The organism is Streptomyces clavifer (assembly GCF_036345975.1).
Lineage (GTDB): Bacteria > Actinomycetota > Actinomycetes > Streptomycetales > Streptomycetaceae > Streptomyces > Streptomyces clavifer.
Genome location: NZ_CP107793.1, coordinates 860,846 through 1,091,531 on the forward strand (window position 1 = coordinate 860,846; position 230,686 = coordinate 1,091,531).

The 230,686-nt window shown below is 71.8% G+C and carries 192 protein-coding genes, 4 pseudogenes and 2 riboswitches (2 of these 198 cut by a window edge); of the genes and pseudogenes, 104 read left to right on the forward strand and 92 right to left on the reverse strand.

Annotation, left to right across the window (positions count from 1 at the left end):
• Both OG927_RS03480 and OG927_RS03485 read right to left on the reverse strand, forming a co-directional pair.
• Positions 1 to 876, reverse strand: partial view of a KGGVGR-motif variant AAA ATPase gene (locus OG927_RS03480; protein WP_330319678.1) — the start only. It extends 1,857 nt beyond the left edge of the window; the window shows 876 of its 2,733 coding nt (coding positions 1-876); it begins with the start codon at positions 874 to 876; its stop codon lies off the left edge, out of view.
• Between the two features lie 852 nt (positions 877 to 1,728).
• Positions 1,729 to 2,151, reverse strand: a complete 423-nt coding sequence (locus tag OG927_RS03485) for a YjbQ family protein (RefSeq protein WP_330319679.1) — start codon at positions 2,149 to 2,151, stop codon at positions 1,729 to 1,731.
• An 88-nt stretch (positions 2,152 to 2,239) separates the two neighbouring features.
• Here OG927_RS03485 and OG927_RS03490 point away from each other — a divergent pair, with 88 nt between their 5' ends.
• Positions 2,240 to 3,358, forward strand: a complete 1,119-nt coding sequence (locus OG927_RS03490; protein WP_124283391.1) for an FAD-dependent oxidoreductase — start codon at positions 2,240 to 2,242, stop codon at positions 3,356 to 3,358.
• A gap of 214 nt (positions 3,359 to 3,572) precedes the next feature.
• Here OG927_RS03490 and OG927_RS03495 read toward each other — a convergent pair whose 3' ends face one another.
• Entirely contained in the window at positions 3,573 to 5,381 is a 1,809-nt protein-coding gene (locus OG927_RS03495) for an ABC transporter ATP-binding protein (RefSeq protein WP_330319680.1), read from the reverse strand.
• 132 nt (positions 5,382 to 5,513) lie between these two features.
• Here OG927_RS03495 and OG927_RS03500 point away from each other — a divergent pair, with 132 nt between their 5' ends.
• From OG927_RS03500 to OG927_RS03520, 5 genes are all read left to right on the forward strand, one after another.
• On the forward strand, positions 5,514 to 5,960 hold the full coding sequence (locus tag OG927_RS03500) for a MarR family winged helix-turn-helix transcriptional regulator (RefSeq protein ID WP_056795398.1): 447 nt from the start codon (positions 5,514 to 5,516) through the stop codon (positions 5,958 to 5,960).
• Between the two features lie 43 nt (positions 5,961 to 6,003).
• The gene (locus OG927_RS03505) at positions 6,004 to 8,949 is read left to right on the forward strand and encodes an FAD-binding and (Fe-S)-binding domain-containing protein (RefSeq protein WP_330319681.1); all 2,946 of its coding nucleotides are present in this window, start codon (positions 6,004 to 6,006) and stop codon (positions 8,947 to 8,949) included.
• 401 nt (positions 8,950 to 9,350) lie between these two features.
• A complete protein-coding gene (locus OG927_RS03510) occupies positions 9,351 to 11,279 on the forward strand; it encodes an ABC transporter ATP-binding protein (protein ID WP_330319682.1) in 1,929 nt (642 codons plus the stop codon).
• Positions 11,276 to 13,057, forward strand: a complete 1,782-nt coding sequence (locus tag OG927_RS03515) for an ABC transporter ATP-binding protein (RefSeq protein WP_209470986.1) — start codon at positions 11,276 to 11,278, stop codon at positions 13,055 to 13,057. Before OG927_RS03510 ends, OG927_RS03515 begins: the two co-directional genes overlap by 4 nt.
• A 275-nt stretch (positions 13,058 to 13,332) precedes the next feature.
• Entirely contained in the window at positions 13,333 to 14,694 is a 1,362-nt protein-coding gene (locus tag OG927_RS03520; protein ID WP_056796022.1) for an NAD(P)/FAD-dependent oxidoreductase, read from the forward strand.
• 64 nt (positions 14,695 to 14,758) lie between these two features.
• Here the strand turns inward: OG927_RS03520 and OG927_RS03525 are convergent, their stop codons facing one another.
• A complete protein-coding gene (locus OG927_RS03525; protein WP_330319683.1) occupies positions 14,759 to 16,294 on the reverse strand; it encodes an ATP-dependent DNA ligase in 1,536 nt (511 codons plus the stop codon).
• Between the two features lie 55 nt (positions 16,295 to 16,349).
• The gene (locus OG927_RS03530) at positions 16,350 to 17,141 is read right to left on the reverse strand and encodes a metal-dependent hydrolase (RefSeq protein ID WP_330319684.1); all 792 of its coding nucleotides are present in this window, start codon (positions 17,139 to 17,141) and stop codon (positions 16,350 to 16,352) included.
• A gap of 153 nt (positions 17,142 to 17,294) precedes the next feature.
• Between OG927_RS03530 and OG927_RS03535 the strand changes: the two genes are divergently transcribed.
• Both OG927_RS03535 and OG927_RS03540 read left to right on the forward strand, forming a co-directional pair.
• Positions 17,295 to 19,808 (forward strand): DEAD/DEAH box helicase, encoded by a 2,514-nt coding sequence (locus OG927_RS03535; RefSeq protein ID WP_124283065.1) that lies wholly within the window; start codon positions 17,295 to 17,297, stop codon positions 19,806 to 19,808.
• 34 nt (positions 19,809 to 19,842) lie between these two features.
• Positions 19,843 to 20,721, forward strand: coding sequence for an acyl-CoA thioesterase (locus OG927_RS03540; RefSeq protein WP_124283064.1), 879 nt, complete (start codon positions 19,843 to 19,845; stop codon positions 20,719 to 20,721).
• Positions 20,722 to 20,738: 17 nt separating this feature from the next.
• Here OG927_RS03540 and OG927_RS03545 read toward each other — a convergent pair whose 3' ends face one another.
• Positions 20,739 to 20,969 (reverse strand): DUF6011 domain-containing protein, encoded by a 231-nt coding sequence (locus OG927_RS03545; RefSeq protein WP_209470983.1) that lies wholly within the window; start codon positions 20,967 to 20,969, stop codon positions 20,739 to 20,741.
• 47 nt (positions 20,970 to 21,016) lie between these two features.
• Here OG927_RS03545 and OG927_RS03550 point away from each other — a divergent pair, with 47 nt between their 5' ends.
• The 4 genes from OG927_RS03550 (at position 21,017) to OG927_RS03565 (ending at position 25,936) form a co-directional block, all read left to right on the forward strand.
• Positions 21,017 to 21,709, forward strand: coding sequence for a hypothetical protein (locus OG927_RS03550; RefSeq protein WP_274922892.1), 693 nt, complete (start codon positions 21,017 to 21,019; stop codon positions 21,707 to 21,709).
• 188 nt (positions 21,710 to 21,897) lie between these two features.
• Complete coding sequence (locus OG927_RS03555; protein WP_330319685.1) at positions 21,898 to 22,866, forward strand: DUF389 domain-containing protein; 969 nt, start codon at positions 21,898 to 21,900, stop codon at positions 22,864 to 22,866.
• Between the two features lie 124 nt (positions 22,867 to 22,990).
• Entirely contained in the window at positions 22,991 to 24,421 is a 1,431-nt protein-coding gene (locus OG927_RS03560; RefSeq protein WP_056795446.1) for a DUF2252 domain-containing protein, read from the forward strand.
• Positions 24,422 to 24,601: 180 nt separating this feature from the next.
• Complete coding sequence (locus OG927_RS03565; protein ID WP_209470981.1) at positions 24,602 to 25,936, forward strand: chloride channel protein; 1,335 nt, start codon at positions 24,602 to 24,604, stop codon at positions 25,934 to 25,936.
• Here the strand turns inward: OG927_RS03565 and OG927_RS03570 are convergent.
• On the reverse strand, positions 25,890 to 26,321 hold the full coding sequence (locus OG927_RS03570; RefSeq protein WP_056795452.1) for a DUF7144 family membrane protein: 432 nt from the start codon (positions 26,319 to 26,321) through the stop codon (positions 25,890 to 25,892). The two genes, OG927_RS03565 and OG927_RS03570, sit on opposite strands and share 47 nt — an antisense overlap.
• Positions 26,322 to 26,473: 152 nt before the next feature.
• Here OG927_RS03570 and OG927_RS03575 point away from each other — a divergent pair, with 152 nt between their 5' ends.
• From OG927_RS03575 to OG927_RS03585, 3 genes are read left to right on the forward strand one after another with little or no spacing between them, the layout of a single operon-like run.
• Positions 26,474 to 27,049, forward strand: a complete 576-nt coding sequence (locus OG927_RS03575; RefSeq protein WP_319099206.1) for a helix-turn-helix domain-containing protein — start codon at positions 26,474 to 26,476, stop codon at positions 27,047 to 27,049.
• A 20-nt stretch (positions 27,050 to 27,069) separates the two neighbouring features.
• Positions 27,070 to 27,612 carry a GNAT family N-acetyltransferase gene (locus tag OG927_RS03580; RefSeq protein ID WP_056795461.1) on the forward strand — a complete coding sequence of 181 codons (543 nt, stop codon included), beginning with the start codon at positions 27,070 to 27,072 and terminating at the stop codon, positions 27,610 to 27,612.
• A gap of 32 nt (positions 27,613 to 27,644) precedes the next feature.
• Positions 27,645 to 28,133: a glutathione peroxidase gene (locus tag OG927_RS03585; RefSeq protein WP_056795465.1), complete on the forward strand. Its 489-nt coding sequence runs from the start codon at positions 27,645 to 27,647 to the stop codon at positions 28,131 to 28,133.
• A gap of 55 nt (positions 28,134 to 28,188) precedes the next feature.
• Here the strand turns inward: OG927_RS03585 and OG927_RS03590 are convergent, their stop codons facing one another.
• Entirely contained in the window at positions 28,189 to 29,415 is a 1,227-nt protein-coding gene (locus OG927_RS03590; protein WP_330319686.1) for an acyl-CoA dehydrogenase family protein, read from the reverse strand.
• A gap of 176 nt (positions 29,416 to 29,591) precedes the next feature.
• Here OG927_RS03590 and OG927_RS03595 point away from each other — a divergent pair, with 176 nt between their 5' ends.
• Positions 29,592 to 30,242, forward strand: coding sequence for a TetR family transcriptional regulator (locus OG927_RS03595; RefSeq protein ID WP_056795473.1), 651 nt, complete (start codon positions 29,592 to 29,594; stop codon positions 30,240 to 30,242).
• A gap of 26 nt (positions 30,243 to 30,268) precedes the next feature.
• Here OG927_RS03595 and def read toward each other — a convergent pair whose 3' ends face one another.
• Positions 30,269 to 30,814, reverse strand: coding sequence for a peptide deformylase (gene def, locus OG927_RS03600; RefSeq protein ID WP_319099207.1), 546 nt, complete (start codon positions 30,812 to 30,814; stop codon positions 30,269 to 30,271).
• A gap of 114 nt (positions 30,815 to 30,928) precedes the next feature.
• On the opposite strand from def, the gene OG927_RS03605 reads away from it, so the two are divergent.
• The 6 genes and pseudogenes from OG927_RS03605 to OG927_RS03630 all read left to right on the forward strand — a co-directional run bounded on the left by OG927_RS03605 (position 30,929) and on the right by OG927_RS03630 (position 36,132).
• On the forward strand, positions 30,929 to 32,167 hold the full coding sequence (locus OG927_RS03605; protein WP_056795484.1) for a Mur ligase family protein: 1,239 nt from the start codon (positions 30,929 to 30,931) through the stop codon (positions 32,165 to 32,167).
• Positions 32,168 to 32,201: 34 nt separating this feature from the next.
• Positions 32,202 to 32,930, forward strand: coding sequence for a type 1 glutamine amidotransferase (locus OG927_RS03610; RefSeq protein ID WP_056795487.1), 729 nt, complete (start codon positions 32,202 to 32,204; stop codon positions 32,928 to 32,930).
• A 204-nt stretch (positions 32,931 to 33,134) separates the two neighbouring features.
• Positions 33,135 to 34,160 (forward strand): 6-phosphofructokinase, encoded by a 1,026-nt coding sequence (locus OG927_RS03615; RefSeq protein ID WP_056795490.1) that lies wholly within the window; start codon positions 33,135 to 33,137, stop codon positions 34,158 to 34,160.
• A 111-nt stretch (positions 34,161 to 34,271) separates the two neighbouring features.
• Positions 34,272 to 35,222, forward strand: a complete 951-nt coding sequence (locus OG927_RS03620; protein WP_056795493.1) for a cytochrome c oxidase assembly protein — start codon at positions 34,272 to 34,274, stop codon at positions 35,220 to 35,222.
• A 66-nt stretch (positions 35,223 to 35,288) separates the two neighbouring features.
• A complete protein-coding gene (locus OG927_RS03625; RefSeq protein ID WP_107103313.1) occupies positions 35,289 to 35,447 on the forward strand; it encodes a hypothetical protein in 159 nt (52 codons plus the stop codon).
• 468 nt (positions 35,448 to 35,915) lie between these two features.
• A pseudogene (locus tag OG927_RS03630) lies at positions 35,916 to 36,132 on the forward strand (hypothetical protein).
• A gap of 634 nt (positions 36,133 to 36,766) precedes the next feature.
• Here OG927_RS03630 and OG927_RS03635 read toward each other — a convergent pair.
• The 5 genes from OG927_RS03635 to OG927_RS03655 are packed head-to-tail and all read right to left on the reverse strand — an operon-like array spanning position 36,767 to position 49,648.
• A complete protein-coding gene (locus tag OG927_RS03635; protein ID WP_330319687.1) occupies positions 36,767 to 38,596 on the reverse strand; it encodes a hypothetical protein in 1,830 nt (609 codons plus the stop codon).
• Entirely contained in the window at positions 38,593 to 42,387 is a 3,795-nt protein-coding gene (locus tag OG927_RS03640; protein WP_330319688.1) for a vWA domain-containing protein, read from the reverse strand. The genes OG927_RS03635 and OG927_RS03640 overlap by 4 nt, the downstream gene beginning before the upstream one ends.
• A gap of 3 nt (positions 42,388 to 42,390) precedes the next feature.
• Entirely contained in the window at positions 42,391 to 43,614 is a 1,224-nt protein-coding gene (locus tag OG927_RS03645; protein WP_056795504.1) for an ATP-binding protein, read from the reverse strand.
• Positions 43,611 to 48,791 (reverse strand): hypothetical protein, encoded by a 5,181-nt coding sequence (locus OG927_RS03650; protein WP_330319689.1) that lies wholly within the window; start codon positions 48,789 to 48,791, stop codon positions 43,611 to 43,613. Before OG927_RS03650 ends, OG927_RS03645 begins: the two co-directional genes overlap by 4 nt.
• Positions 48,788 to 49,648 (reverse strand): DUF4132 domain-containing protein, encoded by an 861-nt coding sequence (locus OG927_RS03655; RefSeq protein ID WP_056795510.1) that lies wholly within the window; start codon positions 49,646 to 49,648, stop codon positions 48,788 to 48,790. The genes OG927_RS03650 and OG927_RS03655 overlap by 4 nt, the downstream gene beginning before the upstream one ends.
• Positions 49,649 to 50,455: 807 nt before the next feature.
• Between OG927_RS03655 and OG927_RS03660 the strand changes: the two genes are divergently transcribed.
• Complete coding sequence (locus OG927_RS03660) at positions 50,456 to 51,166, forward strand: lysophospholipid acyltransferase family protein (RefSeq protein WP_056795513.1); 711 nt, start codon at positions 50,456 to 50,458, stop codon at positions 51,164 to 51,166.
• Positions 51,167 to 51,253: 87 nt separating this feature from the next.
• Positions 51,254 to 52,282, forward strand: a complete 1,029-nt coding sequence (locus OG927_RS03665) for an NAD-dependent epimerase/dehydratase family protein (RefSeq protein ID WP_330321292.1) — start codon at positions 51,254 to 51,256, stop codon at positions 52,280 to 52,282.
• A 155-nt stretch (positions 52,283 to 52,437) separates the two neighbouring features.
• Here the strand turns inward: OG927_RS03665 and OG927_RS03670 are convergent, their stop codons facing one another.
• The 13 genes from OG927_RS03670 to OG927_RS03730 form a co-directional block, all read right to left on the reverse strand.
• On the reverse strand, positions 52,438 to 53,547 hold the full coding sequence (locus tag OG927_RS03670) for a peptidase C39 family protein (RefSeq protein WP_330319690.1): 1,110 nt from the start codon (positions 53,545 to 53,547) through the stop codon (positions 52,438 to 52,440).
• Positions 53,548 to 53,717: 170 nt separating this feature from the next.
• On the reverse strand, positions 53,718 to 55,820 hold the full coding sequence (locus OG927_RS03675; protein WP_330319691.1) for an iron ABC transporter permease: 2,103 nt from the start codon (positions 55,818 to 55,820) through the stop codon (positions 53,718 to 53,720).
• Positions 55,817 to 56,881: an iron-siderophore ABC transporter substrate-binding protein gene (locus tag OG927_RS03680; RefSeq protein ID WP_319100070.1), complete on the reverse strand. Its 1,065-nt coding sequence runs from the start codon at positions 56,879 to 56,881 to the stop codon at positions 55,817 to 55,819. The genes OG927_RS03675 and OG927_RS03680 overlap by 4 nt, the downstream gene beginning before the upstream one ends.
• 164 nt (positions 56,882 to 57,045) lie before the next feature.
• The gene (locus OG927_RS03685; RefSeq protein WP_319100069.1) at positions 57,046 to 57,909 is read right to left on the reverse strand and encodes an ABC transporter ATP-binding protein; all 864 of its coding nucleotides are present in this window, start codon (positions 57,907 to 57,909) and stop codon (positions 57,046 to 57,048) included.
• 167 nt (positions 57,910 to 58,076) lie between these two features.
• Positions 58,077 to 58,916 carry a helix-turn-helix domain-containing protein gene (locus tag OG927_RS03690; protein WP_372450663.1) on the reverse strand — a complete coding sequence of 280 codons (840 nt, stop codon included), beginning with the start codon at positions 58,914 to 58,916 and terminating at the stop codon, positions 58,077 to 58,079.
• Between the two features lie 254 nt (positions 58,917 to 59,170).
• Positions 59,171 to 60,748: an alpha/beta hydrolase gene (locus OG927_RS03695; protein ID WP_330319692.1), complete on the reverse strand. Its 1,578-nt coding sequence runs from the start codon at positions 60,746 to 60,748 to the stop codon at positions 59,171 to 59,173.
• Positions 60,749 to 60,898: 150 nt separating this feature from the next.
• A complete protein-coding gene (locus OG927_RS03700; RefSeq protein ID WP_056795537.1) occupies positions 60,899 to 61,684 on the reverse strand; it encodes an urease accessory protein UreD in 786 nt (261 codons plus the stop codon).
• Positions 61,681 to 62,358: an urease accessory protein UreG gene (ureG, locus tag OG927_RS03705; protein WP_056795541.1), complete on the reverse strand. Its 678-nt coding sequence runs from the start codon at positions 62,356 to 62,358 to the stop codon at positions 61,681 to 61,683. The genes OG927_RS03700 and ureG overlap by 4 nt, the downstream gene beginning before the upstream one ends.
• A gap of 40 nt (positions 62,359 to 62,398) precedes the next feature.
• Positions 62,399 to 63,064: an urease accessory protein UreF gene (locus tag OG927_RS03710; protein ID WP_056795544.1), complete on the reverse strand. Its 666-nt coding sequence runs from the start codon at positions 63,062 to 63,064 to the stop codon at positions 62,399 to 62,401.
• 143 nt (positions 63,065 to 63,207) lie between these two features.
• Positions 63,208 to 64,929, reverse strand: coding sequence for an urease subunit alpha (locus OG927_RS03715; RefSeq protein WP_124283048.1), 1,722 nt, complete (start codon positions 64,927 to 64,929; stop codon positions 63,208 to 63,210).
• Positions 64,922 to 65,233 carry an urease subunit beta gene (locus OG927_RS03720; RefSeq protein WP_056796027.1) on the reverse strand — a complete coding sequence of 104 codons (312 nt, stop codon included), beginning with the start codon at positions 65,231 to 65,233 and terminating at the stop codon, positions 64,922 to 64,924. Before OG927_RS03720 ends, OG927_RS03715 begins: the two co-directional genes overlap by 8 nt.
• 14 nt (positions 65,234 to 65,247) lie before the next feature.
• Positions 65,248 to 65,550 carry an urease subunit gamma gene (locus OG927_RS03725; protein WP_124283047.1) on the reverse strand — a complete coding sequence of 101 codons (303 nt, stop codon included), beginning with the start codon at positions 65,548 to 65,550 and terminating at the stop codon, positions 65,248 to 65,250.
• 138 nt (positions 65,551 to 65,688) lie between these two features.
• Positions 65,689 to 66,309, reverse strand: a complete 621-nt coding sequence (locus OG927_RS03730; protein WP_330319693.1) for a TetR/AcrR family transcriptional regulator — start codon at positions 66,307 to 66,309, stop codon at positions 65,689 to 65,691.
• Between the two features lie 120 nt (positions 66,310 to 66,429).
• Between OG927_RS03730 and OG927_RS03735 the strand changes: the two genes are divergently transcribed.
• The 3 genes from OG927_RS03735 to OG927_RS03745 all read left to right on the forward strand — a co-directional run bounded on the left by OG927_RS03735 (position 66,430) and on the right by OG927_RS03745 (position 69,300).
• Complete coding sequence (locus OG927_RS03735; RefSeq protein WP_330319694.1) at positions 66,430 to 67,425, forward strand: ABC transporter permease; 996 nt, start codon at positions 66,430 to 66,432, stop codon at positions 67,423 to 67,425.
• 554 nt (positions 67,426 to 67,979) lie between these two features.
• Positions 67,980 to 68,288 carry a hypothetical protein gene (locus OG927_RS03740; protein ID WP_056795557.1) on the forward strand — a complete coding sequence of 103 codons (309 nt, stop codon included), beginning with the start codon at positions 67,980 to 67,982 and terminating at the stop codon, positions 68,286 to 68,288.
• A gap of 365 nt (positions 68,289 to 68,653) precedes the next feature.
• Positions 68,654 to 68,826: riboswitch (cyclic di-AMP (ydaO/yuaA leader) on the forward strand.
• Between the two features lie 3 nt (positions 68,827 to 68,829).
• On the forward strand, positions 68,830 to 69,300 hold the full coding sequence (locus tag OG927_RS03745) for a C40 family peptidase (RefSeq protein WP_056795559.1): 471 nt from the start codon (positions 68,830 to 68,832) through the stop codon (positions 69,298 to 69,300).
• An 18-nt stretch (positions 69,301 to 69,318) separates the two neighbouring features.
• On the opposite strand, the gene OG927_RS03750 is transcribed toward OG927_RS03745, so the two are convergent.
• Entirely contained in the window at positions 69,319 to 69,966 is a 648-nt protein-coding gene (locus tag OG927_RS03750; protein WP_056795562.1) for a LysE family translocator, read from the reverse strand.
• A gap of 72 nt (positions 69,967 to 70,038) precedes the next feature.
• Here OG927_RS03750 and OG927_RS03755 point away from each other — a divergent pair, with 72 nt between their 5' ends.
• Positions 70,039 to 70,959: a LysR family transcriptional regulator gene (locus OG927_RS03755; protein ID WP_056795565.1), complete on the forward strand. Its 921-nt coding sequence runs from the start codon at positions 70,039 to 70,041 to the stop codon at positions 70,957 to 70,959.
• Positions 70,960 to 71,220: 261 nt separating this feature from the next.
• On the opposite strand, the gene OG927_RS03760 is transcribed toward OG927_RS03755, so the two are convergent.
• Positions 71,221 to 71,652, reverse strand: coding sequence for an ATP-binding protein (locus tag OG927_RS03760; protein WP_124283044.1), 432 nt, complete (start codon positions 71,650 to 71,652; stop codon positions 71,221 to 71,223).
• A 229-nt stretch (positions 71,653 to 71,881) separates the two neighbouring features.
• On the opposite strand from OG927_RS03760, the gene OG927_RS03765 reads away from it, so the two are divergent.
• Both OG927_RS03765 and OG927_RS03770 read left to right on the forward strand, forming a co-directional pair.
• The gene (locus tag OG927_RS03765; protein ID WP_056795572.1) at positions 71,882 to 72,739 is read left to right on the forward strand and encodes a helix-turn-helix domain-containing protein; all 858 of its coding nucleotides are present in this window, start codon (positions 71,882 to 71,884) and stop codon (positions 72,737 to 72,739) included.
• 31 nt (positions 72,740 to 72,770) lie between these two features.
• Positions 72,771 to 72,977 (forward strand): DUF397 domain-containing protein, encoded by a 207-nt coding sequence (locus tag OG927_RS03770; protein ID WP_124283043.1) that lies wholly within the window; start codon positions 72,771 to 72,773, stop codon positions 72,975 to 72,977.
• 4 nt (positions 72,978 to 72,981) lie between these two features.
• Here OG927_RS03770 and OG927_RS03775 read toward each other — a convergent pair whose 3' ends face one another.
• Positions 72,982 to 74,124, reverse strand: a complete 1,143-nt coding sequence (locus OG927_RS03775; protein ID WP_124283042.1) for an 8-amino-7-oxononanoate synthase — start codon at positions 74,122 to 74,124, stop codon at positions 72,982 to 72,984.
• 144 nt (positions 74,125 to 74,268) lie between these two features.
• Here OG927_RS03775 and bioB point away from each other — a divergent pair, with 144 nt between their 5' ends.
• From bioB to OG927_RS03795, 4 genes are all read left to right on the forward strand, one after another.
• Complete coding sequence (gene bioB, locus OG927_RS03780) at positions 74,269 to 75,477, forward strand: biotin synthase BioB (RefSeq protein ID WP_330319695.1); 1,209 nt, start codon at positions 74,269 to 74,271, stop codon at positions 75,475 to 75,477.
• Positions 75,470 to 76,774: an adenosylmethionine--8-amino-7-oxononanoate transaminase gene (locus OG927_RS03785; RefSeq protein ID WP_330319696.1), complete on the forward strand. Its 1,305-nt coding sequence runs from the start codon at positions 75,470 to 75,472 to the stop codon at positions 76,772 to 76,774. The genes bioB and OG927_RS03785 overlap by 8 nt, the downstream gene beginning before the upstream one ends.
• A 1-nt stretch (position 76,775) precedes the next feature.
• Positions 76,776 to 77,465: a dethiobiotin synthase gene (gene bioD, locus OG927_RS03790; protein ID WP_330319697.1), complete on the forward strand. Its 690-nt coding sequence runs from the start codon at positions 76,776 to 76,778 to the stop codon at positions 77,463 to 77,465.
• 91 nt (positions 77,466 to 77,556) lie between these two features.
• A complete protein-coding gene (locus OG927_RS03795) occupies positions 77,557 to 78,234 on the forward strand; it encodes a class I SAM-dependent methyltransferase (RefSeq protein ID WP_330319698.1) in 678 nt (225 codons plus the stop codon).
• A gap of 131 nt (positions 78,235 to 78,365) precedes the next feature.
• On the opposite strand, the gene OG927_RS03800 is transcribed toward OG927_RS03795, so the two are convergent.
• Together OG927_RS03800 and OG927_RS03805 are read right to left on the reverse strand one after the other, a co-directional pair.
• Positions 78,366 to 78,737 carry a hypothetical protein gene (locus OG927_RS03800; RefSeq protein WP_056795592.1) on the reverse strand — a complete coding sequence of 124 codons (372 nt, stop codon included), beginning with the start codon at positions 78,735 to 78,737 and terminating at the stop codon, positions 78,366 to 78,368.
• Positions 78,734 to 78,961 (reverse strand): hypothetical protein, encoded by a 228-nt coding sequence (locus OG927_RS03805; protein WP_014157595.1) that lies wholly within the window; start codon positions 78,959 to 78,961, stop codon positions 78,734 to 78,736. The genes OG927_RS03800 and OG927_RS03805 overlap by 4 nt, the downstream gene beginning before the upstream one ends.
• 122 nt (positions 78,962 to 79,083) lie before the next feature.
• On the opposite strand from OG927_RS03805, the gene OG927_RS03810 reads away from it, so the two are divergent.
• From OG927_RS03810 to purB, 5 genes are all read left to right on the forward strand, one after another.
• Entirely contained in the window at positions 79,084 to 79,518 is a 435-nt protein-coding gene (locus OG927_RS03810) for a GNAT family N-acetyltransferase (protein WP_056795597.1), read from the forward strand.
• A gap of 246 nt (positions 79,519 to 79,764) precedes the next feature.
• On the forward strand, positions 79,765 to 81,102 hold the full coding sequence (locus OG927_RS03815; protein ID WP_056795600.1) for a hemolysin family protein: 1,338 nt from the start codon (positions 79,765 to 79,767) through the stop codon (positions 81,100 to 81,102).
• Entirely contained in the window at positions 81,099 to 82,118 is a 1,020-nt protein-coding gene (locus OG927_RS03820) for a hemolysin family protein (protein WP_056795604.1), read from the forward strand. The genes OG927_RS03815 and OG927_RS03820 overlap by 4 nt, the downstream gene beginning before the upstream one ends.
• A gap of 124 nt (positions 82,119 to 82,242) precedes the next feature.
• Positions 82,243 to 83,079, forward strand: coding sequence for an SGNH/GDSL hydrolase family protein (locus tag OG927_RS03825; RefSeq protein ID WP_330319699.1), 837 nt, complete (start codon positions 82,243 to 82,245; stop codon positions 83,077 to 83,079).
• Between the two features lie 184 nt (positions 83,080 to 83,263).
• Positions 83,264 to 84,706, forward strand: coding sequence for an adenylosuccinate lyase (purB, locus tag OG927_RS03830; protein WP_206431862.1), 1,443 nt, complete (start codon positions 83,264 to 83,266; stop codon positions 84,704 to 84,706).
• 548 nt (positions 84,707 to 85,254) lie between these two features.
• Here the strand turns inward: purB and OG927_RS03835 are convergent.
• The 3 genes from OG927_RS03835 to OG927_RS03845 form a co-directional block, all read right to left on the reverse strand.
• Positions 85,255 to 85,728: a hypothetical protein gene (locus tag OG927_RS03835; protein WP_056795613.1), complete on the reverse strand. Its 474-nt coding sequence runs from the start codon at positions 85,726 to 85,728 to the stop codon at positions 85,255 to 85,257.
• A gap of 129 nt (positions 85,729 to 85,857) precedes the next feature.
• Positions 85,858 to 86,601 (reverse strand): ABC transporter permease, encoded by a 744-nt coding sequence (locus tag OG927_RS03840; RefSeq protein WP_330319700.1) that lies wholly within the window; start codon positions 86,599 to 86,601, stop codon positions 85,858 to 85,860.
• A 5-nt stretch (positions 86,602 to 86,606) separates the two neighbouring features.
• On the reverse strand, positions 86,607 to 87,560 hold the full coding sequence (locus OG927_RS03845) for an ATP-binding cassette domain-containing protein (RefSeq protein ID WP_209470960.1): 954 nt from the start codon (positions 87,558 to 87,560) through the stop codon (positions 86,607 to 86,609).
• 108 nt (positions 87,561 to 87,668) lie between these two features.
• Between OG927_RS03845 and OG927_RS03850 the strand changes: the two genes are divergently transcribed.
• A complete protein-coding gene (locus tag OG927_RS03850; protein ID WP_209470959.1) occupies positions 87,669 to 88,841 on the forward strand; it encodes a sensor histidine kinase in 1,173 nt (390 codons plus the stop codon).
• Between the two features lie 53 nt (positions 88,842 to 88,894).
• Positions 88,895 to 89,401, forward strand: coding sequence for a hypothetical protein (locus tag OG927_RS03855; RefSeq protein ID WP_209470958.1), 507 nt, complete (start codon positions 88,895 to 88,897; stop codon positions 89,399 to 89,401).
• A gap of 8 nt (positions 89,402 to 89,409) precedes the next feature.
• On the opposite strand, the pseudogene OG927_RS03860 reads toward OG927_RS03855, so the two are convergent.
• From OG927_RS03860 to rpmB, 4 genes and pseudogenes are all read right to left on the reverse strand, one after another.
• Positions 89,410 to 89,885 (reverse strand): annotated as a pseudogene (locus tag OG927_RS03860) (transposase); the annotation flags it as partial.
• A gap of 369 nt (positions 89,886 to 90,254) precedes the next feature.
• Positions 90,255 to 90,578, reverse strand: a pseudogene (locus tag OG927_RS03865) (transcriptional repressor); the annotation flags it as partial.
• Positions 90,579 to 90,703: 125 nt separating this feature from the next.
• Positions 90,704 to 91,009, reverse strand: coding sequence for a 30S ribosomal protein S14 (gene rpsN / locus OG927_RS03870; RefSeq protein WP_056795618.1), 306 nt, complete (start codon positions 91,007 to 91,009; stop codon positions 90,704 to 90,706).
• On the reverse strand, positions 91,009 to 91,245 hold the full coding sequence (gene rpmB / locus OG927_RS03875) for a 50S ribosomal protein L28 (protein WP_330319701.1): 237 nt from the start codon (positions 91,243 to 91,245) through the stop codon (positions 91,009 to 91,011). The genes rpsN and rpmB overlap by 1 nt, the downstream gene beginning before the upstream one ends.
• Positions 91,246 to 91,314: 69 nt before the next feature.
• On the opposite strand from rpmB, the gene rpmG reads away from it, so the two are divergent.
• The 4 genes from rpmG to rpsR are packed head-to-tail and all read left to right on the forward strand — an operon-like array spanning position 91,315 to position 93,224.
• Positions 91,315 to 91,479 (forward strand): 50S ribosomal protein L33, encoded by a 165-nt coding sequence (rpmG, locus tag OG927_RS03880; protein WP_056795624.1) that lies wholly within the window; start codon positions 91,315 to 91,317, stop codon positions 91,477 to 91,479.
• Between the two features lie 43 nt (positions 91,480 to 91,522).
• The gene (locus OG927_RS03885; RefSeq protein WP_056795627.1) at positions 91,523 to 91,777 is read left to right on the forward strand and encodes a type B 50S ribosomal protein L31; all 255 of its coding nucleotides are present in this window, start codon (positions 91,523 to 91,525) and stop codon (positions 91,775 to 91,777) included.
• Positions 91,777 to 92,931, forward strand: a complete 1,155-nt coding sequence (locus OG927_RS03890; RefSeq protein ID WP_330319702.1) for a CobW family GTP-binding protein — start codon at positions 91,777 to 91,779, stop codon at positions 92,929 to 92,931. The genes OG927_RS03885 and OG927_RS03890 overlap by 1 nt, the downstream gene beginning before the upstream one ends.
• Positions 92,932 to 92,981: 50 nt before the next feature.
• A complete protein-coding gene (rpsR, locus tag OG927_RS03895) occupies positions 92,982 to 93,224 on the forward strand; it encodes a 30S ribosomal protein S18 (protein WP_056795632.1) in 243 nt (80 codons plus the stop codon).
• Positions 93,225 to 93,401: 177 nt separating this feature from the next.
• Here rpsR and OG927_RS03900 read toward each other — a convergent pair whose 3' ends face one another.
• Entirely contained in the window at positions 93,402 to 94,349 is a 948-nt protein-coding gene (locus tag OG927_RS03900; RefSeq protein WP_330319703.1) for a hypothetical protein, read from the reverse strand.
• A gap of 441 nt (positions 94,350 to 94,790) precedes the next feature.
• Between OG927_RS03900 and OG927_RS36180 the strand changes: the two genes are divergently transcribed.
• Together OG927_RS36180 and OG927_RS03905 are read left to right on the forward strand one after the other, a co-directional pair.
• Entirely contained in the window at positions 94,791 to 95,135 is a 345-nt protein-coding gene (locus OG927_RS36180; RefSeq protein WP_455712520.1) for a zinc finger domain-containing protein, read from the forward strand.
• A gap of 30 nt (positions 95,136 to 95,165) precedes the next feature.
• Positions 95,166 to 95,858 carry a hypothetical protein gene (locus OG927_RS03905; protein WP_124283032.1) on the forward strand — a complete coding sequence of 231 codons (693 nt, stop codon included), beginning with the start codon at positions 95,166 to 95,168 and terminating at the stop codon, positions 95,856 to 95,858.
• A gap of 766 nt (positions 95,859 to 96,624) precedes the next feature.
• Here OG927_RS03905 and OG927_RS03910 read toward each other — a convergent pair.
• The 3 genes from OG927_RS03910 to OG927_RS03920 are packed head-to-tail and all read right to left on the reverse strand — an operon-like array spanning position 96,625 to position 99,718.
• The gene (locus OG927_RS03910) at positions 96,625 to 97,452 is read right to left on the reverse strand and encodes a hypothetical protein (protein WP_330319704.1); all 828 of its coding nucleotides are present in this window, start codon (positions 97,450 to 97,452) and stop codon (positions 96,625 to 96,627) included.
• A complete protein-coding gene (locus OG927_RS03915; protein WP_330319705.1) occupies positions 97,449 to 99,338 on the reverse strand; it encodes a GMC family oxidoreductase in 1,890 nt (629 codons plus the stop codon). The genes OG927_RS03910 and OG927_RS03915 overlap by 4 nt, the downstream gene beginning before the upstream one ends.
• On the reverse strand, positions 99,335 to 99,718 hold the full coding sequence (locus tag OG927_RS03920; protein ID WP_330319706.1) for a hypothetical protein: 384 nt from the start codon (positions 99,716 to 99,718) through the stop codon (positions 99,335 to 99,337). Before OG927_RS03920 ends, OG927_RS03915 begins: the two co-directional genes overlap by 4 nt.
• A 414-nt stretch (positions 99,719 to 100,132) precedes the next feature.
• On the opposite strand from OG927_RS03920, the gene OG927_RS03925 reads away from it, so the two are divergent.
• Both OG927_RS03925 and OG927_RS03930 read left to right on the forward strand, forming a co-directional pair.
• Complete coding sequence (locus tag OG927_RS03925; RefSeq protein ID WP_330319707.1) at positions 100,133 to 100,309, forward strand: thioesterase domain-containing protein; 177 nt, start codon at positions 100,133 to 100,135, stop codon at positions 100,307 to 100,309.
• 169 nt (positions 100,310 to 100,478) lie between these two features.
• Positions 100,479 to 101,183, forward strand: coding sequence for a GPR1/FUN34/YaaH family transporter (locus tag OG927_RS03930; protein ID WP_330319708.1), 705 nt, complete (start codon positions 100,479 to 100,481; stop codon positions 101,181 to 101,183).
• Positions 101,184 to 101,882: 699 nt separating this feature from the next.
• Here OG927_RS03930 and OG927_RS03935 read toward each other — a convergent pair.
• Positions 101,883 to 102,029 carry a hypothetical protein gene (locus OG927_RS03935; protein ID WP_157862826.1) on the reverse strand — a complete coding sequence of 49 codons (147 nt, stop codon included), beginning with the start codon at positions 102,027 to 102,029 and terminating at the stop codon, positions 101,883 to 101,885.
• Between the two features lie 487 nt (positions 102,030 to 102,516).
• Here OG927_RS03935 and OG927_RS03940 point away from each other — a divergent pair, with 487 nt between their 5' ends.
• The 3 genes from OG927_RS03940 (at position 102,517) to OG927_RS03950 (ending at position 105,553) form a co-directional block, all read left to right on the forward strand.
• Complete coding sequence (locus OG927_RS03940; RefSeq protein WP_330319709.1) at positions 102,517 to 103,485, forward strand: glycoside hydrolase family 6 protein; 969 nt, start codon at positions 102,517 to 102,519, stop codon at positions 103,483 to 103,485.
• Positions 103,486 to 103,644: 159 nt separating this feature from the next.
• Positions 103,645 to 104,295, forward strand: coding sequence for a response regulator (locus OG927_RS03945; protein WP_056795662.1), 651 nt, complete (start codon positions 103,645 to 103,647; stop codon positions 104,293 to 104,295).
• 100 nt (positions 104,296 to 104,395) lie between these two features.
• The gene (locus tag OG927_RS03950) at positions 104,396 to 105,553 is read left to right on the forward strand and encodes an ROK family transcriptional regulator (protein WP_056795665.1); all 1,158 of its coding nucleotides are present in this window, start codon (positions 104,396 to 104,398) and stop codon (positions 105,551 to 105,553) included.
• A gap of 90 nt (positions 105,554 to 105,643) precedes the next feature.
• Here the strand turns inward: OG927_RS03950 and OG927_RS03955 are convergent, their stop codons facing one another.
• Positions 105,644 to 106,411 (reverse strand): GntR family transcriptional regulator, encoded by a 768-nt coding sequence (locus OG927_RS03955; protein WP_056795669.1) that lies wholly within the window; start codon positions 106,409 to 106,411, stop codon positions 105,644 to 105,646.
• Between the two features lie 285 nt (positions 106,412 to 106,696).
• Positions 106,697 to 107,596: an RNA polymerase sigma-70 factor gene (locus OG927_RS03960; protein ID WP_330319710.1), complete on the reverse strand. Its 900-nt coding sequence runs from the start codon at positions 107,594 to 107,596 to the stop codon at positions 106,697 to 106,699.
• A gap of 145 nt (positions 107,597 to 107,741) precedes the next feature.
• On the opposite strand from OG927_RS03960, the gene OG927_RS03965 reads away from it, so the two are divergent.
• From OG927_RS03965 to OG927_RS03985, 5 genes are all read left to right on the forward strand, one after another.
• Positions 107,742 to 108,575: an alpha/beta fold hydrolase gene (locus tag OG927_RS03965; RefSeq protein WP_124283026.1), complete on the forward strand. Its 834-nt coding sequence runs from the start codon at positions 107,742 to 107,744 to the stop codon at positions 108,573 to 108,575.
• Positions 108,576 to 109,047: 472 nt separating this feature from the next.
• Positions 109,048 to 110,655: an alkaline phosphatase D family protein gene (locus OG927_RS03970; protein ID WP_056795676.1), complete on the forward strand. Its 1,608-nt coding sequence runs from the start codon at positions 109,048 to 109,050 to the stop codon at positions 110,653 to 110,655.
• 73 nt (positions 110,656 to 110,728) lie between these two features.
• On the forward strand, positions 110,729 to 112,102 hold the full coding sequence (locus tag OG927_RS03975) for an SWIM zinc finger family protein (protein ID WP_124283025.1): 1,374 nt from the start codon (positions 110,729 to 110,731) through the stop codon (positions 112,100 to 112,102).
• On the forward strand, positions 112,099 to 114,885 hold the full coding sequence (locus OG927_RS03980) for a DUF6493 family protein (protein ID WP_330319711.1): 2,787 nt from the start codon (positions 112,099 to 112,101) through the stop codon (positions 114,883 to 114,885). Before OG927_RS03975 ends, OG927_RS03980 begins: the two co-directional genes overlap by 4 nt.
• A gap of 56 nt (positions 114,886 to 114,941) precedes the next feature.
• On the forward strand, positions 114,942 to 116,348 hold the full coding sequence (locus OG927_RS03985) for a GNAT family N-acetyltransferase (RefSeq protein WP_330319712.1): 1,407 nt from the start codon (positions 114,942 to 114,944) through the stop codon (positions 116,346 to 116,348).
• Here the strand turns inward: OG927_RS03985 and OG927_RS03990 are convergent.
• Positions 116,266 to 117,498: a trans-sulfuration enzyme family protein gene (locus OG927_RS03990; protein WP_330319713.1), complete on the reverse strand. Its 1,233-nt coding sequence runs from the start codon at positions 117,496 to 117,498 to the stop codon at positions 116,266 to 116,268. The genes OG927_RS03985 and OG927_RS03990 overlap by 83 nt on opposite strands.
• Before the next feature lie 59 nt (positions 117,499 to 117,557).
• Between OG927_RS03990 and OG927_RS03995 the strand changes: the two genes are divergently transcribed.
• The 3 genes from OG927_RS03995 to OG927_RS04005 all read left to right on the forward strand — a co-directional run bounded on the left by OG927_RS03995 (position 117,558) and on the right by OG927_RS04005 (position 120,924).
• The gene (locus OG927_RS03995; protein ID WP_056795692.1) at positions 117,558 to 118,070 is read left to right on the forward strand and encodes an Lrp/AsnC family transcriptional regulator; all 513 of its coding nucleotides are present in this window, start codon (positions 117,558 to 117,560) and stop codon (positions 118,068 to 118,070) included.
• Between the two features lie 192 nt (positions 118,071 to 118,262).
• Positions 118,263 to 119,948, forward strand: coding sequence for a DUF885 domain-containing protein (locus OG927_RS04000; RefSeq protein ID WP_124283022.1), 1,686 nt, complete (start codon positions 118,263 to 118,265; stop codon positions 119,946 to 119,948).
• Between the two features lie 106 nt (positions 119,949 to 120,054).
• On the forward strand, positions 120,055 to 120,924 hold the full coding sequence (locus OG927_RS04005) for an ATP-grasp domain-containing protein (protein ID WP_319106607.1): 870 nt from the start codon (positions 120,055 to 120,057) through the stop codon (positions 120,922 to 120,924).
• A 69-nt stretch (positions 120,925 to 120,993) separates the two neighbouring features.
• Here the strand turns inward: OG927_RS04005 and OG927_RS04010 are convergent, their stop codons facing one another.
• A complete protein-coding gene (locus OG927_RS04010) occupies positions 120,994 to 121,479 on the reverse strand; it encodes a rhodanese-like domain-containing protein (RefSeq protein ID WP_124283020.1) in 486 nt (161 codons plus the stop codon).
• A gap of 93 nt (positions 121,480 to 121,572) precedes the next feature.
• On the opposite strand from OG927_RS04010, the gene OG927_RS04015 reads away from it, so the two are divergent.
• A complete protein-coding gene (locus tag OG927_RS04015) occupies positions 121,573 to 122,019 on the forward strand; it encodes an Lrp/AsnC family transcriptional regulator (RefSeq protein WP_056795703.1) in 447 nt (148 codons plus the stop codon).
• Positions 122,020 to 122,098: 79 nt separating this feature from the next.
• On the opposite strand, the gene OG927_RS04020 is transcribed toward OG927_RS04015, so the two are convergent.
• From OG927_RS04020 to OG927_RS04030, 3 genes are all read right to left on the reverse strand, one after another.
• Complete coding sequence (locus OG927_RS04020; RefSeq protein ID WP_330319714.1) at positions 122,099 to 125,167, reverse strand: SMC family ATPase; 3,069 nt, start codon at positions 125,165 to 125,167, stop codon at positions 122,099 to 122,101.
• Entirely contained in the window at positions 125,164 to 126,330 is a 1,167-nt protein-coding gene (locus OG927_RS04025; protein ID WP_124283018.1) for an exonuclease SbcCD subunit D, read from the reverse strand. The genes OG927_RS04020 and OG927_RS04025 overlap by 4 nt, the downstream gene beginning before the upstream one ends.
• 142 nt (positions 126,331 to 126,472) lie before the next feature.
• Positions 126,473 to 127,108, reverse strand: coding sequence for a YigZ family protein (locus OG927_RS04030; RefSeq protein ID WP_124283017.1), 636 nt, complete (start codon positions 127,106 to 127,108; stop codon positions 126,473 to 126,475).
• Between the two features lie 82 nt (positions 127,109 to 127,190).
• Here OG927_RS04030 and OG927_RS04035 point away from each other — a divergent pair, with 82 nt between their 5' ends.
• Together OG927_RS04035 and OG927_RS04040 are read left to right on the forward strand one after the other, a co-directional pair.
• Positions 127,191 to 127,607 (forward strand): CoA-binding protein, encoded by a 417-nt coding sequence (locus OG927_RS04035; RefSeq protein ID WP_056795719.1) that lies wholly within the window; start codon positions 127,191 to 127,193, stop codon positions 127,605 to 127,607.
• 36 nt (positions 127,608 to 127,643) lie between these two features.
• The gene (locus OG927_RS04040; protein ID WP_056795724.1) at positions 127,644 to 128,456 is read left to right on the forward strand and encodes an aminoglycoside N(3)-acetyltransferase; all 813 of its coding nucleotides are present in this window, start codon (positions 127,644 to 127,646) and stop codon (positions 128,454 to 128,456) included.
• A 127-nt stretch (positions 128,457 to 128,583) separates the two neighbouring features.
• Here OG927_RS04040 and OG927_RS04045 read toward each other — a convergent pair whose 3' ends face one another.
• The 3 genes from OG927_RS04045 to OG927_RS04055 form a co-directional block, all read right to left on the reverse strand.
• The gene (locus tag OG927_RS04045; RefSeq protein WP_330319715.1) at positions 128,584 to 129,138 is read right to left on the reverse strand and encodes a YbaK/EbsC family protein; all 555 of its coding nucleotides are present in this window, start codon (positions 129,136 to 129,138) and stop codon (positions 128,584 to 128,586) included.
• A 31-nt stretch (positions 129,139 to 129,169) separates the two neighbouring features.
• Complete coding sequence (locus tag OG927_RS04050) at positions 129,170 to 129,754, reverse strand: helix-turn-helix domain-containing protein (RefSeq protein WP_056795730.1); 585 nt, start codon at positions 129,752 to 129,754, stop codon at positions 129,170 to 129,172.
• A gap of 424 nt (positions 129,755 to 130,178) precedes the next feature.
• Entirely contained in the window at positions 130,179 to 130,916 is a 738-nt protein-coding gene (locus OG927_RS04055; RefSeq protein ID WP_056796033.1) for a TetR/AcrR family transcriptional regulator, read from the reverse strand.
• Between the two features lie 249 nt (positions 130,917 to 131,165).
• Between OG927_RS04055 and OG927_RS04060 the strand changes: the two genes are divergently transcribed.
• The gene (locus OG927_RS04060) at positions 131,166 to 133,391 is read left to right on the forward strand and encodes an MMPL family transporter (RefSeq protein ID WP_330319716.1); all 2,226 of its coding nucleotides are present in this window, start codon (positions 131,166 to 131,168) and stop codon (positions 133,389 to 133,391) included.
• Between the two features lie 140 nt (positions 133,392 to 133,531).
• Here OG927_RS04060 and OG927_RS04065 read toward each other — a convergent pair whose 3' ends face one another.
• Together OG927_RS04065 and OG927_RS04070 are read right to left on the reverse strand one after the other, a co-directional pair.
• Positions 133,532 to 134,050: an RNA polymerase sigma factor gene (locus OG927_RS04065; RefSeq protein ID WP_056795737.1), complete on the reverse strand. Its 519-nt coding sequence runs from the start codon at positions 134,048 to 134,050 to the stop codon at positions 133,532 to 133,534.
• Between the two features lie 48 nt (positions 134,051 to 134,098).
• The gene (locus OG927_RS04070; RefSeq protein WP_330319717.1) at positions 134,099 to 135,448 is read right to left on the reverse strand and encodes a phthiocerol/phthiodiolone dimycocerosyl transferase family protein; all 1,350 of its coding nucleotides are present in this window, start codon (positions 135,446 to 135,448) and stop codon (positions 134,099 to 134,101) included.
• A gap of 469 nt (positions 135,449 to 135,917) precedes the next feature.
• Between OG927_RS04070 and OG927_RS04075 the strand changes: the two genes are divergently transcribed.
• The 3 genes from OG927_RS04075 to ccrA all read left to right on the forward strand — a co-directional run bounded on the left by OG927_RS04075 (position 135,918) and on the right by ccrA (position 149,779).
• Positions 135,918 to 144,662: an amino acid adenylation domain-containing protein gene (locus OG927_RS04075; RefSeq protein ID WP_330319718.1), complete on the forward strand. Its 8,745-nt coding sequence runs from the start codon at positions 135,918 to 135,920 to the stop codon at positions 144,660 to 144,662.
• The gene (locus OG927_RS04080) at positions 144,655 to 148,476 is read left to right on the forward strand and encodes a type I polyketide synthase (RefSeq protein WP_330319719.1); all 3,822 of its coding nucleotides are present in this window, start codon (positions 144,655 to 144,657) and stop codon (positions 148,474 to 148,476) included. Before OG927_RS04075 ends, OG927_RS04080 begins: the two co-directional genes overlap by 8 nt.
• A 73-nt stretch (positions 148,477 to 148,549) precedes the next feature.
• Positions 148,550 to 149,779 (forward strand): crotonyl-CoA carboxylase/reductase, encoded by a 1,230-nt coding sequence (ccrA, locus tag OG927_RS04085; RefSeq protein WP_056796036.1) that lies wholly within the window; start codon positions 148,550 to 148,552, stop codon positions 149,777 to 149,779.
• Positions 149,780 to 149,844: 65 nt separating this feature from the next.
• Here the strand turns inward: ccrA and OG927_RS04090 are convergent, their stop codons facing one another.
• Genes OG927_RS04090 through OG927_RS04100 form a run of 3 tightly spaced genes read right to left on the reverse strand, consistent with a single transcriptional unit; the run spans position 149,845 to position 152,321 of the window.
• Positions 149,845 to 150,546, reverse strand: a complete 702-nt coding sequence (locus OG927_RS04090) for a 4'-phosphopantetheinyl transferase superfamily protein (protein WP_241191979.1) — start codon at positions 150,544 to 150,546, stop codon at positions 149,845 to 149,847.
• A 51-nt stretch (positions 150,547 to 150,597) separates the two neighbouring features.
• Complete coding sequence (locus OG927_RS04095; protein WP_056795750.1) at positions 150,598 to 152,076, reverse strand: class I adenylate-forming enzyme family protein; 1,479 nt, start codon at positions 152,074 to 152,076, stop codon at positions 150,598 to 150,600.
• The gene (locus OG927_RS04100; RefSeq protein ID WP_056795752.1) at positions 152,076 to 152,321 is read right to left on the reverse strand and encodes an acyl carrier protein; all 246 of its coding nucleotides are present in this window, start codon (positions 152,319 to 152,321) and stop codon (positions 152,076 to 152,078) included. Before OG927_RS04100 ends, OG927_RS04095 begins: the two co-directional genes overlap by 1 nt.
• Positions 152,322 to 152,669: 348 nt before the next feature.
• Here OG927_RS04100 and paaA point away from each other — a divergent pair, with 348 nt between their 5' ends.
• The 9 genes from paaA to kynU all read left to right on the forward strand — a co-directional run bounded on the left by paaA (position 152,670) and on the right by kynU (position 160,523).
• Positions 152,670 to 153,770, forward strand: coding sequence for a 1,2-phenylacetyl-CoA epoxidase subunit PaaA (gene paaA / locus OG927_RS04105; RefSeq protein ID WP_330319720.1), 1,101 nt, complete (start codon positions 152,670 to 152,672; stop codon positions 153,768 to 153,770).
• Complete coding sequence (gene paaB / locus OG927_RS04110; RefSeq protein ID WP_056795754.1) at positions 153,767 to 154,078, forward strand: 1,2-phenylacetyl-CoA epoxidase subunit PaaB; 312 nt, start codon at positions 153,767 to 153,769, stop codon at positions 154,076 to 154,078. Before paaA ends, paaB begins: the two co-directional genes overlap by 4 nt.
• The gene (paaC, locus tag OG927_RS04115; protein ID WP_330319721.1) at positions 154,062 to 154,859 is read left to right on the forward strand and encodes a 1,2-phenylacetyl-CoA epoxidase subunit PaaC; all 798 of its coding nucleotides are present in this window, start codon (positions 154,062 to 154,064) and stop codon (positions 154,857 to 154,859) included. The genes paaB and paaC overlap by 17 nt, the downstream gene beginning before the upstream one ends.
• A gap of 68 nt (positions 154,860 to 154,927) precedes the next feature.
• Complete coding sequence (gene paaD / locus OG927_RS04120; protein WP_164494222.1) at positions 154,928 to 155,428, forward strand: 1,2-phenylacetyl-CoA epoxidase subunit PaaD; 501 nt, start codon at positions 154,928 to 154,930, stop codon at positions 155,426 to 155,428.
• Between the two features lie 8 nt (positions 155,429 to 155,436).
• The gene (locus tag OG927_RS04125) at positions 155,437 to 156,654 is read left to right on the forward strand and encodes a 2Fe-2S iron-sulfur cluster-binding protein (RefSeq protein WP_330319722.1); all 1,218 of its coding nucleotides are present in this window, start codon (positions 155,437 to 155,439) and stop codon (positions 156,652 to 156,654) included.
• A 55-nt stretch (positions 156,655 to 156,709) separates the two neighbouring features.
• A complete protein-coding gene (locus OG927_RS04130; RefSeq protein ID WP_056795760.1) occupies positions 156,710 to 157,486 on the forward strand; it encodes an SDR family oxidoreductase in 777 nt (258 codons plus the stop codon).
• Between the two features lie 100 nt (positions 157,487 to 157,586).
• Positions 157,587 to 158,438, forward strand: coding sequence for a tryptophan 2,3-dioxygenase (locus OG927_RS04135; RefSeq protein WP_056795766.1), 852 nt, complete (start codon positions 157,587 to 157,589; stop codon positions 158,436 to 158,438).
• Entirely contained in the window at positions 158,431 to 159,276 is an 846-nt protein-coding gene (locus tag OG927_RS04140) for an alpha/beta hydrolase (RefSeq protein ID WP_056795773.1), read from the forward strand. Before OG927_RS04135 ends, OG927_RS04140 begins: the two co-directional genes overlap by 8 nt.
• Entirely contained in the window at positions 159,273 to 160,523 is a 1,251-nt protein-coding gene (kynU, locus tag OG927_RS04145) for a kynureninase (protein WP_330319723.1), read from the forward strand. Before OG927_RS04140 ends, kynU begins: the two co-directional genes overlap by 4 nt.
• Positions 160,524 to 160,676: 153 nt before the next feature.
• Here the strand turns inward: kynU and OG927_RS04150 are convergent, their stop codons facing one another.
• Both OG927_RS04150 and OG927_RS35960 read right to left on the reverse strand, forming a co-directional pair.
• Positions 160,677 to 161,255, reverse strand: a complete 579-nt coding sequence (locus tag OG927_RS04150; RefSeq protein ID WP_330319724.1) for a helix-turn-helix transcriptional regulator — start codon at positions 161,253 to 161,255, stop codon at positions 160,677 to 160,679.
• Positions 161,256 to 162,446: 1,191 nt separating this feature from the next.
• Positions 162,447 to 162,746, reverse strand: coding sequence for a hypothetical protein (locus tag OG927_RS35960; protein ID WP_209470941.1), 300 nt, complete (start codon positions 162,744 to 162,746; stop codon positions 162,447 to 162,449).
• Between the two features lie 410 nt (positions 162,747 to 163,156).
• On the opposite strand from OG927_RS35960, the gene OG927_RS04160 reads away from it, so the two are divergent.
• Positions 163,157 to 164,587 carry a WGR domain-containing protein gene (locus OG927_RS04160; protein WP_124283006.1) on the forward strand — a complete coding sequence of 477 codons (1,431 nt, stop codon included), beginning with the start codon at positions 163,157 to 163,159 and terminating at the stop codon, positions 164,585 to 164,587.
• 248 nt (positions 164,588 to 164,835) lie between these two features.
• On the opposite strand, the gene OG927_RS04165 is transcribed toward OG927_RS04160, so the two are convergent.
• Both OG927_RS04165 and OG927_RS04170 read right to left on the reverse strand, forming a co-directional pair.
• Entirely contained in the window at positions 164,836 to 165,276 is a 441-nt protein-coding gene (locus tag OG927_RS04165) for a hypothetical protein (RefSeq protein WP_056795791.1), read from the reverse strand.
• Between the two features lie 154 nt (positions 165,277 to 165,430).
• Entirely contained in the window at positions 165,431 to 166,183 is a 753-nt protein-coding gene (locus OG927_RS04170) for an acyltransferase (RefSeq protein WP_056796045.1), read from the reverse strand.
• A 155-nt stretch (positions 166,184 to 166,338) separates the two neighbouring features.
• Between OG927_RS04170 and OG927_RS04175 the strand changes: the two genes are divergently transcribed.
• Positions 166,339 to 166,869 (forward strand): gamma carbonic anhydrase family protein, encoded by a 531-nt coding sequence (locus OG927_RS04175; protein WP_056795794.1) that lies wholly within the window; start codon positions 166,339 to 166,341, stop codon positions 166,867 to 166,869.
• Positions 166,870 to 167,007: 138 nt separating this feature from the next.
• Here the strand turns inward: OG927_RS04175 and OG927_RS04180 are convergent, their stop codons facing one another.
• Complete coding sequence (locus tag OG927_RS04180) at positions 167,008 to 167,682, reverse strand: DedA family protein (protein ID WP_124283005.1); 675 nt, start codon at positions 167,680 to 167,682, stop codon at positions 167,008 to 167,010.
• Positions 167,683 to 167,817: 135 nt separating this feature from the next.
• The gene (locus OG927_RS04185; RefSeq protein WP_056795800.1) at positions 167,818 to 168,255 is read right to left on the reverse strand and encodes a DUF4442 domain-containing protein; all 438 of its coding nucleotides are present in this window, start codon (positions 168,253 to 168,255) and stop codon (positions 167,818 to 167,820) included.
• Positions 168,256 to 168,364: 109 nt separating this feature from the next.
• Between OG927_RS04185 and OG927_RS04190 the strand changes: the two genes are divergently transcribed.
• Both OG927_RS04190 and OG927_RS04195 read left to right on the forward strand, forming a co-directional pair.
• Positions 168,365 to 169,420: a hypothetical protein gene (locus tag OG927_RS04190; protein ID WP_124283004.1), complete on the forward strand. Its 1,056-nt coding sequence runs from the start codon at positions 168,365 to 168,367 to the stop codon at positions 169,418 to 169,420.
• A gap of 66 nt (positions 169,421 to 169,486) precedes the next feature.
• Positions 169,487 to 170,806 (forward strand): MFS transporter, encoded by a 1,320-nt coding sequence (locus OG927_RS04195; protein WP_056795805.1) that lies wholly within the window; start codon positions 169,487 to 169,489, stop codon positions 170,804 to 170,806.
• Here the strand turns inward: OG927_RS04195 and OG927_RS04200 are convergent.
• The 5 genes and pseudogenes from OG927_RS04200 to OG927_RS35965 form a co-directional block, all read right to left on the reverse strand.
• A complete protein-coding gene (locus OG927_RS04200; protein ID WP_124283003.1) occupies positions 170,768 to 171,613 on the reverse strand; it encodes a spermidine synthase in 846 nt (281 codons plus the stop codon). The genes OG927_RS04195 and OG927_RS04200 overlap by 39 nt on opposite strands.
• 85 nt (positions 171,614 to 171,698) lie before the next feature.
• Positions 171,699 to 172,868: an elongation factor Tu gene (tuf, locus tag OG927_RS04205; RefSeq protein WP_056795811.1), complete on the reverse strand. Its 1,170-nt coding sequence runs from the start codon at positions 172,866 to 172,868 to the stop codon at positions 171,699 to 171,701.
• 364 nt (positions 172,869 to 173,232) lie between these two features.
• A complete protein-coding gene (locus OG927_RS04210) occupies positions 173,233 to 173,517 on the reverse strand; it encodes a hypothetical protein (RefSeq protein ID WP_330319725.1) in 285 nt (94 codons plus the stop codon).
• Between the two features lie 265 nt (positions 173,518 to 173,782).
• Positions 173,783 to 178,279, reverse strand: coding sequence for a caspase, EACC1-associated type (locus OG927_RS04215; RefSeq protein WP_330319726.1), 4,497 nt, complete (start codon positions 178,277 to 178,279; stop codon positions 173,783 to 173,785).
• A 203-nt stretch (positions 178,280 to 178,482) separates the two neighbouring features.
• Positions 178,483 to 178,791: pseudogene (locus tag OG927_RS35965) on the reverse strand (effector-associated constant component EACC1); the annotation flags it as partial.
• A gap of 655 nt (positions 178,792 to 179,446) precedes the next feature.
• Here OG927_RS35965 and OG927_RS04220 point away from each other — a divergent pair.
• The 7 genes from OG927_RS04220 to OG927_RS04250 all read left to right on the forward strand — a co-directional run bounded on the left by OG927_RS04220 (position 179,447) and on the right by OG927_RS04250 (position 185,434).
• A complete protein-coding gene (locus OG927_RS04220; protein WP_330319727.1) occupies positions 179,447 to 180,469 on the forward strand; it encodes a MarR family transcriptional regulator in 1,023 nt (340 codons plus the stop codon).
• A gap of 155 nt (positions 180,470 to 180,624) precedes the next feature.
• A complete protein-coding gene (locus OG927_RS04225) occupies positions 180,625 to 181,476 on the forward strand; it encodes a helix-turn-helix domain-containing protein (protein ID WP_330321293.1) in 852 nt (283 codons plus the stop codon).
• Positions 181,473 to 181,685 (forward strand): DUF397 domain-containing protein, encoded by a 213-nt coding sequence (locus tag OG927_RS04230; protein ID WP_330319728.1) that lies wholly within the window; start codon positions 181,473 to 181,475, stop codon positions 181,683 to 181,685. The genes OG927_RS04225 and OG927_RS04230 overlap by 4 nt, the downstream gene beginning before the upstream one ends.
• Positions 181,686 to 181,841: 156 nt before the next feature.
• Positions 181,842 to 182,213, forward strand: a complete 372-nt coding sequence (locus OG927_RS04235) for a hypothetical protein (RefSeq protein WP_330319729.1) — start codon at positions 181,842 to 181,844, stop codon at positions 182,211 to 182,213.
• A gap of 500 nt (positions 182,214 to 182,713) precedes the next feature.
• Positions 182,714 to 183,436 (forward strand): TVP38/TMEM64 family protein, encoded by a 723-nt coding sequence (locus tag OG927_RS04240; protein ID WP_330319730.1) that lies wholly within the window; start codon positions 182,714 to 182,716, stop codon positions 183,434 to 183,436.
• Positions 183,437 to 183,606: 170 nt separating this feature from the next.
• Positions 183,607 to 184,479 (forward strand): undecaprenyl-diphosphate phosphatase, encoded by an 873-nt coding sequence (locus OG927_RS04245; RefSeq protein ID WP_056795819.1) that lies wholly within the window; start codon positions 183,607 to 183,609, stop codon positions 184,477 to 184,479.
• A 166-nt stretch (positions 184,480 to 184,645) separates the two neighbouring features.
• Positions 184,646 to 185,434, forward strand: coding sequence for an SGNH/GDSL hydrolase family protein (locus OG927_RS04250; protein ID WP_330319731.1), 789 nt, complete (start codon positions 184,646 to 184,648; stop codon positions 185,432 to 185,434).
• 2 nt (positions 185,435 to 185,436) lie between these two features.
• On the opposite strand, the gene OG927_RS04255 is transcribed toward OG927_RS04250, so the two are convergent.
• On the reverse strand, positions 185,437 to 189,579 hold the full coding sequence (locus OG927_RS04255; protein WP_330319732.1) for a bifunctional nitrate reductase/sulfite reductase flavoprotein subunit alpha: 4,143 nt from the start codon (positions 189,577 to 189,579) through the stop codon (positions 185,437 to 185,439).
• A gap of 248 nt (positions 189,580 to 189,827) precedes the next feature.
• Here OG927_RS04255 and OG927_RS04260 point away from each other — a divergent pair, with 248 nt between their 5' ends.
• From OG927_RS04260 to lnt, 3 genes are all read left to right on the forward strand, one after another.
• Complete coding sequence (locus OG927_RS04260; RefSeq protein ID WP_330319733.1) at positions 189,828 to 190,691, forward strand: universal stress protein; 864 nt, start codon at positions 189,828 to 189,830, stop codon at positions 190,689 to 190,691.
• A 55-nt stretch (positions 190,692 to 190,746) separates the two neighbouring features.
• Positions 190,747 to 191,220, forward strand: coding sequence for a nuclear transport factor 2 family protein (locus OG927_RS04265; protein ID WP_330319734.1), 474 nt, complete (start codon positions 190,747 to 190,749; stop codon positions 191,218 to 191,220).
• 140 nt (positions 191,221 to 191,360) lie between these two features.
• Positions 191,361 to 193,046: an apolipoprotein N-acyltransferase gene (gene lnt, locus OG927_RS04270; RefSeq protein WP_330319735.1), complete on the forward strand. Its 1,686-nt coding sequence runs from the start codon at positions 191,361 to 191,363 to the stop codon at positions 193,044 to 193,046.
• Here lnt and OG927_RS04275 read toward each other — a convergent pair.
• Positions 193,018 to 193,923: a Gfo/Idh/MocA family protein gene (locus OG927_RS04275; protein WP_056795847.1), complete on the reverse strand. Its 906-nt coding sequence runs from the start codon at positions 193,921 to 193,923 to the stop codon at positions 193,018 to 193,020. The genes lnt and OG927_RS04275 overlap by 29 nt on opposite strands.
• A 271-nt stretch (positions 193,924 to 194,194) precedes the next feature.
• Positions 194,195 to 194,323: a hypothetical protein gene (locus OG927_RS04280; RefSeq protein WP_274922884.1), complete on the reverse strand. Its 129-nt coding sequence runs from the start codon at positions 194,321 to 194,323 to the stop codon at positions 194,195 to 194,197.
• A gap of 52 nt (positions 194,324 to 194,375) precedes the next feature.
• Between OG927_RS04280 and OG927_RS04285 the strand changes: the two genes are divergently transcribed.
• Positions 194,376 to 194,825: a hypothetical protein gene (locus OG927_RS04285; RefSeq protein ID WP_056795851.1), complete on the forward strand. Its 450-nt coding sequence runs from the start codon at positions 194,376 to 194,378 to the stop codon at positions 194,823 to 194,825.
• Between the two features lie 142 nt (positions 194,826 to 194,967).
• Here OG927_RS04285 and OG927_RS04290 read toward each other — a convergent pair whose 3' ends face one another.
• The 8 genes from OG927_RS04290 to OG927_RS04325 all read right to left on the reverse strand — a co-directional run bounded on the left by OG927_RS04290 (position 194,968) and on the right by OG927_RS04325 (position 202,593).
• On the reverse strand, positions 194,968 to 195,450 hold the full coding sequence (locus OG927_RS04290) for a hypothetical protein (protein WP_056795854.1): 483 nt from the start codon (positions 195,448 to 195,450) through the stop codon (positions 194,968 to 194,970).
• Between the two features lie 196 nt (positions 195,451 to 195,646).
• Positions 195,647 to 196,330, reverse strand: a complete 684-nt coding sequence (locus tag OG927_RS04295; protein ID WP_056796051.1) for a uracil-DNA glycosylase — start codon at positions 196,328 to 196,330, stop codon at positions 195,647 to 195,649.
• Between the two features lie 88 nt (positions 196,331 to 196,418).
• Positions 196,419 to 197,999: an ABC transporter substrate-binding protein gene (locus OG927_RS04300; protein ID WP_056795857.1), complete on the reverse strand. Its 1,581-nt coding sequence runs from the start codon at positions 197,997 to 197,999 to the stop codon at positions 196,419 to 196,421.
• A 107-nt stretch (positions 198,000 to 198,106) separates the two neighbouring features.
• Positions 198,107 to 198,862 (reverse strand): SDR family oxidoreductase, encoded by a 756-nt coding sequence (locus OG927_RS04305; RefSeq protein WP_056795860.1) that lies wholly within the window; start codon positions 198,860 to 198,862, stop codon positions 198,107 to 198,109.
• A gap of 22 nt (positions 198,863 to 198,884) precedes the next feature.
• On the reverse strand, positions 198,885 to 199,646 hold the full coding sequence (gene fabG, locus OG927_RS04310) for a 3-oxoacyl-ACP reductase FabG (RefSeq protein ID WP_056795862.1): 762 nt from the start codon (positions 199,644 to 199,646) through the stop codon (positions 198,885 to 198,887).
• A gap of 201 nt (positions 199,647 to 199,847) precedes the next feature.
• Positions 199,848 to 200,231, reverse strand: coding sequence for a DUF3037 domain-containing protein (locus OG927_RS04315; protein ID WP_056795867.1), 384 nt, complete (start codon positions 200,229 to 200,231; stop codon positions 199,848 to 199,850).
• Entirely contained in the window at positions 200,228 to 201,112 is an 885-nt protein-coding gene (locus tag OG927_RS04320; RefSeq protein WP_330319736.1) for a HipA family kinase, read from the reverse strand. Before OG927_RS04320 ends, OG927_RS04315 begins: the two co-directional genes overlap by 4 nt.
• A gap of 572 nt (positions 201,113 to 201,684) precedes the next feature.
• Positions 201,685 to 202,593, reverse strand: a complete 909-nt coding sequence (locus OG927_RS04325; protein WP_330319737.1) for an ion transporter — start codon at positions 202,591 to 202,593, stop codon at positions 201,685 to 201,687.
• 414 nt (positions 202,594 to 203,007) lie between these two features.
• Between OG927_RS04325 and OG927_RS04330 the strand changes: the two genes are divergently transcribed.
• The 8 genes from OG927_RS04330 to OG927_RS04365 all read left to right on the forward strand — a co-directional run bounded on the left by OG927_RS04330 (position 203,008) and on the right by OG927_RS04365 (position 212,166).
• Positions 203,008 to 203,934: an ABC transporter ATP-binding protein gene (locus OG927_RS04330; RefSeq protein WP_124282995.1), complete on the forward strand. Its 927-nt coding sequence runs from the start codon at positions 203,008 to 203,010 to the stop codon at positions 203,932 to 203,934.
• Positions 203,931 to 204,743, forward strand: coding sequence for an ABC transporter permease (locus OG927_RS04335; protein ID WP_330319738.1), 813 nt, complete (start codon positions 203,931 to 203,933; stop codon positions 204,741 to 204,743). Before OG927_RS04330 ends, OG927_RS04335 begins: the two co-directional genes overlap by 4 nt.
• Before the next feature lie 347 nt (positions 204,744 to 205,090).
• Positions 205,091 to 205,882: a molybdate ABC transporter substrate-binding protein gene (modA, locus tag OG927_RS04340; RefSeq protein ID WP_330319739.1), complete on the forward strand. Its 792-nt coding sequence runs from the start codon at positions 205,091 to 205,093 to the stop codon at positions 205,880 to 205,882.
• Between the two features lie 55 nt (positions 205,883 to 205,937).
• Entirely contained in the window at positions 205,938 to 207,884 is a 1,947-nt protein-coding gene (locus OG927_RS04345) for an ABC transporter permease (RefSeq protein ID WP_056795885.1), read from the forward strand.
• 118 nt (positions 207,885 to 208,002) lie between these two features.
• Positions 208,003 to 209,100 (forward strand): hypothetical protein, encoded by a 1,098-nt coding sequence (locus OG927_RS04350; RefSeq protein WP_330321294.1) that lies wholly within the window; start codon positions 208,003 to 208,005, stop codon positions 209,098 to 209,100.
• A 395-nt stretch (positions 209,101 to 209,495) separates the two neighbouring features.
• A complete protein-coding gene (locus tag OG927_RS04355) occupies positions 209,496 to 210,710 on the forward strand; it encodes an MFS transporter (protein ID WP_330319740.1) in 1,215 nt (404 codons plus the stop codon).
• Between the two features lie 280 nt (positions 210,711 to 210,990).
• Positions 210,991 to 211,446, forward strand: coding sequence for a Rieske (2Fe-2S) protein (locus tag OG927_RS04360; RefSeq protein WP_056795892.1), 456 nt, complete (start codon positions 210,991 to 210,993; stop codon positions 211,444 to 211,446).
• 183 nt (positions 211,447 to 211,629) lie between these two features.
• Positions 211,630 to 212,166 (forward strand): pyridoxamine 5'-phosphate oxidase family protein, encoded by a 537-nt coding sequence (locus tag OG927_RS04365; protein ID WP_330319741.1) that lies wholly within the window; start codon positions 211,630 to 211,632, stop codon positions 212,164 to 212,166.
• On the opposite strand, the gene OG927_RS04370 is transcribed toward OG927_RS04365, so the two are convergent.
• On the reverse strand, positions 212,060 to 213,019 hold the full coding sequence (locus tag OG927_RS04370; RefSeq protein WP_319099524.1) for a LysR family transcriptional regulator: 960 nt from the start codon (positions 213,017 to 213,019) through the stop codon (positions 212,060 to 212,062). The two genes, OG927_RS04365 and OG927_RS04370, sit on opposite strands and share 107 nt — an antisense overlap.
• 73 nt (positions 213,020 to 213,092) lie before the next feature.
• On the opposite strand from OG927_RS04370, the gene OG927_RS04375 reads away from it, so the two are divergent.
• Positions 213,093 to 214,094: a DMT family transporter gene (locus OG927_RS04375; RefSeq protein WP_330319742.1), complete on the forward strand. Its 1,002-nt coding sequence runs from the start codon at positions 213,093 to 213,095 to the stop codon at positions 214,092 to 214,094.
• Here the strand turns inward: OG927_RS04375 and OG927_RS04380 are convergent.
• The gene (locus OG927_RS04380; protein WP_206431861.1) at positions 214,085 to 215,416 is read right to left on the reverse strand and encodes an aminotransferase class I/II-fold pyridoxal phosphate-dependent enzyme; all 1,332 of its coding nucleotides are present in this window, start codon (positions 215,414 to 215,416) and stop codon (positions 214,085 to 214,087) included. The two genes, OG927_RS04375 and OG927_RS04380, sit on opposite strands and share 10 nt — an antisense overlap.
• 35 nt (positions 215,417 to 215,451) lie before the next feature.
• Here OG927_RS04380 and OG927_RS04385 point away from each other — a divergent pair, with 35 nt between their 5' ends.
• A complete protein-coding gene (locus OG927_RS04385; RefSeq protein WP_319099526.1) occupies positions 215,452 to 216,147 on the forward strand; it encodes a pyridoxamine 5'-phosphate oxidase family protein in 696 nt (231 codons plus the stop codon).
• Between the two features lie 53 nt (positions 216,148 to 216,200).
• Here OG927_RS04385 and OG927_RS04390 read toward each other — a convergent pair whose 3' ends face one another.
• The 7 genes from OG927_RS04390 to OG927_RS04420 all read right to left on the reverse strand — a co-directional run bounded on the left by OG927_RS04390 (position 216,201) and on the right by OG927_RS04420 (position 223,982).
• Positions 216,201 to 217,160 (reverse strand): DMT family transporter, encoded by a 960-nt coding sequence (locus OG927_RS04390; protein ID WP_330319743.1) that lies wholly within the window; start codon positions 217,158 to 217,160, stop codon positions 216,201 to 216,203.
• A gap of 159 nt (positions 217,161 to 217,319) precedes the next feature.
• Entirely contained in the window at positions 217,320 to 218,372 is a 1,053-nt protein-coding gene (locus tag OG927_RS04395; protein WP_330319744.1) for an EamA family transporter, read from the reverse strand.
• Positions 218,373 to 218,438: 66 nt separating this feature from the next.
• Complete coding sequence (locus OG927_RS04400; RefSeq protein WP_408058126.1) at positions 218,439 to 218,978, reverse strand: Clp protease N-terminal domain-containing protein; 540 nt, start codon at positions 218,976 to 218,978, stop codon at positions 218,439 to 218,441.
• A gap of 185 nt (positions 218,979 to 219,163) precedes the next feature.
• Positions 219,164 to 219,772 carry a PadR family transcriptional regulator gene (locus OG927_RS04405; RefSeq protein ID WP_079099236.1) on the reverse strand — a complete coding sequence of 203 codons (609 nt, stop codon included), beginning with the start codon at positions 219,770 to 219,772 and terminating at the stop codon, positions 219,164 to 219,166.
• A 909-nt stretch (positions 219,773 to 220,681) separates the two neighbouring features.
• Positions 220,682 to 221,110: a VOC family protein gene (locus OG927_RS04410; protein ID WP_056795919.1), complete on the reverse strand. Its 429-nt coding sequence runs from the start codon at positions 221,108 to 221,110 to the stop codon at positions 220,682 to 220,684.
• 437 nt (positions 221,111 to 221,547) lie between these two features.
• Complete coding sequence (locus OG927_RS04415) at positions 221,548 to 222,327, reverse strand: CPBP family intramembrane glutamic endopeptidase (RefSeq protein ID WP_056795921.1); 780 nt, start codon at positions 222,325 to 222,327, stop codon at positions 221,548 to 221,550.
• A 149-nt stretch (positions 222,328 to 222,476) separates the two neighbouring features.
• Positions 222,477 to 223,982 (reverse strand): glutamate-cysteine ligase family protein, encoded by a 1,506-nt coding sequence (locus OG927_RS04420; protein ID WP_056795924.1) that lies wholly within the window; start codon positions 223,980 to 223,982, stop codon positions 222,477 to 222,479.
• A gap of 489 nt (positions 223,983 to 224,471) precedes the next feature.
• Here OG927_RS04420 and OG927_RS04425 point away from each other — a divergent pair, with 489 nt between their 5' ends.
• On the forward strand, positions 224,472 to 225,086 hold the full coding sequence (locus OG927_RS04425) for a hypothetical protein (protein ID WP_056795929.1): 615 nt from the start codon (positions 224,472 to 224,474) through the stop codon (positions 225,084 to 225,086).
• A 283-nt stretch (positions 225,087 to 225,369) separates the two neighbouring features.
• A complete protein-coding gene (locus OG927_RS04430) occupies positions 225,370 to 225,576 on the forward strand; it encodes a DUF5999 family protein (RefSeq protein ID WP_056795932.1) in 207 nt (68 codons plus the stop codon).
• Positions 225,577 to 225,645: 69 nt separating this feature from the next.
• On the opposite strand, the gene gcvP is transcribed toward OG927_RS04430, so the two are convergent.
• Positions 225,646 to 228,531 (reverse strand): aminomethyl-transferring glycine dehydrogenase, encoded by a 2,886-nt coding sequence (gene gcvP, locus OG927_RS04435; RefSeq protein ID WP_330319745.1) that lies wholly within the window; start codon positions 228,529 to 228,531, stop codon positions 225,646 to 225,648.
• 195 nt (positions 228,532 to 228,726) lie between these two features.
• Positions 228,727 to 228,822: riboswitch (glycine riboswitch) on the reverse strand.
• 129 nt (positions 228,823 to 228,951) lie between these two features.
• Between gcvP and OG927_RS04440 the strand changes: the two genes are divergently transcribed.
• Entirely contained in the window at positions 228,952 to 229,323 is a 372-nt protein-coding gene (locus tag OG927_RS04440; protein WP_056796060.1) for a PRC-barrel domain-containing protein, read from the forward strand.
• Here the strand turns inward: OG927_RS04440 and OG927_RS04445 are convergent.
• A protein-coding gene (locus OG927_RS04445; RefSeq protein WP_079099235.1) for a DNA polymerase IV crosses the window boundary here: on the reverse strand, positions 229,245 to 230,686 show its 3' portion. The gene runs 52 nt beyond the window's last position; only the last 1,442 of its 1,494 coding nucleotides appear in the window; its start codon lies off the right edge, out of view; the stop codon is at positions 229,245 to 229,247. The genes OG927_RS04440 and OG927_RS04445 overlap by 79 nt on opposite strands.

Genomic DNA, 230,686 nt, shown 5'->3' on the forward strand with positions numbered 1-230,686 from the left:
GGACGCTCCCGCACGCAGATCGACGATCACGGTGTCCGCGCCCATGCGGGCGCCAAGCCCAGCGATGGCCTCGGTCAGAAGGTAGGGGGAACGGCCCGGAGAGAACAGGTCCGCGGGTTCGATACGCGGCGGCCCCAGCAGGACCCTACGGCTGGTCGGCACCACGGTGAGGCGGCCCCCGCCCGTGTAGTGACCGACCTGCTGATTGGGCAGGTACTTCGCCGCGATGTCCACGGCCGACGACCAGCCGTTGTCTTCGTCACCCTGAATCAGGGTGACGAAGTCCTCGTAACTGAAGTCGCACTGACCGCCCTGCTCCTTGTGCATCCAAGAGATACCGGGCGCCTCCAGGTCCGCGTCGATCAGCAGAACGTTACCGCCGCGCCTGGCGAGCTTGTCTGCAGCTGCAACGGCGTGCACCGTGCGCCCGACGCCGCCCTTGAAGGAGTGAAAGGCCATCACCTGGACGTCGTCCGTGAAACCGTCACGCTGGGGGCGTCGCAATGGCTCTGCCAGGTGACGGGTGATGTGCTTCTCCCGTAGAAGCGGTAGCCGTCGGAGTCCGTCGAGCACCTCCGGCTCGCTGCTCAGTTGCACCCGGAGGCCCGTGAACTCGTGCGTACGTGGGTCGTCAAGACCCAGCATCAATACTCCGTCGTACTGAGCCGCGGAGCCCGCCCCGAACGCCTGCTCCAGCCACTGCCGCACCAGTTCCTGGTCTGTGCCGTCGTCGACGACGAGCTCCAGACAGTCCCACCAGCCGTCAGCGGCGACGAGCCACTCCGGCCACCGTCCCAGAGTCGCCAGTCGGGCCAGGTGCTCGTCGACGTCCACCCAGCTGAAAAGGTGCGCGGGAGGCGCTGTGCTGCTGTCCATGGTCCCCAGTACCTCCGCGGCTCTATTCATCACGTCTCAGTCCTGCTCGCACCATGCGATGAGTGCGTACAGTGACGCCTGAGCACTCTTCTCGTCTTCTTCGTTCAGTTTCGCACCATAACGCCATGCCTGGTGAAGATCAGCGAGGGCGACCTTTCCAGCACCCTGGGCGCTCATTCGGCAACGATCCAGCCTGGCAAGGTGGTCGCTGACCGAACGCGGCAGACACAACTCCTTGGCAAGCTTCCGCAGGTCGTGCGTGGGCTCCAACCCTGATGTACTCCGCTGTCCCCTACGGCTGAGTACTCGCTCCTTGATCGCGCACTCCGTCGCGTAAAAGAGCAGGAGGTACGACGTGCTGGCATCCCCGCACTCCGCTACTTTGCCTGCGCTACCGCGCAGTTGGTTCCGACGACTGCGAAGGGCGTGCACACCCACATGAAGCACCATGCGTCCCATCATCTCACCGGCCGGGTAGCATCGGCCTCGATTCCAGCCCACCCCGTCAGCCGGTCCACAGTTTCGATATCACCGGTTCTGGGGCCACTGACCGCCTTTGATACCCGCTTGCCTCGGCGGCCGTTGAGGCAGTCGGCAAGTGAGGACCGCCCGTGACCTTCCGCTCCGGTCTGCGCATTGATCTCGGCCTCAATCCGCCTCGAACAACCCGTCGATGACTCCCCCGACAAGGTCTGACGCGTGAGTCGCTACGGTGAGTGGACAGCCTCCCGTGGTCAACGATGTCACGCCCCCGGTTTCCGCTTCGCGGATGGAGAGGAAGGGTTCCTCGGCCGTGCTGGTGGGCGTTTGGTGCGGCCGGACATCACTCCTACAGTGACGGCAGACGCGGCCCTACCCGAAAAATGACAGGCGGACCTGACGGTTGGCATTGTCGCGATTTGTATCCACCAAGCACACCGACTGCCACGTCCCGAGCTCGAGCCGCCCTCCGATCACCGGCAGAGTCGCGTGCGGCGGCACGAGGGCCGGGAGCACGTGGTCGCGGCCGTGGCCCGGGCTCCCGTGGCGGTGTCGCCAGCGGTCGTCCGCGGGGAGCAGCGTCTGCAGGGCGGCCAGGAGGTCGTCGTCGCTGCCGGCCCCGGTCTCCAGGATGGCGACCCCGGCCGTCGCGTGGGGCACGAAGATGTTGAGCAGGCCGTCCCTGCCGTGGGCGACGCGGGCGAGAATCTGTTCGCAGTCCCCCGTCAGGTCGGTGACGGTTTCGGTCCGTCCGGTGGTGATGCTCAGCAGGTGCGTGGCGAAGGAGTCGGGCATGGTCCCATTCTGTCGTCGTCGCTCCGGCTCGCGCGCCGGGAAGATCCAGGCTTCCGCCACAGTTGGTAGAAGCGTGAACGAATTCGGGATGCGTGAGCTGGACGTGGTCGTGATCGGTGCCGGACAGGCCGGGCTGTCCGCCGCCTACCACCTGCGGCGTGCCGGCCTGGAGCCCGACCGTGACTTCGTCGTACTCGACCACGCCCCCCGCCCCGGTGGCGCCTGGCAGTTCCGCTGGCCCTCGCTCACCTACGGCAAGGTCCACGGCATGCACGCCCTGCCCGGGATGGAGCTGACCGGCGCCGATGACAGCCGTCCCTCGTCCGAAGTGATCGGTGAGTACTTCGACGCGTACGAACGCCGCTTCGGCCTGCGGGTGCACCGCCCCGTCGAGGTGAGCGCCGTGCGCGAGGGGAAGGCCGGCCGTCTGCTCGTCGAGACGTCCGAGGGTACGTACACACCGCGTGCGCTGATCAGCGCGACGGGCACCTGGGACCGGCCGTTCTGGCCGCGCTATCCCGGCCAGGACACCTTCCGGGGACGGCAGTTGCACACCGCGAACTACCCGGGGCCCGAGGAGTTCGCGGGCCGCAGGGTGGTCGTGGTCGGCGGCGGGGCTTCGGGCACCCAGCATCTGATGGAGATCGCCGGGGCGGCCGCGGCGACGTACTGGGTGACGCGCCGGCCCCCGGTCTTCCGGGAAGGCCCCTTCGGGGAGGTGCAGGGGCGGGCCGCCGTGGCCATGGTGGAGGAGCGCGTACGGCGTGGGCTCCCGCCGCAGAGCGTGGTGAGCGTGACCGGGCTGCCCCTGAACGACGCCGTCCGGCGCGCACGGGAGGACGGAGTTCTCGACCGGCTCCCCATGTTCGAACGGATCACCCCGGACGGGGTGGCCTGGGCCGACGGCCGTACGGTCGACGCCGATGTGATCCTGTGGGCGACCGGCTTCCGGGCCGCCGTCGATCATCTGGCCCCGCTGAAACTCCGCGAGCCGGGAGGCGGCATCCGCGTCGAGGACACCCGCGCCGTCCGGGACGCGCGCGTGCATCTGGTCGGGTACGGCCCCTCGGCCAGCACCATCGGGGCCAACCGGGCGGGGCGGGCAGCGGTCCGCTCGATCATGCGACTGCTGAACAGCACGGGTGACGCGGGGGGTGCGGACAACGTGGTGAGTGATGACGACTGGGTGGACGGCGTCCCCGCCTGACGAGGACGGCGGACCGGCGACACCGCCGTCCGCCCGGTGCGTCCGCGTCCGGTACGTCAGCGGCCGGGGCCCGGGGGCTGACCGTCCGGCGAACGGCGGCAGCGCCGAGAATGCGGGGTCCCGCGGTGAGCGCTCGGGCGGGCGCGTCGGGGGTTCGACGCCCCTGGCTCAGCGGCTGGTCCGGGAACTCCGCGTCCCACCGGGCGTCGGCACCTCACGAGGCGGGCACCGCGGCCGGCAGGCCGTCGCGTCGGACCAGCGCGGCGTAGCGTCCGCCCTGTTCCAGCAGTTCCTCGTGCGAACCCCGCTCGACGACCCGGCCTCCGTCCAGGACGACGATCTCGTCCGCGTCCCGGACGGTCGACAGGCGGTGCGCGATGGTGAGCGTGGTGCGGCCCTTCGACAGCGCGTCGATGGCCTGCTGCACGGCGTGCTCCGTACGGGTGTCGAGGGCGCTGGTCGCTTCGTCGAGGATCAGTACGGGCGGGTCCCGGAGGATCGTGCGGGCGATCGCGAGCCGCTGCTTCTCGCCGCCCGAGAAGCGGTACCCGCGTTCGCCGACCAGGGTGTCGTACCCGTCGGGCAGCGAGGCGATGTGGTCGTGGATCTGCGCGGTGCGGGCTGCGGCCTCGATCTCCTCATCGGTGGCGTCCGGCTTGGCGAAGCGGAGGTTGTCGGCGACCGAGGCGTGGAAGAGGTAGGTCTCCTGCGAGACCACGCCGACGGCCCGGGCGAGGGTGTCGAAGTCCAGGTCCCGTACGTCGACCCCGTCGAGGGTGACCCGGCCGCCGGTGACGTCGTACAGCCGCGGTACCAGATAGCTGAGCGTCGACTTGCCCGAACCGGTGGCGCCGACGACGGCGAGCGTGTGGCCGGCGGGAACGCTCACATCGATGCCGCTCAGCGTCGGGCCGCCCTTCCGGTCGTAGCCGAAGGTCACGTCCTCGAAGGCGATCTCGCCCCGGATCCTCTCCAGCCGTACGGGCTCCTCGGGCTCGGTGATGTCGACGTCGAGGTCGAGGTACTCGAAGATCCGCTGGAACAGCGCGAGGGACGTCTGCATCTGCACTCCGGTGGAGAGCAGGCTCACGGCGGGCCGGAACAGGCCCTGCTGGAGCGAGACGAAGGCCACCAGCGTGCCGATGGAGACGGCGGTGGCGCCCGACTGGAGGGTGAGGCCGGCCGCCCAGTAGATGACGGCGGGCATCGCGGCCATCACGATGCCGATCGTCGACATCCGCCAGCGCCCGGCCATGTTGGAGCGCACCTCGAGGTCCACCAGGCGTTCGGACTCCTCGGCGAAACCGCGGGTGAGCGAGTCCGAGCGGCCCATGGTGCGGCCGAGCAGGATGCCGCTGACCGAGAGGGACTCCGTGACCGTGGCCGCCATCGCGGCCATCTGCTTCTGGCGCTGGGTGGTGATCTTCTTGCGCTCACGGCCGACGCGGCGGCTGATCCAGACGAAGACGGGCAGCAGGAGCAGCGAGACGACGGTGAGCCGCCAGTCGAGCGCGAGCATGGCGACCACGGTGGCGATGACCGCGGTGAGGTTGGAGACCAGCGAGGTCGCGGTGGAGGTGACCGTCGCCTGCATTCCGCCGATGTCGTTGGCGATGCGGGACTGGACCTCCCCCGTGCGCGTCCTGGTGAAGAAGGCGAGCGGCATCCGCTGCAGCTGGGTGTAGACGGCGGTGCGCAGATCGTGCATGACGCGCTGGCCGACCGTCGTGGAGATCAGGGTCTGCAGGACGCCGAAGACGCTGGTCATCACCGCGGTGAGGATCATGCCGAGCGCGAGCAGCGTGAGCAGCCCCGTGCGGCCCTGGGGGATGGCGGTGTCCAGGATCTCGCGGAGCAGGAACGGGGAGGCGACCGACACCAGCGAAGAGGCGCCGACCAGCAGCCCCACGACCGCGAGTCTGCCGCGGTAGGGACGGAAGAGGCGGAAGATGCGGCGCAGCTCTGCGGGCGGCTGTTCGGAGTCGCCGGCCGAGGGGGTCCACGTGGATTCGTCGGGTTTCATGAGCTCCTTCGACGGCGCGGGGCCGACAGGATTCGGGCGGAGGCGTGCGGCCGGGGAACGGCTGAGATCCTATGGAGCTTAGCTCACTGTTACCTCTATTCACAATGAACATGGTCCTGATATTGTTCCCCCATGGATTCCCCCGACTCCGACGGCCAGGTGGCCGAGCAGTTGCTCCGGCTCACCCGCAGGCTCCATCGCATCCAGAGCCGCCAGCTGGAGCCGATCGGCATCACTCCGGCCCAGTTCCGGCTGCTGCGCACCGTCGCGCACTACGACGGCGCGCCCCGGATGGCCGATCTCGCCGAGCGTCTGGACGTAGTCCCCCGCGCTGTCACCACCCTGGTGGACGGCCTCGAGGCGAGCGGCCGGGTGCGCCGTGCCCCTGACCCCACCAATCGCAGGGTGGTGCGCATCGAGATCACCGAGGAGGGCCGCAGCGTGCTCCGTTCGCTGCGCAACGCGCGCAAGGCCGCCGCGGAGGAGATCCTGGCTCCGTTGACCGCCGACCAGCGCGACGTGCTCGGCGGGCTGCTGACCGCTCTGGTCGACGGAATGCCGGAGCGCCGCCGCTGCTGACGCACGGTGCGGGCACCGCCCGCCTCGTCGAAGGGATCCCGAGATGCCGCTGCTGGAGCCGAAGCCGGAATCCCTGCGCCCGGGTACGGCACGCGCCCCCTCCCCCGACCGGGTGCCCGACCGGAGGGCGACGGGCACGCCCACGGCGCTGCGGGCCGACCTGACCGCGCTGCTCGGCGCGGAGAAGGTGCTGTGGAAGGTCTCCGACCTGGTGCGGTATGCCTCCGACGCCAGTCCCTACCGCTTCCTGCCGCAGGTCGTGGTGGTCCCGGAGGACATCGACGACATTTCCGCGATCCTCTCCTACGCGCACGGCAAGGGCCGCGACATCGTCTTCCGGGCCGCGGGCACGAGCCTCAACGGCCAGGCGCAGGGTGAGGACATCCTCGTCGACGTGCGCCGGCACTGGACGGGGATCGAGGTCCTGGACGGCGGGGCGCGGGCCCGGATCCGCCCCGGGACCACCGTCATGCGGGCGAACATCACGCTCGCCCGGCACGGCAGGCTGCTGGGCCCCGATCCCGCCAGTGCCATCGCCTGCACCGTGGGCGGTGTCGTCGCGAACAACGCCTCGGGGATGACCGCGGGGACGACACGCAACGCGTACCGTACGGTCTCCTCGCTCACCTTCGTCCTGCCGAGCGGCACGGTGGTCGACACGGCCGGGCCCGACGCCGACGAGGAGCTGCGCCACGCGGAGCCGGGCCTGTGCGACGGGCTGTTGGCCCTCAAGGCGGAGATCGAGGCGGACGCCCCGCTCGTGGCCAGGATCCGGGCCAAGTACGAGATCAAGAACACCAACGGCTACCGCCTCGACGCTTTTCTCGACGGATCGACGCCCGTGCAGATCCTGCGGGGTCTGATGGTCGGCTCGGAGGGCACCTTCGGCTTCCTCTCCGAAATCGTCTTCGACACCCTGCCCCTGGACCGGCACGTCTCCTCCGCCCTGCTGTTCTTCCCCTCCCTGACCTCCGCGGCGGCGGCGGTGCCGCGCTTCAACGAGGCGGGGGCGGTCGCCGTGGAGCTGATGGACGGCAACACGCTGCGCGCCTCGGTGAGGGTCGAGGGGGTCCCCGCGGACTGGGCGGGTCTCCCGCGCGGGACGGCGGCGCTCCTGGTGGAGTTCCGCGCTCCGGACGAGACCGCGCTGGAGACGTACGAACAGGCGGCGGCCTCGGCCCTCTCGGGCCTCGACCTCGTCGTTCCAGCGGTCTCCGTCACCAACGAGTTCACCCGGGACGCGCGTACCGTCGCGGGGTACTGGAAGGCCCGCAAGGCGTTCGTCACCGCCGTCGGCGGCTCCCGCCCCGCCGGTACGACACTGATCACGGAGGACTTCGCGGTTCCGCCGTCCCGGCTCGCGGAGGCCTGCGAGGAGCTGCTCGCGCTCCAAGCGGTCCACGGCTTCGACGCGGCCGTCGCGGGCCACGCGGCCCACGGGAACCTGCACTTCCTGCTCGCGTTCGACGCGGCGAAGCCGGCCGACGTCGAGCGGTACGCCGCCTTCATGGACGACTTCTGCACACTCGTCGTCGACCGTTTCGACGGATCGCTGAAGGCGGAGCACGCCACCGGCCGGAACATCGCCCCGTTCCTGGAGCTGGAATGGGGACCGAAGGCCACCGAGCTGATGTGGCGCACCAAGCAGGTCATCGACCCCGACGGGGTGCTGGCGCCACGCATCGTCCTGGACCGGGATCCGAAGGCGCACCTGCGCGGACTCAAGACGATCCCCAAGGTCGAGCCGGTCGCGGACCCCTGCATCGAGTGCGGTTTCTGTGAACCGACGTGCCCCAGCGAGGACCTGACCACCACTCCGCGGCAGCGGATCGTGCTGCGCAGGGAGATGATGCGCCAGCCGGACGGTTCGCCGGTGGAGGCCGGTCTGCTCGACGCGTACGGGTACGACGCCGTGGACACCTGCGCGGGCGACTCCACCTGCAAGCTGGCGTGCCCGGTCGGCATCGACACCGGTGCGATGATGAAGGACTTCCGCCACCGTCGGCACTCCCCCCGGGAGGAACGCGTCGCGGTGCTCACCGCCACGTACTTCAGGGCGGTGGAGGCCTCGGCGCGGCTGGCGGTCGGTGCGGCCCACACCGTGTCCGGGCCGGCCCGGGACCGGGTGCTCGGGGCCGTGACCCGGCTCGCCCGCAGGGCCGTCCGTCCGGATCTGGTGCCGGAGTGGCTGCCGGAGACCCCGGGCGCCGCCTCCCGCAAGCTCCCTCCCACCGGGCGCGCGGGGGCGAAGGCGGTCTACTACCCGGCCTGTGTGAACCGCATCTTCGCCGGGCCCGAGGACGACCGGGGCGCTCTGTCGCTCGCCGAGGCCGTGGTCTCCGTGTCGGCGCGGGCGGGGAAGCCCGTGTGGATTCCCGAGGACGTCGCGGGGACCTGCTGCGCGACGATCTGGCACTCCAAGGGGTACGAGGCGGCCACGGCCGTCATGGCCAACCGCATCGTGGAGGCCGCCTGGGGCTGGACCGCGGGCGGCAGGCTGCCCCTGGTCGTCGACGCCTCCTCGTGCACCCTGGGCCTGGACCGTGAGGTGGTGCCGTATCTCACCGAGGCCAACCGGGACCTGCACCGCGAGCTGACCGTCGTCGACTCGCTCGTCTGGGCGGCCGAGGAGCTGCTTCCCGCCCTGACCGTGTTCCGCAGGACGGGTTCCGCCGTCCTGCATCCGACCTGCTCCATGGAGCATCTCGGTGATGTGGCACACCTGCGTGCGGTCGCCGAGGCGTGCGCCGAGGAGGTCGTCGTCCCCGACGACGCCGGCTGCTGCGCCTTCGCGGGTGACCGCGGCATGCTGCACAAGGAGCTCACGGACTCGGCGACCGCCAAGGAGGGTGCCGAGGTGGGTGCCCGGGAGTACGACGCGTACCTGTCGGCCAACCGGATGTGCGAGATCGGCATGGACCGGGCCACCGGCCGCGCCTACCATTCGGCGCTGATCGAGCTGGAGCTGGCCACCCGGCCGGTCCTCTGAAACCGGGGCGCCCGCGCGGACCCGTGGCGACGACCGCGGCCCACCGGCCGAGCGGCCTCTCCACCCACACCACGGATTCCGGCGGGGCCCCGGATCCGGTCGGTACGACGCGGCCACCAGGACCGCGCCGGTCCCACCGATCCGCGTCTCCCCCAGGTCCGAGGGCTCCCGCGGCGGATCCACGGCCTCACCCCGGCAGGTGGAAGAGGGCCTGCTCGGGCGCGGGCTCCCAACACCCCGCCGTACAGGGCGGATCGGGCCCCGGCTCCACGGCCCGGTAACCCGGCCCTGAATAATCGCTTGCCTGGGACAGGGGCAGGACGCGAACCTTGCACGGTTTGGTCCCCCACTGTTCCACGAGGTCCGCCACGGATCTCCGCCCTTCCGATCCTTGGGACGTCATGCAGATTCGCGATCTTCCGTACTCAGATCCCGGCGATCCCGATGTCCGGTCAGGCCCACGCTTCCTCTACTGGCTCGGCCGCAATCAGCTCACCGGCCAGCTCAAGTCGCTCTCCTGGGGCCTCATGCACCAGTGCGCGATCGCCGGCCTGCCCCTCGTCGTGGGACTCGCGGTCCAGGCCGTCATCGATGGCTCCCGCAGGGGACTCGCGCAGGCCGGCGCGCTGATCCTGGTCCTCGGCATCCTGATCGCCGTGGGCGACACCATGCTCCACCGCACGGCGGTCACCAACTGGATCACCGCCGCGGCCCGGGTCCAGCAACTGCTCGCGCGCAAGACCGCCGAGCTCGGATCGGCACTGACCAGGCGGGTCGCCGCGGGCGAGGTGGTCGCCGTCTCCACCGGCGACGTCGAGAAGATCGGCTGGTTCGTCGAGGCGCTGTCGCGCTTCGCCGCCGCGGCCACCGCCCTCGTACTGATCTGCGTCGGGCTGGTCCTCTACCTGCCCTCGCTCGGGGTGCTGGTCGCGATCGCCATGCCGGTGCTCGCGCTGACCGTCCTGCCCCTGCTCCCCCGGGCCACCCGGCGCGCGGACATCCAGCGCGAGAAGGCGGGCAAGGCCACCGAACTGGCCTCCGACACGGTCGCCGGCCTGCGCGTGCTGCGCGGCATCGGCGGCGAGGAGCTCTTCCTCGGCCGCTACCGGCGCGCCTCCCAGGAAGTGCGTGAGGCTGCCGTCGGCAGTGCCCGGATGTGGGCGCTCATCTCGGCGATCCAGGTGTTCCTGCCGGGAGTCCTGCTGATCTCGCTGGTCTGGTACGGGGCCGCTCTGGCCCGGGACGGCCGCATCGACGTGGGGCAGCTGGTCACGGTGTACAGCGCCGCGACGCTGATGCTCTTCCCTCTGCGGCACTTCGAGGAGATCGCCATGGCGTACTCCTTCTCGAGGCCCTCCGCCCAACGCGCGGTCCGCGTGCTGTCCCTGGAACGCAGTACGCGGCCGTCGACGATCGACGCCATGGTGCCCGAGGGCGATCTGTACGACCCGGTGACCGGGCTGTTGGCGGCGCGGGGGCAGTTCACCGCCGTGGTCTGCGGCGACCCCGACGAGGCCGGCCGCCTGGCCGAGCGCCTCGGCGGACACGCCGAGGCGGAGACCGGGGCGGAGACCGCGCCGGGCACCGGGCCGGACGTCGGAAAGGACCCCGCTGCGGGCGCCGGCACCACTACGGACGACGGAAAGCGCACCGCGCCGGCACCGCTCCCCTCGGTGCTGCTCGGCGGTGTCCCCCTGGACGAGCTGCCGCTCGACTCGGCGCGGACCGCGGTGCTGGTGCAGGACAAGGACCCGGTGCTGCTGTCCGGGACGCTGCGCGAGCTGCTCGACGTGCCGTCCTCCGGGGCGGTCTCGCCCGAGGACGCCCTGGACGCCGCCCAGTGCGGTGATGTGCTGGACGCGCTGGCCCAGGCGTCCCTCGACACCGGGGGCGACCCGATGCGCACCCGGATCACCGAGCGCGGCCGGTCCCTTTCCGGTGGTCAGCGCCAACGCCTCGCGCTGGCCCGCTCGCTGGTCACCGACCCGGAGGCACTGGTCCTCGACGAGCCGACGTCGGCCGTCGACTCGCACACGGAGGCCCGCGTCGCCGCCGGGATCAAACGGCTGCGCCGAGGTCGTACGACGGTGGCGTTCGCCTCGTCCCCGCTGCTGCTGGACCTGGCCGACCGCGTGGTGCTGGTGCACGGGGGCACGGTCGTCGCGGCCGGGGCGCACCGCGATCTGCTGCGCGACGAGCCGCTGTACCGGGCGGTCGTCACCCGTGAGACCGATGACGACATCGCGGCGTCCGCCGCGCAGGACGAACTCGTGGGAGCCGACGCGTCGCCGTCGGCCGAAGCGATCGAGGAATTCGAGGAGAGGGCATGATCGGCGTCGCACAACCGGCGTACGACCCGGCCGCCCCGGAGTCGGCGACGACGCTGCCGGTCGGCACCCCGACGACCGTACAGGCCTACGTCCGCTCCCTGTTTCGGCGTCACCGCCGGCCGTTCGTGGTGCTCATCGCGGTCAACGCGGTCGCGGTGATCGCGTCGATCACCGGCCCGTACCTGCTGGGCGGACTGGTCGAGGACCTGTCCAACGGGGTCACCGACCTCCATCTGGAGCGCACCGCGGCGGTGTTCGCACTGGCACTGGTCATCCAGACGGTGTTCACCCGGACCATGCGGCTGCGCGGAGCGATGCTCGGCGAGGAGATGCTGGCCGACCTGCGCGAGGACTTCCTCGTACGGTCGGTCGGGCTGCCGCCGGGTGTCCTGGAGCGGGCCGGGACCGGTGACCTGCTCTCCAGGATCACCACGGACATCGACAGGCTGGCCAACGCGATGCGCGAGGCCGTCCCGCAGCTGGCGATCGGCGTCGTGTGGATCGCGCTGCTGCTCGGCGCGCTCACCGTCACCGCACCGCCGCTGGCCCTGGCGGTGCTGATCGCCCTGCCGGTGCTGATCGTCGGATGCCGCTGGTATTTCCGGCGGGCGCCCTCGGCCTACCGCTCGGAGGCCGCCGGGTACGCGGCGGTCGCGGCGATGCTCGCGGAGACCGTGGACGCCGGACGGACCGTGGAGGCCCACCGGCTGGGTGCGGGCAGGGTCGCGCTCTCGGACCGGCGGGTCACGGAGTGGACGGCGTGGGAGCGCTACACGCTCTTCCTGCGTTCGGTGCTGTTCCCCGTCATCAACGCCACCTATGTGACGATCCTCGGTGCGGTGCTGATGCTCGGCGGCTGGTTCGTGATCGAGGGATGGCTCAGTGTCGGGCAGTTGACGACGGGGGCGCTGCTGGCCCAGATGATGGTGGACCCGCTCGGTCTGATCCTGCGCTGGTACGACGAGTTGCAGGTCGCCCAGGTGTCCCTGGCCAGGCTCGTCGGCGTCCGTGAGATCGAGCCGGACGCGGGCGACGACGGAGTCGGCCCCGACGGCCGGGAGGTCCGGGCCGCGGAGGTGCGTTTCGGCTACCGCGCCGGTGTGGACGTCCTGCACGAGGTGTCGCTGGACATCGCCCCGGGCACCCGGCTGGCCCTGGTAGGGCCGTCCGGTGCGGGCAAGTCCACGCTGGGACGTCTGCTGGCCGGCATCTACGCGCCGCGGACCGGTGAGGTCACGCTGGGAGGGGCCGAGCTGTCCCGCATGACGGCGGAGCGGGTGCGGACCCACGTGGCCCTGGTCAATCAGGAGCACCATGTGTTCGTGGGCTCGCTGCGGGACAATCTGTTGCTGGCCCGCGCGGGGGCCGGGGACGCGGAGCTGTGGGCCTCGCTCGCGGCGGTCGACGCGGACGGATGGGCGAAGGCCCTGACGGACGGCCTGGACGCGGAGGTGGGCTCCGGCGGTCTGGCCCTCACTCCGGCGCAGGCACAGCAGATCGCGCTGGCCAGGCTGGTCCTGGCGGACCCGCACACCCTGGTGCTGGACGAGGCGACCTCGCTCCTGGATCCTCGGGCGGCACGGCATCTGGAGCGTTCGCTGGCCCGGGTGCTGGACGGCCGGACGGTGATCGCCATCGCGCACCGACTGCACACGGCGCACGATGCCGACGTGATCGCGGTCGTCGAGGACGGCCGGATCACCGAGCTGGGCAGCCACGACGAGCTGGTGGCGGCGGACGGCGCGTACGCGGCGCTGTGGCGGTCCTGGCACGGGTGAGCCGAGCGACGGCCCGGCCCGGGGACGCCTGACGCACTCGGACCGGGCCGGTACGCCACCGCACGGTGTTGCTGCAGCCGGGGGGACCGCTCGCCCGCACCGGGACACCGCCCTCCCGGACGGCAGGGAGGGGCACGGTCCCCGGCCCGGTCCGCCGCCTCCCGTGGCGCACAGGAGGCGAACCGCGTCCCCTGCGGTGAGGATGAGGGAGTGACTGGCTCCGGATACGGGGCAGGCGAGCGATGACCGCCCAAGCCCGAGAAGGGACGCACACCGTGGCACGACCCAGGATCCTCGTTGTCGGTGCAGGCTTCGCCGGAGTCGAGTGCGTGCGTCGGCTCGAACGCAGCCTCGCCCCCGGTGAGGCGGACATCGCCCTCGTCACGCCGTTCTCGTACCAGCTCTACCTTCCCCTGCTCCCCCAGGTGGCGTCCGGGGTGCTCACTCCGCAGTCGGTCGCCGTCTCCCTGCGCCGCAGCCGGCGACACCGCACGCGGATCGTGCCGGGTGGCGCCATCGGGGTGGACACCAAGGCGAAGATCTGTGTCATCCGCAAGATCACCGACGAGATCGTGAACGAGCCGTACGACCACCTCGTGCTGGCGGCCGGCAGTGTCACCCGGACGTTCGACATCCCCGGGCTGGTGGAGAACGCGCAGGGCATGAAGACCCTGGCCGAGGCCGCCTACATCCGGGACCACGTCATCTCCCAGCTCGACCTGGCCGACGCCAGCCAGGACGAGGCGGAGCGGGAGTCCCGGCTGCAGTTCGTCGTGGTGGGCGGCGGATACGCCGGTACGGAGACCGCTGCCTGCCTGCAGCGGCTGACCGCCAACGCCGTCCGGCACTACCCCCGGCTGGACCCGAAGCTGATCAAGTGGCATCTGATCGACATCGCGCCCAAGCTGATGCCGGAGCTAGGCGACAAGCTGGGCGTCACCGCGATGGAGATCCTGCGCAAGCGCGGCATCGAGGTCTCGCTCGGTGTCTCGGTGGCCGAGGCCGCACCGGACAAGGTGACCTTCACCGACGGCCGGGTGCTGCCCTGCCGCACGCTCATCTGGACCGCCGGAGTCGCGGCCAGCCCTCTCGTCGCCACCCTCGGCACGGAGACGGTGCGCGGCAGGCTCGCGGTGACGCCGGAGATGCAGGTGCCCGGGGCGGACGGGGTGTTCGCCCTGGGCGACTCGGCCGCGGTGCCGGACCTGGCGAAGGGCGACGGGGCGATCTGCCCTCCGACCGCGCAGCACGCCATGCGGCAGGGGCGTGTCCTGGCGGACAACCTCATCGCCTCGCTGCGTGGCCGTCCGCTGCAGCAGTACGTCCACAAGGACCTCGGTCTCGTCGTGGACCTCGGCGGCCGGGACGCGGTCTCCAAGCCGCTGGGCATCGAGCTGAAGGGCGTGCCGGCCCAGGTGGTGGCGCGCGGCTACCACTGGACGGGCCTGCGGACCAACGTCGCCAAGACCCGCGTCCTGACGAACTGGTTGCTGAACGCGATCGCGGGCGACGACTTCGTACGGACCGGTTTCCAGGCCCGCAAGCCGGCCACCCTGCGCGACTTCGAGTACACCGACGCCTATCTCACGCCGGAACAGATCCACGCGCGGACCGCGTCGCCGGCTGACCACGGCTGACCACGGCCGACCACGGCCGACCGATGGCATGCCCCGGCCCCCGCCGCACCGGCGGGGGCCTCGGTCATGTCCCCAGGCCCAGCACCGTGTCGACCGTGTCCGCCTCCTGCGGCGACTTGTCCTCCCGGAACCGAAGCACCCGGGCGAACCGCAGGGTGACCCCGGCCGGGTAGCGGGTCGAGCGCTGGAGGCCGTCGTAGGCGATCTCGACGACGAGCTCCGGCCGCACGGTGACGACGTGTCCGTCGTCGTCGGTGGACAGTCCCCGCAGGCGTTCGGTCTGCCAGGCGAGCATCTTGTCCGTGAGTCCTTTGAAGGTCTTGCCGAGCATGGCGAAGGATCCGTCCTGCCGCCTCGCTCCCAGGTGGAGGTTGGACAGCTTCCCGGTGCGCCTGCCGTGTCCCCATTCGGCCGCCAGCACCACGAGGTCCAGGGTGTGCACGGGTTTCACCTTCAGCCAGGACGCGCCCCGGCGGCCCGCGCTGTAGGCGGCTTGCAGGCCCTTGACCACCACGCCCTCGTGTCCGTGGGCCAGGGTGGACTCGAAGAACGCCCCCGCGGTCTCACGCGCCGCCTCGTCCCCGGGGTCCGTCACGACGACGCGCCTGACCCTCATCGGCTCCGGGACCAGCTCGGCCAGTTCCGTGTGCCGCTCGGTGAGGGGCAGGTCCAGGAGGTCGCGTCCGTCGACGGACAGCACGTCGAAGAAGACGGGGACCACGGGAACGGCTGCCGCCGCGGCGGCGACGTCGCGCCGCGAGCCGACCCGCGCGGCGGTCTCCTGGAAGGGGCGCGGCCTGCCGCCGGGCCCGAGTGCGATCACTTCGCCGTCGAGGATGAACCGGTCGCCGCGGAAGCCCGCGACCGCCGTGACCAGTTCGGGCAGCCGGTCGGTGACGTCGTCGAGCGTGCGCGTGTAGGCCCGCACCCGCGGTCCGTCGCGGTGCACCTGTACGCGGATGCCGTCGAGCTTCTCCTCCACCGCGCACGGCCCCAGCTTGTCGACGGCCTCGGTGACCGAGCGCGCGGAGTGCGCGAGCATCGGCATGACGGGCCGGCCGACGGTGAGGCGGAAGGCCGCGAGCGCCCCGGGACCGTCGGCCAGCAGTGCCCGGGCGACGGACTGGAGTGATCCGGCGAGCATGACGGCACGGCGTACCCCGGCGGGCGGCGTGCCGGTGGCGGCGGCCAGGGCGTCGACGGCGACGGCGTCCAGTGCTCCCTGCCGCACCTCTCCGGTGAGCAGTGCGTGCAGGAAGTGCTGTTCGTCGGCGGTGGCCGCGCCGAGCAGCCGCTGGAGGCGCTCCTTGCGGGCGGCCTGTGAGCCGGGGCCGGAGAGCGCCCCGATCTCCGTCAGCTCCGCGTCGACGCCGGAGACCGTCAGCGCGGCCGCGTCCGCGGGTGCCACCGGGTCGCCGAGGGCGCGCCACCCGATGCCGAGCCGCCCCTGCGGGAGGCGGCCGGCGAGGTACGGGATGACGACCGGGACGTCGTCCGGGCCGGTGTCCCGGAACAGGTCGGCGAGGAGGGCGACCTTCCGGGTCCGGGCCGACGTCGCGGCGACCTCCAGGGACACGTGGGCGAGCCGGGCGAGCAGCATGCAGTCATGGTGCTACGGCTGCGGGCGCACCGCCCCCGGAAGGGGCGCCCGGTGGTCAGATGAAGTTGAGCGCGGCGGCCGCGCCCACTCCCCCGAGCACCATGAACGCGGGCATCAGCACCTTGATCTCCACCCAGCTGCCGGCCCGGAAGCGCATGAACTTCGGCGGTCCGAGCGGGTACCACCGCTTGCGGCCGAGCGGGATCGGCCACAGGATCGGGCAGCCGGAGATGGTGAGCGCGTCGCCGATGCAGTGGACGAGGGACCCGAGGACTATCGGCAGCCCCAGCCACAGGTACTCCTGTCCGGGCTCGGTGAACAGCCAGGCGGAACCGTTGCCGGGCTGGTCGAGCACTCCCACCAGGATCCACGCACTGGTCGCGCCGAGCAGCCAGACGAGGATGTCGCTGGACACGCGTGCCGCCCGCCAGAGGAGGCCTTCGACGGCGAGCACGAGGTGGACGAAGAGGATCGCCAGGACCGCCCACCGGCCGCCGGTGATCGCCGCGAGCGAGGCGCCGCCGCCTATCAGCACCGCCCACAGCCAGGTGTGCGTGAGGGTGCGGTGTCCCCCCGTCCTGCGCGGGTCGCCGGGACCCTTGGTCGCCTTGTAGACGGAGTACGAGAGTTTGTCGACGATCTCGCACAGGCCCTTGGAGACCGGGCCGAAGGCGCGCGAGATGGTGGCGGACTTGTGGTCGAGGTCCGGGGCGAGTGCGGCGCCCGCGCAGATCAGTGCTCCCACGACGAGGACGGGCCAGGGCATCGTGTGGCCCGCGGCAGCGGCCGCGGCACCCACCCCCAGCCAGGCCGCCGCCCCTGACAGAGAGTGTGCCGGTCCCATCATGGCTGATTCCGCCCCCATCGTGAGTCGGCCGTGCGCGGCCGGGCCGCCATTGTCTGTGCGAGGCGGCCGAGTTGAGTGGGAAGCGTATCGTCAGTGATCTTCCCGCGGTCCTCCGGTTCCCGCATCCGGCCACAAGGCAGGCAAGATGGGGGCGTGACCCTTATCGATCAGCTGCCCCCGACCGCCGACCCGGACGCCCTCTTCGAGGCCTTCTCGTCATGGACCGAATCGCAGGGCATCACCCTCTATCCGGCTCAGGAGGAGGCGTTGATCGAGGTGGTCTCCGGGGCGAACGTGATCCTTTCCACCCCTACCGGCTCGGGAAAGAGCCTGGTCGCGGCGGGTGCGCACTTCACGGCACTGGCCCAGGACAAGGTCACGTTCTACACCGCGCCGATCAAGGCGCTGGTGTCGGAGAAGTTCTTCGACCTGTGCAAGCTCTTCGGCACGGAGAACGTCGGCATGCTGACCGGCGACGCGTCGGTCAACGCCGACGCCCCGGTCATCTGCTGTACCGCCGAGGTGCTCGCCTCCATCGCGCTGCGTGACGGCAAGTACGCCGACATCGGCCAGGTCGTGATGGACGAGTTCCACTTCTACGCGGAGCCGGACCGCGGCTGGGCCTGGCAGATCCCGATCCTGGAGCTTCCGCAGGCCCAGTTCGTCCTGATGTCGGCCACCCTCGGCGACGTCAAGATGTTCGAGGAGGACCTCACCCGGCGCACCGGCCGCCCCACCTCCGTGGTGCGCTCGGCGACGCGTCCGGTCCCGCTCAGCTACGAGTACCGTCTGACGCCGATCACGGAGACGCTCACGGAGCTGCTGGACACCCGGCAGGCGCCCGTGTACATCGTGCACTTCACGCAGGCCGCGGCCGTCGAGCGCGCGCAGTCGCTGATGAGCATCAACATGTGCACGAAGGAGGAGAAGGAGAAGATCGCCGATCTGATCGGCAACTTCCGCTTCACCACCAAGTTCGGCCAGAACCTCTCCCGCTACGTGCGGCACGGCATCGGGGTGCACCACGCGGGCATGCTCCCCAAGTACCGCCGCCTGGTCGAGAAGCTGGCGCAGGCTGGCCTCCTGAAGGTGATCTGCGGTACGGACACGCTGGGTGTCGGCGTCAACGTGCCGATCCGCACGGTGCTGTTCACCGCTCTCACCAAGTACGACGGCACCAGGGTGCGCACGCTGCGCGCCCGCGAGTTCCACCAGATCGCCGGGCGAGCCGGCCGGGCCGGCTTCGACACGGCGGGCTTCGTCGTCGCGCAGGCCCCCGAGCACGTCATCGAGAACGAGAAGGCCGTCAAGAAGGCGGGCGACGACCCCAAGAAGAAGCGCAAGGTGGTCCGCAAGAAGGCTCCCGAGGGCTTCGTGGCCTGGTCGGAGACCACCTTCGACAAGCTGATCACCTCGGATCCCGAGCCCCTGACCTCGCGCTTCCGGGTGACGCACACGATGCTGCTCTCGGTGATCGCCCGCCCGGGCAACGCCTTCGAGGCGATGCGGCACCTGCTGGAGGACAACCACGAGCCGCGCAGGGCGCAGCTGCGGCACATCCGGCGGGCCATCGCCATCTACCGTTCGCTGCTGGACGGCGGTGTGGTGGAGCAGCTCGACACCCCGGACGCCGAGGGCCGGATCGTCCGCCTCACGGTCGATCTCCAGCAGGACTTCGCGCTGAACCAGCCGCTGTCCACCTTCGCTCTGGCCTCGTTCGACCTGCTGGACGTGGAGTCCCCCTCGTACGCCCTGGACATGGTCTCGGTCGTCGAGTCGACGCTCGACGACCCCCGGCAGATCCTCGCCGCCCAGCAGAACAAGGCGCGGGGCGAGGCCGTCGGGCAGATGAAGGCGGACGGCGTCGAGTACGAGGAGCGGATGGAACGGCTCCAGGAGGTCACGTACCCCAAGCCGCTGAGCGAGCTGCTCTGGCACGCGTACGACGTGTACCGCACGAGCCACCCGTGGGTCGGCGACCACCCCGTGTCGCCGAAGTCGGTGATCCGGGACATGTACGAACGGGCCATGACCTTCACGGAGTTCACGTCCAACTACGAGCTGGCCCGCACCGAGGGCATCGTGCTGCGCTATCTGGCGAGTGCCTACAAGGCGCTGGAGCACACCATCCCGGACGACCTGAAGTCCGAGGACCTCGAGGACCTGATCGCCTGGCTGGGCGAGATGGTGCGCCAGGTGGACTCCAGCCTGCTGGACGAGTGGGAGCAGCTGGCGAACCCGGAGGTGGAGACCGCCGAGCAGGCTCAGGAGCGGGCCGACGAGGTCAAGCCGGTCACGGCGAACGCCCGCGCCTTCCGGGTCCTGGTCCGCAACGCGATGTTCCGCCGGGTGGAGCTGGCCGCCCTGGACCGGGTCCGGGACCTGGGTGAGCTCGACGGCGACTCGGGCTGGGACGAGGACGCCTGGGGCGAGGCGATGGACGGCTACTGGGACGCGCACGAGGACCTGAGCACGGGCCCGGACGCGCGCGGCCCGAAGCTGCTGAAGATCGACGAGGACCCCGAGCACGGCCTGTGGCGGGTGTGGCAGGCCTTCGCCGACCCGGCGGGCGACCACGACTGGGGCATCCGTGCGGAGGTCGATCTGGCGGCCTCCGACGAGGAGGGCCGGGCTGTCGTCCGGGTCACGGCCGTGGGCCAGCTGTGACGCCGCAGCGGTTTCGAGAGTGGAGACGAACGTCATGACGACGAACCCCGCCGAGCGACTGGTCGATCTTCTCGACCTGGAGCGGATCGAGGTCAACATCTTCCGTGGCCGCAGCCCCGAGGAGTCCCTGCAACGGGTCTTCGGCGGGCAGGTCGCGGGGCAGGCGCTGGTCGCGGCGGGCCGCACCACCGACGGGGACCGTCCGGTGCACTCGCTGCACGCCTACTTCCTGCGGCCGGGACGCCCCGGCGTGCCGATCGTGTACGACGTCGAGCGGGTGCGGGACGGCCGGTCCTTCACCACCCGCCGCGTCACGGCCGTGCAGCAGGGCCGGACGATCTTCAACCTGACGGCGTCCTTCCACCGCCCCGAGGAGGCGGGCTTCGAGCACCAGCTGCCGCCCGCCCGCACGGTGCCGGACCCCGAGGACCTGCCGACGGTCGCCGATGAGGTGCGGGAGCACCTGGGCGGGCTGCCGGAGGCACTGGAGCGGATGGCGCGGCGCCAGCCCTTCGACATCCGCTATGTCGACCGGCTGCGCTGGACGCAGGAGGAGATCAAGGACGCGGACCCGCGCAGCGCGGTGTGGATGCGTGCGGTGGGCCCGCTGGGCGACGACCCGCTCGTGCACACCTGCGCGCTGACGTACGCGAGCGACATGACGCTGCTCGACGCGGTGCGGATCCCGGTGGAGCCGCTGTGGGGGCCGCGGGGCTTCGACATGGCCTCGCTGGACCACGCCATGTGGTTCCACCGGCCGTTCCGGGCGGACGAGTGGTTCCTGTACGACCAGGAGTCGCCGATCGCCACGGGCGGCCGCGGTCTCGCCAGGGGGCGGATCTACGACCGCCAGGGGCAGTTGCTGGTGTCGGTGGTCCAGGAGGGCCTGTTCCGCCGCCTCGACGGCGCGTAGACCCGCTCCCGAGGGGGTCAGGTGCCGGGCAGCGGGTCCTGGTCCACCTCATGACGGCGGGTCCGGATGTCCGGGCCCGCCGGGTGCAGTTTGGCGTCGCAGGCGGGGCCGAGTCCGGTGCGGCGTGATTCCACGCCGGTGAGGGGCCGTCCGCAGAGGGCGCACCGCACCGGGCGGCGGGCCTCGCGTCGGCCGGCTTCCGGCTGCGGTCCGGGAAAGAGTTCGGGAAGGGGCTCGGGGGACTTCACACGAGGATCCTCTCAAGCCGGTAGGACACACCACGGAGGGCACAGCGGTGAGCAGCGTACTGAGGATGGTGCCCGCGCAACGGGACGAGGGTGGGGCCACCGGAGGGGGCGCCGCGGCTCCGGTGGGGCACCTGGTGCTGTGTGCGGACGGCTCGGTGCCGGAGCACGTGGCGGCGTACGTGGAACGCGAACTGCCGCCGGGCGGCATACCCGCCTACCGGGCGGCACGGGGCAGCGGTACGCGTTCCTTCGTGCTGTGGGCGGACGAGCGGCGCCGGGAGCGGCTGGCCACGGTGGTGACCCTGTCGGCCGCCAAGGGGGTCGCGTCCTACCAGGTGCTCGGCGCGCACGGTGAGCTCATAGGCACGGTCGTCCGCGAGAAGGCGCTCCGGGGCAGGGGTCTGCGCACCCGCTGGACGGTGACGCCGGGGGGCGGGGCGGAGGCGGTGGGCCTGAAGGGCCGGATCCTCTGGTGGTACGTGTGGTGGCTGCTGTCCCCGCTGCAGACCCTGATCATCGTGCTGAGCCTGCTCAGCGGGAGCGGTGACGCGGCCCGGGGGCCCCGTCGCATCGTGTGGCGTGCGGGCGGGGAGGTCCCGCTGGAGTTCAGGTCGAAGGACGACACGGTGCGTCTGCACTCGCCCGGGTACGACCGGCGGCTCGGCGCGGCCCTCGTGGCCCTCCTGCGGAGCTACGACAGCTGGCTGCTCGGCACGGAGTGGGACGACGGGAAGAAGTGACGGGGGTCCGGTCGCACCGGCCGGTCGTGTGACTCGTCGAGGGTGCGCGTCTGCAGGTCGTCCACCGGACCGTGTGCGGCTGTGGGAGGGTATCCCCCCATGACCGTCCAATCTCTGGCATACCGCCGCGTAAGCCACCATCCGCCACACGGCGTCCGGCCTCCCGGCCCGCTCGGCGGAGGCACGGGATGGACATGATCCATATCCGTGCGGTCAGCCCTCCGGACCGCACGGACGGGATCGTGGAGTGCCTCGCCGACGACCCGTTCGTCCTGAACCTGATCGTGCACCGGGGCGCGGCGCGCAACCCGGACGGCGACACGGTCGCCTGCGACGTGCTGGCGGGGGCGGCGAACGACGTTCTGCGGGGTCTGCGGGACCTGGAGACCGACGTGCGCGGCTCCCTCGTCATCGAGCCGGTGGACACGGCGTTCGTGGGGCGGGCCTCCGAGGGCGCCGCCGGTCGCCTCAGGGCACTGCCCAGCGCCCCGGTCTGGGACCAGGTGGAGGCGCGCATCAGGTCCGAGGGGAGATACGCACCGAGCTTCTACCTGTACCTCGTCATCGCGGGGCTGATCGGTTCGGTCGGCATCGTCACCAACTCGCAGATCCTGATCGTCGCGGCCATGGTCGTCGGTCCCGAGTACGGGGCGATCGTCGCCGTGGCCCTGGGCATCGACCGGGGCGACCGGGGCATGGTCCGGCGGGGGCTGTCCGCCCTCTGCGCGGGGTTCCTGCTGACGATCCTGGTGACCTTCCTCTTCAGCCTCCTCATCCGCGGATTCGGATTCCAGTCGGAGGCGTTCGACGCCGGGCTGCGGCCGGTCTCCAACCTGATCAACACGCCCAACTTCTTCTCGGTCGCCGTCGCGACCCTGGCCGGCATCGTGGGCATCGTGTCGCTCACCGAGGCCAGGACGAGCGCCCTCCTCGGCGTGTTCATCTCGGTCACGACCATCCCCGCCGCGTCGGACATCAGCGTGTCCGTCGCGTTCACCAGCTGGCCCGAGGCAGGGGGCTCGCTCATCCAGCTGCTGGTCAACATCGCGGTGCTCATCCTGGTGGGTACCGCTGCGCTCCGGTGCCAGCGGGCGCTCTGGCGGCGAGTGGACCGGAAGCGGCGCGCAGCGGGTCTGACCGGCACGCGTACGCCGTGACGGGTGTACGCCGGGCCTGACCCGCGTACGCCGGGCGTCATCGCCGGAACAGGCCGAAGTCCGCGCGAGCCGGGATGATGGTGGACAGGCTTCGCATGCCGCTCAGGCAGTCAGGAGGTCCGCGATGGCCCAGGACGCCACCTCGCCGCTCCGCGCCGTACCGGGCGCGACACCCGCGGAGCGGGCCGCTCTCGGCAGAGCGGCCCGCCGCCGGGCGCCCCGGTCCGGCCATGCCGTGTTCGAGCCGCCGGCGGACCGGCCCGACGCCCTCGACATCCTCCGCACCCAGTCGGAGGCCAGGGTCCCCGAGCTCGTCCCGATCCGGTACGCGCGGATGACCGAGTCCCCGTTCCGCTACTACCGGGGGGCCGCCGCCGTGATGGCCTCCGACCTGGCCGGCACACCGGACTCGGGCATCCGGACCCAGCTGTGCGGTGACGCCCACCTGCTGAACTTCAGGCTGCTCGCGTCCCCCGAGCGCAATCTGCTGTTCGACATCAACGACTTCGACGAGACGCTGCCGGGCCCCTGGGAATGGGACGTCAAACGCCTCGCGGCCAGCCTCGTCATCGCGGGGCGGGCGAACGGCTTCTCGGACCGGGAGCGGGCGGACATCGTCCGGGCCACGGTGCGTTCGTACCGGGAGTCGATGATCCGGTTCGCGGGCATGCGCAATCTCGACGTCTGGTACTCCCGGACCGATGAGGACCTCCTGCGCGCCGTGGCCGCGGAGAAGCTGGCCCCGCGCGGGCGCAGACGGCTGGCCAGGGCAACGGCGAAGGCGCGCACCAGGGACAGTCTGCAGGCCTTCGACAAGCTCACCGAGATGACGGAGGGGCAGCTCCGGATCGCCGCGGACCCGCCCCTGCTCGTGCGGTTCGCCGACCTGCTGCCCGACCCGGAACGCGAGGCACTGCAGGAGCGGGTCCGCAAGCTGCTCCGGGGCTACGGCCGCAGCCTCCCCTCGGACCGCAGGGCCCTGCTCGCGGACTTCCGTCCGGTGGACATGGCCCGCAAGGTCGTGGGGGTGGGCAGCGTCGGGACGCGGTGCTGGATCATCCTGCTGCTGGGCCGGGACGGCTCGGACCCGCTCTTCCTCCAGGCGAAGGAGGCCGACACCTCGGCGCTCGCGCCGTACGCCGGGCCGAGCGTGTACCGGAACCAGGGCGAGCGGGTGGTCGCGGGCCAGCGCATGATGCAGGCCGCCGGCGACATCTTCCTCGGCTGGGAGCGGGTGAACGGGATCGACGGCAGGCGCCGCGACTTCTACGTGCGCCAGCTGCGCGACTGGAAGGGCATCGCCGAGCCGGAGCTCATGGTGCCGCGCGGGATGGGCACGTTCGGCGAGCTGTGCGGCACGACGCTGGCCCGCGCCCACGCGCGGTCCGGCGACCGGATCGCCATCGCGGCGTACCTGGGGCACGGCAATGTGTTCGACCGGGCGCTGGAGACGTTCGCCGAACGGTACGCCGACCGGAACGAGCGGGATCACCGGGCACTGACCGAAGCGGTGGCCGCCGGCCGGGTCCCGGCGGCCCAGGAGGGCGACGGGTAGGGCCTTTCACCGGTTCGTGCCGGGCCCACGCGCCCCGGTCCTCCGCGTCGGGGCACACCGGACGCGCCACACCCCGAAAATGAGACATCACAGACAGAACGGCACATCGTGGTATCACCGTGTGGACCGCGCCGGCACAGCACGATCCGGCCGGGACCCGACGCGGAGGAGAACATGACGATGTCGGCCGAACCGGCCGGAGCGCCCGGCGTGGAAGCCTCCGACCCGATGAAGGTCGTACACACCCGGCGGTATCTGGTGCTCCTCATCATGGTGGCGATCCTCGGCGTCCCCATCTCCGCGGCGGCGTTCGGCTTCCTGGCCCTCGTCCATGAACTCCAGTTGCTGACCTATCAGGATCTGCCCCGGGCCCTGGGCTTCGAAGGCACGCCGTCGTGGTGGCCGGTGCCGCTGCTCGCCGTGGCCGGCCTGCTGACCGGACTGACCATCCGCCACCTCCCGGGCCTGGGCGGGCACAGGCCCGCCGAAGGCATGGCGCACTCGGGACCGCCGGCCGCCTCGGAGCTTCCGGGGATCGCACTGGCCGCGCTGGCCTCCCTCGGGCTCGGCGCGGTGCTCGGCCCGGAGGCTCCCCTCATCGCCCTCGGTGGGGGCCTGGCGGTGTACGCGGTACGCCTGGTCCGACCCGGCATCGAGCCCGGCGGGCGCGCCATGGTGGCGGCTGCCGGGAGTTTCGCCGCGGTCAGCGCCCTGCTGGGCTCGCCGCTCCTCGGCGCCTTCCTGCTGATGGAGGCGTCCGGCCTCGCCGGGGTGATGCTCGGCGTGGTGCTGGTACCGGGGCTGCTCGCCTCGGGCATCGGCTCGCTCGTCTTCATCGGCCTGGGGTCGTGGACGGGGCTGGGAACGTACTCCCTGAAGCTCCCCCACGTGCCGCACGCACCCCAGCCGACCCTCGCCGAATTCGGCTGGGCCGTCGCCCTGGGACTCGCGGCGGCTCTCGCGGGCACGGGGATCAGGCGGCTCTCCCTGTTCCTGCAGGAGCGGGTCGAGCGGCGCACCGTGGTGGCCACCACGGTGATGGGCGTGATCGTCGGCGTGCTCGCGCTCCTGTACGCCGAGAGCACCGGGGAGGGCGCCTCCGAGGTGCTCTATTCGGGCCAGGACGCCCTGGGCGGGCTGCTCAGCGACGACGCCGCGTACTCCGCCGGTACGCTCCTCGTGCTCATCGCCTGCAAGGCGCTCGCGTACTGCGCGTCGTTGAGCAGCTTCCGGGGCGGCCCCATCTTCCCCTCGATGTTCCTGGGGGCCGCGGGCGGACTGGCCCTGTCCCATCTGCCCGGCCTGAACGCGACGTCGGGTTTCGCGATGGGCATCGGCGCCATGTGTGTGGCGATGCTGAAGCTGCCGATGACGTCGGTGCTGCTGGCCACACTGCTGCTGGGCTCCCAGGGCATCACCGTGATGCCTCTCGTGATCGTCTCGGTGGTCGTCTCCTACGTCCTCGTACTCAGGCTCGAGCGTCCCGTTGCGGCCCGGCACACAGCGCCCAGATGACGATGATGTACATGGCGATCAGCACGAGCGACCAGAACGGGTAGTACGGCAGCCACAGGAAGTGGGCGACCACGCCCAGCCCCGCGAGCAGGACTCCGACGGCACGCGCCCACAGGGCACCCGTGAACAGGGCGCAGCCCGCCAGGAGGATGACGATGCCCAGAATGAGGTGGACCCATCCCCAGCCGGTCAGGTTGAACTGGAACACGTAGTTGCGGGTGGCGACGAACACGTCGTCCTTGGCGATGGCGGCGATCCCCTCGAGGATGGCCATGGCTCCGCCGAAGATCATCAGCACCGCCGCGAAGACGGTCCAGCCGGACGGGGATGGCCGCGAGCCCACGGTGTCGTGATCCGCTCGCGTACCGCTCACATTTCTGGCCATGTCGGCCTCCTCGGATCTCCCGCCGCCACCCGCCCGAATGAACTGGTATGCGGCTTATTTCACCTTTATTAGCCTGACATGGCGTCACCCGATCGGCGCGCCGGGACGACACTCTCTCGGCTGTATCTCTTTTCAGGGATACGATCCTGAATATGAGAGAAAGCGACGTACTGGATGCAGTCGACGCCCGGCTCGCCGCCCGGCTGAGCCAGCTCCGCACCGAGCGCGGCTGGTCCCTGGACGAGTTGTCCCGGCGCACCGGGGTGAGCCGGTCGACCCTGTCACGGCTGGAGCGCGGCGAGCTGAGTCCCACCGCCACCGCGCTCGGACGGCTCTGCTCCGCCTACGGGCGGACGATGTCGCGCCTCCTGATGGAGGTCGAGGCCGAGCCGCCGGTCCTCGTGCCTGTCGCACAGCAGCCGGTGTGGCGGGACGAGCGCTCCGGCTTCGTACGCCGCTCCGTCTCACCGCCGCACGCCGGGCTCCGCGCCGAGATCGTCGAGGGGACGCTCGACGCAGGGGCCGCCCTGTCCTACGAGAACCCGCCCGTGCCCGGTGTCGAGCAGCACATCTGGGTACTCGAAGGCACGGTCGAGATCACCGTCGACGACACCGCGCACACCGTGAGCGCTGGCGACTGCCTGCGCTTCCGGCTGCACGGCCCCTCGCACTTCCACTGCCCCGGCCCCGAACGGGTCCGCTACGCCCTGATGATCGTCCTGCCGTGAATGTGAAAGGACCCCGCTCCATGACCGAGATCGTCCCCGTGTCCGGCCCCGAGCTCGTCACGTACGCCGACGAACTGGCCGCCCTGCTGATCGACACCGTGGAGGGCGGAGCCTCGGTGGGGTTCCTGACCCCGCTGGACCGGGCGTCCGCCGCCACCTGGTGGCGGGAGCGGGCCGTGGCGGTCGAGGAGGGGCGCCACCAGGTCTGGATCGCCCGTGACGGGGAGCGGCTGGCCGGCACGATCGGACTGGTCAAGCCCGCTCTGCCCAACGCCCGCCACCGCGCGGAGGTCGCCAAACTGATGGTGCGGCCCTCGTCCCGCGGCCACGGCGTCGGCCGGGCCCTGCTGGCGGCCGTCGAGCGGTCCGCGGCGGCGGAGGGGCTGACCCTGCTGGTCCTGGACACCGAGACCGGCAGCCCCGCCGAACGGCTGTACAGCGCGGCGGGCTGGACGGAGTGCGGGTCGATTCCCGCGTACGCCGGGGACCCGGCCGGCGTACTGAGGGCGACCACCTTCTACTACAAGGCGGTCGGCCCCGCGAATCCCGTGACGGCACAATGAACAGCGACGCCACGCTATCGAGGAGATTCCCCATGACGCTGCACGACATCCCGCTCCGCACCCTGACCGGCGAGCCGACCACCCTCGGGGCCTACGAGGGCTCGGCGGTCCTGCTGGTGAACGTCGCCTCCAAGTGCGGCCTCACCCCGCAGTACGCCGGCCTGGAGCGGCTCCAGAAGGAGTACGGGGAGCGCGGGTTCACCGTACTCGGCGTGCCCTGCAACCAGTTCGCGGGCCAGGAGCCGGGCACGGCCGAGGAGATCCAGACCTTCTGCTCGACGACGTACGGGGTCAGCTTCCCGCTCCTGGAGAAGGTCGACGTCAACGGAGAGGACCGTCACCCGCTGTACACGGAGCTGACGAAGCTCGCGGACGCCGAGGGCGCGGCCGGGGACGTCCAGTGGAACTTCGAGAAGTTCCTGGTCTCCCCGGCCGGCGAGCCGGTCGCCCGGATCCGCCCCCGGACCGAGCCGGAGGCCCCCGAGGTCCTGGCCGTCATCGAGGCGAACCTGCCCCGGTAGCAGGAGCAGGACGCGCGGGGCCGGACCGTCCCACGGTCCGGCCCCGCGGTGACCGCTAGCGGATCGGCATCCCCGACAGGGTGCGGGCGATCACCAGGCGCTGGATCTCGCTCGTGCCCTCGAAGATGGTGTAGATCGCGGCGTCCCGGTGCATGCGCTCCACCGGATACTCCCGGGTGAAGCCGTTGCCGCCGAGGATCTGGACGGCCTGGGCCGTGACCGCCTTCGCCGTCTCGCTCGCGTAGAGCTTCGACATCGATCCCTCGGCCGAGTCGAAGGGCTTCCCGGCGCTCGCCATCCAGGACGCACGCCAGACCAGCAGCCGGGCGGCGTCGATCCGCGTGCGCATGTCGGCCAGCTGGAACGCGATGCCCTGGTTGTCGATGATCGGGCGGCCGAACTGGCTCCGGGTCTTCGCGTAGTCGAGGGCGACCTCGTACGCGGCGCGGGCGGTGCCGACGGCCATGGCGCCGACGGCCGGGCGGGATGCCTCGAAGGTGGCCATGGCGGCGTTCTTGACCCGCTCCCCGCCGGACTTGGCGCGCTCCCGGGCCCTGGCGAGCCGCTCGTCGAGCTTCTCCTTGCCGCCGAGCAGGCAGTGCCCGGGGACCCGGGCGTCCTCCAGGACCACTTCGGCGGTGTGCGAGGCGCGGATGCCGTGCTTCTTGAACTTCTGCCCCTGGGACAGCCCCGGGGTGGCGGGCGGGACGATGAACGAGGCGTGGCCCTTCGAGCCCAGCGCCGGGTCGACCACGGCGACGACGACGTGGACGTTGGCGATTCCGCCGTTGGTCGCCCAGGTCTTGGTGCCGTTGAGGATCCACTCGTCGTTGGCCTCGTCGTACACCGCGCGGGTGCGCATGGCGCCCACGTCGGAGCCGGCGTCCGGCTCGGAGGAGCAGAAGGCGGCGAGCTTCACATCGTCGGCGTCGCCGTACATCTGCGGGATCCAGGTGCCGATCTGCTCCTCGGTGCCGTTGGCGAGGACGCCCACGGCCGCCAGGCCCGTACCGACGATCGACAGGGCGATGCCGGCGTCCCCCCAGAACAGCTCCTCCATGGCCACGGGGATGCCGAGGCCCGTAGGGTCGAAGAACTGCTGGGCATAGAAGTCGAGGGAGTAGATGCCTACCTTGGCCGCCTCCTGGATGACGGGCCAGGGCGTTTCCTCACGCTCGTCCCACTCCGAAGCGGCCGGTCGGATCACATCCGCGGCGAAGCCGTGAAGCCAGTCACGGACCTGCTTCTGGTCGTCGTTGAGCTCGAGCGTGAACTCGGCCATGTTCCCTCCATGCGCTTTCGGACAAGCATACGTTACTCGCGGTAACACCAGTCTGTTACCAGCAAGTAGTCACTGTCAACCGGTCAGCCGGGGATCAACGACCGTCGGACCATGGTGTTACGTTGCCCGGGCGTCAAGAGATCGCAGGACAGCTTGCGGGGGCGGGGAGAGACGACATGGAGACCACAAGAGGGGCCGAGCGACAGCGGACCGCCGCCGAGCGCCGCCGCCGGGAGCTCCTGGAGGCCGCGGACCGCGTGGTGCTCCGGGACGGCCCGCAGGCGTCGATGAACGCGATCGCCGCGGAGGCCGGGATCACCAAACCCATCCTCTACCGCCACTTCGGCGACAAGGGCGGCCTCTACCGCGCCCTGGCCAAGCGCCATACCGACGCCCTGCTGAGCGCCCTGCGGGCCGCGCTCGACGCCCCGTCCGAGCGGCGCGAGCGGGTCGAGGCGACCCTGGACACGTATCTCGCGGCGATCGAGGCCCGTCCGCAGGTCTACCGCTTCCTGATGCACCCGTCCGACGACGCGGCACCCTCCCCCGAGCAGGGCTTCGACGTCGGCCGGCACTCGGCACCGCTGCTGCGCCGCCTCGGCGAGGAGCTGGGCAAGGTGATCTCCGAGCGGGTCGACCTCGGCCCCGACAGCGAACAGACGGCCCGCATCTGGGGCCACGGCATCGTCGGCATGATGCACGCGGCCGGCGACTGGTGGCTGGGCGACCGGCCCTGCTCGCGCGAGCAGCTGGTACGCAGTCTCGCCGATCTACTCTGGGGCAGGCTGGCCGAGGCCGGCGACCTCCCGGGCGGCCCGGGCTTCTGACCCGCCGCCCCCGTCCGTCCCCCGGATCAGTCCGTACGCGCCCACGGCGCCCGCCGGGCGGCGCGCAGCGCCCTGGCGCGACGGAGGCCGGTCAGCCGGTCCGTGTAGACCCGGCCGTCGAGGTGGTCGCACTCGTGCTGCAGACAGCGGGCGAACCAGCCGGTGCCGGTGACGCGCACCGGCTCGCCCGTGACGGTCCGGCCCTCGACCACGGCATGATCGAGGCGCGGGGTGCCCGCTTCGAGGCCGGGGAGTGAGAGGCACCCCTCCGGTCCGCGTACGGTGATCCCGTCCGCCTCGACGAGTACCGGATTGACGAGATGGCCGAGATGCCTAACCTCCTCGTCGTCCGGACAGTCGTAGACGAACACCTTGAGCGGAACCCCGACCTGGTTGGCGGCCAGTCCCACACCCTGCGCCGCGTACATGGTGGCGAACATGTCCTCGACCAGCGTCGCGAGTGAGGGCCCGAAGTCGGTGACGTCCTCGCAGGGGCTGTGGAGCACCGGGTCGCCGAACAGACTCATGGCACGGACGAGTCCGGAACTGCCGGGGATCGGGCGGTTTCGCATGGGGAGAAGGGTACGTTCCACGTGACCTCCACGTTCCGCCCGGTGCCGACGTGCGGTCGGGGTGCCGGACATCGATAGGCTGGGCGCGGACTGATGCAAGGAGGATCTAGGACGATGGCAGGCAACACGGAGCCGTTGTCGCCGCGGGCCAAGCTCGCCGTGACGGCGGGCAAAGCCGCGGCGGCGGTGTCACGCGCTGCGGGGCGTGGCAGCGGATCGGTGATCGGCGGCCGGGTGGCGCTCAAGCTCGACCCCGACCTGCTGGGGCGGCTGGCGCAACACCTGGACGTGATCCTCGTGTCCGCGACGAACGGCAAGACGACGACGACGAGGCTGATCGCCGAGGCACTGGGGGCCGCTGGGCCCGTCGTGTCGAACGCGCTCGGCGCCAACATGCCCGCGGGGATCACCTCCGCGCTGGCCGGCGGCTCGGACGCGAAGTACGGCGTGATCGAGGTCGACGAGAAGTACCTCGCCGGTGTCGCACGCGACACGACACCGAAGGTGATCGCGCTGCTCAACCTCTCGCGCGACCAGTTGGACCGCGCCGCCGAGACCCGGATGCTGGCCGAGAAGTGGCGGGAGGGCCTCTCCGGCTCCAAGGCCGTGATCGTGGCCAACGCCGACGACCCGCTGATCGTCTGGGCGGCGTCCTCCTCCCCCAACGTGGTGTGGGTCGCGGCGGGACAGGCGTGGAAGGACGACGCCTGGTCCTGCCCGTCCTGCGGCGGTGTGATGCAGCGCCCCGGTGACGACTGGTTCTGCGGCGAGTGCGGTTTCCGCCGCCCCGCCCCCAGCTGGGCGCTCAACGGCGACTACGTCCTGGACCCGCACGGGTCCGCGTGGCCGATCCACCTCCAGCTGCCGGGCCGCGCCAACAAGGCGAACGCCACCAGCTCGGCCGCGGTCGCCGCGGTGTTCGGCGTGCCGCCCCAGGTCGCCCTGGAGCGCATGTACCAGGTGCAGGCCGTGGCCGGCCGCTACGACGTCGTCACCTTCCTCGGCCGTGAGCTGCGGCTGCTGCTGGCGAAGAACCCGGCGGGCTGGCTGGAGACGTTCTCCCTGATCGACCCGCCGCCCACCCCGGTGATCCTCTCCGTGAACGCCCGCGGCGCCGACGGCACGGACACCTCGTGGCTCTGGGACGTCGACTACACCCAGCTGTACGGCCACCCGATCTTCGTGCTCGGGGACCGCAAGCTGGACCTCGCGGTCCGCCTGGAGGTCGCCGGTCTGGACTTCCGCGTCTGCGAGACCCTGGACGAGGCCGTCCAGATGTCTCCGCCCGGCCGCATCGAGGTCATCGCCAACTACACCGCCTTCCAGGATCTGCGCCGTCGTGTCGGCAACTGACCCCGGCGCGGGCGGCCCCCGGAGAGGACGAAACGTGAGCAACAACGGTCTGCGGCTGGTGTGGGTCTACCCGGACCTCCTCAGCACCTACGGCGATCAGGGCAACGCCCTCGTGGTGGAACGCCGGGCACGGCAGCGCGGTCTCGACGTGCAGCGCGTCGACGTGCGCAGTGACCAGCCCATCCCGACCTCGGGCGACATCTACCTGATCGGCGGGGGTGAGGACCGGCCACAGCGACTGGCGTCGGAGCGGCTGCGCCGCGACGGCGGACTGAGCCGGGCCGCCTCCAACGGCGCGATCATCTTCTCGGTCTGCGCGGGCTACCAGATCCTCGGCCACGAGTTCATCAACGACCTCGGCGAGCGCGAGCCCGGCCTCGGGCTGCTCGACGTGGTCTCCACGCGGGGCGAGGGCGCCCGGTGCGTCGGCGACGTGCTCGGGGACATCGACCCCAATCTCGGGCTGCCGCCGCTGACCGGGTTCGAGAACCACCAGGGCATCACCCACCTCGGCCCGACGGCCAGGCCGTTCGCCCGCACCCGGATCGGGCGGGGCAACGGCACGGGCGACGGCACCGAGGGCGCCTACAACGACACGGTCTTCGGTACGTACATGCACGGTCCCGTGCTGGCGCGCAACCCGCTGATCGCGGACCACCTGCTGAAGCTGGCCCTCGATGTGAACGCGCTGCCGCCGTGCGACGACCGTTGGTACGAGGCGCTGCGCGCCGAGCGGATCGCCTCGGCGACACAGCCCGCCTGACGCGCCCTCCGGCCGGCACGGCCCCCCGTGCGGACACGCCCTGTTGACGGGTTGTCCGGGATCGTGGGGTTTCGTGTCTGGCCGGTGGACGTCCAGCAGTCGGACGGTGGTTTCGGTCCCGCCACCTGACGCCGGTAAGGTGGCGGGGATCCAACCGGACGACGTGGTCCGGTCGTCGGCCCACGTTGCAAAGGTTTCCGGGCAATGCGAATTGGTGTGCTCACGTCCGGCGGCGACTGCCCCGGCCTCAACGCCGTGATCCGTTCCGTCGTCCACCGCGCGGTGGTCGACCACGGTGACGAGGTCATCGGCTTCCACGACGGTTGGCGGGGCCTCCTCGAATGTGACTACCGCAAGCTCGATCTCGACGCGGTGGGCGGCATTCTCGCCCGGGGCGGCACGATCCTCGGTTCCTCCCGGGTCCAGCCCGCGCATCTGCGCGACGGTGTGGAGCGGGCCAGGGGCCATGTCGCCGACCTCGGCCTGGACGCGATCATCCCGATCGGTGGCGAGGGCACGCTGAAGGCGGCCAACCTGCTCTCCGAGGCAGGGCTGCCCATCGTCGGTGTGCCCAAGACCATCGACAACGACATCTCCTCCACCGATGTGACCTTCGGTTTCGACACGGCCGTGGGCGTCGCCACTGATGCCCTCGACCGGCTGAAGACCACGGCCGAGTCGCACCAGCGGGTGCTGATCGTCGAGGTCATGGGGCGGCACACGGGCTGGATCGCCCTGCACTCGGGCATGGCGGCCGGTGCGCACGCCATCGTCGTCCCGGAGCGGCCCTTCGACATCGACGAGTTGACCGCGCTCGTCGGCCGGCGCTTCTCGGACGGCAAGAAGTTCGCGATCGTCGTCGTCGCGGAGGGCGCCAAGCCCCGCGAGGGCTCGATGGACTTCGACCAGGGCGCCAAGGACATCTACGGCCACGAGCGGTTCGCCGGAGTGGCGACGCAGCTCTCGGGCGAGCTGGAGCACCGCCTCGGCAAGGAGGCCCGCCCGGTGATCCTCGGTCACGTCCAGCGCGGTGGCACGCCGACCGCGTACGACCGTGTCCTGGCCACCCGCTTCGGCTGGCACGCGGTGGAGGCCGCTCACCGCGGTGAGTTCGGCATGATGACGGCGCTGCGCGGCACGGACATCACGATGGTTCCGCTGGCGGAGGCCGTGGAGACCCTGAAGACGGTCCCGGCCGAGCGCTACGCCGAGGCCCAGGTCGTGCTCTGACCGCATCGGATCCTCGTGTACCGCCCCCGGCCGCACCCGCGTCCGGGGGCGGTTCTAGTCTGGACCGGACAACCGGCACGAAACGGGGACGTCCCCAGCGGGAGTGAACAGATGGATCACAGCGGGCACGGCATGAACATGGATCTGCCGCCGTTCACGCTGGGACGCGGGCTCGAATTCTCCGCGGACCCGTTCTTCCTCATCGGCTGCGTCGTCGCACTCGCCCTGTACGGCTACGGGGTCGTGCGGCTCCGCAGCCGGGGCGACGGCTGGCCGGTGAACCGGAGTGTCTTCTTCGTCCTCGGCGTGCTGTCGATCGCTCTGGTGATGTGCACGGGGCTCAACGACTACGGCATGGTCATGTTCAGCGTGCACATGGTGCAGCACATGGTGATCAGCATGGTGTCGCCGATCCTGCTGCTGCTGGGCGCTCCGGTGACACTGGCGCTGCGGGCGCTCCCGGTGGCGGGCCGCGGCCGTACAGGTCCGCGCGAGCTGCTGCTCATGCTGCTGCACAGCCGCTACATGAAGATCATCACGCACCCCGTGTTCACGATCCCGCTCTTCATCGCAAGCCTGTACGGCCTCTACTTCACGCCCTTGTTCGACTTCCTGATGGGGTCGAAACCGGGCCACATCGCGATGATGGTGCACTTCCTGGCGGTCGGCCTGGTGTTCTTCTGGCCGATCATGGGCGTCGACCCCGGTCCGCACCGGCCCGGTTACGTGATGCGCATGCTGGAGCTCTTCGCGGGCATGCCGTTCCACGCGTTCTTCGGGATCGCGCTGATGATGGCGAGCCAGCCGATGGTGAAGGCGTACGAGAATCCTCCGGCCTCGCTCGGCATCGACGCGCTGAGCGACCAGACGGCGGCCGGCGGCATCGCCTGGGCGTTCAGCGAGATCCCGTCGGTCCTGGTGCTGATCGCGCTGGTCTTCCAGTGGTACCGCTCCGAGCAGCGCACGGCCAAGCGCTCCGACCGTGCCGCGGACCGGGACGGCGACCAGGAGCTGAAGGCGTACAACGCCTATCTCGCCTCGTTGCAGACACGCGGACAGTAGCGGTGGACGCCCCTGAGGGGTGACCATGGCTTCGACGGCCGTGCGGCCGGTGAGGAGCGTGTGCTCATGCCCGGATCCACGAAGACCATGGGAGTGCTCACCGTCGGAGCGCTGGTCGCGGTGACCGCGTACACGGTGGCCCTGGGAAGCAACGGCTGGCTGTGGTTCGGCTGGGTGGTGCTCGGACTCGCCACGCTCGGGATGCTCGCCACCCGCGACACCTGAGGTGTGGGCCGCCGCCCGGCATTCCGCGCGGCGGCCTCGGCAGCCGACCTGTGCCCACCCCGGACAGCAGGCGTCGGCACCGTGCGCGGGTGCCCCGGCGGCGTCACTCCGGTGACACCGCCGGACTACCGGCCGGATCGTCGTGTGCGGCGGGACCGCGCACACCGGCCGATGTGGGGCTCCGGCCACCTGACGCCTGTCCGCCGACCGTCCGGGCCGCAGCAGATCAGGGCGGTCCGGCTCCCGAGGAGCGGCTCGGACCCGGCCCTCGGGGCGAGAGGGTGTCGCTCTCCGGTTGCACGGCGGACTTCGCCGTCGAGTCGGTGCGGGAGTGATGGCCACAGGCGTGGAGGGCCGGCCGGGATCCGTACGCCCGCGACTGCGGGCCGGCCGAGGGTGCGCGGCACCGCACCCGACGGCCGGCACGGGCCGGATGCCGGGCGCAGGGCACGGGTGCAGGCTGGGAGTATGAGCGCGCCGATAGTCATCCACCGCCCCTCTGCGACCGGCGGCCGGCGGCCGGCGAGTCACCGTCCGGGGGCAGATCGTCGGCCTCGCCCACGACGATCACGACGTCGTGGAATTCCTGCGTCGGGCCGGCCTGCCCGACGCGGACCAATTGCTGGACGACTCCTCCTGGGTGCAGTGGCGCGGCGGCAGGGCACACCGGTACGAGGCGGCGTAGCCGCGGGATCTGTGTCGGCCAGCACAGACGGGACGGGAGACCGTTGCATTGTGATGTCGGACATGACGCGGCAACGGCCCGGCGCGGGTCCGCCGATCCGTGTGCGGCGCTGTCGGCCGGTCGGGGCTGCTGGGCGAGCAGGTAGAGGCCTCCGGCAGGTGGCGCAGGCCGGTGAGGGCGTGCTCGATGAACCGGTTGGCCGGGTGGCGGCGGCTTCGTCCCTGGCGGTCGCCTCTGCCCGGGAGTGGCCGGACGAGCCGGGTCGCCGCCGTCGGGCCGGTGTCCCTGACGTCACCGTCCGGCAGGAGAAGCGGTGGCCGGCGCTCGGTCTGCTGGACGACCGGATCGGGGGCTGACTCCTCCACCGGTGGTGTTCGACTACGCGGATGACGGCATCAGCGCCCCTGACGCATCGGCCTTCAGGAACGGGGCCCGTCCCATGCACCGGCGCTGACCGACAACGAAGCAGCCCACCGGATCGGGGCCGATGCAACTGCCATCGGCCCCGTCGCCGAGCTTCCCGCTGGAAACAGGACCCGGGCAGGCCGACAGCGTCGGCCTGCCGCGACGGCAGCCACAGACGTAGGCCACGCCGGGCGAGGGGCAGACCCCGCCTCACCACCTGGGACACGGTCTACCGGTCCGCGACGGCCGGCTCCGCAGCCGAGCCCTCCTGCGTCGGTTCCCAGGCGGCCGCGCAGAGGGACTCGGCCACGGCGGCCGTGTACCGGGCTGCGGAAAGCCAGTGGATGGCGAAGTCGTCGGTGTCGGCAGGGCGGAGGCGGCCGAAGGGGTCGCGATCGCGTTGGGCGGCCGAAGCGCACAGGGCGGTGAGGAGTCCGGCTGCCGTGGGCAGACCCGCGCGGCGGATACGGCGCGTCTCGGCGCTGACGTCGCCGAGCATGCCGAGGGCGGCGCGGCCCGCCGGGACCGTCTGCTCGACACGTCGCTCCAGAAGATGGAGGGGCGAGTGCGCGCCGGGCCCTCCGGGCCGGGGCGGGGCGGGGTGCGCGGGGGCAGCCGGGTCCGGGAGGTCGGCGCGGCGCAGGCGGTCGAGGCCCAGGTCGACCGTGCCCTCACCTGTGGGGTGCGAGCAGGCGAGGAGGATGAGCCGGGGGTGGGGGGCGGGGACCAGGCGGCCGATGACCCTCAGCCGTGTCCCCGGCGCCGTGGCCAGCAGCATCAGGTTGTCGCGGTGGGCCAGCGCGGGGTCTTCGTCGGCTGCGGTGAGCCGGACGGACACGCCTCCCTCGCACAGCGCGAGCAGACAGATGCCGCCCGACTCCCTTACGGCGCCGAGCAGCTCGACGTCCAGGAAGAGCAGGTCGCTGCCTCCGCGTTCCGGGTCCCCGTAACGGGAGGTGGACCGTAGGGCGCGTGCGGCCTGCTCGGACGGTGGCGTCTCCCACAGGGCGGCGAGTGGCACCTCCGTCCACGCCGCTCCCCGGGCGGTAACGGCCTTGACGCCCTTCCCTGCGCCCAGTCTGCCGTCCGGCGAGACCGTCGCCCCCGAGACCGCCAGGCCGGCCCGGCCCAGCTCCCGGTGGGTGAGCGCGCTGTCCCCCAGGCGCACGGCCCGGTCGGCCACGCCCAGGGCGCGCCCGACGCCGCCGGGTGCCACGTCGCCGACCGTACAGAGGCGGCCGTCGGATGCGGCGACCCAGGTGCGGACGCCGCCGTGCCCCGAGTCGGTGACCACGGGTTCGGTGAACAGGCCGTACAGGCGCAGCGAGCCGTCCGGGCTGTACGGGCGGCGCGCACGGCCTCTGACCGCGGCCAGGTCGGCCCCGGACGCCGTCCCCACCCGGTGCGCGGTGCCCAGAAGTTCGGCCAGGGCGGTGACGAGGTCGGCCGTGCGGTAGGACGGGTCCCCGGCGCGGGCCGCGCGCAGCAGCGTGACGACGGAGAGCGCGGCGCCCGCGGCACGCGGCAGGTGTCGGAGCCGGGCGGTGTGCGCGGCACGCAGGAGCGCCGATTGGGTGACGGCGCCGGCCCCGTCGACGCCGGCCTCGAGTACGGCGGCGCCCGCCGACCACAGGGCGTCGGACGCGGCACGCTGGGCCGGGCTCGCCACCTCGGGCGTGGAGGCGGATTCGGGGGCCGGGGAGGGGTCCGTCGCGGAGGCGTGTCCGGGGACCGCCCGGGTGGGCCGGTCGGCGAGCTCCTGTGTCAGGGCCGCCGTGGGTGCGGCGCAGGCGGCGGCCGCGCGGTGGACGCACGCCGGGGCGAGGAGGCAACCGCAGGTGATGGCATCCGCCGTCGCCACCACGCCGCCCGGGGCGTGCAGGCGCAACTCGGTCTCGTCGTCGACCGCGATCGTCACGGTGTCGCCCTCGCGGTGCGTCGGGCGGGAGCCGAGCTTGGTGACCGACGCGTCCAGCCGCTTGCGCAGCCGGGGCGAGAGGCCCTCCACCAGCGTGGCCGTGACCTCCGGCGCGACGGGTGGCAACTGTGCGGCGGTCATGCGGTCTTCTCCCCTATCCAGCGAGCCAGTTCGAGTGGGCTGAGGGCCGCAACCGGCATTCCGGCGGCCACGAGCTGTCCGGCGATGCCCGTCGAGTAGCGGGGCCGGCCGGCGTCGTCGAGGCTCGCGCACCCGAGGACATGGCAGCCGGTGGTCACCAGAGCCCGCACCTCGGCCAGCAGTCCGCCGAGCGGCGCGCCCTCCTCGAAGTCGCTGATGACGACGACGAGGGTGCGGGTGGGCACCGCGATCAGGCTGCGGGCGTGCCGCAGCCCGGCGGCGATGTGCGTGCCCCCGCCCACACTGACCTCCAGCAGGAGGGAGAGGGGATCGCGCACATGACCGGTGAGGTCGACGACCTCCGTGGAGAAGGCCAGGAAATGGGTGCTCAGGGTCGGCACCCCGGCGAGTACGGAGGCCGTCAGCGCGGACCAGATCGTGGACGCCTCCATGGATCCGGAGACGTCGGTGACCAGGATCAGGCGCCAGTCGGCCGACCGGCGTCCGCGACTGCGGAACACCGGCTTCTCGGGGATCACCTGGACCGTTCCGTCGGCCGTCCGGCGGGCGGTGGCCAGGTTGGCGCGCAGCGTGCGCGGCAGGTCCAGCCGGCCGCCGGGGCGGCGGGTGGGCCGGGCCAGCATCGTGCCGGTGAGGGCGGGCCGCAGCCGGGTGGCGAGCTGCCGGGTCAGTTCGTCGACCAGGTGACGGACCAGGGGCCGGAGCGCGGCGAGGCGGGCTTCGGGGAGGCCGCCGGCGTACCGCAGGACTGTCCGGAGCAGTTCCACGGAAGGGGTGGCGGCTGCCGGGTCGAGTTCGGCGAGGACGTCCTGCCGCCCCGTGACGGCTGCGGCGGCGAGAACCTCCTCGCGGACGCCGGGGCCGAACAGCGCGGCCAGTTCCTCGGACCACTCGCGGACGCCGGGGAACGACGGTTCCCGGCCGCCACCGTGACCGGGCAGGCCGCTGCGGGATCCCTCGCCGCGGCCCGCGCCGTAGAGCTCGTCCAGAGCGGTCGCCAGGCGGGCGGCGCCGGACGGCAGCCGGTCGGGGCGCCGGCCGAGCACGAGCCGCCACCGGTCGGCGGGAGCGAGGGTCCGCGCGGGGGTGGCCTCGGTGGAGGGTGTGGTGGCGGGTGTGACGGCGGGGTGCGTCGCGGCGGGGTGGCCGGAGAGCGGTGGGAACCGGTCGTCGTGGGCGGGTGGCGGTACGGGCAGGCCGAGACCGGTCAGGAGCTCGCGGGCCGCGAGATCGGCGGCCGTTCGGCGGGCCAGCTCGGCCGGATCGTCCGCGTCGAGGGTGCCCACCCGTTCGCCCAGCCGCTCCTCGACGGTGTCCAGCAGTCGGTCCCGGGCAGCCGGGCTCAGGGTGTCGAAGCCACCGCGCAGGGCCGGCAGCCGGGCGAGGAACGCGCTGTCGTCCAGCTCGACGACCCTGCGCAGCAACGGGTCGAGGGCGCCGACGCCGACGGTCAGGAGGGGGCCCGCCACCGTCAGGACGCCGGTGAGGCGGGCGGTGAGCGCGGCCCGGGAGGTGCTGTCCACGGCTCCGTCCACCCAGGAGGCGACGCGCCCCCCGAAGGTCTCGGTCTCTTCGTGGCCCGTGAGCACCCTGACCGCCCCGGCGGCCGCGGCGATCAACGGGGTGCCGTCGGCGGCCAGCCGGGTGAGAGCGTCGGTGAGCCGGATGCCGCCCAAACGGTCGGCCCGCTGGGCCAGTTCGAGCAGGGCCCGGGCGTCTTCGGGCTCCTCGGAGCCGGTCAGGCCGTCGACCTGACGGACCGCGGCCGAGGTCAGGAGTTCGACTGCGCGCGCGGTGCGGGCGGCACGGGCGGAGGCGGTGGCGTCGGGGGCGGAGGCGGTGGCGTCGGGGGCCGAGGGGTCGTCCGGCGCGGCCGTGCCCGGCAGGTGGCCGGCGTCCATGCGGTCGAGCAGGTCGAGCCCGGCAAGGAGTTCGGGAAGGGTGCCGCTCGCGGGGAGTACGGCCGCCAGTTCCATCAGCCGCTCGTCGGCCAGGGCGGGGAGCCCGCACTGGGCGGCCTCCGTGAGGCCGCGGACGACCTGGGCGGCCGTGGGCCCGCCCTCCGCACGCTCGGCTGTGTGATTCTGCCGCAGCACGCCCTCGGCCGCCTGGGCCGGGGTGACGCCGCGGGCCCCGGCCGCGGTGAGCATCGCGGCCGTCGCGGGGGTCCACCTCACCTGCCAGCGCGTCGTGAGTCCTTCCGTGCCCGCCGTACCGGTGACCCCCTGTCGTTGCGCGTAGGGGATGCCGCACACCGCCAGCCTGCGCAGCAGCAGTTCGCGGCGCCGGTCCAGGGCGGAGCGCGCGGGGTCGAGCCGGAGGTCGCGCGGGGCCATCTCGTGCGCGTCCTCCGGTCCGGGGAGGGAGAGCGCAGCGGTCTCGGCCTCGACGGCGGGGCCCAGGCCGCTGCGCGGAGCGGCGGGCGCGGGCCGTCCGGTGCGGGATCCGACGAGTACGCGCTCCAGGGCCCGGGCGACGGCGCGGCCCGTGCCGTAGGTCTCCCCGCGCCCCAGCACCGTCTGTACCGCTTCCAGGAGTTCACCGCGGCCGGGGGCGGGCAGGTCCCGCAGGCGGGCCAGGTCACCGGCCACCCGGACGACCTCGCGGCCGTCCGCCGGGCCGTAGGGGTGGCCCTGTTCGCGCAGGGCGACGCAGACGTGGACCGCTGTTCGGATCAGCGCCTCGTGGAGCGCGGCCGGGTCCCCGGCGGCGTCCAGGACGGCGTGCTGCCACTCCGGGTCCCGGATGCCGGCCGGGTAGCCGGACCGTGAGTCGAGCAGCGGGTACGTGTAGGGGACGAGGGAGACGGTGCACGTCGCCGTCCCGGAAGCGCCGTTCAGGTGGCGGTCCGCACCCGGCCCGGACGCGCCCGGCGCGGCCGGCGCAACCGGCCCATCCGGTGCGTCCGGTGCGCGGCCCTCGTCGGCGGACTGCAGCAGCGCCGGGGTGTGGAAGGCTCCCACCAGCACGGCGGGCCGCCGCCCGCTCGCCAGGGCCTCGGCGACATGTCCGCGCATGCACGCCTCGCGCGCCAGGTCCGTGCTGTGCACCCCGCCCCGCGTCAGGGCCTCGCAGCGCAGCGCCCAGCCGGTGAGCAGGGCGGCACGGCGGAGCGCTTCGGGTGTCGAACCGGGCGCGAGGGCCTCCACCAGCCGGTCCCACAGGTCGTCGCCGTCCCGGCCGGTGAGCCGGGACCGGAGCGCGGCGGACAGCCCGTGCCCCTCCCCCTGCAGCGGTGCGGAGTCGGCGCCCGGGGCAGGAGCAGGGGTGTCCGGACCGCCCTCCGCCCACGCCCGGTCGGCCAGCGGCAGATCGCAGGCCACGGCCGGCACCCCGTTTCTCGCCGCCCAGCGCAGAGCGACCAGTTCCGGCGAGAAGTCCGCGAACGGGTAGAAGGCCGGCCCCCGTTCGCCTGCCGAGCCGGGCCGCGGCCCGGCGGCGGGCACGGCGGCCAGCGCTACCGGGGCCTCGGTCTCCTCGTGGGCGAGCCAGCTCAGCCAGGGCTGGAACTCGGCGGGCAATTCGATGAGGAGGATGTCGGGGGCAGCCGCGTCCAGCAGTGCCGGGAGGGCTGCCGCCAGCGAGGGTGCGTGGTGGCGCACCCCGATCAGGAACGGCAGACCGGGTCCGGTCGCCGCGAGGGCCGCCACCGCGGCTTCCGGGTCGGCGGCCCCCACTGCCGGGTCCGGCGGCGGGGAAGCGGCCGGCGCACCGGCGTTGGGTGAGACTTCGGCGGTGGGCCGTGTCCCGGGGGTGGTCGCCTCACTCATCCGTCAGCTCTCCAGTACCGCGCGCAGGTCCCACAGGGCACGCCAGGTGGCCGACCCCTGCTCCGCGCGTCTGCGCACCGGCCCGTCCCAGTACCCCAGCAGCCGTGCCGCGTCGGCGGGGTCGTCCTTCCGGACGACGCCGAGCAGATGGCCGGGCAGGAGGGAGAGCACATCCCGGTCGCCGGGGAAGTAGGCGGCGGCCAGGCCCAGGGCGCCCGCGACGGAGACCGCCTCCGCCGTGCTCATCACCGTGGAGGGGCGTTCGACCTCCCAGCCCTCCGCGGAGCGGCCCTGGCGCAGGTCCCGGAATGCGGTGACCAGGGCTTCGAGGACCGCGTCGTCCACCTGGTAGGCGGCGCCCACGCGTTCGACGGCCGCCCGCGACTGGCGCCGGACGAGCGCGGTCTCGGCGTCCACGTCCCCGATGGGGCCCACGGTCTCGAAGTTGAATCGCCGCTTCAGTGCGGCGGACATCTCCGAGACGCCCTTGTCCCGCAGGTTGGCGGTGGCGATGAGGGTGAACCCGGGGGCCGCGTGCACCTGGGCGCCCTCCCCGCCCGCGAGTTCGGGGACCGCGATCCGCCGCTCGGAGAGCAGGGACACGAGCGCGTCCTGGACCTCCGGCAGGCATCGGGTGACCTCCTCGATGCGGGCGACCGCCCCCCGGGTCATGGCGGCGAGTACAGGGGACGGAACCAGGGCCTGGTCGGTGGGTCCCTGGGCGAGCAGCAGCGCGTAGTTCCAGCCGTACTTGAGCTGGTCCTCGGTGGTGCCCGCGGTGCCCTGCACGGTGAGTGCGCTGGTCCCGCAGACGGCTGCCGACAGCAGCTCGGAGAGCAGGGACTTGGCGGTGCCGGGTTCGCCCACGAGGAGGAGTCCGCGCTCCCCGGCGAGGGTGACCACACACCGTTCGACCAGTGCGCGCTCGCCGACGAACTTCTGCTCGATCACCAGGCGGCGCGGCACCCCGGCTCCGGGCCGGGCACCCTTCGGCAAGGCCAGCGCCTCGCCCGCGCTGCCCATCACGAAGGTGACGACGGCACGCGGGGTGAGCAGCCAGCCGGGTGGGCGGGGCCCGGAATCATGGGCGGCGAGGAAGTCCAGCTCGGTGGCGTACCGGTCCTCGGGCGGCGTGACCTGGCGCTGTACCCGGCCGGGCGCCGACACCTGGTCCGGGACGCCGCCCGTGGCGGTGCTGTCCATGGTGGTCGTGGTGTCGTTCGTCATCGGCGGCGGCCCTTCCGGATTGCGCGCGTGTCCAGCTCTTCGAAGGCGGGGGCGTCGCCGCCGCGGGCCCGTGCCCAGGCGGCTGCGAACAGCGCGGGCACGGGGAGGTGGGGCAGGGTCCGGGTGGACCCGGCCACGGGGTACAGGCGTTCCTTCCAGGTCTCCAGAGGCAGCCCGGGGGCGCCGCGTTCGAGCCAGCCGCAAGGGAGGAACAGGGTGCGGCCGGCGCGGGACCGCTTCGCCTCCACGACCAGGTCGGTGGCGGCGAGTTCGGCCCGGGCCTTCTTCACCCGTGCCGGCTTCCACTCGGTCCAGCGGACGCAGTTGCGGTCCGTCGGGTCGGGCAGGGCGAGCAGCATCAGATAGAGGGCGGCGGCGTCCGCGCTCAGCCCGAGGGCGTCGGCCGCCTCGGCCACCAGGTCCGGCACCGCACGCGTCGGGTCCTGGGCCGGGTGGTGCGGGGAGCCGTCGGGGGCGCCCGCCGAGGCCAGCACGTCGGTCTCCTCGCCCAGCAGTGCGCGCAGGGCGAGCAGATCGCCGGTGCTGTGAGGGCCGACGGTGCCCTCGACGAGGCCGAACGCCGGGTCGTCGGGTCCCGCCAGGCCGGCCGGGCGAATCAGCAGCTTCTCGTTGCTGCCGTGGCCGGGTGCCAGGAGCAGCGCCGTGCCGGCCCGGACCAGACCGTCGGCGCCGGCACCGCCGGACTCGGAGAGCCCGTGGGCGGCGCGGACCGCGGGGCCGATCGAGCCCCCCGCCTCGGTCCAGTCCAGACCGAGGTCCAGCACCAGGTCCGGGTCGGCGAGGCGGCCACGCAGGGCCGCGAGCCCCACGGGCAGGTACGCCCGCAGGGGGTGCCCGTGCGGCAGCGTGTAGGCGAGGGTGCGCAGGGCGGTCAGGGCCCCGGAGACCGCACCGCGTGCGCCCACCCGGCGCAGGCCCGGGCGGCCGGTGCCGTCCGGGACGTCGGCGCCGTGGCCGAACCAGGTCCGGGAACCGGCGTTGAGGATCAGGTCGACGGCACCGGGGGTGGTGCCCGACAGGTCGAGGTCCAGTTCCTCGGGTACGCGGACGAGGGAGGCCAGACGCTCCTGCCAGACCTCGGTGGCGGCCCGGACGTCAGGGCCCGTGGACCACAGCTCGGCCGGGTCCGCGGGAAGCAGGGCCCGGAGCAGGGCGAACCGGTCTTCGCCGGGCAGGGCGTCCAGTCTGTCCTGCGCCGCCTCGAAGGCACGTGTCTTCGTCCCGAGCAGCGCGAGCGCCTCGGCGCCGGGCTCCTCGACGGCTGCCGACAGCAGGGCGGCGGACTGGAGGGGACCGATTCCGGTGGCCGTGTGGAACGCCTCGGCGGCCTCCGGACGCCAGGGCGCCGGTCCCCGCTCCCGCACCAGGGCGGTGAGCCGGGTGAGCCGGTCGCGGGCGATGCCCTGCCGGTGGACGTGCTCGTGGTCCAGGGTGAAACCGGGGACGGGGCCGAAGGCGCCGGTCGGGTCGTGGTCCAGGGCGAGCCAGCGTGCCGCGTCGTGCCGGGAGTTCCGGCCGTGGCTTGCGATGACCACGACGGTGCGGGCGCCCTTGCGCAGCACCTGGCCGAGGCGGTGCACGACCTCGGGGCGTCCCGGCCCGGATGCCCCCGTGCCGAACGGCTCGACGAGCTCCACCTCCCGGACCGTGCCCGCCGGGTCGGCCAGCGGGCCTGCGGCGAGGGTTTCCAGCAGCAGGACGAGCCCGGTGCGGTGCTCGGGGGAGGTGGTGGCGGAGGCGGCCCGGTAGGCCAGTTCGGGCAGCTTGTCGAGGAGGGAGGTCCAGGCCAGGGACTCGCCGGGCACCGTGTACGCGTCCCGCTGCCAGCCGTCCGCGGGGGTGAACGGGACCTTGGACGGCGTGGGCGGGCCGAACGCCGGTTCGCCGCCGAGGACATGGTTCACGGCGAGGATCTGCCGGATCATGGTCCACCGGCTCCCGGCTCCCCACCAGCTGCCGCGCATCCGCTCGGAGCCCCAGGCAGAGGCGCTCCGCAGGGTCGTGTCGTCGCCGTGCTCGGGCTCGTGGTCGAAGAACATGCCCTGGGTGCGTGCGGTGTTCCGGGGAGTGGCCGGCTGCACGGGCTCGGGCGGTTCCAGGTACTGGGCGGCTGCGGAAGCCCGGTCCACCGCGTTCCGGACGAGCGCGGTGACGCCCGCGAGGAGCCGTGCGTCGGACACCTCGGGCAGCACCCGGGCGACGGCCTCCTCGCTCAGCTCCCGCGACGAGGGCCCGGTGTACTCCTTGACGGCCCGGAACGCCTCGAGGTGCCGGGCGACCGCGGCGGCGACCTCCTTGAACAGGTCTCCCGCCCGGGAGTCCGTCAGATTCCGCAGGACGGTGGAGCCCCGTTCGTCCCTGGGGCGCAGTGCGTGCCAGTAGGCGACGGGAGGTACGTAGGGGGTGCCCGCCGCGTCCTTCCCGCCGGAGGAGTCGAGGGTGACGGACCACAGGCTGCCGCCGGTGCCGTCCGTGTCCGCCGGGTGCACTTCGACGGAGCGGCCGTTCAGGGCCGCGACCGGCCGTGAGCCACCGGGCAGGGTGAGGGCGCCGAGCGGCACGGGAGACCGGCCGCCGGGCAGCGGGTGCGGCAGGGCAACCGTGTGGCCGTCGGGGCTGCCGGCGACGATCCGGTGCCCGTCGGCGGGTGCGGCGATGCCGGGCTCGGTGACCGTACGGCGGACCCAACGGCCGAGGACCGTGCCGTCCGTGCCGAACGGGGTGCTTTCCAGACCGGGCTGGAGGGGCAGCACCTGGCAGTGCTCGGTGAGTAGCCGGGTGCCGTCCCGCACCCCGGAGCGGAGGAAGGCGGGAAGGGACGCGCGGCCGTGCGCGCCGCCCGCCGGGTCGTACTCCAGCCACACCCGCTGAGTGCCCTGGTGCCCTTCCCGCCAGTGACCGGTGCCGTCGGAGATGACGGCGCGCTGAGGCGGGAGAGAGGTGTCGCCCGCGTGCAGGGCCTTGCCGCCGGTGGCGCGACCGCCACCGGGCAGCGGCACGCAGACCTCGTCCGAGGGGCCTGAGCCGCCCCAGCGGGGAATCTGCTCCCCGCCGACGGTGAACACCTCGGCGGGGCGGTGCGACCAGTAGCCGCGCTGCTTGCCGTCCTCCCACCAGATGACCAGCAACTCGCCGTCGACGTAACGGAAGCCGAGCGTCCGCCAGTGGTCGACGGTGGCGGGCAGCCGCAGGGTGTGCCGCAGCGAAACGCCTTCCGGGCCGACTACGACGGCTCGTTCCTGGGTGTTCAGGATCAGCGCGGGCCAGGCGCCGGTGACACCGACGCCCTCTGAGCGGTTGCCCCGCTGACGCGTCGCGGCCGCCTCCATGGCCAGTTCGGCGTAGGTCTCGTCCAGCGCGGGCCAGCCCAGTTCATCGAGGACGCCGGTACGCAGGGTCGAGGCGAGCAGCGGGACGACGTCGTGGCCCTTGAGGAGCCGCACCGCCTCCGGGGCGACCTCTGCGATCACGGAGCGGTACACCGAAAGCTTGCTGAGCGCGACGTGCAGCCCCGGAAGCCCCTGCGCGGCCGTGTACTCCCGGGCGCAGGCGGTCAGCCACTCCCGCAGGATCCCGGACAGCACCGGATGCGCTGCCAGTTTCGCCATGCTCGTGTCGTCCGGCCGCTGACCGCGTCCGCCACCGAGGCCCCCGACGGTCCGGCTCAGCAGGGCGCGGAAGACAGGCCGTTCGCCGACGGCGGTGAGATCCCGCGCTCCGGGAGCGGTGTCGGTGAGCCAGGAGCCGAGCGGGACACCGGGACCCTGCGCGGTGCCCGCGGCCTGGTCGTCCGGCTCGGCGACGGGGATGCCGGAGGCCAGGCAGAGGTCGAGGAGGTCGAGGTCGGCGGTGCGCTGCCAGCGCCCCTGGAACAGCTCGACGGGGCGCCCGTCGGCGCGCAGCCGGTCTGCCATCCGGGTGGCCAGTTCAAGGGTCTGCGGGCTGCGTCCGGAGGTGACCCGGTTGCGCCGGCGGTGCGCCTCCCAGCGGGCGATCCAGTCCGCCGGGGAGACCGACGGGTCGCTGGAGGGGCCGGAGTCCGAGGTGTCCGGGAGGGCGGTCAGGAGGTCTTCGGCGCCGGATTCGGCCAGCAGCCCGAGCCAGCCGTGTTCGCCGTCGGTGTCCCGGCCGCTCTCGCTGAACGTTTCCGGGAAGAAGCCGAGGAGCCGGGCGCGCACGGCCGTAACCTGTTGGGCGAGGGTGACGAGCGCGGAGCGGTAGGCCGTCCAGAACGAGGCGGGTGCGCGGACGATTCCCGGAGAGCCGATCAGATCGGCCACCAGCTCGCGTTCGGCTGCCTCGCGGTCCAGCCCGGCGGCCTTGACCAGCGCGCGTACATCCTGCGGCAGCGCCGCGTACGGAGGCACGCCGGCGGCGCAGCGCTCGACCAGCAGGCGGCGGAACTGTGCCCAGGCGTCCGCCGGTGCGAGCCGGGCCACCAGGTCGCGCACGTACTGCCGCAGCGCCTTGACGGTCAGCGCGCCGGCGAAGGCGAACTCCAGGAAGACGGCCCGCTGCCGGTCCTCGTCCACAACCAGCCCGTGCACCCGCTCGGCCTCGCGGGCCTTGCCGAAGAAGGAGGCCGCGTAGCCGGCGTTCTCCGCCTGGAGGAAGAGGCGTGCCACCTGCTCGTAGTAGGTGGGGAGGAAGTGGGGCACGGCCCGGCCGAGCCGGGTGCCGAGTGCGTCGAAGCCCTCCTTGGCCGCTCCGGCGCGGCTCCTGGCCTGCCGGCCCAGCCGCTCGATGTCCTTGACCAGAGCCAGGGCGTGGTGCCCGTTGGCCGGGTCGTTGACCAGGGCCCAGGCCGGGAAGCCCAGCGTTTCGCGACACACCTGGCCCACGACGGGGGTCTCGGCGGTACGGGCGAGCCCGAGGAATTCCAGGGCCAGGTCCTCGGCTTCACCGAGAGTGCCGGGAACGAGCCGGACCACGGCGCGGTCGCCGAGGGCGGTGTGCGTGTAGGTGCGGGCGGTCAGCGCGTCGGCGTCGTCCCGGTCCGTGGTTCCGGCGGGGAGGACCGCGCCCGCGTCCAGCAGTGCCGCCACGCGCGCCTCGGCGGCGGGGGGCGAAGTGCTCCCGCTCCGGGCCTGGGCGGGGAGGGACACCGTGCCCGCTGCCGCCGTGTCGGCTTCGGTGTTCGTCGTCGTGGTGCTCATGCCGCCCGCTCCTCGTCGTCCACGTCGCGGCCGGCGTAGAGCGCCGCCGCCATGCGCATGCCCTCGGACCACGCGACGGGACCGATCTCGGCAGCCGTCAGCGCACGCCCCGCAGGTTCGGTCCAGCCCAGGGGGCCCGTCTCGGTGCCGTACTCGTCGTATCCGTCGTGCTCGCCGATCCAGATGCGAGCCTCGGCGGTGGCACCGTCCTCGACGACCGGGCAGACCGCGTATCCGCCACGTGACCGGTACCCGAGCTGGGTGACGCGGCCGTGCAGGAAGCGCAGTTCCTTGAACACGCCGCCGGCATAAGTGTCCACGGAGGTGGTGTCCGGGGCGAGGCCGGGCGGGCGGCGCCACACCTCGCGGAACAGCTGCTCCACGTTCTGGCGCACCCCCAGTTCGACGGCGAACTCCCGCAGCTCGTCGAGGTCGTCGAGGAGAACGGGGTGGGGCACGCTGACGATGTCCGGGGTGATGCGGACCGTGTCGCCGTCCAGGTCGACGAGGCCGAGACCGCGGTCGGGGTCGACGTCGCGCAGGAACCCGGCCACCCCACCGTCCGCGCCGGTGACCACCACGTCCCGCAGGGCCGCCTGCCACGCCGGGTCGGGCCAGACCCGGGCGAGCACGGCCGTGGGAACGGGCAACGAACGCGCCATCCACTGCTCCACGTCGGTCAGGCACTGGCGTTCGTGCCGCTCCAGCCACTCGGTCAGCTGCCGGAGTCCGACGACCGCCGGGTCGTCCTTCAATCTCGCCGGGACGGACTTGAGCCGCCGGCCCTTCCCATTGCGGCAGACCACCTTGCCCGCCTCCAGGGCGACTTCGTAGTCGCCCGCCGGAACCCACCCCATGCGCTGTTCTCCCCGTTGTTCCGGGCGGCCGCCAGACCGACGGCACGCTGATAGAGCCCGTCAGCGGCAACGCACCGTGACGAGTGGGAGAGACTCTAGGCGTGCCCAGTGACAATGGGCTCGGGCCCCTCCGCTTCGTCGTCCGGACCCGCACCCGCACCCGCACCCGCACCCGCACCCGCACCCGGGAAGGATCCGCCAGGCCGTACCCGCCGTCCCGCGGAGGGCCGCGTCTCGTGCGGTCGTGCGACCGACGGCTCCCGGGCAACCGGTAGGGACCACAGCTCCGGTCCCGAGGTGATCGAAGAGGTCCGGCGAAGGGGCCGGCAGGACGAACAGCACCGTCCCCGTGAAGCCCGTGGGTTCTGACGCGCCGGTTCGGCATCGTCGTGGGCGGTCTTCCGGCAGGTTCCACCCCGCGGAGCAGGGCCCGGGCATCCGCGTCCTCGCCCCCGAACAGGCCACCAGAAGCTGTGACCGGGGGCCCTGCCGCGTCGCGGGCACCGCGTCCGAGCGGCTGGGAACGCATGGGGCACCCCGCACGTAGGAGATCATGTGTTCCCACTCCGCACGGCTTCCCGAAGACGCTGGGAACAGAGCTACGATCGATCGCCGGAGAGAAACGACGCGTACGTACGGACCCTCGACTGATGGCGCGTCAAGTGAGTCGACGAGAAGCGGGTACCCGTCCAGGGAGGCCCGGCCCGGCAGTCGGCCGCACCAACGAGCCGATCCGGAGCGACAACAACCTGTGCGACCTGGCAGAACGCGGCCACCAGCCCGGTCCATAAGGCTAGGAGAATAGCTGTGTTCTATTACGTCCTGAAGTTCGTCGTGCTGGGCCCTCTGCTGCGGCTGCTGTTCCGGCCCCGTATCGAAGGGCTCGAGCACATCCCCGACGACGGTGCGGCCATCGTCGCCGGCAACCACCTCTCCTTCTCCGACCACTTCCTGATGCCGGCGATCCTGAAGCGCCGCATCACCTTCCTGGCGAAGGCCGAGTACTTCACCGGTCCCGGCATCAAGGGCAGACTGACCGCGGCCTTCTTCCACAGCATCGGGCAGATCCCGGTGGACCGTTCCGGCAAGGAAGCGGGACAGGCGGCGATCCGCGAAGGGCTGGGGGTGCTGAGCAAGGGTGAACTGCTGGGCATCTACCCGGAGGGCACCCGCTCGCACGACGGCCGGCTGTACAAGGGCAAGGTCGGGGTCGCGGTGATGGCCATCAGGGCGGGGGTCCCCGTCATCCCCTGTGCGATGGTCGGCACGTTCGAGATCCAGCCGCCCGGACAGAAGGTTCCCAAGGTCAAGCGGGTCACGATCCGGTTCGGGGAGCCGCTGGACTTCTCCCGCTACGCGGGCCTCGAGGACCAGAAGGCGGCGATCCGGGCGGTCACGGACGAGATCATGTACGCCATTCTCGGTCTCTCCGGGCAGGAGTACGTCGACGAGTACGCGGCCAAGGCGAAGACGGCGCAGGCCGAGGAGCCCAAGAGGTTCCCTCGACGGCCACGCTGAGCGGGGAATCTGCTCTCGGCCGATATCCCTCGCCCACCGGCGGGGAGGGACCGTAGCGTTTCCCGTATGAGCAGAGGACGAGCTTTCGTGCTGGGCGCGACGGGGCAGATCGGCCGGCCCGCGGTGCGGTCCCTGGCCGAGGACGGCTGGGAGGTGACCGCAGCCTCCCGGGGAGGCGGCCGGGACGCCGCCTGGGGCGACGACGTCCGCGTCGTCGCACTGGACCGCGAGGAGAAGGGCGCCCTGGCGGCCGCCCTCGGCGACGGCTGCGACGTCCTGGTCGACATGGTTGCCTTCGGCCGGGGCCACACCGCACAGTTGACAGGGCTGTCGGACCGAGTCGGGTCCGCGGTCGTCATCTCCAGCGGTGCGGTGTACGAGGACGGCAGGGGCCGCAGTTTCGACACTCAGGGCGAGCCGGACGGCTTCCCGGAGTATCCGGTGCCGATCCCGGAGACGCAGCGCACGGTGGCCCCCGGGGACGCGACGTACGGGACGCGGAAGATCGCCCTGGAGCAGGACCTGCTCGCGGCCGGTGACGCGCTTCCGGTGACGTTGCTGCGGGCGGGCGCGATACACGGGGAGCACTGCCGCACACCGCGCGAGCTGTACTTCGTCAAGCGCCTGTTGGACGGGCGCAGGCGGCGGGTCCTCGCGTACGACGGACAGAGCCGCTTCCATCCGGTCCATGTGTCCAACGTCGCCGAGCTGATACGTCTCGCCGCTCGGCGGCCGGCCTCCCGGGTGCTCAACGCCGGGGACCCGCAGGCGCCGACGGTCGCCGAGATCGGTGCGGCCGTCGACGGCGTGCTCGGCCTGGACACCGAGACGGTGCTGGTGGCGGGCGCACCGCCGGAAGGCCGTATCGGGGAGACGCCGTGGACCACCGCGCATCCCGTCGTCTACGACATGTCGGCTGCCGAACGCGAGCTGGGCTACCGCCCGGTGACGGGGTATGCCGAGTCGCTGCCGACGACCGTCGCGTGGCTCGCCGAACAGCTCGACGGGCGGGACTGGACGACTGTCTTCCCGAAGATGGCGCGCTCCTACGGCGAGACGCTCTTCGACTACACGGCGGAGGACGCCTGGCTGGACCGGTACGACCGGAGGGCGTGAGCGCGCCGCCCCGGCCGGGTGTGCCCCCATGTGTTCGGCCGGGGCCGGAGGGCCGACACCCGGCGGGCGTTCTCAGCCTGCCGCAGCGGGGGGAGTGTGCGGAGGACCCCGTAGCGAGGCCGGGTGCTCCGTGGCGGGGCAGCATGGCGGTGGGGCTACGCGTCGGCGGGTCCTGGAGAGGACGCACCGCGCTGCCGCGGGCGGCCGATGGCCACGGCGCCACGGAAGCGGTCGGCCGAGAGGGTCGACATGGTGTCCAAGGACCGGTCGGGGACGGGCAGCAGATGGGCGTCGACCCAGGTGTCCCCCGCGACCGAGTTGGCCCACGGGTCCTCGATCACTACGGCGCCGGGCACGACACCGTGACAGAGCACCCAGTGCGGGACGTCGAACCCTTGCATCGCGGCGAGCGAGACCAGGAGCAGCACGTGCTCCCCCCGGCCGATCGCGCTCCTGATCGCGGCCGGCGAGAGGTGGCGCGAGTCGATCGGGACACCGGTCCGTCCGGCCTCCGCACGCGACGCGTGCTGGAGCAGGGCACGCCATTCCTGTTCCTTCTCCGGGTAGTGGTCGAGGAGGACGGGCCGGTCGACATCGAGGTGGACGGTGACGGGGGACGACGGCCATGCCCGGTGCACGGCAACGCCCAGTCCGATGGGCTCGCACGCGGGGAAGTTGGTCGCGTCGCGCCACATCGTGAGCTCGGCCCGGCGGTCGAGTTCCTCGCGCGGCAGCGTCCCCGCGTGTGCCTGCGCGACCAGGGCGGTGACGGCGCCGCAGGTGAAGTGCGTGGTCTGCCCGTAGTACGGAGGTTCGGTCAGCGGGCCGTCGTGCAGCCAGTGGACGAACCCGGCATCGGGCCCGGCCGGGCCCTCGGACTGCGCGAGCGGAGGGCACAGCGGCGCGAAGCCGTGGGCGGCAGCCGTCTCGGGGCTCGCCGTCCATCCTTCCCACTTGACCTGTGCGAGTCCCTGGCCACGCGCGTGGGCGACGACGGCCTCGACGGCTGCCGTCACGTCTCCGACAGCGTCGACGATCTTCAGGTAGGCCGTGTGCGGGCGCGCCGTCACGAGCGCGGCAGCGACCCACTCCGCACCCTCGCCACCCGGAACGGCCACGAGGTGGGGGGCGTGGGCGGAGCGGTCGACCGTGCGCCAGCGCTCCGGCACCTCATGGAGTCCGAGCCGCCCCAGCAGGGCCGGCGAGGTGTCGGGCTCGAAGGGGATGACGACGCTCTTCGCGGGCGTCTCCTGCTGGGGTGGCATTCCGGCACTCCTGACGGGTCGGGGGGTGAGGGACGGGTGTGGCCCGCGGGATCACTGCGGTGTGGACGCGGGCCCGGGGGTACGGGCCGGGAGGACGGGCCCGGGCGGCAGCGCACCCGGGCGGCACGTCGCGGGTGCGCGGGTCGGCGCGGGTGCGCCGCCGCCCGGCGTCATGCGCGGGACTGCCGGAGCACCCAGACGAAGTACGGGCCACCGACCAGGGCGATCATGAGGCCCGCGGGCACCTGGGCGGGTGCGACGAGTGTGCGGCCGAGGGCGTCGGCCACGCAGACCAGCAGGCCGCCGAGCAGCATCGCCACCGGGATCGCACGGCCGTGCCGGGCACCCACCAGTGACCGGGCGAGGTGCGGGGCGACCAGCCCCACGAAGCCGACGACGCCGACGGCGATCACGCTGAGCGCCGCGAGCACGGCGGCGATCGTCAGCGCGGTGAGACGTGCGCGTACGGGCCTGACTCCGACGATGCGCGGGGTGTCCTCGTCGACGGCGAGCAGGTCGAGGCGGCCGCGCATGGCGAGCAGTACGGGGAGTGCGAGCGCCAGGGCCACCGCGACCGGTACGACGTCGGGCAGCGTGCGCCCATAGGTCGTGCCGGAGAGGAAGGTGAAGATCCGGGGCGTGTTCCACGGGTCTGCACGCAGCAGGAGGAAGGTGGTGATGGAGCTGAGACCGTATCCGCACCCGATGCCGATCAGTACGAACCGGTCGGGCAGGAAGCCGCCGCGCCAGGACAGGAGGGCGATCATCGCGAACGTGGCGAGCCCCATCGCGACCGCGGCCGCGATGAGCAGCGGCCGTCCGCCGGACAGACCCGACGTGACGACGCCCGCCGCACCCAGCCCGGCGCCCGCCGTGATGCCGAGCACACCCGGCTCCGCCAGCGGATTGCGCACCGCGCTCTGTACGACGCATCCGGCCAGTCCGAGTGCCGCGCCGGCGAGGACCGCGGCGATCACACGCGGGACCCGGTCGTCGAGCGCCTGCCCGATCAGGTCGGGGGCGGTGCCCTGGGCCCAGAGCACGATGTCACCCATGCGCAGCCAGAGGCTCCCCGCGAGGACCGCCACGACGGCAGCCCCGGCCAGGACCGCCGCCGTGCCGAGCACGACGAGGAGGAACGCGCGGCGCGACCGTGCGGCGACCCGCGCGTGCGGTGGTTGCCGGAGCCGGCCCGTGTCGCGGAGGCGCAGGGCGAGGACGACGATCACGACGGAGCCGAGCAGCGCGGTCGGTACGCCGGTGGGAATGGAGGCAGCGCCGTCCGCGCCCTGTATCGCGCGCAGTGAGGCGTCCGCGAGCAGGATGAGCAGCGCGCCGAGCAGCCCGGCCGCGGGGACCAGGAGGATGTGGCGGCGCAGTGCCCGGATCCGGCCCGCGATCAGACGGGCCAGGACGGGGGCGCCGAGGCCGACGAAGGCGATCGGGCCCGCGAGTGTCACCGCCGTGCTGGTCAGGAGCACCGCGCAGAGCACGGCGGTCACGCGGGTGGCCCGGATCGGCACGCCCAGGGTGGACGCGGCGTCGTCGCCGAGATTCATCACGTCCAGCCTGCGGGACAGCACGAGGGCGACGCACAGCACCACGGCCACGACGGGGAAGGCGCGTACCGACGCGTCGATGTTCAGTTGGGCGAGCGAACCGCTCCCCCAGGCGAAGAGACCGGTCGTGTTCTGCTGGAACAGGATGAGGAGCATCCCGGTCGCCGCGTCCAGGGCCATCGCCGTCGCGGACCCGGCGAGGACGAGGCGCGTTCCGGCGGTGCCCGCTGCCCGGCCCGCGAGGAGCAGCACGAGCGCCGCCGCCGTCAGGCCGCCGGCGAAGGCGACGGCGCCCGACGCCCAGAGCGGGACGGCGAGGCCGAAGGCCGCGACGAGCGAGAGCGTGAAGTGGGCGCCGGCCGTGACCGCGAGGGTGTCGGGGGAGGCGAGCGTGTTGTGTGTGACGGACTGCAGCAGTGCGCCGGCCGTGCCGAGGGCGAAGCCCACCGCGACGCCCGCGAGCAGCCGCGGCAGGCGTGATCCGGTGAGGATCTCACCGACCGGCGCCCCGCCGGTGTCATCCGTTTCCCCGCCGAGATGGCGCACCAGGTCGCCGACGCCGACGCCCGACGTCCCCTGCGTCAGGTGCCACATGCCGACCAGGGCGGTCACGACGAGGAGGACCGTGAGGACGGCCACCCCGGTGGGACCGCCGCCGTGCTCGGTGCGCGGCGGCGTGTCCCCCCGGGGTGCCGAGGTGAGCGGGGTCCTCACTTCTTGCTGAGTACGTCGACGTAGGCGTCGATCGCCTGGGCGCAGGAGCGCGGACCGCCGGCGCCCCACACGCGGGCGGGGAACGCGTGCGCGCGCCCTTCCTTCACGGCCGGGATGGTCTTCCAGAGCGGGTTCTTCTCCAGTGCGGCGACGTATCCCCCGGCACCTTCGTCGTTGGCGTAGAAGAGGTTGGCGTCGCCCACCGAGGTGAGTCCCTCGACGTCGGTCTGCGCGAGGCCGTAGGAGGGGTCGACGCCACCGTTGCCGTGGGCCTTGTTGACGTCGTTGGTCCACGCGGGCTTCATGCCGAGCTCTTTGCCTATCTCGGTGAACAGGGCGCCGTCACTGTAGGGGCGGACGGTGAGGTTGCCGCCCTGGAGCCATCCGTCGAAGAACAGGAAGTCCTTCGTCGGCAGATCGGCGTCGGTGACCTGCTTCTTCGCCGTTGCGAGGTGCTCGTCGAACTCCTTGAGCACCTGGTCGGCCCGCTCGGTGCGCCCCGTCGCCTCGCCGATCATGCTGAACACCTCCCGCATGTTCCCGATCGGGTCCTTCGGGTTCGCCCCCCGCGTGGCCATGACGGGGACGCCCCGCTTCTCCAGCTTCGCGATGGTCTCGTCGTCGGCGTCGAACGCCTCCACGACGATGAGGTCGGGCTTGGCCGCGTAGAGGGTGTCGAGGTCGGGCTCCTCACGGGTGCCGATGTCGGTCACTCCGCCGGGCAGCTTCTCGGCGCTGACCCAGGTGCTGTACCCCTTCGCGTCGGAGACCGCGGTGGGGGTGACGCACAGGGTCAGCGCGTCCTCGACCTGCTGCCATTCCAGGACCGCGATCCGTTCGGCGGGCTTGTCCAGCTTCACCTGACGGCCCACGCCGTCCTTGAAGGAGACCGGCTTCGTCGAGGTGGTCGTGGTGTCCTGGGCGCAGCTCTCCGACGAAGGGACCGTGCCGGCGCTGCTGCCGGCCCCGGCCTTGTCGACGGTGGTCGTGCCGCAGGCCGTTGCGGCGAGGACGATGAGCCCGGTGGTGGCTGATGCCGCCAGGCGACGGGCACGGTTCATGAATGATCCTCTTTCTTGCGATGCGTTGCGGCGGCCGTGCCGCCTCGGGGCGGGATGCCGAATTCTTAGGTCAATAAGTCGATAAGTCGATAGGGAAGGGCGCCGCGTGCGAGGGCCGGTACCGGTCGCGGCACGGACGGTGCGGACCTCGCCGAACCACCGCCTCAGGCGGGGTGCCGCCCGATCGGGTCGATGCGGAGACGGCCCGTGCGGGGGTCGACGCCGACCTCGACCCTGATCTCGTAGACCTCGCGGATGTTCTGCGCGGTGAGGACGTCGGCGGGTGCGCCCGCCGCGTGTACGCGGCCGGAGCGCATCAGGACCAGCGTGTCCGCGACGCGGGACGCCTGGTCGAGGTCGTGCAGCACGACCCCGACCGCGATGCCGTGCTCCTCGACGAGATCGCGCACCAGGTCGAGCGTCTCGATCTGATAGCGCAGGTCCAGATGGTTGGTCGGTTCGTCCAGCAGCACGACGCCGGTGTCCTGGGCCAGGCAGGCCGCGAGCCAGACACGCTGCATCTCACCGCCGGAGAGCTCTCCGACCGGCCGGCCGGCCATGTCCCGCACGCCGGTGACCCCCATCGCGCGGTCGATGGCGCTCCGGTCCTCGGCGGTCGGTCCGGAGAAGCCACGCCGGTACGGGTGGCGTCCGAACGCCACGACCTCCGCGACCGTCAGCCCTTGGGGTGCGGGCCTCGACTGCGAGAACAGCGTGACCTCGCGGGCGAACTGACGGGCACTGAGCAGGGCCGCGTCGCGTTCGGTGGACCCGTCGGGGGTGCCGAGTGTCACCCGGCCGCCGTCCACCCGGTGCAGCCGGGAGAGCGCGCGCAGCAGCGTGGACTTCCCGCTGCCGTTCGGTCCGACCAGGGCAGTCGCGCGGCCGGGCTCCAGGGCCAGCGAGACGCCGTGGACGACCGGTGTGCCGCCGTACCGCAGCACCAGGTCGTGCCCGTTGAGTGCGGCCTTCGGTGTGGCGGGGCCGGCCACGGGGTGACCGGCGCGCCGGTAGGGGCTGGTGAACATCGGTGAGTCCGGACGGTCGCAGGGGCAGGGGCTGCGGCACCCTCCGCCCGGCCTTCACCGACCGGGCAGCGGATTCCCCCCACGCACGGAAAGCACCGCTTGCGGCGAGCAATAACTAAGGGTTGCCTAACTCGAAGAAGAGTATGTTCCGCTTGCGATGTCGGCAATCAGGAGTCATGGACAGGCGATACGGGATTCCGGACATGCGCGGGAGCACCCTCGGCCGTGTCGAAGAACGCGCCCGGCGTGGTTCCCATGACCCTCCGGAAGGAGGCGATGAACGTGCTGGGCTGCGCGTATCCGAGCGTCTCGGAGACGGTCGTCACGTCCAGCCCTTCGGAGAGGAGCATCAACGCCCGGTGCACACGCAGCACTTGCCGCCACTGGGCGAAGGACAGGCCGGTCGCGTGGCGGAAGGCGCGGGTGATCGTACGGTCGCTGATCCCCAGCCACCGCGCCCACTCCTCCAGCGAGCGGCAGTCGGCGGGATCGTCCAGCAGTGCTTCCGCGATGGCGTCGATCCGGGGGTCGCCGGGAAGCTGCAACACGAACTGGTGCTGCGACGGCTGGAGCACGTCGAACACGACCGACTCGGCCCGCTCCCTGGCCTCGGCATCGAGATCCGTACGGGACAGATGGGTCAGCAGCGACTCCAGCAACGGCGTCATCGCGACCGCGCCCGGCTCCTCGAACGTGAACGGCGCGCGATCGGGGTCGAAGAAGGCTGCGTAGAATCTCGCGCCGGCTGTCGCTCTGCCCCCGTGCACCACTCCGGCGGGCATCCACAGCCCGTATCCCTCGGAGACGGTGAAGACGCGGTCCTGGACCCGGGACGTCAGCGTCCCGCCTCGCACCCAGACGAGCTCGTGCCGGGCATGCGAGTGCGGCGCCCACTCCGTGGGGACGCGGGGGACGTGCAGCCCGGCGGTGATGGCGAAGGGCGCTGTCACCTGCTCGGCGGGCGGGGCGACGCGGAGCACCACCGTGCCCGCCTCGCGACGCCACATCCCCGGGCTCGCATCGCCACGGGACGGTCGGACCATGCGATCGAGTCTATCCGGGGCCGTACCGCGGGCCGGGAGGCCCCTGCCCCGCTGTGCACCGGCGAGTGCCCGGATGAGCCGCCCCCGTGGGATGCCCGGTCGGGGATGTGATGCGGGCCGGAGGGCCGCGGGCCCCACGCGGAACCACGAGGAAGCCGCGGAGGGGTGAGCGGGCGGCCGCCGGTCGTCATCGGCCGCCCGCTCACGTCAGGCGGTGATCACGGCTTCGGTGTGGCGTGCGGGCTGCACGTCACGTCGCCACGGTCGGTCCTCCCCGTGAGCAGGTAGGTGTCCACCCGCTCGTTGACGCAGGGGTTGACCAGACCGGTGACTCCGTGGGAGCCGGCGCCCTTCTCGGTGATGAGACGGGAACCCTTGAACCGCTTGTGCAGCTCGACGGCGCCCTCGTACGGAGTGGCGGCGTCCCGCTCGGACTGCACGATCAGCACCGGGGGCAGGCCCTTGCCGGTCCTGACCTCCAGCGGGTTCTGCTGCTTGGCCGACCAGGTCGCACAGGGCAGGTTCATCCAGGCGTTCGCCCAGGTCATGAACGGGTACTTCTGGTGCAGCCGGGTGTTGTCGCGGTCCCACTTCTTCCAGCTGGTGGGCCACTTGGCGTCCGCGCACTCGACCGCCGTGTACACGGCGTTGCTGTTCTCGGAGCGGGCGTTGCCCGCGGTGTCCGACAGGTCGGGGGCGGCGGCATCGATCAGCGCCTGGGTGTCGCCCGCCAGGTAGTCGCTCCAGGTCCGGGCCGTGGGCGCCCAGGCGGAGTCGTAGTACGGCGCTCCCTGGAAGAAGCCGATGAGCTCGGCGGGACCCAGGACGCCACCGATGGGGCTCTTCTTGGCCGCCGCGCGCAGCGTCAGCCACGCCTGCTCGACCTTCTCGGGCGTGTCGCCGATGTGGTAGACGGCGTCGTTGTCGGCGACCCATGCCTTCCAGTCGTCCCAACGCGTCTGGAAGGCGACGTCCTGGTTGAGGTTGGCCTCGTACCAGATGTTGTCCGTAGCCGGGTTGACCACGCTGTCGACGACCATGCGGCGCACATGCGTCGGGAAGAGCGTGCCGTAGACCGCGCCCAGATACGTGCCGTAGGAGACGCCCAGGAAGTTGAGCTTCTCCTCCCCGAGCGCCGCGCGGATGACGTCCAGGTCGCGTGCGGTGTTGGGCGTCGTCATGTGCGGCAGCATGCCGCCGCTGCGCTCGGCGCAGCCGGCCGCGTACTCGGCGGCCAGCTTGCGCTGCGCGCGCTTGTCCGCCTCGCTGTCGGGCACCGGGTCGGCCTTGGGGGCCTTCACGAACTCCTGCGGGTCGATGCACGAGATGGGCGCCGAGTGGCCCACCCCGCGCGGGTCGAAGCCGACGAAGTCGTATGCCTTCGCGGTGTTCGCCCAGAGCGGGTTCTTCGTGACGACGCGCTTCGGGAAGGCCATGCCGGAGCCACCGGGGCCGCCGGGGTTGTAGAGCAGGGCGCCCTGGCGCTCGGCCTTGGTGCCGGTGCTGACGTGCCGGTCGACGGCGAGCTCGATCTGCTTGCCGTGGGGCTTGGCGTAGTCGAGCGGCACGGTCACCCATCCGCACTGGATGGGCGCGGCGATCGCCCAGTCGGCCGGACAGTCCGTCCAGTCGATGCCGGTCTTCGCCGCCCTGGCCGCGGCGAGCTGTACGCCGCGCGCCTCCGTGGACCCGTGGTGACGGTCATCGGCGCCGGCGGCAGGCGCGGCGGTCGCGCCCGCAATCAGCGTCCCCGCGATCAGAGCGCCGGCCGAACCGAGCACTGCTGTGCGTATCAAGTGGAACCTCCCCCTGTGTGTGGCCGCCGGTGGCGGCGCACGTGTTCCTGCGTCCAGCGGATCCTTTCGTCTGTGGGGTGGCTGAGAACAGGGCGGACACCTGTTTCTTTGCCGAACCAATAACCGGTGACCCCTGCCCGCTGAGCGGACTCAGGCTCCGCGGGCCGCCCTCAGGCCGTGCAGCAGCTCTTCCAGGACCTCGTCCAGCAGACAGCGCAGGAGCCGGGCATCGGCGGCCAGTGCCGTCACCAGGACGCCGGGTCCGGCCAGCGGGGTGAGTACGGCGGTGGGGCCGAGCACCCGGGACACGAGCGAAGCGGTCTCGAACACGGGGTCGACCAGCAGCAGTTGCCCCACGGCCCGGTTGCCGCCGAGTACGGCGGCGCCGTCCCACCCTCCGGGCGCCCCGGGTCCGTAGGCCAGCTGCTGGTCGAGCAGCGGACGGCCGGCCCGGTGGACCGTCAGACGGGTGGTGAGGCTGCCGGTGTCCTCTCCGTGCCGGCCCAGGATCTGTTCCTCGCGCAGCACCAGCCGCGCGGTGGTGGCGAGTTCGACCCGGGTGGTCTGGTCGAGCGCGCTGCCGCAGGCCGAGATGAGCTGCTCGGGGAGCCAGCGCAGCTCCGCCCCCTCCCCCGCGCCGAGCCGCAGAGCGTACGAGGCGCGGCCCGCGTCGGGGCCGGCGCCGGGGAGCGCCACCGTGGCCGCCGCGGAGTCCACGGCCAGCAGGGCGCCGTCCTCGGCCCGCGCCTCGATGGCGAGGCGGTCGCCACCGAGGGGTGCGCTCATCGCGCCGACCACGGTGACGCGGGCGTATCCGGGCTCCGGTGATCTGGTGCGGCGCAGGGCGAGCGGCCCTTCGCTCTCCAGCACGGGGAGGGCGGTGGCCCCGCGCCCGTCGGGGACCGCGGTGATCCGCGCGGTGGCCTTGACGCTCATGCGGCCCAGGCGGCGAGCTGCGCCCGCACCCAGTCGGCTACCGGCCCGACCCCCTCGGCGGAGGTGAGGGAGGTGAAGACGACGGGGAGTTCACCGCGCTGCTCCGCGGCGTCGCGGGCCATCCGGCCGAGGTCGGAGCCGACGTACGGGGCGAGATCGGTCTTGTTGATGACGAGGAGGTCGGCGGTGGTGACTCCCGGGCCCCCCTTGCGCGGGATGTCGTCACCGCCCGCGACGTCGATGACGAATACCTGTGCGTCGACGAGCCCTTTGGAGAAGGTGGCGGTGAGGTTGTCGCCGCCGGACTCGACGAGGATCAGGTCGAGGGCCCCCACCGCTTCCTCCAGGTCCTCGACCGCTTCGAGGTTGGCGGAGATGTCGTCGCGGATCGCGGTGTGCGGGCAGGCGCCGGTCTCGACGGCCCGGATCCGCTCGGGCGGCAGGACGGCGTTGCGGAGCAGGAAGGCGGCGTCCTCCCGGGTGTAGATGTCGTTGGTGACGACGGCGATGGACAGCCGGTCGCGCAGGGCACGGCACAGGGCGGCGACGGTCGCGGTCTTGCCCGATCCGACCGGTCCGCCGAGGCCGATGCGCAGGGCGCGCCGGGTGCCGTCGGGACGTGCGGCGTCGGCACTGACGGCTGCGGGACCGTGGTGGGCGTGGTCGAGGTGCATGGGTGCGGCTCCTGGGGGTGACGGCGGAGGGGGGCGGGGTTCAGGAAGCGAACAGGCGGACCGGCCAGGCCGCGTGGGCCTCGGCGGTGATGTCGAGCAACGGGGCCGAGGCGGCGGGCAGCGCGTCGATCCCGTCCCGTGCTGCCGCGGCGGCCTCTTCGGCGACCCGGTCGAGTGCGGGAGCGAGGCGGGCGAGGACGGCGGTGGCCTCGAAGGGGTCGAGCGAGAGCAGCCGGACGACCGCGGTGGCCGGACCGCTCACGGCTTCGTACGCGACGCAGTGTGCGGCGTCCTCCGGCTCCAGGCCCGCCGCACGTGCGGTGAGGCCGAGGACGACGGGCTGATGGGCGCCGCGTGGCCGGGCCGCGGCGAGCGCGGCCAGTTCGGGGCTGGGCCAGGTGGACCGCGCGGCCCGCATGAGCTGACGTCCGAGCTTGCGTCCGACGGCCCGCAGTGCGGGCGACGGTGTACGGACGTCGGCGGCCTGGTCGAGCGCGAGCGGATCGAGGCCGTGCGCCGCCGCGGCGGCGAGCGCGGCGGAGGTGAGTCCGGTGGTGTGGAGCCGGCCCAGGCAGAAGTCCGCCAGGTCCTGGGCGTTGCGGATGCGTCCCGCCTTGACGGCCGGCTCGGCGCCACCGGAGTGGGCGTGGCCACCGGCGGGGAACCGGCCGTCGGCGAGGACGAGCAGGGCGGCGCGCGTCGTCATGGGTGCTGTCCTGCCCTCGGGGGTCGGCGATCGGGATCGTGTGGGACGGGATCGGAAGGGACGGGATCGGAAGGACCAGCGGAGTCGGAGGACTCGGCGGGCTCAACGGGTCATGGGTCCAGAGGGTCGGAGGGGCGGCGTGTTCAGAACAGGAAGTAGCGCTGGGCCATCGGCAGTTCCGCGGCAGGCGCCGGCTCGACCCGCTCCCCGTCGATGGTGACGTCGAAGCTGTCGGGATCGACCCGGACACGAGGCAGGGCGTCGTTCTCCCGCATGTCCGCCTTGGTCACACCGCGGGTGCTGGTGATCGGCACGAACCGCTTGCCGAGCCCCAGCCGTTCGGGCAGCCCGTCCTCGATGGCCGCGGCGGACACGAAGTTGAAGGAGTTGGCAGCGGGGGCCCTGCCCACGGCGCCGAACATCGGCCTGGGCATGACCGGCTGAGGGGTGGGGATCGACGCGTTGGCGTCACCCATCTGCGCGTACGCGATCTGGCCGCCCTTGATCACGGTCTGCGGCTTCACACCGAAGAAGGCCGGGTCCCACAGCACGAGGTCGGCCAGCTTTCCGCTCTCCACCGAGCCGATCTCCCGGTCCAGCCCCTGGGCCACCGCCGGGTTGATGGTGTATTTGGCGACATAGCGACGGGCCCGGTGGTTGTCGGCCGGTCCGTCGCCCGGCAGGGAGCCCCTCCGCCGCTTCATCACATGGGCGGTCTGCCAGGTACGCAGGACCACTTCGCCGATGCGCCCCATCGCCTGGGAGTCCGAGGAGATGATCGAGATGGCGCCGAGGTCGTGGAGGATGTCCTCGGCCGCGATGGTCGAGGGCCGGATCCGGGATTCGGCGAAGGCGAGGTCCTCCGGCACCGCGGGGTTGAGGTGGTGGCAGACCATCAGCATGTCGAGGTGTTCCTCGATGGTGTTGACGGTGTGCGGCCGCGTCGGGTTGGTGGAGCTGGGAAGGACGTACGGCTCCGAGACCACGCTGATGATGTCGGGTGCGTGCCCACCGCCCGCGCCTTCGGTGTGGTAGGCGTGGATGGAGCGACCCGCGATGGCGGCCAGGGTGTCGGCGACGAAGCCCGCCTCGTTGAGCGTGTCCGTGTGGATGGCCAGCTGTGCGCCGGTCTCCTCGCAGACCCCGAGGCAGGCGTCGATGACGGCGGGGGTGGCGCCCCAGTCCTCGTGGATCTTGAACCCCAGTGCTCCGGCCCGCAGTTGGGAGTGCATGGCCTCGCGGGACATCGTGTTGCCCTTGCCGAGAAGACCGATGTTGACGGGATAGGCCTCCAGCGCCTCGAACATCCGGGCGAGGTGCCAGGGGCCCGGGGTGATGGTGGTGGCCTTGGTACCTTCCGCCGGTCCCGTGCCACCGCCGACAAGGGTGGTGATCCCCGCGGAGAGCGCCTGGTCGATCAGGGTCGGCGAGATGAAGTGGACGTGGGCGTCGATGGCCCCCGCGGTGAGGAACTTGCCGTTGCCCGCGATGATCTCGGTCTCGGGACCGATGACCAGGTGGGGATGGACACCGTCCATCGTGTCCGGGTTGCCGGCCTTGCCGATGCCGGTGATCCGGCCGTCGCGGATGCCCAGGTCGGCCTTGACGATGCCCCAGTGGTCGATGATGACGGCGCCGGTGATCACCGTGTCGGGTGCACCTTCGGCGCGGGTGGTGCGCGCCTGGCCCATCGACTCGCGGATCACCTTCCCGCCCCCGAACACGGCTTCGTCACCGGCCCGCCCCGGGCCGCCGCAGCGGTCCTCCTCGATCTCGACGACGAGGTCGGTGTCGGCGAGCCGGATTCGGTCACCGGTGGTGGGCCCGAACAGATCGGCGTACACCGGGCGGCTGAGCTCAGGCATCGAGGGAACCTCCGGTGTCGCCGCGCAGTCCGGGGACGATGCGCAGGCCTGCGAGCGGGACGAGTTCGACGTCGACGGGGATACCGGGCTCGAAGCGCACCGCGGTCCCCGCGGCGATGTGCAGGCGCAGCCCATGGGCGGCCCGGCGGTCGAACTCCAGGCCGGGATTCGCCTCGGCGAAGTGGTAGTGCGAGCCGACCTGGACGGGCCTGTCGGCGGCGTTGAGGACGGTGAGGCGGGTGACGGGGCGCCCCTCGTTGAGCGGCACGGGGGCGTCCGCGTACAGGATCTCTCCGGGAATCATCAGCCGTTCCCCCGTCACACGATCGGGTCGTGCACGGTGACGAGCTTGGTGCCGTCCGGGAAGGTGGCTTCCACCTGGACGTCGTGGATCATCTCCGGGATGCCGTCCATGACGTCCGCGCGGGTGAGCACCTTCCTGCCGGAGGCCATGAGCTCGGCGACCGTCCGGCCGTCGCGGGCACCTTCCAGGAGGTGCGAGGTGATCAGGGCGATCGCCTCGGGATGGTTCAGCCGCAGCCCACGCGCCCTGCGCCTCTCGGCGACGTCGGCCGCCACGTGGATGAGCAGGCGTTCCTGTTCGTGCGGAGTCAGTTGCACGCTTCCACCCTCTTCGTCTTCCGCCCGGTACCGGCCCCGGGCGCAGCGGGACCCTATCCATCTTCAACAGACTGTTGAAGAACGGTCGGGGCTCCGCGGCCAGGTATTGCACGTTAGGGCGGAAGTTTTTCCGGCGCGTTAACTGATCTTTTGCGGATCCATGGACATCAGGCCCCGCAGCCCGTTCTCCAGCACCTCGGGCTCCGCCCCGCCGAACAGCGCCTCCTGGGCCATGAAGCCCTGAGCGGTGGCGATCATCGTGCGGGCGACATCGTCGGCGGGCACGTCGGAGTGCATGATGCCGGCCGCGCGATAGGCATCGACCAGCTTCGCCCAGGCGGCGCGCATGCCGGTGTAACCGCCCTCGAGCGTCGCCGCCAGCCGCTCGTCGCGCAGGGTCTCCGCCCACACCTGAACCATCAGCGCGGCGCACGTACGGCGTTCCAGCCCGTACACCTGCCCGTCGATCACCCTGCGCAGCACCCGGCCGAGCAGGACGTCGGGGGTGGGCGGCGGAGTGAGCTCCGCCGCCTCCTCGAACGCCTGCCGGATGGAGCGGAAGGCCTCGTCGGCGATGGCCGCGATCAGGTCCTCCTTGCTCGCGAAGTAGCGATAGACGGCCCCGGCCGACAGTCCGACCTCCTTCAGCACGTCCTGCATCGATGTGCCGTGGAAGCCGTTGCCGGAGAAACAGCGTGCGGCCCCGGCAAGGATCTGCCGACGACGGGCGTCTAGGTGCTCCTGGGATACGCGTGCCATGACCCAAACCTAAAACGAACGTTCCTTCTTGACAAGGATCCGCCCCGGGCGGACAGTGAAGCCGTCGTAAAACGAACGATCCTTCTCTTTGGATCGCCACTTTCGAATCGAGGCACCCCCATGTCTGCTGCACCGAACCGCCGTGCGGTGGTGATCGTCCTGCTCGTCCCCCTGGCGGTGACGCTCGCCCTCTGGGCCTTCGCATGGCCTGCCGCACGGATCGCGCCGCGCGATCTGCCCGTGGGCGTCGCCGGGTCCGCTGCCGCGGCCGGTCAGCTGCAGGAGCGGTTCCAGCAGCATGAGGGAGCCTTCGAGATCCACCGCTACGACGACGCGGCCGCCGCACGCACCGCGATCGAGAACCGGGTCGTATACGGCGCCGTCGTGGCCACCGGCAAGGGGCCGCAGCTCCTCGTCGCGTCGGCGGCGGGCCCCGTCGTCTCCCAGTTGCTGACCCAGATGGTCGCGGGAGCCTCACCGGCAGGAACCGCCGTACCGGTCACCGATGTCGTCGCGGCCCCGGCGGCAGACCCCCGCGGCAGCGCGCTCGGCGCGAGCATCCTGCCGCTGGCCATCGCCGGGGTCGCCGCCGGCGCGGTCGTGACCTCGATGAAGCTGCGCGGCGCCCGGGCTGCGGTGACCCTGGCCGGCACGGCGGCGCTGGTGGGCATCGCCACCACCGCGGTCACCCACAGCTGGCTCGGCGCGATCACCGGGGCCTGGTGGACGGAGGCCGGCGCCATCGGGCTGACCGTGCTGGCGATCGGCTCGATCGTGGCCGGCCTGGCCACCCTGATCGGCCCGGCGGGGATCGGCCTGGGGTCACTGCTGATCGTGCTGCTGGGCAATTCGTTCTCCGGCGTCACCAGCGCACCCGAGCTGCTCCCCGAGCCGGTCGGCCTGATCGGCCAGTGGCTGCCGCCCGGCGCGGGCGGCTCGCTGCTCCGGTCGGTCGCGTTCTTCGACGGAAGGGGCGCCGGCGGAGCCGTGGCGATCCTGGCGGCCTGGGCTGCGCTCGGCCTGCTCGCCGTCCTCGTCGCCGGCCGCGGGCGCCCGGAGCGGACCGACGGCGCCGCAGCCCCCGCGTCCGAGCCCGATCCCGTACCCGTGGGCTGAGTGTCCTCACACCGGAGCCGGCCGCGCACCCGCCACACCGGAGGGGTGGCCGACTCGTGAGCACCTCGGCCGTTTCGGCGCCGAGGGGGGCCTCTCCCCCTCCCTCCACTCGCCCTGCGGCTCGCTCCACGCCACGACGGCGACGCACGACCCAGGATGCCGCGCCCCCGTCCACGACGTGGAGGCGTTCCTCCTCGGACGGGCCGACCGCGGGTGCGGGGGCGCGGCTCGCGGCCGCCCCGGCCGACCGGGGCGGCGACAGGCACGGGCGGGCCGGGGCGGCGACATGCACGGGCCGGTGGGCGGGTAGTCATACAACAGCCTGCTCCGGACGCTCCGGTGCGGGACCGGCCCCCGGTCTCCGGCTCGGGGAGGGCGAGTTGGTGCGTGTCCACGCGATGCCCGTCGCCGTGCCGGCCCGTCACACGGGTTTTCCGGCGGGAGTTCGACCCGTCGAGCGGCACACCCTCGACGCCCCGGCGTACGGATGCGTGGATCACGCCGTGGAGAACCGCGCACCGCCCCAGTCGCCGCACCCCGCGAGGTGGACCCCGATGCCCTCACCCCAGCTCCCGCCGCTTCCCGCACTGACCCGCGCCGAAGCCGAGTTCATCGACTGCTATCTGGAAGTGCTCGACCAGATCGGCCGGATCAATCCGGCCCGTGGGAGCGACACCTACGGAGCGCTGAGGGCCGCTCAGGCGCTGGCCTCACGGGCCGCCGACCTCCGCGACGCGCTCGCACTCATGCACGACCGGGGCGAGACGCAGATTCACGCGGCCACGCTGGCACGGGCACTGCGACTGCTGGACGGGGAGCGACGCGCAGGCCGGGTCACCATGCCTCCGGATCCGACGAGTTGACAGCTGCCCCACCCCGGATCCCCCGCCCCCGCCGGCTCTCGACGCCCTTTCACGACACGCCCGGTGGGAGGACCAGTTTCGCTCGCTCGTTCGGCGTAGACGCTCGCCCGCACGAGGGACAGTCCAACTTGCGCAGTGTGCGCGGACGCCAAGCGGAATATGTACTTCCGCCGCTGGTACGGGGCTGGTCGGACAACGCCGACGAGGCCCGGAACAGAACCCGTCCACCCGAATGGATCAGTCGTGATGACTCTCACATAACGCCATTTCAGCTCGGAAATCCGGCGGTCCGTGAGTAAAGATCCCTGGGACGACAAGCCCCCGCCACCGCGGCGGGGCGGTCCGGGCGGACGCCGAGTCCTGCCGCTGTCCGGATGCCTGGTCGACAGAAGTGGATCGGCAGGAGTGGAGGACCCGAGCACAACGGGCCGACCGGAATTCCGGGCGGCCCTCGGGGTGAAGCCGCCGTGTGCGGCCGGGCAACTTCGCCAGCCCGAACCCGACAGGTCATCCTTCACAGGCGGCTGACGAAGGGTTGCGCATGACTGCGCAGGTTCATGTCCCGTCTCTGCTTGCCCGGGCCGGAACGGCCTCGGTCCTCACCATCGCTCTGGGTACCACCATGCTGGCGCCCGGCCTCGTCAACGACGCCGAGGCAGCGACCCACTCGACGAAGGCACTCAAGATCGCTGCCTCGAAGAAGGGCTCGCCGTACGGCTACGGCGCCACGGGGCCCAACCGGTTCGACTGCTCGGGCCTCACGCTCTACTCCTTCAAGAAGGCGGGCAAGAAGCTCCCCCGCACGGCCCAGCAGCAGTACAACAAGACCCGCCACCTCACCAAGTCGCAGCGGCAACGCGGCGACCTGGTGTTCTTCCACTCGGGCCGGAGTGTCTACCACGTGGGCATCTACGCCGGCGGGGGGAAGATCTGGCACTCGCCGAAGACCGGTGCCGTGGTCCGGCTGGAGAAGATCTGGTCGAAGAGCGTCTGGTACGGGAGGGTCCGCTGACGGCTGTAGCCACCTGGATCAGTGCAGCAGGGGTCCGGTCACCAGGACGAGGCCCAGTGCGGTGAGCGCCGCGCCGCTGCCGCCCTCGATCGCGCGGGCGGTACGCGGCCGGCGCAGCCACCGGCCGAGACGGTCCACCAGCAGGGCCACGGCCGGGAACCAGACGAGCGCCAGCAGTACGACCATCGACGCGAGCAGCAGGGTCCTGGGAAGGGGCGGCTGCCCGTCGGGGACGAACTGGGGCAGCAGGCTCAGGAAGAGGACGGGCGCCTTGGGGTTCAGGGCGTTGGTGAGGAATCCCTGGCGCAGCGAGCGCCCGGGGCTCATCGGCGCCCTGTCCCCGGCCTCGTCCGAGGACGGGTTCCCCTCCGCCACCGGACCCCGTCGGCGTATCGCGTACAGGGCGCCGAGCCCCAGACAGAGCACGTAGGCACCTCCGAGCAGCTGCACGGTGCGGAAGAGCACGGGCATCGTGACCAGTACGGCGGCCAGACCGGCGACGGCCAGCGCCGTGTGCACGAGCAGGCCCCCGGCGACTCCGACCGCGGTGGCGACCCCGGATCCACGCGAGGCCAGGGCGTTGCGTACGACCACGGTGAAGTCCGCGCCGGGCAGCGCGACCATGCCCGCGGCCACCCCGATGAAGGCGATCAGTTGTGCGTCCATGTGCACACGATGACCCCGTCGGGCCTTTAGCGTGTACTTGCAATCTTCTGGGTCTGCCAAAAGGAACGCTTAATGTACGATCCGACGCGCCTGGCCGCGCTGGTGGCGGTGGCCGAGGCCGGTTCGATCACCCGGGCGGCTGCGCGGCTCGGCTACACCGCGCCCGCACTCTCCCAGCAGCTGGCCAAGCTGGAGCGGGAAGCCGGTGCGGTGCTCCTGGTGCGGCACCATCGCGGGGCGCGGCTGACGGCGGCCGGTGAGCTGCTGGCGGGGCGGGCCAGACGGGTGCTGGACGAGATGGACCAGGCCCGGCACGAGCTTGCCCGCCTCGCAGGGCTGTCGGGAGGGCGACTGCGGGTCGGTACGTTCACGACGGCCGGAATCCATCTGCTGCCCCCTGTGCTCGCCGCCTTCCGGCGCGCCCACCCGGACGTGGAACTGACCGTCACGGACTACGAGCCGCCCTCCGGGGTGGCCGCGGTGGCCGCGGGTGAGGTGGATCTGGCGCTGACCCATGCGTACGAGCCCGCGACCGCGGAGCCGATGCCCGCAGGGGTGTCCGCCGACCCGCTGCTCGTCGAGGAGCTGGTGCTGATCACCGCCGTCGGCCACGTCCTGTCCGAGGGCAGCGGTTCCCTGCCCGTGGGCGAGCTGGCGGGCAGGCCCCTGATCAGCAGCGCACCCGCCCATCCGCCGAGACGCGGGGTGGAGCGCGCGCTGGCCGAGGCCGGGGCGACCCCCGCCGTGGTCTGCGAATCCCCCGGCTACGCGCTGGTGTGCGCACTGGTCAGCGCGGGGCTCGGCGTGGCGGTGGTACCGGAGATGGTCGCGTCGATGTCCCCGACGCCCCTCGCCGTACGCCGGCTGGAGGCGGCGGCGTTCCGGCGGACGATCTCCGTGGTGCACCGGGGTGACCGGAGCTCGGTCGCGGCGACCACGCTCAGGGCCCTGCTCCGCAGCGGCTTCGGCCGCGGGGCGACGGGAACGCAGTGACTGTGGTGACCACGGGTGCGCGCCGTGGCCTGCGGCGTGGGAAGCCGGGCCGGGCCCCCGGCCTGGCCGGGAGTCGCGAGCGCGCTCGGGAACTCGGCCCGTGCGGGAGTTCAGGTGCGTAGCGAAGGCACGCTCCAGGCGGGACCCCCGGACGAACGGAAGGCGCGAGGTCCGTACGGCCTCCAGGGATCCGTGCGGCGGCCCGGGATCCGTACGGCGGCTCGGGATCCGCACGGGAGGCCGACCGACCGGCACCTGGCGTCAGGCCCGTGCGGGGACGGGCCAGGGAAGGGTGATGGACACGGTCTTGCCGCCGTCCGGGGTGGGACTGACGCCCAGGCCCCCTCCGCACTCCTTGGCCAGGGCACGGATGATCACCATGCCGCGACCGTTGTCCTGCCGGACCGCCGCGGGCAGCTTCTGGGGCCAGCGCGGGTGACTGTCCGTCACTCCGAGGTAGAGCTCGACGTCCCGGTCGAGGCGGAGGTCCACCGTGAACGTGGGCGACTGTCCGAAGGTGTGCTGCACGGCGTTGGTGGCGAGCTCCGACACGATCAGCCGGATGACGTCGGCCGCCTCGGAATCGTCGGACAGGCCCCATTCGGAAAGCACCCTGGTCACGTGTCTCCGGGCCGCGGAGACCGAGACCGGATCGCTCGGCAGAGTGACGGTTGCTTCCTGATGGTCTGCCATGGCGACGCCGTCCCTTCCCGCCCGGACCGAACCGCGATCGGCCTGGATTGTGCTTCGCGTCAGACTGCCACTGATGCACCCCTCTGTAACGACGATCCACAAGATATGCATATATCTGTCGCTCATTACGGTGAACTCTGCCCCCTGAGCCTCGTACTGGCGCAACACTGGCCCCTTTCCGAGCCGACCCGGCACGGGTCGGCTCTCCGCACAGCGGAAGGAGGCCGGCATGCAGCACGGCCCTGTCGTACGCCGTCGCAAGCTCGGCGAGGAACTACGCGGCCTGCGCCACGGCGCGGGACTCACGAGCCGCGACGCGGCCCGGCTGCTGGGCTGGCACCAGTCGAAGGTGAGCCGGATCGAGACGGGAGCGAGCGGGGTGAGGCCGGGCGACGTGACCCGGTTACTGGATGCCTACGGGGTCGACGACGCGCAGCTCCGGTCACTGCTCCAGGCGCTCGTCGGCTCCGCGGGCGGGGGCGGCAACGGATGGTGGCACGCCTATCGCGGTCTCATCCCGCCCCAGTACCGCGACTTCATCAGCCTGGAGTCCCAGGCCGGAGCCGCACGCACCCTGGAGACCTCGGTGGTGCCGGGACTGCTCCAGACCGCCGACTACGCACGGGCGGTCACCCGGTCCTCCCTGGACGGGCTGCCGCCCGCGCAGCTGGACTCCCTGGTGGAGGTCCGGCTCGCCCGGCAGGGAGTACTGCACGCGCGCAGACCGCTCCACTTGAGCGCCGTGCTCGACGAGGCCGTACTACGGCGTGGCGTCGGCGGTCCACAGGTCATGCGGAACCAGCTGAATCATCTGGCCGACGTGGCCCAATTGCCGCATGTGCAGTTGCAGTTGCTCCCGTTCGACGCAGGCAGCTACATCGGCCTCACCGGACCTTTCGTTATCTTCTCCTTCCCGACCATTTCTGATCTGGATGTGGTCGTTCTTGACCACTTGACGAGTAGTCTCTATCTGGAGCGGAGAGAAGACCTTGAGGCGTACAGCTCGGCCTTCCGCACCATGCAGGCTCACGCGCTGTCGCCGGAGCGTTCGCTGGACCTCATCGCCGCCGTAGGCCGCGGCGGTTGACCGGATCTTCAGACTGCCCGAGGGGGGCACGATGTCCGACCGTCTCGCACAGCCCGCACTCCGGTGGCGGCGCAGCAGCCGCAGCACCGGGATGAACAACTGCGTGGAAGCCGCACCACTGGACGGCGACCTGCTCGCCGTACGGGACTCCAAGGATGTGGACCTGCCGCCGCTGCACTTCACCGCGACGGCCTGGACGTCCTTCGTGGCCGGGCTGCGGGAGCACCGGGGCGGCTGAGCGGTCAGCCGGAGGGGGCGGTGGCCACGATCGTGGCCACCGCGGCCATGATCTCGTCCCTCGTCAGATCGGCCCGCGCGGTCAGCCGCAGCCTGGAGATCCCGTCCGGGACGGAGGGCGGCCGGAAGCACCCCACCGCGAGACCGGCCGAACGGCAGTCGGCGGCCCAGCGCACCGCCGCCTGTGCCGACGGCGCCCGGACCGACACGACGGCCGCGTCCGGTCGTACGGCGGTCAGCCCCGCCGCCGACAGCCGGTCGTACAGTTCGGCGGCGACGGCCCGGGCCCGGCCCGCCCGTTCCGGTTCCCTGCGCAGCAGCCGCAGGCTGCCCAGGGCGGCTCCGGCGGCCGCCGGAGCGAGGCCGGTGTCGAAGATGAACGTCCGGGCCGCGTTGACCAGATGGTCCACGACGCGGGCAGGGCCGAGGATCGCCCCGCCCTGGCTGCCGAGGGATTTCGAGAGGGTGAGTGTCGCCACGATGTCCTCGCCGCCCGCGAGCCCGGCGGCGCCGAGCGCGCCGCGCCCGCCCTCGCCCAGGACGCCCAGGCCGTGGGCGTCGTCCACGAGGAGTGCCGCTCCGCCGCCCCGGCACGCGTCGGCCAGGGCGCCCAGCGGAGCGGCGTCGCCGTCCACCGAGAAGACGGAGTCGGTCACGGCCAGGGCCCGTCCGCCATGGGTGTGCAGCGCCTTCCGCACCGCGTCCGGATCCGCGTGCGGAACGACGGAAGTGGCCGCGCGGGAGAGTCGGCAGCCGTCGACGATCGAGGCGTGGTTCCCCGCATCGGACACGATCAGCGACTCCGGCCCGGTGAGCGCGGTGAGCGCGGCGAGGTTGGCGGCGTAACCGGACGACAGGACGAGGGCTGCCTCGAAACCGCAGAAGTCCGCAAGCTCGCGTTCGAGTTCGGCGTGCAGGGTGGTGGACCCGGTGACCAGCCGCGACCCGGTGGCACCCGCTCCCCAGCGGAGGGCCGCCTCGGCTGCGGCCGCGGTCACCTCGGGGTGCCGCGTGAGACCGAGATAGTCGTTGCTCGCGAGGTCGAGCAGTCCCGATTCGGCGGGCCGGGGGCGCAGGGTGCGGACGAGTCCGGCCGCGGCACGGCGGCGGGCCTCGTCATCGATCCAGTCGAACGGGGCGAAGGGCATGGGGGCGGTCCCTTTTGTAGGCAGCCCACAGACCCTAGCGGGGTGCGCAGCAGGTCAGGATGTGGCAATACACACACCCTCGGCCGCCTCTGCTGTCCGGTTCCTCCTTGGCCGATGGCGGTGCCGTACGTCAGGATCAGGGCCATGGACCTGCTGAACACGCTGGTGGACAAGGGACTGCGGCGCGAACTGCCGACCCGTGAAGAAGCGCTCGCCGTGCTGGCGACCTCGGACGACGAACTGCTCGACGTGGTGGCCGCGGCCGGAAAGGTACGCCGTCAGTGGTTCGGGCGGCGCGTGAAGCTCAACTATCTGGTGAACCTGAAGTCCGGACTCTGCCCCGAGGACTGCTCGTACTGCTCGCAGCGGCTCGGCTCCAAGGCGGGGATCCTCAAGTACACCTGGCTGAAACCGGACGAGGCGACGAAGGCCGCCGCCGCCGGGGTGGCCGGCGGTGCGAAGCGCGTGTGCCTGGTGGCGAGCGGCCGGGGGCCGACGGACCGGGACGTCGACCGCGTGTCGCAGACGATCGAGGCGATCAAGGAGCAGCACGAGGACGTCGAGGTGTGCGCGTGCCTCGGTCTGCTCTCGGAGGGTCAGGCCGACCGGCTGCGGTCCGCGGGCGCCGACGCGTACAACCACAACCTCAACACCTCGGAGGGGACGTACGGGGAGATCACGACCACCCACACGTACGCCGACCGGGTGGACACCGTGCAGCAGGCCCAGTCCGCGGGCCTCTCGGCGTGTTCCGGGCTGATCGCGGGAATGGGTGAGACCGACGCCGATCTGGTGGACGTCGTGTTCTCGCTGCGCGGGCTGGACCCGGACTCGGTGCCGGTGAACTTCCTGATCCCGATCGAAGGCACCCCGCTCGCCAAGGAGTGGCACCTGACTCCCCAACGGTGCCTGCGCATTCTGGCGATGGTCCGGTTCGTCTGCCCGGACGTCGAGGTGCGGCTCGCGGGCGGGCGCGAGGTCCATCTGCGCTCGATGCAGCCGCTCGCCCTGAACCTGGCCAACTCGATCTTCCTGGGTGACTACCTGACCACCGAGGGGCAGTCGGGCCAGTCCGACCTCGACATGATCGCGGACGCCGGTTTCGAGGTGGAGGGGGCGGACACGACGACGCTTCCCCGGCACCGCGCCACGACGGGCGGCGGCTGCGGTTCGCACGACGGCGGCTGCTCCCCGTGCGGCGAAACTCCCGAGGCCGCTCAGGACTCCTCCGAGGCCCCGGCTGTGGGGCCCGAACCCGCAGGTGCGGAACCTGCGCGAACGGACCCTGTGCGAACGGATCTGGTGACGGTGCGCCGTCGCGGCGCCGGCACGGACATCGCGCCCAATGCCTGATCCGCTCTCCCCTGCCGAACTCCGCTCCCTGGACCGGGCCCACGTCTGGCATCCCTACGGTCCGATGCCGGGCCGTCAGGAGCCACTGGTCGTGGAGTCGGCGTCCGGGGTGCGGCTCCGGCTCGCCGAACCGGCTGACGGCCAGCTCGAGTTGGTGGACGGCATGTCGTCCTGGTGGTCGGCGGTGCACGGCTACAACCATCCGGTGCTCAACGAGGCTGCCCGCGGCCAGCTGGACCGGATGAGCCATGTGATGTTCGGCGGGCTGACACACGAGCCCGCCGTCCGGCTGGCCACCCGGCTGGTGGAGATCACTCCGGAGCCGCTGCAGCACGTCTTCCTCGCCGACTCCGGGTCGGTCTCGGTCGAGGTCGCGGTGAAGATGTGCCTGCAGTACTGGCGCTCGGCCGGGCGGCCCGCCAAGCACCGGCTGCTGACGTGGCGCGGCGGCTATCACGGGGACACCTGGCAGCCGATGTCGGTCTGCGATCCCGAAGGCGGTATGCACGAGCTGTGGTCGGGGGCCCTCCCTCGCCAGATCTTCGCGGACGCGCCGCCCGACGGCTTCGACGCGGAGCCGGACGCCCGCTATGTCCGGCACCTGCGGGAACTGATCGCCGCGCATGCCGACGAGCTGGCCGCGGTGATCGTGGAGCCGGTGGTACAGGGTGCGGGAGGGATGCGGTTCCACTCGCCGGAGTACCTTCGGGTGCTCCGCGAGGCGTGCGACGCGCACGACGTGCTCCTGGTGTTCGACGAGATCGCCACCGGATTCGGCCGTACGGGGAAGCTGTTCGCGGCCGGGCACACCGGGGTGTCCCCGGATGTCATGTGTGTCGGCAAGGCGCTGACCGGCGGATACCTGACGCTGGCGGCGACACTGTGCACCACCCGCGTGGCGGAGGGCATCTCGAGCGGGGCGGTGCCGGTGCTCGCGCACGGGCCCACCTTCATGGGCAATCCGCTCGCCTCGGCCGTGGCCTGCGCGTCCATCGAGCTGCTGCTCGGCCAGGACTGGGAGCAGGAGGTGAAGCGGATCGGCGCCGGGCTGCGGCACGGCCTCGCCGAGGCCGCCGGTCTGCCCGGCGTGCGGGACGTGCGCGTGCTGGGCGCGATCGGTGTCGTACAGCTCGACCACGAGGTGGACATGGCGGCCGCCACCCGGGCGGCCGTCCGCGAGGGCGTATGGCTGCGGCCCTTCCGCGATCTCGTCTACACGATGCCCCCGTACGTGACGGGCGACGACGATGTGGCGCGGATCTGCCGGGCCGTGTACGCGGCGGCGAGGGAGGGCTGAGATGACGATTCTGGTGGTGTCCGGCACGGGCACCGAGATCGGCAAGACAGTGGTGACCGCGGCCGTGGCCGCGGCCTGTTCAGGTCGGCGGGTCGCGGTGCTCAAGCCCGCTCAGACCGGTCTCGCCCCCGGGGAGCAGGGGGACGTGGCCGAGGTCGTGCGGCTGGCGGGGGGCCGGGTGACGGCGGTGGAACTGGCCCGCTTTCCCGAGCCGTTGGCCCCGGAGACCGCGGCACGCCGCTCCGGCCTGCCGCCCGTGCGCCCCTACGAGATCGCCGACGCGGCCCAGAAGCTGGCGACGGAGCACGATCTGGTGCTGGTCGAGGGCGCGGGCGGACTGCTCGTACGTTTCGACGAGCAGGGCTCCACACTCGCGGACGCCGCCCGGCTGATGGCCGCACCCGTGCTGGTCGTGGCACCCGCGGGCCTCGGGACCCTCAACGCCACCGCGCTGACGGCGGAGGCGCTGCGAGCCCGTGGCCTGGCATGTCCCGGCGTGGTGGTGGGCAGCATGCCGGCCGAACCCGATCTGGCGGCCCGGTGCAACCTCGAAGACCTCCCCGTCGCCGCGGGCGCCCCGTTGCTCGGTGTGGTCCCGGCCGGGGCGGGGTCGCTCTCCCCCGCCGATTTCCGTGCACGGGCGGCGGCTTGGCTGGCGCCGGAGCTGGGTGGGAACCGGCTCGGCAGGTGAAGGGCTGAGCGGGCTCGTATCTGGAGGGCTGAGCCGGCCCGCACGGGGGAGAATCGAAGGAGCCGTACGCGTCCCGCCGAGGAGGTCCGTCATGCGTCTGCGCAGCACGAGGATTCCGCGGGACGCGGTGCACCATCCGGTCTTCGCCCGGTTCTATGCCCGGGTGAGCGTGACGGCCGACCTCAGGGGCGGTATCGCCGGGCTCCGTGAGGAGCTCCTGTCCGGAGTCTCGGGCCGGGTCATCGAGATCGGCGCGGGAAACGGCCTCAATTTCGCGCATTACCCGGGGTCGGTGTCCGAGGTGGTGGCGATCGAACCCGAGCGCCGTCTCCGTCAGCTGGCGGCCCGTGCCGGATTTCGCGCCGAGGTCCCGGTCGATGTGGTGCCGGGCACGGCCGAGGCCCTCCCGGTCAAGAGCGAGGCCTTCGACGCCGCGGTGGCGTCGTTGGTGCTGTGCACGGTTCGGGACCTGCCCCGGGCGCTGTCCGAGATCAAACGTGTACTCCGGCCGGGCGGTGAGCTGCGCTTCTTCGAGCACACGCTGGCCCCGGGGCGAGCGCTGGCGACCACCCAGCGGGTGGTGGACCGGACGGTATGGCCACTGCTCTTCGGGGGCTGCCACACGGCGCGGGACACGATCGCGGCCATCGAGTCGGCCGGCTTCGAGCTGGGCGTGTACCGGAGGCTGCGGATCCCGGAGAAGGGCGTCCAGCTGCCGACCACACCCTGCGTGCTCGGTGTGGCCCGCAGGCCCATGGCCGTGGAATGAGACTCCCGCCCCCTGCCCCGGGCCCGGCCGCCGGTGGGCCGGGCCGCCTGACCCGCGTCCCCGATCACCGGGGCGGGGGCGGACCACAGGGGCGGGCGGACCCGTGCCGCGGGTGGGAGGCCGGGGCCGGGTCAGAGGCTCCACTGACGCAGTTCGTCGGCGATCGTCCGGACGTCCGCCTTGCCCTCCTTCACCAGGCGGGCGAGATCGCGTACCTGCTCGGGCGACGTGGTGACCTTCAGCCCCGAGGCGACGAGGTAGCCGTAGGCGACCGCGGACGCGAACATGGCGTTGGAGTGTTCCAGCGCGGGTACGTGGAGGAGCAGCTGCAGCATGGCGGCCGCACGGGAGTGCGGATCGCTGTAGACGGGGCTGCCGAAGATCTCCGCCTCGTGCCGGCTGACCGCGGCGACGAGCGCACCCCAGTCGACGACCTGCGGGTCACCGGGCGTCTTGTGCTCGGCGACCATGAGCAGCCAGGAAAGGTCGATCTGCAGATTCAACGGGTGCCTTCGCGCTCCGGGCCGAACTCCTCGGCGAACACCGACTCGTACTGCTTCATGAAGTCGGCCGCGGCCTCGACGAAGGTGTGTCCCACCTCGCCCGCATCCTGTTTGACGAGTTCCTCTATGTAGCGGTTCACGCTCATCCCCCTCTGCAGGGCGCGCTGCCGCGCTGCCTCGGCGGTCGCCTCGTCCACGCGAACGTTCAGCTGAGTCTTGGGCACGGCATCACGCTAGCGCGTACGCGCTAGCACCGGCAAGGGGAAGCACTTCGTGGCCCGTACATCTGCGACCGCCCGCCCGCATCGCGGAATCCGCTCGACTCCCGAGTTCGACCGATGGTGGGATGGCGGACATGAATGATCTGGTGATCCGCGCGGCCACGGCGGACGACGTCGACACCGTTCTGGCGTTCTGGAAGTCCGCGGCGGAGGGCACCAGCATCAGCGACGACCGGGACGGCGTCGAACGGCTGGTGGCACGCGACGCAGGCGCCCTGATCCTCGCCGAGCGGGACGGCGCACTCGCCGGGACCGTCATCGCGGGCTTCGACGGCTGGCGGTGCCACCTGTACCGGCTCGCTGTCCATCCCGGCCTGCGTCGCCGCGGCGTCGGCGCGGCACTGCTCGCCGCCGCCGAGGAGCGGTTCACCGCGCTCGGCGGGCGGCGGGGCGACGCGATGGTGCTGGACCGCAACACGCTCGCCCAGCATGCCTGGCGTGCGGCGGGGTATGCGCCTCAGGCCCGGTGGAGCAGATGGGTGAAGCACCTCACCACCTGAAACGGGCCGGGCCCGAAGCCCGGGCCGCACGACAACAGAGGGGCGCGAAGTCCAGGGGTGGACGGAGCGGACTCGACGGACAACCGGAACGTCCGGCACTTTGCCGACCCTTTACTATGGATCCCCAACCGTCCGACTTTTCGAAAGGTGTGAGCGTCCGCCCATGGGCGAGCCTCCCAGTAGTAGATACCGCCGACATCGCGCGAACCTCCTGACCCTGCCTGATCATGGGACGGAGGTGAACCGATGACCGAAGTGCTACTGCTCCTCGTGGCGGTGCTGCTCTCCCTCGCCTGCGGCGCATTCGTGGCGGCGGAGTTCTCCCTGACCACCGTGGAGCGCGGCGAGCTCGAACGGGCCGTCGAGCGGGGGGAGCGCGGGGCGGCCGGAGCACTCAAGGCGGTACGCAGCCTCACGTTCCAGCTCTCCGGCGCACAGCTCGGCATCACCGTCACCAACCTGGTGGTCGGCATGCTCTCCGAACCGTCCATCTCCAAGCTGATCCGCGGGCCGGTGGAGGCGACGGGGGTTTCGCCGGGCGTGGCCTCGTCCCTGGCCCTCGTGATCGGCACCGCTCTGTCCACCGTGGTCCTGATGGTGGTGGGTGAGCTCGTCCCGAAGAACTGGGCGATCTCGTCCCCGCTCGCCGTCGCCAAGGTGGTCGCGACTCCGCAGCGGGTCTTCACCGCCGTCTTCCGCCCGTTCATCAGCCACCTCAACAACACCGCCAACCGCTTGGTGCGCCGCTTCGGCCTCGAGCCGACCGAGGAGCTTGCCTCCGCGCGCAGCCCGCAGGAGCTGGTGGCCCTGGCACGTCACTCCGCGAAGGAGGGCGCACTGGAGGCGGACACGGCGGAGCTGTTCGTGCGCACCCTGAACCTGTCGGAGCTGACCGCGGAGAACGTGATGACGCCGCGCGTCCAGGTGACGGCCCTCGACATCCGGGCAACCGCGGAGGACGTCGCGAACGCCACCAGGGCCACCGGTCTCTCCCGCTTCCCCGTCTACCGGGGCAGCCTGGACACCGTCGTCGGCGTCGCGCACATCAAGGACGTCCTGGCCGTCCCGGCCGACCAGCGGTCCCGTAAACGGGTGTCCGACATGCTGCGCGAGCCCTTGCTCGTACCGGAGACCCTCACCGTGGACCGTCTGCTCGACCGGCTGTCGGGGAAGCTCGCCATGGCCGTCGTCATCGATGAGTACGGCGGGACGGCAGGCGTCGTGACCCTGGAGGACATCGTCGAGGAGGTCGTCGGCGAGGTGCGCGACGAGCACGACCCGCACGAGACTCCCGACCTGGCGCCCGCCGGGGAGGACGCCGACGGACGGGTCCTGTGGTCCGCCGACGGGGCGGCCCGCACCGACCAGCTCCGGACCATCGGGCTGCGGGTCCCCGACGGGCCCTACGAGACGCTGGCCGGACTGATCGCCACCGATGTCGGCCGCATTCCGGTGGTCGGCGACACCGTCGAGCTCACCGGTTGGCGGATCGACGTGGTGGACGCCTCGGGGCACCGCGCCGCGCGTGCTCTGCTGCACGCCCCCCTGCCCGGTACCGACGAGCCGACGGAGGACGAACGATGATCGCCGTCCAGCTCTTCATCGGTCTGCTGACCCTTGTCGTCAACGCGTTCTTCGTCGGCGCCGAATTCGCACTGATCTCCGTCCGGCGCAGCCAGATCGAGCCGGAGGCCGAGGCCGGGAACCGGCGGGCGCGCAGCGTCATCTGGGGCCTGGAGCACGTGTCGGCCCTCCTCGCGGCGGCCCAGCTCGGCATCACGCTCTGCACCCTGGTGCTGGGCATCGTCGCCGAACCCGCCATCGCGCATCTGCTGGAGCCCGTCTTCGACGCGGTGGGTGTCCCCCACGGACTGGTGCACCCGATCTCGTTCGTGATCGCCCTGTCCGTCGCCACGTATCTCCACATGCTGCTGGGCGAGATGGTGCCGAAGAACATCGCACTGGCCGAGCCCGCCCGCACGGCGCTCCTGCTGGGACCGCCGCTGGTGACCCTGGCCCGGGCACTGCGGCCGGTGATCTTCACGATCAACGCCTTCGCGAACGCGCTGCTCAGGCTCCTGAGGGTGGAGACCAAGGACGAGGTGTCCGCCACCTTCTCCGACGACGAGCTGGCGCGGCTCGTCAAGGACGCGGGGGACGCCGGACTCGTCGACGACCGTTCGGCCGAGCGGTTGCGCCACGCGCTGGAGCTGGGTCGCCGCCCGGTCCGGGACGTACTGATGCCGGTCGAGCGGGTGCTGTACACCCGGGTCGGGACCACGCCCGAGGAGCTGGAGAGGCTCTCGTACGAGTCCGGCTTCTCGCGCTTCCCGGTGATGGACAGCGAGCAGCGGATCCTCGGCTACCTGCATGTGAAGGACGCTCTGGACGCCACGCCCCGCGATGTCCCGTTCCCCGTGACGGCGCTGCGTCCGATCGCCCGGGTGCGGGCGGCGACGCCGCTCGACGACGTACTGACCGCGTTGCGACGGAGCCGTACGCATCTGGCGGCCGTTCTCGACGAGGACGACCGGCTGGCCGGCATGGTCACCATGGAGGACGTGCTGCGCGAACTGGTGGGCCGCCCCCAGGCCCGCTGACACCGGTACCCGAGGACGAACCGAGAAGGGCGCGGCCGTGGCCGCGCCCTTCTCTCTGCGTCCGGGGCATTCGGCTCTCTGCGCCTGGGGCATTCGGCCGCGGCCACGGTACGATCGCACCGCCATGAAACTGAATGCCTCCTACACCAGTCTTGTCGCGGTCGGCGACTCCTTCACCGAGGGCATGTCGGACCTGCTGCCGGACGGTACGTACCGCGGCTGGGCCGATGTTCTCGCTTCCCGGCTCGCGGCCCGCACGCCCGGCTTCCGCTACGCCAATCTCGCGGTACGCGGAAAGCTCATCGGCCAGATCGTCAAGGAGCAGGTTCCCATCGCGGCGGCGCTGCGACCCGACGTGATCACACTCGTCGGAGGGCTCAATGACACCCTCCGGCCGAAATGCGACATGGGTATGGTCCGCGGCCGCCTGGAGGAGGCCGTGGAGCGGCTCGCCCCGGCGTGCGGGACGCTGGTGCTGATGCGGAGCCCCGGCCGCAACGGACCGGTCATGGCACGCTTCCGGCCGCGCATGGAGGAACTGTTCTCCCTGGTGGACGACTTGGCGGAGCGCCACGGTGCGCTGGTGGCCGATCTGTACGGTGCGCCGTCGCTCGGCGATCCCCGGATGTGGGACGTCGACCGGCTGCATCTGACGGCCGAGGGGCATCGCCGGGTCGCGGAGGCGGTCTGGCAGACGCTGGGACTTCCCGCGGAGAGCGACTGGCGAAATCCGATGCCCGTGTCGCAGCCTGCCCGATGGGCGAAGCGGCGGGTGGACGACGTCCGGTTCGCCCGACAGCATCTGGTGCCCTGGATCGGGCGGCGGCTCACCGGCAGGTCGTCCGGCGACGGGCGGGGCGGGGCCCAGTTCGACGGGGCGCTCGGGAAGGCTTTCTGGATCACACCGGAGGACGGACCCGCTCCGGGCCCCGTGACGGGGTGGCGCCGGCTCGACGGCTGACCGGTGCATGGCACCGAAGAAGTGGCACCGAAGAAGCCGACGGCCGGAAGCCGGTCCGTTCGGGGTGCCGGCCCGCGGTTGGCCTGCCGGGCCCGTGGAGCAGCGGGCCCGGCAGCCGTTCGTAGGAACCCACACACCGGACCGCGGCGTCGGCCTGCAGAAACCGCCAGTAGAATCCGGACACGTGACTGCTGTGTCTGCGAAGCCTCGCATCCCCAATGTCCTGGCCGGCCGCTATGCCTCTACGGAGCTGGCCGTCCTCTGGTCCCCCGAGCAGAAGGTGAAGCTGGAACGTCAGCTGTGGCTGGCGGTGCTGCGCGCTCAGAAGGACCTCGGGATCGAGGTGCCCGACGCTGCGCCGGCCGACTACGAGCGCGTGCTCGACCAGGTCGACCTGGCCTCCATCGCCGAACGCGAGAAGGTCACCCGGCACGATGTGAAGGCCCGGATCGAGGAGTTCAACGCCCTCGCCGGCCATGAGCAGGTCCACAAGGGCATGACCTCCCGGGACCTCACCGAGAACGTCGAGCAGCTGCAGATCCGGCTCTCGCTGGAGCTGATGCGCGACCGCACGGTGGCGGTACTGGCCCGTCTCGGCAGGCTGGCCGCCGAATACCGCGAACTGGTCATCGCGGGCCGCTCGCACAATGTCGCCGCGCAGGCGACGACGCTGGGCAAGCGATTCGCCACTGCCGCGGACGAGCTCCTGGTCGCCTACGGGCGACTGGAGGACCTGCTGGGCCGCTACCCGCTGCGTGGCATCAAGGGCCCCGTCGGCACCGCGCAGGACATGCTCGACCTGCTCGGCGGCGACGCCGGGAAGCTCGCCGATCTGGAACAGCGCGTCGCAGGTCACCTCGGCTTCGCGCACGCCTTCACCTCCGTCGGCCAGGTCTACCCCCGGTCGCTCGACTACGACGTGGTGACCGCACTGGTGCAGCTGGCGGCGGCGCCTTCGTCGGTCGCCAAGACCGTCCGTCTGATGGCCGGACACGAGCTGGTGACCGAGGGCTTCAAGCCTGGCCAGGTCGGCTCGTCGGCGATGCCGCACAAGATGAACACCCGCTCCTGCGAGCGCGTCAACGGCCTGATGGTGATCCTCCGGGGCTACGCGTCGATGACGGGTGAGCTGGCGGGTGACCAGTGGAACGAAGGCGACGTGTCCTGTTCCGTGGTCCGCCGGGTTGCACTGCCGGACGCCTTCTTCGCCTTCGACGGTCTGCTGGAGACGTTCCTCACCGTGCTCGACGAGTTCGGTGCGTTCCCGGCGGTCGTCGCGCGTGAGCTGGACCGCTACCTGCCGTTCCTGGCCACGACCAAGGTCCTGATGGGTGCGGTACGGGCCGGGGTCGGGCGCGAAGTCGCCCACGAGGCCATCAAGGAGCACGCGGTCGCCTCGGCACTCGCCATGCGGGAGCAGGGCGCGGAGCGCAACGAGCTCCTGGACAAGCTGGCTGCCGACGAGCGCATCCCGCTCGACCGCGGGCAGCTCGACGACCTGATGGCGGACAAGCTGTCCTTCACCGGTGCGGCGGGCGATCAGGTGACGGCTCTGGTGTCCCGGATCGAAGAGATCGCGAAGCAGCACCCGGAGGCCGCCGGTTACACCCCGGCCTCCATTCTCTGACAGCCGAGGCGGGCTCTCCCCCGCCGGAAGACCACCTGAACCACTCCGGCCCGCCCGTGCCACGCCGTCCCCGACGTGGCACGGGCGGGCTGATCTCGTCGGTCTTACGTGCTCCGGGGCCCAGACGGTTCCGGAGCCGCCACCGCAGGGGCGTCCCGGGGACGCCGGCCACGCGAGACGATCCGAACAAGTCGGTCGGGCCCCCGGTGAGCGGTCGTTGCCGAAGGGCTCTGCCGTGGACGGGCAGACGCGGCACGGACCAGCACCATCGCCCCGGTTCGTGTCCGGCCCGGCGTTGCGGGCCGTCCGGACGCAGGTCCGGGCCGCCTTGGACAACAGCCCGCCCGGTCCGCGGCCGGGGGCCGTCCTACGCGGCGGCCGGGCCGTGATCCGCTCGAGGCGTCCGCCGACCTACCTCGCCGCCTGACGTTCGGAGGTGCGCGCTCCTGTACCGGGGTGCTCGCTCCCGCCTGCACGCCGGAGGCCGGACAGCGTGCGGTGCGCAGGCCACGAGCGGACCGACCCGGCTCACCATCTGCCGCTGCCTCTCAGGGCGGGTCGACCACCGTCACCAGGACGCTCATCTCGCACGCCGGCCCTTCTTCTTCGGCGTGGAGCGTCAGGACGACCCATCGGCCTTCCGTCCGCCACATCCGGACGTCCTCGCAGCTCGCCACTACCTCGGCCCAGGGCTCCGGCATGACCTCCCCCGCCGACATCCGCTCCTGGGCACTCCACAGGCTGATGGCCTGTGGTTCACCCCAGCGCAGAGTGAGCAGAGCGAGCAGGGCGTCGCACTCCGCGAGGCGCTGCGCCCGGTGCCCGACGTGTTCCGCCTCGTCGCCCCGGTCCGCGCCGTCCCGGCACCCTGCTCCGTCTCTGTCGTCCCGGAGGTCCTCGGTGTGCAGGAATGCCGTGTGGTATCCGGGACCGCTGACTCCCGAGACCGACGAAGTGCGTTCCGGAGGAAATGCCCTGGCACGCATCCCGTCGATCAGGCGGAGGTGGTGTGCGGTCGTCATATCGTCAGTAAACCGCCTCGCACTGACACCTGACCTCTCACCGGACTCCCAACGGCGCCGGGAGAGCCCGAAGGATCCGGTTGTCCCGAGACAGATCCGTGAGGAGCCGGCACGTTCTCCCGCTGTGGCTCAGGCGTCTCTGCGGCGTATCGTCCACCAGCCCGCGAGCAGTGCGACAGCGGCCCATCCGGCGGTGACGGCCAGCCCGGTCCAAGGCCCCAGGCTTCCCTCCGCATTCTGGTGGAGAACCAACTGCCCGGCCCGGTCCGGCAAGTACTGTGCGACTCCGCCCGCGATGTCTCCGACCACGAAGGAGACGATCAGGATGAAGGGGATGAGCAGACTGAGCACGGCGACCGCACTGCGCAGGACCGCCGTCAGCCCGGCTGCGAACAGAGTCATCAGAGCGAGGTAGACGCCACCACCGAACGCGGCACGCAGGGCGCCGGGTTCACCCAGGCCGATCGTGTACTCGCCCATGAACGACTGTCCCACCAGGAAACTGGTGAAGCTGGTGATCAGCCCGACGACGAGGGCGAGCCCGCCGATGACCGCCATCTTGGCGGCGTAGACGAGGCTGCGGCCCGGGACGGCCGTGAGCGATATCCGCAGGGCGCCGTTCAGGAACTCTGACGACAGAGCGGTCGCACCGAAGCTGATGGCTGCGATCTGGCCGAAGTTCAGCGCGTAGAAGGCGAAGAAGAGGAGGTCGTTGCCCGGGTTGTCCGCCTCTGCCCGCCCGACGGTGGAGAAGGTGAGTACGGTGACGAGGAGGGTCGCTGCGAAGACCGCTATGAGCGAACCGGAAGCGGACCGCACCGATTTGATTTTGATCCACTCAGAGTGCAGTACCGCGGTCGTCGAGGTGGTCATGATGGTCAGGCCTCCTGGTCGGCGGTGGGGGACGTGGTGGCGGCGGGGGGCGTGGTGGCGGTGAATTCCGCCTCGGTCGAGGTGAGATCGAGGTAGGCCTCTTCCAATGTGGCCTGCACATTGCTGAGTTCGAGCAGGGGGATACCTTCGAAGGCAGCCAGGACGCCGATTTCCTCCGTAGTGGCTCCGTCGACCGTCCAGCGCCCGTCGTCGTCCTGCGCGGGCTCATACCCCTTACGGATCAGCACTTCGCGCAGCCGGGTGGATTCCGTCGTGCGAAGCCGGACGCCGGGCCGGCTGCGGGAGGCGAGGAACTCCCGCATCGGCATGTCGACGAGGAGCCTGCCCTTGCCGAGGACGACCAGGTGGTCCGCGAACGAGGAGGTCTCGTTCATGAGGTGGCTGGAGACCAGCACTGTGCGACCCTCGCCGGCCAGCTTCCGCATCAGCCCTCGGATCCAGACGATGCCTTCCGGATCCAGTCCGTTCGACGGCTCGTCCAGCATCACCACCTCGGGATCGCCGAGAAGCGCCGCGGCGATACCGAGCCGCTGCCGCATACCGAGCGAGAACGTCTTGATCCGCCGCCCGCCGACCGAGCCGAGGCCGGCCTCCACGAGCACCGCTTCGACCCTGCTGCCCGCTATGCCGTTGCTGGTGGCAAGCGCCAGCAGGTGGTTGCGCGCCGTCCTCGAACCGTGTGCCGCCTGGGCATCGAGCAGTGCGCCGACCCGGCGCAGCGGATTGCTGAGTGAGACATAGGGCCGTCCACCGATCGCCGAGGTGCCGACGGTCGCCCGGTCCAGGCCGAGGACCAGGCGCATGGTGGTGGACTTGCCCGCGCCGTTGGGCCCGAGGAAGCCGGTAACCCGACCGGGTCGCACGCTGAACGTGAGGTGGTCCACGGCGCGGGTGCTTCCGTAGTCCTTGGTGAGCTCATGCACATCGATGCTGGTCATGACCCCAGCCTGGCCGCCGCTCCCGGTCCGTGGCCTCCCCCGTCCGGGTGGATCGTCTCCCTCTCCCGGGGGAGCCGTCCCCCCGGCCGGCCCTGGCACGATGGCTGCATGCGCCGCTACTTCGCACTGTTGGCCAGACCGGTCACATACAGTCGTTGGCTGCACCTGCTCATTCCCTTGGCGGTGGTCAGTGTGTGGCTGTTCATCTCCCCGAGCCGGCCGTGGATGCCGGTCTTCTTCGCGGTACCCGTCGGACTGCTGCCTGCGATGCGTCTGGCCGAGGGGGTTCAGGCGCAGCTGCTGCTCACGCCCGAGCAGCGGGGCCGCCCCGACGCCGCGATTTCCGTGGGGCCTTCCACGACATGGGCGGCACGCTGGCGGACCGTCGTCTGGCTGGAGGTGCGGCTGCTCCTCTCGACGGTGGTCTCCTTCGCGACGGTCTGGCTTCCGGCGACGACGGTCGATCTGGTGCGGGGTTCGTTCGGGACGGTACCGAGCGATGACTGGCTGGCCCGTGGTGTCGGACCCGGCTGGTGGTGCGCCCCCCTCGCTCTCCTGCCGATTCTCCTGCTGCTCGGTGTGGTCGTGCTGTGCGGTGAGTTGGTCACAGCCGCCGCCTGTCGGCTGCTCGGCCCGTCACCGGCCGAGCGGATGACGGCACTGGAGGAGCGCACCGAGACTCTGCTCGAACGCAACCGCATAGCACGCGAACTGCATGATTCGATCGGGCACGCGCTGACCGTCGCGGTCGTACAGGCGGGGGCGGCGAGGACGGCGGGCGACCCGGATTTCACAGCCCGGGCACTCGCCGCGATCGAGGAGACGGGCCGGGACGCGCTGGATGATCTGGAGCGAGTCCTGCGGGTGCTGCGCGAATCGGACACTCCCGCGAGCGGGCGCCCGACGCTGGCCGAGGCCGACCGGCTGCTGGAGTCCGCTCGTGGCTCCGGGGCGAAGATCGACGCGGAGGTCTCCGGTTCCCTCGAACTGCTCCCCGGCCCCGTCTCCCGTGAGGGGTACCGGATTCTGCAGGAGTCGCTCACCAACGTGCTGCGTCATGCCGGCGCCGTCCCCGTACGGGTGAGGATCAGCATCGCTGAAGGCTCCCTGGAGCTGGAAGTGACCAACCCTCTCGTCGGATCACCTCGTGGGCAGGGCGGCGGCAGTGGGCTGAGAGGTATTCGCGAGCGGGCGGCCCTGCTGGGAGGGAAGGCCAAGACCGGTCGGTACGAGGGAGAGTGGATGGTCCACGCGAGCCTCCCGTTGAAGCACATACGCTGACCTTGAGATTCAACCCGTAGCAGCCTTGGGCGCGTGGCTCGCATACTGGTCCAATGAGTTCGATCTCCACGCACCGCCGGTTCCGGGACCCCCGGAGCACGACGTACGACTTCCTCACGTCCGTTCTCGTGCGCTGTCCCGGCTGCGGAAAGGTCGCGCACGTCGGTACGGCACCGGACCCGTCGGGGGTTCACGACCAGGGCCTCTTCGCCTGGAGGCGGCTCGTTTGTCGGAGCTGTGGGATGGCGAAGGACTGGAGCCGTGGCGGTGTGGCCTTGCACCGGGACCGGCATGCGCCGGCCACAGACCCGTACTTCCGTGTGCGTCTCTGGCTGCAGACCTTGACCCGGCACGGGTGGGTATGGGCCTACAACCTGGAGCACTTGGACTTGGTCAGGCGGTTCGTGCAGGCACCGCTGCGTGAAGGGATTCCCTGGCACGACCACGGCCGCAAGATGACCGTGGTGGCCCGCCTGCCCGTATGGATACAGCAGGCCAAGAACCGCGACGAAGTGCTACGGGCCATCGCCCGCATCCATGCCTCACTGCTGCGCATCTGAACTTGTCCTCAGCCAGTTCGGCGAGGTTTGGTGCCGACCTTGTGGTGGGCGGGGTGGGTGTATGCCTCGCCGGTGGCGAGGACTCCGCCGACGTCGTGGCGGGTGGCCGTGCTGTAGTTCTTCGAGCCGAGCGGTCTGCCTGGTCCGGGCAGGGAAGGTCTGGGTGCAGCGGCTGGGGACCCTGTCCTCGTGCGGAGTTCCTGAACCCTCTGCGGACGCGGGCGGGTGTCAGTCTGTTCGACTCGGCCGGCTTCTCCCAGGGCCTGCGGAGATCGGTGGCCATTGGGCGGGCTAGGCGGAGCAGGGCGTAGGCGGCGATTGCCAGCCAGGTCCACCGGTCGGCGGCTTCGGAGCTGCGGAGCCGAAGCTTGGTCCAGCCGAGGGTCTGTTTGAACAGGCGGAATGTGTGCTCGATGTCGAAGCGGCGGAGGAGGGACTGCCAGCAGCGGTCAACGTCCGCGGCGGTGGCGCCGGTGCCCGACCACGACGAGCGCGGAGCGCAGCACGGTGAATCGGAACCACCCGTCAAGGCAGGGCAGCGGCTCGGGGAACCAGCCATCCGTCGTCCGCGGGTCCCGGAGAGCGTCGAGGAGGATGGCGAGAGCACGTGGCCGATCGACATGGGCGGGGCTGAGCGCGGCGCAGACCCGCACAGCTGGGTCGGAGTCGTCGAGCAGGTCGGAGGTTCGCCCACCCGAGCAACAGGTCGGGCACCGCGGCCCACGCATCCCCGCCCTGCACCAGCTCACGGACGGTCAGCAGGACCCGCCGCGGGCCAGTCGGGCGGCCTGCTCATCGAGATTGAGGGGGAGTCGTGCGCAGCCGAGGCCACCTGTGGCTGTGCCCGTTACGGCTACAGCGCCCGCGCGGCCTCGAACCCATGCCGAGACCCGAGCTGCGCGACCCGGTCCTCCAGCACCTGACAGATGAACGCAGTGCCAACTCCGCAGACCCGGCACCCCAAGTGGTACTCGTGGACCGGCAGCAGGTACCGGTACGCCTTCGCCCCGCTGCACGCGTGGACCGATTCGAGCCGCCCCTCGGCGTCTGCGGCGGACAGCGCCCGGTACACGGCGGTGAGGCCGATATGGATTCCCTTCTGCTTCATCGACGTGTGCAGGCCCTGAGCACTCACGAACCCACAGTCCTTCCGGAGGGCCGCCAGCATTTCGGGCCGCCGGTCTGCTACGTACTCCCCCTGCGGTACCTCATCGGCCGTGGCAGCTTTCGGGCCGTGGAACGGTGACGGCCGGCGTCACAGCCGCCGACCGCCACCCACCGCCCGCCACCCGCAGCGGGGTGTCACCAGGAGGACTTGGTCACTCCGGGAAGAAATCCGGCGTGCGCCTGTTCACGCATCCGGACCCGGGACAGTCCGAACTTCCGCAGGTGCCCCCGGGGGCGGCCGTCCACAGCGTCCCGGTTGCGCACCCGGGTGGCGCTGGCGTTGCGGGGCTGACGGCGCAGTTCCTCGACGGCTGCGAGTCGCTCGGCCTCCGGGGTACCGGGCCTGCGGATGATCTCCTTCAACTCCGCGCGCCGCGCGGCGTACCGCTCGACGGTCGCCTTGCGCTTCTCGTTCTGGGCGATCTTGCTCTGCTTGGCCATCAGACCTTCACTCCCCGCGCCCGGATGCGGGCGACCGCCGCCTCAATGCCGATGGTGTCGATCACCTTGATCGCCCGGGCGCTCAGCACCAGGCGCACATGGCGCCCTTCACTGGGCAGCCAGTAGCGCTTGCGCTGGATGTTCGGGTCGAACCGACGCGACGTGCGCCGGTGCGAATGGGAGATCTTGTTGCCGAAGCTCGGCTGCGCGCCGGTCAGTTGGCAGTAGGCGGACACGGAGTTACCTGCCTCTCATCGAGTCGGGGTCTCTATTGAACATGGAAACCATTGTCATATAGTAGCGTCATGGCTCGCAACGAAGTACGCCCGATCATCAAGCTCCGCTCCACCGCAGGAACGGGCTACACCTACGTCACGCGCAAGAACCGGCGGAACAACCCCGACCGGCTGGTCCTGCGGAAGTTCGACCCGCTCGTCCGCCGCCACGTCGACTTCCGCGAAGAGCGCTGACACCGCGACTCCCCCGCTTGACACCCGATCCCCAGGACACGCCATGAAGCCCGGAACCCATCCCGCCTACCGCCCTGTCGTCTTCCGCGACAAGACCGCCGACTTCTCCTTCCTTACCCGCTCCACCCTGACCAGCGACCGGACCGTCGAGTGGGAGGACGGCAACACCTACCCCGTCGTGGACGTGGAGATCTCCTCCGCGAGCCACCCCTTCTACACCGGCACCGCCCGGGTTCTGGACACCGCGGGGCGCGTCGAGCGCTTCGAGCGACGCTACGGCCATCGTGAGGGCCGGTGATGGAGGCCAAGCACAAGCTCTCCGTCGTCATCGTCAGCGGGCTCCACTCGGACGCACGCCACCAGGTCGTGGAAGGGCTATTGAAGGACGTGCCTCACAGCGTCGCGCTGCACCACGACCTGGCCACGGCGGAGAAGGGCACGGTGCACCGAACCGCACGTGACACCTCCGGGATGCTTTCCAACGGCGAGGCTCCCTTGGTGAACGACTGCGCCTGCTGCGCCCTGCGCGAGGACCTGATGCCAGAACTGGAGCGCCTTGCGGTCGACGGTGAAACCAAGATGGCCGTCGTCGAACTGTGGGACTCCGTCGAGCCCAGGGCCATGGCCGAGGTCATCGCCGCACACGGCGAGGGCCTGGTCGAAGTGACCGGTGTGATCACCGCCGTCGATCCCGGCCTCGTGCTGCCCTACCTCGCCAACGGCGACGACCTCGCCGAAGTCGGCCTGGCAGCCGCCGCCACCGACCAGCGGACCGTCGGCGATACCTGGGCCAGGCAACTCGAATACGCCTCCGTCATCGGCCTCGTGGAAAACGCCGAGGCGGACGACGAGGACCGGGCACTGCTCCGCCAGTTGCACCCGACCGCGCCTCGGGCGGAAGCAGGCTCATCCGAGCTGGCGAAGCTGGCTCTGGCGGGGTTCGACGTGGAAGCGGCCGGTGCTGGCCAGCATCCCGCCTGCGCCCTGCTGCCCCAGGAGGCCGAAGAGTCCGGCGTCAGCACTCTCGTCTGGCGCAAGCACCGCCCGTTCCATCCCGAGCGCCTCTACGAGGCGCTGGAGGACCTGAGCTGCGCGGCCGCCCGCAGCCGGGGCCGGTTCTGGCTCGCCGACCGGCCCGACACCCTCCTGTCCTGGGACGCGGCGGGCGGCGCGCTCTGCGTCGAGAACAACGGCCCCTGGCTCGCGTCCCTCCCGGACGCCGCCTGGGACATGATCCCGCCGGTCCGACGGGCGGCCGCCGCATTGGACTGGCACCCCGAGCACGGCGACTGCTGCCAGCACCTGGTCTTCATCTCCCCCGGCCTCGACCAGGACGGCCTGACCGCTCTGCTCGATTCCTGCCTGCTGACCGACGGCGAATACGAAGCAGGCCGCACGGCGTGGAAGACCCTGCCCGCCGCGTTCGACGCACTCCTCGACCCGGTCCGCTGACCGCCCGGCGCACCCAGACACCCGCGCACCCAGACCTGTGAGGAAGACCGATGGCTCGACGCCAGGAAGCCCGTAAGCCGGTCAAGGACCGCCCGAACCCGCTCAACGCGGCCAAGATCACATACATCGACTACAAGGACACCGATCTGCTGCGGAAGTTCGTCTCCGACCGCGGCAAGATCCGCAGCCGCAGGGTCACCCGGATCAGCGCCCAGCAGCAGCGACAGATCGCCGCGGCGATCAAGAACGCACGCGAGATGGCGCTGCTGCCACACTCCAGCTTCAGCAAGTGATGTACAAGCAAGGGGCGTTCATCACGAAGAGTAATGGTCAAGGACTCCGAGTACTGGCCCGAACCTCCGGCAACGCACTCGGAGGTGCCCGCAACCAAGGGTTGTCCCGTAGCGGTCCTGGAGCTGGTGGAGGCGGGGCCGGTCGCGGTGCCGCTCGTCCCCGGACCGGGGCCGGTGTCAGCTCAGCTCGGGCAGGGTCGAAATGTTTGGCGGTTCCAGTACATCCCCCTTGAACACCGGAACGATCTTCGAGGGGTCGACCACCGGCCTGTGCTCATGCGGAATGCTGAACACGGGTGTGACGACGACGACCAGTCGGCCGTCGGCGCCCGTCTCGCTGCGAGCCCGGTAGCTGACCACACCGTGCGGGGCCGCCTGGGCAAGGCTGTCGGTGTCCCGGCGCTTGAAACTCTCGGAGGACAGGTAGGACTGGACGACGAAAAGGCGCTCCCCCCAGTTGGCCAGGGTGTGCGGTTCGGCAGGCACCAGGTACCGCAGTCCGCGCTCGTTCAGGCTCTGGCACAGCGCATCCAGTCCGTCCTCTTCGTTGGAGGCGTACGACAGCTCGGCTGCCTCGTGGACGAGTTGCGCGGTGGACCAGAAGAGCGTCTGGGTGAGGTCGACGGCGTGCTCCCGCTCGGCCCGCCTGAGGTCCGCGGCGATCCCAGGGGTGATCTCCAGATGCAGCACGAAGCTTTCATCCTCGCCCGGCTCCCGGCCCTTGCCGGTCCACCTGACCTGTTTCAGGGTGAGCCACGGCCAGCAGAGCCGCCAGGATCCCGCCGACGGACAGATGGAGTCACCCAGAACGTGCCTGCCCGCGCCAAGAATCCGGCTCGAACAGTGGGTCCATGCGGGGAGGGCGGGCGTGGTGGCGAGGGTGCTGTTCTGCTCGTCCCAGGCGAGATCGATCCGCTGCCGCACGTCCTCCTCGGTGACCCCGAACGTCACCGTCCCGTTGAACAGGGCCTGTTGGTCCTGGTTCAGTTGCTCGAAGCTGACGTCGGTGATGGTGCCGGGCCACTCCCGGTCCATCGCCGCCAGCATGGCCTGATACTGCCGCTCCAGCTTCGCGGGCAGTTTCGGCAACGCGGGAACACCCTCGATCCCGGCCTGTTCCGCCATGTCTCCTCCTTGCCGCGCCAGAGGCGCGCCCTGCGGCGACCGGGCGCTTCCTCCACCGGTCGCACGGCCGGCCCGCCCCGTTGGGCGGCACGGCCACAGCGTACGTACCGGACATCGGGTGCGCAGGCGAACAGCCCGTATATCGGGCACTCGGTCACCTCTCCGGGACAGCCTTCGGCCCCGAACACCGCCATCCCCGCACCGTGCGGTGCGTGCGCGGCGAGCAGAACCAGATCGTCGCGGTGCCGGGCGGCGTTCAGTCGAAGTCCCACCTGCAGCCCGTCGCACCGGGAGCCCGCCGGCACGGCGGCAGCATGGTGGGTGTGCTCTGCTCGTCGGCGCCCTCCCCGGAAGGCGGAGTGGCGGCTGGTTGTGGCGATCGATGTCAGCAACTGGCTGCGGCAGGAGGCCAACACCAGTCCGGACCGGCTGTTCTGTCACATGTACGGTCGAGGCAAGGGCTTGGCCCCGGCCGACCGGTCGGACGCCGACGACGTCGAGGCGCACGCCTGTCCGAAGTGCGAAGCCCAGCCCGGATCGCCGTGCCGCTCGCGTGGCCGCGGTGGCCTCGGGGATATCGGACGAAGCCGCCGCAGTGCCCGTCCCCGGCGGGTGGCGCCGGCGGACGCTCAAGGGACCGCGGTACCGCTTCCTGATCATCGCCCGGGTGATGGAGGACTCGTACCCCGCGCGCCTCTGCGGTTGCGTGGGGAACTCCGCGCGGTCGAGAACGTGAAGTGCCCCGCCTCAATGATTCTCCCACTGAGCAAGTATCTTGATCATTGAGATATCTCGAGGGTACGAGAGGAGCGCAAAGTGTTCTCGCTGGTGTTCGCGGTGCTCGCGGCCGCGCAGTTGGGCCTGGCCGTAGCCGCAGGGCGCCACTGGCGGGCGTCGCCGAACCTGTTGGCCGCCGTGCCGATCCTGGTGTGCTCCGCACTGTTCTGGGACAACGGCGTGATCGCCGTGGGAAGCCTGGAGGGGGCCGGGCCCCTGCTGCAGGGGTTGAACGTCCCCCGTTTCGCGCTGCACGCGTTGCTGACGCCCCTTCTCGTGCTCTGGTCGTTGGCGGCGGCGAACCACGCGGGGGTGCCGTGGGCGCGGCGGAAGGGAGTGCGTGGCGCAGCCGTCGGCCTTACCGCACTCCTGATGGCGGCCGGCGCCCTCCACGACATCTTCGGTCTGTCGCTGCGCACGGAACGCTGGGCGGACACCCTGCGCTACGTGAACGACGCGTCGTCACCGACGGGCCCACTGCCGGCCATCGTCACCGGGCTGGTGGTTCTCGCCACCGGGGTCGTGTTGTGGCGGCACGCCGGGTTCGCCTGGCTGGCGCTCACAGCCGCTGTAATGGTGGCGGTCTCCGGAGCGGGGGCCCAGGTGCCCGTTCTCGGCAATGCCGGGGAGGTCGTCCTCAATGTCGGACTGCTGCTGACCCTCCGCAGGTTCCGGCCCCAGGGAGGCCGGAACGTCGTCCCCGCCGTCGGGCCGAGGGCCGCCACGCACTGAGCCGACCGGGAGCCGGCGTCGGCAGGGCTGACGTCGCCTGATGTGACGTCAGTCACCGGGCTGGACAGCCGGGGGTGGGTACAGGGCCGAGTGGCTCTCGCCGTCGCGGCTCCGGCCGTGGCCGTTCCCGGTGTCTCCTGGAAGACAGGTCACCTGCGGGGCGCCAGTGAGCGGGTGGTCGGCGACCGAGAAGCGCATCTCGCTGGTCTTGGTCGGCCACGCGAGGACTGCATCGGTGTTGAAGGCCGGTTACCTTGATGGCGTGGTTGACCTCCACCTGCCAGTCGGTCAGGTGGTCCCGGCCTCCGAAGGCGAGGATCGCGGCCGTCACCGCGATACCGTGCGAACCGAATCCGGCTTTCACCGTCTTCTCTCCGGCCGGTGCCGGCCTTCGGGCGGGGAGGCAGCTCGTTGCCGTCGCCCAGAGCTTTCTGACCTGCCACCGTCAGGTTTCAGATCGGGTGCTTGCCCGCCCTTGCCGTTCGTCTCCGCCAGCCCCAACTCCGCCAGATCCTTCATCGCCCTGCGCGCTACGACCGGACGTCCGACTCCACCGCCGTGATCACCGAAGCCATATGCCGGACCCTCGCTATCCGCACGCACTCCAGCAGCCGCGGCGCATCGCCCCGTACCATCCCGGCCGTGGGAGTGCGCTTCTCCTCCTTCGACAACGCCCCGTGGGGAGGGGAGAGGGGGCGTGATCTTCCGCGATCCCACCCTCGGCCAGGTCCGGGAACCGCCCGTCGGCGTCGAGCCGACGGGCCTGTCATCCGAGGTAGTAGGGGCGGTTGTGTGCGGCGACGGGGGGCGACTGGAATGTCCAAGCTCCGGCAGCGGGTGTGTCGCGGACAAGGCGCAGGAGGTCCTGGCCGACGTCACCTGCCGAGTCGTGCACGGTGAGCTGGGAGCACGCGGACACCGGGCCGCTGAGGTCATACCAGCGGTATGGCTGGTAGACGTTCATCGGGCCGGCGAGTGCCGCGCCCGTGGAGTCGGTGCCGTACCCGGTGATCGGGGTGTTGTTCGCGGGAACGGACGTGAGCCGGCTCAGGTGGGCGTCGAAGGAGAACAGCTCAGTTCCGCCGTCGGCCGTGGCCTCGGCGGCGTGGCAGCGGATGCTCCAGGTGTCGCCCGCCGGGCCGTTGAGCGAGGGCATCTCCGCCTCGAACCAACCGGGATACTTGGGTTCCGCATACAGGGTGCGTCCGGCGTCGATGGCCAGGGCGTTGTCGCACAGCACGTGGATACGGGCGATGCCGAGCAGCTTGGTCTGGTCGTGACCTTGGGCGTACTGCTGGTAGCTCACCTGTGGGATCCGCCGCGCTGCCGCCGTCGGGTAGGCGACGATGTTGACTTCGACCTCCTGGGTGATGCCCCCGCCGAACTGGTACTGCGCGAAATACAGTTGGTAGTTCAGCGAGACCAGGCACTGGCCGTCGAAGTCCGCCGCGGTCAGGGCCGGATGGTGTTTCGCCAGTACCTCGCGCACCGGATCAGGGCCGACAAGGTAGTCCAGGCCGATGTTGTGCAGCGCCCCGTAGTGGAAGGGCAGCTGGTAGGGCGCTGCAACGGGCGGCAGGGGAAGTGGGCTCACGAGGCGGCTCCGAAAGCGCGGTTGGCGGTCACAGTGATGGGCCGGTCGCGTTCGGCCAGGTCGGCTTCGATCCGCTCGGCGCTCCGCAGGGCGAGTGCGGCCATGGTCAGGGTCGGGTTGGAGGTGGCCACCGACGGCATGCTGCCGCAGCCGACCGCGTATAGGCCGGGGTGGTCCCAACAGCGCTGCCACTGGTCGACGACCGATGTGGTCGGACCGGCGCCCATGATGTGGGTGCCGGCGGCGTGGCCCGCGCCCCGGTAGCCGTAAGTCCGGCCCCGGTGTTCGAACCGGCCGGGCCAGTTGGCGGCCTCGAAAGAGGTGTGGTCCTCGGCGCCCAGAAGCGTGAAGATCTGGTCGGACACCGCCTTGGCCGCCGCGATGCCTTCCTTCACGTGCGTGGACAGGCCGTAGGTCACCACGGGGCGCGGCAGACCGAGCAGGTCGCGGTGGCGGGGGTCGAGAGTCACCCGGTTGGCGGGATCGGCACTCTGCTCCATCTCGAACTGGAGCGTGAACTGCCGTCCGACGCGGTCGGCCACCGCTTGCCGTAGTTCGCGGCCCCGCAGCCCGGGCCGGTGAGGTCCCGACGCACGCATCAGCTCGACGACGTCCGTGTCAACGGAGCCTTTCGCCCACACCCAGCCCCAGTTGCCGATCTCGATGCGGAACGGAGCGCGCAGACGGCGGGCCGGCCCGGCCCGGAACCCTTCGAGGCCGGAGGTGGAACCCGGCCCCCGGTAGGGGCCTACCTGCTCGGAAAGGAGCCCCCAGGTCAGCAGGACAGGATGGTCCATCAGGTTCCGCCCCACCTGTCCGCTGCGGTTGCCGATGCCTGACAAAAGCAGCAGCTTGGCGTTCTCGATGGCGTGTGCTGCCAGCACCACCACGTCCGCGTGCACCGTCCGGCGGACGGTCCCGGCCTGCCGACTCTGCTGGACTCCGCCGGTCTGCGGATAAGTCAGGTACTCGACTCCCGTGGCCCGGCCGGCCGGGTCGACGAGGATCAGGCTGACCACGGCTCGGTCCTGGAGTGTGACCGACGGGGCCCAGCGGGCCTGCGTCTTGAGGGGCGTGTACTTGGCATGGGAGGGGCAGTGGGGGATACAGGACGCGCTGCCCCCGCAACGGCTGCCCGGCTCGGGACGCCCGTACGCACCGACGGGCTCGAAGCCGGCGCCGCCGCCGTAGCGAGGATTGGGGACGCCGTTACGTCCCTGTGGGGTGCCCGCCACCCGCAGCATCACCAGCTCCTCGACGCCCGGCTCCTTGACCCGGCGGCCGTCCAGACGTGCGGCCATCACTGTGTCGACGCGGCTGGGAGGCAGTCCCCGCATGGGGAAGACGTAGCCCTCGGGGAACGGTAGGCCCACTGCGCCGCGCTGCTCGTCGACGTCTGCCGACACCCCTATCGCGAACTCCGCTGCACGGTAGTACGGCTCGAGGTCCGCGTACGTGAGTGGCCAACTGCGGCCGTAGCCGAACGCCTCGGTGTCGAAGTCCTCGGGCAGCATGCGTGGGGTAAGCCCGGTCCAGATGTTGCCGGTGCCGCCGTTGACCCGCACGTATCCGCTGGCATACGGAAGTGTGCCGCGCTGGACAAGGTACCCCTCGGAGCGGTATCCGCCACTGTCCACGCCGGTCAGGTCACTGACCTCGGGCCACGGGATCGCCTCGTGCGGCGAGTAAGGCGAGCCGGGCACCTTAGCCGACGCTGCCAGGAAACGCTCCCCGGCCTCGCGATGGCCCTGCTCCTGGTCGCCCGCGCGGGCGCCGGCCTCCAGTACGAGGACACGGCGGCCCTGGTCGCCCAGATGCCGGGCCACGAGCGAGCCTGCGACACCACCCCCGACCACGATCACGTCGTACCGGCCCTCTTCCGTCATCGCCGCCGCCCGGCTCCTGCACCGGCGGCCTCTGCCGGCTCGGCCCAGCTTCCGAAACCCGGCGCGGAGGTGCCCGGGGCGCGCCCACCAATGGCCCGCCACACCAGGGCACCCGCGTAAGCCCGAGGCGACACCAGGAACGGCCCACCGCCCCCTGCCGACCCCTGCCAGCTGCCCGTGTACCAAAGGCGGATGAGAGCCTCCGCCGCTGCCACAAGCTCCTCATCGCGTGCGTCGGGCGCCGCGGCCAGCCGCCGATAGGTCTCGGCGCCGACCTGCTCCAGCACTACGCCCAGGAGTTCCGGCGCCAGGTCGTCCTCGCGCAGCTCGTCGATGTCGAAGCCGGTGAGACGGCTGGAGAGCCCGAGGAACTCTTCCACCCCGCAGCCTTCATTCCCGGCACGTCCCTTCGCGCTCCCGCCTGAACTCACCGCGATCCCTTCGTCGACGCCGTTCCTGCGACGACGGCCACCGGCCCGTCACGGCGATCAGCCCTGCCCTGGCGAGGAGCCGGCCATGCGTCCCCTCCGCCGTGCGGCCGGAACTCTCCTGCCAATGACCGGAATCACGATTTCTCCGACAAAAGGAAACCTGTGGCTGTCAGGATCAGTCCGTCGGTCGGCTGTGAGGCGCGAGCGCTGCGCGGCTCGAGCCATCCAGGAGAACCAGGGCAGTCGTGGGTGAGGTGACGGCGCCGCTTCCGCATACCCCTTCGCCGCCGACAGCCTTCGGTCGCATCGACTACGTGTTGCAGGCCCATCATGGCGGCGCTCGCACGACGAAGAGAACAGACGGTGGCCGAACCATCGACGCGGAGCGCCTGGACCCGGCGATTCCAGCCGGCGCCCGAAGCGCCCGTCCCCCTGGTCTGCTTCCCGCATGCCGGCGGTGCCGCCACGTACTACCACCCACTCTCCCAGGCGATGTCGCCGGACGTGGACATGCCCGCGGTCCAGTACCCCGGCCAGTAGGACCGTTGCGGCAAACCGTGCGCGAGGACATCGGCATCCGCCCGTACCGCGGCCGGCAGTCCCGGGCGACCTCCTACGGCACACCGGACGCGGGCGAGGGGGCGTCATCGCCTTCTGCGCCCCGCTGCGCGGCCGGCTCCTCGAGCCGCGCTCGACGTAACCTGCAGCCGTGCCTGATGACTCCGCGACACCTCAACCGACCGAGCCGCTGACGACCGACGCAGTCACCCGGATCGTCCTTCGCCCGATCGCCAGCCCCCTCCCGTTGGGGTTCTTCGCGCTCGGCATGGGAAGCGCGGTCCTCTCGACCCTCCAGCTGGGATGGGTCCCGCTCGCCCAGAGCAGTGTGCTGCTGCTCCTGCTCCTCATCTTCGTCGTGCCCCTGCAGTTCATCGCCGGGCTGTTCGCCTTCGTCGCCCGGGACGCCGGAGCGGCAACGGCGCTGCTCCTCCTCAGCGCCGCCTGGGCCGGAACGAGCGTGACCTCCCTCAACTCCCCACCCGGCGAGCCACTGGTGGCCCAGGCTGTGTTCCTCCTGGCGCTCGTTCCCTTCGTCCTCGCGCTCGCCGGTGCGTCAGCGCAGTCCAAACCGCTCTTCGCGGTGCTGCTCTGCCTCACGGCCGTACGCTTCGGCCTGACCGGCCTCTATGAGGCGGGCCTCGGCAACGCACCGCAGGTCGCGGCAGGGTGGTCGGGCATCGGGATCGGCGCCTACGCGCTCTACAGCGGACTGGCCCTCCTGGTCGAGGACGGCAAACAGCGCACCGTGCTCCCGCTCTTCCGCCGCGGCGCCGCCCGCACCTCCATCGAGGGCGACCTGCGCGAACAGCTCACCGCCGCACAGCAGGAGGCCGGGGTCCGCCACCAGCTTTGAGACCGGAGCCCGGCACAGGCTGCCCGACGACCACCCGACCGCCACGCCCGGGTGGTCGGGCGGTCGTCGGGGCGGACCGAGGACGCGAGGCGAGGCCTCCGCCCGCAACGTCATGTAGAGGTGGCGGACCCCGTCGTCGTGGGCCAGGACGCGCGCGACATGGTCGGCCTGGCCCTTGGCCGGGCAGCTTGGCGAGGATGCCGGCAGCGTTGACGCGCAGGATCGGTACGTCGCCGCCGAGCATCCACCCGCGCAGGTTCACCGCGGCCGCCACGCGGCGAGTCGACTACGCGACCGTGCCGCTGCTGCGGACGCAGATCGATACCACCGCCGCTAACGGAGGGGTGCACCGGCCTCACCGCCGACGAACGCACCGCAGGCGCCTACCTCATCACCCCACACAGCACGTATGGGCCCGGCGGACGAGCCTCCTACGGACCGACCTTCACCCGCCCCGACGGCCCATGGGTCTGGGAAGGCGACGTGTCCTGACCTCCTGCACCCGTAACCGACCTCCGGAACCTTCGTTGCCAGGACTCAGGCTGAGCAGCCCATGCCCCGTTGGACCGCTCACCCCTCGAACGCCCCGCAGGCCGCCTACGGAGCGTTCGCTGTGTACTCAAGGGCTTCGGGCTGCACCCCTGCGCAGCCCGAAGGTCGCAGTACTGGACCGGAGTCCCGCCATTTGATGGGCTTCGCTCAGTCCTCGACGAGCTCAGCGTCGACGAGCGACGGGTCGATGTCGGAGGTCCGGAACACGGCCTGCCCGCCCGAGCGCACCTCGTGCCGTGGCCGGGTCCGGGCCGGTGGTGAGCTACGGATGCGGTCAGGGTACTTGCAGGCCATGCGTCGGCCCTTCGTGTTCGTGGGCGGCGACAGGAGTGGTGGCACCGGCATTGACAGCAGCATCATGCCGGGGAACCCGGCAGGGATTCACGTCTGGCAATCCCCGGATGTTCCGTGGAATACGTGAAATCACGGTTCATGAATCGCCGAAGGCTTTCTCTCATGGCCGACTTGAAGGCTCCCGCCAGGGCCCCTGGTACGGACGCAGTTGGTAGCGCTTCCAGTTTTGGTTGATCCGTGTCACCTCAACGTGAACGGGGAGTTGCGTGGGGTCCCTTGACAGTCTGAAGCGCTGCCCACACGATACCGGTCATGCCCTCACAAGCCCGGACTCTTAGGTGGGAGCGCTCCCAATCCAACGGTCTGGGTGTGCATCGCCGCCCAAGCCCGGAATTGCCCGGGACGTCGTACTACCGCACTTCCTCCGCTCCGCACGCTCAAGACGAGAGCCGTGCGGTGTATCCCCGTCAGGAACTGAGGTACTTCCATGCGTCTCTTCCCCCGTGTGTTGACGGCAGCGCTGCTTGCCCTGCCGTTGGCCCTCGTCGCCTCTCCACCCGCCCAGGCGGCCGACCCGACAACACTGACTAGCGGCTTCTACGTCGACCCCAACTCCAGCCCGGCCCTGTGGGTCGCCGCCACTCCCAGCGACGGACGAGCGCCCGCTGTCCGTGACAACGTCGCCACGAAGCCCATGGCCCGCTGGTTCGGCAACTGGAGCGGCACCATCGGAACCGCGACCGGGGCCTACGCCGGCGCGGCCGACGCCAGGGACAAGCTGCCCGTCCTCGTGGCCTACAACATCCCCAACCGCGACATCTGCGGGGGACACTCCGGCGGCGGGGCAGGGTCCGTCACCACCTACAACGAGTGGATCGCCGCGTTTGCCAGCGGCATCGGCACCAGGCCCGCTGTCGTCATCCTCGAGCCGGACTCGCTCGGGGACACCAGCTGTATGACCGCCGCCCAGATCGCCGAGCGCAACTCCCTACTCAACAACGCGATCACCCAGTTCAACCAGAAGGCCCCCAACACCTGGGTCTACCTCGACGCGGGCAACCCGGGCTGGCGCAGCGCGACCACGATGGCCGCGAACCTGAACGCCGCAGGCCTCAGCCGTGCCCACGGCTTCTCGCTGAACGTCTCCAACTACTACACCACTGCACAGAACATCACCTACGCCAACGCGGTCAACGCCGCACTGAGCGCGTCCAGTGGATACACCAGGCCGTTCGTCGTGGACACCAGCCGCAACGGCAACGGTTCAAACAACGGTGAGTGGTGCAACTCCGCCGGCCGCAAGATCGGCGCCCCCTCCCAGAAAGGCGGCGGCGCCGAGATGCTCCTGTGGATAAAGACGCCCGGCGAGTCCGACGGCAACTGCGGCGTCGGCGCCGGTTCTGTGGCAGGCCAGTTCCTCCCCGAGGTCGCCTACAAGATGGTCTACGGCTACTGACCTTCCAACCATGCCTTCGGCCATGCGCACGACCACGACCACTTCACCGGCATTCTCATCCCAACCGCCGTCGCCATCACAGTTTGGCCCTAAAGCATCCGTTGCTGCTGCCAGCAGTCATCTGCAGAGCCAAGCGGGGTTGAACAATAAGCTGACCGGATGCCGGTTACCGTACTTCTGGTCGACGACGAGCCCCTGGTACGCACAGGGCTGCGGGCGGTCCTCGAGGCCCAGCCCGACATCAAGGTGGTGGGTGAGGCCTCCGACGGTGCGGCTGTGATCCCCCTGGTGCGCCGGCTGCGGCCCGATGTGGTGGCGATGGACGTGCGCATGCCCTTGATGGACGGGATCGAGGCGACCCGAGTGGTGCTGCGTTCCGTTCCCGATCCGCCGAAGATCCTGGTGGTCACCACGTTCGAGAACGACGAGTACGTGTACGAGGCGCTGCGGGCCGGTGCGGACGGATTTCTGCTCAAGCGGGCCCGGCCCGCGGAGATCGTGCATGCGGTGCGGCTGGTGGCGGAGGGGGAGTCGCTGCTGTTCCCCGCCGCGGTCCGGCAGCTCGCCGCCGAGTACGGCACGAGTAGGGCGCGGGCCGTCATGGACCGGGCCGCGCTCACCGACCGCGAGGCCGCTGTGCTCCGGCTGATGGCGCGAGGACTGTCCAATGCGGAGATCGCTGCCAAGCTCGTGGTCGGTGTGGAGACGGTGAAGTCGCATGTCAGCGCAGTACTGGCGAAGTTGGGCGCCAGGGACCGCACCCAGGCGGTGATCGCCGCCTACGAGTCCGGCTTCGTCTCTCCGGGCTGACCCGGGTCACCTCTCGGTACCGGCTCAGGGTGACGGTCGCCGCCGCCGTGGCCAGCGAGTACGATCCGGCAGACATGGGCACGACCTGGGAGGACACACCGTGGGCCGGCTGACCGGTGGGGACCCGTCTCTGCTGCGGCGGATCAATTCCGCGGTGGTTCTGCATGCCCTCCGTGGGGCCGAATCGCCGACACTCACGGACCTGACGCGGATCACCGGGCTGTCCCGCCCCACGGTCGAGGGCGTCGTGGAGGGACTTTTCACAGCCGGCCTGGTCGTCGAGGAGCTGCCCGACGAGAGTGGTGCCCGCAGGCAGGGACGGCCGGCGAGGCGGTTCAGGTTCCGTGCCGAGGCGGGGCACTTGCTGGGCATCGAGATCGGGCCGCACCGGGTCTCCGCCCTGCTGTCCGGTCTGGACGGCCGGATCATGGGTGCCGGTTCGCGAGAGGTCTCCGAGACGGCGTGTGCCGACGACAGGATCGACCAGGTCCGGGCCGTGATCGCCGATGTTCTGCGGCGCACCGGGGTCGCGCGGAGCAGCCTGCGCGCCGTCGGTGTGGGGAGCCCCGGCATCGTGGAGGCCGACGGCACCGTGCGGTTGGGTACGGCGCTGCCCGACTGGACCGGTCTCGCGCTCGGCGAGAAGCTGCGGCGGTCTTTCCGCTGTCCGGTGCTGGTGGAGAACGACGCCAACGCCGCCGCTGTGGCCGAGCACTGGAAGGGGGCGGCCACCGAGTCCGACGACATCGTCTTCGTCCTCGCCGGCTTGAGCCCCGGGGCGGGTTCCCTGATCGGCGGGCGTCTGCACCGCGGGTTCGGTGGCGCTGCGGGAGAGATCGGCGCGCTGCATCTGCTCGGCCGCGACGTCACCCCGGAGCATCTCCTCTCCACGACGGACACCCCGCTGGACCCGCTGGACGAGCACGCCGTCGCCGCGGTGTTCGCCGCGGCCAAACGGGGCGATGCCGGGGCGCAGGCGGCTGTCGAGAGGTTCATCCAGAGGCTGGTGCACGATGTGGCCGCTCTGGTGCTGGCTCTCGATCCCGAGCTGGTGGTGATCGGCGGCTGGGCCGCCGGCCTCGACGGCGTCCTCGATCCGCTCCGCGACGAGCTGGCCCGGTACTGCCTGCGGCCGCCCCGGGTGACGCTCTCACTGCTGGGTGAGGCGGCCGTCGCCACCGGCGCCCTGCGGCTGGCCCTGGACCACGTCGAGGAACAGCTCTTCGCCGTGGAGGGAACGGTGACGGCCCGCCGCTGACTGCGACGGGCCGCTTCGGGCGGGTGCTGCCGGGGATCCGCCGGCGCCGGATTTTCGGCGCCGAAGGCGTGGCGCTCGGATCCGGTGGTGTCAGGAGGCCTGCCGCTCCTGCTCCTCGTGGCTGATCTCCAGAGCCCCCGAGTCCCCGAAGGTGAGCCGGCAGGTGTCGGCCCGGTAGGTGGCGACCGAGACGGCGGCCGTGCCGGAGACGGCGAAGTAGCGCGTCGTGACCACGAGGACCGGAGCACCGGGAAGCCGGTCGAGCTCCTTGGCATCGTCCGCGCGGGCCGATCCGAGCTCGACCGAACGATCCTGGCCATCGAGCCCGAGGCGGTGCAGTTCACGCAGGACGCTCCGTGCCCGGGCCGGGCCGGACGGAGCATCGATCGCGGAGAGCTCGGGCACGGACGAGCGCGGGACATAGAGGAGCTCGGCCGCGACGGACTGCCCGCGGGTCACCCGGATACGGCGCACGACGTGCACGTCTTCGCCGGCGGCACCGTCGAGCATGGCGGCGACCGCGACAGGAGCCTTTCCGGTGGTGCACTCGACGGGCTGCCACGCCTCGTCCGAATCCCCGCCCGCCCAGTCGTGCTGGGCTGCGGCGACCGCGACGCCGACGCGGGGCGGGGCGACGGTGGTGCCCACTCCCCGGCGTCGCTGGAGTCTGCCTTCGAGTTCCAGCTGCTCCAGGGCCTGCCGGAGCGTCGCCCGGGCGACACCGAAGCGCGCGGCCAGATCACGCTCGTTGGGAAGGATCTCTCCCACCGCGAAGTCCGAGTCGAGTGCCTCACTGAGCACGGTCTTGAGGTGCCAGTACTTCGGCTCCTGCACCGATTCCAGCTGCGTGGTCCCCACCCTGTCCTCCGCAATCGCCCAGCGTCTATTCCGCGACGTTATTTATTAAAGGTTCCTGCCTAACGTGGAGAACCTTAGGACGGCGTACCACCTTGGTCAAGACCAATCCTCTCCCCGTGACGGAGCGGAGCGGTCACTTGGCGCAGAGCGTTCACAGGACGTTCGCGGAGCCGTGGGCCCCCGGCAGCGAAGAACCCCACGTCCGTGCTGGTCCGTGGGGCTCGTGCGGCAGGGCGAACGACTACCGCGCCGACCAGGCGGGCCGTGGGCAGGCAGGAGGAACGGCTACCGCCACGACGGCCCGACTCTGAGCAAACCGGCCAACTTGTCCGGATTACGGATGATGTAGGCACGCTGGATGACCCCTCCCCCGACCTCCAACTGGAAGACCGTGTCCGGCTTCCCGTCCACGGTCATCAGGAGGGCCGGGCCGCCGTTGAGCTCCACGATCGCGGCCTCCATATCCGAAGCCCCCTCCTGCGCCACGGCGACCAGGAAGCGGCCGACCTTGTCCGCCGTCTCGATGAGCCGTCGCGGCGCCTTCGACTTGCCTCCGCTGTCGCTGACCAGCCGCACGTCGGGAGCCAGCAGGGCGATCAACTGCTCCAGGTCTCCGCCGGAAGCGGCCGCGAGGAAGCGCTCGGTGAGCCGGCGGCGCACGGCCGGATCGACGTCGTAGCGGGGCTTGCGTTCCTCCACGTGCCGTTTCGCCCGGCCCGCGAGCTGGCGCACCGCCGCGTCGGACCGGTCGAGGGCGTCCGCGATCTCCGCGTACGGGAAGCCGAAGGCTTCGCGCAGGACGAATACCGCGCGCTCCAGCGGGGAGAGCGACTCGAGGACGACCAGCACGGCGAGCGAGACGGAGTCGGCGAGCACGGCCTGCTCCGCGACATCGCGCACGGAGGACCCGAAGTCGGTCGCAACGGGCTCGGGCAGCCACGGTCCCACGTACGACTCACGCCTGGACTGCAGATGGCGCAGGCGGTCGATGGCCAGCCGGGTGGTGATCCGCACGAGGAAGGCCCTCGGCTCCCGCACCCCCTCTCGCTCCGCGGCCGACCAGCGGAGCCATGTCTCCTGCACCACGTCCTCGGCATCGGCCACGCGACCGAGCATGCGGTAGGCGACCCCGATGAGCACGGGCCGGTTCGCCTCGAAGAGGTCGGTCACGGTGTCGGCAGTCACCTCTCCATCCCAGCCGACGCGCCGGACGGTGTCCAGCAGGAATCGAGCCTGCCCCTTGAACTGCAAGCTACCCAGCGGTAATTATTGGTGGCGACGCGTCCACCACCGTCCTGCCCACTCGGGCCGGACCGTCCCGAGGAGCGGCATGGCCACAACGGTCTCGTTCGCGGTCGATTCCGCCGTCGGCCCTCGCACGGTCTCGGTGGCGTATGAACGGAGCGGCTCCGGCGAACCGTTGCTCCTGCTTCACGGCATCGGGCACCACCGTCAGGCTTGGGCCCCGGTCCTGCGGATCCTGGCCGCCGAACGGGATGTCATTGCCGTGGACCTGCCGGGATTCGGCACCTCACCCGCATTGCCGGACGGTCTCACGTACGACCTGCGGACCGTGATGACTCCCCTGCTCGGCGCGTTCTGCGAGGCGCTCGGTGTGCGGCGCCCGCACGCCGCGGGCAACTCCCTCGGGGGCTTGCTGGCACTGGAGCTGGGGCGGGAGAAGCTGGTCCGCTCGGTCACCGCGCTGTCCCCCGCGGGGTTCTGGACGGAGGGTGAACGCCGCTACGCCTTCGGGGTGCTGCGCGCGATGCGCGGGGCCGCGCTGGCCATGCCGATGCCCCTGGTCGAGCGGCTCTCACGCAGCGCGGCGGGCCGTTCCGTACTGACCGGCACCATCTACGCACGGCCGGGACGCCGTTCTGCCGATGCCGTCGTGGCGGAGACCGTCGCACTGCGGAACGCCACCGGCTTCCACCCGACTCTGGCCGTGGGCCGGGGCGCCGCCTTCACCGGCGATGTGCCGGGGCTCCCGGTCACCATCGCCTGGGGCGACCGCGACCGCCTGCTTCCGCGCCGCCAGGGCATCCGGGCCAAGCACACCATCCCGGATGCCCGGCTGGTGAGGCTCCCCAATTGCGGCCACGTGCCGATGAACGACGACCCCGCCGCGGTGGCGCGGATCATTCTCGACACGAGCAGCTGACACGTCGAGCCGGCTGGTGACCGCCGCTTCCCGCGGCCCGGAGGGCGGTCCTGGACGGGCGACGTCCGTGCGCCCAGGACGGGGACGCCCACAGCGACGGGCGCACAACCGTCGAACACACCTGGGACGGCTGGTCGCGCCGAGCGTTCCGCGGCCGGTACGGCCAGGCAGGAGCCCTGCCCGCCGATAGCGGCAAGGGCCGCGAGACGTCCCCACCGGAGCGGCGTGAAGCTGCGGCCGGCCTGAACGGCACAGGCGATGCGGCACAGGGCCGACGGGTTGGGGAGCCGCCCCGGCCGGGCGCCCGGCCCGTGGGTGGGCGTTGCGCGGAGCCCTCGCCGAGCGGTGAGGCCCGCTGTTCATCCGTGGTTGGCATGCCCGCCGCCACCAGGCACTAGGCATGACTCGGCACTCAGCCACACGCCCGTCGTCACGGCAGTCCGTCTGCCCCGTAGCCCCTGGAGTCGCATCGATGCCGAAACGTCCCCGTACACCGGCCCCGGACCGCCGCGCCGTGCTGCGCGGATCTCTCATCGCCTCGGCCGCCTTCGCCGTTCCCGCCAGTGTCACCGCCGCTCCCGCCTTTGCCCTCTCGGGCAGGCCGAACGCCGCATGGGGTGTGCAGGTCGGCGATGTGACGGCGTCGTCCGCGCTGGTCTGGGTGCGAGCGGACCGGCCTGCGCGCATGCTGGTCGAGACCTCGTCGACCGAGTCCTTCCGCCGTGCCCGCAGATGGCACGGCCCGCTGATCGGGGCCCGTACGGACTTCACCGGGACGACGCCCCTGTACGGGCTGCCGGCCGGTGAGCAGGTGCACTACCGCGTGACGCTCTCGGACCCGCACGACCCGCGCCGTACCGGCAAACCGGTGTACGGAACCTTTCGTACCGCCCCGGCCGGGCGCCGCGACGGGGTGCGATTCCTGTGGTCCGGTGACATCGCGGGCCAGGGCTGGGGCATCAATCCCGACATCGGCGGCTACCGGGTGTACGACGAGATGCGCCGCCTCGACCCTGACTTCTTCCTGTGCAGCGGTGACAACATCTACGCGGACGGGGTGCTGGAGCCCAGTGTGACGTTGCCGGACGGGCGGATCTGGCGCAACATCACGACCCCGGAGAAGGCGAAGGTCGCCGAGACCCTCGACGAGTACCGCGGGAACTTCCGGTACAACCTGTTGGACGACAACCTTCGCGCGTTCAACGCACAGGTGCCCTCCGTCATCCAGTGGGACGACCACGAGGTGCGCAACAACTGGTACCCGGGGCAGATCCTCGACGACGTTCGCTACACCGAGAAGAACGTGGACCTCCTGGCGGCGCGCTCGATGCGGGCCTTCCGCGAGTACTTTCCGGCGCCGGGCCACGGCTCGTCCCCAGGCGGCGCCTCCCTGCGCGGTCCGGCCGGCGAGGGACGCGTGCACCGGGTCGTGCGCCACGGTCCGCTGCTCGACGTCTTCGTCCTGGACATGCGGTCGTTCCGCAACGCCAACTCCCCCGGCCGGCAGCCCGACGACACGACAGGCATCCTCGGTACCCAGCAGCTGAGCTGGCTCAAGCGCGAGCTGTCCCGGTCCCGGGCGGTGTGGAAGGTGATCGCGGCCGACATGCCGCTGGGCCTGGTCGTCCCGGACGGGGCGACGGACTACGAGGCCGTCGCCCAGGGAGACCCGGGCGCGCCGCTGGGCCGCGAGCTGCAGATCGCCGAACTGCTGCGCTTCATCAAGCACAACCGGATCGCCGGCACCGTCTGGCTGACCGCCGACGTGCACTACACCTCGGCTCAGCACTACTCCCCCGAGCGGGCGGCCTTCAAGGACTTCGCGCCCTTCTGGGAGTTCGTGTCGGGGCCGCTGGCGGCGGGCGGGTTCCCGGCCAACGCGCTCGACGGCACGTTCGGCCCCGAGCGGGTCTTCGTCCGGGCACCGGACCGGGCGAACGTGTCACCGATGGAGTCGCCGCAGTTCTTCGGACAGGTCGACATCGACGGTGGGAGCGGGGAGTTGACCGTCCGGCTACGGGCGCAGGGCGGCACGGTGCTGTTCAGCAAGGTGTTGCAGCCGGGGCGCACGGGGCAGTGAGCGGGCATCGTCGACGATCGGCCCCGGGCTCGTGTCCGGGGCCGTTGTCAGTGGTGGGTCCTACGGTTTTCCCATGACCCGATCCGTTCAGGCCCTGGCCTACTCACGTCCGTCCGTCCTGGAGTCCTCGCAGGCCGGACAGTTGCTCGGCCTGGAGACCGCCGGTGGCCTCACGCCGCTGGGCGCCGAGGCGCATCCCCGGTTCTTCTCCGGGTTCCTCACGTCACCGAGCATCGCCGCGCGGGGCCTGCTGGCCGTCGCCGACGTGGCGTCCGCCCGCTACTACCAGCGGACGCTGCCCTCGTCCCTCGACCCGGTGGTCACGGGGAACGGCGACCGGCTGCGCTTCGAGTCGTTCTCCGGCTGCTGCGGTGTGTACGCGCGTCTCGACGTGCTGCAGGACGGGCTCGACGGGGCGGAGACGGGCCACGGGACGACCAACGTGGATGTCAACCACCCTCTGCGCGAGGCTCTTTCCCGGATCACCGCGGATGATCCGCTCCATCTGCGGGTCGGCCCGGACGAGATGGCGGTCACCACGATGGACGGACCGGTGGTGGAGAAGAAGGTCCCGCTGCCGGACCGCTGGCTGCGGGGTTTCGCCGAGGCCCAGGTGGTGTCCGCCGGCTTCGATCTGCGAGCCGGGCTTCCGGCGGCGGAGGCTGTGAGGTTCCTCCGTTCGCTGCCGCGCACCTCGGGCAACGCCTCGCGTGGAGCCCAGTGGGTCGTGCCCGCCGGGAAGACCCTGCGGCCGACGACCCGCCCCGTGGCGGGGGCGGTCTGCCTGCCCGGCCCGGAGCGGCTCGTCGCGCTGCAGCGGGTGTTGCGTCACGCGACCGCTCTGCGGATCTACGGTCCGGTGGCCGACGGTACGGCGACGGCGAGCGCCTGGGAGGTGGTGCTGCCGGGAATGCGGCTGACCCTGACCCTGTCACCCGACGCGTCACGCGGATTCTCCGGTGAGGGCGGGGTGCTGGAGGCCCTGGCCACGGATGACGCCGCGTCGGACGCCGAGCTGGTTTCCGTGCTGCTGGCGTGGGAGCCCAGGATCGAGCCGGCCCACCTCGCCGAGCAGTCGGGGCTGACGGTGGAGCGGGTGCGGGCAGCCCTCACCCGGTTGGGCACGGCCGGGCGCGTGGGGTACGACCTCGCGGACGCGGCGTACTTCCACCGGGAGCTTCCGTACGACGCGCGCCGGGCCGAGCGGCACAATCCACGACTGGTCGCGGCACGGCAGCTGGCCGGTTCGGGAGCGGTCCTCGTCGACGGTGAGCCGGCGACCGTCTCCTCGGGTGAACGCCGTTACCAGGTGCGGGAGACGGACGGGGTGCTGAGCTGCACCTGCCAGTGGTGGGCGGACTACCGAGGACGCCGGGGCCCCTGCAAACACGCGCTGGCCGTCCGCATGGTCCGCCGCGGTGCCACGGTCGCGGGAGGTGTGCGATGAAGGAGCTCCTCGATGCCGTGCAGGGCGGCCGCAAGCAGGCCGTGCCCGCACTCGTGGCCGGACTGGACCGCACGGGTCGCAAGGCAGCCCTCGCAGAGCTGAAGTCCCTGCGCAAGGAGGCCCGTGGCTGGGACTGGCAGCAGCGGGCAGTCGTCCAGAACGCGCTGCTGGTGGCGGGCGCCGGGTGTCACACCGGCGCCGCGGCCTGCGCGGCCTGGATCGGCGGCAGAGATCTGCGCGACTGGTCGGGCACTCCGTACAACCTGGTGCTCAAGGTGCTCGCGGACCGTGATCCCGCCTGGCTCGCCGACCTCGCTCAGCGGCTGGCGGCACGTCCGTCGATGGCCTCGACGGACGCCGACTACCGGTTCGTCGCGGATCTGGTACACCGCGCGCAGTGCCCGATGCCGGTCACGGACACCATCGTCGAGGCGTGGGTGTCGCACGTCGGATCCGGCCGGTGGCACGGCAACGAGCGGAGGCCGCTGATCGACGTCCTGCGCGCCGAACCGCATCTCACGTCCCTGGTGCCGAGACTGTTCGAGGGGGCCGAGACCCCGTCCGCGATGTTCTGGTACGACGATCCGCGCTCCGGCGACCACTGGCCCGCAGCACTGGCGACGCTTGCCTCCGAAGGCGTGCTGGACCGCGCCGCGCTGGCCGACGCGGCCCTGAAGCGGCTGCTGCGCGGGGGCAAACCGGGGGACCTGCGGTTCGGTCTGGCCGTGGTGCGTGCGCTGGCACTGACCGAGCAGGAGGAGGCTGCGCGCGTCTCGGACTGGTCGGGGATGGCCGGCGACGGTCTGCCGGTCGTCGCCGGCCACGCACAGGAGGTGCTTTCCCGGCTGGACGCACGAGGCGAGCTGACCACGCGTGAGCTCGCCGAGGTGTCGAGCTCGGTCCTGTTCCGTACGGAGAAGAAGCTGGTCCGAGCCCAGTTGGTACTGATCGGCAAGGCACTGCGCCGGGACGCGTGCGCGACCGACGGCCTGCTGCCGGTCGTCGCCGAGGCCTTCGGGCACGAGGACACCGACATCCAGGAGCGCGCCCTGAAGCTGACGGCACGCCACCTCCGGGCGGCGGGGGACGCCGTGCGCCGGGATCTCGCGCTTGCCGCGGCTCAGCTGGGCCCGATGCACAGGGCCGCCGCCCACGAGGTGTTCGGGGATTTGCTGGGCGAGGGACCCGCCGAGGAGCCCTACGAGGAGTCGCTGCCCCCGGTTCCCACCGCACGACGGCTCGCACCCGCCCCGGAGACGGTGGCCGAGCTCGTCGAGGAGGTGGCCGCCCTGGTGCATTCCGGAACGCGCGAGGTCGATCTGTTCGAGCGTGCGCTCGACGGGCTGGTCCGTCACGCACGGACAGACCGCACGTCGCTGACCGAGGCGCTGTGTGAGGCGCTGGCCGGCCAATGGTGGGTCAAGGATCCTCGGCAGGAACAGGTGGACCAGTGGTTCACCCGGCAGCCCGGCGGTCTCGATCTGGTCGCGGCGTCCCTGCTCGGCCGGATCTCGTTCCGGTCCGTCCACGACGGACGTACGCGGGCGAGGAACACCGGCACCTGCCCGCACGCCGCGCTGGACGGGGTGATGCACGCGAGGCTGTGGGAAGCCGCCGCCTTCGTGACGACGGGACAGGTGCCGTTCCTGCTGGCCACACCGACCTGGCACACCGGTTCGCTGGACGCGGGCGAGCTCGTGGAACGGCTGCGGACCTACCGTCGGCTCGGCGTCCGGCCGGGGCCCGTCGACTTCGCGCAGGCGCTGCTGCGCGTACGCCGGACCGGCAGCCAGCGGGCCGCAGCCGACGCCGCTCTGCTCGGGACTGCGGAGGGTGATCGGCTCGCCTCGTGGCTGCGGGCGGACGAGCCGGTCGCGACCGTGCTCCGGCACGGGTCGGACGACGACCGCCCCACTTCGGACACCTGGTTCCGCCGGTCCACCACCGGGATTCGCCGGGTACTGCTCGCTACGAAGGAGCGCCTCGACATCCAGCAGGAGTTCCCGCGCGCGTTCCACTGGCTGGGCCGGCCGCACTACCCCGATCAGAGCCCCTGCTACCACTGGGACGCCGCGCGCTCGGAGCACTGGCTCGCGGCTCTCCCGGAGGACAGGGAGACCCTGGCCGCGTGGATGACGCCCACCCTCATGCACGGCGCGGACGACGGGCCGGACGGTGGGGCGTGGGTGCTGCCGGGACTCGCCGAGGCGGGCGGGCCTGCCGCCGACGCCATGCACCTCGCTCTGGCGTACGGGCTGGGGGCACGCCGCCCGGAGGACCGCCTCTCGGCAGTGGACGGCCTGCTCGTGCTCGCTGCCCAGGGGTGCCTGGACACGGCCATGCTCGGCCGGGACCTGGCCGTACTCGTCGACCATGACCTCGTGAAGCCCACCCGGGTCGCGGACTCGGTCCGGACAGCCGCCGCCACCGGCGCGTACCGGACGGTGCTGTCGGTGCTCGCCGCAGCCCTGCCGAGCCTGCTGGCCTACGAGAAGGCGCCGCGCGGACTGGGCGAGATCCTTGCCGTGGCCGGCGAGTGTGCGGAACGCTGCGGTCCGGTGACCGTGGAGCCGATCGCCGGTCTCGCCGGGACGGCCGGCCGCCGGGGCTCCTCCCAGCTGGTGCGGCAGGCCGCCCGGCTGCTGGCGGCCACACGGCCCGCTGGCTCGGCCGGGGCCGACGGCGGGGAGAAGGCCCTCGGCGGGATCGACCGGGCCGAGGGGGACGGGGACGGGGACGGGGATGACCAAAAGGTGCTGATAGGCGACCAGATCCACACGTAACCCATCAGTCACAATCCGTTCGTGATCAGGCAACACCGGTCGGTCACAGTGAGGACATGACTGATGTGACATCCGCGAAGAGTGCCCGCCGTCCGCACCACTGGCGGCGGGACCTGATCGAACTGGCCGCTCTCTTCACGGCGGTTGCCGTGGCCGACGCGATCGCCAATCTGATCGGGCACCAGCCGGACGGCCCGTATCTGCTCGTGGCCTCGGCCGTCGCCCTGGTCGCCACGGCCGGGTTCCACACCTGGTGGGCGCGGCGGCACAGCCACGCCCCGCCGCCGGATACCAGCACGTCCGACGTCGACACGAGTCCGGAAGACGCCTCCGACGGCGCCGACGAGGCCGTGGAGACGGTCCTGTGGCGCATGCGGACCACGGTGCGGGACGCCCCCGGCACCCTGGCCTCGCTCTGCATCGCCCTCGCCCGGCACCGCATCGACATCCTCACCCTGCAGACGCACCCGCTGGCGCGTGGCACTGTCGACGAGTTCCTCCTGCGGGCGCCCGCTGGGCTGCCGGCCCAGCAGCTCACCCGGGAGATCGCCGCCGCCGGGGGCACTGGCACCTGGATCGAGCGTGCGGACGCCCACGACCTGGTGGACACCCCCACCCGGGTCATCGGCCTCGCCACCCGTACGGCGCTCGACGCGGCCGAACTCCCGCTGGCGCTCCGCCAGCTCCTCGGCCGGTGCACCATCCACTCGCTGCCCGCCCTGTCGATCACCGGGCGTCCCACCGGGGAGAGCGCACCCGTGGAGGGTGTTCTGGAGGACACCGTGATGAGACTGCGCGACCCGTCGGGCGGAGTCATCACGGTGGAGCGACCGTATCTGCCGTTCACGCCGACCGAGTTCGCGCGGGCCCGTGCCCTGGTCGAACTCGACGCCCGGCTCGGCCCGCGCGTACCGCGCAGCGAGGACGTCCTCACCCTTCCCGAGGGCAACGAGATCACCGTGCGGCGCGCGGACCGCAGCGACCTCGCCGCCGCCCGCGCCATGCACGACCGCTGCTCCGAGCACACCCTCGGCCTGCGGTACCACGGCCCGGTCCGTGACGCCGACCGCTACCTGGACCACCTCCTGAGTCCCCGCTTCGGCCGCACGCTCGCCGTACAGACGGCCTCCGGCCGACTGGTGGCTCTCGGTCACCTGCTCTGGGACGGTGACGAGACCGAGGTCGCCCTCATGGTGGAGGACGACTGGCAGCGCCGCGGCATCGGCTCCGAGCTCCTCGGACGGCTGGTGGCCCTGGCCGTCGAGGCCGGCTGTGACAGCGTGTACGCAGTCACCCAGGCCCACAACACAGGCATGGTCGCGGCCATGCGCGCACTCTCGCTGCCCCTGGACTACCAGATCGAGGAGGGCACGCTGGTGATCACCGCCCGGCTGGCTGCGTCTCCCGCCCGGCCGCTTCCTGCCCATGAGCAGACGGAACAGCACCCGCGAATCCGTCGCTGAGCGCCTGGCACAGATCGGCCCACAGGTCCTCGACGTCCTCGAGACCCACCGACATGCGCAGCAGGCGGTCGCCGACTCCCGCGGCCTGCCGGTCTCCCTCATCCACGATGCGGTGGCTGATGGAGGCCGGATGCTGGATCAGCGTGTCGACGCTGCCCAGGCTCACCGCCGGCGTGATGAGGCCGACTCCCGCGATCACCCGGTGCGGGTCCCCGTGCACCTCGAAGGACACCATCGCCCCGCCCAGCTCCGGGTAGTGCACGCGGGCGACGCGCGGGTCCGCGGAGAGCCTGCGGGTCAGTTCGGCGGCGCTGGCGGACGCGGCCCGCACCCGCACGGAGAGCGTGGACAGTCCGCGCAGCAGCAGGTAGCCGGCGAGCGGGTGCAGGACGCCGCCGGTGGCGAAGCGCACCTGCCGAAGCGTCGCCGCGAACTCCTCGTCGCAGGCGACGACCCCGCCCATCACGTCCCCGTGCCCGCCCAGGTACTTGGTCGCGCTGTGCAGCACGATGCGGGCCCCGTGTTCGAGCGGGCGCTGCAGCACCGGTGTGGCGAAGGTGTTGTCGACGAGCAGCGGGACGGAACCGCAGGAGTGCGCCACGGCCCGGATGTCGACCTCGGCCAGGGTCGGGTTGGCGGGCGTCTCGACCATCACCAGGCCGGTGTCCGGACGCATCGCGTCGGCGATGCCCGCCGGATCGGTCCAGGTCACCTCGGTGCCGAGCAGCCCGGCGCCCAGCAAGTGGTCGCTGCAGCCGTAGAGCGGACGCACCGCGACCACGTGGCGCAGTCCCTTGCTCGCGCGGGCCAGCAGCACGGCGGTGAGCGCCGCCATTCCACTGGCGAAGGCGACGGCGCTCTCGGCACCCTCCAGACGGGCCAGAGCCGTCTCGAACCGGGCCGTCGTCGGGTTGTCCAGCCGCGCGTAGACGGGCGGCCCTTCGGGCTTCGCGCCGGTGGCGGCGAAGGCGTCGATGCGCTCCGCCTCGCCCCGGGAGTCGTAGGACGGATACGTGGTGGACAGGTCGATCGGTGCGGCGTGCAGACCGAGGGAGGCGAGATCGTCGCGTCCGGCGTGCACGGCTTCGGTGGCGAGCGCCCTGGACCGGGTGGGTGCCGGGGTGGTCAGCGCAGAAAATTCGGTGTCCATGTCACCACTCTGAACAGAGGACGGGCCGTCGCGGGGAGTCCCCGTGCTACGTTCGGCCGATGGCCGAATCCGTCGCACTCGACCCGGTGGATCTGCACATTCTGCGACTGCTGCAGAACGATGCACGGAAGACGTACCGGGAGCTCGCCGCCGAGGTCGGTGTGGCACCGTCCACCTGTCTGGACCGGGTGACACGGCTGCGCCGCGCCGGGGTGATCCTGGGGCACCAGCTGCGGCTCGATCCGGCGCGGCTCGGCCGTGGCCTGGAGGCGCTGCTCCTGGTGCAGGTCAGGCCGCACCGCCGCGAGCTCATCGGCCCTTTCGTCGAACGGATCAGGGCGCTGCCCGAGTCCCGCGCACTGTTCCACCTCACCGGCCCCGACGACTACCTGGTCCACGTGGCCGTCGCCGGCACGGCGGATCTGCAGCGGCTGGTCCTGGACGAGTTCACCTCGCGCCGCGAGGTCGCGCGGGTGGAGACCCGGTTGATCTTCCAGCAGTGGGAGTGCGGTCCCCTCCTGCCTCCGGCCACGGGCGCCCCGGAGTCACGGCCCGAGACCGCGACGCCGTGACGGGCCTCACCACGCGCACGCCGGCGCCCTGCGCCGCAGGGGTGGCGAACCCCCTGCGGCGCACCCCAGGGCGAACCTCTGCGGCGGACTCCTGCGGAGCCACGAACGGAGTCCCGCCTTCCGGGCACCCTCGGCGAGGCCGAAGGTCGCATACCGGTGACGCGGAGGCCTCCGCCGTACGAGGATGTCCCCATGTCAGACACACCGAGCAGCGCACTGCCGCGCCAGGTCGCCGACGCCTACGTCGACGCATACATCGCACTCGACCCGATCACCGGCACCTATCTCGGTGTCGCGGAGAGCTCTCGCGGGCTGCCCGACCTCTCGCCCGCCGGCCAGGCCGAGGCGGCCGAGCTGATTCGCAGGACACTTGCGGAACTGGACGTCGCCGAACGCGTACCGGGCGCGGACACCGAGGCCGAACAGCGCTGCGCACGGCTGCTGCGCGAGCGCCTGACGGCCGAACTGGCCATCCATGAGGCGGAGGAGGGGCTGCGGGCCGTCTCCAACATCCACTCCCCGGTCCACAGCCTTCGCGAGGTGTTCACGGCGACTCCGACCGCGACGGAGGAGGACTGGGCCGCGATCGTGGACCGTCTGCTGGCTGTCCCCGCCGCCCTGGAGGGGTACCGCGCCTCTCTCACGCTCGGCCTGGAACGGAAGCTCTACGCGGGCCCTCGTCCCACCGCCACCTTCATCGAGCAGCTGGGCTCCTGGGCCGGGGGCGAAGGGCCCGGATTCTTCCAGGACTTCGTGTCCTCGGGACCGGACGCGCTCCGCACGGAACTGGACGAGGCCGCCGGCCGGGCCGCCGAAGGGCTCCTCGCGCTGCGCGACTGGATGCGCGAGGTGTACGCCCCCGCTGTCGAGGGGGCACCCGACACCGTGGGCCGTGAGCGTTACGCCCGCTGGGCCCGCCAGTTCAACGGCACGGACCTGGACCTCGACGAGGCGTACGCGTACGGCTGGGCCGAATACCACCGGCTGCTGGCCGAGATGAAGACCGAGGCCCACAAGATCCTTCCTGGTGCGGGGCCCTGGGAGGCTCTCGCCCACCTCGATGTGCACGGTGAGCACATCGAGGGCGTGGAGGAGGTCCGGGTGTGGCTGCAGGGCCTGATGGACGAGGCCATCGAGGCGCTCGACGGGACCCACTTCGAGCTGGCCGAGCGGGTGCGGAAGGTGGAGTCCCGTATCGCTCCCGCGGGCGGTGCCGCCGCTCCGTACTACACGGGGCCCTCCGAGGACTTCTCGCGCCCCGGCCGCACCTGGCTGCCCACCATGGGCGACACCCGCTTCCCGGTGTACGACCTGGTGTCCACCTGGTACCACGAGGGCGTGCCGGGCCATCATCTGCAGATCGCGCAGTGGACGCACGTGGCGGACAGCCTCTCGCGATACCAGGCCTCGATCGGCCACGTCAGTGCCAACGCGGAGGGCTGGGCCCTGTACGCGGAGCGGTTGATGGACGAGCTGGGCTTCCTGCCCGACGCCGAGCGCCGGATCGGCTATCTGGACGCGCAGATGATGCGTGCGTGCCGGGTGATCGTGGACATCGGCATGCACCTGGAGCTGGAGATCCCCGCGGACTCGCCGTTCCATCCGGGCGAGCGGTGGACGCCGGACCTGGCCCAGGAGTTCTTCGGCAGCCACAGCGGCCGGCCGGCGGACTTCGTGGAGAGCGAGCTGACCCGCTATCTGTCGATGCCCGGGCAGGCCATCGGCTACAAGCTGGGCGAGCGCGCCTGGCTGCTGGGCCGGGAGAACGCCCGCAGGGCACACGGTGACGCGTTCGACCTCAAGGCCTGGCACATGGCCGCCCTCTCCCAGGGGTCGCTCGGCCTGGACGACCTGGTGGACGAGCTGTCCCGTCTCTGAACCCGCTCGACGGGGCGGGCGGCCCGGCGCACGGCAGCCGGGCCGCCCGTCAGCGCCTGCGCGCCGCCACTCCCCTCTCCCCTACGTTCCGAAGAGTGAGTTCCGCATGGCCCCGGCCGCCTTCCTGTTCTGCTCCGACCCACTGCGGCCGGGACGCCCCGACCCCCACTTCGCACGGGAAGCGGCTGTGGCACGACGGGCGGGCGCGCGGGTCGTCACCGTCGATCACGACGCTCTGCTCAACGGCGACGCGGAATCCGCGGTCGGCCGGGTACCGAGGGACTCGGGACCGTACTGGTACCGGGGGTGGATGGTTCCGCCTGCTCGGTACGCCGAGGCGGAGAAGGCTCTCGCCGCACGTGGCTGCTCGCTCCTGACGTCCGCCTCCGCGTACCACCTGGCCCACGAACTCCCCGGCTGGTACGCGACGTTCACCGCCCTCACGCCTCGCAGCGTCTGGTGCGCGCTGCCCGAGACCGGCGGTCCACCGGATCCGGCGTCCCTGTCCCGGCTGGCGGCACCGCTCGGCACGGGGCCGGGGATCGTGAAGGACTTCGTGAAGTCCCGCAAGCACGAGTGGCACGAGGCGTGCTTCGTGCCGGAGTTGTCGGACACCGACCGGCTCGCCCGGGTCGTGAACCGGTTCGTCGAGCTGCAGGGCGACTTCCTGGCCGGCGGGCTGGTACTGCGCGCGTACGAGCCGTTCGTGACGGGCGGGGAGGCCCGGGTGTGGTGGGTGGACGGGGAACCGGTGCGGGTGACGGCCCATCCGGACACTCCCGGCCGGGTGCCGGCGCCCGGTCTCGACGCGATCGGTGCGGCCGTGCGCCGCCTCGGCTGCCGTTGGGTGACGACCGACCTTGCGCTGCGGGAGGACGGGGTGTGGCGGGTGGTGGAGGTGGGCGACGGACAGGTCAGCGGCCTGCCGGCCGGGGACGACGGGGAAGCCCTGTTCGGCGCGCTGCCCACCGTCTGAGCCGGTCCCCGGCCCACTCCTCACTCCGGAACGCGCGCTTCACCCCGGGCCGGGCCGCACGACTCCGTGTCAGCAGCCGCAGTCGTCGGAGCCTGCCGGTGCGGTGAGCGGGTCGGCGGCGCGCTGCTCGCGCCCCCTCCAGGTCTCGAACTCGAATCCCTCACGCACCCAGTACTCGAAGCCGCCGAGCATCTCCTTCACCTGGTATCCGAGTTCGGCCAGTGCCAGGGCGGCGCGGGTGCCACCGTTGCAGCCGGGTCCCCAGCAGTACGTGACCACCGGGACGGCCGGGTCGAGGAGCGCGGCCCCCTGCTCCGCGATCAGGGCGGTCGGCAGGTGCACGGCGCCGGGCACGTGCCCCTGGTCCCAGGAAGCGGTGGAGCGGGAGTCCAGGACGACGAATCCCGGGTCCCCGTGGGAGTCGAGGGCGGCAGCCACGTCGGAGACGTCGGCGTGGAAGGCGAGAGAGGCGCCGAAGTACGCGGCGGCGGCTGCCGGGGAGGCGGGCGGGACGCGCAGGACGGGGTGGGCCGCGGTGGCGGGCACTGAGTTCATGCCCGGAAATCTACGGCCGACGAGCCCACCCGGGAAGCAGGGATTCCCGGCACATCACTTGATTCACCGGGATTTCGCGTGTTGTCTCGGCCCATGAACGACTATTCCACGGATGCCACCGACTGGCGGATCCTCGATGTCCTGCAACGCGACGGACGGGCGACCTTCGCCGAGCTGGCCCGCGCCGTCGCGATGTCCCCCAGCGCCGTCACGGAGCGGGTACGCCGTCTCGAGGAGGCGGGCATCATCAGCGGATACGCAGCCGTGGTGGACCCGGAACGCCTCGGGATGCCGATCCTCGCCCTCGTCCGGCTGCGCTATCCCCACGGCAACTACAAGCCGTTCCACGATCTGACCGACACGACGCCGGAGATCATCGAGGCCCACCACGTCACCGGGGACGACTGTTTCGTACTGAAGGTGACAGCCAGATCGATGCGTCACCTGGAGGAGATCACGGGGAGGGTCGGAACCCTCGGCTCCGTGACCACCAGCGTCGTGTACTCCTCCCCCCTGCCCCGCCGGCCGATCAGCCGCTGAGCGGCACCCGCAGGCCGCTCAGCCACTGAGCGATTCCGGCCGGCACACGGGCGTGCGGTCGCCGGGAGCGACGGCCTGGTCAGCCGCCGAGCGTGCCCGTCGTCCGGTGGCGGACCGCCGATCCGTGCCGGTCCTTCACCACCTCCAGCTGCGCGGGGATACGGCGGCGCAGGTCGGCCACGTGGCTGACGATCCCGACGCTGCGATCACGCTCACGCAGCGAGTCCAGGACGTCGAGCACCTCGTCCAGGGTCTGCTCGTCCAGGCTGCCGAAGCCCTCGTCGATGAAGAGCGTGTCCAGCCGGACCCCGCCCGCCTCGTCCGTGACGACGTCGGCGAGGCCGAGTGCCAGGGCGAGCGAGGCGAAGAACGTCTCACCGCCCGAGAGGGTGGCCGTGTCGCGTTCCCGGCCCGTCCAGGAGTCCACCACGTGCAGGCCGAGCCCCGCCCTCCGGCCTCCGCTGCGCGCATCGGAGTGGACCAGGGTGTAGCGGCCGGACGACATCTTCTGGAGACGGGCGGTCGCCGCGGCGGCCACCTGTTCGAGCCGGGCCGCGAGTACGTACGCCTCCAGCCGCATCCTTCGCTCGTTGTCGGCCGAGGTGCCCGCGGTGAGTCCGGCGAGTCGCGCCACCCGCTCGTACTCGGAGCGCAGCGGCCCCAGCCTTCGCACTTCGCCCGCCGCCTGCCCGGAGAGCCGGCCGAGCTCGGTGCGGCGCTCCTGTGCCGCGGCGAGCGCGGTCGCACCGTTGCGCAGCAGCCGCGCGGTGAGGTCGTACGCCGTCTGCGCGGCGTCGGGCGTGGCGGGCGGGCGTTCCGCCGCCGCCCGGGCGTCCTCCTCGGCGAGCCGGTCCGCGACCGCGGCGGACTCCGCCTGCCAGGCGTCGATCCGGTGCTGCAGTTCGCGCTGCGCGGTCTCGCCCAGCAGCCCCGCGGCCGCGGCCCGCGGAGTGTCGAAGCCCGCGCGGAAGGCTGCGTCGGCGACCCGGCCGTCGGCTTCCTTGCTCGACTGCGCGGCGCTCTGCTCGGCGCGGAGGGCTTCCACGGCCTCGGCGAGCAGCCCGGCCCGGCGCCCCAGTAGTTCGGCGTGCTCCGCGACGGATGCCGATGTGCCGCGGGACTTCACCAGCTCGGCTTCCAGAGCGGACTGCTCACGGTCGAGCGCTTCCCGCTGCGAGGTACGGGCCGCGGCTCGCCGCTCGGCCTGCTGCCGCTCGTCGAGCCGTCCGAGGTGCTCCCGCTCGGCTGCGGCGAGGGTCTCCCTCGCACCGTGCGTCCCGGCGGCCAGCCGGTGGGCGTCCTTGTGCTCCTGGTTCAGCCTGTCGACGTACGCGGCGAGCTCGGCCACCGAGGACGTTCGGGAGTCCGCGCCACCGGTCCCTGTTCCGTGCGCACCGCCGCCAGAACCCTCGGGCCCTGCCGCGTCGGCGCGGGCCGCGGCCAGGCGTTCTCGGAGGACTTCGAGCTCGCGTTCGGCGTCCGCGCGTGTCCGTTCGGCGCGCCGGTGTGCGGTCAGCGCCGCTTCCTCCGTCGCCCGGTCCACATGGCCGTCGCCGGCGAGGGCGGGCTCCGGGTGTTCGGCGGACCCGCACACGGCGCAGGCCGTTCCGTCGACGAGCTCGGCGGCCAGCTCCGCGGCGATCCCCCTGAGCCGCCGTTCACGCAGACCCAGCCAGGTCTCGTGCGCGGCCACCGCGTGCTCGCGGGCTCCTGTCAGACGGCCCTCGGCGGCTTGCTCCTGCACGGCGAGCGCGTCGCGCCGGTGGGCGGCGTCCAGCCGCTTCCGCGCGGGGGCCAGCTGTCCGGCCAGTTGCTCCGCGCGGGTCGCGGCCTCCTGGGCCGTCTCGATGCGCTCCTGGAGGTCCCGGCGGGTGGTGTCCCAGCCTGCAAGCCAGTCGGCTGCCTCCTGGATCATTTCGTCGTCGGCACGTGACTGCCGCTCCAGCCCGGCCCGTTCGGCGTCGATCTCCAGGGTGCGCTGTTCGGCGCGGCGGGCGGCGTCGAGCGTGCCGAGCTCCACGCGGATCTCCCGCTCCAGGGCCGCGAGCCGCTCGGCGCCGGCGTCGGCCAGCTCGCCGGGCAGGCCCGCCCGGGACCTTGCGCGGGCGTCGCTCGCTGTGCGGTGGGCGCGTTCGGCCTCGTCCCGCAGTTCGAGCGCGGGGGCGACCAGGTCCGCCTTGCGCGCGCGGGACAGCTGTTCGTGGCACCGGTCGCGTTCGGCGCGGCGCTCCTCGAGTCCGGCGGCGCGACGGCGGGTCTCCTCGTAGCGCTGCTGGAGCCGGGCCAGCTCGCGCTCGGCGTCGAGTGCGTGCCGGGCCGCCGCGTGCCGGCTCTCCGCCGTGGCCAGGGCGCAGTGGGCGATGTCGAGCCGTTCGTGGGCGCCGCTGCGTGCGACGGCGGCCCACTGCAGTACGCCTCCGGCCAGTCCGGGTTCACCGGGCCGGTCCTCGGGCAGCATCGTCTCGCCGGCCGCGGGACCGGCCGCCTGGGCGATCCGCTGTGCGAGAGCGAGGATCTGCTCGTCGCCCGTCCGGACCCGGGCTTCGGCCGTGCGACGGAGCTCGGCAAGCCGCTCCTCGACGGCCGCGAACCGGCGTGTGTCGAAGAGCCTGCCGAGGAGCTTGCCCCGTGCCTCGGCGTCCGCGCGCAGGAAGCGGGCGAAGTCGCCCTGGGGGAGCAGCACCACTTGGCAGAACTGTTCCCGGCTCATCCCGATGAGCCGGCCGATCTCCTCGCCGATCTCCTGGTGCGAGCGGCTGAGCGCCTGCCAGCCCTTCACCGGGTCGTGCTCGCGCAGCAGGCTCTGCGCCTTCTCGGTGGTGAATCCGCCGCCCCTGCGCTTGGGACGGGGCTGGGCGGGGCTCCGGGTGACCTCGAGCCGGCGTCCGCCGACGGTCAGTTCCAGCCGGACCTCGGTCGGCAGGTCCGCGGGGGCGTGGTCGCTGCGCAGCGAGGTGCCGGGGCTCTGCCGGGCGCCGGGCACCGCTCCGTAGAGCCCGTAGCAGACGGCGTCGAGGACGGAGGTCTTGCCTGCCCCGGTCGGGCCGTGCAGCAGGAAGAGCCCGGCCGAGGACAGGGCGTCGAAGTCGACTTCCTGCGTGGTGCCGAAGGGGCCGAAGGCGGTGAGGGTGAGGGTGTGGAGTCTCATCGGGCCACCTCGGTCAGGCCGTCGACGACCCGTACGTCGTCGAAGGCGGCGCGGAGCACCGTGCGCTCCTGTTCGCTGGGGCCGCTTCCCCCGCGCACGTGAGCCACGAAGTCCTCGGCGATCTGGTGGTCGTCCCGTCCCCTGAGCCGCTGGGCGTACGAGGCGAGCGGGTCCTCAGGGGCGCGTTCGGGTTCGAAGACCAGGCTGAGGGTGTGCGGGAAGCGTTCGAGGAGTCGGGCCATCGGCTCGTCCGGCCGGGCGGGGTCGGTGAGCGTGGCCTCCACCCAGGACTCCTCGTGGCGCTCCAGGGCCGGGTCCTCCAGCAGGACGTCGAGGTGTCCGCGCAGCCGCGCGAGCGTGCGTGGGACCGGGCAGCTGACGCGTTCGGCGGCGAGCTGACCCTCGCCGCCCAGGTCGATGAGCCACATGGTCTTGCGGTGGGCGTGCTCGGAGAAGGAGTAGGCGAGTGGGGAGCCCGAGTAGCGCACGCGTTCGGTGACGGTCTGGCTGCCGTGCAGGTGTCCGAGGGCCACGTAGTCGACGCCGTCGAAGACCCCGGCGGGCACCGCGGCGACGCCGCCGACGGTGATGTCACGTTCGCTGTCGCTGGGCTCGCCGCCCGCCACGAAGGCGTGCGCGAGGACCACGGCGCGGGTCCCCGCCGGCCGGGAGGCGAGGTCGGCCCTGACCCGGTCCATCGCCGCGGAGAGGACGGCTTCGTGCCCGGCCTTCACCGCGCCCAGCGTGTCCCTGACCAAGGCGGGTTCCAGGTAGGGCAGCCCGTAGAAGGCCACGTCGCCCTGTGTGTCGGACAGTACGACGGGAGTGGCGCAGTCCCCCGGGTCGGTGCGCAGGTGGATGCCCGCCCGCGCGATCAGACCGGCGCCCACGCCGAGCCTGCGGGCGGAGTCGTGGTTGCCGGAGATCATGACCGTCGGCACCCCGGCGTCCGCGAGCCGGTGCAGTACGTCGTCGAACAGCCGGACCGCCGCGAGCGAGGGCACCGCCCGGTCGTAGACGTCGCCGGCCACGACGACCACGTCGACGGCGTGGGTGCGCACGGCCTCGACGAGGTGGTCGAGGTAGGCGGCCTGGGCTTCGAGCAGAGGAACGCGGTGGAACGTCCGCCCCAGGTGCCAGTCCGAGGTGTGCAGAATCCTCACGACATCACTCCGATGGCCCAGAGGGCTCCGACCTGCATGTTCCGCTTCCTCCGCCCCCGGGTCCGCTCCGGCCCGGTCACCTCGTCCGCCGCGGTTCTCCGCCGCCTGCCCGACCACGCTAATGCCGCGGGCCCTCGATCCCTCATCCGGACCGGACGTCCCCGTAGGTCTCGCCACCCGGTTCGAAGGTCGCCGACCCCGCCGTGGCGTCGGCCAGCCAGGACCTGAACTCCTCGACTTCGGCGTCCGGCAGCGCGATCCCGATCGTCACGCTCTCCGCGTACCGCACCTCGTGCACGGTCGTGCCGGTGGCGCGCAGGTCGTTCTCCAGCTTGCCCGCCCGCTGGTGGTCGACGGTCACGGTTGCCAGCCGGAACCGCCGCCGGGTGATCATGCCCAGCGTGTCGAGCGCTTCACCTACCGCTCCCCCGTACGCGCGGATCAGCCCGCCGGCGCCGAGCTTCACACCGCCGTAGTAGCGGGTGACGACGGCGACGACGTACCGCGCGTCCCGCCGCATGAGCATCTGCAGCATCGGCACACCCGCCGTTCCACCGGGCTCTCCGTCGTCACTGGCCTTCTGTACGGAGGCGTCGGCGCCGATGACGTAGGCGAAGCAGTTGTGGGTCGCGGTGGGGTGCTCCCTGCGGACGCGTGCGACGAACTCCTGCGCCTCCTGCTCGGTGGCGGCGGGAGCGAGCGCGCAGAGGAAGCGCGATCGGTTGACCTCGGTCTCGTGCACGCCCGCACGGGCGACTGTCCGGTACTGCTCCTGCATCCGCCCACCCTATGTGCCGGTCCGGAGGCCACGTTCCCCCTCATGTGGGGAATGGTCCGGGAGGGCCGTCCGTTGTCCGGGCATGTACGCAGACGACGAGACGGTCCGCAGGATCCTTCAGGGCACGGGCGACACCTGGGCGGTGGTCGGCCTGTCCGCCAACCGCTCCCGTGCGGCACACGGGGTGGCCGAGGTCCTCCAGCGCTTCGGCAAGAAGGTGGTGCCCGTGCATCCCAAGGCCGAGCCGGTCCACGGCGAGCAGGGATACGCGTCTTTGGCGGACATCCCGTTCCCGGTCGACGTGGTGGATGTCTTCGTCAACAGCGACCTCGCGGGCGGGGTGGCCGACGAGGCCGTGGCAGCCGGGGCGAAAGCGGTCTGGTTCCAGCTCGGGGTGATCGACGAGGCGGCCTGCGCGCGCACGCGCGCGGCAGGTCTCGACATGGTGATGGACCGCTGCCCGGCGATCGAGATACCCCGTCTGGGCCGCCCCTCCTGACAGGCGTGGTGTCGCGCCGGGCTTCCGGCCGGGAGAATGCCCGTCGTGACACAGCACCTCGTCAACGGTGAACGCGCTGCGGCCGCCCAACTGGCCGGGCTCGGTGTGGAGCGGGGCGGCGTCCTGCTGGTCCACGCGTCGATGCGCTCCGTGGGGGGCGACGCAGGGGCCATGGCGGACGCCCTGCGGACCGTACTCGGACCGGAGGGCACCCTGGTCGTCCCTTCCTTCACCCCGGAGAATTCCGACACCTCGCGCTCCTACCTGGAGCGCGTCCGCGGCCTGAGCGACGAGGCGCGTGCGGCTCTGCGTGCGGCGATGCCGCCGTTCGACCGTGAGGTATCGCCCGCACCGGCCATGGGGCGGCTCGCCGAGACGGTGCGGCTGACCCCGGGCGCGGAGCGCAGCGCCCATCCGCAGACCTCGTTCACCGCGATCGGACCGGCGGCCCGGAAGCTGCTCGCCGAGCACCGGCAGGACTGCCATCTGGGCGAGGACTCCCCCCTCGCCCGCCTGTACGAGGCCGATGCGCAGATCCTGCTGCTGGGCACGGGCTTCGACACCTGCACCGCGTTCCACCTCGCCGAGTACCGCCTCCCCGCCCCGCCGCGCCGCCTCTACCGCTGCGTGGTGGCACCACAGGGAGAGCGTGGTTGGTGGGAGTACGAGGACGTCGCGCTGGACGACGGCGACTTCGCGGCTCTGGGCCGCGCCTTCGAGTGCGCCGACACCACCGGGGCCGTACGCACGGGCCCGGTGGGTTCGGCCGGCAGCCGGCTGGTCCGTCTCCGTGCGGCCGTGGACTTCGCCGTCGACTGGCTCGGGGCCCATCGGAGCGGCGGCGCTTGAGCGCCCGCCCTTCTGCGGCGCCCTCCCCGGCCACTCAGGTGCGAGGCACAGCGGGTGCAGCAGGGCCGGGGGGACGGAAGAAGCCGGAGACCCGGAGCAGGACCGGAATGACCTGAGGAGGAGGGAGTCAGATGCCCAGGCCCTCGACCATCACCGCGCCCGGCAGTGCCGCCAGCGCCTTGCCCGGCACGATCAGTTTGCCGCGGCGACGGCCGCTGCCGATCAGGACCCACTCCTCGTCGACCACGGCGGGGTCGAGCAGCAGGGGCCAGGCGGCGGGGAGGCCGACCGGAGTGATTCCGCCGTACTCCATGCCGGTCTCGCCGACCGCCGTGTCCATCGGGGCGAAGGACGCCTTGCGCGCCCCGAGGTGTTTGCGCACCACCCCGTTCACGTCGACGCGCGTACCTGAGAGGACGACGCATGCGGCCAGTGTGACCTCGGCGCCCCGTTTGCCCGCCACGACCACGCAGTTCGCCGAACGGTCGAGCAACCCGGCGCCGTAGTGCTCGACGAAGACCGCAGTGTCGGCGATCGCCGGGTCCGTGTCCACGAAGACGAGCCGGTCTGCGGCGAACCCGCCCCAGCCGGCCGCGACCGCTTCCGCCACGGGCGGCGTGAGCAGGTCGAGGCGGTCGGCAGCGGGTGAGGCGTCGTCGAAGGTGCCCAGTGGTGCGCGCATGGGTGTCACGCTAACAGCCACCGGACCGCACTCACTTACCGTCTCGGCGGACCGGCGGGATCGAGACCGCCATGGTCAGTTCGGCCGGTTCGGAGCCGTCGTTGCGGTAGCTGTGCGGGACGTGCGCCTGGAACGTCGCCGAGGTACCGGCGGGTACCGCGTGGGCCTCGCCGTCGACGACCAGGGTCAGTTCACCAGCCGTGACGTGGAGGAGCTCCACCGTTCCTTCGGGGTGCGGGTCGGAGGCACTGGTGTCTCCGGGCATCAGGTGCCAGGACCAGAGCTCCAGCGGGCCCCCGGCCTCCGTGCCCACCAGCAGCGTGGTCGAACTCCCCGCCTCCGTGGACCACATGCGGACGGCCTGACTCTCGGGAACCAGTCGCACCCGGGCCCCCTGCTCGTAGTCGAGCAGCGTGGTGATGCTGACGCCCAGCGCGTCCGCGAGCTTGACGGTCGTGCCGACGCTCGGGTTCGTCCGGGCCTGCTCGATCTGGATGATCATGCCGCGGCTGACCCCGGCCCTCGCCGCGAGAGCGTCCAGTGTGAAGCCGCGCTCGCCGCGCCAGCGCTTGAGGTTGCGTGCGAGCGACTGGGTGAGCTGATCGAGGTCAGACACATTCCGTCCCATATTCCAAACGACAGGGTCGCATATATTGCACTACGGTGCGGTGCACCCCCGGACCACCGCACTGTACTGCGAGGCACTCGATGGCAGCACTGTGCGCCCTGGCCACAGGCCTCATGTGCGGACCGGCGGATTTCGGCGGCGGGACCCGCACGGGCAGCGCCGGCCGCTTCCCACGGTGTGCCCCCCTCATTCGAGGTCATGGAGAAAGCCGGCTGCGAGGCGATCCGCCCGACGTCCGACTACCGGGTGGCGGGTCACCTCCTCCCTCAGGCCCGCGATGCCCCGCTGCCGGGTGGAACGGTCTCCGCATTCAGGGAGCTGTCCGCTCCGCCTTGACGGGTCTCCCGGTCAATCGTCGGTGCTGCCGGAATCGCCGCCCCCGCGGTAGGCGGCGCCGGTGCGATCGTTCCGACTACGCCACGGCCGCCGGGATGCGCCGGTGCACGTCCTCGTGCAGGTTCCGCATCGCCACGCGGAAGAGCTCGGCCTGGTGGACGCCGAGGAACCCTGTGTGCCCGAACACCTCCAGGCTGACCATCCCGTGCAAGTACCCCCACGCACTCAGCAGCAGGGCGGTCGCGGGAGGAGGCAGAGCCTCGCCGCCCGGGGCTGATACGTGCTCCAGGTGGCCCAGGAACGCGGGCGACAGCGATCGGGCGTCCACCGCGGCCAGTTGGGACGGCGTGTACCCGCCGAACAGCTCTCGCTCGAAGACCGCGCTCATCCGGCGATTCGCCTCCGTGGTGGGACCGTCGACGGGTGCCTCGTAGTGCGGGAGGGGTGTCCCGTAGAGGAGCTGGAACCGCTCGGGATGATCGAGGGCCCATCGGCGGTAGCCCTCGGCCGCGATGACGAGCCCCGGCAGGTCCGGATCGTCCGCCGCGGTGCCGGTGGCGCCCCGCACGGCGTCGGTCAGATCGTCGTACGCCTTGGTGATGAGCGCCGTGACGAGGTCGTCCCGGCTCGGGAAGTAGTGATAGAGCGCCTGCACGGTCATGCCGAGGCTCCGGGCCACGGCACGCAAGGACAGGGCGTGCGGCCCATGTTCGACGATGTGGGACTCGGCTGCGCTCACGATCTCCTGGATGGCGACGGCGCGGCGTCGCTCACGCAGGGACGGACTGGCTGCCGCGACTCGGTCTGTGGACATGCGGAAACCGTACGACAGTTCGCCCTGGCACAGCACGGCTTCTATGCAGACTGTCAAAAAAATCTAACACTGCTCAAATCTGTTGCACCCCGCTAGCTTCGACCTCGGCGGCGGGAGGCCGGCACCGCGTTCCGGGGCCCGGTCCGCGGCGTCTCTTCGGCGTCGGCACAGGGCGTACGCCCCTGCCCTCATGCCGTTCCGGCCGCTGCAAGTCCTTTCACTCCCCGCAGGATCCGAAGGAGAAAGAGCGTGTTCGAACGCATAGCCGAGCTGGCGATTCGCCGGTCCCGGCTGGTACTTGTCGTCGCCGCCGTGGTCGTGGCCCTCATGGGCGCCTTGGGCGCCGGTGCATTCGGGAAGTTGCTGGACGGCGGATTCGACGACCCGGCCTCCCCGTCCTCCCGGGCCACGGCCGTCATCGAGGAACGGTTCGGCGGAGAGACGAACCTGGTGCTGCTGCTCCGTGCCTCCGAGGGCGGCATCGACGCCCCTGCCGCCGGGAGGAGCGGGCAGGACCTGGTGGCCGAGCTCAAGAAGGAACAGGGCCTCGAGAACGTGGTGTCGTACTGGGACACCAACAGCCCCGGCCTCCTTTCCGAGGACGGACGCGAGGCCATCGTGCTCGCCCATGTGACAGGCGACGAGACGGAGCAGAAGAAGAACGCCGAAAGGATCATCGGCACCTACTCCGGGACGTACCAGGACACGCTCACGGTCAAGGCCGGAGGCAGTGCAGGCGTCAGCAACGACATAGGGCCGCAGACCGGGGAGGACCTCGTCCTGGCCGAGGCCATCGCGATACCCCTGACCCTTCTGCTGCTCCTGGTGGTCTTCGGCACCGTCGTCTCCGCGCTGCTGCCGCTGGTCATCGCGCTCAGCGCAATCGCAGGTGTGTTCGCGCAGCTCTTCGTCATCGGCAGCTTCACCGACGTATCCATCTTCGCGATCAACCTGGCCACGGCCCTGGGCCTCGGACTGGGCGTCGACTACGCCCTGCTGATGATCAGCCGGTTCCGGGAACAGCTCGCGTCGGGGGCGAGCGTGGAGGACGCCGTCCGCAGGACGATGAGCACAGCAGGCCGCACGGTGGCGTTCTCCGCCGCGACCGTGGCTGTCGCGCTCGCCGCACTCCTGGTGTTCCCGCAGTACTTCCTCCGCTCCTTCGGATACTCCGGGGTCGGTGTCGTCGTCATGTCGGCTCTCGCCGCCCTGTTCGTCATGCCGGCCCTGCTCAACGTCCTGGGACACCGGGTCGACAAGGGCCGCATTCCGTGGGTGAAGCCGGGGCGCTCCCGGACCCGGGAGCCCTTGTGGGGACGGGTGGCCCGCACCGTCATGCGGCGCCCCGCGCTCACCGGGCTGCCCGTGCTCGCGGTTCTGCTGGTGGCTGCGAGCCCGCTGCTGGGTGTCACCTTCGGTACGGCGGACGAGCGTGTGCTTCCCGAGGACGCCGAGAGCCGGCACGTCGCGGTGGCGTTGCGGGAGAACTTCAGCGGCAACGACGCCTCCGCCCTGCACGTCGTCATCGACGAGTCGGTGGACAACACCTCGCTGCAGTCGTACGCCTCGGGACTGTCCGGACTCGAGGGTGTCGTCCGCGTCGAGGCCAGCACGGGCGTCTACACGGGTGGGCGGTCCACGGCGACCGGCCCCGGCAACGCGGCGCTCGGCCGCCCCGCCGCGCAGCAGCTCAACGTGGTGAGCGAACTGACACCGAAGTCGGACGAGGCCATAGAACTGGTCGGGAAGGTCCGCGCGGCCGCCCCACCCTCCGGGACGCACCCGCTGGTGGGCGGAGCCGACGCCGAACTGGCCGACTCCAACGCCTCCATCGGCGGCATGCTTCCGCTCGCCGTGGGCCTGATCGCCGTCAGCACGTTCCTGCTCCTCTTCCTGTTCACCGGCAGCGTCGTGCAGCCGTTGCGTGCGCTGGTCCTCAACCTGATCAGCCTGGGTGCGACCGCGGGCGTCATGACCTGGATCTTCCAGGAGGGCAACCTCTCCGGAGTGCTCGGCTTCACCGCACAGCCGATGGAGACGTCGATGTTCGTGCTGATGCTCGTCGTCGCCTTCGGCCTGTCGATGGACTACGAGGTGTTCGTCACCAGCCGGATCAAGGAACTGCACGAGCTCGGCCAGGACAACGAGTCCGCGGTGGTCGACGGCCTCGGGCACACCGGACGCATCGTCAGCGCTGCGGCCGCCCTGCTCGCAGTGAGCTTCTTCGCGTTCGGAACGGCTCAGATCAGCTTCATGCAGCTGTTCGGGCTGGGCAGCGGACTGGCCATCCTCATCGATGCCGTCGCCGTACGCGGTGTTCTCGTACCGGCCGCCATGCGCCTCCTCGGCCGCTCCGCCTGGTACGCGCCCGGCCCGCTGCGCAGGTTCCACGCCCGGTTCGGTCTGAGCGAGAACGGCCCCGCACCCGCGCCGGAGCCCGTGAACTCCCGCGCGAGGGACACGGCGGGCGTCTGACCCGCGCAACCCGTGCGCGAAGGGCGCGTCGGGCGGCCGACGTGCGCGAACCCGCACGACCGCCATCCGCGCCCGTGCCTGCTTCCGCCCCACCGGAGGCGGGCAGGGGCGCACGCGGAGTGGACGGCCTCGGGCCACTCTCAGGCGGCCGAGGGCAGCCAGGCCTCCCGGAAGCGGCGGCGGGCACGGTGCAGACGAGACCGCACCGTCCCCACCGGCAGGGAGAGGACCTGCGCCATCTCCTCCTCGTTGAGCCCGTAGGCGCGCAGGGTGAGCACCTGCCGGTGGGGAGTGGAGAGCCGTTCCAGTACGTCGCTGATGTGCACGACGTCCAGGGGATTCGCCTCCTGTCCCGCGTCGGCCCTCAGGTGGGTCGCCTCGTCACCCGCGCGTTTGGCGGTGCGGACGGCCTCGCGCAGCGTGACCGCACGCACCCAGCCGTAGAACGCGGCCGGCTCGCGCAGCGTGGGCAGGCCGCGGTAGATGGCGAAGAGCGCCTCCTGCGTGGCGTCGGCGCCGTCGCCGCGGGCGACGGACCGGCAGAGACGGGCGACGTACGGCGTGATCCCGGTCAGCAGGTGGTTCATCGCCTGCTCGTCACCCGCCTGTGCCCGGGGCAGTAACGCGAGGGCGGTGGGGATACCGCTGATGGTGCTCATTCGGGGGAGCGCTCCTTAGGGCAGGCACGGTGGGCCGGGTGGCCGTCCTCACCGGGCGATCACGGGCGCGGGTGCGGGCGTGGGTGCGCCGGCCTCCGTGAGGACGAGGAGCCGGGCGAGGACGTCGTCGCGGAAAGCCCGCATGAAGGCGAGGCTGAAGCAGGCGGTGGAGTGGGGGAACTCGATGGCGAGCCTCCCTTCGAAGGAGACGACGCACGCCATGAGGGGACTGCGCCCCGCCTGCGGGAAGTAGTTCTCACGGGCCGGCACCAGCCGGACGTCGGTGGCGTGCAGCCCGGCGGGCAGTCGGGGGCCGGCCACGACCCCCATGTTCGTGGCGATCACGGTGGCCGTCTGCAGCGCCGGGTTCCGGGGGACCTCCGTCGTGATCCGCAGCTCGTTCTCCTGGTCCGCGCGGGCGATGGAATCGCGCAGCCGCGTGTGGACGGTACGCGCCAGCACCATCGGGTCGGTGTCCCCGGCGACATCGACGCTCTGCAGGTGGGCGGTGACGGCCGGCACCATGACGGCGGCGGGCAGCGGAGGGGACAGCCGGGAGCGCAGATCCACGGGGGACAGACAGCCGAGGGTGCGGGGACCGTCACCCTCCAGGCGTCCCCGTGCTGTCGTGAGCAGTGATGCGGCGACGAGGGAGTGGACGGACAGGCCCGCCTCGCGCGCGGTCCGCCGCAACCGGTCGGTGCGCTCCTCGTCGAGCGTCAGCCGGCACACCTCGATACGGCCGTCGGCAGCAGGTTCCGAGCCGTCGCCGGCCGGTCGCGGCACGTCGTAGGGCAGGAGCTGGACGGGGTGTCGCCGTGTCTCCTCGATGCGCCGTTCCAAGTAGGCGGCAACGGCCACCGGATCGGCGTCGGGCAGCAGTGCACTGACGGGACGCGGCCAGCGGGGAGCGGCCGCGGAAGCCTTCCGGACCTCGCCGGCCGAGAGGGCCTCCGGGGCGCCCGCGCCACCCTCGACCAGGGCCCGGTAGTGCTCCCAGACGGTGTTGTGCAGGGCGATGATGCTGTGCCCGTCGGAGATCGTGTGGTCCACGGCGAGGACGAACAGATGCCGGTCGCCTCCCGGTGTGCTCACCAGGACCGCGCGGACGAGCGGCCCCCCGACGGGCAGAGGTGCGTTCAACTCGGCCCTTCGGGCGTCTTCGTGGCCGGTGCGCGTGATCAGCCGGGGCCGCTCGCTCTCGGGGAGGAGGTGCAGCGCGAAGCCCCGGCCGTCCGGCGCGATGCGCGAGCGCAGCGTCGGACTGGCCTGTGTGACGGCGTCGAACGCCACCGACAGCGCCCCCGCGTCCACCTGTCCGCGCAGGGTGCAGAAGAGCACTCCCCTGCTTCGCTGTGCGACATACAGCGTCTCGACCGGACACAACGCACGGTGCATACCGTCAGCCTTCCTCTCGTCGGTTTTCGCGCCCGCCCAAAACCGGGTGACGGCGCGGCACTGCCAGGGCGTACATGCAGGACGTACGCCCGTCCGAGGATGCGTCGCCGGCAGGGGACACGCGGGCCGCCGGAGAGAAGTTGCGGGATTTCCCTGGAATCCGCCCGGGACGGCGCTATCCCGGCTCCTGCGTTCTCCAGTGAGATACCTGGATTTCCGTGGCTGGACCCGGTGCGGGCTTGATCCGGTCCGCGGCGCAACGGAGTCTGGGGGCACCTGCGGGACCGGCGGTGGGACCGCACCGACCCCACGCTCCCGGCGTGCGGCCGGCTCCCGTACCGATCCTGCGGGCCCACGCCGCATCGCCTGTCACGCACCCCCGTTACGCACCCCTGTTCACGCGCCCCCGTTCCGCCCGACCGGGCCGTCCCGGCCGGGACGCCCCGACCTGCCACGTGAGGGTTGTGCCATGTCACTCCACGAGGGACCACCTCGCGAGGACGACCACCAGCCACTGTCCGGCGCCCAGGAAGGACTCTGGTACGCCGGGCGGCTCGCGTCCGACGGTGCCGCCCACAACACCGCGGAGGCGGTGGAGATCCACGGCCCCCTCGCCACCGGCCTGTTCGAGACGGCTCTGCGCCGGACCGTGGGCGAGGCCGACACCTTCGCCATGCGTCTGCTCGACACGGACGACGGCCCTCGCTGCGAACGGGCGCCGGACGCACAGGACTGGGTGCTGCGGCGGATCGATGTGAGGGACGCCGACGACCCGGAGGCCGCTGCCTGGCAGCGGGTCCGCGCGGACCTCGCGACGCCGGTGGACCTGGACAAGGGCCCGCTCTTCTCGCACACTCTGCTCACCCTCGCCCCCGACCGGCACCTCTGGTTGCTGACGGCCCATCACATCCTGCTCGACGGCTACAGCTACAAACTCATCGGCCGCCGCCTCGCCGACACCTACAACGCGCTGGCGGCGGGGGCCGAACCCGCTCCGACCGTCTTCGCGCCCGTGAGCCGGCTCCGGACGGAGGAGGCGGCCTACCTCGCCTCCGAGCGCTGCGAGCGCGACCGGGCGTACTGGTCGCGGCGGCTGGCCGGACTGCCCGAGCCCGCGCGGCTCACGAGCCGCGCCCACCCGCCCGTCGCCCCGTTCCTGCGACGCACCGCGGAACTGGGGACCGCCGACGTGCAGGCCCTGTCGGATGCCGCCACCCGGCTCGGCGCCACGCGCACCGACCTGCTGACCGCCGCCTTCGCCGCCTACCTGCACCGTATGACCGGCGCCGACGACCTGGTGCTGGGCATGGCCACGATGAGCCGGCTGGGCAGCGCCGCCCTACGAACGCCGGGCACCGCCTCCGACGTCCTGCCTCTGCGCGTGGCCGCCGGCCCCGGCACCGCGGTCGCCGACCTGGTCCGGACGGTCGCCGGTGAGCTCACGCGGTTGCGGCGGCACCAGCGGTACCGGAGCGAGTTCATCCGCCGCGATCTGAACGCGCTGGGGACCGGCCGCCGCTTGTACGGGCCGGTGCTGAACATCGTCCCGTTCGCCGAGTCACTCGATTTCGGCGGCAGCCCGGCCACCTGGCACCACCTCTCCGGTGGCGCCGTCGACGACCTCCAGGTCTCGGTACGACCGGGCCCCGGCCCCGGCCCCGGCGGCCTGTGGCTGGCCTTCGACGCCAACCCCGCACTGTACGACGAGGACGAACTCGGCCTGCACCGCGACCGTTTCCTGGCTCTCCTGCGCCGACTGGCCGAGGCCCCGCCCACGACACCCGTGGCGGGCCTGGAGCTGCTGCTGCCCGGTGAGCACCCGCGTCACGCTCCTGTGCGGGACCTCCCGGTCACCGCCACCCTCACCGAGCTGTTCGAGCGGCAGGTCAGGGCCCGGCCGGAGCGCGTCGCTGTCACCCACGAGGGCGAACGGCTCACCTACGCGCAACTCGACGCCCGCGCCAACCGCCTGGCACGGCTGCTGGCCGAGCGGGGTGCGGGCCCGGGCCGGGTGGTGGCGCTGGCCCTGCCCCGAGGCCTGCGGCTGCTGCCCGCCCTGCTCGCGGTCCTCAAGACCGGAGCCGCCTACCTCCCCCTGGACGGCGGCCACCCCGCGGAACGCCTGCGGCTGGTCATGGACGATGTGGCCCCCGCCCTCCTTGTCACCGAGACCGGTCTCGCCCGACACCTCACCGGTGGCGTCCCCGCCGTCGTCCTGGACGACCCCGCCGTCGAGGCGGACCTCGCGGGCCGGCCCGCCGGAGGGCTGACCGACGCCGACCGGCGGGGCCCGACGAGCCCGTCCGACATCGCGTACATCATCCACACATCCGGCTCCACCGGCCGCCCCAAGGGCGTCCCCGTCGTACACGCGGCCGTCGTCCGCCTCTTCGCCGCCGCGGCCGAGCACTTCGACTTCGGCGAGGACGACGTGTGGACGCTGTTCCACTCCTACGCCTTCGACTTCTCGGTGTGGGAGATCTGGGGCGCCCTGCTGCACGGCGGCCGGCTCGTCGTCGTCCCCCATGCCGTCAGCCGCTCTCCCCACGACTTCCTGCGACTGCTGCACCGTGAGGGCGTGACCGTGCTCAACCAGACGCCGTCCGCCTTCGAGCAGCTCGTGGAGGCCGACGGCGAGCAGCCGCCCGGAGCCGGTCCGGACCGCACGAGCACCCTGCGCCACGTCGTCCTCGGCGGTGAGGCCCTGCGTCCCGAGCGCCTGCGGCCCTGGGCCGACCGGCACGGTCTCGAGAGCCCGGCACTGGTGAACATGTACGGCATCACCGAGACCACCGTGCACGTCACCCACCACCGCGTCACCCCGGCCGATCTGACGGACGAGCGCCGGACGAGCATCATCGGCAGGCCGCTGGCGGACCTGCGGGTGCACCTGCTCGACCCCTCGGGCCGGCCCGTGCCGCCGGGCGCCGTCGGCGAGATGTACGTGGCCGGCGCCGGCGTGGCCACCGGGTACCTCGGCCGACCCGAACTGACCGCCGAGCGGTTCCTCGACGACCCCTTCGGACCGCCCGGCTGCCGGATGTACCGCTCCGGCGACCTGGCGCGCCGCCGCGCCGACGGCACCCTCGAATACCTGGGCCGGGCGGACCAGCAGGTCCAGTTGCGCGGCTTCCGCGTCGAGCCGGGCGAGATCGAAGCCGTCCTCGCCGCCCACCCGCAGGTCTCCCGGGCCGCCGTTGTCGTACGCCGGGCCGACAACGGAGCCCGGCAGCTCGTCGCCTACACGGTGTCCGCCGGGCAGGTGCCGCCCGACCCCGCGGAACTGCGCGCCCACGCCGCCACGCACCTGCCCGACCACATGGTCCCCGCCGTCTGCGTCGGCGTCGACGCGCTCCCGCTGACCGCCAACGGCAAGCTCGACACCGACGCCCTGCCCGCGCCCGACTTCACCGCCGCCGCGGCCGGCGCCCGCCCCCGCACCCCCCGGCAGGCACTGCTGTGCGCCCTGTACGAGGACGTGCTGCGGCTGCCCCGTGACACGGTGGGCGCCGACGCCAACTTCTTCGACCTCGGCGGCGACTCGCTGCTCGCCACCCGGCTGCTGGCCCGACTGCGGCACTCGACCGGGGCCGAAGTGCCGATCAGCGCCCTGTTCGACGGCCCGACACCGGAGATGCTCGCGCAGCGGCTGGCCGACCGGCCCGGTACGGCTCCCGACCGCCCGGGGCTCGGCGAGGTCGACCGTCCCGAATCAGTCCCGCTGTCCCACGCCCAGGAACGCATGTGGGTCCTGCACCGGCTCGACGACGCCGCGGCCACGTACAACATCCCGCTGGTCGTGCCGCTCGGCCCCCTCGTGGACGCCGATGCGCTGCAGGCCGCGCTCGGCGACCTCGTCGACCGCCACGAGAGCCTGCGCACGGTGTTCGCCGAGCGGGACGGCGCGCCCCGTCAGCGGGTTCTGCCTCCGGAGGAGTCGCGCCCCCGGCTGCGCCGGGTGGACTGCCCGGCCGACGAGATCGCCGCCCACGTCGCCGCGGCCTCCCGGCACCGCTTCGACCTGACCGGCGAGAACCCCGTGGCCGCCTGGCTGTTCGGGGCGGGGGAGGAACGCACGCTTCTGCTGGTGCTCCACCACAGCGCGGCCGACGGCTGGTCGCTGCGCCCCCTCGCCGACGACCTGTCCGCCGCCTACGCGGCGCGCCGCGCGGGCCGGGCCCCCGTCCGGGACCCGCTGCCGGTGCAGTACGCCGACTTCGCCGGCTGGCAGCGCGCCCTGCTCGCTCCCGACCCCGACGGCGCGGGACGACTGGAGCGGCTGACCGCCCACTGGCGCCGGGCGCTGGCCGGTCTGCCCGAGGCGTGCACGGTGCCCGGCGACCGGCCCCGCCCCGCGTCCCCGCGGGGTGACGGCGCCCATGTCACCGAGGCCGTGGACACGGCCCTCCACCGGGACCTGCTGCACCTGGCCGAGCGCGAGGGCGTCAGCCTTTTCATGGTGCTGCACGCCGCGGTGAGCGCTCTGCTGACCCGGTGCGGAGCGGGCGAGGACATCGTCGTCGGAACCCCCGTCGCGGGCCGCTCCGAACCCGCCCTGGACCAACTGATCGGTCTGCTCACCAACACCCTGGTCCTGCGTGCCGACACCTCCGGCGATCCCACGTTCCGGGAACTGCTGGCCAGGGTGCGCCCACAGGATCTGGCGGCGCTGGATCACCAGGACCTGCCCTTCGACCGGCTGGTGGACGAGCTGAACCCGCGGCGCGTACCCGGCCGCCACCCGCTGTTCCAGGTCATGCTGGCCCTGCAGAACAACGAACCCGCCGTGCTCCGGCTGGAGGGGCACGAGGTGACACTGCGGCCCACCGCCACCCGCACCGCCAAGTTCGACCTGTTCGTGGACGTCTTGGAGCGGCACGGCGACAGCGGGGCCGGCGGGCTCGACCTGCACATCGAGTACGCGACGGAGCTGTACGACGCCGCCACCGCCGAGGAGTTCGCCCGCTGCCTGCGGGAACTGCTGCGCGCGGTGTGCGCGGACCCGGACCGCAGGCTCGGTGACCTCCCCGCTCCTCCCCCGCGCACCCCGGCCGCGGTCCGAGGGCCCGACGCAGCCGAGGTGACGGACGCGGCCCTGTCCGTACCCGGCATCCGCGACGCGGTCGCCCTGGCCGGCTCCGGCGGCGCGCCGCCGGACCTGTACGTGGTGCCGGGCCGCGCGGACGCCGCCGAGCGCGTCGAGCGGATCCTCGACGAGGCCGGCCACGGCGCTGTCCGCGTCACGGCGGTCAACACCCTGCCTCGTACCGACGACGGAGCGGTCGACGCCGGTGCGCTGCGCGCCCTGCCCCGCGTCGACGCCGCCGCCGCCGACTCCTGGCGCCGGCACCTCGCCGGCCTCCCCGGCGTCCGCACCGCCGAGGTCGCCGTGGAGGCCGCCCCGGAGGAACTGGGCCGCCGGCACGCCGGCCCCCCGCGCCGCGCCGCTCCGCCGGCACCTGCCGGTCGGCCCGGCACGACGACGGCCGGGACCGTCCCGGCGCTCAGCGAGGGACCGGAGCTGACCGGGCCGACCGTGTCCGGCTGGGCCCAGGCGCTCATCCGTGCCGCCGAACGCGGCCACGGCGACATCGTCCACGTGCACGCCGACGGCAGCGAGACACGGCGCGACTACGCGTCCCTGGTCGCGGAGGCCTCCCGCGTCCTCGCGGGGCTGCGGCGGGCCGGTCTGCGCCCCGGCGACCGGGTGATCCTCCAGTGCGACGCCACCGAGGACTTCCTGGCCGTGCTGTGGGGGTGCGTCCTCGGCGGCCTCGTCGCCGTTCCGCTGACCGTCCCCACCTCCTACGCCACCCCCTCGGCGGCGCTCACCAAACTGGAGGGCATCTGGCGGATGCTCGGCCGGCCATGGACGGTGTGCTCCCCGGCCCTGGAGGCCGGCCTGCGCGACCTGGCGGCACGTCAGGACTGGCCCGGTCTGCGGCTGACGACGGCGGACGCGCTGCGGGACGCGCCCGAGGACCGCGACTGGTACGCCGCCCGGCCCGACGACCTCGTCCTGATGCTGATGACGTCCGGCAGCACGGGCCTGCCCAAGGCCGTCCGCCTGACCCACCGCAACGTGCTGACCCGGTCCGCCGCCACCGCGGACCTGAACGGGCTCGGCGCGGAGGACGTCTCCCTGAACTGGATTCCGCTCGACCACGTCACCGGCGTGGTGATGTTCCACCTGCGGGACGTGTACCTGGGCTGCCGGCAGGTCCACGCGCCGACATCGTGGATCCTGCGGGACCCGCGGCGCTGGATGGACCTCGCCCACCGGCACCGGGCCACCGTCACGTGGGCGCCCAACTTCGCCTTCGGGCTGCTGGCCGAGCACGCCGACCGCTTCCGGGACCGCGAGTGGGACCTGACACCGATGCGGCTGGTGATGAACGCCGGCGAGGTCGTGGTGGCCGCCGCCGCCCGCAGGTTCCTGCACACGCTGAAGCCGTTCGGACTGCCGCAGGACGTGATGCACCCCGGCTGGGGCATGTCGGAGACCTGCTCGGTGGTCACCGACGCCGTACTGCCGGCCGAACCACCGGGCACCGACGAGGCGTTCGTGAGCTGCGGCCTGCCCTACCCCGGCTTCGCCATGCGTATCGTCGACGAGCACGACACCCTGCTCGCCGAAGGCGACGTCGGCCGGCTCCAGGTCCACGGCACCTCCGTGACCGAGGGCTACCACGACAACCCGGCGGCCGACGCCGAGGCGTTCACCGACGACGGCTGGTTCGACACCGGCGACCTGGCCTTCCTGCGCGACGGCGAGCTCTACATCACCGGCCGCGCCAAGGACGTGATCATCGTCAACGGCGTCAACCACTACAGCCACGAGATCGAGGCATGCGTCGAGGCGCTGCCTTACACCGTCCGCAGTTACACCGCCGCCTGCGCCGTGCGCTCAGGACCGACGGCGACCACCGACGAACTGGCCCTGTTCGTCCACCTCGCCCCGGAGCACGATCCCGCCACCGCGTTGCGGGAGATCGCCGGCAAGGTGACCCGGGAGATCGGCATCAGCCCCGCCTTCCTCGTCCCCGTCGCCGCCGATGCCATCCCCAAGACCGAGATCGGCAAGATCCAGCGGACCAAGCTCCGCAAGAGCTTCGAGGCGGGCGCCTTCGACGACGCGGTGCGCGAGGCCCAGCTCCTGCTGGGGACGGCCGCGACCCTTCCCGACGTCTTCCTCCGACCGGTGTGGCAGCGAGCCGCCCCGCACCTCCCGCGGGCATCGGCGGCCGGCCGCCACACCCTCGTCCTCACGGGCAGCGATCCCCGCACCCAGGAGATCTCCGGACACCTCGCGCGGGCCCTGCGCGCCGACGGCGGACTGTGCACCGAGGCCATCGACGGGGCGTCGTACGCCCGGCAGAACGCCGCCCGTCACTACATCCGCCTCACCGAAGAGGCCGACCACAAGGCGCTGTTGCGGGCCCTGGACGCCGACGGCCGGCCGGTCGACGCCATCGTGCACCTCGGCGCGCCGCACGCCGCTGACACCGAAGCCCCCGAAGCCGCGGAGAGCGGGGCGCGATCCCTGCTCGCCCTCGCCCGGGCCCTCGCGGACCGGCCCGGCGGCCCGCACCGGACCGATCTGCTGTACGTGACGGCCGGCGCCCAGGCGATCACCGCCGACGACCGCCCCTCCCCCGTGCACGCCATGGCCGGCGCGGTCCTGAAGTCGCTGCGCGAGGAACTGGGCGGGCTGCGGTGCGTCCATCTGGACCTCGACCCACAAGGCGAAGAGGACCCCGTACCCCTGCTGCTCGCCGACATGACCGGCACCCCCGCCGACACCGAGGTCGCCCGCCGGGGCGGACGGCGCCTGGTGCGCCGACTGGCCCCGCTGCCCGAGCCGGCGCTACCCACCGATCCACCCGCCTCCGACGGCTTCCACCTGCTCAGCGGAGGGCTGGGCGGTGTCGGCACCGAGATCGCCGCCCACCTCCTGCGCACGCCCGGCACCCGGCTCCTCGTCCTCGGCCGGACGCCCCTGCCCCCGGAGGACACCTGGCCGGAACACCTGGCCGCCGGCGGGCCCCCGGCCGCCCGCGTCGAGGCCTACCGGCGGCTGCGGGAGTCCGGCGAGGTCCGGTACGCGCGCGCCGACGTGACCGACGAACGGCAGGTGCGGGAAGCCGTCGCCGCGGCCGCCGAGCACTGGGGCGCTCCCCTGGTGTCCGTCACGCACCTGGCCGGTGCACTCGTCGAACGCCCCGTGGCCCAACTGGACCCCGCGACCTGGCGCACGGCCCTGGACGCCAAGGTGCGGGGCGCCCTGACCCTGCACCGAGTGAGCGCGGACCACCCGGTCGGCTCCTTCGTCACCTTCTCCTCCGTCAACGGCTACTTCGGCGGCGCCATGAACACCGCCTACGCCGCGGCCAACGCCTACCTCGACGCGCTCGTCCTGCACCGCCGCGCGCTCGGGCTGCCCGGACAGAGCCTGGCCTGGAGCATGTGGCGCGAGCGCGGCATGAGCAGCGGCTACCGGCTCGCCCCGCTCACCGAGGCCCGCGGCTACCGCGTCCTGGACACCGCCACCGCACTGCGCTCCTTCGACCTCGCCCGGACCCTGGACGAACCCCACCTGCTGATCGGCGCCGACCGCAGCGTCCCCTGGGTCCGCAGCCACGTCCTCGAACCGGTCCGGCAGGTGCGGCGGCTGGCCGGACGCCTCGCCCTGGCGGAGGACACGGACCTCGGCGCGCTGTACCGCTCCGCCGCCCACGGCACCGACGGCGACCACTGGGTGCTGCGCGCGGCGGGCGGCGGCGAGCGGCCGACGACGACTTCCGAGGACGAGGCGGGAGAGCGGCTGCGGGCGCTGGAGAGCCGGCTCGCCGACCTGTGGCGCGACGTGCTGGGCCGGGACCGGGTCGGCCCGGACGAGAACTTCTTCGACCTGGGAGGCAACTCGCTGCTCCTGGTCGCCGCCCAGAGCGCCGTCAACCGGGAGTTCGGGTGTGAACTGCCCGTCGTCGAGCTGTTCGCCCACCCCACCGTGCGTGCCCTGGCCCGCCACCTGGCGTCCCTGACCGGACCGGGGTCCGCCGACGCTCCGCCGGCGGCGGACCCACAGGCGCCACCGGGAACCGCCGGAACCGGGCCCAGCGGCCTGGACCACGCAAAGGAACGGGCCCAGCGGCAGCGGGCGGCCCGCGCCCGCCGCTCCGCACGGCACGGGAAGGACCAGGGTCATGCCTGAGACCACGGGACCGCAGGACGAGGACGAACCGGCCGTGGCCGTGATCGGCATGGCGGGCCGCTTCCCCGGCGCGGACGACCTGGACGCGTTCTGGGACAACCTGGCGGCCGGACGCGAGTCGGTGCGGCCCGTCACCGACGAGGAGTTCCTGGCCGCCGGCGGCGCCGAGCGCGACCTCGACGACCCCACTCTGGTCCGCATGGCGTCGGTCATCGAGGGGATCGACCGCTTCGACTCCGGGTTCTTCGGCTACAGCCCCGCCGAGGCGGCCGTCATCGACCCCCAGCAGCGGCTGTTGCTGGAGACGGCCTACCACGCCCTGGAGGACGCGGCGTGCCTCGGCGCCGGGACCGGGACCGGCACGTTCGGGGTCTACGCCGGGAGCGGCGACAGCCGCTACTACCCGGCCCACGTGCACCCGCGGTACGCCGGGCAACCCGGATCGGTGGAACTCGTGCACGCGGCCACCGCCAACTCCCTGGGCACCCTCGCCACCCGCGTCTCCTACGAGCTGGGGCTGACCGGACCCAGCATGTCTCTGCAGACGGCCTGCTCCACCGCTCTCGTCGCCGTGCACACCGCCTGCCAGGACCTGCTCGACCACCGGTGCGACACCGCTCTCGCCGCCGCGGTCTCCCTCAACCCCTCGGCGGCGCTCGGCTACCGCTACGTCCCGGACGGACCGTTCTCGCCCGACGGACGCTGCCGCGCGTTCGCCGAGGACGCGGCGGGCACCTCCTCCGGCGACGGCGTCGGCGCCGTCGTCCTCAAACGGCTGGAGAACGCCCTCGCCGACGGCGACCGCATCCGCGCCGTCGTCCGGGGCAGCGCCGTCAACAACGACGGACGCCGCAAGGTCGGCTTCAGCGCTCCCAGCGCCGCCGGCCAGACCGAGGTCGTCCTCGCGGCGCAGGCCCAGGCGATGACCGACGCCGGAACCATCGGCCTGGTCGAGGCGCACGGCACGGCCACGCGTCTGGGCGACCCGATCGAGGTGGCCGCGCTCACGGAGGCCTTCGGGCAGTCCACGCGGCGCCGCGGTCACTGCGCCCTCGGCTCCGTGAAGACCAACATCGGCCACCTCGGAGCGGCTGCGGGCATCGCGGGGTTCATCAAGGCCGTCCTCGCCCTGGAACACCGGCAGATCCCGCCGAGCCTGCACTTCGGGCAGCCCAACCCGCACATCGACTTCGCCGCCGGCCCGTTCCGGGTGCCCACCGCCCTCGAGGAGTGGCCTGCGGGCGAGCACCCCCGGCGGGCCGCGGTCAGCGCCTTCGGCATCGGCGGCACCAACGCCCACGTCATCCTTCAGGAGGGGCCGCCCCCTGCGGCCGGCCCTCCTGCGGCCCGCCCGCCCGCGGCCGACCGCCGTCTGGTGCTGCCCCTGTCCGCGCGCACGGCCGGAGCCCTGCGCGGCCAGGCCGAGGCACTCGCCCGCCATCTGGAGAGGCGGCCGGAACTCCGCCTGGACGACGTCGCGCACTCCCTGCGCGCCGACCGGCCCGCGCTGCGTCACCGCCTGACCGTGACCGCCGCCTCCCGCGAGGAGGCCCTGTCGGCGCTGCGCGGCGCCGTGCCCGGCACGCCACCCCCGCCGGACGGGCCCGCCCGGGTGGCGTTCCTGCTGCCGGGCGGCGGCACCCAGTACCCCGGCATGGGCGCGGAGCTGTACCGCGACCACGACGTCTACCGCGACACCGTCGACGCCTGCGCCCGCATCCTGCGCCCCGTCCTCGGCGCCGACCTGCGCGACACCATGTTCGACCGCCGGCCGACCGACGACACGGCTGCGTTCCTCGCCCTGGTGGTCACCGAATACGCCCTGGCCCGCACTCTCATGGCGGCAGGGGTGCGGCCGGACGCTCTCATCGGCCACTCGCTGGGCGAGTACACGGCCGCCTGTCTGGCCGGAGTGATCGACCTCGACGAGATGCTGCCGCTGGTCACCGAGCGCATCCGTCTCATCCGCGCGGCGGGCGGCGCTACCGTCGGCGTGGCGGCTCCCGTCGAGGAGGTGCTGCCGCTGCTCGACGGAGAACTGTCCCTCGGTGCGGTGAACGGCCCCGCGGCCTGCACCGTGGCCGGGTACGAGGACGCCGTCGCGCGCTTCGAGGCCGAACTCACCCGACGGGGAATCCCGTTCCGCCGGCTGCGCATACCGGCCGCCGCCCACTCCCACGTCCTGGACCCACTGCTCGGGACGTACGAGAAGCACCTGCGCGGCGTCACCCTGCGCCCGCCGCGGATCCCGTTCGTCACCAACGTCACCGGCACCTGGATCACCGACGCGCAGGCGACCTCGGTCCAGCACTGGATCGACCACACCCGGGAGACCGTACGGTTCGCCGACGGCGTCGGCGCCCTGTGGGAACGCCGGCCCGTCCTGGTGGAGATCGGGCCCGGCGACACCCTCACCAAGCTCGCCACCGCCCGGCTCGCGGAGCACACTCCGGTGACGGTGACCACCATGCGGCACGCCAGGGCCGACGCCGGCGACGGGTTCGTCCTCGCCGAGGCGCTGGGCCGGCTGTGGAGCGCGGGCGTGGACACCGCACTGCCCGAGGTGCCGGGCACGCCCGGGCCCGCGCCACTGCCCCCGTACGCCTTCGAACGGCACCGCCACTGGATCGACGCCCCCGGGGCCCGTACAGCCTCCGGCGTGCCGTCCGCCGCGGCCTCGGCGGACGCCGGGGCGGCCCTCGCCCCACGCCCCCGTCTGACGACCGGGCACGTGCCCCCGCGCACCGCACGCGAAGAGGCCGTGACCCGTCTGTGGGAGGCGACCCTCGGCATCGGCGGCATCGGCGTCCGGGACAACTTCTTCGACCTGGGCGGCGACTCGATGCGGGCCGTCCTGCTGGCGGGCCGGCTGCGTCAGGCCGGCGTCCTCGACGTGCCGGCGTCGGCCCTGCTGGCCGCGCCCACCGTCGTCGGGCTGCTGACCGCGGCCGACGACACCGGGGCGCGGGAGCCGGGCGGCGGCGGGAACGCCCTGGCCCCACTCCTGCCGCTGCGGGCCCGGGGCGACGCCGTACCGCTGTTCTGCGTCCACCCCGGAGCGGGCGTGTCCTGGCGTTACACGGGACTGCTGCCCCACCTCGGGGGCGACCAGCCGGTCTACGGCATCCAGGCCGCCGGTCTCGACGGCGCCGGACCTCCCGCACCGGACGCGGCGTCCATGGTCGCCTCCTACGTCGACCTCGTCCGCGAAGTGCGACCGCACGGTCCCTACCGCCTGCTGGGCTGGTCCTACGGCGGGTTCGTGGCGCACGCGATGGCCTGCGCCCTCCAGGAGCGGGGGGAACGCGTGGAGTTGCTGGCCATGCTGGACGCCCCCCAGCCGCACGGCACGCAGTACGACGCCGCTGCGGCCGAACGGCAGGTGGCGGCCCTGCTGACGAGGGTGGCCGGCCTGCCCGTCGAACCGGGAGCCGCCGAGGTACCGGGTGTGCCGGCCGTCCTCGCCCGCATCGACGCCGGCCTCGCGGCCGACCCGACGAGTTCACCGGTCACCCGCGCCGAGGCCGAGGCCATCGCCGTGGTCATGCGCAACAACCTGCGCCTGGCACCCCACTTCGCGCCCGGCGTCTTCCGCGGGGACGCGCTGTTCTTCAGCGCCGCCCGGGAGGCGGCCACCGGGTTCCCCGGCGACCTGGCCGTGGTGCCGGACAAGATCGAGAGCTGGCGGCCCCACGTCGACGGGACCCTGCACGAACACCGGGTGCCCTGCGGGCACTACGAGATGACCGAACCCGAGCCCCTCGCGCTGATCGGTGCCCGGGTCGCCGAGGCGCTGCGCGAGGCATCCGACTGACCGACCGGCCCCGCCCCCTTGTCCGCTTCCCCGTCCCGAGCGGGACCCCACCGTGCAGGAGCCCCACGTGACCGTGACCGCCCCCCAGGACCTCTACGAACTCGGTGACGCCCCCGAGCTGGGCACCGTACCCAAGCGCATGCACGCCTCGTTGATCCGCCGCGAACGCTACGGGCGGCCCGTCGACGCCTTCCGCACCGAAGTCGTCGACGTACCCCCCGTGGGGCGCGGCCAGGTGCTCGTCAAGGTGATGGCGGCCGGGATCAACTACAACAACGTCTGGGCGGCCACCGGACAACCCATCGACGTGATCGCCGCCCGGCAGAAGGCGGGAGCCACCGAGGACTTCCACATCGGTGGCTCCGACCTGTCCGGCGTCGTGTGGGCCGTCGGCGAGGAGGTGCGGGACGTCCGCCTGGGCGACGAGGTCGTCGTGCTCGCCTGCCGGTGGGACGAGACGGCCGAGGACATCCGCCTCGGTGCCGAGCCGGTCTTCTCCAGCACCCAGCGGGTGTGGGGGTACGAGGAGAACTACGGTTCCTTCGCACAGTTCGCCGTCGTCGACGAGTACATGTGTCACCCCAAACCCGCCCGCCTGTCCTGGGCGGAGTCCGCCTGTTACATGGCCACGGCCGCCACGGCCTACCGCCAGCTCTTCGGCTGGGAACCGCATGTGGTCCGGCCCGGCGACCCGGTGCTGATCTGGGGCGGGGCCGGTGGCCTCGGCAGCATCGCCATCCAGCTCGTGCGGCACGTCGGTGGCATCCCCGTCGCGGTCGTCTCCAGCGAGGAGCGCGGCGAGTTCTGCGTGAAGCTCGGCGCCCGGGGATGGATCGACCGGCGCGAGTTCGACCACTGGGGCCGGATGCCGGACACGGCCGACGAGGCGGCGATGGCCCGCTGGCTCACCGGTGCGCGCGCCTTCGGGCGACGTTTCTGGGAGGTGCTCGGCGAGCGCCGGGCCCCCCGGATCGTGCTGGAGCATTCCGGTGCCGACACCGTTCCCACCTCGATGTACCTGTGCGCGAACGGAGGCATGGTCGTCATCTGCGGCGGCACCACCGGCTACAACGGCGACGTGGACCTGCGTTTCCTGTGGATGCGGCAGAAGCGGCTGCAGGGTTCGCACGTGGCCAGCACCCGTGAGGCCCGCGAGGTGACCCGGCTGATCGACCAGGGGTACGTGGACCCCTGCCTGTCACGGACGTTCGGTTTCGAGGAGATCGGCCTGGCGCACCAGCTCATCCACGACAACCGTCATCCGGCGGGCAACATGGCCGTCCTGGTCAACGCGCGGGCGTGAACCCTCGACGCCCCCTGCCCCTGCCCCCGCGCGGAGCCGGGGGCGGGGGGCGCCGAGCCCGCCGCTCAACGCGGCGCCCAGCCGAGGACCGTACTGAGGACGCCCGCGCCGACCGCCTCCACGTGGACGTGCACGGCGAGCGCCGGGCCCGTCCGCGTCCCGATCAGGAGCCCCTCGGCTACGGGGTCCGCGGGCCGCGCCCGCAGGTCGCGCAGGCTCCGCAGCGCACCGCCCGGCAGCGCCCGGGGCCCGGTGTGCAGCGCCTTCCACGCTGCTTCCTTCGCCGAGAACAGCGAGGTCACGGACCACGGCACCGTCCCGGGCCGGGGATTGCGCAGCAGCGCCTCCTCGTCCTGGCGCAGCACCAGCCGCGCCGCCCCGGCGGGCAGGGGGCGCAGTTCCAGGTCGCAGCCGAGCGGGAGGTCGTGACCCGGCGCCCCGGCCAGGGCCACCGCGACGCCCGCGCTGTGCGCGATCGACGCCGCCCGGCCCGGCGGAAACAGCGGCAGGCGGCCCGACCGCGGGATCTCTCCGCAGTCCAGGCCCACGGCGCCGAGGGCACGCCGCGCAGCGAGCCGGCCGGCCAGGAACTCCCGGCGGCGGCGCGGCGACATGGCCGATGCGGCGGCCTCCTCCGCCGGGCCGGCGGGTACGGCCCGGGGGTCCGAGGCGGCGGCCACGCCGAGAGCGAGCCCGGCCGCCGTCCACGCCGGGTGCGGCCGGGCGGCGGCCTCCGCGTACGGACCGGCCTCTGCGTCCGCGAACACGCCCGCGGGACGGCCGGCCGCTGCGAAGGGGAACGGGAGCGGGCGCACCCGTCAGGCCCGCAGCAGCTTCTTGACGATCTTCCCGGCGGGATTGCGGGGCACCTGCTCGATGAACTCCACCCGGCGCGGGCGCTTGTAGGGCGCGAGCTGCTCCCTGACATGGGCGAGCAGCTCCGCGGCCCGGGTGTCCGGGGCGGCGACGACGTAGGCCAGCGGTACCTCGCCGTAGTCGTCGTCCGGCATGCCGATGACCGCGGCGTCCCTGACCGCCGGATGGGACATCAGGGCGCGCTCGATCTCGGAGGGATAGACGTTCTGCCCCGCCCGGATGATGAGGTCCTTGCTGCGGTCCACGAGGTGGATGCGTCCCGCGCCGTCGACGAATCCCAGGTCACCGGTCTTGATCCAGCCGTCGAGGGCGATCTCGCGGGTGGCCTCGGGGTCGTTCCAGTAACCCTGCATCACACCCGGTCCGCGCACGGTGATCTCACCGATCTCGTCGCGGGGCAGCTCCCGCCCGGTCTCGTCGACCGCGCGGGCGGACATGCCGGGCACGACGCGTCCGCAGGGGATGCGGACGGAGACGTCCCCGGGGGCCGGGTGCTCGTCGGGGCCGAGGGTGACGAAGGGCCCGCCGACCTCCGTCATGCCGTAGACCTGCCGGAAACCGCAGCCGAGGCGCTCCACGGCCTCGGCGTACACGTCCAGCGGCATGGGGGCGGCACCGTAGAGGATCTCCCGCAGCGAGGACAGGTCGGTGCGCCCGGAGCTCTTGGCCTGGAGCATGAAGCGGAGCATCTGTGGGACCAGCCACATGTGGGTGGCGCGGTGTTCCTCCACCGCGGCCAGCGCCCGCTGCGGGGTGAAGCCGGGCATGAGCACGACGGTGGCGCCGGCGGCCAGGTAGGTCAGGGACACGACCATGCTGCCGTGGTACAGGGGGCAGCAGTTGACCATGACGATGTCCTCGGTGGGACGCGCCATGACCAGCCAGCCCAGGGCGATGGCACGGAACGAGGCGCCGTCGACCGTGACGCCCTTGGCCCGCCCGGTGGTCGCCGAGGTGTGCAGCACGGCGATCGGGTCGTCGTCGGCCACCTCGGGCAGGACTCGATCGGCGGTCAGGGCGCCCAGCGCCCCGAAGGCGGGCTTGTCCAGCGCCATCCTGATCCGTACGCACGCCGGGAGGTCGGGGTGCAGGTCCAGCAGGTCCGACTCGCCGAGGACAGCGACCGCCCCGACGCGGGCGACGATGTCCTCGACCTCGGGCACGGCCAGACTGTGGTTCAGCGGCACGAACAGCGCGCCGAGCCGGGCGAGCGCGAAGTAGGTCTCCAGGACCTCGACGCGGTCCTTGGACAGCACCGCGACCCGGTCGCCGCGCTCGATGCCCAGCTCGGCCAGTCCACGAGCCAGTTCGAGCGTGCGGTCATGGAACTGCGACCACGTGAGCCGGCGCCGCTCGTCGACCAGTGCCCACCGGTCCGGCCAGCACTGGCGGTTGCGTTCCAGCAGTTGTGTCAGCCACATCACGCACCGCCGGCGGTGGAACGCTCGGTCACGAACCGCTCGTAGTCGCCGATCGAGTGCAGCTCCTCCATGTCGTCGGCGGTGATCTCCACGCCGAGCCGCTGCTCGACGAGCAGGACGAGGCGCACCAGGTCGCCGGAGTCGATGCCGCTCGCGGCGAGGTCGATGCCGTCACCGACCTCCCCGGCGTCGGCGAACTCCGCGGTACCGGTGAGTTCGACCAGCAGTTCCCTGATGGTGGCCATGCTTTCCCCTTTCACCACGGCGGGTGCCCGCCGAGCGAATCGCGTGGGTCCGGTGTCACCCCGACAAGAGGCCCGTGCGTCCGACGGCAATCCCGGTGGCCCTACGTGACGTTCATCACGCGCCCGCACCGCCGGGTGCGGGGATAGCGGAGCCCGTGCACAGCCTCTTTCTCCGGGACGGGGAGCGCGCCACCCGCCGAACGGACCGGGTGCCACTGCTCCCGCCGGGCCGGGCCCGGCGGGAGGCCCGAGGAGAGCCGAAGGAGTGATACCAGTGCCCGAGCCAGATGCCCGGTTCGAGGGCCGGCGCGGTTCCGGCCCGGCGGGAACAGGCCACGGGGGCGCCGCATGAGCGCGCGGCCGACCGGCACCACCCCCGCCTCGCAGGACGAACTGCTCGCGCACTTCGACGGGCTCATCGCCGCCGGGGAGACCGTCGAGCCCCGCGACTGGATGCCCGACGGCTACCGCAGAATGATGATCCGTCAGGTCGCGCAGCACGCCCATTCCGAGATCATCGGCATGCAGCCGGAAGGCGCCTGGCTCACCCGGGCCCCCTCCCTGTACCGCAAGTCGGTGCTCATCGCCAAGGTGCAGGACGAGGCCGGGCACGGAATGTACCTCTACTCCGCCGCCGAGACACTGGGCGTGGACCGGGCCGCACTGCTCGACGCCCTGCACCAGGGCCAGCAGCGGGCCTCGGCAACGTTCAACCACCCCGCGCTGACCTGGGCGGACACCGGAGCCATCGCCTGGCTGACGGACGGCGCCGCCGTCATCAACCAGGCCCCTCTGTGCCGCACGTCCTACGGTCCGTACGCCCGGGCGATGCGCAGAGTCTGCCAGGAGGAGGCCTTCCACGTGCGACAGGGTTACGACCTCATGCGCACGCTGTGCGAGGGCACACCGGAGCAGAAGGCGATGGCCCAGGACGCGGTGGACCGGTGGTGGCTGCCGGCCGTGGCGCTGATGTTCGGGCCGCCCGACACCGAGGCGGGCGGCGCCGACGCCCGCACCGCGGCGCTCGGCGCCGCCGTCTCCCGCCGCGCCATGGCCTGGGGCATCAAGCGTCACACCAACGACGAACTGCGCCAGCGTTTCGTCGACAGTTGCGTCCCCCAGGCCGAACGACTCGGACTCGTCCTGCCGGACCCTGCGATCCGCTGGAACGAGGAACGGGGCCACCACGATTTCACCCCCGTGGACTGGGACCTCTACCGCGCGGCGCTCGGCGAGGACACGCACTGGTCGCGGCAGCGGCTCGCCCACCGGCGGGCGGCGCACGAGGACGGCGCCTGGGTGAGGGAGGCGTCCGCCGCCTACGCCGCGCGCTTCGGGGCCGACGGTCCGCCTCCGCCTCCGCCCCCGGCCCCGGAAACGGCCTCGAAAGCGGGGGCGGGACCGGCCGCGGTGGAGGCCGTACGGGGCGGGGCGGGTGAGCGCGCATGAGCCGCCGGACCGAAGGCGCACCGGCGTCCTGGGAGGTGTTCCTCCGGCCTCGGCGGGGCCTGAACCACCAGCATGTGGGGTCCGTACGCGCCGCCGACGCCGATACGGCTCTGCTGCGGGCCCGTGACCTCTACACCCGGCGCGGCGACCCGCTGTCGCTGTGGGTGGTCCGTTCCGATGCCGTGCACGCCGCCTCCCCGGATGAACGCGACCCGTTCTTCGCGGGCGCCCACCACAAGCCGTACCGGTATCCGGAGCACTTCCCGCCCCTGACCGAGAAAGGCGCCGACGGTGACCACCTCGACTGACCAGGCCCCGGCCGACGAAGCCGCCCGTGCCGACGCCCACCTCGCCGTGCACCTGCTGCGCCTGGGCGACGACGCCCTCGTCCTCGGACAGCGGCTGTGCCGGTGGATCACGCGGGCGCCGACGATCGAGGAGGACATGGCCCTGTCCAACATCGCCCTCGACCTGATCGGCCACGCCCGCACGCTGCTCGCCCTCAGCGGAGAGGCCGACGGCACGGGACGTACCGAGGACGAGTTCGCCTTCACCCGCTCCGACCGTGAGTTCACCAACGCCCTGCTGGCCGAGCTGCCCTGCGGCGACTTCGCGGTGACCGTCGCGCGCCAACTGGTCTACGCGCACTACGCGGTCCTGTACTACGAGGCCTTGGCCGACCGCGCGGACCTCCGGCTGGCCGCGTTCGGTGAGCGGGCCGCGAAGGAGGTGGCCTTCCACCGGACGCACGCCGACAACTGGGCCCTGCGGCTGGGGCTCGGTACCCCCGAGAGTGCGCGCCGCATGCAACGCGGCCTGGAGCGGGTGTGGCCCTACGCGGCCGAACTGTTCGACGAGGACGAGGTGACTCGCCACGTGGTCGCGGCGGGTACGGCGCCCTCGCCGGCCCCGCTGCACCCGGTCTGGCAGCGGCGCGTGGGCGAGGTCGTGACCCGGGCGGGTCTGACCGTGCCGACCCCGCGCTGGCGGGCCGGGGGCGGACGGGCCGGCCTGCACACCGAGGAGTTCGGACCGCTGATCGCCGACATGCAGTCGGTGCACCGACAGTTCCCGGGGGGCCGCTGGTGAACGGCTCGGTCCCCTCGCCGTCGCGACCGGCCGCGCCCCGGCCGGGCCCTGTGGGGTCACGGCCTGTGGTGTCCCTGCGCCCTCCCCGCCCGGTGGCGGAGGTCCGGGCCCTGGTGGAGGCGCTGCCTGATCCGGAGTTGCCGATGATCGGCCTCGGCGACCTCGGTGTGGTTCGGTCCGTCGCCCCTGCAGCCGACGGAGTCCTCGAAGTGGAGATCACCCCGACCTTCCTGGGCTGCCCGGCGCTGCCCGCCATCGTCTCCGCGGTCAGGGACGTCCTCGCCGGCAGCGGCCACCCCGATGGGCGCGTCCGGCAGGTGCTGTCCCCGCCGTGGACGACGGACCGCGTCACGGAGGCCGGCCGGGAGAAGCTCGCCGCCCACGGCATCGCCCCGCCCCCGCCCGCCTCGTCGGGCGGCCCGGTCCCCGTCGTACTGGCCGCGGTGCCCTGCCCGCACTGCGGCTCCCGGGCCACCCGGCCGCACAGCCCCTTCGGCCCGGCCCGCTGCCAGTCCGTGCTGCGGTGCACGGCGTGCCACGAACTCTTCCCGTACCTGAGCGCGCTGTGAGGCCGACCGTGGACAGCGACACGACCGGCACCGGCCCCGACACCGGCACGACCCACGCGGTCGCCGGCACCGGCCCCGGCGCCGCTCTCGGCGCGACCGGCGCCGTACCCCTCACCACACTCCCGGCGGCTCCCCACCGGCACCCGACACCCGGCCGGCGTACCGGCTGGCACCGGCTCGTGGCCGCAGACGTCCGCCACCTCACCGGGGACGCGGTCGCGGTCACCCTCCACGTGCCCGACGCCCTGCGCGACGTCTTCGCCCACCGGCCCGGCGAGCACGTCGTCGTCCGGCACCGCCGCGCCGGTACGGAACTGCGCCGCAGCTACTCGGTGTGCCCCCCGCCGGCGGACCCGGTCGCACTGCGCCTGGTGATCCGCCGCGGTGCACCCGACGGTTTCGGCGCCCACGCCGTCTCCGGCCTGTCGACCGGCGACGTCCTGGAACTCTCCCCGCCGCAGGGCGCCTTCGCCCTGCCCGAGCAGCCCGGCGGCCACCACGTCCTGATCGCGGGCGGCTCCGGCATCACACCGCTCGCCACCATGGCCGCCGCCGCACTGCGCGAGGACCCCGTCTGCCGCATCACCCTGATCCACTCGGTCCCGACGGCCGCAGACGCCCTGCTCTCCGACGAACTGTCCGAACTCAAGGACTCGTTCGTCGACCGTCTCACCGTCCTGTACGTCCTCACCCGGGAGCGGCACGACAGCGGGGCACCGGGTGGGCGGATCGACCACGCGACGCTCCCACGCCTGCTCGCGGCGGTCGACACCCGGCCCGGCCCCGGCACCACGTACGCCGTGTGCGGACCGGCCGGCCTGGTCACCGCGGTGCGCCGGGCACTCACGGCGTGGGGCGCGGACCCGGACCGTATCCACTACGAGATGTTCACCCTCGCGGGCGACCCGCCGACGAGCGCTCCGTCCCGGTCGGCCCCCGCCCCGCTCCGGACCCGCCTCACCGCCCTGCTCGGCGGTCGCCACCGCCTGGCAGCCGCCGGACCCGAGGACGCCACGGTCCTGGACGCGTTGCTGCGCACCCATCCCGACGTCCCCTACGCCTGCCGGGAGGGCGTGTGCGGCAGTTGCCGGGCCCGCGTCACGTCCGGCCGGGTGACCACAGGGACCCAGTACGCCCTCGACGCCGCCGAACTCGCCGCGGGTTACACGCTCGTGTGCAGGGCCCGGCCCCTCGGCGACGAGCTGACACTCGACTTCGACGCATGAACCGGCCCGCCCCGCCGCGGCCCCGGGCCGGCCCCCACTCACCGAGGAGAAGACGTTGACCACCAGCCTGCGACACCAGGACAAGACCGCTCTGGTCACCGGCGGCAGCCGGGGCATCGGCCGGGCCATCGGCCGGCGCCTGGGCCGCGAGGGCGCCCTCGTCGCCGTCCACTACGGACACGACCGCGCGTCGGCCGAGCGCACGGTCAAGGAGATCGAGGCCGACGGCGGACAGGCCTTCCCCGTCCACGCCGAACTCGGCGTGGACGGCGACGCCGACACACTGTGGGAGGCCTTCGACCGGGCCCTGTCCGCACGGGGCGCGCGTCCCGGCGTCGACATCCTCGTCAACAACGCCGGAATCACCCTCCCGCGCCCGATCGCGGACGTCACCGAGGCGGACTACGACCAGGTGTTCGCCGTCAACACCAAGGCGCCGTTCTTCGTCGTCCAGCGCGCACTGACCCGGCTGCGCGACGGCGGCAGGATCGTGAACGTCTCCTCGGTGGCCACCCGTGTCGCCTTCCCCCCGATCGTCGCCTACACCATGACCAAGGCCGCCCTGGACTACCTCACCCTGGCCCTCGCCCAGGAACTGGGCCACCGGGGCATCACCGTGAACAGCGTCGCGCCCGGCTACACCGACACGGAGATCAACCCCACGCTGAGCATCCCGGAGGTGCGCCGGAGGTACTCGGAAGCCTCTGTTCTGGGACGGCTCGGCACCCCCGCGGACATCGCCGACGTCGTGTCCTTCGTGGCGAGCGACGACGCCCGCTGGGTGACCGGCCAGTGGATCGACGCCTCCGGCGGCGTCCACCTCGGCGCATGAGGAAGCCGCTCGCGGCGCCGTTTCCCCGCGCCGCACGCCGGGGGCCTCCGCCCCGGCCGCCCGGCCGCACCCACCATCGACGGCAGCACCAGGAGATGCCATGACCGACAGCACGTCAGCCCCCGCCCCTCCCACCGCCGACACCGACGCGCCGACCCAGCCCTTCCCGGGCACCAGCCCCTACGACGACTACGTGCACGCTTCCGTACTCAACACGCTCCAGCACCCCCTCACCGAAGCCCCTGACGAGATGGGGTTCCTCGTCACCACACAGGTCATGGAACTGTGGTTCACCCTGATCGTCCACGAGTGGCGCACCGCGAGGACGGCCTTCGCCAAGGACGACCTGCACGCCGCCGTGGACGCACTGACACGCAGCCGGCGCGCCCTGACCGCCCTCAACGCGACCTGGGCGCCGGTCGCAGCCCTGACACCCGCCCAGTTCAACGGCTTCCGGGCCGCGTTCGGCCGGGCGTCCGGCTTCCAGTCGGCCATGTACCGGCACATGGAGTTCCTGCTGGGTGACAAGTCCGCCGACATGCTCCGTCTGCACCAGGGCGACGCCGCGGTCCACGAGGCGCTCGGCGAGACCTACCGCGAAACATCCCTGTACGAAGAGGTGCTGTGCTTCCTGCACCGCCGGGGCCTGCCCGTTCCCGGTCACGTCAGGGACCGCGACACGACCGCCCCCCACACCTGCGACCCGGGCGTGATCGAGGCCTGGCGGCAGGTCTACGCCGGCCCGCGGCACGACCCGCTGCTCGCCCTCGGTGAGCTGCTCACCGATGTCGCCGAACTCGTCACGCGCTGGCGCTTCGACCACGTCATGGTCGTGCGCCGTGCCATGGGCACCAAGAGCGGCAGCGCCGGCTCCACCGGGCTCGCCTGGCTGGAACGGCGAGCCGCCCGCCCGGTCTTCCCCGAACTGTGGGAGGTGCGCGGCGATGTCTAGGACGATCTCCGCGTTCGCGGCAGAGGAGGAGAAGCGGGTCCTGGGCCTGAAGCCGGTGCTGGCACCGGTGCACGGCTCCTACGGAGACCACCCCCACCAGGTCTACGACGCCTGGCCCGCCGAGGACCCCGGCGCCCCGCTGGTGGTCCTGCTGCACGGCGGCTACTGGCGCTACGACCGCATGCACCTCACTCCCTTCGCGGCCTACCTCGCGCGGCAGGGCTTCGACGTGCTGCTGCCGGGCTTCCGCCGGTCCGGCGGCGCCGGCGGGTACCCGGAGACGTTCGACGACGTCACGCGCATCGTGGACACGCTGCCGCAGGGACGGCCGTACGTCCTGGCCGGACACTGCTCGGGAGGCCATCTGGCCCTGTGGTGCGCGGCCCGCGGGCTGCTGCCCCCCGGTTCGCGCTGGCACACCCGCGACCTGCCCACCGCCGTCCTGGCACTGGCACCGATCACCGACCTCACCGCCACCCGCCGCGACGGCCTCAGCGACGACGCCGCCCTGCTCCTCCTCGGCGGCACAAGCCTGTTCGCGTCGAGGATGCCTTCGGTGGACCCCCTGACCCTGCTGCGCGAAGCGGGCACCACCGGCGTCCCCACCGTGCTGCTGCACGGAGCCGTCGACGAGGAGGTCCCGCTCACCCAGTACGCGGACTACGCGTCCGTGCACCGCGACCTGACGACCGTCGTGCTGCCCGGTACCGGCCACTACACGCTCATCGAACCGGGAGCGCCCGGTGCCCGCGCGGTCGCCGGCACCCTGGAGGAGATGTCGGCCGCCTTCGGCGCACGACGCCCGGTCGACGACGACCGGAAGGCGCCCCTGACATGACCACCGCCCTCACCACACGCGAAGAACAGGCCGCGCGACTCGACGCCGCCGACCCCCTGGCCCCGCTCCGCGAGCGGTTCCTGCTCCCCGGCGACGTCGTCTATCTCGACGGCAACTCCCTGGGGCCCCTGCCAGCCGCCGTTCCCGCCGCCCTCGCCGACGTCGTGAGCCGGCAGTGGGGCACCGACCTCATCCGCTCCTGGAACGACAACGGCTGGTGGGAGGCGCCCCTGCGGATCGGCGACGCCATCGGCAGCCTGATCGGTGCCGCGCCGGGACAGACTGTGGCGGGCGACTCCACCAGCGTGCAGTTGTTCACCGCGCTCAGCGCCGCCGCCGCGCTGCGCCCCGACCGGACCCTGCTGGTGACCGACCCCGGCCACTTCCCCACCGACCGGTACCTGGCGCAGGCGGTGGCCGAGCGCAGGGCCCTGGAGGTGCGGCGGGTCCCACCGGCCGACCTGGCACCGTTCCTCGCCGCCGAGGGCGCCCGGGTCGCCGCGGTCAGCTACGCGCCCGTCGACTTCCGCACGGGAGAGCTGTACGACATGCGCGCGCTGACCGATGCCGCGCACCGAGTCGGCGCGCTGGTCCTGTGGGACCTGTGCCATGCCGCCGGCGCCCTGCCCCTGCACCTCGACACCCTCGGCGTCGACTTCGCCGTCGGCTGCGGCTACAAGTTCCTCAACGGCGGCCCGGGAGCCCCCGGGTACCTCTATGTGGCCCGACGTCACCACGAGGCATTCGAGACCCCCCTGACCGGCTGGAACGGCCACGCCGACCCCTTCGGCCTCAGCCGCGAGTACGCACCCGCGCCAGGCATCGCCCGCGCTCGTATCGGCACCCCGCCCATCCTGTCGCTGCTGGCCCTCGAAGCCGCGCTCACCGTGTTCGACGGCGTCGACATGGCCGACGTCCGGGCCAAGAGCCTCTCGCTGACGGCCTTCTTCCTGGACTGCGCCGGCGAACTGCTCGCTCCCCTCGGCTTCGCGCCCGTCACCCCGTCCGACCCCGCACGACGCGGCAGCCACGTCGCACTGCGTCATCCCCACGCCAGAAGGCTGGCCCGGGGCCTGTCAGACCGCGGAGTCATCATCGACATGCGCGCCCCGGACATCCTGCGCTTCGGCGTGAACGCCCTCTACACGACCCACCAGGACCTGTTCAGCGCCGCCCGTCGGCTGCTGGACGTCACCCGGGAGGCCCCCCAAGGCCCGCCGCCCCCGTCGTCGGGCCCGGTCACCTGAGATCCGACGCACCGGGGCCCACGCGACGGCGGCCGTACCGGAACAGGGACGGTACGGCCGCCCCTCGCTCGGCGGAGAACCGCAGCCCGGCCCGGCCGGTCCCGGATCGAATTCCGGTCCCGGTCCGGCCCGCACCTCCGGAGGGACCGGACTTCACCTGATGTACTCCGGCAACACGCGAGGCGGCCACTGACCCACCGTCAACATGCCCATGGAATGGGCGCGCGCCACCAGGGCGGCCCGGTTGGGCACCTTGAGCTTGCGCAGCATGAGGCCGACATGGTATTCGACGCCCTGTCGGCTGAGATAGAGCACCGCCGCGAGCTGCATGGTCGAGGCGCCTGCGGCTATCCCCTCCAGGACCCGGGCGTCGAGCTTGCTCAGCAACCGCTCCCGCGGGTCACCGATCACGTCACCGGCATCCCTGCCGCCCGCCTCCGCGTCGGGCCGGACCTGCACGACGATGCCGGCGAGCTGCCCGGTGGTGTTCTGCACCGCGATACCGGTCAGCCCGCCGGAGAAGACCCGGCCCCCGTTCCTCAGGCCGACCATGCGCTCGGCGAAGCGGTTCGAACGGCCCTCGGAGAGCCGGGTGAAATGGCGGTGCAGCACCGAGGGGGCGGAGGGATGGAGTAACTCGTACAGGCTGCGGCCACAGGTGTCGGCCGATGTGCGGCCGAACTGGTGCGAGAAATCGAGTTCCGCGGCCACGATCTGCATCTCGGGGTCCATATAAGCGGTGTAAAGGCGGAGGTTGCCCGATCCGTGAGCTCGTGGCTCCTGGGTTTTCCGGTGAGTGGTCGCGTGATGCGGGACGGACACTCTGTCTCTGTCGTGCGAGGCACTGGTTACGTGCGAGGTCACTGCGACGCACCGTCTTTCTCGATTCAGAAACGGGGGGCGTACACGACACCTGGAGTGCGATCGCAGGCGGCGCGTACTCGGCCGGGTTCCTGGTCGCGGCCCGGCCGAGCCTTTCTCCTCTGACCAACTGCAGCAGAGCCTAGGAATATGCCTCCGGGCCGGTCAAGCGGACCTTTGTGCGGTCGGCGAAAACTGTGGCCGGAAATCCCTTCGGACGCTGCCCCGCGGTCGTGGCACTCGACCTGAACAGCCCGGTCGACGTCGACGGTGAGGTCGCACCGTGAAGTCTCGTCCCCCAAGAGACCGCCCGGAAGTGCCCGGTGAACCTGCCGACATGATCGCCGCAGCGCCGGCGCGGGCCGGCTGACCGTTTGCCGTCCGGGGGCTTCCGATCGCCGCCCGATTCCGGCCGGAGGGAGCGGACAGGAATGCGCGCACCGGTATCCGTCAGGCGTCCGGAGTTCCACCGGCTCCCGGGCCCGCACCAGTTCCGGTCGCCCGAAATACCGAATGCGCCGTTGGAATTGCGTCAGATGCCTCTCCACCGCGCGGGAGGCCGTGCCCAGCCCGGACAATGTCTCCGCATTACTCAGACCGGCCGCGGCCGAACGCGCCGCCTTCCGTTCGGACGGCATCAGCCGGACCCCGTCCGAGGAAGTCGCGCGTGGTCGCTCGGCCCGCTTGCGCGTGATTTCTCTCCGCCCACGCATCGCCCCCGCGGTCCACGGCCGTCTCCATGGGCCCGTTCGAACACCGAGACACATCGCCCGCCGTCCGTTCCGCCATGGGCGCCCAGGGCGTACGGCGTCCGGCACAGCCCGAGTGCGGTGCTCCGCTTCTCCGGCACCTCGACGGCCTCCTCCGGCACGGGCGCGGACCTTTCGCCCCCGCAAACCCTGCCGAGGGTCACCAGGGCGCGTCCCAGCCCGGGGGGAGCATCGTCGCCATGCGATTCCGCATCGGCGAGGCAGGCTTGCCGTCATGGGCACCGCACGCTGCTCGCCACCAGCGAGAAACCGGCGCGGCTGTTGTCACCGGCTATGCCGACCTCGGCCCCTCTCACGGCACAATGACCCCCATGGTGCACATCTCCTCCCGAGCAGTCGGGGGTTCCTCGCTCTCCTTGTGGTCGAAGGACTCGTTCCTGTCCATCGGCTCCGTGGGGTCAGTGCTGTCCATCGGTTCGGTCGGCAGCGCGCTGTCCATCGGTTCGGTCGGCAGCGCGCTGTCCATCTGGTCCATCGGCTCTTCGATGTCCATCGGCTCGATCGGCTCCGCCATGTCCCTGGTGTCGCTGGGGTCCATCCAGAGCACCGGCAGTGCGCTGTCCATCCAGGCACGACGCTCTGTCCTGGCCATCGGCCCGTACCGCGTGATCAGATCCCCTGGCATGCTCGCGCTGGTCGGATCGGGTGCGCTCGCGCTTGCCGGCGCGCTTGTCGTGCACACACGTGCCAGGCCATGAGCGGTGCGGCCCCTTCGGTCCCGGTGCCGACAGGAGGATGTCAGGCCGTTGACGTGGTCGTCCGACGAGTCCGGGGACGGAGGGAATCTCCGCCAGGAGGGCATCAGTCGGGTGGCAGGGCCGGGAAGCATCATGTCGACCGGGCGGCGGGGTGATTCCGTCCGCCCGGCAGGACGGCAGCCGGCGTGGAGCCGCTGCCACCGGCGCCCGCCCGCACGTGTCGATGTCAGTGGTCTCTCGTAGCGTTCTCCCTGTCGGACGCGGTGCGAACGGAGCGCCGGTCCATCTTGTCGAGAGGGCTGTCATGCCGCGTACCACCACGTATCTGGAGCTGTCGCAGGACGGCGCAGGGGCGCACAAGTTCTACGAGGTGACCGTGGACGGGACAGTGGTCTCGGTGCGCTACGGACGCATCGGCGCGGACGGCCAGTTGCAGACCTCCTCCTTCCCCTCGGAGGCGAAGGCACAGGCCGCGGCTGCCAAGAAGATCGGCGAGAAGGTCCGCAAGGGGTACGCGCCGGCGGTACGGGGGCAGCGCGCGGCACGAGCGGTGACGCGCCGCCAGGTCACTTCCGCGCCCTCCACCGCCCGCGCCGTGGCGCCCGTGCTGTGGAGGTTCAGGACCGGTGCGGCGGCCTTCGGCATCCATGTCGACGAGGACCGCTGCTGGGTGGGAAACCAAGCGGGTGACGTCTACACCGTCAGCCACGGCGGTGAGGTCCTGGCGCGCTACACGCTGCCCGACGGCGTCAAGTGCCTGGTGGCGGACGATTTCTGGATCTACGCGGGGTGCGACGACGGCAAGGTCTACGACCTCTCCTCGAAGCTTCCGTTCGCGGCGTACGACATCGCGGCGGACGTGGACATCTTCTGGCTGGACATCCGCGAAGGCGTGCTGAACGTCTCCGACCGTGCCGGGGGTCTGACGGTCATCGACCACGAGGACGAGTACCAGTGGGCGCGCAAGTCCACCGGAGAGCACGGCTGGATGGTGCGCGCCGACGAACGGGCCGTCTACCACGGACACCACAAGGGCGTCACGGCCTATGCGCCGGACGGCTCGGGGGAGTTGTGGCACACCTCGACGCCGGGTCAGGTGCTCTTCGGCTGGCAGGAGGAGGAGTCGGTGTACGCGGGCACCGCACGCAACGTGGTGCAACGGCTGTCCAAGGCGACAGGCGTGGTGGAGGCCACCTTCCGCTGTGACACCGCCGTGTACGCGTGCGCGACCGCGCCCGGTGGCCGCTTCGTCTTCGCGGGCGACAGCTCCTCGTCGGTGTACTGCTTCGACCCGGACGGCACACGCCTGTGGAAGCTCGGTACGGGCGGCGGTTCGGCGCTGTCCATGCAGTTCTTCGACGACAAGTTGTACATGGTCACCACGGACGGGTCACTGGTGTGCGTCGACGCGAGCCCCGCGGCCGTCGCTGCGGCCCAGCAGGGCACGGTCCCGGTCGCGGCGGACATCAAGTCCGCCGCGGCGCTGCCCACCTACACTCCGGCGGCCACGGTCACGACCGTCAGCTCGCCGCCGCCCGGCGCCGTGGTCGTGGAGTGTGTCCAGGACGCGGGCAGGCTGCGGGTCCATGTGGTCTCCGACGGCTTCGAGCCGTCATGGAACGTGCAGTTCCCGCGTGGGATGCGCCAGCCGGGGACACGCTATGTGGTCGACGCCCTGCATCCCGCCGAGGCGGGCTTCTACCGGGTGCGCGGCGAGATCAGGCGGCTGGTCTGACGGGCGGATGCCGACCCGGCCGTCGCCCCTCCCCCGGCCCTCCTCTGCCCGGAAGCGATCGTCACCGGATGCAGCGACGGCTTCGGGGCCCACTCAGGCTCCAGGCACCGTTCCCGTCCGGAGGTGCACGCCCGACGCGGCCCCGGCCGCCCGGCGGTAGCCCGTCGCGCGCCGGTAGGCCGGCTCGTGCCGGGACAGGCCGATGTGGGCCGGGGTCACCAACGTGCGTGTGCGCCGGCGCTTCCCGGTCAGCGGCGGCCGGTGGCCAGGGTGACGAGGAACTGGCCGCCGCCCGCCGTGATGTCGGCGGTCACCGGCAGCCCCGGCACCAGTCGGGAGAACCGGTCCACCAGCCAGTCCGCCGCCTCCTGGGCGTCCTGCCTGTTCGGACAACGGCCCACCATCTCGCGGCCCCCCTTGCGTTCCAGCCGTTCGGCGACGGTGATCAGCGGCGCGGGGTCGACCACGTACAGGCGGTCCGGCCAGGCGATGACCACCTTGACCGCGCCCTTGCGGGTGTTGCACCCGCGATGAGCGAGCCGTTCGGCGACCTTGGCCTTCCGGTCGGCGGTCCGACTGTCGACGCTGGGCCCCCGAGGGTCGTTCACCGACATGTCGGGGTCGACCGGTTCGTCGCACACCCAGCAACGCCAGCCGTCGCGCTCTGCCACATCATCAAGGAGACTCACCCGAGCAAACTAGCCTGCCCGGCAGCCGCCCCGCACACCAGGGCCCCGGCCGTGGTGGTGGCCCCAGCGGCGTGAGGGCCTGCTGGGTGAGCGCCCGCCGAGCGCCCCTGGGCCCTGGTGGGGACGGCCCTGCTCGCAGCCGGTCGGGCGCCCGTCAGGTGCGGGGCGTGTCCTCCAGCAGCTGCGCCACGGCCTGCAGCTGTTCTGGGGTGACGCCTTCGGGGATCGGGACCGGTGCGGGCGTGCGCAGGGGCGGCTGCCAGCCCTTCTCGGAGTCCCAGCTCCGTACGACGCGGGCGGGCGCGCCCGCCACCACCGCGTGGTCGGGGACCTCTCCCCGCACGACGGCTCCGGCCGCGACGACCACGTTGCGGCCGAGACTGGCGCCGGGGAGGATCACGGCGCCGGTGCCGATCCAGCATCCCGGGCCGATCACGACGGGCTCCATCCGCGGCCACTGCTTGCCGACGGGCTCGTCGGGGTCGTCGTAGCTGTGGTTGGTGGACGTGATGTAGACGTACGGGCCGCAGTACGTGTCCGAGCCGATCGTCACCGTGGTGTCCGCGATGACGTGGCTGCCGCGGCCGAGCACCACACCGTCACCCAGAGTCAGGATGGGGTCCGCTCCCAGGTCCAGGTCGGGCATCAGTCCGGCCGTGAGCGTCACCTGCTCCCCGATGATGCAGTGGTCGCCGAGCTCGATCCACGGTTCGCCGAAGACGGTGCCCTGCGGGAAGGCGAGCCGTGTCCCGGTGCCGATCCGGCCGAAACGCAGCCGCCCCGGATCCTGCGCGGTGACCGCCCCGGCCTCCCGCACCCAGTCCCAGCCCCGGTGGACCGCACGGGACAGGAGACGACGCCGCCAGCGGGCCGGCGGGAAGGAGAACGTGTTTCTCTTCTTCGGCACCCGCTCACGGTAGTCGGCCGGGACGGGCGGATCCCCGGGACCGCCTGTGATGTTCACCCCACCCCCCGCCGGGACGGGAAACGCGTCGCCTACCGTTCACAGGAGGACATACGAAGGCGCGTGACCGGACCACCCCCGCAGCGGAGGAGCAGGCGATGGCAGAACAGGCGTTGATCACGGGCATCGGAGGCAAGGAGCCGGACGTCGACCCGGACGCCTTCGTGGCACCCACGTCCGTCGTCATGGGCGAGGTCTCACTGGCTGCCGGTTCCAGCGTCTGGTACCAGGCCGTGCTCCGTGCCGACTGCGGTCCGATCTCGCTCGGCCCGCAGAGCAACATCCAGGACAACTGCAGCGTGCACACCGACCCCGGCTTCCCGCTGGTCGTGGGCGCCCGGGTCTCGGTCGGCCACAACGCGGTCCTGCACGGCTGCGTCATCGAGGACGACGTCCTGATCGGGATGGGTGCGACCGTACTCAACGGGGCGCACATCGGCGCCGGTTCGCTCGTCGCCGCGCAGGCACTCGTCCCGCAGGGGATGCGCGTACCGCCGGGCTCCCTCGTCGCAGGCGTCCCCGCCAAGGTCAAGCGGGAGCTGACCGCCGAGGAGCGCGAGGGCATCGCCTTCAACGCGGCAGGTTACGTGGAGCTGGCGAAGGCGCACCGCGCCGCGCACCAGGCCTGACCAGTCGATGCCCGGGCCCCGGCGGGATCCGGGCCGCCGCCGGGATCCGGGGCTGCGGCTCTCCCCCGGACCGCCGGAGCTTCGCCCGGCCCCCAGTCCCCCACACCTTCCGCCGGGGCCATGCGGACACGTGCCGGCTCAGTCCGCGACGGCCACGGCGTCCGGTTCGGGCGCCCGAACCGGGCCCAGGCCCTCCGCGGCATGCTGCTGCTCCGACTTCCTGGCCCGGTTCCTCAGCACCAGCATCGAGGTGACCCCGATCAGCACCGCGGCCACCAGTCCGAGCCACGAGAAGCGCTTGAGCCACGCCTCGGCGACGACTCCCACCGAATAGATGACGGCCGTGGTGCCCCCGGCCCAGAGGATGCCGCCGAAGACGTTGGCGATCAGGAACTTCCAGTACGGCATGCGCAGGACACCGGCGAGGGGGCCGGCGAAGATCCGCAGCAGTGCGACGAAGCGGCCGAAGAAGACCGCCCACATGCCCCACTTCTCGAACGACCGCTCCGCCATGGCGATCTGGGCCGGACCGAAGTGCTTGGGGAATCTGCCACCGAGCCAGGCGAGCAGCGGGCGTCCTCCCCTGCGGCCGATGGCGTAGCCGATCGAGTCCCCGATGATCGCTCCGGCCGACGCGCAGGCACCGAGCACCACGGGGTCGATGTCGCCGTGCTGGGAGGCGAGGAGCGCCGAGCTGACGAGGACGATCTCCCCGGGCAGCGGAATGCCGAGGCTCTCGAGCCCGATGACGACCCCCACCAGGAGGTAAATACTGACCGCGGGAACGGTCTCGAGCCACTCCTGGACGTGCAACGCCTGTTCCTCCCGCTGAGAATCCTGCCCGCCGTGCACCACGAAGGGTGCACGGCGGGCAGCCTACCGGCCCGGCCGGCGCGGGACGTGCCGCCTCTGTGCCGCGCGGGGGCGCGCTGCGGGCGGGTCGCCGGCTCAGCGGTTCGGACGCAGGGTCCAGACGACGCTCATCTCGCTCGTCACCGCACCGTCGGCCCGCCGGATCTCGACGGTGACGGGGAATTCCGGCCGCTTGCCCTCGTCCAGCTCGGCGACGACCTCGGCCGCGGGGCGGCCGAGCGTGGCCGTCGCGGTGAGCCGTCCCATGGCCACCTTCTTGAATGCCATCTCCGTCGTGACGGGCAGCGGGACGGCCCGCGTCATCTGGTCACCGAACGCGGCGACGACGATCGCTCCGCTCGCCGACTCGGCCAGCGTGAACATCGCTCCGGCGTGGGGCCCGCCGAGGTGGTTGTGGTAATCGGGCTGGTCGGGAAGCGAGAGGACAGCACGCTCCGCGGTCGTCTCCAGGTATTCGAGGTTCAGTGTCCGCACCATCGGAACGCTCGCGGACAGCATGTCGCCGACTGTCATTTCTTCCGTGCTCATGGCCATTATGTTACTAGCGAGTAGTAGGCCTTGACCATCCCCTCACAGGGGCGGCCGTAGCAGTGGGCCCCCCGCCCCTCTATGGTTACTGGCCATGTGGCCAGGACAGCAGCCGCCCGGGGGCGAGCAGAACCCGCAGGACCAGAATCAGAACCCGTACCAGCAGCCGGGGTACCAGCAGCCGAATCCCTATCAGCAACCGGGATATCAGCAGCCGGGCTACCAGCAGGGACAGCCCGGACAGCCGGGCCAGCAGCCCGGCTACCCGCAGCCGAACCCGTACCAGCAGCCCACCGTGCCGCAGTACGCGGTGCCGGGCGGTCAGCCGGGGGGCCCGAAACCGGACGACAAGAAGAAGACGACGATCGTCGCGATCGTCGCCGCCACCGCGGTCGTCGTGGCGGCCGTCGTCACCGGCGTCGTCGTCATGAACAAGGACGACGACAAGGGCAGCACGACCGTCGCCGGCGGTGACAAGGCCTCGCCGTCCGCGAAGCCCTCCGAGGCCACCTCCTCCCCCGCGGACAATCCGCGGGGCGGTGAGGACGCCGCGCCGACGGTGCCCGGCTGGAAGGTCGTGACCAACCCCAAGTGGGGTACACAGTTCGACGTGCCCGGCGACTGGGAGGTCTCGGGCGGCGGCGTGTTCTCCGGCTTCGAGGACGTCAAGAACCCCACCGGGAAGCCGGCGGTGGGCTTCACCGCACCGGCCTACTACAAGAGCAAGTGGTGCGTCGACGACTCCGACAAGGACGGCCGCGACGAGGACACCGGTCTGGCCGGTGTCGGCACCAAGGGCGGCCAGGGCGCGAAGAGCACGGACGAGGCCGCGACCAACGAGGCCGCCAACTGGGTCTGGGCCGCCTACGCCCAGGAGGACCCGAAGGAGAAGGTCAAGATCGGCAAGGCCAAGCCGTACACGACCAAGTCCGGTCTCTCGGGCAGCGTCGCGACGGCGACCGCCACGGGCCTGGCCAAGAAGGACAAGTGCGACACCGACGGCAAGTCGATCGCGTTCACCTTCAAGAACGCCAAGGACGAGTACTCGTCGTGGGTCCTCTATGCCAACGCCGGAGTCGACGACGAACTCCCGGACGCCACCATCCAGAAGATCCTCAGCACCGTCCGTCTGGCCGAGAGCACTTCCTGACCTCGGACATCCGCGGCCCGGTCAATCCATTTGGCAGCACGGGGGCGCGGCGGCGATAGTCCTCTGGTGACTTCAGCCGCCGCCTCCCCGCCGCCCTCGCTCCGCCCCCTGCGGACCGGCCGCAACTACGGTCTGCTGACCGCCGCCGCGATCATCACGAGCCTGGGTACCCACGGCGCACTGATCGCGGCGGCCTTCGCGGTTCTGGAGGCGGGTGGCGACGGGGGCGACGTCGGCCTGGTCGCCGCCGCACGCACCGCGCCGCTGGTGCTCTTCCTGCTGATCGGCGGTGCGATCGCGGACCGGCTGCCGCGGCACCGCGTCATGGTGGCGGCGAACGCGCTCAACTGCGGCTCCCAGGCGGTGTTCGCCTGGCTGGTGCTGACCGGTGACCCGCAGTTGTGGCAGATGATGCTGCTGACCGCGTTGTGCGGCACCGGGCAGGCCTTCTTCAACCCGGCGGCCGAGGGCATGCTGATGTCCAGCGTCAGCGGCGACCAGGCGGCCCGCGCCTTCGCCTTCTTCCGGATGTCCATGCACGGTGCAGCCATCGGCGGCGCGGCGCTCGGCGGCGCCATGATCGCGGCCATGGATCCCGGCTGGGTCCTGGCGGTCGACGCGGCCGCGTTCGCCGTCGCCGGCACGCTCCGGGCCTTCCTCGACGTGAGCCACATCCCCGAGCGCGAACCGGGCGGCGGCCTGCTCGCCGACCTGCGGGACGGCTGGAAGGAGGTCGCCGGGCGCCCCTGGCTCTGGGCCATCGTGCTGCAGTTCTCCGTGGTCGTGGCCGTCGTCGGGGCCGCCGAGGCGGTGTACGGCCCCCTGGTCGCACGGGACGATCTCGGGGGCGCGCGCCCGTGGGGGTTCGCACTCGCCGCGTTCGGGGTCGGCACCCTGGGCGGAGCACTGCTCATGATGCGATGGAAGCCCCGGAGACTCCTGCTGGCCGGGACGCTCTGCGTGTTCCCCATGGCCCTGCCGTCGGCGGGCCTCGCGATCCCCCTCCCGGTGACGGCTTTGTGCGGCGTCATGTTCGTGACCGGAGTCGCCATCGAGGTGTTCGGCGTCTCCTGGATGACGGCCTTGCACCAGGAGATTCCCGAGGACAAGCTGTCCCGGGTCTCGGCGTACGACTGGTTCGGCTCGGTCGCGATGGTGCCGCTGGCGACGGCGGCGGCGGGCCCGGTGGAGACGCTGGTGGGCCGCAGCCAGGCGCTCTGGGGCTGTGCCGTGCTGGTCGTGGTGGTCACGGTGGGGGTGCTGTTCGTCCCGGACGTACGCAATCTGACGCGACGCAGCACCGTGAAGGAGACGGCCGGCCCGGCGGTTCCGGCGCAGGCCCGGGCGTCAGCCGATGCCGAAGGCTCCGTCGGGGGGCTCGGGTGACGCGACGGCCTCCTCGTCCCGTACGGGCGCGGCATCGCCGATGAGCCGTGCCAGCGCCGCCCCGTGCGCGACCCGGGCGGGGAACGCGTCGGCGGCACACAGCCTCGTCAGCGGTGCGATGTCGAGCGCGCTCCGCGAGGCGACCAGGACGACGTTGCCGAAGCGCCGGCCGCGCAGCACCGCGGGCTCCGCGATCAGCGCGAGCTCGTCGAAGACCTCCGCGAAGTTGGCGAGCTGCGGGCGCAGGAAGCCGAAGGGCGCGCTGTCGGCCAGATTGGCCGCGTAGATCCCGTCCGCCCGCAGGACCCGCCCGGCGGCCCGTGCGTACTCGACGGACGTGAGGTGGGCCGGCACCCGTGCGCCGCCGAACACGTCGGCGATCAGGAGGTCCGCGGAGTCCTCCGGCGCCCGCTCCAGCCAGCCGCGGGCGTCGGTGCCGTGCACGGTGATGCCGGCCTCCCCGGGCAGCGGCAGGTGGTCGTGGACCAGCTCGATCAGTCCCCGGTCGGACTCGGCGACGTCCTGCCGGGAACCGGGCCGGGTCGCCGCTACGTAGCGGGGCAGGGTGAGCGCGCCGCCGCCGAGGTGCACGGCGTCCAGGGGCGCACCGGGTTCACCCGCCCGGTCCACGACGTGGGCGAGCCGCCGTACGTACTCGAATTCGAGGTACTGCGGATCGTCGAGGTCGACGTACGACTGCGGGGCGCCGTCCACCGTGAGCAGCCAGGCCCGGTCCCGGTCCACATCGGGCAGCAGCCGGGCGGTGCCGCAGTCGGTGGTGCGGATGACGGGTATCGGCTCGTTCACGCCTCCATTGTTCCCTCTTTCCGAGGCGCTCCGGACCCACGGAACCCGCCTCCCGTGATGCGTGGGAGGCGGGTTCCGCACGGTGTCAGAGCAGCCCGGTGACCGTGCCCGCGCCGACCGTCCGGCCGCCCTCGCGGATCGCGAAGCCGAGACCGGACTCGAGCGGGACGTCACGGCCGAGCTCGACGGTCATCGTGACCGTGTCGCCGGGCCGCGCCACGGCGGTGTCGCCGAGGTCGACGTCACCGACCACGTCGGCCGTCCGGATGTAGAACTGCGGCCGGTAGCCCGTGGTGACCGGCGTGGTGCGGCCCCCTTCCCGGGCCGACAGCACGTACACCTGCGCGGTGAAGCGCCGGCTCGGACTGACGCTGCCGGGGGCCGCCACCACATGGCCGCGGCGGACCCTGTCGCGCTCCACTCCGCGCAGCAGCAGCGCGACGTTGTCCCCCGCCTCGGCGGACTCCATCGGCTTGCCGAAGGTCTCCAGGCCGGTGACGACCGTCTCGATGTCCGCGCCGAGCACCGACACCCGGTCCCCGACGCGTACCGTGCCGCGCTCCACGGCACCGGTGACGACGGTGCCGCGCCCCGTGATGGTGAGCACGTTCTCCACGGACAGCAGGAACGGCGCGTCGGTGTAGCGCACCGGCATCGGTACGTACGTGTCGATCGCGTCCAGCAGCCCGTCGATGGCACCCGTCCAGCGCGGGTCCCCCTCCAGCGCCTTGAGGCCCGACACCCTGACGACGGGCAGGGTGTCACCGCCGTAGCCGTGCGCCGTGAGCAGCTCGCGGACCTCGAGCTCGACCAGGTCGGTCAGCTCGGGGTCGCCCGCGTCGGCCTTGTTGAGGGCCACGACGATGTGGTCGACGCCGACCTGACGCGCCAGCAGAACGTGCTCCGCGGTCTGCGGCATGATCCCGTCGAGCGCGGACACGACGAGGATCGCTCCGTCGAGCTGCGCCGCTCCGGTGACCATGTTCTTGATGTAGTCGGCGTGGCCGGGCATGTCGACGTGCGCGTAGTGACGGGTGTCCGTCTCGTACTCGACGTGCGAGATGTTGATGGTGATACCGCGCTGCGCCTCCTCCGGCGCCCGGTCGATCCGGTCGAACGGTACGAAGGTGCCGGTCCCCCGGTCGCTCAGCACCTTGGTGATGGCGGCGGTCAGCGTGGTCTTGCCGTGGTCGACGTGGCCCATGGTGCCGATGTTGAGGTGGGGCTTGGTGCGCACGTATGCCGTCTTGGGCATGGCTCGTTCCTTGGAATTCGAAGCTGAGAAGAGAAGACCCCAGGGCCCCGCCGACCCTCCCCTTACGGGGTCCGCCGGACTGTCGGGGGAGGGTCAGCTTCGGGCGCCGCCGAGGGGCGCTGCCGCGGCGGCGAACGCTGCGACGGTTGCTGCTGCTGCGGCTTCGGCGGCAACCGCCGTTGCGCATGCCGGGCTTGCGGCCTCGGGGTTCGCGGCAGCCTTCGGCGTGTCCGCGACTGCGGACTGCGCTGCGAGGAAGGCGTACCGGAACATGCCCTGAGCATGACCGAAAGGCGCGGCGGCGTCGAATGGTTTTCGCCCGGGCCGATCACGCCTGGCTCACATACGGAATCGGCCGGATTCGCTACGCGACCGCAGAGCCCGAAGGAGGCTGCTCGCCGGAAAGCAGTTCGGTGGCACTGGAGGCCGTGCGGTCGGCGTCGGGCCTGCTTCGGCCGCTTCGGCCCGGGGTCGCCGCGATCAGCGCCCGGACCCTGCCCTTGCCGGCACCGCCGGCCGCACTGCGGCGGTAGATCTCCTCGGGTGCGTGGCCGAGTGCCCTCGGGTCGGGCTCCGCCAGTGCGGACGTCGTGGTCACGTATTCGATGGTGGTGTCGCGCAGCGCCTGCGCGGCCCATGTGGGTCTCATGGCGCTACCCACCCCCGTGTCGTTCGGTCAAGCTCGGTCCAGCCCTTGGTGACCGATGATCGATTCCACCCTGCTGGCGTCCGGCAACCACCGGGTGTTCACACATCCTCAAGCCCAGTCCGCTCGTGCACGACGGTCGTACATCAATGAGCATGTCCGGAACGGGTCACCGATGGGAGTGACGGCGGCGAGGGCGCGACGCCCGAGGGAGCCGTGCCGTCGAGGCAGATGTCCGGTGTCTGGGCGGCGGAGCACGGGCCGTCCGTCATCGTCGGTCGCAGGACCGCCGAGGATCGAGGTGCGGGAACAGCGCCTTCCACAGGTCCTCGTCGACGTCGAGCGGGTGCGAGGTGCACATCCGCTCATGGATCCCGTCGGTGTCGAGGTCGATCAGGTAGGTGAGCCCCACATCGGGTGGCCCGTCCCAGGAACGGGCTGGGACCACGGCGGCGAACAGATTCTCGCCCGGCAGCAGCCTCACGTCCTTCATGCCTGTCAGGGCAGCCAGAGAGGGGGTGCGCCATGTGCGGCCCTCCCCGGCGTCCCAGACACGGTAGGGGGGTGAAGTCAGGATTCGACGTCCGTCGGGGGAGAGCCTGATCTCGTCCAGGGGGGCCTCGAACCGCAGGACATCGATCTTGCGTGCACGTTGAGGGTTCTTTACGTCCCAGAACTGCACGGTTCCGTCGGTGAGGATGGTTGCCAGGACGCCTTCCCTGACCGGCAGGTAGCCACCGGGCGCTGCGGGCAGCAGGGCGGCTTTGCGAGGCTTGCGGACGTCTCGCATGTCCCATAGTTGGGTCCGTCGGGCTTTGGCGTCATGCATCAGCAACCGCGACGAGGGCACGTAGAGCGCATGTACCGTTCCGGCGTCGGGGAGGATGCGGACCTTGAACGGCCGGACCGGGTCGGTGAGGTCCCAGATGCCCAGATCGCTGGGTCTCTCGTGTCCTGGTCGGCCCCGGTCGATGATGGCGAATCCCCGGTCACCGACGAAGAACAGGCTTTCCCGTTCGGTGATCTGCGCGCCGGTGATGGTCCCGCCGCGCACCGGCCGAAGCGGATCCCGTACGTCCCAGACGTTCACCGTTGCCGTGAACGTGTCTCCCAGGACCAGGAGGCCGCCGTCCGGGGAGACGGCGGAGCGTGGGTCGCTCGCCTCGAGACGGATCTCCTCACCCTGTACGGGAGGCCGCGTGGGATCTTCGCTGAAATCCCAGAGCCGGAAAGTGTGGTCGTTCGAGCCTTCGGTATAGCGGTGGGCGAGCAGTACGGAGCGTTCGGTCCCTGGAAGGAAGTACCGGGCCTCCCACCCCTCGGGCAGGGTGAATCGGACCCGTGGGTCCTTTCCCTCGGCCGTGTCCGCAGGACGCAGATCCCAGACCTGGTAACGCATCGCCGGTGTGGCGACCACCATGAGGGTGCCGTCGCCGTTGATCGAGCTGGTGCCCGGGTCCGTCGTGGTCATGGCCCCTCGGACTCTGGGAGCGGGCGCGCGCTGCGGCCACACACGTACGTTGCCCGCCATGTCGCCCACAGCGAGCTGGTTTCCGTCCGGGCTGTAGGCCACCGACTGGGCCGGCTCGCCCGACGACGCCACTCCCCGTTCTCCGTAGCTGGTGAAGAAATCGGTGTCGGTCGTCGCACGGACCAGGGCACCTTGCTGGGCCGAATGGCTGGCGGCGGCGAGGCGCTCGCCGTCGGGTCGGAAACTCAGCGCGGGCAGGTCGGAGGAGTAACCCCAGATGCTCTCCCGGGCGTCTTCGGGCTCGGCACGTACGAGCTGCTCGCCCCTCTCTGCACTCCACCAGGTCATCGAACCCTCCGCGCCGGTCGCGACCAGCAGATTCCGCTTCGGGTGTGCGGCCACCGCCATCACCGTCGGCGCTTCGGCGGTGTCCAGCAGCTGGGCGTTCACCGGGTCCCGTACATCCCACAGCCTCACCTCGGCGGGCCGTTCGGTCCTGCCCGTACCGCTGATGCCGTTGCCCGTGATCATCAGGCCGTCGTGGCGGAAGTCCAACGAGATCAGTGCTTCGGCGGCTACGGACCGGTCGGTCCTGAGTGCAGGGGCCGTCGGCTTAGACACGTCCCACAGTCGAAGCCTTCCGTGTTCACCCCCCGCCGCCAGTGTGCGGCCGTCCGGCGCGAAGCCGAGGGTGTAGGTCATGCCTCGGGGAATCGCGCGTTCGGAGAACCGTCTGGGTCGCTCGGGTTCGCCCACGTCCCAGAGTGTGAGCTCTGTGGCTGTCTGCGCTGCCAGCAGGCGGGAGCGAGGGTGGAAGGCGATGGCGGCACTACCTTTGAGCTTCAGGGCCGCCGCCTTGACCGGCACGTTCCGTCGGGAGAGGTCCCAAAGCTGCACGTACCCGCCGACCTGGCTGGTTGCCAGCACACTGCTGTCCTTGCTGAACGCCAGGTCGAGCACTGCCGTGTCGTGTTCGCCGGGGAGGTCGACCGGTGCTTCCGTCAGATAGGCGGCGTAGAGGCTCGACCGGGTCTCGGGGGTATCCGCCGTCCGGTAGGCCGCGAGACTGAGCCGCAGGGCCGTCTGGGGATCACGCGCCCGCAGGGCGTCCGCCTGCGACGCGATCTCATTGGCGATCAGAACCGTCTCGCGGCGCTCCGCGTCCCGCTGAGCGATCAGGGCCCACACCGCGAGCGAAGTAGCGACCACGGCCATCACGGTGATGAGGGCGAGAACGGCCCTGCGCCTCGTCTTCTTACGGTGCTCGGCACGCAGGCCGGCGTCGAGGAAATGCTGCTCGACCGGCCGCATGGGGAACGCGCTGCGGCCAGCAGCGAGTTGTGTGCGCACCGTTACCAGCTGGTCGCCTCCGTACAAGCCGCTCTCGGGGCGCCCCGCTTCGTTCCAGCCGTCGGCGGCGTCACCCAGCCTGCGTCGGGCGAGCAGTCCCTCCCGGCCCTCGGTGATCCAGTCCTGAAGCCGAGGCCAGGCATGGATCAAGGAGTCGTGGCAGAGCTGCGCTTCGTCCTGGTCCACGACGACGAGCCGTGCCGTTGTGAGCAGTTGGAGGAGATCCGCAGCGTGCCCGAGCTCGTCCACGGAGACGCGGCGCCGTACGGCACGGCCCCTGTCGTCGACGACCAGGACCATGCGGAGCACCAGCTCCCGCACCCTGCCCTGGTCCTCGCTGCCGAGGCCCTCGTACACCTCGTCGGCCACCCGTGCCACGGAGCTGCGGATGGCGCCTGCGGCTTGGAAGGCACTGAAGGTCAGCGTGACGCCGGTGCGGCCGGCCCAGGTCTGGCGCAGGGCGTGGGCGAGGAACGGCAGCGCGAGGACGTCTCCCTCAAGGGCGCGCTCCTGCCGCAGTTCTCGCAGGATGTGGTCCGTCAGGCCGTCCTCCAGAAGCAGTCCGGCCTGCTCCGCGGGGTGTTCGATGGCAGCCCGTAGTTCGGCGTCCGACATGGCGAAGACGGTGAACTGTCCGGACCGGACGATCGGGCCGAGCCGGGGGTCGCTCAAGGCCTGGTCGTAGAAGTCGGCCCGAAGGGCCAGCACGATGCGTGGGCCGTCCGTTCCCGCTCCGGCAAGTGCGCGGATGAACAGCTCCCGTTCCTCCGGGTCCCGGCATTCGGCGAAGATCTCCTCCAGCTGGTCGATCACCAGAACGTCCGGCCCGCGAGGACCGAACCGTCCCGCAGCCAGGTCCTGTTCCACCTCGGTGAACGGCCGCCCCAACGCGGTGGCCCACCTGTCGACGAGCGAGTGGAACGGCCGCGCGCCGGGCCCCAGAAGCGCCAGTACCGTCTCGGTCTCCAACGCGGCCACGAGTCCCGCTCGGAGCAGAGACGACTTACCCGCTCCGGACGCCCCCACCAGGACGACCGGCCCCGTGGAGGAGCCGGCCGTCACCCGGTTCACCAGGCTGCGCGTCAGTTCCTCCCGGCCGAAGAAGAGGTGGTGCTGCTCCGGCAGGAACGGCTGCATGCCCGGGTAGGGACAAGGGCCACCGGCCTGCTCCGCCGACGGCTGGGTGGGATCGGGGGCGCGTCGGCCCGGGTTGCGGGCGAGGACGAGATCGGAGGCCCGGCCGATGCCGTCGGAGTGCGGACGTGCGGCGCTGCCCTGGAAGCGGTGGTCGAGAACGCGGTAGACGTCGAGGAACGTGAACCAGCTCGGGCCGCCAGGATCCCCCTCGGTCAGAAGACGGAGCAACTCGCCGCTGAAAAGGGTGTGGTCCGCGTCCGCAGGCGCGTAGGAGGCGGCGTAGTGCGTGGCCGAGGCCAGGAGAAAGCTGCCCTCGGGGCGGGCCGAGGCCAAGACCTTGCGATACGTCTCCGGACGCGCGGCCTGTGCGAGGCCGGAGAAGCAGCAGTCGAGGACGACGACGGTGCTCGCCAGCGCGTCGGCTAGCCGTTTACTCACCTGGTCGAAGGGAACGGCGTGCACGGTGTCGTCGAGCGAGGAGGTGCCCGATGTGGCCAGGTACAACTGCTGCCCCGGGCCGACAAGGCCGTGACCCACGAAGTAGAAGATGACGACGCCGCCCGCCGAGGCATCGATAGCGGCCTGCACGGTGGCGAGCACTTCGGTCGGCCCGTGGGGATCGATGATCAGGGTGACGCGGCCCTCCAGACCGCAGGCTTCGTCCAGTATCGCGGCGACCGCCCGTGCGGAGCGCGCGGCACTCGGCAGGTCCGACAGCCCTTCTTGTCCGTTCCGGCTGTGCGATCCCGTGCCGACCACGATCGCGTGGCAGTTGGCTGCGCTCAGGTCCCCCCGTCCCGTCGCCATGTTCAGGTGTGGTCCGTTTGCCTCAGTCGGCCTTCAGACGTACCGGCCCAGGGCTGCCGTTCATCCCGTCCGTCAGCTTCCGGTAGGCGGGGAAGTTCTCCTGACCGGCCGGTCTCTGGTCCATCAGCCAGAGATCCGGGAAACACCTGCGGCGGCGGCTGGAGCAACTCGGCCACTCGTTGCGCGAAATCACCGGATGCCTCGGACGTCAGCCCTCGCACGCCCTCGGACGTGACGGTGACCTGGGTCCCGTCCGGTCGGGTGATCGTGACGGTCTGGTTGCCGCGCCTGCTCTGCAGCCAGGCCACGATGGCCGCAGCCACGGCGGCGGTGAGTCCGCCCGGCGCCAGCAGCACGGTAACGAGCTCCGCCGCGCCTCCGCTCATCGTGTCCGGGGCGGTCATTGTGGGACGGACCTGGCCGACGGCACTGCGGAGAACGGGGTCGCGCCGCATCCAGCGCCGCAGGTCATCCGTTTCAGAGGGACCACCGACGCCCAACGTAATTCTCACATGCCCTCCACAGGGCAGTAGTTGACGGCTCGCACCAGGAGACTAGCGACGCCGCAGGTGACCTACCAGGGGTTCCCCGGCCGTTCAACGTTCTGATCACGACACCCAGTTGCCGCGGCCCACGACATACACGGCACCGGGCCCTCCGGGCCCCGCTCACCCGCAACCGCGGACGATCGAGACCCCGCACCACATCCACGACATCGCTTGCGCCGAGGATTCCTCACGTCTGCCGCCCGGACCACACCCGCGCGAGGACGACCTGGCGCGACGTCACGGGCGGAGACTTCTGAGCACGCGCACGTCACCTCGGAGCTCGGAGCCCGGCACCTGAGCTTCGAGGGCCGAGACGGGGCGGTTCACTCTTTCGTGGGTACGCCGGCGAGATGCGAACCCGACGCTTGAGCTTCGGGATGCGGGCGTCGGGATGCGAGCTCCGGGATTCGAGCGATACGGGTATCCGGTAGGGAAAAGAAGGGTGGTTGGGAAAACCTTCCCACCCTCCCCACCCCCTCACGACCAGCAAGTATGACTATTCGTGCGCGAGTTGCGGCGCAGCGCGACGACTGCTTACGGTGCCCACAACGAAACGACCCCGACGCGGTGCGCCAACACCTGGCCGGGGTCTCACCTCAAGATCGAAGTAGGCGATCTCGTGGCTACCGAGAACCTTAGCTCCGCACTGCGCACACCCGCAGCCTCCCGCCCGTACGACAGGGCCCAGCGTGGCTACGGCAAGCGTTCGGCCCCGGACCAGCGCCCCTCTCACGCGGACGACTTCGCACTCCTGCCGGAGCGGGAGCGGTACATCGCCGGATACGTCGACCGACTGCCCGAAGGCGGCGCCATGGACGTCAAGTCCCTGGCCAAGAGCCTCCCTCTGTACGGGCAGATGGCCGTCGGCACCGCGTTGAGGGCCCTGGGCGTGGCCGGTCATCTACGGCGCATCCGCTGCCAGGTCGTGGACAGTGGCCAGAGCCGCTGGGTCACCCGCACCTTCTGGTCCCGCACCGCCCGGGACAGCGAGTGGTGGGACACCTTCACCCGGACCGAGAACCACCTGGCCGCCCAGGCGGCCGAGAGCACCTCGGCCGCCGCTCCCCCGCCACCCCCGGCCGCGACAGATGCCCCTGTGACGCCCACCGGGGCCGCATCCCCTGCACCGGCCGCACCCGCTGCTGTGGTTCCCCAGCAACGGAGCCCGGAGCCGGCCCCGGCCGGTCCCTCGCCCGCGTATCTCACCCTCGCCCGGCTCGGCCGCGTCGAGCCGCGTCTGGCCCTCTCCGCCGCCGACTGCGCCGTGCTGGAAGAGCTGGCCGCCGCCTGGCTGGACCGGGGTGTGAACACGGACTACCTCACCCAGGCCCTCGTCTCGGGACTCCCCACCCAGGTCGGCTCGCCCGTGGGCCTCGTACGACGTCGGCTCACCGACAAGATCCCGCCCCGCCTGCCTGGCGCCCCGGCTCCGGCCGTCCCGGGCGCTCCGGCCCGCCGTGTGCTGATGGAGTGCACCGAATGCGGCGCCCCCGGCGAACCGGAAGCCCTCCCCGACGGCCTCTGCCGCCGCTGCCGCACGCAGGCGGAGGTCCCGTCCGCGAGCATGCCTGCCGAGGTGTCGGTGGCACGTGACATCCACGCCCTGGTGGGCGGACTCCGGGACCTGCTGAAGGCCCCTTGATCCGCAGGAGTCGGGCCGGTGCGGGGCAGCGATACGGCGCATTCTGTACCAGTCCGGTCCCCACCTGTACACGGTGTCCGACGTGACGGGGCAGTCTGCCCGTGCGTTGATCTGAAAGGCGGTGACCAGTGGAACGGAACCTACGGGGCGTGACGATGGACGCGGACATGGGTACGGGCGAGACGGCAGGGACCCAGCCGGAGGACGAGCCGGGCACCGGGATGGTCGCGGCGTTCGGCCGGCTGCTGAAGCTGGTGCGCAGGACGGCGGGCATGGAGCGGGCCGAACTGGGAGTCAGGCTGGGTTACGCGGCCTCGACGATCGCCTCGTACGAACTCGGCCGACGCATCCCACCGCCGCACTTCATCGACCAGGCAGACGAGGTTCTGGGCGCCGGAGGGGTCCTGAAGGAGCTCAAGGAGGACGTGGCGAGGGCTCAGTACCCGGCGTTCTTCCGGGACGCGGCGAAGTTGGAGGCGGAGGCGGTGGAGCTTCACGTGTACGACACGCACGTGATCAACGGGCTCTTGCAGACGGAGGCGTACGCACGAGCCGTCTTCACGATGCGGCGCCCCCTGCTGAGTGAGGAAACAGTTGATCAGCGGGTAGCAACACGTATGACGCGACAGGAGGTCTTCGCCCGTATGAACCTGCCGACGCTCAGCTTCGTCATCGAGGAGTCAGCAGTGCGACGCCCCATCGGCGGGCAAACTGTGAGGCGCGGGCAACTCGAACAGTTGCTGGTGCACGGCCGGCGGCGGAACGTCGAGATCCAGGTCATGCCCACCGAGCGCGAGGAACACTGCGGACTGGCGGGACCCTTTACCTTGATCGAGACGCGTACCGGGCAGCGGATCGCATACGTTGAAGTACAGAGGGACAGCCGCCTGTACACCGAACGGGCGACGGTCAGGGATATCGCAGGGCAGTACAGCATCCTCCGGGCGCAGGCATTGACCCCTGTTGAGTCGTTGACCTTCATCGAGAGGCTTCTGGGAGAGAAATGACCGTGCAGCATGCGGGGCTGACCGTGCCGGACTCGGCTTGGTTCAAGAGCAGCTACAGCAGCGGTGAAGGTGGGCAGTGTGTGGAGGTCGCGACCGGTGTAGAAACCGTGCACATCAGGGACTCCAAGCAGGTCACGGGCCCGGTCCTCTCCGTTCCTGCCGCAGGATGGGCGCAGTTCATCAGCCTTGCCACGGGTCAAGCTGTCTGAGCTGGTGCGGCCCCGGTACACGCGAGAACCCTATCCCTGTGAATGCGGTAGGGCGCTCGCGCTGCTCTGGTGCCACGCCTCTGTCGTCGGCAGCGCGGAGTCACCCGGTTCCCAGCCCGCCGCCCGCAGACGACGGGTGAACCTCATGCGCCGAGCGTGTCCAGCTCCTCCAGCCGCTCCATCTTCGACATGTCGAAGAGCGAGGCCGAATCCGCGTCCGCTCGGCCGACGCGTGCCGAAGTCGCCCAAGGTCCGCTGCTCGACGGGCCGTGGGCCGGGAGCCGCTGTCCAGGACAGCGGCACGGCCTCCAGGCCGCTCACGGCCTCGTCCGGGTGGGCACCCTTCAGCAGGGCCTCCACCCGGTCCGCGTCGTTCTCCCTGGTGGCCGCCTCAACGACGCCGAGCACCTCCTGCACCTTCGCCTCGCGGGCGAGGACCTTCTCCGCGATGTCCCGGTCGCGAGGGCGCCGGTCACCGCCGATGTGAGAACCATGGCGCGGAACTCGGGGGGCCCGGTCTGGACGTGACGGTCGATGCGGCCGTTGCGCTGCTCGACCCGGATCAGGCTCCACGGCAGGCCCCAGTGCACGAGGTGGTGGCACCCGGCGGGCGTCGGGTCTCTGGCGGGCCGGGGCCGGTCGTCCGGCTCCGGGGCGAAGAGCTGGTCGAAGAGATCGGTACCGCCCGTCCAGGGGCTGTCCGGTGCGTCACCGCTGTCGACGGCCTTCAGTGCGGCGTCTCTGATGACGGGATCGACCCGGCCGGACCACCCGCATCGAGCAACGGCGTCCCTGACCGGCGCTCGGTCCTTCTCGATCAGTCTATGGTCGCCCCTCAGGCGGATCAGCCGTGATCCGGAACAACTTCCCCTCACCACAGGACGAGGCAGACCGGTCTTCCGGTCGCGCGTCCGGAGCAACTGACCCCCGCCGCCCGGAGCAAGGAGACGGCAAGCGTGATGAGTGACTCGTCACCCCTGGCCCGCACATTACGACGATCACACAGCAGTTTCGGTTACGCTCCCCAGATGTTCGACCCCGTCCCCGCAACACGGCCCTCCGGTGGCATCGCAGTGCGCTGTACGAGGGCGTTGCTGTCTCCCTGGTCCCGGTTCTCCCTGCTCGTGGCGGTCCTCCTGGCCGCTGCCACCACCATGCTGCTGTTCGAACCACAGCGGCTGCTGGCCTCCGGTTGGCCACCTCAACTCACGGGTAGCGCAGCGGCGATGCTGTTCGGGCTCGCGTACGGCGTGTGCACGGTGGCCTTCGTGCCGCGCCCGCTCCTCAACCTGGCCGCCGGTGCCCTCTTCGGGGCCCAGGCCGGTCTCGCGGCGGCTCTCGCCGGGACCGTCCTCGGTGCTGGTGTCTCCTTCCTGCTCGGCAGGGTGCTGGGCCAGGAAGCCCTGCGGACGCTGTTGCGTGGCAAGTACCTGAAGGCCGCCGACGGGCTCCTGAGCCGTCATGGGTTCAGGTCCATGCTGGCGCTGCGGCTCTTCCCCGGGGTGCCCTTCGCCGCGGCCAACTACTGCGCGGCGACCTCACGGATGGGGTACCCGCCGTTCCTGCTGGCCACCGGGCTGGGATCGATCCCGAACACCGCCGCATACGTCATCGCCGGCAGTACGGCCTCCTCGCCGACGTCGCCCGCGTTCCTGGCGGCGATGGGTTTCATCGTGCTGTCGGGTGCGGGTGCGGCCCTGCTGGCCTGGCGCAGGCGCCACCGGCTGGGCGAGGCGGCGGACGCTTCGTAAGCGGGGGCACCCGGATGTTCGTTCATCTCCAGGCGATACGCTGCGCGCGACCGACAGAGGATGTCCGGGGCCGTGGCGTCCCGTCCCCTTTCTGACCACATCCGCACACTGCCGACGGCCTTTCCGACCGTCGGCCGTTGCATGAGTACCTCCGGGATGGCCTAAGCCCCATGAGCTGGTTCGAATCATTCGTCCTGGGCATCGTGCAGGGACTGACCGAGTTCCTGCCGATCTCCTCCAGCGCGCACCTGCGGCTGACCGCGGCGTTCGCGGGCTGGCAGGACCCCGGTGCGGCGTTCACCGCCATCACTCAGATCGGCACGGAGGCCGCGGTCCTCATCTACTTCCGCAAGGACATCGGCAGGATCCTCTCCGCGTGGTTCAAGTCGCTGACCGACGCCTCGATGCGCAGCGACCACGACGCCAAGATGGGCTGGCTGGTCATCATCGGCTCCCTCCCCATCGGTGTGCTCGGCGTGGCGTTCAAGGACCAGATCGAAGGTCCGTTCCGCGACCTGCGCCTGATCGCGACCACCCTGATCGGCATGGGCATCGTCCTGGGTATCGCCGACCGTCTCGCTGCCCGCGACGAGGCCGGTGGCAAGCACCGCGCCGTCAAGGAGCGCAAGTCGCTCAAGGAGCTGGGCGTCAAGGACGGTCTGATCTTCGGCTTCTGCCAGGCCATGGCTCTGGTCCCGGGCGTCTCCCGCTCGGGCGCCACCATCAGCGGTGGTCTGCTCATGGGGTACACCCGCGAGGCCGCGGCCCGTTACTCCTTCCTGCTGGCGGTGCCCGCCGTCCTGGCCTCCGGCCTGTTCACACTCAAGGACGCCGGTGAAGGGCCCGTCTCCTGGGGGCCCACCGTCTTCGCCACGATCGTCGCGTTCGTGATCGGGTACGCGGTCATCGCGTGGTTCATGAAGTTCATCACGACGAAGAGCTTCATGCCGTTCGTCATCTACCGGGTGATCCTGGGCATCGTCATCTTCGCCCTGGTCGGCGCGGGCGTACTGAGCCCGGACGCGGGCGAGTCCGCCGGCTGAGGGAAGTCGCCTGCGCCCCGACTCCCGGACCGGGCCGGTCCGGGAGTCGGTCATTTCACCGATGACGCGCGGGCACCGGGGCGGGAAGTTGGGCGTGGTCACGGCCGTCGGTGTCACGCGGCAGCCGTGCACCGGCCGCCTTCGCTCCCACACCACGGAGATCCTCATGCCCCTGACCCGTTCAGCCGGCGCCGCTCTGCTGGCCCTCGCGCTCGCCTCCGTCGCCGTCCCGGCATCCGCCTCCTCGACGGCAGCCGCCGCCGACGACGTGCACTACGTGGCCCTCGGTGACTCGTACGCCTCCGGTACCGGGGCCGGCAGCTACTCGGACGTCGCGTGCACCCGGAGCCGCAACGCCTACCCGGCCCTCTGGGCCGGCGCCAACGACCCCGCCTCGTTCTCCTTCGCCGCCTGCGGTGGCGCGAAGATCCCCGATGTGGTCAGCAGCCAGGTCGGCGAACTGGACCAGGACACCACGCTGGTCAGTTTGAGCATCGGGGGCAACGACTCCGGCTTCGCCTCGACCATGCTCAGCTGTCAGTACTCCACCCAGTCGGCCTGTGAACGAGCCCTGGCAACGGCCGGGGAGTACGTCGTGAACGAGCTGCCGGGCGAGCTGGACAGCCTCTACGCGACCGTGCGCGCCCGGGCGCCCCGCGCCGAGGTCGTCGTCGTCGGCTACCCGCACCTCTACAAGGAGGGCGGTCTCTGCATCGGCGGGCTCGGCTCCGCCAAGCGCACCGCGGTGAACCGGGGTTCGGATCTGCTCAACGCGACGATCGCGGGCCGTGCGGCGGCGGCCGGGTTCGCCTTCGTGGACGGGCGGCCGGCATTCGCCGGGCACGAGATCTGCACGAGCGACGCATGGATCAGCGGCACGAACGTCCACCCGACGGCCGAGGGGCACGAGTCCGGGTATCTGCCGGCCTTCGGCGCCGCCGTGTCGGGGAACTGAGCTCAGTACACGTCGCGCACGTACCGCTTGTCCGCGGCGAGCTGCTTGACGTACGCGGCCGCTGCGTCCTCCTGGAGCCCTCCGTGGGCCACGGCTATGTCGCGCAGGGCCCGGTCCACGTCCTTGGCCATACGGGAGGCGTCGCCGCAGACGTAGAAGTGGGCGCCGTCCCGGAGCCAGGTCCACAGGAGGGCGCCGTGCTCGCGCATCCGGTCCTGGACGTAGACCTTGGCCCGCTGGTCGCGGGAGAAGGCGGTGTCCAGCCGCTTCAGGGTGCCGTCGGCACGCAGAGCGTCCAGTTCGTCCTGGTAGTAGAAGTCGGTGGCCCGGCGCTGCTCGCCGAAGAAGAGCCAGTTGGGGGCCCGGTGCCCGAGTGCGCGCCGTTCGTCGAGGAAGCCGATGAAGGGGGCGACCCCGGTGCCGGGTCCGACCATCACCATGGGAGTGGCGGGGTCGGCCGGCGGCCGGAAGTGTGGGGCGCGCTGGACGAAGACGGGGACGGGGCTGCCGGATTCCGCGTCGGCGAGGAAGGCGGACGCGACACCCTTGCGGGGGCGGCCGTGCCGGTTCTCGTAGCGCACCACGGACACGGTGAGCCGGACCAGCCGGGGATCGGTCAGGGGACTGGAGGATATGGAGTAGAGCCGCGGCCGCAGGCGCCTGAGTGCGGCGGTCCATTCGGCGGCCGTGGCGCGGGCGGAGTGTTCGGCGATGACGTCGATCGCCTGCCGGCCCCAGGTCCACTGGGCGAGCTCGCCCTTGTTGTCCTGGCGCAGCAGCTTCTTGAGGGTGCGGTCGCGGGTGCGGTCACCGACCAGCCGCAGGAGGTCGGGGGTGACCTGAGCGATGTCCAGGTGGCGGTGGAGCGCCTCGCCGAGGGACACGGAGCCGGGGCCGGAGAGGTCGACCGGGTCCGAAGCGTCCAGGCCCGTGACGGCGAGCCACTCCGCAACGAGGTCGGGGCAGTTGACCGGGACCACTCCGAGCGCGTCGCCTGCCTCGTACACGAGGGGGACGGGGCTGTCCTGGGTATCGAAGGTGAACCGGCGTACCTCCTTCGTCGCGCCGGGGAGGCTGAGCAGCCGGTTGCCGGTGAGACGGGCGAGCGCGGGCGCCGCCTTGGAGGGGCGGAGCGAGGCGGGAGCCGCCGCTGGAGCGGGAGCGGAGGCGGCCGGAGCCGCCTCCGGCCGGGTGTCCAGGGCGGCGAACACCTGGTCGAGCCACTGTCCGACCGGCTCCTCGTAGTCGGGTTCGCAGTCGGTACGCGGGAGGAGGCGCACGGCCCCGAGCTCGTCGAACCGCCGGTCGAGCCGCCTGCCGTGCCCGCAGAAGTCGTCGTACGAGGAGTCGCCGAGGGCGAGCACCGCGTAGCGCACGCCCTCCAGCCGCGGGGTGTCGGGCGCGTTGAGGGACTCCCAGAAGCCGGTTCCGTTGTCCGGGGCGTCGCCGTCACCGAAGGTACTGGTGACGACCAGCAGATCGGCCGACCGCGGCAGTCTGTCCAGAGGGCTGTCGTCCATGCCGAGGAGTGTCGTCGTGCGCCCTTCGTCGGCCAGCCGCTGCGCGGCCGCCGCGGCGACCTCCTCGGCGTTCCCGGTCTGGGAGGCCCACAGGATCACGACCTGCCGGCCGGCGGGGACGTCGGAGTGGGGCGCGGTGCGCTCCCCGCTCCCGGTCGCGTCGCCGGGCAGCCGGGAGAACATTCCCGCCAGCACCCCGTTGACCCACAGGGCGTGCTCCGGCTCGAACGGCGCGTGCGCCGGCAGCACGGGTGTGCCGGCCGGCTGCGTACCGAGACCCGCGAGGAACCCGGCCAGGTAGCGGCGCTCGTGACCGGCCAGCACGGGAGGCGTGACGTCCGCGATCCCGAACACCCCGGCGAGCCCGGAAGCCGGTCCGGCAACCCGGGCGAGCACGGGGGCGGAAGCGGGGGTCACGGCGGGTACGACAGCGGCCACCTTCGCCAGCGTCACGGCGCACACCTTGAACTCCGGCTGGAAGGAGATCGGATCGACCGCGTCGTTGGTCACCGCGTTGACGCTGAGGTATTCGCCGAAGAGGTCGTTCCAGTGGAAGGGCGCGAAGCAGTCCCCGGGCCGCACCCGGTCGGTCACGACGGCCGGCAGCACGGCCCGGCCGCGCCGGGAGGCGACCTCGACGGGATCGCCCTCCCCTATTCCGAGGACCAGCGCGTCCTGAGGGTTGATCTCCACGAAGGGGCCCGGGTTCAGCTTGTTGAGCTTGGCGACCTTCCCCGTCTTCGTCAGGGTGTGCCACTGGTGCTGCAGGCGGCCGGTGTTGAGGACGTAGGGGAAGTCGTCGTCGGGCATCTCGGCCGGGGGCAGGTGCGGACGCGCGAAGAAGACCGCCCGGCCGCTCGCGGTGGGAAAGGCCAGCCGGGGCAGGGTCCCGTCGGGGCGCACGGTCAGGGTCTGGCTGACCCCGTCGTTGAGGTAGCGGACGGGGTTGCGGCCGGGGCCGTCCGCGGCGGCGCTCGGCCACTGGACGGGGGTGTCGCGCAGCCGTGCGTACGTGACGCCGCGCAGGTCGTACCCGGTCCTCGGGTTGTGGGCCTGCTTGATCTCCTCGAATATCTCCTCGGCGCTCCCGTAGCCGAAGGCGTCCTCGTACCCCATCTCGCAGGCAATCCGCGCGATGATCCGCCAGTCCGGCCACGCCTCCCCCGGCGGTTCCACGGCCGAACGGCTCAGTGTGAGGTTGCGCTCGGAGTTGATCATGACGCCCTCGGCCTCCGCCCACAGTGCGGCGGGCAGGGCGACGTCCGCGTAGGCGTTGGTCTCGGTGTCGGCGAACACGTCCTGGGTGACGACGAATTCCGCTGCCTCGAGCCCCTCGATGACGGTCCTGCGGTTGGCCACGGACGCCACGGGGTTGGTGCAGATGATCCAGCAGGCCTTGATCTCGCCGTCCGCCATGCGCCGGAACATGTCGACGGTGCCGGTGCCCGCCGTTTCCGTGCGCAGGGTCCCCGGCGCGATGTCCCAGAGTTCCTCGACGAAGGCGCGCTCGTCGTCGGCCTGAAGGCTGCGCTGCCCGGGCAGTCCCGGCCCCATGTACCCCATCTCGCGGCCGCCCATGGCGTTGGGCTGGCCGGTGAGGGAGAAGGGCCCGCTGCCCGGCCGGCAGATGGCGCCGGTCGCCAGGTGCAGGTTGATCACGGCGTTGGTGTTCCAGGTGCCGTGCGTGCTCTGGTTGAGACCCATGGTCCAGCAGCTCATCCAGTCGCCGGCCTCGCCGATCCAGCGGGCTGCCAGGCGGATGTCCGCCTCCGGGATGCCGGTGGTCTCCGCGACCGCCGCCGGGGTGTGGTCGCGGAGGAAGGCGGGCATCACCTCCCAGCCCTCGGTGTGTTCGGCGATGAACTCCGGATCGGTGTGGCCGTTCTCGACGAGGAGGTGCAGGACGCCGTTGAGCAGGGCCAGGTCGGTGCCCGGCCGTATCTGCAGGAAGAGATCGGCCTTGTCGGCGGTGGCGTTGCGCCGGGGGTCGACCACGATGAGCTTCGCCCCGGTCTTCACCCGCTCCATGAGCCGGAGGAAGAGGATGGGGTGGCAGTCCGCCATGTTCGAGCCGATCACGAAGAACGCGTCGGCGTGCTCGAAGTCCTCGTACGAGCCCGGCGGGCCGTCCGCGCCCAGGGAGAGCTTGTAGCCGCTGCCCGCGCCGGCCATGCAGAGGCGGGAGTTGGACTCGATCCAGCTGGTGCGGACGAAGCCCTTGGCCAGTTTGTTGGCCAGGTACTGCGCCTCCAGGGTCATCTGTCCGGAGACGTAGAGGGCGAGCGCGTCAGGTCCGTGCTCGTCGACGATCCCGCGCAGTCGCCGTGCGGTCTCCTTGACTGCGGCGTCCATGTCAAGCGGAGCCGGTTCCTCGCTACGGTCCGCCCGGACCAGCGCCTTCGTCAGCCGGCCGGGCGCCACGAGCATCTCCGCGCTCGTCGCCCCCTTGGTGCAGAGCCGGCCCCTGTTCGCGGGGTGCGCCTTGTCGCCCGAGGCCTTCAGGACGGTGCGCCGCCCGTCGGGCCCCATGCCGAGGTCGAGGACGATCCCGCAGCCGACACCGCAGTACGAGCAGACCGTCCGCACCTGGGTGGGGGTGTCCGGCTGCGGGTTCGGCGCGGTCATGGACGGCCTCTCGTGGGGAACGCTGGTCCCACGACGGTACGAATCGTCCGTTTCCCGGGTGTCACGCCGGACGATCGAGCGTGGTTACGTCCCGTGCACAGTCGGACGGATCGGCGCGTGAGGCCCCCGGGGGGAGGCCGTGTCCTTCCTGGACGTTAACGTGAGCAGCGGTCCGGGCGGATCCCCGCAGTGGGCCCCGCCGGGGGCCTCTGCATCGAATGCGCCGCCGGCGCCCTCAGGAGGTAGTCATGACCGCCAACGACCTTCCCGTGATCGCCGCAGTCGACGGTTCCTCCCACAGCTGGGACGCGCTCGACTGGGCCGTGCAGGAAGCCGCGCGCCGCGGGCTGCCGCTGCTGATCGTGCATGTCAGGCCGCTCGCCCGGGGCACGGACGGGAAGAGCGGCCTGCGGGAGTCCGAGGAACTGCTCGGCCAGGCGGAACGGCGGGCTTCCGGCTCGGCCCCCGGCCTGCCCACCTCGACCCTCGCCCCGCTGGACTTCCCCTCGGCGGCCCTGACCTCGCTCAGCCGCGACGCGTCGATGGTGGTCGTCGGCTCCCGCGGTCTGGGCGGATTCCGCTCCCTCATGATCGGCTCGAACAGTCTGGCCACCGCCTCGATGGCCCGGTGCCCGGTCGTCGTCGTCCACAGCGGGCGGACCGACGAGGACGGGGCGGACGCGGTGGATGCCTTCCCGGACGTGGTAGCGGGGGTGGCCGCCGACGAGAGCAGTGAGTCGGTGCTGGACTTCGCCTTCGAAGCCGCCGCGTCCCGGCCGGGCGCGCGGCTGCGGCTCGTGCACGGCTGGACGATGTTCTCGTCGATCCTGTCCGGCGGCCCCGTCTTCAACCGGGAAGCCGCGGCCGAGGCGGCGGAGCGCACCCTTGCCGAGCTGACGGCGGGCCGGCTGGCGAAGTACCCGCAGGTGGACGTCGTGCGTGAACCGGTCAGCGGTTCGGCGTCGCGCACCCTGGTCACGGCGTCGGCCACCGCGGCCCTGACCGTGATCGGACGGCGCAGGGGCGGCGAGTCCCTGGGCCTCGGGCTCTCCCCCGTCGCGCAGACGACGGTCACGCACGCCCTCGGTCCGGTGGCCGTCGTCCCCTGCTGAGGCGGCACGGGTCCGGCCTCTTGGCCTTACGGGCCCGCGGGCCGAGACTTGCACGATGACACAGCGCGTGGCTCTCGCGACCGTAATGGACCGGCTCTCGATCGATGCGGTGATCACCGGCTACGCCGTGGCGGTGGACGACGGCGCCTGGGAGGACTACGGCGCCCTGTTCACCCCGGACGGCCGTGCGGACTACCGCGGTGCGGGCGGGGCCGAGGGTCCCGCAGCCGAGGCCGCGCAGTGGCTCGCGGAGGCTTTCGGGCCCTTTCCGGTCAGACAGCACCTGATCGTCAACCGCCGGCTCGACCTCCAGGATCTGGGCGGCTATCCCGGCGACCGGGCGCGGGTGCGGGCCGACTACCTGAATCCGATGGGCCCGGAATCCGCAGCCGGGGGGCCGCTTCCGGTCTTCTTCTCCGGCGGCCGGTACACCTTCGACCTGCTGCGCACCGAGCCGGGCTGGCGGATCCGTACGGTCGAGGCGCACGAGAAGTGGCGCTGCGCGCCCGGCGGGCCCACGGCCGGCTGATCGACGGCCCGGGGCGGCGTGCCCGCGACCGGTTGATCGCCGGCCGGGGGCGGCGTGCGCGCGGCACGCCCTCTGGGCGCCGTCGATCTTCTGCCGCACACTGGGACCGAGCGGGGGGGAATGGGCGAGGAGGGCAGGGCATGCCGATGCGGGGCGGGCTTCCGGCGGACCGTACCCCGGGCGGCCCGGACGGCGACCCATCCGGCAGCTGGCAGGACGGCGACGGCCCGGACGGCCACGGCCACGGCCCGGACGGCCACGGCTCGGACGGCAGCAGCCCTGGCGGCGGGACCCGACCGTACGCGCGCCTGCTGCGCTCTCCCCTGTGGCGCGGCACCGCGGCCCTGTGCGCGGGCGCCCTGCCGGCCCTGGTGTTTCCCGCCCCGTCGCTCTGGTGGCTCGCTCCCGTCGCCCTCGTGCCGTGGCTGCTGCTGATCCGGTCGGCGGACACCGGGCGACGCGCGGCCCTCGACGGCTGGATCGGCGGCACGGGCTTCATGCTCGCCGTGCACCACTGGCTGATGCCGAGCCTGCATGTGTTCCTGCTGGTTCTCGCGGCCCTGCTCGGTCTGTTGTGGGCTCCCTGGGGAATTCTGGTGTCCAGGCTGCTCGGCGGGTCGCCGTCCGCCAGGACCGCGGTGGCAGCCGTCGCGGTCCTGCCCTCCGGATGGCTGATGATCGAGCTGGTCCGCTCCTGGGAGGGGCTCGGTGGGCCCTGGGGTCTGCTGGGCGCCAGTCAGTGGGAGTTCGAACCCGCCCTGCGGACGGCTTCGGTGGGGGGCGTGTGGCTGGTCACTCTGCTCGTGGTGACGGTGAACACCGCGGTCGCGCTGCTGCTCGCCGTTCCGGCGGCCCGCACCGCCGCGGCGGTGAGTCTGGTGGTGTGCACGCTGGGCGTGGCGGCGATCTGGGTATGGGCGCCGCGGCCGGAGCCCACCGGTACGGCCCGGATCGCCGTCGTGCAGCCGGGTGTCGTCGACGGGCCGGGCAGCGTCCAACGCCGGTTCGCGCGCAGTGAGGCGCTGACGCGCACCCTCGCCGGCCGGGACGTCGACCTCGTGGTGTGGGGCGAGAGCAGTGTGGGCGTGGACCTCTCGCGCAGCCCGGGGACCGCCGACCGGATCGCGGCGCTCTCCCGGCTGGTCGGGGCCGAGGTGCTGGTCAACATGGACGCCCGGCGGACGGACGGGCCGGACCACGCCGGGATCTACAAGTCCGCGGTGCTCGTGGGCCCGGACGGGCCGACCGGGGACCGCTACGACAAGATGCGCCTGGTGCCTTTCGGTGAGTACGTCCCGGCTCGCGCGGTGCTCGGCTGGGCGACCTCGGTGGGCAAGGCGGCCGGCGAGGACCGGCTGCGCGGCAAGGGGCCCGTCGTGATGGACCTGCCGGGCGCGGACGGGCTGCGGATCGGACCGCTGGTGTGCTTCGAGTCGGCGTTCCCCGACATGAGCAGGCGGCTGGCCGCGGACGGCGCGCAGCTGCTGGTCGCCCAGTCGTCGACCTCGACGTTCCAGCACAGCTGGGCACCCGCGCAGCACGCCTCGCTCGGCGCGCTGCGGGCGGCGGAGACCGGGCGGCCGATGGTGCACGCGACCCTGACGGGCGTGAGTGCCGTGTACGGCCCGCGGGGTGAACAGGTGGGAGCCCCGCTCGGTACCGCCGTGAGCGGGGCCGTCGTCCGCGACGTGCCCCTCGCCCGGGGCACCACGCTCTACGTCCGGCTCGGTGCCTGGCCCGTGTACGGGGCGCTGGCGGTGCTGGCCGTCTTCTTCGGTGCGGCGGGACTGCGGTCCCTCAGGTCGCCTGCTCCAGGGCGTCCCTGACCACCCGCTCGCAGAGCCGGTGGGTCTCCAGGGCGTCCCGGGCACTGGGCACCTGGCCGGCCCGCACCGCGTCCAGGAAGGACAGCACGCTCTGTTCGATGCCGCGCTGACGGGCTACCGGCACCCAGTCGCCGCGCCGCCGCAGGGTGGGCTGCCCCTTGTGGTCGACGACGTCCGACAGGTTGAGTACCTGGCGCTTGCTGTCCTGGCCGGAGACCTCGAGGATCTCCTCGGTCGATCCGTTGAGCCGGTTCATCATGCCGATGGCGGTGAAACCGTCGCCGGAGAGCTGGAGCACCACGTGGTGCATGAGCCCGTCCTCGATCCGCGCCCGCACGACGGCGCCGGAGACGGGGCCGGGCACCAGGAAGCGCAGGGTGTCGACGACGTGGATGAAGTCGTCGAGCACCATGGTGCGGGGGTCCTCGGGCAGCCCCACCCGGTTCTTCTGCATCAGGATCAGCTCGCGCGGGTGCTCGGCGCACTGCGCGTAGGACGGGGCCAGCCGGCGGTTGAAGCCGACGGCGAGGCCGGTGCCGTGTTCTTCTGCGAGCGCCACCAGCCTCTCGGACTCGGCCAGTTCGTAGGCGAGCGGCTTGTCGATGTACGTGGGAACGCCCGCCTCGAGCAGCCGCCCGGCGATCTCCGGGTGCGCGGACGTGGGCGCGTGCACGAAGGCGGCGTCCAGCCCCTGGGCGAGGAGCGAGTCGAGGTCCGTGTGGCACTGCCGTTCGGGGATCCGGTGGGTCCCCGCGACAACGGTGAGCGTGGCCGGCGTACGGGTCTGCAGATGCAGTTCGACCCCCGGCAGGGTCGTCAGCACCGGCAGGTACGCCTTCTGCGCGATGTCGCCGAGCCCGATGCAACCGACCTTCACGGAGTTCTCCCTGTCGCCTTCACCACGGCCGTGTCACGGTCGCGTCGTGTGCCCGTCCTTGGTCCCGGCAGCATACGTGCGCCGGGACGGGTGCCGGCCGGCGATACCGTCGAACGCGTGCCGGGCAGGGGCCGGGGCCTGACGCCGGTCGCCGCGCCTTCGCACCGGTTCCGCCATCTCGGCATCGGCGGCCCGGGCCCCGCACCGGGGGCGTACCCGTAGCTGTGGCCGTCCCTCCGTCGGACGGCTGCCCGCACAGCGCACCGCGGCATCAGGTCTCGTGCGAGCTGAACGCGTGGCCGATCCCCGGGGAGACGACGCGCCAGGTGGTGGAGCCGGCGTGGATCCGGGACGTGCCCGCACGGGACACACCGCCGACCGCGTCACTCGTGCGGGCCAATCCTGGCGTAGCGGCTGTCCCGCTGAGGCACCGGCCGGGCAGAGTTGCCCAGGTGCATCGAACCGGAATCACCGCAACACTCCTGGTGGGAATCGCCGTCACCGCGGTCTCGGGCTGCGTCTCGGTGGAGCCGCCGCGAAAGACCGTGGCACCGCGCCCCGGCACCAGCAGACCCGCACAGGACGTGGCACCGCAGATCATGCAGCCTCCGGCCCGGGACTCCCTGGAGGCCCTGCCGGATCCTGCCGCGTCCGCCTCCGCGGCCGATGTCGCCGCCTCCACCCGGAAGGACGTGCCACCCGCTCCGCGCCCGCGTGCGCGGGCGGACGTCCCGCAGCCGCAGGTACCTCGCCTGCCTTCTCGGATCCCCGCCGCCGTACAGCCCGCCGCCCCGGGCGCATCCGTCTCCGGGGAGGACGTCTGCGCGCTGGGCAGGGGATTCGGACGCTGGCCGGCGGGGAGCCCGCAGTCCACGATCTGCGACGCCACGTACGGCCGCTGAACCCGGCGCGGCGGCGGGCCGGCAGGACACCGGCCGGATGGGCATCACCTGGACACCGGCGGATCGGTGTCACCGGGGCGCGCACGGATCGGCCCGCCCGGGAGCCGGCCGATCCGTGTCACCAGGGCACTGCGCCCCCGGCTCACTCCCCCGCGCCGCTCCTCCGCATCCGTTGCTCGAGCCGCCCGATGGCAGCCCGGATCCCTCCGCCGTAACCGTCGTCCGCCAGGACGCCGACGCTGTCCCACGCATGGTCCAGGTGGACGCGGGCCGCCTCGAAGCGCTCCAGCTTCAGGTAGTCCGCCGCGAGATTGAGGTGCAGCGAGGGGAAGAAGGACCGCACCGCGAGAGCGTCCCGGTGTTCAGCCGCAGCGGCACCGGTCAGCCCTTCGGCGGCCGTCAGCGCCCGGAGGTCCCACGCGAGCTCGTCCCCCGGATCGTCCTGGGTGTCGGCCATGTAGTGCGCGAGGGTGCAGCGGTGCAGGGCGTCCCCGTCCTCACCGATCTCCACCCAGATGGCCCGGAAACGATTGCGGGCCTCTTCCCTGTCCCCGCCGTGGAGCAGCATGACCGCCTGGCCGATCCTGGTCACGACAGCGTCCTTCGACGCCTCCTGCTGCTCCACGACTGAGGTCTCCCTGGTCACCGTGCGGCCTGTTCCCGTCGAGCCGACGCTAGCCGCAGCCGAAGGTGATCGCGCTCAGGCGCGGGCCGGATGCCCCGGCGTCGCCAGCCCGCCGGGGCCGCCCGGCCGGACCGGCGGCCCGTCCCGCCCTGCGGGGTCTACGGTCCGTGGACCGGGCCGGGCGCCCGGCCCGGTCTCAGGCCAGGTCCGGGATCCGCCAGTCGATGGCCTCGTGCCCCTGTGCGGCGACGGCCTCGTTGATCTGGGTGAAGGGACGGGAACCGAACCACTTCTTCGCCGAGAGCGGCGAGGGGTGCGCGCCCTTCACGATGACGTGGCGCTCCGGGTCGATCAGCGGGATCTTCTTCTGCGCGTAGTTCCCCCAGAGCACGAAGACCGCCGGGTCCGGCCGGGCCGCCACGGCGCGGATGACCGCGTCGGTGACCTTCTCCCAGCCCTTGGACTTGTGCGAGTTCGCCTCGCCGCCCCGGACCGTCAGCACCGCGTTGAGCAGGAGGACACCCTGCTCGGCCCACGGCATCAGATATCCGTTGTCCGGCACCGGCAGGCCGAGCTCGTCGTTCATCTCCTTGTAGATGTTGCGCAGCGAGGGGGGCGTCCTGACCCCGGGCCGGACAGAGAAGCAGAGCCCGTGGCCCTGCCCCTCGCCGTGGTACGGGTCCTGGCCGAGGATGAGGACCTTCACCCGGTCGTACGGTGTGGCGTCCAGCGCGGCGAACACCTGCTCGCGCGGCGGGTACACCGGCCCCTTGGCCCGCTCCTCCTCGACGAATGCGGTGAGCTCCTTGAAGTATGGCTTCTGCAGCTCTTCGCCGAGGACGCCGCGCCAGGACTCGGGCAGCAGGTCGGTGTCGGTCACGTCCACAACCTCCGGTAAGCAATCGGTTCTTGACCACAGAACCTACCGGGGGCCTCTGACAGCGGCCCCGCCGAGCCCCGGCCCGCGCCTACCAGCTGGCCTTGCGGTACAGCTCCCACATCTGCATGACGGTCTGCGGGTCCAGGGCGCGCTCACTGCCGCCGATGTCCTCGCCGGCCGCCACGTAGAGCTTGCCCTGCCACAGCGGCAGCAGCCGCACGTCATCGACGAGGATCTCCTGGGCGCGCCTGAACTGCTTGGCGACCGCCCCGCGGTCGCTCTCCTGGCGGGAGGAGGGAAGCAGGTCCTGGGTGATCTCCTTCGTCACGTAGGGCGTACCGGTGACGCTGTCCTTGCCGACGAAGGGTGCGATGAAGTTGTCCGGGTCCGGGAAGTCGGGGAACCAGCCGCGGCCGAAGACCGGGTAGTCGCCCTTGGTGAAGCCCTCCTGGAAGGTCTTCCACGGTGCGCTCTTCAGCGTGATCTTGAACAGGCCGGATGCTTCGAGCTGGCGCTTCAGCTCCGCGAACTCGGGGGCGGTGGAGGATCCGTAGCGGTCCGTGGTGAACCAGAAGGTCATCTCGACCGGCTCGTCGATCCCCGCCGAGCTGAGGATCTGCCTGGCCTTGCCCGTGTCCGGGTCGCCGAAGGAGTCGAAGAAGCTCGTGGTGTGGCCGGCGATGCCCTTGGGGACCATGGAGTAGAGCGGCTCGGCGGTACCCTGGTAGACCTTGGCGACGAGCTCGTCGCGGTTCACCAGCTGGGCGATGGCCCGCCGGACGGCGAGCTTGCCGGAGGCCGGGTCCGCGGGGTTGAAGACCAGGAAGCGGATGTCGGCGCCGACCGTCTCGATGACCTGCAGACCCTCGTTGTCCGACTTGTTGTCCTCGAGGCTGACGACCTCCTCGGCGGTGAGACCGCGGTAGGTGGCGTCGATCTCCTTCTTCTTCAGGGCCGCCACCATGGGGGCGGAGCCATCGAAGTAGCGGATGGTGACCGAGGTGTTCTTCCGGTGGGCGAAGCCCTTGTAGTCGGGGTTCTTGGCCAGCTCGGCCTTGCTGCCCGGCTCGTAGGCCTTCAGGACGTACGGTCCGGAGCCGGTGACCTTGCCGTCGTCGCGCAGGCGGTCCGCGGGGTACTCGCCGGGTGGGACGAGCGACATCGCCGGGGTCGCGAGGATGAACGGGAAGGTGGCGTCCGCCTTGCGGAGGTGGAAGACGACCGTGTCGTCGCCCTTGGTCTCCACCCGGTCGAGGGAGCCGAGGAGGCCGGCCGGTCCGCCCTTGACCTTGAGCTTCACGATCCGGTCGATCGAGTACTTCACGGCCTCGGCGTCGATCTTCTCGCCGTTGGAGAACTTCAGGCCGCTGCGGAGTGTGCACCGGTACGCCATGCTCGTGGCGTCGGTGAACCGGCACGACTCCGCGGCGTCCGGTTCAGGGCTCGTGCTACCGGTCGGGAAGCTGACCAGGGTCTGGAAGACGTTCCTCATCAGCTCCCAGGAACCGTCCCAGGCCGCCGCGGGGTCGAGTGTCGAGGGCGAGCTCGTCGTCCCGACAGCTATGTGCTGGTCTGTTTCCGAGCTGTTGTCGGACAGCAGTCCGCAGCCGGCCAGCAGAGAAAGGGAAGCAAGGGCTGCAGAAGCCTGCAGACTGGCCCGGTAGAACACGCGCACGCTCCTCGATCGGCCATGAGTCGGCAGACCATACCGCAGCGCCCCGCCGGGTCAACCCGGGGACCTGACGGGGCACTTGCGTCAACCAGACCCAAACCGGTTCAGGCCACGCCGGCGTTCAGGAAGATGCCGCCGTCCACCACGAGCGTCTGCCCCGTGACCCAGTCGGACTGGGCGGAGGTGAGGAACGCCGCCGCACCCCCGATGTCCTGCGGAACTCCGAGCCGGCCGAGCGGATAGGCGGCGGCCGCCTCGGCCTCACGGCCCTCGTAGAGCGCCTCGGCGAACTTCGTCTTCACCACCGCGGGCGCGATGGCGTTGACCCTGACCACGGGCGCGAACTCGTGTGCCAGTTGCAGGGTCAGGTTGACCATGGCCGCCTTGCTCATGCCGTAGGCGCCGATGAACGGCGACGCGGAGACCCCGGCGACGGACGCGATGTTGACGATCGCACCGCCGTTCTCCTTCTGCCAGGCCTTCCAGGTCTGCTGGGCGAAGCCGAGCGCCGAGATCACATTGGTCTCGTAGACCTTGCGGGCGACGTTGAGATCGAGCTCGGCCATCGGCCCGAAGACCGGATTCGTACCGGCGTTGTTGATCAGGAAGTCGACCCGGCCGAACGCCTCCATGGCACGCTCGACGGCCGCCGCCTGATGCGCCTCGTCGTGCGCCTTGCCCGCGACAGCGAGCGCCCGGTCGGAGCCGAGCCTCTCGACCGCCTCCTTGAGGGCGTCCTCGCCGCGGCCGGTGATGACGACCCGGTCCCCCCGGGCCACGAGCGCCTCGGCGATGCCGTAACCGATGCCCCGGCTCGCACCCGTGATGAGCGCGACCTTGCCACTGTCCTGCACAGTCATGATGTCCGTTGCCCTTCCGGGGTCAGTTGAGCGGTCCGCCGGCGACGTACATGACCTGTCCGGAGACGAAGCCCGCGTCGTCGCCCGCGAAGAAGGCGATGGCGTTGGCGATGTCCTCGGGCCTGCCGACGCGCTGCACGGGGATCTGGGTGGCGGCGGCGGCCTGGAACTCCTCGAAGCCCATGCCGACGCGGGCCGCCGTCTGGGCGGTCATCTCGGTGACGATGAAGCCCGGGGCGACGGCGTTGGCGGTCACACCGAACTTGCCGAGCTCCTTGGCCAGCGTCTTGGTGAGGCCCTGCAGTCCGGCCTTGACGGCGGAGTAGTTGGCCTGGCCCCGGTTGCCCAGGGCCGACGAGGAGGAGAGCGAGACGATACGGCCGAACTTGGCCTCCACCATGTACGCCTGGACGGCCTTCGCCATCAGGAACGCGCCCTTGAGGTGCACGTTCATCACGAGGTCCCAGTCGGACTCGCTCATCTTGAAGAGCAGGTTGTCGCGGAGCACGCCCGCGTTGTTGACGAGGATCGTCGGAGCGCCGAGCTCGGCGGCCACGCGCGCGACGGCGGCTTCCACCTGGGCGCTGTCCGACACGTCGCAGCCGACGGCGAGGGCGGTGCCCCCTGCGGCGGTGATCTTCTCGACCGTGTCCTTGCACGCCGCCTCGTCGAGGTCGAGTACGGCGACGGCGCGGCCCTCGGCCGCCAGGCGTACGGCGGTGGCGGCGCCGATGCCCCGTGCCGCTCCCGTCACGATGGCGACGCGCTGCTCGGTGGTGGACATGCTTGGTTCTCCTCGCCCTTGGATCGCGGCTCAGCGGACGTCAGGAAGTTCCCGATAACTGAGCAACCGCTTAGTACCTTCAGCAGACGAGACGCTAGAAGCCCTGGCACGCGGTGTCAACGGCCCACGGGGGCACGGGCGCATGTCACACCGGACGGCGCCGCGACCGCGCATGTCGCGGACGGCGCCACCGGTGCCGGATCAGCGCACCAGCAGGTCGAGCAGCCGTTCGAGCTCGGCCTCGGGATCCGCGGTGAGTCCGCTGTGCACGACGCCCGGCTGGACGACCGTGGAGCGTGGCGCGATCAGCCAGCGAAAGCGCCGCCCGGCGTCGTCACCAGCCGCCTGGCCTGCCGCTTCGCCGCCGCAGCAGACTCCCTCGACAGCGCGCAGAGCGGCCTGGACACCCACCACGTCGGCCTGCGGATCCAGGGCCCTGAGCTTGCGCTCGTCCAGGAGGGTACGCGCGGCGACGAAGGACTTCGCCCGGCAGTAGACCAGCACACCCGCGTTGAAGCACTCGCCGCGCTCGACCCGGGGCACGACGCGCAGGACCGCGTACTCGAAGACATCGCGCTTGCTCATCGGTCGCCGTCCTCGGTGTTCCGTCCGGCTTCCGCCCGGACGCCGCGGTCCCTCTCCGTCGCCTGCGGCCTCGGGGCCAGACGCTCGGTGACCCAGCCGGGTGCACGGGAGGGCTGGGTCCTGGTGGGCTCCCCGATGAAGATCCGCTCGTGGATGCTTCCGGCACGCGCCAGCAGCGGCTCCACGTACGCCCGCCGCAGCGAGTCCGTCGTCTCGAATCCCGGCTCGCCGGCCAGCCACTCGTCCGGCACCTCGGCGGCCACCTCGGTGAGCAGTTCCTCGGTGACGAGCGGGGCGAGCTCGGCGGCGGCAGCGGCGATGTCCGGGGCGAACGGCGCGAGGACGTGGTCCGAGGCGTTGTACGGCTTCGCCGCGGATGCCTGGGCGCCCGGCCAGTTGTGGTGCCAGATCATCGTGGCCCCGTGGTCGATCAGCCAGAGGTCACCGTGCCAGATCAGAGCGTTGGGATTGCGCCAGGACCGGTCCACGTTGTTGATCAGCGCGTCGAACCAGACGACCTTCCCGGCCTCCGCCGGATCCACCTGGTAGGCGAGAGGGTCGAACCCGAGCGAGCCGGGGAGGTAGTCCATCCCGAGGTTCAGCCCACCGCTCGCCTTGAGAAGCTCCTGCACCTCCTGGTCCGGCTCCGCGAGCCCGATGACGGGGTCGAGCTGGATCGTCACCAGCTCGGGCACCCGCAGCCCCAGCCGCCTGCCCAGCTCTCCGCAGATGACCTCCGCGACCAGGGTCTTGCGGCCCTGCCCTGCGCCGGTGAACTTCATGACGTACGTGCCCAGGTCGTCGGCCTCGACGATCCCGGGCAGGGATCCGCCCTCCCGCAGGGGCGTGACGTAGCGGGTCGCTACGACCTCTTGCAACACTTTCCCAGGCCACCCATCTCTTCAGCCTTACAATCCATGGACGGCACCTTCGCTGCGCAGAAGCGGGAAGCGCCGGTCGGCGGCATTGGGGAGAATCTGGGGCGTTCCGGCCGGCAAGCCGGTCCCCTCGATCCCCCAGCAGACCGTCGATGGTGCCGCGCACCTCACTGCCGGCCTCCGGCACGAAGTGAACAGAGTAACCGAGGGTGATCGCGGGCGAGGAGTGTCCGAGCCGCCGCGGCGAGGTCACGACGGACTCTCCGGCTGGATGCCGGCCTGCACCTCCGAAGAGGTGCTCACGGCTGCCGGGATGACGGAGGACGCCCGTCGTCGAGGGCGCCCGTTGCGGGCCGTCGTGCTGATCGCCGAGCAGTGTGGGCACCGGCGGCCCGTGCCCGGAACCATCGACCGGACTCCCGTCCGGTCGTCGGCACCCGGCGCCGACGGTCGGCGGCCCGTGCCGACCCGAAGGCGCTGTGGCCCGAGGCCGGGCGCGTGCGTGGAAACGGTCGCTGTGCGCCGGACAGCTGGGGCGTCAGCTCGCGCACCGCCCCGAGCGCACTCCCGGAGCCTCACGCCCCGGTCCGCCCCGCCTGCCCGGCGCCCCGGCACGCGCAGGACGCCGGAGGGGCCACCAGGCCGGATTCCATGGCGTCCAGGGCATGGCGGGCCGCGGCGAGCTGTGCCCGCAGAGCCTCGGTCGGGTCGTCACCCCGGGGCTGCCGCCTCGGCACGGGGCCTTCCCGTTCCTTCTCCAGCTCCCGGGCCTCCTCCAACGAATTGATGACGACGCCGATGAGGAGGTTGACGAGCAGAAACGAGCCGAGCAGGACGAACGAACCGAAGTAGAAGATCGTCCACCGGGAGACCTCAAGGCCACCGCGTACGGCGTCGCCGAGTCCGTCGAGCGTCATGAGGAGAAAGAGCGTGAGAGCCGCACGGCCGAATGACCCGAAGTGCTCGGGATCACCTTCGGCCAGGAGTACCCATCCGACCATGGCGTACACGTACAGCAGGAGCGCTCCGACGAGGGCGAAGCTGAGGGTGCCGGGCAGGCTCTTGCCGACGGCGACGATCACGATCCGCAGTTGCGGCAGGAACCGGGCGGCGCGCAGCACGCGCGCCAGGCGCAGGAGCCGCAGCGCGGTGGCGTTCTCACGGGCGAACGGCATGAAGGCCACGACCACGACGATCAGGTCGAACACGTTCCAGGGATCGCGCAGGAAGTCCCTGGGCCGGTCGGCGTGGGCGGCAGCCCGCAGGAGTATCTCGATGGTGAAGACGGCCAGGAAGAAGTGCTCCGCAGCCTTGAGGGCGCCGTGCCATTGGTACATGAGGCCGCTGTACGTCTCGATGCCGAGAAGGACGGCGTTGGCCGCGATGAGACAGAACACGGCGCTGGAGAACGCGTAGGAGTCCACGATGCGGCGGCTGCGGCGCGCGAGCCCGTGCCGCAGGTGCACGGCCGTCCGGTCGAGCATGGGTGATTCGTTTCCTCACAGACCTGATTCCGGACATTCCACTCAAGCCGCGGAGAGATGATCCCCGGACGGGTGCCGTCCCCCCATGCTTCTACACCGGTGTAGAAAATGCGAGCCGGGCACGGCCAATCCTGCGTTTTCCAGGCGGACTTCACGACGTCGATCGACCTGGACCAGGCATGGGCGGACAGGAGTCCGCCGGCTGTTCTCGCCGCTCCCGTCGGGGCTCGGAAGGGCGTCCCGACCGCACCGAGGGGCGCGGCCGGTGTTGAACCGGCGGGTCCGCGGGCCGACGGCCCTCCCTGCGGATGTCCGCGGCCGTTCGCCGTGTCACCGGTGCACATGACACCTGTCATACGAACCCGTGACACGGCGCACTGCTCCCGGCCCTTCGCCGCCGGGAGGGTGGAGTGCATGGACACAGTCATCGAAACCGTCGGACTGAGGCGGAGCTACCGGGGGTTCGACGCCGTGCGCGGCATCGACTTCACGGTCGCCCGGGGAGAGCTGTTCGCCCTGCTGGGGACCAACGGAGCGGGCAAGACCTCGACGCTCGAGATCCTGGAGGGCCAGGCCACCCCCACCGGTGGGACGGTCCGGGTGCTCGGCCGGGACCCGTTCCGCGAGCGGGCCGCCGTCCGGCCCCGTATCGGAGTGATGCTCCAGGAAGGCGGCTTCCCGCCGGAGTTGACGGTCCTGGAGACCGTCCGGATGTGGGCGGGCTGCACCAGCGGCGCCCGGCCCGCGGACGAGGCCCTCGCCCTGACGAACCTGAACCACCGTCGCAAGGTGCGCGTCAAGCAGCTCTCAGGCGGCGAGCGCCGCCGCCTCGATCTCGCGCTCGCCCTGCTGGGCCGCCCCGAGGTGCTGTTCCTCGACGAGCCGACGACCGGCCTCGACGCGCAGTCCCGCCGCGACACCTGGGAGCTGATCGGCGAGCTGAAGGCCCAGGGCACGACCGTGCTGCTCACCACGCACTACCTGGAGGAGGCTGAGCAGTTGGCCGACCGGCTCGCGATCATGCACCGGGGGCTGATCGCCACCACCGGGCGGGTGGCCGACGTGGTGGCCGAACGGCCCTCCCGGATCAGCTTCGAGCTGCCCGGGGACCGCCTCCTCGGCGAACTGCCGCCGCTCGCCCCCATGGGTGTGACCAAGCACGAGACGGAGGGCAGGACCGTCCGCCTGGAGACCCGGGACCTGCAGCGCACGGCCACCGAGCTGCTCACCTGGGCGCAGCACGCCGGGGTCACCCTGCATGCCCTGGACGCCCGGTCGGCGTCACTGGAGGAGGCGTTCATGGAGATCGCCAAGAACCTGGACAACGAGGAGACACGATGACGACGACCGCACCCGCCCGACCGGTGGCCACGACCGCGACCGTGCGGTCCGGTCCCGCTTCCCGGATGGCCGCCCTGGGACGCGCGGAGCTGGCGCTGCTGGTGCGCAGCAAGGCGGCGCTGGTCACCGCGCTCGTACTGCCCGCCACGATGGCCGTTTCGATGCGCGGCCTGGTCAAGAGTCTCGACCTGGGCGGCACCGGCCTGTCGATCGCGACCGTCCTCGTGCCCGGAACGCTGGCGATGGCCCTGTTCTTCTCCATCTACACGAACCTGGTCGGCGTGTACGTCACGCGCCGCGAGAGCCTGGTGCTCAAGCGGCTACGCACGGGCGAGGTGCGCGACTGGGAGATCCTCGCCGGTGGTGCGCTGCCTGCGGTGCTGCTGGCGCTGGTCCAGTGCGTCGTCCTTGCGGTCGGCCTTACCGCGGTCCTTGACACCTCGGCACCGGCAGCGCCGCACCTGCTCGTCCTCGGTCTGGTCACCGGCTCCCTGCTGCTCGTGGCCTGCGCCGCACTGACGGCCGCGTTCACCCGGACGGCGGAGAGTGCGCAGCTGACGTTCCTGCCGTTCATGCTGGTGACCATTGCGGGGTCCGGGCTCTTCCTGCCGCGTGAGGTGCTGCCCGGTGCGGCGGCGGACATCAGCGTCTGGCTGCCCTTCTCACCGGTGATGGACCTCCTGCGGGGCGGCTGGACGGGTGACCTCGGCTTCGTGGACCAGGGACGTCCGGTGCTCGCGGCCATGGCCTGGACAGCTGTGGCGGCCCTCGGTGTACGGCGGTGGTTCCGCTGGAGCCCGCGCCACTGAGTGTCCGACCGTGTGTGCGCCCGCTCCGCGGTGCGGGCCACCCCGGACTTGACGCAGGTGCGAGGGAAGACAGCCCTGAACATTGTATGTGCGAGGCCCGCAGCCCTATTGTGTGGCACATGCAGTCCCCTGCCATCGGCCGGACGGCTCGGCTGCCGGGTGATCGGCTTCGACGCCGTCCGGGCACCGGACGCGTTGCGAGCCGCGAAAGGCGGAACGCGCCGGATCGGCGGCGGGGACCCGGCCTCGTTCACGCTCGCAGGCGCCCGAAGGGGACACCGGTGAGGCCCCGGTCCCGCACATCGACCCGTGGCCGGCCCGGCCACATCCCCAAGGAGTCCGCCCTCATGTCTCTCACCTCCACCCGCCGCCGCACCGCGGCCGCGGTCCTCACGGCGGCTGTACTCGTGCTGCTGGCGGCCTGCGGAAGCGAGGAGAAGGACTCGGGCGGCGCCTCGGCCTCCGGTGGCCCGAGGATTGATCTGACGGTACTGGCCGCGTCCTCGCTCACCGATGTCTTCAGGACGGCCGGTGCGGCGTACGAGAAGGAGCACCCCGGGACGAGGGTGACGTTCTCGTTCGCCGGCTCGCAGGAGCTCGCCGCCCAGGTGAGGCAGGGCGCTCCGGCCGACGCGCTGGTCACGGCGGACACCAGGACGATGGACGGCCTCACCTCCGACACCGGGACGCCGACCGTCATCGCGAAGAACCGTCTGGTGATCGCGACGGGCAGGGGCAACCCCGAGAAGGTCGCGAGTCTGAAGGACCTCGCCGATCCCGGGCTGAAGGTCGTCCTCGCGGCGCCCGAGGTGCCGGTCGGGCGCTACAGCCGGGAGATCCTCGACGCGCAGAAGATCGACGTGAAGCCGGTGTCCCAGGAGCCGAACGTCCGCGCCGTCCTCAGCAAGGTCGAACTCGGCGAGGCGGACGCCGGTCTCGTGTACAGGACGGACGCGGCGACGGCCACCGACAAGGTCGACGCCATCGACATCCCGGACGCCCAGAACGCCGTCGCCTCCTACCCGGCGGCTACGCTCAGGACCTCGGAGAACAGCGAGGCCGCGGCCGCGTTCGTGACGTGGCTGTCGTCCCCCGACGCCCAGAAGTTCCTCACGGACGCCGGCTTCCAGAAGCCGTGACGGGCCTCCGGGCGGGCGGACCGCCCACACGGCACTTCCAGCTCAGGGATCCTCGATGAGAAGACTCCGCCACCGCGCCACCGGCCCCCGCGTGCCGATCGCCCTGGCGGTCCCCGCGCTGCTGGCCGTCGTGTTCCTGCTGCTGCCCCTGGCCGGGATTCTCTCCCGCACCTCGTGGCACGACCTGGGCACCCACCTGACCAGCCCCGGGACGACCGAGGCCCTGACGTTGTCCCTGATCGTGTCCGCCTGGGCGCTGGGCCTGTCCGTCGTCCTCGGTGTCCCACTGGCCTGGCTGCTGGCCCGCGTCGAATTCCCCGGCAAGGCCTTCGTCCGCTCCCTCGTGCTCCTGCCGATGGTGCTGCCGCCCACCGTGGGCGGCGTCGCCCTTCTCCTGGCCTTCGGCCGGCGGGGGCTCCTCGGCCCCTGGATGGAGGACACGTTCGGTATCACCCTGCCGTTCCACACGTCCGGCGCCGTCCTCGCCGCGACCTTCGTCGCGATGCCGTTCCTGGTGATCAGCCTCGAAGGAGCGCTGGGCGGGCTGCACCCCCGCTACGAGGAGACCGCCGCTTCCCTGGGAGCCTCACCGGTCAGGGTGTTCTTCACCGTCACGCTGCCCATGGTCGCCCCCGGGCTCGTCGCGGGCGCGGCACTGACGTGGGCCAGGGCGCTGGGGGAGTTCGGTGCCACCATCACCTTCGCGGGGAACCTCCCCGGCACTACACAGACGCTTCCGCTCCAGGTCTATCTGCTCCTCCAGGACGACCCGGAAGCCGCCACTTCGGTCTCCCTGCTCCTGCTCGTCATCGCCATGGCCGTGCTCGTGGCCCTGCGCGGTCGCTGGACCGGGACCCCGAACACCCCGGGGAAGCGGCGGGCCCCGGCGGACGACTCCGGGCCCGCCGCACGGCTGGACGCCCAGGCCGTCCCGGAGGCCACGCACGACTCCGCGGACACCGGGGACACCTGGCCGCTGCACGCCACCGTCACCGGTTTCGACCACCTGACCCTCGACGCGGATGCCGGGACGACCATCGCCGTGGTCGGCCCCAACGGCGCCGGCAAGACCACACTGCTGCGCGCACTGCTCGGCCTCACCCCCCGCGCCCACGCCGAACTCCGGCTCGGCGACAGTGACGTCACCACACTCCCCCCGCACCGCAGGGGCGTGGCCTGGGTACCGCAGGACGGTGCGCTCTTCCCCCACATGACCGCACTGGCCAACACCGCGTACGGGCTTCGCTCGCACGGTGTGCCGCGTGCGGAGGCCGGTCGAAGCGCCCAGCGGTGGCTGGACCGCCTCGACGTGGGTCATCTCGCGCACCGCAGGCCGGCGCAGATCTCCGGAGGCCAGGCGCAGCGCGTCGCGCTCGCCCGGGCTCTGGCCGCCCGCCCCCGACTGCTCCTCCTGGACGAACCGCTCGCCGCCCTCGACCAGACCACCCGCGCTCACGTCCGGCACACCCTTCGGCGCCATCTGGACGGCTTCGGCGGCGTGTGCCTGATCGTCACGCACGACCCCGTCGAAGCCGTCGCGCTCGCCGACCGGGTACTCGTCCTCGACGGCGGGCGGGCCCTGCAGGACGCACCGCCCACCGAGGTGACCCGGCACCCGCGCTCCCCCTGGGTCGCCCGCATGCTCGGCCGCAACGCGTGGCCCGGCCTTGCCACGGCTGAAGGCATCCAACTCGCCGGCGGTGGTGTCCTCATCACCTCGGACCCGCTCCCGCCCGGCACGGACTGCCTCGCGATCATCGCTCCGGAAGCCGTGGCCGTACATCTGGAGAGGCCCACCGGCAGCCCCCGTAACGTCTGGCCCGGCACGGTGCGCGAGATCACCACCAGCGGGAGCCGGCTCCGCGTCCTGATCACGTCGGACCGCGCACCCGACCTCGTCGCCGAGGTCACCCCCCAGGCCGTCGCCGAGCTCCGCCTCGTCGAGGGAACGCCCGTCTGGGCCGGCGTCAAAGCCGTGGAAGTGTCCGTCGTCGCCCTCTGAACCACCCTCGGCGCAGGGACTCCTGAGCCGTCGGGGGCCGATGAGCTGTGTGATGATGCACGCTGATCGGCGGCCCCGGGGAGGGGCCGTGCGCAGGGAAGAGGGCGGGGAGCACAGCGTGGGCAAGGGTGAGGAATCCATACCGGACGAGGAGTGGGAGCGCTTCCTCCGGGAGGCGGAGGCAGGGAGCGCGGGGGCGCCCGAGGAGCCGTCGGCGCGGGCCCGGATGGTGACGCGGCGGTTGCGGGAGGAGCCGAGTCCGCCGGAGGGCTGGCGGACTCACCGGCCCGCCCCGCCGCGCAGCAACAAGGGCTGGTACGCGGCCGGTCTGCTGGTTGTGGTCTGCCTGCTGGTCGTGACGATCATGCCGGGTCGGGTGGCCGGGTGGTTCGGAGTCGGGAGCGGCGACGGCGCACCGCTCGCCGCCGAGTCGGAACGTCCTGATCAGGCTCCGGCGGAAGAGGTGGTGGCTCAACCGCCCACGCTGGAGGAACCGTTCAGAGGATCGCCCGCAGCACGGTGGGGTGACGGCATTGCGGCCCTCCCGGTGCCCGCGGCCCGGGCCACCGGCTGGATGAGCGCGAAGGAGGTCGCGCAGACCCTGGACCGGACCCAGGATTTCATCGCCGCGTCCAGTCTGGATCCGGATGTGCTGCTCGGGGAGCGGCCGTCGAGGGCCATCGCCCTGATCAATCCGCATCAGAAGGACGTGCAGGACTTCCTGGGCGCCGCGTTCCGCACGCCGAGCCGTGAGAACGACCCCCTCCTGCTGTTCAGCCGCTTCGAGAAGGACGAGGTGCGGCTTGTCGAGGATGTGGTCAAGACCCGCGGAAGGATCACGTACCGGCAGGGTGAGCGCGGTGCGGTCGAAGTGAGCACCGATGTCACCTTCGTCTACCCGGTCGTACGTGCCGAGGCGGGAAGCGACGAGGTCACCCGCACCATCGTGCGCCGCGAGGTCGTGATGAGCTGGGACGACCCGGCCAAGGTCATCACTGAGCCAGGGACGTTCTCCCTCGTGTCGTACAAGGTGGACACCACCAACGGGGGCTGCGGCACCTATACCGGCTATCTCACTCCCGCGTTCGGTGCCGAACGCGCGGTCTCGGGCTCGGGGAACGGTGCCGAGGTGGACCCGTACGACCGGAGCACCTCGATGGACGCGCACCTGCGTGAGAACGGCGAAGAGGGATGCGGTACCGCCACCCGTTCGTGAAGGGCCGCGGACCGCACGGCGGGCCCTGAGTGCGGTTGAGGGCCCCGCCCGGGCCCGGCGGCTCACCGCCGCCTCCTTGCAGCCGGTCACCTCCGCGATGCCTGGGTGGAGGTCGGCCGCGCCGGTGCGGGCCCGGTGCCCTCGTCCCCGTACGCCAGGGGGTGATCCCGGCGCCGACCCGCACCGCGTGCGCGGCCGTCGGAGAGGTGTCCGCGGTGGGCCCGGACCGTCGCCCGTGCCGAGGCCCTTTCCGGTGACGGTCGTGTCCGGGCCGCAGCAGACGCACGGTACGACCGGCGCCGGCCCTCGTTGATGTCGGATTTCGGCCGGACCCGGGCGCCCGCCCTTGCTGGAATGGAACTCACTCCATCCGAGGCCGGCCCGGGACGGGACTCATGACCACGCTCGACCCTGCCGACGCCACCGAGGCGCCGGACCGCTCACCCTTCGTCTCCTGGGCGGCGGTGGTGGCGGTGATGCTGGGAATCTTCTCACTCGTCACCGCGGAGATCCTTCCCATCGGGCTTCTCACCTCGATCGGCACCGACTTCGCCGTGTCGGACGGCAAGGCCGGCCTGATGATGACGATGCCCGGCCTGCTGGCCGCGGTCTCCGCCCCTGTGGTGACGCTCGCCACCGCCCGCGCCGACCGACGGCTCATGCTCTGCGCGTTCATCCTTCTCCTCACGCTCGCCGACTTCGTCACCGCGGCAGCGCAGGACTACGGCACGGTTCTGCTGGCACGAGTCCTGGTCGGCGTCTCCGTAGGCGGCTTCTGGTCGATCGGGGCAGGCCTGGCCGGGCGGCTGGTGCCGGCGGAATCGGCCGGCCGGGCGACAGCCGTCGTCTTCTCCGCGGTTCCCCTCGGTTCGGTCCTCGGAGTACCACTGGGCACCCTCATCGGCGACGTCGCGGGGTGGCGCACCGCGTTCCTGGTCATGGGGGTCTTCACCGGTGCCGTCCTCGCCCTGCTGCTGGTGGTCCTGCCCCCGCTGCCGCCCGTGCGGGCGACCCGGCCCGACGTGCTGACCGCCATGCTGCGCGGCACCGGCACCCGCTTCGCGCTGGCCCTGACGTTCCTCGTCGTCCTGGCCCACTTCGGGGCCTACACCTACGTGGCACCGTTCCTGGAGCAGGTCACCCGGGTGAGCGCCGGGGCGGTCACCGTGCTGCTGTTCGTCTACGGGGCGGCGGGCCTCGTCGGGAACTTCGCCGGCGGATCCGCCGTCGCACGGTATCCGCGCGGCGCGTTCGCCGTCGCCGCTTCGATGATCGCCACGGCTACGCTGCTGCTCCCCGTGCTCGGGCAGTGGCGTGCCGGCGCGGTGGTGCTCCTCGTCGTCTGGGGTGCGGCCTACGGAGCCGTACCGGTGTGCTCACAGACGTGGTTCGCCAGAGCGTCACCCGGCACACCGGAAGCGGCTTCCGTTCTGTTCACCGCGTCGTTCCAGGCGACGATCTCCGTCGGGGCTCTCGCCGGCGGACTGGTGGTCGATCGCTCGTCGCCCTCCTCGGTCATGGTCCTCGGCGGGATCGCGGCCGTTCTGGTGGTGCTGGGCATCGGAGCGCACCGCGCACGGCGTATCTCCTGGCCCGGCACGGAGCGATGAGCGGCCCCGCCCTCGGCCGGTGGAGGGGCGCGGCATGCCGAAGGGGGGCCTCTGCCCCGCGAGCGGCACGGGCCCCGGCCCGGCGAATCGTCCCGGCGACGGCAGTGGGGGCGGGGCGGGGGCGGCCCGCACCCCGACGACGCGGACGCCCTCGCGACGGCCGGGACGGTCGGCCCGCAGGGGCTCCCGGCCCCGAGGAGTTTCCCCCGCACCTGAACGCACGGGCACGCAGGCCCGTATCCAGGTACGACGTCATGATTCCGATGAAGGGAAAGCCGGGATGAGCGCATCGCAGGAGCGTCAGGTCCGCTTCGGGCGCCGAACCGTCGTCACAGCGGTCGGTGCGGTGGGAGCGGCGGCCGTTCTCACCGCGTGCGGCGGTGCGAGCGACTCGGGCGGTTCGGACACGGTCCAGCCGGCCGGGGAGGGCGACGGCGCGGACGGCGGCGGCGCGGTCCTCGCGAGGACCGCCGACATCCCCGAGGGCGGCGGTGTGGTCTTCGCCGACCGGGGCGTGGTGGTGACGCAGCCGAAGGCCGGCGAGTTCAAGGCCTTCTCCTCGAAGTGCACCCACCAGGGCTGCGCGGTGAAGGGCATCGCCGACGGCGTCATCAACTGCCCCTGCCACGGCAGCACGTTCGACGCGGCGACGGGCGCGGTGACCGGTGGCCCCGCGACGCAGCCACTGCCCGAGAAGGCGATCCAGGTCCAGGGGGACTCGATCACGCTGGCCTGAGGGGCCCCGGCACCGAGGCTCCGCCGGGCGGCCGCGTCGGCGTCACGACACGAACCGCCGGGCGGGTGCCATTGCGTGATCCGGGACGAGGCTCCATGATTCCGATTGGTCCCGGACGACCGCGCGCGGGCCGTGCGGTCCCGCGCCGGCGCGCGACCGGCCCACCTCGACGAAAGGCGTCCCATGACCGCCACCCAGCGCCGCGGCCGCCGGATCATGATGAGCGAGGCCGAACGGGACGCCTACCTCACCGGGCGGCGCACCTGCCGGGTCGCCACCGTGTCCCCGGAGGGGCGGCCCCACGTCGGGGCGCTGTGGTACGTCTGGGACGGCACGTCGCTCTGGCTGTACTCCCTCACCCGGAGCCTGCGCTGGTCGCAGCTGCGGCACGACCCGAAGATCGCGGTGGTGGTCGACGACGGGGCGGAGTACGCGGAGCTGCGCGGCGTGGAACTCTCCGGCGAGGCGGAGTTCGTCGGCGAGGTCCCCCGCGAGGGTGCGGCCTGCCCCGAACTGGATCTGCCGGAACGGATGTTCGCGAGCAAGTACTTCGGTATGGACGAACTGCCGCACGACGGTCGGCACGCCTGGCTGCGCCTCACTCCGGAGACCGTCACGTCCTGGGACTTCCGGAAGCTGGCCGATCCGGCCCCGGATCCCGGGCAACCGGCGCCTCCAGAGCCTGCCCCGCGGCACGCAGCGCCTCCACCGCGGCCCTGATCGACGGCCGGCGGTCCGCGTCCGTGCGCCACACCGCGTGGACATGACGCCGCATCGTCTGCCGCACCGGCACGAGGCGCACACCGTCCGGCACCGGCCCACGCCCCAGCCGGGGCGCGACGCAGACGCCGAATCCGGCATCGATCAGGGCGAGCTGGGTGTGGTGTTCACCCGCGAGATGCGCTATGCGGGGCTCGATGCCCTTGGACCGCAGCGTGAACATCAGCCAGTCGTAACAGAATTCGCCCTCCGGCCAGGACACCCACTCGTCTTCGGCGAAGTCCTCCAGATCGACTTCCGCACGGTCCGCGAGCGGATGGCCGGCCGGCATGGCGATGTCCGGTGCGTCGTCGAGGATCCATGCCTTGGCCAGGCCACCGGGCACGGGCAGCCTCTTGTTGCTCCAGTCGAGCACCACGGCGAGGTCGACATCCCCCCGGAGCACGGCGCGGATGCCGCTCTCCGGCTCCAGCTCCGTCGTGCGCAGTTTCAGATCGGGATGGTCGGCGCGCAGCGCCATGAGGGCGGCCGGGAACAGTCCGCGGGCGGCCGTGGGGAACGCCGCGATCCTGACTTCGCCCACCACCTGGCCGCGTTGGGCCTCGATGTCGGACTGGGCGACCGCCACCTGGGAGAGGATCTTCGCCGCATGGTCGGCGAGCAGCCGGCCCGCGTCCGTGAGGCGGACTCCCCGGCCGTTCTTGGCGAGGAGCTGCTGCCCCACCTCGCGTTCCAGCTTGGACATCTGCTGGGAGACCGCCGACGTCGTGACGTGGAGACCGTCGGCGGCGCCGCTCACCGAGCCGTGCCGGGCGAGTGCGTCCAGTGTACGGAGGCGCTCCAGATTCAACATATAAGCGATGCTACGCGAAAGGACCCACAAAATCTCACTTGTTCTACGCGAAGTGTGCCGTCATCGTTGACCCATGAGCGCCCCTCCCGCACCGAGAACCGTGCCGCCGCCCGGCACCCCCCTGCCCGCCACCGCCGCCCCCGCCCCGCGCCCGGCCGTCGACTGGCGCATCCGCTTCGTGGCGCTCTCCCTCGTATGGGGATTCAGCTTCCTCCTCATCAAGGTCGGCACGGACGGATACGCCCCGTTCCAGGTGACGTTCGGGCGGCTGCTCTTCGGTACGGCGGTCCTCGCCGTGGCGATGGCGGTCCGCCGGGAGCGGCTGCCACGCTCCGGCCGGACCTGGGGCCACCTCTTCGTCGCCGCGTTCTTCCTCAACGCGCTGCCGTTCTCACTGTTCGCGTACGCGGAGCTGACCATCCCGTCCACCCTCGCCGGGATCTGCAACGCCACCTCCCCGCTGTGGGGCATGGCGCTCTCGCTCGTCGCCCTCTCCGAGGACCGGCCGACCCGCCGCCGCGTCGCCGGGCTGGGCCTGGGCTTCATCGGTGTACTGACGGTGCTGGGAGCCTGGCAGGGGTTCTCCGGCCTGGACCTCAGCGGTACGGCCATGGCCCTCCTGGCCTCCCTGAGCTATCCGATCGGCTGGATCTACCTCCGTCGCACCCTGTCGGGCACCGGCTCGTCGGCGCTGGCGATGACCGGCAGCCAGCTGTTCCTCGCCACGCTGCAACTCGCCGTGGTCACCCCTCTGTTCACCTCGCTCCCGGACAGCGTCCCGCTCCTCCCGACGCTTTCCGTGATCGCCCTGGGAGCAGTCGGAACGGGCTTGGCCCTCCTCATCCAGTACGGCCTCGTCACGGAGATCGGCCCGACGACGGCACAGATGGTCACCTACTTCATCCCGGTCATCGCCACCGCGGCCGGCGTGGCCCTCCTCGACGAGCCGCTGAGCTGGAACACCCCGGTCGGCGCCCTGATCGTCCTCGTCGGCGCCGCCCTCACCCAGAGCCGCGCCCGCGCCAGGCCGGTCCCGTCCTCCACCGGGTCCGGGGAGACCGCCGCTCAGCCGTGACCGACCGGCCTGACCGGACCCGCCGCGGCCGCGACCGCGTCCGCCAGCGGCGCGATGTCGGCCGCGGCCAGCGGGGACACCGTCAGGCGCACCCCCTGCGGCGAATCCATCCGGAAGCGCGCCCCCGGGGCCACCGCCCATCCGGATTGCAGCAGCCGGGCCACCGCCCCGGTCTCGTCGCTGACGGGCACCCACACGTTCATCCCGCTCCGGCCGAACGCCGGGACACCCCGCGCCTCCAGCGCGCCGATGAGCGCGTCCCGGCGCTCGCCGTAGGACCGGGCGATGACCGCCGCGTCCACAGCCCCCGACATCCACAGGTGCGCCACGGTCCGCTGCAGCAGCATGCTGACCCAGCCGGGCCCCAGCCGCTGCCGTCCGGTCACCCGGTCCACGGTCAACGCGTCGCCCGTGAGCACGGCGAGGCGCAGATCCGGTCCGTACGCCTTGGCCACGGACCGTACGAGCGCCCAGCGCTCCGTCACGCCGCCCAGGGGGTGCAGGGGCAGGTCGACGATGGCGTGGCCGTGGTCGTCCTCGATGAGCAGGACGCCGGGATACTCCGCGAGTACGGCCCGGAGCTCCTCGGCCCTGCGGCCGCTCACCGCCGCACCGGTCGGGTTCTGGGCCCGGCCGGTGACGACCAGCGCCCTGGCTCCCGCCCGCAGGGCCCGCTCCACATCGCCGGGCAGCGGCCCCTCGTCGTCCAGTGCGACCGGAACGGCACGCAGCCCGAGCGCCGGGACGAGATCCAGCAGTCCGCCCCATCCGGGGTCCTCGACGGCGACGGGGTCACCCGGCTTCAGGTGCGCCGACAGCACCCGCTCGATCGCGTCGAGGGCCCCGGAGGTGACCGCGAGCGGCCCGGCGGGCACACCGTCGGCGTCCATCGCCGCCCGGGCGAACGCCGAGAGTTCCGGCAGGACGGGCACCTCTCCGTACATGCCGGGCTGCCGCGCGTACGCTTCCGCGGCATCGGCCAGTGCCTCGCCGATGTCCGGCAGGAGGACCGGATCCGGGTTGCCCTCGCCCAGGTCACGCACGCCCGGCGGTGCCTCGATCCGGAGCGAGCCGCGCGCCGTGCTCGCGGGGCGTGAGCGCACCCTGCTCCCCCTGCGGCCCGCCGTCTCGATCACTCCGCGCTCACGGAGCGTCCGGTAGGCGGCGGCCACCGTGTTGGGGTTGACGCCGAGCAGCGACGCCAACTCCCTCATCGGGGGCAGCACATGGCCCGGTGCGAGGTCCCCGGAACCGACCCCGCGCTCCACACTCGCGGCGATTTCCGATGCGCGCCGCCCATTGATCCGATACTCTCCTAGCACAAACATCATTATGCACTAGTGCAATGGAGTAGGCAATGCCCGACACCGCAACACCCGACAGCACCGGGACGGACGCCGCAGCCCCCTACGAGCCGACCGGGCGCACGGTCCCGAGCCGGGCCGGGCAGCGCGCTTCGTACGACCGCGAGCTCGTCCACTCGATACTCGACGAGGCCTACCTCTGCCACCTGGGATTCGTCCGCGACGGTGCGCCGGTCGTCCTCCCCACGCTCTTCGGCAGGGTCGGGGAGCGGCTCTACGTGCACGGCTCGACGGGGTCCCGCCCGCTGCGCGACACGCGTGCGGCGGATCCGGGCATGGCGGTCTGCCTGACGGTCACGCACGTCGACGGCCTGGTACTGGCCCGTTCCGCCTTCCACCACTCGATGAACTACCGCTCCGTGGTGGTCCACGGCATCGCCCGCACCGTGACCGACCCGGAGGAGCGGCGCGTCGCACTCGACGCCATCGTCGACCAGGTCGTACCGGGCAGGTCCGCGGACTCGCGGCCGGCCGACACGAAGGAACTGGCCGCCACGGCCGTCATCCGCCTCGACCTCGAGGAACTGTCCGCGAAGGTCCGCACCGGTGGCCCCAACGACGATCCGGCGGACCTCTCGTTGCCGTACTGGGCCGGTGTGGTTCCCCTGGCCCGGGGATACGCCGCACCGGTCCCGTCCGACGATCTGGATCCCACCGTCCCTGTGCCGGACTACCTGACCGCGCTCTGAGGCGCCCCCGCCGGGCCCGTCGCCGTCCCGGTCGCCGACGGGCCCGCACCGGATCAGGCCGGCACGGCCTTCCTGCTGCGCGGGGCCGCCGCCGCACCGCGCGCCTCGGCGTAGGCGAGTCCCGCCACCGCGAGGAGCAGGAGCAGGGTGCCGGCGACCGTGGCCGCGGTGAGCCGCTCCCGCAGGACGGTCACGGCGATGACCGCGGCACTCACCGGCTCCAGGAGCATGATCACGGAGACCGTGGCCGCCCGGACCGTCGCCGCGCCCGCGAAGTACAGCGCGTAGGCGAGCGCGGTCGGCACCGCCGCCACGTAGACCAGCAGCCACAGGACCTGACCCGTCGCGGCGGTGTGCGGCACCAGCCCCTCGGCGACGGCCATCGGCAGCAGCCCCACGGCGCCGATGCCGAAGGCCCACGCGGTGGTGGAGAGGGCGTCCCCCGACGCACCGTCACGGCCCAGCCGGCGGGTCAGCAGGGTGATCGCCGAGTAGCCCGCGGCGGACAGCAGCGCGAGCAGGACCACTGCGGGCCGCACCTCGGCCGGCTCCCCGCCGAGCACCAGCACGGCGAGCCCGGTGAGCGCACCGGCCACGGCGGCGATCCCGCCGCGGCCCAGCCGCTCCCCCAGGACCAGCCGCGCACCGACGGCGATGAGCACGGGCCCGGCCCCCAGGGTGACGACGGTCCCGACGGTGAGTCCGGTCGCCTGGACCGCGGCGAAGTAAGCGCTCTGGAACACGGTGAGGCCGATACCGGTCCCGAGGATGCGCAGCAGCCGCCGGCCCCTGGGCTCCCCGGAGCGGCGAGGGCGCCGGGGGCGCAGGACGAGCACCCCGGCCAGCAGGACGAGGCCGCCCGCGCAGCGCCAGAACGACAGTGCGAGAGGGCCGAGGTCGCTGACCCGGAAGAGGAGGGAGGCCGCGGCACCGGCCGTACCCCAGGCGACACCGGCAACGACGAGGTAGATCAGGCTCCGCCCGATGGGCAGGCCGGGAACAGGGAGGGACACGTGGGATCTCCGGAGGAAGAGGGGAGGGTGGTCGCTCGGCTCCGCACGCGGGCAGCGACGACCCGCTCGGGACGTACCCGGGCCCGGTCTTCGTCAGGAGTGGCTGCCGCGTACTAGGCGGCAGGAGGCGGAAGTACGGTGCGCTGCATGATCGCCACCCTACGGTCCGGCCGGACGCCCGGACAACCTCCCCTCGCCGGCGGCGGACGCGCCGGCGCCCGCCGCACCCTCCGGCAGGAGTCCCGGGGTTCCCGGGCCGGAAACCACCGGGCCGGACGGCGGCCTGGGCGCGGACGACTGGGCGATGAACGCCCCGATCAGCACGATGCAGCCGCCCACGAGCTGGGGCATGGAGAGGTGTTCGCCGAGCAGTACCCAGGCGAGCACGGTGGCGATGACCGCTTCCAGGCAGGCGACGACACCCGCCACCTGAGGTGAGAGCAGCCGTACGGACACCACTCCGGTGACATAGGCGAGCACGGTCGCGAGGAGGACGATCCAGCCGAGCAGCAGCCACGCGGGGACCTGGTGCCCGTTCATGGCCGCGCTCCCGCCGAGTGCCATCCAGTCCATGCCCCACGGCCGGGCCACGACCGTGAGGACGGCTGCGCCGACCAGCAGTCCGTAAGCGATCACGCCGACCGGATGCGGCGGCCCGGCGTCCGCGGAACCCCCGCCCCCGGCGTCCTGGCTGCCCTGGTCGGACAGGACGAAGTAACCCACCTGGCAGCACGCCGCCCCGAGTGCGAGCAGCAGCCCCACGGCGTCGAAGCTCAGACCGGCCCAGACCTCCACGACACAGGCGAGTCCGCCGACGGCCAGCACCACACCGGCCGCGGCGGCCCGGGTGACGGGCCTGCGCTGTACGAAGCGCACCCAGCCGAGGACCAGCGCGGGCGCCAGGTATTCGACGAGGAGAGCGACCCCGACGGGGATGCGGGAGATCGAGGCGAAGTAGAAGGCCTGTACGCCGGCCACGGCGAAGAGCCCGAACCCGGCCAGCAGTGCGGGCCGTTCACGCACCAGGTTCCGGTGCTGCCAGGCGACGGGCAGCATGACGAGAGCGGCACCGGTCACCCTTAGCCACACCACGTGCAGGGGGTCGAGCCCTGCCTCGATCAGCGGTTTGGCCGCCACTCCCGAACCACCGAACGCGAAGGCCGAGGCAAGGGCCAGGCCCAGCCCGGCACTTCTCCTCTGAGACGTGTGCATCGGCACATCATGGCAGCTGATGTCAGGAGCGTCACCACCGTTACGCCTGTCGATACCGTTCCGCGATCACCTCGGCCGGTCCGCCCCCGCAAGCCGGTCGGCCGTCCGGGCCGCGAGCCACGCCGCATCGACGCCGGACCGCTCCAGCACCTCGACGGCCCGGCACCCCGGGTCCGCCATCAGCGCGGCGAGGAGATCCAGACCTCCGGCGCGGGACGCTCCGCGCAGCACCGCACCCCGCGCCGCCCGGGCCAGCGCCACCGCCGCCGAGGGCGACCACCCGTCGGCCGCGTACCGCGGGGCGGGCAGCACGCCCGGGCGCTCCTGCGCACCCTGCCAGCGAAGGCCGTAGCCGATACTGCGCTGCACGAGGTACCCGAGGACCCTGGCCAGCCGCGGCCCGTCGCCGAACGCCTCCCGGACCGCGGGGTCGGACTCGACGAGCGAGTGGAGGAGGTGCGCCGTGTCGACGTCACGGTCACCGTCACGGACCGCCCGCCTGCGCGCGCCGACCGCGACCGCACGCATCTCCTCGGTGAGCCCACCGGGGGGCTCGAGGAGGTTCGGCGGGGCCTGTCCGGAGGTGTATCGCGTCGGATTGTGCACCATTCCACCCCATCAGGCCCGGTGAGCGAACACATCCCCGGTACGGCCCATCCGCGCCTACCACCGAGGACGGGGGAATCCGGACGTTCCTCATCCCTGCGAATGAGATCGCGACCGCACGGACGGCACCGGGGCCCCGCGGACCGGCCGCGGGGCCCCGGTCGGCTCCGCCCGCACCGCACGACTCAGTGATCGTCGGCGAGGATCAGGTACAGCTTCTTCCGGGCGTCGTTGATCACGGTGAGTGCCTTCTGCCGCTGGTCGGCCGAGCCGGTCTTCCAGACCTGCCCGAACGCCTCCATCAGCCCGAAACCGGCCTGCCGGATCTCGTTGACACCCTCCCAGTCGACACCGCGCCCCGCCTCTTCCCACGGCGCCTCGGGGCCGGACTCGGCCTCGGTGCGGCCCGCGTCCGTGAGCGTGAACAGCTTCTTGCCGCCCTCGCTCGCGCTGATGATGAGCCCTTCGTCCTCCAGCAGCTGGAGCGTGGGGTAGACCGAGCCGGGGCTGGGCCGCCAGGCCCCTCCGCTGCGCTCACCGATCTCCTGGATCATCTCGTAGCCGTGCATCGAGCGATCCTTGAGCAGCGCCAGGATCGACGCGCGCACGTCGCCGCGCCTGGCCCTCCCCCGACCGCCTCCCCGGCCGCCGCGTCCACCACCGCCACCGAAGGGTCCACCTCCGAAGGGCGGGCCGAACGGCCCGAAGGCGGCCCGCCCTCCCTCATGCTCTCCGCGGCCCTGGCGTCCGGGGCCGCAGTTCCCGTGTTCGTGCCCGTGTCCATGTGAACGCATCACTGCGCTCCTCTCATCGTTGATCGGTCGTGATACGTCAACGATATATCGGAAGCTATCGCGTGACAAGAACCGATCTGCCGGAAGGGATGTCCTGCGGCCCGCGCTCGAGTCGTGTTCGCCGCGAGCCGGGCAGCCGGGGGCAGCCGTCCGGCGCACCCGGGCCGACGGCTGAGCGCGCCGGACGTGGACCATGGCCGAACCGGTGGGAGCCGTTACGGGCCCGGTATCAGGTCGCCGCACCCGGACACGGCGTACGGACTTCACCGGCGCCCGCGGCAGGACCGCGCGAGGCCGGTTCGAGGGGTGCCCCGGTACGCACCGTTGCGGTGGTCGCTCGATGGGCGCGCCGAGTCCGCGCACGGGAGCCTCCTCGTCGGCCGCGCACCCAGGGAGCGGAGCGACCCCCTGCCGCGTGCGCCGACCGGGACATCGCGGCGCACAGGTCCGGTGCGTTCCGCCGCGGCCTCGACCTCCGCGCCGCGTTCTTCCCCCGGAGAACCGTCACCGGACGACAGGAGGAGGGCCGGCCGCCCGGGCCCAAAGGAGTCCGCCCCGTCTCGACCACGGCCTGTCCGGCGGGTCAGGTGTGCTTGCTGCCGCGACTCCGCCGCAGGGTGCTCAGCAGGGTCCTGTTCCGGTAAGGGGCACAGGCATCGCGCACCCGGCCCTCGGCTCCTCGACGGGCGAGGTTCCGGTTGAGCTCGTCCGCCGCCGGGAGGACCACCCCGCCCCACCCGGACCGGATCATCGGCCAATCCGTCCGGGACAGGCCCCAGCCCGGTCCTGGATCACCCCATGACCTGCGGCGACCGGCTCAGCCGGGGCACTGGGGGTTCCTTCCCGACGGGACGGGGCGGTTCTGCGCCTGTATCGCGAGGACACCGTGGGGCGCGTTCGGGGCCCCCGTCAGTCGATGCAGAACTCGTTGCCCTCGATGTCCTGCATCGGGATGCAGGAATCAGTGCCGTCATACAGCGTGCGCACGTGTACCGCGCCGAGCGGGACCAGCCGTGCGCATTCGGCCTCGAGTGCGGCGAGGCGCTCTTCACCCACGAGTCCGGTGCCGACCCGCACATCGAGATGCAACCGGTTCTTGGCGGCCTTCCCCTCGGGGACGCGCTGGAAGTACAGCCGCGGGCCCGCACCCGAGGGATCGGTGCAGGCGAACCATGAATCCCGCTGCTCAGGTGACTGTGAGCGCTTGTAGTCGTCCCACGTGGCGAACCCCTCCGGTGGCGGCGGTACGACGTACCCCAACACCTCGCACCAGAAGCGGGCGAGGCGCTCGGGTTCCGCGCAGTCGAAGGTGACCTGGAACTTCTTGATCGACGTCATCGGCCCACCGTAGTGGCGCGCGCCGTTCACCGGGATCCCGCGGGTTCGTCGCCGTGCGGGTCACTCGTCGGACCCGGTCCACCCGAGTGGCTTCGGCCAACACGGCTGGAAGGGAGGGGACTTCAGGCCCGACGGCATACGGGACGTGCGTCCTGCGCCGGGACGCCGACGTCACCACCGCCGCCCACTGCGCAACGACCCCCTGTCGGCACGACAGCGGGGGTCGGGATGATGCGCACGCCGACCACGACGTGCGCGTTCCTCGCGCGCGAGGGGACTACGGACCACGCCGGCCGGAACGGCCACCGCTCCGCCGCCCACGCTCCGATCGAAGCCCCGCGGACCCCCGCGTCACGCGCGGCACACCTGCCGGCCGGGCAGCACGCTCGCCGCCCCGCCCGGCCGGGGGGCGACGCAGCGGCTCTCCCAAGCCCTCGTCACGGCGTGGGCAGCCAGCCCACCTTGCCCGCGAGCAGCGCGTATCCGACGAACGCCCCGATGTCGAGGAGGGCGTGCGCGACGACCAGCGGCCCGACACGCCCCCACCGTCGGTACAGCAGGACGAAGACGACGCCCATGACCATGTTCCCGATGAAACCGCCGATTCCCTGGTACAGGTGGTACGAGCCGCGCAGCACGGAGCTCGCCGCCAGAGCCGCCATCGGGGTCCATCCCAACTGCCCCAGCCGCCGCAGCAGGTAGCCGACGACGATCACTTCCTCCACGACGGAGTTCTGCACCGCGGAGAGGATCAGTACGGGGAACTTCCACCACACCTCGGGCAACGACTCCGGGACCACGGTCAGGTTGAATCCGCCGGCCCGCGCCACCAGGTAGAACGCCAGCCCGGCGCTGCCGATGCCCGCCGCGACCAGGGTGCCGCGGCCCAGGTCGGGCCAGGGCCTGGTCCGGTCGAAACCGAGGGTCCGCAGACCGGCGCCCTCCCGGAGCAGCAGATGGGCCACCAACGCCACCGGCACCAGGGCGGAGGCGATGCCGAACAGCTGCCAGGAGAGGTCCAGCCACGGCCGCCCGGGAGCGTACGAACCGTTCAGTGTCGCGGCCTGGTCCTTCAGGCCTCCCGGCTTCGTGAGCGATCCGGTGAAACTGATCAGGGCGGACACCCCGCTGGCCCCGAGCGAGAGAGCCAGCACCAGCAGCGTCTCCGACCGCAGGGTCCGCCGTGACAGCTCCTCGTGAGCAATGAATTCAGCCACGCGCCCCTCTTCCACCCGTACACCGGCCCGCGGCCGTGCGTCCTTGCCTCATAGCTTGCCCGACGCCGACCGGGCGCAGGGACACCGGGCAGCGTCTTCGGCAGCGGGGCGGGTACGGGCGGCGGCCGGCGCGGGCCGCCACCGCCCCCTCAGGGGGCGGGGAAGCCGACCGGCCAGGTGTGCACCGGCTCGCCCGACTGCATCAGTTCGCCGTAGCGCCGGGTGGTGGCCGCCAGGGCCGCGTCCCGTTCGAGCCCTGCCCCCAGGGCGCGGTGGAACGTGTCGACCTGCCAGGAGGCCCCGTTCACGCGGCGGCGGCAGCGCTCCTCGATGACTCCCAGGTAGAGGTCGCGGTCCGCCGGCTCGATGTTCCAGGCATCGAGCCCCGCGGCGGCGAGCGGCAGCAGTTCGTCCCTGACCAGTTTGACGGCGGGCACCTTCGCCACGCCGCCCGAGCGGCCCGGGCGCGGCCACAGCAGCTCGGCGTCGATGCCGTACCGGCAGGCGGCGTCGAAGTTCTCGGCCGCGGCCTCGAAGGGCATCCTGGTCCACACCGGCCGGGACTCGTCGGCCAGCGCGCGCACCAGGCCGTAGTAGAAGGCGGCGTTGGCGATCACGTCGACGACGGTGGGCCCGGCGGGCAGGACCCGGTTCTCCACGCGCAGGTGGGGAACGCCGTCGGCCAGCCCGTACACGGGGCGGTTCCACCGGTAGACCGTGCCGTTGTGCAGGACGAGCTCGGCCAGCGTGGGCACACCGCCCTCGTCGAGCACCCGCAGCGGGTCCTCGTCGTCGCAGATCGGCAGCAGGGGCGGGAAGTAGCGCAGGTTCTCCTCGAAGAGCTCGTAGGCGGAACCGATCCAGCGCTCCCCGAACCACGTGCGCGGCCGTACCCCCTGGTTCCGGAGCTCGGGCGGCCTGACGTCCGTGGCCTGCTGGAACAGCGGAGGCCTCGACTCCCGCCACAGCTCCTTGCCGAAGAGGAACGGGGCGTTGGCCCCGAGGGCGATCTGGACCGGCGCGATGGCCTGGGCCGCGTTCCACACGTCGGAGAAGCGCGCGGGCGTCACCTGCAGGTGCAACTGGACCGAGGTACAGGCCGATTCGGGAGCGATGGAGGCGGAGTTGCAGACCAGTCGCTCGACCCCCTCGATATCGAGAACGAAATCCTCGCCGCGGGCCGCCGCCATTTGATCGTTGAGCAGCGTGTACCGGTCCACGTCCGACAGGTTCGCGGAGACCACGTCGTCCTGGCCGAGTGTCGGCAGGATGCCGATCATCACGATCCCGGCGTCCACCTCCGCGGCTTTCCGATGCGCGTAGGCGAGGCCGGTGCGGAGCTCCTCGGCGAGCTGATCGAAAACCCGGCCGCTCAGCCGGTGCGGAAGAATATTCACTTCCAGGTTGAACATCCCTAGTTCCGTCTGGAAATCCCGGCTGGCGATGCGCTGGAGGACCTCGGCATTCCGCATCCGCGGCATGCCGTCAGGACCCGCAAGATTCAGCTCGATCTCCAGCCCCATGAGATTTCTGGGCCGGTCGAACCTCTGCTCCGACAGGAGCCTCTCCAGTCCCTCCAGGCACTGGGCGAGCTTCTTGCGGTACACATGCCGATCGGACAGATCAAAGGTGTCCGCCACGACCTTCTCGCCCATCGAAGGGTCCCTCCTCGGGTGGGCGGCCCGCGGCACAGGCCGCTCGCATCACGATCGATAATGCCCCGACGAGGTGATCTATAACGCCCCCACGGCCCTCGGACACACAGTAGTCTGAGGACGGAAGCCGGAGGCACATTCCGTCGGCATGCAGCATATGGAGTTCATGTGCCCGGAGCGTGCGGAAACACTGACGGGTTTCAGCCTACCGCCGCATCGTGAAAATTCCTGGCCATAGGCTTCCCCGATGGGGCCGAAGTGGCAGAAACTCCGCAATTCAAAGGCTCAAATCTGCCTTGCGGACAATATGCGCGACGGCTAGGCGAAACATCGTGTGAACATTTGTCGTATAAACTCTGCGAACGAGGCAGAGAGTTGACGCACCGGCCAGTCCGCCCGTCACCGGCCTTCCTCTGGCCCCGCACGCCGACAGCGCCGTCTGCACCCGCCCACGCATCACCGTGTCTCCGAAGTGAGAGGCGACCCACTATGCCGCTGCATGTTTCTCCGGCCCCAGCGCCCGCACTGCGCAGCGTTCTCGCAGCACTCGGTTCTCCCACCGCAGTCCGCGAGGCCCATACACCCGCTCTGCGGTCCGTCCAGGGATCGCTGAGCCCCGAACTTCCGCTCCCCGTCCATGTGCTGGACCGGATCGTGCCGAACGAGGCAGCACCCCGCACCCGCCTCGCCGGCTGGCGCTTCCTGATCCGCAGTGGTGAGCGCGCCGTCGCCGCGGCGGACACCATGCTCACCGCCGACGGCTGGACCTTCTCGCACTTCTTCGAGGGGCCCTACCTCGCCTCGACCGAACGCGCCGTGCGACAGGCGGACGCGGCGACGGCGCACTACCAGCCGCGCCTGCTGTCCATCCCGGAGCTCTACATGCTCACGCTGTGGCTGCACGACGACACGGGGGCCGACGCCGCGGGCGGGGCACTCGCCCCGACCGATGTGCTGGTGCCCCTGGCCCCCGCACCCCCCGGGATCACCGCACACCGCCCGCACCGGGTCGCCGATCTCCTTCCGGTCATGACCCTGCGCGTCACCCCGGCTCCGCTCCCGGAGCTTCCCGGCCTTCCCGGTCTCCTGGGATCGCCGGCCTGACCCCTCCGGTTCCACGCGCCCCGCCGTCCACACGGCGGGGCGCGTCCGTCCGCCCGTCCGGACTAGCCCGGTCAGGTCACCCCGAACCACCCGAAGGGACGGTCCAGTTGCGTTGAACCGTCCGGCCGGGTGATGCGTCATGGAAGGAGAACAGGAGCTGCGGCGAAATCCCTGCGGAACGACGCCCGTGGGGCAACACTGGAACCGGACCCATCTGATACGGGGGCGGGCCGTGAACACCTCGTCAGCCGCAGGACACTCGACGCAGCGAAAGAACCCTTCCATGTGCCAGCACCAGCCACCCTGCCCGACCGCAGACTCCGCCGACCGGGAGGCCGCCCGCCTGACGGCGCACCACCCGGAACAGGGCTGGAGCCTGCTGTGCAACGGCGTCCTGCTCTTCGAGGACACCGGCGAGCTGCTCCCGGACGGGCAGATCATCGCCCCGCACCGGACGCTGAAAAGCGGCCAGGTGATGAAGGCCGCCTGACCGCGGCGAACAGACACGGGGGCCGGCCGGAGAGGTCTCCGCACCGGCCCCGACGCGTATCCGCGCGGCCTACTGGTCGTACTCGTCCAGGGGCGGGCAGGAGCAGACCAGATTGCGGTCGCCGAACGCCCCGTCGATCCGGCGCACCGGCGGCCAGTACTTGTCCGACGGTGCGACACCGGCCGGGAAGACCGCCACCTCGCGGCTGTAGGCGTGCGCCCACTCGCCACCGAGCGCGGCCGCGGTGTGCGGTGCGTTGCGCAGCGGGTTGTCGTCCGCGGGCCAGGTGCCGGAAGCGACCTTCTCGATCTCGGCGCGAATGGCGATCATCGTGTCGCAGAACCGGTCGAGCTCGGCGAGGTCCTCGCTCTCCGTCGGCTCGATCATCAGCGTCCCGGCCACCGGGAACGACATCGTGGGCGAGTGGAAGCCGTAGTCGATCAGCCGCTTGGCCACGTCGTCGATGCTGACGCCGGTCGCCTTGGAGATCGGGCGCAGGTCCACGATGCACTCGTGCGCGACCAGACCCGCCGGGCCGTTGTACAGGATCGGGAAGTGCGGCTCCAGGCGCTTGGCGATGTAGTTGGCCGCGAGCACGGCGACCTGCGTCGCGCGCTTCAGCCCCTCGCCGCCCATCAGCCGTACGTACGCCCAGGAGATGGGCAGAATGCCGGCCGACCCCCACGGGGCCGCCGAGATCGGACCGACGCCGGTCTCCGGGCCCGCCGCGGGCTGGAGCGGATGGTTCGGCAGGTACGGGGCCAGGTGTGCGCGGACACCGACCGGACCGACACCGGGACCGCCCCCGCCGTGCGGGATGCAGAAGGTCTTGTGCAGGTTGAGGTGGGAGACGTCGCCGCCGAACTTGCCCGGCTTGGCGAGGCCGACGAGCGCGTTGAGGTTGGCACCGTCGACGTAGACCTGGCCGCCCGCGTCGTGCACCTCGCCGCAGATGTCGGCGACGTGCTCCTCGAAGACTCCGTGCGTCGAGGGGTACGTGATCATGAGGACGGCGAGCTCGTCGCGGTGCTTCCCGATCTTGGCGCGGAGGTCCTCGATGTCGACCTCGCCGTCGTCGGCGGTCTTCACCACGACGACCTTCATGCCGGCCATCACGGCACTCGCGGCGTTGGTGCCGTGCGCGGAGGACGGGATGAGGCAGACGGTCCGCTGCTCCTCGCCGTTGGCCCGGTGGTAGGCGCGCACGGCCAGGAGACCGGCGAATTCGCCCTGCGAGCCCGCGTTGGGCTGCAGGGAGACGGCGTCGTAGCCGGTGACCTCGGCGAGACGCTCCTCGAGCTCACGGATGAGGGTCAGGAAGCCCTGGGCCTGCTCGGCCGGCGCGAAGGGGTGCAGCGCACCGAATTCGGGCCAGGTGATCGACTCCATCTCGGCGGTCGCGTTGAGCTTCATGGTGCACGAGCCGAGCGGGATCATGCCGCGGTCCAGCGCGTAGTCACGGTCGGCGAGCTTGCGCAGGTAGCGCAGCATCGCCGTCTCGGAACGGTGCTGGTGGAAGACCGGGTGGGTGAGGAAGGAGTCCGTGCGCAGCAGGTCCTCGGGCAGCGTGTCGGCGGCCTCGGCGTCGAGGGCCTCGATGTCGCCGCCCGCCCCGAAGGCGGCCCAGACGGCGGCGATCTGGGTGCGGGTGGTGGTCTCGTCGCAGGCGAAGGAGATCCGGTCGGCGTCGACGAGTCGCAGGTTCACCCCGCGCTCACGGGCGCCGGCGACCACACCCGCCGCTCGGCCCGGGACCCGGACGGTGAGGGTGTCGAAGTACGCGTCGTGCACGACGTCGACACCGGCGGCCCGCAGCCCCTCGGCGAGGATCGTGGCGAACCGGTGCGTGCGACGGGCGATCGTCCGCAGGCCCTCGGGGCCGTGGTAGACCGCGTACATCCCGGCCATGACGGCGAGCAGCACCTGTGCGGTGCAGATGTTGCTGGTGGCCTTCTCCCGGCGGATGTGCTGCTCGCGGGTCTGCAGGGCCAGGCGGTAGGCCTTGTTGCCGTCGGCGTCGACGGAGACCCCTACGAGGCGGCCGGGCAGACTGCGCGCGAACTTCTCGCGGACGGCCATGAAGCCGGCGTGCGGTCCGCCGAATCCCATGGGGACACCGAAGCGCTGCGTCGTGCCGACGGCGATGTCCGCGCCCAGCTCTCCGGGCGAGGTGAGGAGGGTCAGGGCCAGCAGGTCGGCTGCGACGGTGACGACGGCCCCGAGCTCGTGGGCCTGCTCGATGACGGGCTTGATGTCACGCACGGCTCCGGAGGCGCCCGGGTACTGCAGCAGGACGCCGAAGACGCCCCGCTCGGCGATGTCCGCCGGGATCCCGCCGGAGAGGTCGGCGACGACCACCTCGACGCCGGTCGGCTCGGCGCGGGTCTCGATCACCGCGACGGTCTGCGGGAGGGTGTCGGCGTCGACCAGGAAGACGCCGTCCTTGACCTTGCCGACGCGCCGCGCGAGGGCCATGGCCTCGGCGGCCGCGGTGCCCTCGTCCAGGAGCGAGGCACCCGAGGTCGGCAGACCGGTGAGGTCGGCCACCATCGTCTGGAAGTTCAGCAGGGCTTCGAGCCGCCCCTGGGAGATCTCCGGCTGGTACGGGGTGTACGCCGTGTACCAGGCCGGGTTCTCCATGACGTTGCGCAGGATCACCGGCGGGGTGAAGGTGCCGTAGCAGCCGAGCCCGATCATCGGAGCGAGGACCTGGTTGCGGTCGGCGAGCCGCCGCAGCTCGGCGAGGACCTCGGCCTCGGTACGGGCCGCCGGGAGATTCAGCGCCTCGGCGCTCTTGATCACGTCGGGTACCGCGGCGGCGGTGAGCTCGTCGAGGGAGCCGTATCCGACCTGGGCGAGCATCTTCGCCTGGGCCTCGGCATCGGGGCCGATGTGGCGCTGCTCGAACGGAATGCCCTGCTCCAGCTGGGAGAGCGGAGTGCGACGGGGGGTCATGATGGAGGCCTCCTGGTCTGACACGACCTGCGAGGGGCACCACGGCGTGGCAGCCCGGACGGCCTCCCCATCTGTCATCTCGACCTGAGAGCTTCACCGGCACGGCCCGCGGGCGTACCGGCTTTCACCGTCGGTGAGGACGGGGATCCGTCGCGGCACGTGCCGTGCGGGTCCCGCCCTGCTTTCCAGAGTGACCTCGTCCGCGCGGTACGGGGGCCTGAGAGATTCCGGGGAGGAGTTGCTCCTTCGGCGCCTCCGGACTTCTCCGGAGGACTCTCCCGCGCGGGGTCGGCAGCCGTGTTCCACACTACCAGCGGGCCGGTGCCGGCCGTCTCGAGTGGCCGAAGGCCCGGATCTGGCCTTTCGTAGTGCCTGTGGAGCAGTTGCGACCACCCTGATGCGCGACCAGTGGGAGGCACCGTGCAGACCGACATCGATCCGCGCAGCCTGATCGGCCGCAAGGCCTTCGACCGCAAGGGTGTCAAGATCGGAACCGTGGACGAGGTCTATCTCGACGACGCCACCGGCGTGCCCGAGTGGGCCGCCGTGCGCACCGGCCTGTTCACCCGGGACGCCTTCGTCCCACTGGAACCGAGCGAGTTCGTCGACGGCACCCTGGTGATCCCCTTCGACCGGGCCCTGATCAGGGACGCACCCGATTTCGGCGTCGGCCGGCATCTCTCCCCCGAGCAGGAGCTCCAGCTCTACCGCCACTACGGACTGGACTCCGCCCCCTCGGGCGGGACCGGCCCTGACAGGGACTTCGGCAGGCTGGCCGGCCACGAGGAGTAGTCCACGGGGTCCCGCACCAGGGGCAGCGGATCGGCCGGGTGGAGCTCCGGATCATCGATACGGAACGTACGCACCCGGCCCGGCGGCATCCCCGGCTCCTCGAACCGCACGGTCACGCGGCCGACGCCGCTTCCCTGCACCCAGCCGTGGCCGTGCACGTCGTGCCGCACGTCGTGGCCGGCCTGCCAGTGCCGGGCGGCCGGCGGCGCGGCGTACCCGTGCGCGGTCTCCTCCGCCCCTGCGGGCGGCTCGTCCGGAACGGGGGTGGTCCCCGACGCCGGCTCGTCCGCCGCCGTCTGCTGCGCCCGGGCGGCCACCTGTGCCTCCGCGGCCTGTCGTGCGTCGGCGGCCTGGGCGAAGAGATCCTCCTGCGTGAAGTCCGCGAGCCCCGTGACGCCCACTCCGAGCAGCCGTACGCCCCCGGTGGTGTCGACGGCCTCCAGGAGCCGGGCCGCGGCCTCCCTGACCACGGTGGGGTCGTCCGTGGGGCCGCGCAGGGTCTCGGACCTCGTCAGCGTCGAGAAGTCGTAGCGGCGCACCTTGAGCACGACGGTCCGGCCTGACCGCCCCGCGCCCCGCAGCCGGTGGACGCACCGGTCCGCCAGCCGCTCCACCTCCGTCCTGACGCGCACCCGGTCGTGCAGATCCACGTCGAAGGTGTCCTCGACGGACACGGACTTCGCATCCCGTTCCGCCACGACGGGCCGGTCGTCGTACCCGAGGGCCATGCGGTGCAGCGCGACGCCGTGGGCCTTCCCCAGCAGCCGCACGAGCTCCGCCTCGCCCGCCTCCGCCAGGTCGCGGACGACGGTCATGCCCGCGCGCCGGAGATGGTCACCGGTGGCGGGACCCACTCCGGGAAGGGTCCGTACGGACATGGGCGCGAGGAGCTCGCGCTCGGTACCCGGTTCGATCAGCAGCAGGCCGTCCGGCTTGGCCTCCTCGGAGGCGATCTTGGCCAGCATCTTGGAGCCGGCCAGACCGACGGAGGCGCTGAGCCCGGTGACTCCCCTGATCACGGTGCGCAGCTGCTCACCGACCAGACGGGCGGTCACCGAGTCGTCGGCGACCCCGCCGGCCTCCAGATCGACGAAGGCCTCGTCCAGGCTGAGCGGCTCCACGAGCGGGGACAGCCGCCCGAGCAGTTCCATCACCTGCTCGCTCACCGTGCGGTAGAGCGAGAAGCGGGGCACCAGATAGGCGGCGTTGGGCGCCATCCGTCTCGCCTGCGCCATCGGCATCGCGGAATGGACACCGAACCGACGCGCCTCGTACGAAGCGGTGGCGACCACCCCGCGCATCCCCAGCCCGCCCACGACGACCGGCCTGCCGCGCAGGCTGGGCTTCGACGCCTGCTCCGCGG

Bases quoted from the DNA above. Each gene is read 5' to 3' on its own strand.
- OG927_RS03485 (WP_330319679.1), bottom strand. From the start codon at position 2,151: ATGCCCGACTCCTTCGCCACGCACCTGCTGAGCATCACCACCGGACGG.
- OG927_RS03490 (WP_124283391.1), top strand. From the start codon at position 2,240: ATGCGTGAGCTGGACGTGGTCGTGATCGGTGCCGGACAGGCCGGGCTG.
- OG927_RS03495 (WP_330319680.1), bottom strand. From the start codon at position 5,381: ATGAAACCCGACGAATCCACGTGGACCCCCTCGGCCGGCGACTCCGAA.
- OG927_RS03500 (WP_056795398.1), top strand. From the start codon at position 5,514: ATGGATTCCCCCGACTCCGACGGCCAGGTGGCCGAGCAGTTGCTCCGG.
- OG927_RS03505 (WP_330319681.1), top strand. From the start codon at position 6,004: ATGCCGCTGCTGGAGCCGAAGCCGGAATCCCTGCGCCCGGGTACGGCA.
- OG927_RS03510 (WP_330319682.1), top strand. From the start codon at position 9,351: ATGCAGATTCGCGATCTTCCGTACTCAGATCCCGGCGATCCCGATGTC.
- OG927_RS03515 (WP_209470986.1), top strand. From the start codon at position 11,276: ATGATCGGCGTCGCACAACCGGCGTACGACCCGGCCGCCCCGGAGTCG.
- OG927_RS03525 (WP_330319683.1), bottom strand. From the start codon at position 16,294: ATGCTGCTCGCCCGGCTCGCCCACGTGTCCCTGGAGGTCGCCGCGACG.
- OG927_RS03530 (WP_330319684.1), bottom strand. From the start codon at position 17,141: ATGATGGGACCGGCACACTCTCTGTCAGGGGCGGCGGCCTGGCTGGGG.
- OG927_RS03540 (WP_124283064.1), top strand. From the start codon at position 19,843: ATGACGACGAACCCCGCCGAGCGACTGGTCGATCTTCTCGACCTGGAG.
- OG927_RS03555 (WP_330319685.1), top strand. From the start codon at position 21,898: ATGGACATGATCCATATCCGTGCGGTCAGCCCTCCGGACCGCACGGAC.
- OG927_RS03560 (WP_056795446.1), top strand. From the start codon at position 22,991: ATGGCCCAGGACGCCACCTCGCCGCTCCGCGCCGTACCGGGCGCGACA.
- OG927_RS03565 (WP_209470981.1), top strand. From the start codon at position 24,602: ATGTCGGCCGAACCGGCCGGAGCGCCCGGCGTGGAAGCCTCCGACCCG.
- OG927_RS03570 (WP_056795452.1), bottom strand. From the start codon at position 26,321: ATGGCCAGAAATGTGAGCGGTACGCGAGCGGATCACGACACCGTGGGC.
- OG927_RS03575 (WP_319099206.1), top strand. From the start codon at position 26,474: ATGAGAGAAAGCGACGTACTGGATGCAGTCGACGCCCGGCTCGCCGCC.
- OG927_RS03580 (WP_056795461.1), top strand. From the start codon at position 27,070: ATGACCGAGATCGTCCCCGTGTCCGGCCCCGAGCTCGTCACGTACGCC.
- OG927_RS03585 (WP_056795465.1), top strand. From the start codon at position 27,645: ATGACGCTGCACGACATCCCGCTCCGCACCCTGACCGGCGAGCCGACC.
- OG927_RS03590 (WP_330319686.1), bottom strand. From the start codon at position 29,415: ATGGCCGAGTTCACGCTCGAGCTCAACGACGACCAGAAGCAGGTCCGT.
- OG927_RS03595 (WP_056795473.1), top strand. From the start codon at position 29,592: ATGGAGACCACAAGAGGGGCCGAGCGACAGCGGACCGCCGCCGAGCGC.
- def (WP_319099207.1), bottom strand. From the start codon at position 30,814: ATGCGAAACCGCCCGATCCCCGGCAGTTCCGGACTCGTCCGTGCCATG.
- OG927_RS03605 (WP_056795484.1), top strand. From the start codon at position 30,929: ATGGCAGGCAACACGGAGCCGTTGTCGCCGCGGGCCAAGCTCGCCGTG.
- OG927_RS03615 (WP_056795490.1), top strand. From the start codon at position 33,135: ATGCGAATTGGTGTGCTCACGTCCGGCGGCGACTGCCCCGGCCTCAAC.
- OG927_RS03620 (WP_056795493.1), top strand. From the start codon at position 34,272: ATGGATCACAGCGGGCACGGCATGAACATGGATCTGCCGCCGTTCACG.
- OG927_RS03625 (WP_107103313.1), top strand. From the start codon at position 35,289: ATGCCCGGATCCACGAAGACCATGGGAGTGCTCACCGTCGGAGCGCTG.
- OG927_RS03635 (WP_330319687.1), bottom strand. From the start codon at position 38,596: ATGACCGCCGCACAGTTGCCACCCGTCGCGCCGGAGGTCACGGCCACG.
- OG927_RS03640 (WP_330319688.1), bottom strand. From the start codon at position 42,387: ATGAGTGAGGCGACCACCCCCGGGACACGGCCCACCGCCGAAGTCTCA.
- OG927_RS03645 (WP_056795504.1), bottom strand. From the start codon at position 43,614: ATGACGAACGACACCACGACCACCATGGACAGCACCGCCACGGGCGGC.
- OG927_RS03650 (WP_330319689.1), bottom strand. From the start codon at position 48,791: ATGAGCACCACGACGACGAACACCGAAGCCGACACGGCGGCAGCGGGC.
- OG927_RS03655 (WP_056795510.1), bottom strand. From the start codon at position 49,648: ATGGGGTGGGTTCCGGCGGGCGACTACGAAGTCGCCCTGGAGGCGGGC.
- OG927_RS03670 (WP_330319690.1), bottom strand. From the start codon at position 53,547: ATGCCACCCCAGCAGGAGACGCCCGCGAAGAGCGTCGTCATCCCCTTC.
- OG927_RS03680 (WP_319100070.1), bottom strand. From the start codon at position 56,881: ATGAACCGTGCCCGTCGCCTGGCGGCATCAGCCACCACCGGGCTCATC.
- OG927_RS03685 (WP_319100069.1), bottom strand. From the start codon at position 57,909: ATGTTCACCAGCCCCTACCGGCGCGCCGGTCACCCCGTGGCCGGCCCC.
- OG927_RS03690 (WP_372450663.1), bottom strand. From the start codon at position 58,916: ATGTGGCGTCGCGAGGCGGGCACGGTGGTGCTCCGCGTCGCCCCGCCC.
- OG927_RS03700 (WP_056795537.1), bottom strand. From the start codon at position 61,684: ATGAGCGTCAAGGCCACCGCGCGGATCACCGCGGTCCCCGACGGGCGC.
- ureG (WP_056795541.1), bottom strand. From the start codon at position 62,358: ATGCACCTCGACCACGCCCACCACGGTCCCGCAGCCGTCAGTGCCGAC.
- OG927_RS03710 (WP_056795544.1), bottom strand. From the start codon at position 63,064: ATGACGACGCGCGCCGCCCTGCTCGTCCTCGCCGACGGCCGGTTCCCC.
- OG927_RS03715 (WP_124283048.1), bottom strand. From the start codon at position 64,929: ATGCCTGAGCTCAGCCGCCCGGTGTACGCCGATCTGTTCGGGCCCACC.
- OG927_RS03720 (WP_056796027.1), bottom strand. From the start codon at position 65,233: ATGATTCCCGGAGAGATCCTGTACGCGGACGCCCCCGTGCCGCTCAAC.
- OG927_RS03730 (WP_330319693.1), bottom strand. From the start codon at position 66,309: ATGGCACGCGTATCCCAGGAGCACCTAGACGCCCGTCGTCGGCAGATC.
- OG927_RS03735 (WP_330319694.1), top strand. From the start codon at position 66,430: ATGTCTGCTGCACCGAACCGCCGTGCGGTGGTGATCGTCCTGCTCGTC.
- OG927_RS03740 (WP_056795557.1), top strand. From the start codon at position 67,980: ATGCCCTCACCCCAGCTCCCGCCGCTTCCCGCACTGACCCGCGCCGAA.
- OG927_RS03745 (WP_056795559.1), top strand. From the start codon at position 68,830: ATGACTGCGCAGGTTCATGTCCCGTCTCTGCTTGCCCGGGCCGGAACG.
- OG927_RS03750 (WP_056795562.1), bottom strand. From the start codon at position 69,966: ATGGACGCACAACTGATCGCCTTCATCGGGGTGGCCGCGGGCATGGTC.
- OG927_RS03755 (WP_056795565.1), top strand. From the start codon at position 70,039: ATGTACGATCCGACGCGCCTGGCCGCGCTGGTGGCGGTGGCCGAGGCC.
- OG927_RS03760 (WP_124283044.1), bottom strand. From the start codon at position 71,652: ATGGCAGACCATCAGGAAGCAACCGTCACTCTGCCGAGCGATCCGGTC.
- OG927_RS03765 (WP_056795572.1), top strand. From the start codon at position 71,882: ATGCAGCACGGCCCTGTCGTACGCCGTCGCAAGCTCGGCGAGGAACTA.
- OG927_RS03770 (WP_124283043.1), top strand. From the start codon at position 72,771: ATGTCCGACCGTCTCGCACAGCCCGCACTCCGGTGGCGGCGCAGCAGC.
- OG927_RS03775 (WP_124283042.1), bottom strand. From the start codon at position 74,124: ATGCCCTTCGCCCCGTTCGACTGGATCGATGACGAGGCCCGCCGCCGT.
- bioB (WP_330319695.1), top strand. From the start codon at position 74,269: ATGGACCTGCTGAACACGCTGGTGGACAAGGGACTGCGGCGCGAACTG.
- OG927_RS03785 (WP_330319696.1), top strand. From the start codon at position 75,470: ATGCCTGATCCGCTCTCCCCTGCCGAACTCCGCTCCCTGGACCGGGCC.
- bioD (WP_330319697.1), top strand. From the start codon at position 76,776: ATGACGATTCTGGTGGTGTCCGGCACGGGCACCGAGATCGGCAAGACA.
- OG927_RS03795 (WP_330319698.1), top strand. From the start codon at position 77,557: ATGCGTCTGCGCAGCACGAGGATTCCGCGGGACGCGGTGCACCATCCG.
- OG927_RS03810 (WP_056795597.1), top strand. From the start codon at position 79,084: ATGGCGGACATGAATGATCTGGTGATCCGCGCGGCCACGGCGGACGAC.
- OG927_RS03815 (WP_056795600.1), top strand. From the start codon at position 79,765: ATGACCGAAGTGCTACTGCTCCTCGTGGCGGTGCTGCTCTCCCTCGCC.
- OG927_RS03820 (WP_056795604.1), top strand. From the start codon at position 81,099: ATGATCGCCGTCCAGCTCTTCATCGGTCTGCTGACCCTTGTCGTCAAC.
- OG927_RS03825 (WP_330319699.1), top strand. From the start codon at position 82,243: ATGAAACTGAATGCCTCCTACACCAGTCTTGTCGCGGTCGGCGACTCC.
- OG927_RS03835 (WP_056795613.1), bottom strand. From the start codon at position 85,728: ATGACGACCGCACACCACCTCCGCCTGATCGACGGGATGCGTGCCAGG.
- OG927_RS03840 (WP_330319700.1), bottom strand. From the start codon at position 86,601: ATGACCACCTCGACGACCGCGGTACTGCACTCTGAGTGGATCAAAATC.
- OG927_RS03845 (WP_209470960.1), bottom strand. From the start codon at position 87,560: ATGACCAGCATCGATGTGCATGAGCTCACCAAGGACTACGGAAGCACC.
- OG927_RS03850 (WP_209470959.1), top strand. From the start codon at position 87,669: ATGCGCCGCTACTTCGCACTGTTGGCCAGACCGGTCACATACAGTCGT.
- OG927_RS03855 (WP_209470958.1), top strand. From the start codon at position 88,895: ATGAGTTCGATCTCCACGCACCGCCGGTTCCGGGACCCCCGGAGCACG.
- rpsN (WP_056795618.1), bottom strand. From the start codon at position 91,009: ATGGCCAAGCAGAGCAAGATCGCCCAGAACGAGAAGCGCAAGGCGACC.
- rpmG (WP_056795624.1), top strand. From the start codon at position 91,315: ATGGCTCGCAACGAAGTACGCCCGATCATCAAGCTCCGCTCCACCGCA.
- OG927_RS03885 (WP_056795627.1), top strand. From the start codon at position 91,523: ATGAAGCCCGGAACCCATCCCGCCTACCGCCCTGTCGTCTTCCGCGAC.
- OG927_RS03890 (WP_330319702.1), top strand. From the start codon at position 91,777: ATGGAGGCCAAGCACAAGCTCTCCGTCGTCATCGTCAGCGGGCTCCAC.
- rpsR (WP_056795632.1), top strand. From the start codon at position 92,982: ATGGCTCGACGCCAGGAAGCCCGTAAGCCGGTCAAGGACCGCCCGAAC.
- OG927_RS03900 (WP_330319703.1), bottom strand. From the start codon at position 94,349: ATGGCGGAACAGGCCGGGATCGAGGGTGTTCCCGCGTTGCCGAAACTG.
- OG927_RS36180 (WP_455712520.1), top strand. From the start codon at position 94,791: ATGTACGGTCGAGGCAAGGGCTTGGCCCCGGCCGACCGGTCGGACGCC.
- OG927_RS03915 (WP_330319705.1), bottom strand. From the start codon at position 99,338: ATGACGGAAGAGGGCCGGTACGACGTGATCGTGGTCGGGGGTGGTGTC.
- OG927_RS03935 (WP_157862826.1), bottom strand. From the start codon at position 102,029: ATGGCCTGCAAGTACCCTGACCGCATCCGTAGCTCACCACCGGCCCGG.
- OG927_RS03940 (WP_330319709.1), top strand. From the start codon at position 102,517: ATGCGTCTCTTCCCCCGTGTGTTGACGGCAGCGCTGCTTGCCCTGCCG.
- OG927_RS03945 (WP_056795662.1), top strand. From the start codon at position 103,645: ATGCCGGTTACCGTACTTCTGGTCGACGACGAGCCCCTGGTACGCACA.
- OG927_RS03965 (WP_124283026.1), top strand. From the start codon at position 107,742: ATGGCCACAACGGTCTCGTTCGCGGTCGATTCCGCCGTCGGCCCTCGC.
- OG927_RS03970 (WP_056795676.1), top strand. From the start codon at position 109,048: ATGCCGAAACGTCCCCGTACACCGGCCCCGGACCGCCGCGCCGTGCTG.
- OG927_RS03975 (WP_124283025.1), top strand. From the start codon at position 110,729: ATGACCCGATCCGTTCAGGCCCTGGCCTACTCACGTCCGTCCGTCCTG.
- OG927_RS03980 (WP_330319711.1), top strand. From the start codon at position 112,099: ATGAAGGAGCTCCTCGATGCCGTGCAGGGCGGCCGCAAGCAGGCCGTG.
- OG927_RS03985 (WP_330319712.1), top strand. From the start codon at position 114,942: ATGACTGATGTGACATCCGCGAAGAGTGCCCGCCGTCCGCACCACTGG.
- OG927_RS03990 (WP_330319713.1), bottom strand. From the start codon at position 117,498: ATGGACACCGAATTTTCTGCGCTGACCACCCCGGCACCCACCCGGTCC.
- OG927_RS03995 (WP_056795692.1), top strand. From the start codon at position 117,558: ATGGCCGAATCCGTCGCACTCGACCCGGTGGATCTGCACATTCTGCGA.
- OG927_RS04000 (WP_124283022.1), top strand. From the start codon at position 118,263: ATGTCAGACACACCGAGCAGCGCACTGCCGCGCCAGGTCGCCGACGCC.
- OG927_RS04005 (WP_319106607.1), top strand. From the start codon at position 120,055: ATGGCCCCGGCCGCCTTCCTGTTCTGCTCCGACCCACTGCGGCCGGGA.
- OG927_RS04010 (WP_124283020.1), bottom strand. From the start codon at position 121,479: ATGAACTCAGTGCCCGCCACCGCGGCCCACCCCGTCCTGCGCGTCCCG.
- OG927_RS04015 (WP_056795703.1), top strand. From the start codon at position 121,573: ATGAACGACTATTCCACGGATGCCACCGACTGGCGGATCCTCGATGTC.
- OG927_RS04020 (WP_330319714.1), bottom strand. From the start codon at position 125,167: ATGAGACTCCACACCCTCACCCTCACCGCCTTCGGCCCCTTCGGCACC.
- OG927_RS04030 (WP_124283017.1), bottom strand. From the start codon at position 127,108: ATGCAGGAGCAGTACCGGACAGTCGCCCGTGCGGGCGTGCACGAGACC.
- OG927_RS04035 (WP_056795719.1), top strand. From the start codon at position 127,191: ATGTACGCAGACGACGAGACGGTCCGCAGGATCCTTCAGGGCACGGGC.
- OG927_RS04040 (WP_056795724.1), top strand. From the start codon at position 127,644: ATGCCCGTCGTGACACAGCACCTCGTCAACGGTGAACGCGCTGCGGCC.
- OG927_RS04045 (WP_330319715.1), bottom strand. From the start codon at position 129,138: ATGCGCGCACCACTGGGCACCTTCGACGACGCCTCACCCGCTGCCGAC.
- OG927_RS04055 (WP_056796033.1), bottom strand. From the start codon at position 130,916: ATGTCCACAGACCGAGTCGCGGCAGCCAGTCCGTCCCTGCGTGAGCGA.
- OG927_RS04065 (WP_056795737.1), bottom strand. From the start codon at position 134,050: ATGAGCACCATCAGCGGTATCCCCACCGCCCTCGCGTTACTGCCCCGG.
- OG927_RS04070 (WP_330319717.1), bottom strand. From the start codon at position 135,448: ATGCACCGTGCGTTGTGTCCGGTCGAGACGCTGTATGTCGCACAGCGA.
- OG927_RS04075 (WP_330319718.1), top strand. From the start codon at position 135,918: ATGTCACTCCACGAGGGACCACCTCGCGAGGACGACCACCAGCCACTG.
- OG927_RS04080 (WP_330319719.1), top strand. From the start codon at position 144,655: ATGCCTGAGACCACGGGACCGCAGGACGAGGACGAACCGGCCGTGGCC.
- OG927_RS04095 (WP_056795750.1), bottom strand. From the start codon at position 152,076: ATGTGGCTGACACAACTGCTGGAACGCAACCGCCAGTGCTGGCCGGAC.
- OG927_RS04100 (WP_056795752.1), bottom strand. From the start codon at position 152,321: ATGGCCACCATCAGGGAACTGCTGGTCGAACTCACCGGTACCGCGGAG.
- paaA (WP_330319720.1), top strand. From the start codon at position 152,670: ATGAGCGCGCGGCCGACCGGCACCACCCCCGCCTCGCAGGACGAACTG.
- paaB (WP_056795754.1), top strand. From the start codon at position 153,767: ATGAGCCGCCGGACCGAAGGCGCACCGGCGTCCTGGGAGGTGTTCCTC.
- OG927_RS04135 (WP_056795766.1), top strand. From the start codon at position 157,587: ATGACCGACAGCACGTCAGCCCCCGCCCCTCCCACCGCCGACACCGAC.
- OG927_RS04140 (WP_056795773.1), top strand. From the start codon at position 158,431: ATGTCTAGGACGATCTCCGCGTTCGCGGCAGAGGAGGAGAAGCGGGTC.
- kynU (WP_330319723.1), top strand. From the start codon at position 159,273: ATGACCACCGCCCTCACCACACGCGAAGAACAGGCCGCGCGACTCGAC.
- OG927_RS04150 (WP_330319724.1), bottom strand. From the start codon at position 161,255: ATGGACCCCGAGATGCAGATCGTGGCCGCGGAACTCGATTTCTCGCAC.
- OG927_RS35960 (WP_209470941.1), bottom strand. From the start codon at position 162,746: ATGGCCAGGACAGAGCGTCGTGCCTGGATGGACAGCGCACTGCCGGTG.
- OG927_RS04160 (WP_124283006.1), top strand. From the start codon at position 163,157: ATGCCGCGTACCACCACGTATCTGGAGCTGTCGCAGGACGGCGCAGGG.
- OG927_RS04175 (WP_056795794.1), top strand. From the start codon at position 166,339: ATGGCAGAACAGGCGTTGATCACGGGCATCGGAGGCAAGGAGCCGGAC.
- OG927_RS04185 (WP_056795800.1), bottom strand. From the start codon at position 168,255: ATGACAGTCGGCGACATGCTGTCCGCGAGCGTTCCGATGGTGCGGACA.
- OG927_RS04190 (WP_124283004.1), top strand. From the start codon at position 168,365: ATGTGGCCAGGACAGCAGCCGCCCGGGGGCGAGCAGAACCCGCAGGAC.
- tuf (WP_056795811.1), bottom strand. From the start codon at position 172,868: ATGCCCAAGACGGCATACGTGCGCACCAAGCCCCACCTCAACATCGGC.
- OG927_RS04210 (WP_330319725.1), bottom strand. From the start codon at position 173,517: ATGAGACCCACATGGGCCGCGCAGGCGCTGCGCGACACCACCATCGAA.
- OG927_RS04215 (WP_330319726.1), bottom strand. From the start codon at position 178,279: ATGGCGACGGGACGGGGGGACCTGAGCGCAGCCAACTGCCACGCGATC.
- OG927_RS04225 (WP_330321293.1), top strand. From the start codon at position 180,625: ATGGACGCGGACATGGGTACGGGCGAGACGGCAGGGACCCAGCCGGAG.
- OG927_RS04230 (WP_330319728.1), top strand. From the start codon at position 181,473: ATGACCGTGCAGCATGCGGGGCTGACCGTGCCGGACTCGGCTTGGTTC.
- OG927_RS04240 (WP_330319730.1), top strand. From the start codon at position 182,714: ATGTTCGACCCCGTCCCCGCAACACGGCCCTCCGGTGGCATCGCAGTG.
- OG927_RS04245 (WP_056795819.1), top strand. From the start codon at position 183,607: ATGAGCTGGTTCGAATCATTCGTCCTGGGCATCGTGCAGGGACTGACC.
- OG927_RS04250 (WP_330319731.1), top strand. From the start codon at position 184,646: ATGCCCCTGACCCGTTCAGCCGGCGCCGCTCTGCTGGCCCTCGCGCTC.
- OG927_RS04255 (WP_330319732.1), bottom strand. From the start codon at position 189,579: ATGACCGCGCCGAACCCGCAGCCGGACACCCCCACCCAGGTGCGGACG.
- OG927_RS04260 (WP_330319733.1), top strand. From the start codon at position 189,828: ATGACCGCCAACGACCTTCCCGTGATCGCCGCAGTCGACGGTTCCTCC.
- OG927_RS04265 (WP_330319734.1), top strand. From the start codon at position 190,747: ATGACACAGCGCGTGGCTCTCGCGACCGTAATGGACCGGCTCTCGATC.
- lnt (WP_330319735.1), top strand. From the start codon at position 191,361: ATGCCGATGCGGGGCGGGCTTCCGGCGGACCGTACCCCGGGCGGCCCG.
- OG927_RS04305 (WP_056795860.1), bottom strand. From the start codon at position 198,862: ATGACTGTGCAGGACAGTGGCAAGGTCGCGCTCATCACGGGTGCGAGC.
- fabG (WP_056795862.1), bottom strand. From the start codon at position 199,646: ATGTCCACCACCGAGCAGCGCGTCGCCATCGTGACGGGAGCGGCACGG.
- OG927_RS04315 (WP_056795867.1), bottom strand. From the start codon at position 200,231: ATGAGCAAGCGCGATGTCTTCGAGTACGCGGTCCTGCGCGTCGTGCCC.
- OG927_RS04325 (WP_330319737.1), bottom strand. From the start codon at position 202,593: ATGCTCGACCGGACGGCCGTGCACCTGCGGCACGGGCTCGCGCGCCGC.
- OG927_RS04330 (WP_124282995.1), top strand. From the start codon at position 203,008: ATGGACACAGTCATCGAAACCGTCGGACTGAGGCGGAGCTACCGGGGG.
- OG927_RS04335 (WP_330319738.1), top strand. From the start codon at position 203,931: ATGACGACGACCGCACCCGCCCGACCGGTGGCCACGACCGCGACCGTG.
- modA (WP_330319739.1), top strand. From the start codon at position 205,091: ATGTCTCTCACCTCCACCCGCCGCCGCACCGCGGCCGCGGTCCTCACG.
- OG927_RS04345 (WP_056795885.1), top strand. From the start codon at position 205,938: ATGAGAAGACTCCGCCACCGCGCCACCGGCCCCCGCGTGCCGATCGCC.
- OG927_RS04355 (WP_330319740.1), top strand. From the start codon at position 209,496: ATGACCACGCTCGACCCTGCCGACGCCACCGAGGCGCCGGACCGCTCA.
- OG927_RS04360 (WP_056795892.1), top strand. From the start codon at position 210,991: ATGAGCGCATCGCAGGAGCGTCAGGTCCGCTTCGGGCGCCGAACCGTC.
- OG927_RS04365 (WP_330319741.1), top strand. From the start codon at position 211,630: ATGACCGCCACCCAGCGCCGCGGCCGCCGGATCATGATGAGCGAGGCC.
- OG927_RS04370 (WP_319099524.1), bottom strand. From the start codon at position 213,019: ATGTTGAATCTGGAGCGCCTCCGTACACTGGACGCACTCGCCCGGCAC.
- OG927_RS04375 (WP_330319742.1), top strand. From the start codon at position 213,093: ATGAGCGCCCCTCCCGCACCGAGAACCGTGCCGCCGCCCGGCACCCCC.
- OG927_RS04385 (WP_319099526.1), top strand. From the start codon at position 215,452: ATGCCCGACACCGCAACACCCGACAGCACCGGGACGGACGCCGCAGCC.
- OG927_RS04395 (WP_330319744.1), bottom strand. From the start codon at position 218,372: ATGCACACGTCTCAGAGGAGAAGTGCCGGGCTGGGCCTGGCCCTTGCC.
- OG927_RS04405 (WP_079099236.1), bottom strand. From the start codon at position 219,772: ATGCGTTCACATGGACACGGGCACGAACACGGGAACTGCGGCCCCGGA.
- OG927_RS04410 (WP_056795919.1), bottom strand. From the start codon at position 221,110: ATGACGTCGATCAAGAAGTTCCAGGTCACCTTCGACTGCGCGGAACCC.
- OG927_RS04420 (WP_056795924.1), bottom strand. From the start codon at position 223,982: ATGGGCGAGAAGGTCGTGGCGGACACCTTTGATCTGTCCGATCGGCAT.
- OG927_RS04425 (WP_056795929.1), top strand. From the start codon at position 224,472: ATGCCGCTGCATGTTTCTCCGGCCCCAGCGCCCGCACTGCGCAGCGTT.
- OG927_RS04430 (WP_056795932.1), top strand. From the start codon at position 225,370: ATGTGCCAGCACCAGCCACCCTGCCCGACCGCAGACTCCGCCGACCGG.
- gcvP (WP_330319745.1), bottom strand. From the start codon at position 228,531: ATGACCCCCCGTCGCACTCCGCTCTCCCAGCTGGAGCAGGGCATTCCG.